Origin of the sequence: Neisseria sp. P0008.S002, assembly GCF_051962805.1 — a bacterium.
Taxonomy (GTDB): Bacteria; Pseudomonadota; Gammaproteobacteria; order Burkholderiales; family Neisseriaceae; genus Neisseria; species Neisseria perflava.
The window spans coordinates 169,525-393,646 of sequence record NZ_JBQCUY010000001.1; the positions used below are offsets into that span (position 1 = coordinate 169,525).

General features: G+C 49.1%; 203 protein-coding genes, 2 tRNA genes and 1 riboswitch (1 of these 206 cut by a window edge). Of the genes, 91 read left to right on the top strand and 114 right to left on the bottom strand.

Annotated features, from left to right (window positions below; translation table 11 throughout):
- The 16 genes from gshB to hisS all read right to left on the bottom strand — a co-directional run.
- A protein-coding gene (gene gshB, locus ACTHSA_RS00840) for a glutathione synthase (RefSeq protein WP_039862001.1) crosses the window boundary here: on the bottom strand, window positions 1-262 show its beginning. It extends 695 nt beyond the left edge of the window; the window shows 262 of its 957 coding nt (coding positions 1-262); the start codon lies at window positions 260-262; the stop codon falls past the left edge of the window.
- A gap of 115 nt (window positions 263-377) precedes the next feature.
- A complete protein-coding gene (gene recN, locus ACTHSA_RS00845) occupies window positions 378-2,039 on the bottom strand; it encodes a DNA repair protein RecN (protein WP_440378781.1) in 1,662 nt (553 codons plus the stop codon).
- 199 nt (window positions 2,040-2,238) lie between these two features.
- Entirely contained in the window at window positions 2,239-4,254 is a 2,016-nt protein-coding gene (locus ACTHSA_RS00850) for a BCCT family transporter (protein ID WP_039861995.1), read from the bottom strand.
- A gap of 250 nt (window positions 4,255-4,504) precedes the next feature.
- Window positions 4,505-5,113: an SMC-Scp complex subunit ScpB gene (scpB, locus tag ACTHSA_RS00855; protein ID WP_004519443.1), complete on the bottom strand. Its 609-nt coding sequence runs from the start codon at window positions 5,111-5,113 to the stop codon at window positions 4,505-4,507.
- Between the two features lie 69 nt (window positions 5,114-5,182).
- A complete protein-coding gene (locus ACTHSA_RS00860; RefSeq protein ID WP_036472354.1) occupies window positions 5,183-5,416 on the bottom strand; it encodes a glutaredoxin family protein in 234 nt (77 codons plus the stop codon).
- 149 nt (window positions 5,417-5,565) lie between these two features.
- Window positions 5,566-5,766: a (2Fe-2S)-binding protein gene (locus ACTHSA_RS00865; RefSeq protein ID WP_003681978.1), complete on the bottom strand. Its 201-nt coding sequence runs from the start codon at window positions 5,764-5,766 to the stop codon at window positions 5,566-5,568.
- Between the two features lie 227 nt (window positions 5,767-5,993).
- Entirely contained in the window at window positions 5,994-6,872 is an 879-nt protein-coding gene (xerD, locus tag ACTHSA_RS00870) for a site-specific tyrosine recombinase XerD (protein ID WP_004519441.1), read from the bottom strand.
- Window positions 6,873-6,947: 75 nt separating this feature from the next.
- On the bottom strand, window positions 6,948-7,391 hold the full coding sequence (locus ACTHSA_RS00875; protein ID WP_004519440.1) for a peroxiredoxin: 444 nt from the start codon (window positions 7,389-7,391) through the stop codon (window positions 6,948-6,950).
- A gap of 36 nt (window positions 7,392-7,427) precedes the next feature.
- Entirely contained in the window at window positions 7,428-8,063 is a 636-nt protein-coding gene (locus tag ACTHSA_RS00880) for a deoxynucleoside kinase (RefSeq protein ID WP_004519439.1), read from the bottom strand.
- A gap of 98 nt (window positions 8,064-8,161) precedes the next feature.
- The gene (folK, locus tag ACTHSA_RS00885; protein WP_004519438.1) at window positions 8,162-8,650 is read right to left on the bottom strand and encodes a 2-amino-4-hydroxy-6-hydroxymethyldihydropteridine diphosphokinase; all 489 of its coding nucleotides are present in this window, start codon (window positions 8,648-8,650) and stop codon (window positions 8,162-8,164) included.
- Between the two features lie 15 nt (window positions 8,651-8,665).
- Window positions 8,666-9,040 (bottom strand): SirB2 family protein, encoded by a 375-nt coding sequence (locus ACTHSA_RS00890; protein ID WP_003681989.1) that lies wholly within the window; start codon window positions 9,038-9,040, stop codon window positions 8,666-8,668.
- Between the two features lie 55 nt (window positions 9,041-9,095).
- Window positions 9,096-9,665: a tRNA (mnm(5)s(2)U34)-methyltransferase gene (locus ACTHSA_RS00895; RefSeq protein ID WP_004519437.1), complete on the bottom strand. Its 570-nt coding sequence runs from the start codon at window positions 9,663-9,665 to the stop codon at window positions 9,096-9,098.
- A 78-nt stretch (window positions 9,666-9,743) separates the two neighbouring features.
- Window positions 9,744-10,040 carry an RNA chaperone Hfq gene (gene hfq, locus ACTHSA_RS00900; protein ID WP_036493792.1) on the bottom strand — a complete coding sequence of 99 codons (297 nt, stop codon included), beginning with the start codon at window positions 10,038-10,040 and terminating at the stop codon, window positions 9,744-9,746.
- Between the two features lie 297 nt (window positions 10,041-10,337).
- A complete protein-coding gene (der, locus tag ACTHSA_RS00905; protein WP_049335490.1) occupies window positions 10,338-11,795 on the bottom strand; it encodes a ribosome biogenesis GTPase Der in 1,458 nt (485 codons plus the stop codon).
- A gap of 141 nt (window positions 11,796-11,936) precedes the next feature.
- Window positions 11,937-12,566: a YfgM family protein gene (locus ACTHSA_RS00910; protein ID WP_049335489.1), complete on the bottom strand. Its 630-nt coding sequence runs from the start codon at window positions 12,564-12,566 to the stop codon at window positions 11,937-11,939.
- On the bottom strand, window positions 12,567-13,862 hold the full coding sequence (hisS, locus tag ACTHSA_RS00915) for a histidine--tRNA ligase (RefSeq protein WP_049335487.1): 1,296 nt from the start codon (window positions 13,860-13,862) through the stop codon (window positions 12,567-12,569).
- A gap of 248 nt (window positions 13,863-14,110) precedes the next feature.
- Between hisS and ACTHSA_RS00920 the strand changes: the two genes are divergently transcribed.
- Window positions 14,111-14,626, top strand: a complete 516-nt coding sequence (locus ACTHSA_RS00920; protein WP_440367347.1) for a hypothetical protein — start codon at window positions 14,111-14,113, stop codon at window positions 14,624-14,626.
- Window positions 14,627-14,681: 55 nt separating this feature from the next.
- Here the strand turns inward: ACTHSA_RS00920 and ACTHSA_RS00925 are convergent, their stop codons facing one another.
- Window positions 14,682-14,984 carry a hypothetical protein gene (locus ACTHSA_RS00925; RefSeq protein ID WP_440367345.1) on the bottom strand — a complete coding sequence of 101 codons (303 nt, stop codon included), beginning with the start codon at window positions 14,982-14,984 and terminating at the stop codon, window positions 14,682-14,684.
- A gap of 209 nt (window positions 14,985-15,193) precedes the next feature.
- Here ACTHSA_RS00925 and ACTHSA_RS00930 point away from each other — a divergent pair, with 209 nt between their 5' ends.
- Window positions 15,194-16,117 (top strand): RluA family pseudouridine synthase, encoded by a 924-nt coding sequence (locus tag ACTHSA_RS00930; RefSeq protein WP_049335484.1) that lies wholly within the window; start codon window positions 15,194-15,196, stop codon window positions 16,115-16,117.
- Between the two features lie 68 nt (window positions 16,118-16,185).
- Here the strand turns inward: ACTHSA_RS00930 and adhP are convergent, their stop codons facing one another.
- On the bottom strand, window positions 16,186-17,229 hold the full coding sequence (adhP, locus tag ACTHSA_RS00935) for an alcohol dehydrogenase AdhP (RefSeq protein ID WP_079453675.1): 1,044 nt from the start codon (window positions 17,227-17,229) through the stop codon (window positions 16,186-16,188).
- A gap of 340 nt (window positions 17,230-17,569) precedes the next feature.
- Between adhP and ACTHSA_RS00940 the strand changes: the two genes are divergently transcribed.
- Complete coding sequence (locus ACTHSA_RS00940; protein WP_049335482.1) at window positions 17,570-19,051, top strand: aldehyde dehydrogenase family protein; 1,482 nt, start codon at window positions 17,570-17,572, stop codon at window positions 19,049-19,051.
- A gap of 95 nt (window positions 19,052-19,146) precedes the next feature.
- Here ACTHSA_RS00940 and ACTHSA_RS00945 read toward each other — a convergent pair whose 3' ends face one another.
- From ACTHSA_RS00945 to yjgA, 4 genes are all read right to left on the bottom strand, one after another.
- Window positions 19,147-20,082, bottom strand: a complete 936-nt coding sequence (locus ACTHSA_RS00945) for a DMT family transporter (protein ID WP_070504412.1) — start codon at window positions 20,080-20,082, stop codon at window positions 19,147-19,149.
- An 18-nt stretch (window positions 20,083-20,100) separates the two neighbouring features.
- Window positions 20,101-21,801, bottom strand: coding sequence for a single-stranded-DNA-specific exonuclease RecJ (recJ, locus tag ACTHSA_RS00950; RefSeq protein ID WP_440367341.1), 1,701 nt, complete (start codon window positions 21,799-21,801; stop codon window positions 20,101-20,103).
- A gap of 109 nt (window positions 21,802-21,910) precedes the next feature.
- Window positions 21,911-22,621 (bottom strand): hypothetical protein, encoded by a 711-nt coding sequence (locus tag ACTHSA_RS00955; protein ID WP_293202547.1) that lies wholly within the window; start codon window positions 22,619-22,621, stop codon window positions 21,911-21,913.
- A gap of 71 nt (window positions 22,622-22,692) precedes the next feature.
- Complete coding sequence (gene yjgA / locus ACTHSA_RS00960) at window positions 22,693-23,226, bottom strand: ribosome biogenesis factor YjgA (protein WP_371492514.1); 534 nt, start codon at window positions 23,224-23,226, stop codon at window positions 22,693-22,695.
- A gap of 124 nt (window positions 23,227-23,350) precedes the next feature.
- Here yjgA and pmbA point away from each other — a divergent pair, with 124 nt between their 5' ends.
- The 3 genes from pmbA (at window position 23,351) to ACTHSA_RS00975 (ending at window position 26,603) form a co-directional block, all read left to right on the top strand.
- A complete protein-coding gene (pmbA, locus tag ACTHSA_RS00965) occupies window positions 23,351-24,682 on the top strand; it encodes a metalloprotease PmbA (protein WP_440367339.1) in 1,332 nt (443 codons plus the stop codon).
- Window positions 24,683-24,769: 87 nt separating this feature from the next.
- The gene (locus tag ACTHSA_RS00970) at window positions 24,770-25,939 is read left to right on the top strand and encodes a glycosyltransferase (RefSeq protein ID WP_440378782.1); all 1,170 of its coding nucleotides are present in this window, start codon (window positions 24,770-24,772) and stop codon (window positions 25,937-25,939) included.
- A gap of 154 nt (window positions 25,940-26,093) precedes the next feature.
- Window positions 26,094-26,603 carry a cold-shock protein gene (locus ACTHSA_RS00975; RefSeq protein ID WP_440378783.1) on the top strand — a complete coding sequence of 170 codons (510 nt, stop codon included), beginning with the start codon at window positions 26,094-26,096 and terminating at the stop codon, window positions 26,601-26,603.
- Between the two features lie 93 nt (window positions 26,604-26,696).
- Here ACTHSA_RS00975 and smc read toward each other — a convergent pair whose 3' ends face one another.
- Window positions 26,697-30,182 carry a chromosome segregation protein SMC gene (smc, locus tag ACTHSA_RS00980; RefSeq protein ID WP_107848808.1) on the bottom strand — a complete coding sequence of 1,162 codons (3,486 nt, stop codon included), beginning with the start codon at window positions 30,180-30,182 and terminating at the stop codon, window positions 26,697-26,699.
- Window positions 30,183-30,544: 362 nt separating this feature from the next.
- On the opposite strand from smc, the gene ACTHSA_RS00985 reads away from it, so the two are divergent.
- Window positions 30,545-31,981, top strand: a complete 1,437-nt coding sequence (locus tag ACTHSA_RS00985) for a transferrin-binding protein-like solute binding protein (RefSeq protein ID WP_004519414.1) — start codon at window positions 30,545-30,547, stop codon at window positions 31,979-31,981.
- Between the two features lie 60 nt (window positions 31,982-32,041).
- Here the strand turns inward: ACTHSA_RS00985 and ACTHSA_RS00990 are convergent, their stop codons facing one another.
- Entirely contained in the window at window positions 32,042-32,836 is a 795-nt protein-coding gene (locus tag ACTHSA_RS00990; protein ID WP_039861983.1) for a thymidylate synthase, read from the bottom strand.
- A 414-nt stretch (window positions 32,837-33,250) separates the two neighbouring features.
- On the opposite strand from ACTHSA_RS00990, the gene gdhA reads away from it, so the two are divergent.
- Window positions 33,251-34,585, top strand: a complete 1,335-nt coding sequence (gdhA, locus tag ACTHSA_RS00995) for an NADP-specific glutamate dehydrogenase (protein ID WP_003745850.1) — start codon at window positions 33,251-33,253, stop codon at window positions 34,583-34,585.
- 64 nt (window positions 34,586-34,649) lie between these two features.
- Here the strand turns inward: gdhA and recG are convergent, their stop codons facing one another.
- The 4 genes from recG to grxC all read right to left on the bottom strand — a co-directional run bounded on the left by recG (window position 34,650) and on the right by grxC (window position 40,957).
- On the bottom strand, window positions 34,650-36,689 hold the full coding sequence (gene recG / locus ACTHSA_RS01000) for an ATP-dependent DNA helicase RecG (protein WP_039862031.1): 2,040 nt from the start codon (window positions 36,687-36,689) through the stop codon (window positions 34,650-34,652).
- Between the two features lie 246 nt (window positions 36,690-36,935).
- On the bottom strand, window positions 36,936-39,980 hold the full coding sequence (locus ACTHSA_RS01005; protein WP_004519409.1) for a TonB-dependent siderophore receptor: 3,045 nt from the start codon (window positions 39,978-39,980) through the stop codon (window positions 36,936-36,938).
- Window positions 39,981-40,243: 263 nt separating this feature from the next.
- Entirely contained in the window at window positions 40,244-40,678 is a 435-nt protein-coding gene (gene secB / locus ACTHSA_RS01010) for a protein-export chaperone SecB (protein WP_003745844.1), read from the bottom strand.
- A gap of 21 nt (window positions 40,679-40,699) precedes the next feature.
- On the bottom strand, window positions 40,700-40,957 hold the full coding sequence (gene grxC, locus ACTHSA_RS01015) for a glutaredoxin 3 (protein WP_003684090.1): 258 nt from the start codon (window positions 40,955-40,957) through the stop codon (window positions 40,700-40,702).
- A gap of 237 nt (window positions 40,958-41,194) precedes the next feature.
- Here grxC and ACTHSA_RS01020 point away from each other — a divergent pair, with 237 nt between their 5' ends.
- The gene (locus ACTHSA_RS01020) at window positions 41,195-42,688 is read left to right on the top strand and encodes an Rne/Rng family ribonuclease (protein WP_070625888.1); all 1,494 of its coding nucleotides are present in this window, start codon (window positions 41,195-41,197) and stop codon (window positions 42,686-42,688) included.
- Between the two features lie 55 nt (window positions 42,689-42,743).
- Here the strand turns inward: ACTHSA_RS01020 and ACTHSA_RS01025 are convergent, their stop codons facing one another.
- The 4 genes from ACTHSA_RS01025 to ACTHSA_RS01040 all read right to left on the bottom strand — a co-directional run bounded on the left by ACTHSA_RS01025 (window position 42,744) and on the right by ACTHSA_RS01040 (window position 46,407).
- On the bottom strand, window positions 42,744-43,412 hold the full coding sequence (locus tag ACTHSA_RS01025; protein WP_070625890.1) for a DUF3108 domain-containing protein: 669 nt from the start codon (window positions 43,410-43,412) through the stop codon (window positions 42,744-42,746).
- Between the two features lie 30 nt (window positions 43,413-43,442).
- Window positions 43,443-44,069 (bottom strand): phosphoribosylglycinamide formyltransferase, encoded by a 627-nt coding sequence (gene purN / locus ACTHSA_RS01030; RefSeq protein WP_049344053.1) that lies wholly within the window; start codon window positions 44,067-44,069, stop codon window positions 43,443-43,445.
- A 96-nt stretch (window positions 44,070-44,165) separates the two neighbouring features.
- The gene (locus tag ACTHSA_RS01035; RefSeq protein WP_070607922.1) at window positions 44,166-44,981 is read right to left on the bottom strand and encodes an FKBP-type peptidyl-prolyl cis-trans isomerase; all 816 of its coding nucleotides are present in this window, start codon (window positions 44,979-44,981) and stop codon (window positions 44,166-44,168) included.
- Between the two features lie 160 nt (window positions 44,982-45,141).
- On the bottom strand, window positions 45,142-46,407 hold the full coding sequence (locus ACTHSA_RS01040; RefSeq protein WP_070504425.1) for a Glu/Leu/Phe/Val family dehydrogenase: 1,266 nt from the start codon (window positions 46,405-46,407) through the stop codon (window positions 45,142-45,144).
- 421 nt (window positions 46,408-46,828) lie between these two features.
- Between ACTHSA_RS01040 and ACTHSA_RS01045 the strand changes: the two genes are divergently transcribed.
- The 3 genes from ACTHSA_RS01045 (at window position 46,829) to ACTHSA_RS01055 (ending at window position 48,340) form a co-directional block, all read left to right on the top strand.
- Entirely contained in the window at window positions 46,829-47,542 is a 714-nt protein-coding gene (locus ACTHSA_RS01045; RefSeq protein ID WP_049335455.1) for a phosphoglycolate phosphatase, read from the top strand.
- Between the two features lie 99 nt (window positions 47,543-47,641).
- A complete protein-coding gene (gene recX / locus ACTHSA_RS01050; protein ID WP_049335453.1) occupies window positions 47,642-48,103 on the top strand; it encodes a recombination regulator RecX in 462 nt (153 codons plus the stop codon).
- Window positions 48,104-48,178: 75 nt separating this feature from the next.
- Window positions 48,179-48,340, top strand: a complete 162-nt coding sequence (locus ACTHSA_RS01055; protein WP_039861975.1) for a hypothetical protein — start codon at window positions 48,179-48,181, stop codon at window positions 48,338-48,340.
- Between the two features lie 117 nt (window positions 48,341-48,457).
- On the opposite strand, the gene ACTHSA_RS01060 is transcribed toward ACTHSA_RS01055, so the two are convergent.
- From ACTHSA_RS01060 to gmk, 3 genes are all read right to left on the bottom strand, one after another.
- Window positions 48,458-50,614 carry a RelA/SpoT family protein gene (locus ACTHSA_RS01060; RefSeq protein WP_049335451.1) on the bottom strand — a complete coding sequence of 719 codons (2,157 nt, stop codon included), beginning with the start codon at window positions 50,612-50,614 and terminating at the stop codon, window positions 48,458-48,460.
- Between the two features lie 106 nt (window positions 50,615-50,720).
- Window positions 50,721-50,927 carry a DNA-directed RNA polymerase subunit omega gene (gene rpoZ, locus ACTHSA_RS01065; protein WP_003682294.1) on the bottom strand — a complete coding sequence of 69 codons (207 nt, stop codon included), beginning with the start codon at window positions 50,925-50,927 and terminating at the stop codon, window positions 50,721-50,723.
- 52 nt (window positions 50,928-50,979) lie between these two features.
- Complete coding sequence (gene gmk / locus ACTHSA_RS01070; RefSeq protein WP_049335449.1) at window positions 50,980-51,597, bottom strand: guanylate kinase; 618 nt, start codon at window positions 51,595-51,597, stop codon at window positions 50,980-50,982.
- Between the two features lie 168 nt (window positions 51,598-51,765).
- Here gmk and ACTHSA_RS01075 point away from each other — a divergent pair, with 168 nt between their 5' ends.
- Window positions 51,766-52,326, top strand: a complete 561-nt coding sequence (locus ACTHSA_RS01075) for an adenine phosphoribosyltransferase (protein ID WP_049335447.1) — start codon at window positions 51,766-51,768, stop codon at window positions 52,324-52,326.
- 45 nt (window positions 52,327-52,371) lie between these two features.
- Here ACTHSA_RS01075 and ACTHSA_RS01080 read toward each other — a convergent pair whose 3' ends face one another.
- The 3 genes from ACTHSA_RS01080 to ACTHSA_RS01090 form a co-directional block, all read right to left on the bottom strand.
- The gene (locus tag ACTHSA_RS01080) at window positions 52,372-53,109 is read right to left on the bottom strand and encodes a toxin-antitoxin system YwqK family antitoxin (RefSeq protein WP_003686026.1); all 738 of its coding nucleotides are present in this window, start codon (window positions 53,107-53,109) and stop codon (window positions 52,372-52,374) included.
- A 225-nt stretch (window positions 53,110-53,334) separates the two neighbouring features.
- A complete protein-coding gene (gene prmB, locus ACTHSA_RS01085; RefSeq protein ID WP_070625892.1) occupies window positions 53,335-54,234 on the bottom strand; it encodes a 50S ribosomal protein L3 N(5)-glutamine methyltransferase in 900 nt (299 codons plus the stop codon).
- A gap of 95 nt (window positions 54,235-54,329) precedes the next feature.
- Window positions 54,330-56,585, bottom strand: coding sequence for a nitric-oxide reductase large subunit (locus ACTHSA_RS01090; RefSeq protein WP_049344039.1), 2,256 nt, complete (start codon window positions 56,583-56,585; stop codon window positions 54,330-54,332).
- A 399-nt stretch (window positions 56,586-56,984) separates the two neighbouring features.
- Here ACTHSA_RS01090 and nirK point away from each other — a divergent pair, with 399 nt between their 5' ends.
- On the top strand, window positions 56,985-58,154 hold the full coding sequence (gene nirK / locus ACTHSA_RS01095; RefSeq protein WP_004519389.1) for a copper-containing nitrite reductase: 1,170 nt from the start codon (window positions 56,985-56,987) through the stop codon (window positions 58,152-58,154).
- Window positions 58,155-58,327: 173 nt separating this feature from the next.
- Window positions 58,328-59,083 (top strand): formylglycine-generating enzyme family protein, encoded by a 756-nt coding sequence (locus tag ACTHSA_RS01100; RefSeq protein WP_004519388.1) that lies wholly within the window; start codon window positions 58,328-58,330, stop codon window positions 59,081-59,083.
- A 3-nt stretch (window positions 59,084-59,086) separates the two neighbouring features.
- On the opposite strand, the gene ACTHSA_RS01105 is transcribed toward ACTHSA_RS01100, so the two are convergent.
- The gene (locus ACTHSA_RS01105) at window positions 59,087-59,296 is read right to left on the bottom strand and encodes a hypothetical protein (protein ID WP_039861972.1); all 210 of its coding nucleotides are present in this window, start codon (window positions 59,294-59,296) and stop codon (window positions 59,087-59,089) included.
- Here ACTHSA_RS01105 and rpsO point away from each other — a divergent pair.
- Complete coding sequence (rpsO, locus tag ACTHSA_RS01110; protein WP_003679932.1) at window positions 59,295-59,564, top strand: 30S ribosomal protein S15; 270 nt, start codon at window positions 59,295-59,297, stop codon at window positions 59,562-59,564. The genes ACTHSA_RS01105 and rpsO overlap by 2 nt on opposite strands.
- A 178-nt stretch (window positions 59,565-59,742) precedes the next feature.
- A complete protein-coding gene (locus tag ACTHSA_RS01115; RefSeq protein WP_070588331.1) occupies window positions 59,743-61,836 on the top strand; it encodes an AsmA family protein in 2,094 nt (697 codons plus the stop codon).
- A 267-nt stretch (window positions 61,837-62,103) separates the two neighbouring features.
- Here the strand turns inward: ACTHSA_RS01115 and ubiD are convergent, their stop codons facing one another.
- A complete protein-coding gene (gene ubiD / locus ACTHSA_RS01120) occupies window positions 62,104-63,582 on the bottom strand; it encodes a 4-hydroxy-3-polyprenylbenzoate decarboxylase (RefSeq protein WP_440367352.1) in 1,479 nt (492 codons plus the stop codon).
- Window positions 63,583-63,831: 249 nt separating this feature from the next.
- On the opposite strand from ubiD, the gene ACTHSA_RS01125 reads away from it, so the two are divergent.
- The 7 genes from ACTHSA_RS01125 to trmA all read left to right on the top strand — a co-directional run bounded on the left by ACTHSA_RS01125 (window position 63,832) and on the right by trmA (window position 71,968).
- Window positions 63,832-64,494: a DedA family protein gene (locus tag ACTHSA_RS01125; protein ID WP_070607941.1), complete on the top strand. Its 663-nt coding sequence runs from the start codon at window positions 63,832-63,834 to the stop codon at window positions 64,492-64,494.
- Window positions 64,495-64,560: 66 nt separating this feature from the next.
- Entirely contained in the window at window positions 64,561-65,544 is a 984-nt protein-coding gene (locus tag ACTHSA_RS01130) for an asparaginase (RefSeq protein ID WP_070607943.1), read from the top strand.
- Window positions 65,545-65,557: 13 nt separating this feature from the next.
- On the top strand, window positions 65,558-66,325 hold the full coding sequence (locus ACTHSA_RS01135) for a TatD family hydrolase (protein ID WP_070504434.1): 768 nt from the start codon (window positions 65,558-65,560) through the stop codon (window positions 66,323-66,325).
- A 287-nt stretch (window positions 66,326-66,612) separates the two neighbouring features.
- Complete coding sequence (locus ACTHSA_RS01140; RefSeq protein WP_070504437.1) at window positions 66,613-67,881, top strand: Nramp family divalent metal transporter; 1,269 nt, start codon at window positions 66,613-66,615, stop codon at window positions 67,879-67,881.
- A gap of 155 nt (window positions 67,882-68,036) precedes the next feature.
- The gene (prfA, locus tag ACTHSA_RS01145; protein ID WP_049344380.1) at window positions 68,037-69,113 is read left to right on the top strand and encodes a peptide chain release factor 1; all 1,077 of its coding nucleotides are present in this window, start codon (window positions 68,037-68,039) and stop codon (window positions 69,111-69,113) included.
- Between the two features lie 149 nt (window positions 69,114-69,262).
- Window positions 69,263-70,765 carry a phosphate acetyltransferase gene (gene pta, locus ACTHSA_RS01150; protein WP_049344381.1) on the top strand — a complete coding sequence of 501 codons (1,503 nt, stop codon included), beginning with the start codon at window positions 69,263-69,265 and terminating at the stop codon, window positions 70,763-70,765.
- A 117-nt stretch (window positions 70,766-70,882) separates the two neighbouring features.
- Complete coding sequence (trmA, locus tag ACTHSA_RS01155) at window positions 70,883-71,968, top strand: tRNA (uridine(54)-C5)-methyltransferase TrmA (RefSeq protein ID WP_049335430.1); 1,086 nt, start codon at window positions 70,883-70,885, stop codon at window positions 71,966-71,968.
- A 69-nt stretch (window positions 71,969-72,037) separates the two neighbouring features.
- Here the strand turns inward: trmA and ACTHSA_RS01160 are convergent, their stop codons facing one another.
- Window positions 72,038-73,078: a zinc-dependent alcohol dehydrogenase family protein gene (locus ACTHSA_RS01160; protein ID WP_049335428.1), complete on the bottom strand. Its 1,041-nt coding sequence runs from the start codon at window positions 73,076-73,078 to the stop codon at window positions 72,038-72,040.
- A gap of 162 nt (window positions 73,079-73,240) precedes the next feature.
- Here ACTHSA_RS01160 and mutY point away from each other — a divergent pair, with 162 nt between their 5' ends.
- Entirely contained in the window at window positions 73,241-74,275 is a 1,035-nt protein-coding gene (gene mutY, locus ACTHSA_RS01165) for an A/G-specific adenine glycosylase (RefSeq protein ID WP_070625895.1), read from the top strand.
- A 6-nt stretch (window positions 74,276-74,281) separates the two neighbouring features.
- On the opposite strand, the gene ACTHSA_RS01170 is transcribed toward mutY, so the two are convergent.
- Window positions 74,282-74,638, bottom strand: a complete 357-nt coding sequence (locus ACTHSA_RS01170) for a hypothetical protein (protein ID WP_070625897.1) — start codon at window positions 74,636-74,638, stop codon at window positions 74,282-74,284.
- Between the two features lie 3 nt (window positions 74,639-74,641).
- Window positions 74,642-74,839: a zinc-finger domain-containing protein gene (locus ACTHSA_RS01175; RefSeq protein ID WP_003745781.1), complete on the bottom strand. Its 198-nt coding sequence runs from the start codon at window positions 74,837-74,839 to the stop codon at window positions 74,642-74,644.
- A gap of 113 nt (window positions 74,840-74,952) precedes the next feature.
- Between ACTHSA_RS01175 and ACTHSA_RS01180 the strand changes: the two genes are divergently transcribed.
- Window positions 74,953-75,447, top strand: coding sequence for a DMP19 family protein (locus tag ACTHSA_RS01180; protein ID WP_070625976.1), 495 nt, complete (start codon window positions 74,953-74,955; stop codon window positions 75,445-75,447).
- Window positions 75,448-75,510: 63 nt separating this feature from the next.
- On the opposite strand, the gene ACTHSA_RS01185 is transcribed toward ACTHSA_RS01180, so the two are convergent.
- Window positions 75,511-76,284: a M48 family metallopeptidase gene (locus ACTHSA_RS01185; RefSeq protein ID WP_004519369.1), complete on the bottom strand. Its 774-nt coding sequence runs from the start codon at window positions 76,282-76,284 to the stop codon at window positions 75,511-75,513.
- 108 nt (window positions 76,285-76,392) lie between these two features.
- Complete coding sequence (locus tag ACTHSA_RS01190; RefSeq protein ID WP_371440889.1) at window positions 76,393-77,301, bottom strand: serine hydrolase; 909 nt, start codon at window positions 77,299-77,301, stop codon at window positions 76,393-76,395.
- Between the two features lie 313 nt (window positions 77,302-77,614).
- On the opposite strand from ACTHSA_RS01190, the gene clpX reads away from it, so the two are divergent.
- Window positions 77,615-78,880 (top strand): ATP-dependent Clp protease ATP-binding subunit ClpX, encoded by a 1,266-nt coding sequence (gene clpX / locus ACTHSA_RS01195; protein ID WP_004519368.1) that lies wholly within the window; start codon window positions 77,615-77,617, stop codon window positions 78,878-78,880.
- A 208-nt stretch (window positions 78,881-79,088) separates the two neighbouring features.
- On the opposite strand, the gene ACTHSA_RS01200 is transcribed toward clpX, so the two are convergent.
- Window positions 79,089-79,421 carry a hypothetical protein gene (locus tag ACTHSA_RS01200; RefSeq protein ID WP_070625899.1) on the bottom strand — a complete coding sequence of 111 codons (333 nt, stop codon included), beginning with the start codon at window positions 79,419-79,421 and terminating at the stop codon, window positions 79,089-79,091.
- A gap of 430 nt (window positions 79,422-79,851) precedes the next feature.
- On the opposite strand from ACTHSA_RS01200, the gene ACTHSA_RS01205 reads away from it, so the two are divergent.
- Window positions 79,852-81,246 (top strand): DEAD/DEAH box helicase, encoded by a 1,395-nt coding sequence (locus tag ACTHSA_RS01205; RefSeq protein ID WP_100066635.1) that lies wholly within the window; start codon window positions 79,852-79,854, stop codon window positions 81,244-81,246.
- Window positions 81,247-81,429: 183 nt separating this feature from the next.
- Here the strand turns inward: ACTHSA_RS01205 and acnB are convergent, their stop codons facing one another.
- On the bottom strand, window positions 81,430-84,015 hold the full coding sequence (acnB, locus tag ACTHSA_RS01210) for a bifunctional aconitate hydratase 2/2-methylisocitrate dehydratase (RefSeq protein ID WP_440378784.1): 2,586 nt from the start codon (window positions 84,013-84,015) through the stop codon (window positions 81,430-81,432).
- A 199-nt stretch (window positions 84,016-84,214) separates the two neighbouring features.
- A complete protein-coding gene (locus ACTHSA_RS01215) occupies window positions 84,215-85,252 on the bottom strand; it encodes a sensor histidine kinase (RefSeq protein WP_004519364.1) in 1,038 nt (345 codons plus the stop codon).
- A 92-nt stretch (window positions 85,253-85,344) separates the two neighbouring features.
- Between ACTHSA_RS01215 and argH the strand changes: the two genes are divergently transcribed.
- Together argH and ACTHSA_RS01225 are read left to right on the top strand one after the other, a co-directional pair.
- Window positions 85,345-86,724 carry an argininosuccinate lyase gene (argH, locus tag ACTHSA_RS01220; protein ID WP_039861969.1) on the top strand — a complete coding sequence of 460 codons (1,380 nt, stop codon included), beginning with the start codon at window positions 85,345-85,347 and terminating at the stop codon, window positions 86,722-86,724.
- Between the two features lie 167 nt (window positions 86,725-86,891).
- On the top strand, window positions 86,892-87,416 hold the full coding sequence (locus ACTHSA_RS01225) for a hypothetical protein (protein WP_004519361.1): 525 nt from the start codon (window positions 86,892-86,894) through the stop codon (window positions 87,414-87,416).
- Between the two features lie 50 nt (window positions 87,417-87,466).
- Here the strand turns inward: ACTHSA_RS01225 and fumC are convergent, their stop codons facing one another.
- Window positions 87,467-88,855: a class II fumarate hydratase gene (gene fumC, locus ACTHSA_RS01230; RefSeq protein WP_004519360.1), complete on the bottom strand. Its 1,389-nt coding sequence runs from the start codon at window positions 88,853-88,855 to the stop codon at window positions 87,467-87,469.
- 309 nt (window positions 88,856-89,164) lie between these two features.
- Between fumC and ACTHSA_RS01235 the strand changes: the two genes are divergently transcribed.
- From ACTHSA_RS01235 to ACTHSA_RS01265, 7 genes are all read left to right on the top strand, one after another.
- Window positions 89,165-91,084 carry a TonB-dependent receptor gene (locus ACTHSA_RS01235; protein WP_049335422.1) on the top strand — a complete coding sequence of 640 codons (1,920 nt, stop codon included), beginning with the start codon at window positions 89,165-89,167 and terminating at the stop codon, window positions 91,082-91,084.
- 57 nt (window positions 91,085-91,141) lie between these two features.
- Window positions 91,142-92,119 (top strand): ABC transporter substrate-binding protein, encoded by a 978-nt coding sequence (locus ACTHSA_RS01240; protein WP_049335420.1) that lies wholly within the window; start codon window positions 91,142-91,144, stop codon window positions 92,117-92,119.
- Window positions 92,120-92,458: 339 nt separating this feature from the next.
- Entirely contained in the window at window positions 92,459-93,163 is a 705-nt protein-coding gene (locus ACTHSA_RS01245; protein ID WP_070625901.1) for a hypothetical protein, read from the top strand.
- Between the two features lie 198 nt (window positions 93,164-93,361).
- Complete coding sequence (locus tag ACTHSA_RS01250; RefSeq protein WP_070625904.1) at window positions 93,362-94,159, top strand: ABC transporter permease; 798 nt, start codon at window positions 93,362-93,364, stop codon at window positions 94,157-94,159.
- Window positions 94,159-94,851 (top strand): ATP-binding cassette domain-containing protein, encoded by a 693-nt coding sequence (locus tag ACTHSA_RS01255; protein ID WP_210386333.1) that lies wholly within the window; start codon window positions 94,159-94,161, stop codon window positions 94,849-94,851. Before ACTHSA_RS01250 ends, ACTHSA_RS01255 begins: the two co-directional genes overlap by 1 nt.
- A 308-nt stretch (window positions 94,852-95,159) precedes the next feature.
- Window positions 95,160-95,774 carry a CadD family cadmium resistance transporter gene (locus tag ACTHSA_RS01260; RefSeq protein WP_049335602.1) on the top strand — a complete coding sequence of 205 codons (615 nt, stop codon included), beginning with the start codon at window positions 95,160-95,162 and terminating at the stop codon, window positions 95,772-95,774.
- A gap of 251 nt (window positions 95,775-96,025) precedes the next feature.
- The gene (locus ACTHSA_RS01265; protein ID WP_070625908.1) at window positions 96,026-97,123 is read left to right on the top strand and encodes an NnrS family protein; all 1,098 of its coding nucleotides are present in this window, start codon (window positions 96,026-96,028) and stop codon (window positions 97,121-97,123) included.
- Between the two features lie 51 nt (window positions 97,124-97,174).
- Here ACTHSA_RS01265 and pgi read toward each other — a convergent pair whose 3' ends face one another.
- From pgi to zwf, 5 genes are all read right to left on the bottom strand, one after another.
- On the bottom strand, window positions 97,175-98,818 hold the full coding sequence (gene pgi / locus ACTHSA_RS01270) for a glucose-6-phosphate isomerase (protein ID WP_049335414.1): 1,644 nt from the start codon (window positions 98,816-98,818) through the stop codon (window positions 97,175-97,177).
- Window positions 98,819-98,961: 143 nt separating this feature from the next.
- Entirely contained in the window at window positions 98,962-99,810 is an 849-nt protein-coding gene (gene hexR, locus ACTHSA_RS01275; protein WP_004519348.1) for a DNA-binding transcriptional regulator HexR, read from the bottom strand.
- Between the two features lie 77 nt (window positions 99,811-99,887).
- Window positions 99,888-100,868, bottom strand: coding sequence for a glucokinase (locus ACTHSA_RS01280; RefSeq protein WP_039861966.1), 981 nt, complete (start codon window positions 100,866-100,868; stop codon window positions 99,888-99,890).
- A complete protein-coding gene (gene pgl / locus ACTHSA_RS01285; protein ID WP_039861965.1) occupies window positions 100,849-101,544 on the bottom strand; it encodes a 6-phosphogluconolactonase in 696 nt (231 codons plus the stop codon). The genes ACTHSA_RS01280 and pgl overlap by 20 nt, the downstream gene beginning before the upstream one ends.
- Window positions 101,545-101,607: 63 nt before the next feature.
- A complete protein-coding gene (gene zwf, locus ACTHSA_RS01290; RefSeq protein ID WP_039862026.1) occupies window positions 101,608-103,053 on the bottom strand; it encodes a glucose-6-phosphate dehydrogenase in 1,446 nt (481 codons plus the stop codon).
- 484 nt (window positions 103,054-103,537) lie between these two features.
- On the opposite strand from zwf, the gene edd reads away from it, so the two are divergent.
- Both edd and ACTHSA_RS01300 read left to right on the top strand, forming a co-directional pair.
- Window positions 103,538-105,373 (top strand): phosphogluconate dehydratase, encoded by a 1,836-nt coding sequence (gene edd, locus ACTHSA_RS01295; protein ID WP_004519344.1) that lies wholly within the window; start codon window positions 103,538-103,540, stop codon window positions 105,371-105,373.
- Between the two features lie 90 nt (window positions 105,374-105,463).
- Complete coding sequence (locus ACTHSA_RS01300) at window positions 105,464-106,102, top strand: bifunctional 4-hydroxy-2-oxoglutarate aldolase/2-dehydro-3-deoxy-phosphogluconate aldolase (protein WP_003745733.1); 639 nt, start codon at window positions 105,464-105,466, stop codon at window positions 106,100-106,102.
- A gap of 66 nt (window positions 106,103-106,168) precedes the next feature.
- On the opposite strand, the gene ACTHSA_RS01305 is transcribed toward ACTHSA_RS01300, so the two are convergent.
- The 7 genes from ACTHSA_RS01305 to ACTHSA_RS01335 all read right to left on the bottom strand — a co-directional run bounded on the left by ACTHSA_RS01305 (window position 106,169) and on the right by ACTHSA_RS01335 (window position 115,530).
- On the bottom strand, window positions 106,169-107,773 hold the full coding sequence (locus tag ACTHSA_RS01305; RefSeq protein ID WP_049335410.1) for an NAD(P)-binding protein: 1,605 nt from the start codon (window positions 107,771-107,773) through the stop codon (window positions 106,169-106,171).
- A gap of 67 nt (window positions 107,774-107,840) precedes the next feature.
- On the bottom strand, window positions 107,841-109,532 hold the full coding sequence (locus ACTHSA_RS01310) for a DUF4178 domain-containing protein (RefSeq protein WP_070625911.1): 1,692 nt from the start codon (window positions 109,530-109,532) through the stop codon (window positions 107,841-107,843).
- 97 nt (window positions 109,533-109,629) lie between these two features.
- Entirely contained in the window at window positions 109,630-111,456 is a 1,827-nt protein-coding gene (locus ACTHSA_RS01315; protein ID WP_049335405.1) for a hypothetical protein, read from the bottom strand.
- 173 nt (window positions 111,457-111,629) lie between these two features.
- Entirely contained in the window at window positions 111,630-112,157 is a 528-nt protein-coding gene (locus tag ACTHSA_RS01320; RefSeq protein ID WP_070625913.1) for a hypothetical protein, read from the bottom strand.
- 78 nt (window positions 112,158-112,235) lie between these two features.
- Window positions 112,236-112,619 (bottom strand): adenosylmethionine decarboxylase, encoded by a 384-nt coding sequence (gene speD, locus ACTHSA_RS01325; protein WP_070625914.1) that lies wholly within the window; start codon window positions 112,617-112,619, stop codon window positions 112,236-112,238.
- Window positions 112,616-114,313, bottom strand: a complete 1,698-nt coding sequence (locus ACTHSA_RS01330) for a DUF4178 domain-containing protein (protein WP_070625916.1) — start codon at window positions 114,311-114,313, stop codon at window positions 112,616-112,618. Before ACTHSA_RS01330 ends, speD begins: the two co-directional genes overlap by 4 nt.
- 203 nt (window positions 114,314-114,516) lie before the next feature.
- The gene (locus ACTHSA_RS01335; RefSeq protein WP_049335400.1) at window positions 114,517-115,530 is read right to left on the bottom strand and encodes an SPFH domain-containing protein; all 1,014 of its coding nucleotides are present in this window, start codon (window positions 115,528-115,530) and stop codon (window positions 114,517-114,519) included.
- Between the two features lie 430 nt (window positions 115,531-115,960).
- Between ACTHSA_RS01335 and ACTHSA_RS01340 the strand changes: the two genes are divergently transcribed.
- The gene (locus ACTHSA_RS01340) at window positions 115,961-116,791 is read left to right on the top strand and encodes an outer membrane beta-barrel protein (RefSeq protein WP_039861962.1); all 831 of its coding nucleotides are present in this window, start codon (window positions 115,961-115,963) and stop codon (window positions 116,789-116,791) included.
- Between the two features lie 201 nt (window positions 116,792-116,992).
- Here the strand turns inward: ACTHSA_RS01340 and ACTHSA_RS01345 are convergent, their stop codons facing one another.
- Window positions 116,993-117,391 (bottom strand): DUF350 domain-containing protein, encoded by a 399-nt coding sequence (locus ACTHSA_RS01345; protein ID WP_039861961.1) that lies wholly within the window; start codon window positions 117,389-117,391, stop codon window positions 116,993-116,995.
- Between the two features lie 205 nt (window positions 117,392-117,596).
- Here ACTHSA_RS01345 and ACTHSA_RS01350 point away from each other — a divergent pair, with 205 nt between their 5' ends.
- The gene (locus ACTHSA_RS01350; RefSeq protein WP_004519330.1) at window positions 117,597-118,349 is read left to right on the top strand and encodes a CPBP family glutamic-type intramembrane protease; all 753 of its coding nucleotides are present in this window, start codon (window positions 117,597-117,599) and stop codon (window positions 118,347-118,349) included.
- 72 nt (window positions 118,350-118,421) lie between these two features.
- Here ACTHSA_RS01350 and ACTHSA_RS01355 read toward each other — a convergent pair whose 3' ends face one another.
- Complete coding sequence (locus ACTHSA_RS01355; RefSeq protein WP_004519329.1) at window positions 118,422-118,769, bottom strand: hypothetical protein; 348 nt, start codon at window positions 118,767-118,769, stop codon at window positions 118,422-118,424.
- 175 nt (window positions 118,770-118,944) lie between these two features.
- Here ACTHSA_RS01355 and ACTHSA_RS01360 point away from each other — a divergent pair, with 175 nt between their 5' ends.
- The gene (locus ACTHSA_RS01360) at window positions 118,945-119,835 is read left to right on the top strand and encodes a DMT family transporter (protein ID WP_440366976.1); all 891 of its coding nucleotides are present in this window, start codon (window positions 118,945-118,947) and stop codon (window positions 119,833-119,835) included.
- Window positions 119,836-119,853: 18 nt separating this feature from the next.
- Window positions 119,854-120,210 carry an STAS/SEC14 domain-containing protein gene (locus ACTHSA_RS01365; RefSeq protein WP_003678720.1) on the top strand — a complete coding sequence of 119 codons (357 nt, stop codon included), beginning with the start codon at window positions 119,854-119,856 and terminating at the stop codon, window positions 120,208-120,210.
- Between the two features lie 154 nt (window positions 120,211-120,364).
- Here ACTHSA_RS01365 and argS read toward each other — a convergent pair whose 3' ends face one another.
- Window positions 120,365-122,083: an arginine--tRNA ligase gene (argS, locus tag ACTHSA_RS01370; protein WP_440366980.1), complete on the bottom strand. Its 1,719-nt coding sequence runs from the start codon at window positions 122,081-122,083 to the stop codon at window positions 120,365-120,367.
- 153 nt (window positions 122,084-122,236) lie between these two features.
- Between argS and ACTHSA_RS01375 the strand changes: the two genes are divergently transcribed.
- Both ACTHSA_RS01375 and ACTHSA_RS01380 read left to right on the top strand, forming a co-directional pair.
- Window positions 122,237-122,773, top strand: a complete 537-nt coding sequence (locus ACTHSA_RS01375) for an isochorismatase family protein (protein ID WP_440366982.1) — start codon at window positions 122,237-122,239, stop codon at window positions 122,771-122,773.
- Between the two features lie 13 nt (window positions 122,774-122,786).
- A complete protein-coding gene (locus tag ACTHSA_RS01380; protein WP_004519325.1) occupies window positions 122,787-123,287 on the top strand; it encodes a GNAT family N-acetyltransferase in 501 nt (166 codons plus the stop codon).
- Between the two features lie 56 nt (window positions 123,288-123,343).
- Here ACTHSA_RS01380 and tehB read toward each other — a convergent pair whose 3' ends face one another.
- Window positions 123,344-124,213 (bottom strand): SAM-dependent methyltransferase TehB, encoded by an 870-nt coding sequence (gene tehB / locus ACTHSA_RS01385; RefSeq protein WP_039861960.1) that lies wholly within the window; start codon window positions 124,211-124,213, stop codon window positions 123,344-123,346.
- A gap of 12 nt (window positions 124,214-124,225) precedes the next feature.
- Window positions 124,226-124,615, bottom strand: coding sequence for a PH domain-containing protein (locus ACTHSA_RS01390; protein WP_004519323.1), 390 nt, complete (start codon window positions 124,613-124,615; stop codon window positions 124,226-124,228).
- Window positions 124,616-124,741: 126 nt separating this feature from the next.
- On the opposite strand from ACTHSA_RS01390, the gene rnhA reads away from it, so the two are divergent.
- From rnhA to ACTHSA_RS01410, 4 genes are all read left to right on the top strand, one after another.
- Window positions 124,742-125,179, top strand: coding sequence for a ribonuclease HI (gene rnhA, locus ACTHSA_RS01395; RefSeq protein WP_049335392.1), 438 nt, complete (start codon window positions 124,742-124,744; stop codon window positions 125,177-125,179).
- A 10-nt stretch (window positions 125,180-125,189) separates the two neighbouring features.
- A complete protein-coding gene (locus tag ACTHSA_RS01400) occupies window positions 125,190-125,504 on the top strand; it encodes a hypothetical protein (RefSeq protein ID WP_049335391.1) in 315 nt (104 codons plus the stop codon).
- Window positions 125,501-125,899 (top strand): HIT family protein, encoded by a 399-nt coding sequence (locus ACTHSA_RS01405; RefSeq protein WP_440366985.1) that lies wholly within the window; start codon window positions 125,501-125,503, stop codon window positions 125,897-125,899. The genes ACTHSA_RS01400 and ACTHSA_RS01405 overlap by 4 nt, the downstream gene beginning before the upstream one ends.
- A gap of 73 nt (window positions 125,900-125,972) precedes the next feature.
- On the top strand, window positions 125,973-127,166 hold the full coding sequence (locus ACTHSA_RS01410; protein WP_049335388.1) for an LD-carboxypeptidase: 1,194 nt from the start codon (window positions 125,973-125,975) through the stop codon (window positions 127,164-127,166).
- 63 nt (window positions 127,167-127,229) lie between these two features.
- Here ACTHSA_RS01410 and serC read toward each other — a convergent pair whose 3' ends face one another.
- Window positions 127,230-128,336 carry a phosphoserine transaminase gene (serC, locus tag ACTHSA_RS01415; protein WP_049335386.1) on the bottom strand — a complete coding sequence of 369 codons (1,107 nt, stop codon included), beginning with the start codon at window positions 128,334-128,336 and terminating at the stop codon, window positions 127,230-127,232.
- Window positions 128,337-128,679: 343 nt separating this feature from the next.
- Between serC and rimP the strand changes: the two genes are divergently transcribed.
- The 5 genes from rimP (at window position 128,680) to ACTHSA_RS01440 (ending at window position 137,308) form a co-directional block, all read left to right on the top strand.
- Window positions 128,680-129,111: a ribosome maturation factor RimP gene (gene rimP / locus ACTHSA_RS01420; protein WP_003685973.1), complete on the top strand. Its 432-nt coding sequence runs from the start codon at window positions 128,680-128,682 to the stop codon at window positions 129,109-129,111.
- Window positions 129,112-129,138: 27 nt separating this feature from the next.
- The gene (gene nusA, locus ACTHSA_RS01425; RefSeq protein ID WP_049335384.1) at window positions 129,139-130,644 is read left to right on the top strand and encodes a transcription termination factor NusA; all 1,506 of its coding nucleotides are present in this window, start codon (window positions 129,139-129,141) and stop codon (window positions 130,642-130,644) included.
- A gap of 11 nt (window positions 130,645-130,655) precedes the next feature.
- Window positions 130,656-133,550, top strand: coding sequence for a translation initiation factor IF-2 (gene infB, locus ACTHSA_RS01430; protein ID WP_440378785.1), 2,895 nt, complete (start codon window positions 130,656-130,658; stop codon window positions 133,548-133,550).
- 351 nt (window positions 133,551-133,901) lie between these two features.
- Window positions 133,902-136,640, top strand: coding sequence for a calcium-binding protein (locus ACTHSA_RS01435; RefSeq protein WP_440366988.1), 2,739 nt, complete (start codon window positions 133,902-133,904; stop codon window positions 136,638-136,640).
- A 110-nt stretch (window positions 136,641-136,750) separates the two neighbouring features.
- Window positions 136,751-137,308, top strand: coding sequence for a nitroreductase family protein (locus tag ACTHSA_RS01440; protein WP_049330902.1), 558 nt, complete (start codon window positions 136,751-136,753; stop codon window positions 137,306-137,308).
- A gap of 79 nt (window positions 137,309-137,387) precedes the next feature.
- Here the strand turns inward: ACTHSA_RS01440 and ACTHSA_RS01445 are convergent, their stop codons facing one another.
- The 4 genes from ACTHSA_RS01445 to yajC all read right to left on the bottom strand — a co-directional run bounded on the left by ACTHSA_RS01445 (window position 137,388) and on the right by yajC (window position 141,727).
- Complete coding sequence (locus ACTHSA_RS01445) at window positions 137,388-138,269, bottom strand: carbohydrate kinase family protein (RefSeq protein ID WP_049330901.1); 882 nt, start codon at window positions 138,267-138,269, stop codon at window positions 137,388-137,390.
- A 323-nt stretch (window positions 138,270-138,592) separates the two neighbouring features.
- A complete protein-coding gene (gene secF / locus ACTHSA_RS01450; RefSeq protein ID WP_003686183.1) occupies window positions 138,593-139,528 on the bottom strand; it encodes a protein translocase subunit SecF in 936 nt (311 codons plus the stop codon).
- Between the two features lie 3 nt (window positions 139,529-139,531).
- A complete protein-coding gene (gene secD / locus ACTHSA_RS01455) occupies window positions 139,532-141,385 on the bottom strand; it encodes a protein translocase subunit SecD (RefSeq protein WP_004519309.1) in 1,854 nt (617 codons plus the stop codon).
- A 75-nt stretch (window positions 141,386-141,460) separates the two neighbouring features.
- Window positions 141,461-141,727: a preprotein translocase subunit YajC gene (gene yajC, locus ACTHSA_RS01460; RefSeq protein WP_003675720.1), complete on the bottom strand. Its 267-nt coding sequence runs from the start codon at window positions 141,725-141,727 to the stop codon at window positions 141,461-141,463.
- Between the two features lie 177 nt (window positions 141,728-141,904).
- On the opposite strand from yajC, the gene ACTHSA_RS01465 reads away from it, so the two are divergent.
- From ACTHSA_RS01465 to ACTHSA_RS01480, 4 genes are all read left to right on the top strand, one after another.
- A complete protein-coding gene (locus ACTHSA_RS01465; protein WP_049335378.1) occupies window positions 141,905-142,963 on the top strand; it encodes a histone deacetylase family protein in 1,059 nt (352 codons plus the stop codon).
- Between the two features lie 232 nt (window positions 142,964-143,195).
- Window positions 143,196-144,260 carry a 2,3-butanediol dehydrogenase gene (locus ACTHSA_RS01470; RefSeq protein ID WP_003745670.1) on the top strand — a complete coding sequence of 355 codons (1,065 nt, stop codon included), beginning with the start codon at window positions 143,196-143,198 and terminating at the stop codon, window positions 144,258-144,260.
- A gap of 118 nt (window positions 144,261-144,378) precedes the next feature.
- Window positions 144,379-145,521 carry an NADH-dependent flavin oxidoreductase gene (locus ACTHSA_RS01475; protein WP_049335376.1) on the top strand — a complete coding sequence of 381 codons (1,143 nt, stop codon included), beginning with the start codon at window positions 144,379-144,381 and terminating at the stop codon, window positions 145,519-145,521.
- Between the two features lie 213 nt (window positions 145,522-145,734).
- Window positions 145,735-147,330, top strand: coding sequence for a peptide chain release factor 3 (locus ACTHSA_RS01480; RefSeq protein ID WP_070588308.1), 1,596 nt, complete (start codon window positions 145,735-145,737; stop codon window positions 147,328-147,330).
- Between the two features lie 49 nt (window positions 147,331-147,379).
- Here ACTHSA_RS01480 and ACTHSA_RS01485 read toward each other — a convergent pair whose 3' ends face one another.
- Entirely contained in the window at window positions 147,380-148,150 is a 771-nt protein-coding gene (locus ACTHSA_RS01485) for a sulfite exporter TauE/SafE family protein (protein ID WP_039862025.1), read from the bottom strand.
- A gap of 196 nt (window positions 148,151-148,346) precedes the next feature.
- On the opposite strand from ACTHSA_RS01485, the gene ACTHSA_RS01490 reads away from it, so the two are divergent.
- Window positions 148,347-148,892 (top strand): TIGR00645 family protein, encoded by a 546-nt coding sequence (locus tag ACTHSA_RS01490; protein ID WP_004519303.1) that lies wholly within the window; start codon window positions 148,347-148,349, stop codon window positions 148,890-148,892.
- Between the two features lie 68 nt (window positions 148,893-148,960).
- Here ACTHSA_RS01490 and ACTHSA_RS01495 read toward each other — a convergent pair whose 3' ends face one another.
- Window positions 148,961-149,911, bottom strand: a complete 951-nt coding sequence (locus ACTHSA_RS01495) for a bile acid:sodium symporter family protein (RefSeq protein WP_070608034.1) — start codon at window positions 149,909-149,911, stop codon at window positions 148,961-148,963.
- 205 nt (window positions 149,912-150,116) lie between these two features.
- Entirely contained in the window at window positions 150,117-151,004 is an 888-nt protein-coding gene (locus ACTHSA_RS01500) for a YicC/YloC family endoribonuclease (RefSeq protein WP_283116877.1), read from the bottom strand.
- Between the two features lie 138 nt (window positions 151,005-151,142).
- Between ACTHSA_RS01500 and rph the strand changes: the two genes are divergently transcribed.
- The 7 genes from rph (at window position 151,143) to ACTHSA_RS01535 (ending at window position 156,176) form a co-directional block, all read left to right on the top strand.
- Entirely contained in the window at window positions 151,143-151,871 is a 729-nt protein-coding gene (rph, locus tag ACTHSA_RS01505) for a ribonuclease PH (protein WP_039861956.1), read from the top strand.
- A 171-nt stretch (window positions 151,872-152,042) separates the two neighbouring features.
- On the top strand, window positions 152,043-153,263 hold the full coding sequence (locus tag ACTHSA_RS01510) for an aspartate kinase (RefSeq protein ID WP_004519299.1): 1,221 nt from the start codon (window positions 152,043-152,045) through the stop codon (window positions 153,261-153,263).
- 337 nt (window positions 153,264-153,600) lie between these two features.
- Window positions 153,601-154,251 carry a hypothetical protein gene (locus tag ACTHSA_RS01515; protein ID WP_440367671.1) on the top strand — a complete coding sequence of 217 codons (651 nt, stop codon included), beginning with the start codon at window positions 153,601-153,603 and terminating at the stop codon, window positions 154,249-154,251.
- A 79-nt stretch (window positions 154,252-154,330) separates the two neighbouring features.
- Window positions 154,331-154,657, top strand: a complete 327-nt coding sequence (locus tag ACTHSA_RS01520) for a purine permease (RefSeq protein WP_224783368.1) — start codon at window positions 154,331-154,333, stop codon at window positions 154,655-154,657.
- 68 nt (window positions 154,658-154,725) lie between these two features.
- A complete protein-coding gene (locus ACTHSA_RS01525; RefSeq protein ID WP_004519296.1) occupies window positions 154,726-155,049 on the top strand; it encodes a hypothetical protein in 324 nt (107 codons plus the stop codon).
- A 94-nt stretch (window positions 155,050-155,143) separates the two neighbouring features.
- Window positions 155,144-155,554 (top strand): hypothetical protein, encoded by a 411-nt coding sequence (locus ACTHSA_RS01530; protein WP_004519295.1) that lies wholly within the window; start codon window positions 155,144-155,146, stop codon window positions 155,552-155,554.
- A gap of 187 nt (window positions 155,555-155,741) precedes the next feature.
- On the top strand, window positions 155,742-156,176 hold the full coding sequence (locus ACTHSA_RS01535; RefSeq protein ID WP_141744533.1) for a hypothetical protein: 435 nt from the start codon (window positions 155,742-155,744) through the stop codon (window positions 156,174-156,176).
- A 76-nt stretch (window positions 156,177-156,252) separates the two neighbouring features.
- Here the strand turns inward: ACTHSA_RS01535 and ACTHSA_RS01540 are convergent, their stop codons facing one another.
- Together ACTHSA_RS01540 and ACTHSA_RS01545 are read right to left on the bottom strand one after the other, a co-directional pair.
- The gene (locus ACTHSA_RS01540) at window positions 156,253-156,693 is read right to left on the bottom strand and encodes a DNA polymerase III subunit chi (RefSeq protein WP_004519293.1); all 441 of its coding nucleotides are present in this window, start codon (window positions 156,691-156,693) and stop codon (window positions 156,253-156,255) included.
- A 37-nt stretch (window positions 156,694-156,730) separates the two neighbouring features.
- On the bottom strand, window positions 156,731-159,217 hold the full coding sequence (locus ACTHSA_RS01545) for a heavy metal translocating P-type ATPase (protein WP_440367676.1): 2,487 nt from the start codon (window positions 159,215-159,217) through the stop codon (window positions 156,731-156,733).
- 360 nt (window positions 159,218-159,577) lie between these two features.
- Between ACTHSA_RS01545 and ACTHSA_RS01550 the strand changes: the two genes are divergently transcribed.
- Entirely contained in the window at window positions 159,578-159,703 is a 126-nt protein-coding gene (locus ACTHSA_RS01550) for a hypothetical protein (protein ID WP_003678791.1), read from the top strand.
- A gap of 68 nt (window positions 159,704-159,771) precedes the next feature.
- Here ACTHSA_RS01550 and hflX read toward each other — a convergent pair whose 3' ends face one another.
- The 4 genes from hflX to lptF form a co-directional block, all read right to left on the bottom strand.
- On the bottom strand, window positions 159,772-160,932 hold the full coding sequence (gene hflX, locus ACTHSA_RS01555) for a GTPase HflX (protein ID WP_107868065.1): 1,161 nt from the start codon (window positions 160,930-160,932) through the stop codon (window positions 159,772-159,774).
- Window positions 160,933-160,976: 44 nt separating this feature from the next.
- Window positions 160,977-162,197 (bottom strand): glycosyltransferase, encoded by a 1,221-nt coding sequence (locus ACTHSA_RS01560; protein ID WP_234395501.1) that lies wholly within the window; start codon window positions 162,195-162,197, stop codon window positions 160,977-160,979.
- A 118-nt stretch (window positions 162,198-162,315) separates the two neighbouring features.
- Window positions 162,316-163,386 (bottom strand): LPS export ABC transporter permease LptG, encoded by a 1,071-nt coding sequence (gene lptG, locus ACTHSA_RS01565; RefSeq protein ID WP_070583631.1) that lies wholly within the window; start codon window positions 163,384-163,386, stop codon window positions 162,316-162,318.
- Window positions 163,383-164,498: an LPS export ABC transporter permease LptF gene (lptF, locus tag ACTHSA_RS01570; protein WP_003686055.1), complete on the bottom strand. Its 1,116-nt coding sequence runs from the start codon at window positions 164,496-164,498 to the stop codon at window positions 163,383-163,385. Before lptF ends, lptG begins: the two co-directional genes overlap by 4 nt.
- 158 nt (window positions 164,499-164,656) lie before the next feature.
- Between lptF and ACTHSA_RS01575 the strand changes: the two genes are divergently transcribed.
- From ACTHSA_RS01575 to znuD, 3 genes are all read left to right on the top strand, one after another.
- The gene (locus tag ACTHSA_RS01575) at window positions 164,657-166,066 is read left to right on the top strand and encodes a leucyl aminopeptidase (RefSeq protein WP_039861954.1); all 1,410 of its coding nucleotides are present in this window, start codon (window positions 164,657-164,659) and stop codon (window positions 166,064-166,066) included.
- A 100-nt stretch (window positions 166,067-166,166) separates the two neighbouring features.
- The gene (locus ACTHSA_RS01580; protein ID WP_004519283.1) at window positions 166,167-166,649 is read left to right on the top strand and encodes a cupin domain-containing protein; all 483 of its coding nucleotides are present in this window, start codon (window positions 166,167-166,169) and stop codon (window positions 166,647-166,649) included.
- Between the two features lie 219 nt (window positions 166,650-166,868).
- Window positions 166,869-169,157, top strand: a complete 2,289-nt coding sequence (gene znuD / locus ACTHSA_RS01585; RefSeq protein ID WP_004519280.1) for a TonB-dependent zinc receptor ZnuD — start codon at window positions 166,869-166,871, stop codon at window positions 169,155-169,157.
- Between the two features lie 85 nt (window positions 169,158-169,242).
- On the opposite strand, the gene ACTHSA_RS01590 is transcribed toward znuD, so the two are convergent.
- The 16 genes from ACTHSA_RS01590 to sdhC form a co-directional block, all read right to left on the bottom strand.
- Window positions 169,243-170,055: a phosphatidylserine decarboxylase gene (locus ACTHSA_RS01590; protein ID WP_004519279.1), complete on the bottom strand. Its 813-nt coding sequence runs from the start codon at window positions 170,053-170,055 to the stop codon at window positions 169,243-169,245.
- A gap of 225 nt (window positions 170,056-170,280) precedes the next feature.
- Window positions 170,281-170,547: a hypothetical protein gene (locus tag ACTHSA_RS01595; RefSeq protein WP_039861953.1), complete on the bottom strand. Its 267-nt coding sequence runs from the start codon at window positions 170,545-170,547 to the stop codon at window positions 170,281-170,283.
- On the bottom strand, window positions 170,528-170,935 hold the full coding sequence (locus tag ACTHSA_RS01600; protein ID WP_440378786.1) for a phage holin family protein: 408 nt from the start codon (window positions 170,933-170,935) through the stop codon (window positions 170,528-170,530). Before ACTHSA_RS01600 ends, ACTHSA_RS01595 begins: the two co-directional genes overlap by 20 nt.
- Window positions 170,936-171,044: 109 nt before the next feature.
- Window positions 171,045-171,479: a DUF883 family protein gene (locus ACTHSA_RS01605; RefSeq protein WP_004519274.1), complete on the bottom strand. Its 435-nt coding sequence runs from the start codon at window positions 171,477-171,479 to the stop codon at window positions 171,045-171,047.
- 193 nt (window positions 171,480-171,672) lie between these two features.
- Window positions 171,673-172,563 carry a succinate--CoA ligase subunit alpha gene (gene sucD / locus ACTHSA_RS01610; protein ID WP_002221113.1) on the bottom strand — a complete coding sequence of 297 codons (891 nt, stop codon included), beginning with the start codon at window positions 172,561-172,563 and terminating at the stop codon, window positions 171,673-171,675.
- A 10-nt stretch (window positions 172,564-172,573) separates the two neighbouring features.
- A complete protein-coding gene (sucC, locus tag ACTHSA_RS01615) occupies window positions 172,574-173,740 on the bottom strand; it encodes an ADP-forming succinate--CoA ligase subunit beta (RefSeq protein ID WP_003675098.1) in 1,167 nt (388 codons plus the stop codon).
- Window positions 173,741-173,811: 71 nt separating this feature from the next.
- A complete protein-coding gene (locus ACTHSA_RS01620; protein ID WP_004519272.1) occupies window positions 173,812-174,099 on the bottom strand; it encodes a hypothetical protein in 288 nt (95 codons plus the stop codon).
- A 124-nt stretch (window positions 174,100-174,223) separates the two neighbouring features.
- Window positions 174,224-175,657, bottom strand: a complete 1,434-nt coding sequence (gene lpdA, locus ACTHSA_RS01625; protein ID WP_440378787.1) for a dihydrolipoyl dehydrogenase — start codon at window positions 175,655-175,657, stop codon at window positions 174,224-174,226.
- A gap of 258 nt (window positions 175,658-175,915) precedes the next feature.
- Window positions 175,916-177,097 carry a 2-oxoglutarate dehydrogenase complex dihydrolipoyllysine-residue succinyltransferase gene (gene odhB / locus ACTHSA_RS01630; protein ID WP_004519270.1) on the bottom strand — a complete coding sequence of 394 codons (1,182 nt, stop codon included), beginning with the start codon at window positions 177,095-177,097 and terminating at the stop codon, window positions 175,916-175,918.
- A gap of 99 nt (window positions 177,098-177,196) precedes the next feature.
- Window positions 177,197-180,025 carry a 2-oxoglutarate dehydrogenase E1 component gene (locus ACTHSA_RS01635; RefSeq protein WP_070625932.1) on the bottom strand — a complete coding sequence of 943 codons (2,829 nt, stop codon included), beginning with the start codon at window positions 180,023-180,025 and terminating at the stop codon, window positions 177,197-177,199.
- Window positions 180,026-180,234: 209 nt separating this feature from the next.
- Window positions 180,235-181,518, bottom strand: coding sequence for a citrate synthase (gltA, locus tag ACTHSA_RS01640; RefSeq protein WP_004519267.1), 1,284 nt, complete (start codon window positions 181,516-181,518; stop codon window positions 180,235-180,237).
- Window positions 181,519-181,641: 123 nt separating this feature from the next.
- Window positions 181,642-181,890 carry an FAD assembly factor SdhE gene (locus ACTHSA_RS01645; protein ID WP_003678830.1) on the bottom strand — a complete coding sequence of 83 codons (249 nt, stop codon included), beginning with the start codon at window positions 181,888-181,890 and terminating at the stop codon, window positions 181,642-181,644.
- A gap of 3 nt (window positions 181,891-181,893) precedes the next feature.
- Window positions 181,894-182,601: a succinate dehydrogenase iron-sulfur subunit gene (locus ACTHSA_RS01650; protein WP_003678833.1), complete on the bottom strand. Its 708-nt coding sequence runs from the start codon at window positions 182,599-182,601 to the stop codon at window positions 181,894-181,896.
- A gap of 119 nt (window positions 182,602-182,720) precedes the next feature.
- Window positions 182,721-184,484, bottom strand: a complete 1,764-nt coding sequence (gene sdhA / locus ACTHSA_RS01655; RefSeq protein ID WP_049336762.1) for a succinate dehydrogenase flavoprotein subunit — start codon at window positions 184,482-184,484, stop codon at window positions 182,721-182,723.
- Window positions 184,485-184,486: 2 nt separating this feature from the next.
- Window positions 184,487-184,828, bottom strand: coding sequence for a succinate dehydrogenase, hydrophobic membrane anchor protein (sdhD, locus tag ACTHSA_RS01660; RefSeq protein ID WP_003678837.1), 342 nt, complete (start codon window positions 184,826-184,828; stop codon window positions 184,487-184,489).
- Window positions 184,822-185,199 (bottom strand): succinate dehydrogenase, cytochrome b556 subunit, encoded by a 378-nt coding sequence (sdhC, locus tag ACTHSA_RS01665; protein WP_049336763.1) that lies wholly within the window; start codon window positions 185,197-185,199, stop codon window positions 184,822-184,824. Before sdhC ends, sdhD begins: the two co-directional genes overlap by 7 nt.
- Before the next feature lie 461 nt (window positions 185,200-185,660).
- Here sdhC and ACTHSA_RS01670 point away from each other — a divergent pair, with 461 nt between their 5' ends.
- Window positions 185,661-186,044 (top strand): YkvA family protein, encoded by a 384-nt coding sequence (locus ACTHSA_RS01670; RefSeq protein WP_049329785.1) that lies wholly within the window; start codon window positions 185,661-185,663, stop codon window positions 186,042-186,044.
- A gap of 83 nt (window positions 186,045-186,127) precedes the next feature.
- Here the strand turns inward: ACTHSA_RS01670 and ACTHSA_RS01675 are convergent, their stop codons facing one another.
- The 4 genes from ACTHSA_RS01675 to dapF all read right to left on the bottom strand — a co-directional run bounded on the left by ACTHSA_RS01675 (window position 186,128) and on the right by dapF (window position 189,272).
- Window positions 186,128-186,628 carry a membrane lipoprotein lipid attachment site-containing protein gene (locus tag ACTHSA_RS01675; protein ID WP_371440888.1) on the bottom strand — a complete coding sequence of 167 codons (501 nt, stop codon included), beginning with the start codon at window positions 186,626-186,628 and terminating at the stop codon, window positions 186,128-186,130.
- 154 nt (window positions 186,629-186,782) lie between these two features.
- Window positions 186,783-187,715 carry a cysteine synthase A gene (gene cysK, locus ACTHSA_RS01680; RefSeq protein WP_107723629.1) on the bottom strand — a complete coding sequence of 311 codons (933 nt, stop codon included), beginning with the start codon at window positions 187,713-187,715 and terminating at the stop codon, window positions 186,783-186,785.
- A gap of 106 nt (window positions 187,716-187,821) precedes the next feature.
- On the bottom strand, window positions 187,822-188,424 hold the full coding sequence (locus ACTHSA_RS01685) for a hypothetical protein (RefSeq protein ID WP_049336767.1): 603 nt from the start codon (window positions 188,422-188,424) through the stop codon (window positions 187,822-187,824).
- On the bottom strand, window positions 188,421-189,272 hold the full coding sequence (gene dapF / locus ACTHSA_RS01690; protein ID WP_049336770.1) for a diaminopimelate epimerase: 852 nt from the start codon (window positions 189,270-189,272) through the stop codon (window positions 188,421-188,423). Before dapF ends, ACTHSA_RS01685 begins: the two co-directional genes overlap by 4 nt.
- Before the next feature lie 180 nt (window positions 189,273-189,452).
- On the opposite strand from dapF, the gene ACTHSA_RS01695 reads away from it, so the two are divergent.
- Complete coding sequence (locus ACTHSA_RS01695) at window positions 189,453-189,944, top strand: hypothetical protein (RefSeq protein ID WP_049336771.1); 492 nt, start codon at window positions 189,453-189,455, stop codon at window positions 189,942-189,944.
- Between the two features lie 139 nt (window positions 189,945-190,083).
- Window positions 190,084-190,159 (top strand) — tRNA-Asn (locus tag ACTHSA_RS01700).
- A gap of 148 nt (window positions 190,160-190,307) precedes the next feature.
- Here ACTHSA_RS01700 and ACTHSA_RS01705 read toward each other — a convergent pair.
- Window positions 190,308-190,643: a YbaB/EbfC family nucleoid-associated protein gene (locus ACTHSA_RS01705; protein WP_003678854.1), complete on the bottom strand. Its 336-nt coding sequence runs from the start codon at window positions 190,641-190,643 to the stop codon at window positions 190,308-190,310.
- A 90-nt stretch (window positions 190,644-190,733) separates the two neighbouring features.
- A complete protein-coding gene (gene dnaX / locus ACTHSA_RS01710) occupies window positions 190,734-192,725 on the bottom strand; it encodes a DNA polymerase III subunit gamma/tau (protein ID WP_070625934.1) in 1,992 nt (663 codons plus the stop codon).
- A 198-nt stretch (window positions 192,726-192,923) separates the two neighbouring features.
- On the opposite strand from dnaX, the gene ACTHSA_RS01715 reads away from it, so the two are divergent.
- A complete protein-coding gene (locus ACTHSA_RS01715; RefSeq protein WP_004519255.1) occupies window positions 192,924-193,637 on the top strand; it encodes an aldose epimerase family protein in 714 nt (237 codons plus the stop codon).
- 58 nt (window positions 193,638-193,695) lie between these two features.
- Here the strand turns inward: ACTHSA_RS01715 and mltB are convergent, their stop codons facing one another.
- The 5 genes from mltB to rpsF form a co-directional block, all read right to left on the bottom strand.
- Entirely contained in the window at window positions 193,696-194,775 is a 1,080-nt protein-coding gene (gene mltB, locus ACTHSA_RS01720; protein ID WP_070625936.1) for a lytic murein transglycosylase B, read from the bottom strand.
- A 209-nt stretch (window positions 194,776-194,984) separates the two neighbouring features.
- Window positions 194,985-195,437: a 50S ribosomal protein L9 gene (gene rplI, locus ACTHSA_RS01725; protein ID WP_003678862.1), complete on the bottom strand. Its 453-nt coding sequence runs from the start codon at window positions 195,435-195,437 to the stop codon at window positions 194,985-194,987.
- Window positions 195,438-195,453: 16 nt separating this feature from the next.
- Window positions 195,454-195,684, bottom strand: coding sequence for a 30S ribosomal protein S18 (gene rpsR / locus ACTHSA_RS01730; RefSeq protein ID WP_003678863.1), 231 nt, complete (start codon window positions 195,682-195,684; stop codon window positions 195,454-195,456).
- Between the two features lie 6 nt (window positions 195,685-195,690).
- Entirely contained in the window at window positions 195,691-195,993 is a 303-nt protein-coding gene (gene priB, locus ACTHSA_RS01735; protein WP_210386334.1) for a primosomal replication protein N, read from the bottom strand.
- Window positions 195,990-196,361: a 30S ribosomal protein S6 gene (rpsF, locus tag ACTHSA_RS01740; protein ID WP_004519252.1), complete on the bottom strand. Its 372-nt coding sequence runs from the start codon at window positions 196,359-196,361 to the stop codon at window positions 195,990-195,992. The genes priB and rpsF overlap by 4 nt, the downstream gene beginning before the upstream one ends.
- Before the next feature lie 245 nt (window positions 196,362-196,606).
- Here rpsF and hscA point away from each other — a divergent pair, with 245 nt between their 5' ends.
- The 3 genes from hscA (at window position 196,607) to fdx (ending at window position 199,342) form a co-directional block, all read left to right on the top strand.
- Window positions 196,607-198,466 carry a Fe-S protein assembly chaperone HscA gene (gene hscA, locus ACTHSA_RS01745; RefSeq protein WP_070625942.1) on the top strand — a complete coding sequence of 620 codons (1,860 nt, stop codon included), beginning with the start codon at window positions 196,607-196,609 and terminating at the stop codon, window positions 198,464-198,466.
- 79 nt (window positions 198,467-198,545) lie between these two features.
- Window positions 198,546-198,908: a TIGR02328 family protein gene (locus tag ACTHSA_RS01750; RefSeq protein WP_004519250.1), complete on the top strand. Its 363-nt coding sequence runs from the start codon at window positions 198,546-198,548 to the stop codon at window positions 198,906-198,908.
- 92 nt (window positions 198,909-199,000) lie between these two features.
- Window positions 199,001-199,342, top strand: coding sequence for an ISC system 2Fe-2S type ferredoxin (fdx, locus tag ACTHSA_RS01755; protein WP_004519249.1), 342 nt, complete (start codon window positions 199,001-199,003; stop codon window positions 199,340-199,342).
- A gap of 75 nt (window positions 199,343-199,417) precedes the next feature.
- On the opposite strand, the gene ACTHSA_RS01760 is transcribed toward fdx, so the two are convergent.
- On the bottom strand, window positions 199,418-200,038 hold the full coding sequence (locus tag ACTHSA_RS01760; protein WP_004519248.1) for a hypothetical protein: 621 nt from the start codon (window positions 200,036-200,038) through the stop codon (window positions 199,418-199,420).
- A 299-nt stretch (window positions 200,039-200,337) separates the two neighbouring features.
- On the opposite strand from ACTHSA_RS01760, the gene iscX reads away from it, so the two are divergent.
- From iscX to metE, 3 genes are all read left to right on the top strand, one after another.
- Window positions 200,338-200,535, top strand: a complete 198-nt coding sequence (gene iscX / locus ACTHSA_RS01765) for a Fe-S cluster assembly protein IscX (RefSeq protein WP_039861945.1) — start codon at window positions 200,338-200,340, stop codon at window positions 200,533-200,535.
- A gap of 171 nt (window positions 200,536-200,706) precedes the next feature.
- Window positions 200,707-201,588 carry a methylenetetrahydrofolate reductase gene (metF, locus tag ACTHSA_RS01770; protein ID WP_049323818.1) on the top strand — a complete coding sequence of 294 codons (882 nt, stop codon included), beginning with the start codon at window positions 200,707-200,709 and terminating at the stop codon, window positions 201,586-201,588.
- A gap of 89 nt (window positions 201,589-201,677) precedes the next feature.
- A complete protein-coding gene (metE, locus tag ACTHSA_RS01775) occupies window positions 201,678-203,954 on the top strand; it encodes a 5-methyltetrahydropteroyltriglutamate--homocysteine S-methyltransferase (RefSeq protein ID WP_004521067.1) in 2,277 nt (758 codons plus the stop codon).
- Between the two features lie 92 nt (window positions 203,955-204,046).
- Here metE and ACTHSA_RS01780 read toward each other — a convergent pair whose 3' ends face one another.
- Together ACTHSA_RS01780 and ilvE are read right to left on the bottom strand one after the other, a co-directional pair.
- Window positions 204,047-206,287 (bottom strand): right-handed parallel beta-helix repeat-containing protein, encoded by a 2,241-nt coding sequence (locus ACTHSA_RS01780; RefSeq protein WP_070625982.1) that lies wholly within the window; start codon window positions 206,285-206,287, stop codon window positions 204,047-204,049.
- Window positions 206,288-207,372: 1,085 nt separating this feature from the next.
- Window positions 207,373-208,371 (bottom strand): branched-chain-amino-acid transaminase, encoded by a 999-nt coding sequence (gene ilvE, locus ACTHSA_RS01785; protein WP_049344435.1) that lies wholly within the window; start codon window positions 208,369-208,371, stop codon window positions 207,373-207,375.
- Window positions 208,372-208,584: 213 nt separating this feature from the next.
- Here ilvE and ACTHSA_RS01790 point away from each other — a divergent pair, with 213 nt between their 5' ends.
- From ACTHSA_RS01790 to ACTHSA_RS01800, 3 genes are all read left to right on the top strand, one after another.
- Window positions 208,585-208,908, top strand: coding sequence for a LapA family protein (locus tag ACTHSA_RS01790; RefSeq protein WP_004521063.1), 324 nt, complete (start codon window positions 208,585-208,587; stop codon window positions 208,906-208,908).
- A gap of 25 nt (window positions 208,909-208,933) precedes the next feature.
- Window positions 208,934-210,103 (top strand): lipopolysaccharide assembly protein LapB, encoded by a 1,170-nt coding sequence (gene lapB / locus ACTHSA_RS01795; RefSeq protein WP_003684462.1) that lies wholly within the window; start codon window positions 208,934-208,936, stop codon window positions 210,101-210,103.
- A 186-nt stretch (window positions 210,104-210,289) separates the two neighbouring features.
- A complete protein-coding gene (locus ACTHSA_RS01800; protein ID WP_004521061.1) occupies window positions 210,290-210,745 on the top strand; it encodes a GNAT family N-acetyltransferase in 456 nt (151 codons plus the stop codon).
- Between the two features lie 76 nt (window positions 210,746-210,821).
- Here ACTHSA_RS01800 and ACTHSA_RS01805 read toward each other — a convergent pair whose 3' ends face one another.
- Window positions 210,822-211,328: a thioredoxin family protein gene (locus ACTHSA_RS01805; RefSeq protein WP_070625944.1), complete on the bottom strand. Its 507-nt coding sequence runs from the start codon at window positions 211,326-211,328 to the stop codon at window positions 210,822-210,824.
- A gap of 3 nt (window positions 211,329-211,331) precedes the next feature.
- Complete coding sequence (recC, locus tag ACTHSA_RS01810; protein ID WP_070625946.1) at window positions 211,332-214,631, bottom strand: exodeoxyribonuclease V subunit gamma; 3,300 nt, start codon at window positions 214,629-214,631, stop codon at window positions 211,332-211,334.
- A 199-nt stretch (window positions 214,632-214,830) separates the two neighbouring features.
- Here recC and ACTHSA_RS01815 point away from each other — a divergent pair.
- Window positions 214,831-214,907: transfer RNA gene (locus ACTHSA_RS01815), tRNA-Pro, on the top strand.
- Between the two features lie 48 nt (window positions 214,908-214,955).
- On the opposite strand, the gene ACTHSA_RS01820 is transcribed toward ACTHSA_RS01815, so the two are convergent.
- Window positions 214,956-215,834, bottom strand: a complete 879-nt coding sequence (locus tag ACTHSA_RS01820) for a lysophospholipid acyltransferase family protein (protein WP_070625949.1) — start codon at window positions 215,832-215,834, stop codon at window positions 214,956-214,958.
- A gap of 108 nt (window positions 215,835-215,942) precedes the next feature.
- Window positions 215,943-216,053, top strand: a riboswitch (SAM-I-IV-variant riboswitch).
- Window positions 216,054-216,226: 173 nt separating this feature from the next.
- Between ACTHSA_RS01820 and metK the strand changes: the two genes are divergently transcribed.
- From metK to ACTHSA_RS01855, 7 genes are all read left to right on the top strand, one after another.
- Complete coding sequence (gene metK, locus ACTHSA_RS01825; RefSeq protein ID WP_440367821.1) at window positions 216,227-217,396, top strand: methionine adenosyltransferase; 1,170 nt, start codon at window positions 216,227-216,229, stop codon at window positions 217,394-217,396.
- Between the two features lie 170 nt (window positions 217,397-217,566).
- Window positions 217,567-218,631, top strand: a complete 1,065-nt coding sequence (locus ACTHSA_RS01830; RefSeq protein WP_440367823.1) for a DUF1176 domain-containing protein — start codon at window positions 217,567-217,569, stop codon at window positions 218,629-218,631.
- Window positions 218,632-218,755: 124 nt separating this feature from the next.
- Window positions 218,756-219,076, top strand: a complete 321-nt coding sequence (locus ACTHSA_RS01835) for an accessory factor UbiK family protein (protein WP_049323809.1) — start codon at window positions 218,756-218,758, stop codon at window positions 219,074-219,076.
- 13 nt (window positions 219,077-219,089) lie between these two features.
- A complete protein-coding gene (locus ACTHSA_RS01840; protein WP_440367825.1) occupies window positions 219,090-220,586 on the top strand; it encodes a YifB family Mg chelatase-like AAA ATPase in 1,497 nt (498 codons plus the stop codon).
- Between the two features lie 154 nt (window positions 220,587-220,740).
- Window positions 220,741-221,820, top strand: a complete 1,080-nt coding sequence (locus ACTHSA_RS01845; RefSeq protein WP_070625957.1) for an SPOR domain-containing protein — start codon at window positions 220,741-220,743, stop codon at window positions 221,818-221,820.
- Between the two features lie 11 nt (window positions 221,821-221,831).
- Window positions 221,832-222,473 (top strand): thiol:disulfide interchange protein DsbA/DsbL, encoded by a 642-nt coding sequence (locus ACTHSA_RS01850; protein WP_070625984.1) that lies wholly within the window; start codon window positions 221,832-221,834, stop codon window positions 222,471-222,473.
- A 44-nt stretch (window positions 222,474-222,517) separates the two neighbouring features.
- Window positions 222,518-223,342 carry an undecaprenyl-diphosphate phosphatase gene (locus ACTHSA_RS01855; RefSeq protein ID WP_070625960.1) on the top strand — a complete coding sequence of 275 codons (825 nt, stop codon included), beginning with the start codon at window positions 222,518-222,520 and terminating at the stop codon, window positions 223,340-223,342.
- Window positions 223,343-223,418: 76 nt separating this feature from the next.
- On the opposite strand, the gene ACTHSA_RS01860 is transcribed toward ACTHSA_RS01855, so the two are convergent.
- Window positions 223,419-223,913 carry a type IV pilin protein gene (locus tag ACTHSA_RS01860; RefSeq protein WP_049337096.1) on the bottom strand — a complete coding sequence of 165 codons (495 nt, stop codon included), beginning with the start codon at window positions 223,911-223,913 and terminating at the stop codon, window positions 223,419-223,421.
- Window positions 223,914-224,122 lie beyond the last annotated feature (209 nt).

Consider the following 224,122-nt stretch of genomic DNA (forward strand, 5'->3'; position numbering starts at 1 on the left):
TAATGACCGCATCGAAATCTTTCAAGGCCGTCTGAACTTTTGCCTCTGATTTAAACCATTCGTGATCGTCATCGTTTTTCGCGCCGACAAACTCAAATGCCGCCACCTGAGCCACTACCAAGCCTTCACGGACGGACAATTCTCCGCTCAAGGTATGAAAAAGCTGCCAACCGCGCTTTGCCATTTCACGCATCATGGCGTAAGTAGTGTCTTTATAGGTTTTAAAACTTGCCATCGGATCGGCGATAAACAGGACTTTCATCAAAATTTCCTTGTAAACAGACGATATAATCATACCTTGTATTCGGCCCGCCTGAAAGGGTGGCAAAATATAGAAAAGGCCGTCTGAATCCTATTTTCAGACGGCCTTGAGGCTTTTAGGCGGCTGCCAAATGCAAGAGTTCGGCAGCATGGCTGCGTGTGGTATCGGTAATGATTTCGCCACCCAGCATACGCGCGATTTCCTCAATGCGCTGATGATGGTTCAAAACACTGATTTCGCTGACGGTTTGCTCCCCTTCGCTATGCTTGCGGACCTGCCAATGGTTTTCACCGCAAGAGGCGACTTGAGGAAGATGGGTTACCGCTAAGACTTGATGTTTTTTACCTAAGGCACGCAAAGCTTTACCGACCATTTCAGCAACGCCGCCACCAATACCGGTATCCACTTCGTCAAAAATCAATGTCGGCACTTGCGTGTATTGGCTGGCAACCACTTGCAAAGCCAAGCTGATACGCGCCAATTCGCCACCGGAAGCGACTTTGTTCAAAGGACGGGACGGATTGCCTTTATTCGCCGCCACTTGGAATTGCACCTGCTCCAGACCATGCGCAGTCGGCGAAGACGGCAACAAGACGATGTCAAAACGTGCGCCCTTCATGGCCAAATGCTGCATATGCTCGGTGGTCTCTTCGCCCAAACGGCCGGCCGCCTGATGGCGCATGGCGGAGAGAACATGAGCGGCTTCGTGGTATTCGGCAAGATTGCGCGCAACCGTATTTTCCAAGGTTTCCAAATCAGCAGCCGCTTGCAGGTTTTGCAGGCGCTCGTCAATTTCTGCCAACTTTTGCGGCAGCTCTTCCGGCTCAATGCGGTATTTGCGCGCCATGCTCATCAATTCGCCCATACGGCTTTCTTGTGCGGCCAATTCATTCGGATCGATATCGCTGCGGCCGGCCACATCGCGCATATTGGCACTGATTTCCCCCAACTCGGCTTCAATACTTGCCAACATATTCAGGCTTTCGGCAAAGCGCGGTTCAATGTTTTGCAGATTGCCCAGCAATTTTTGGCATTGGTAGATTTGACGTTGGATGCCGTTGTCGCCGTCTATGCTTTCGCCCACCTGCTCGGAGGTTTGCAGCAACTCGGCCGAATGCGCCAGGCTGTCGTGGCTTTGGCTTAAGGTTTCCCATTCGTTGGGTTTGAGCTCCAATTGGTTTAATTCATTAAACTGCCATTCCAAACGCTCGCGCTCGATGGCCATGGTTTCTGCCTGCTCTTGTGCTTCTTGCAGAGCTTTTTTCGCATTGACCCAATTTTGATAAAGCTGCTTGACCGTTTCCGCCTGCTCTTTGCTGCCGGCAAATGCGTCCAACAACTCGCGTTGCGCAGATTCTTGATTCAACGAATGATGGGCATTTTGGCCGTGAATATCGATTAACTGCTCGCCGATGGCTTTAAGTTGCGCCAATGTTGCCGCTTGGTTATTGATATAACTGCGACTTTTGCCCTTGGCATCGATAATACGGCGGATGCTGAGCTCTTCGGCATCTTCTTCCAAAAGGCCTTGCTCCTGCAGCTGCGCTTTCAGTTCGGGCAAACCGCTGATGTCAAACAAAGCCGACAATTGCACCTCTTTGGCGCCGTTGCGCACTTGGCTGTAATCGGCTTTATCGCCCAACAACAGGCCAATCGCATCCAGAGTAATCGATTTGCCTGCGCCGGTTTCGCCCGTTAAAACGGTAAAGCCGTTTTGAAAATCAAGATTCAGGTTTTCGACAATGACAAAATCACGCAAAGAAAGTGCCAACAGCATTGCAGTATTCCTTAGTAAATCACCCGCGCTTATGCGGAATAGCTTTAGATATGCTGATTATAACTAAGATTTTTTGTAGTTTGAATCAGATTTTTCTTATGATTTATCTAAGATATTTATTTTAAACAAATTATTTTTTAAGCGGGCAATAAAAAGGCCGTCTGAATATTGCTACATGTTCAGACGGCCTAAATTTATTTTACTCTGCCAGTTCTACTTGTTCATGCCCCATCAATTCCTGCCCTACTCCTGCAAGCAGGTTCAGATAACGCTCATACTGCTTGAGCATATCGGCAATCAATTCTTTTTGCGTCATATATTGCACATCGTATCCATCGCGCCCATCCGAAAAATACGTCAACGGTATGAACGTTGCTGCATATTTGAAATGAGGCAGGCTGTCTTCACGAATCAACTGGTCGGTAATTTCCCGCTTTACGGATTTAATCCCATAGACAAAATCCCTTACCGTCCCTTTATGCACCACCAGCTCCACCGACGGCTCATCCTGTTGCAACAGGCAACGGATTTCTACGTCCATATTGTATTTTTCGGTCAATTCGTTTTTCAATTCCTGCATTGCCGGAAGCGCCGTATTTTTCATAAATTTGATGATATCGACTTCCTGCGTCTGATTCATCATTTGGCCAAGGCGTTCCCTCCAATGATCGCCCGACCAGAAAATACTGCTCGGATTGACGGCGGTTGCAAAATAGTTGGCATCGTTGTTCAGGGCTTTCCACAAAGAAACCATCATAAAAATCATCAACACCGCAAACGGCAGAGACGCAATCAGGGTCATGGTTTGCAAGATAGGCAAACCGCCGGCGCCCAGCAACACAATAGCCACAGCCGAAATCAACACGCCCCACATAACCGATTGCCACTTGGGCGAAGCCAGCCCTTTATCGCGCGAAGCAATATTGTTCAGCACATAAATGCCCGAGTCGGCAGAAGTGATAAAAAACAGCGAAATCACCAGCAATGCTACCAAGCTGCTGACAACCGGCCACGGCAAATAATTCAAAAAGGCAAACAACAATTTTTCAGGCTCGTTGGTCAAGGCAGACAAGGCGCCGTTTGCCACATGCGTGTCCAGCCACAAGGCTGAATTGCCAAATACGGTAAACCACAAAATACTCATCAGGCTAGGCACTGCCAATACACCAAAAATAAATTCGCGGATGGTTCTGCCTCGCGAAATTCGGGCAATGAACAAACCGACAAAAGGCGACCACGAACACCACCAAGCCCAATACAACACCGTCCAGCCGGTAAACCATTTTGTATGCTCAGGCTCGTAGGTATATGACTTAAAGCTGAACGAAACGAAGTTACTCAAATAAGTGCCCAAATTGTCGCTGAATGCGAAAATCAAATACGTCGTCGGCATACTCAACAAGACAAACAACAGCAATGACAGTGCCAATACCAAGTTGGTTTCACTCAAAATTTTGACGCCTTTGCCCACGCCCGAAGTTGCGGAAAATATGGCAATCGCCATCACAACAACGATAATGCCGACCTGCAAGACATAGCTGTTGTCCTGCACCCAGCCCATCTTCAGCAAACCGGAACCCATTTGTGCCGCGCCAAATCCCAAGGTTGTGATAATACCGAACAAAGTCGCAATCAAAGCCATCACATCGATGGCATCGCCCATTTTGCCGTTGATTTTGTCTTTTAAAATCGGATAAAAGCAGGAACGCAACGCCAGCGGCAATTTATAGCGGAAACCGAAATACGCCAAGGCAAGCGCAATGATTCCGTAGATTGCCCAGGCATGAATCCCCCAGTGGAATACCGTATGCAGAATCGCCTCTTGCGCATTGCCTTTGGCAATCGGGGAAGAAAAATGCGATAAAGGCTCGGCCACACCAAAAAACATCAAGCCCACGCCCATGCCGGCCGCAAACAGCATGGCCAACCATGATAAAAACGAAAACTCAGGTTCGTCCTCGTTTGTACCCAGCCTGATACTGCCGAAGCTGCTGATGGGAAGCGCCAATAAGAAAATAAGGAATACAGAGAAAGTCAGAATGTAAAACCAACTGACATTTTGAAAGATAAACTGCTTCATTGCATTTAACAAAGCCTCAGTATTTTGAGGCCAAACCAAAGCAGCTGACAAAAGCAAAAGGACGAAGAAAAGCGTAATACCGACCACGCTTGGATTGAAAGAAGATTTGTTTTGAATAAATTGTTTGAATTTCATATCGGTTCCGTAGTTGATACAGCGCATATTTGAAGAACAAACGGGCTGCCGATTGATAAAGAAAGAAACGTTTCCGTATGCCTTCTCAAACTATTACAGAATGAGAGATATTTATTCTAATAATTCTTAAATTATATCACAAAATCAATAAGTTATTAAAATAGATGAAAATTATATTTAAAATCATGATGTTATACAATAATAAAGGCCGTCTGAAACACGATTGTTTCAGACGGCCTTTACATTCAAATCAGTTAATCAGTCTGCTTCCTGATTCAACTGCTTCTTCAGCCTCCTCATCGCCTGTCGGCGGCGTTTCCATCAAATCAGGCAACACCAGCTCACCCAATTCAGTCAGCGGCGGCAATTCTTCCAAACTTTCCAAACGCAAATCGCTTAAAAAAGTTGCCGTTGTCGCCCACAAAGCCGGACGGCCGACAGAATCACGGTGGCCGATGACTTCAATCCAGCCCCTATCCTGCAAGGTTTGCATGACATTTTGCGACACTGCCACGCCGCGTATGCCTTCAATATCGCCACGCGTTACCGGTTGCTGATAGGCAATAATCGCCAGCGTCTCCATCACGGCGCGGGAATAACGCGGCGCGCGCTGCTCTTGCAGGCTGCCCAGTCGCTCAAATGCGGCTTGGGCAATTTGGAAGCGCCAGCCCTCATGGGTATGCACCAGTTGCAAAGCCCTGCCCTGCCAACGGGCCTTCAGTTGCGCCAACACGTCAATCAGCTTGTCTTGCGACAATGGCGGCACGCACAATTCGCGCATGGCTTTTTCGTTTAAGGGTTCGACTTGCGTCAACAGCGCCGCTTCAATCAGCGCATCGGGAGAAAGTTTTTCAGTCATAATAAAATCAATGTTCAGACGGCATGAACAGCAAAAGGCCGTCTGAAAGACAATATGGTCAACGGTTTGTTATGCGCTCAAATGCGCTTTCAGTTTTTCTTCGTCCAAAAACCAATGGCAGATTTCGGTATCGCCATCCAGCAAAACAGGCACCAGCTCATTGTACTTTTCTTCTAAAACCGGATCTTCATCAACATCGACAATATCCAGCTCAAATCCAAACTGCTCCTGATAAGGCTTTAATTGTTCGCGCATTTTGTGGCACAGGCTGCAATACTCCCGAAACATCAAGGTCAGTTTCATGGCGGTTACTCTCGGAGGGACAAAAGCGGCCATTGTATAGCAAAATGCCTCCAAACCATACAGGCATGACAAAGGCCGTCTGAACAGGCGCGAAACGAAATCAAGGATTTCTGTCACGCCTTCAGACGGCCTTTGTGTATATTCTAAAATTAAGACTGAACGTTGATACCGGCAGTCACAGTATTTTGGGCACTGCTTGCAGTCAAAAATGACGCTGCCAATTCGCCGCAACAACCGCAACAAGTCGCCACACCTAATTGAGCCTGCAAATCGCTCATGGTGGTTGCACCGGCGGCGATAGTCTCTTTGATGTCGTGGTCAGTAATGGCGTTGCAGATGCAGACAAACATGATGTGCTCCAATAATTTTGTTACCCTCTGTAATTGAGAGTAGGATTTATTCTTGAACGTAAATATAAATAAAAACGGTTTGCATTGCAATATTGGCACTGTCCTTTTGTTTTGAAATTTTTCTATGTAAATTTGTATTTTGATTGTTATTTTATAAATAATAAACTTTATAACTGTTCAGACGGCCTCAATAACAAAAAGCGGCATCTTCGAGATGCCGCCTTTATTTATGAACGGGAATGGTGTTCATCGACCATGTTTTTCAAACGAATATTGGCAACATGGGTATAAATCTGCGTGGTGTTGATATCGGAATGTCCCAACATCATCTGGACCGAACGCAAATCGACGCCGTGATTGACCAAATGCGTGGCAAAAGCATGGCGCAAACCGTGCGGACTGAGCGAAGCAATACCGGCCGCTTCGGCATATTCTTTGACTATCATCCATGCAAGTTGACGGCTGATGCCGCTGCGTTTCTGGCTGACAAACACTTCGTCGCAGATTTTGTTTTTCAGCAACAACGGGCGCGATTCGTTGCAATAGCGTTCCACCCAATACGCCGCTTCCTGCCCCAGCGGAACCAGACGCAATTTGTCGCCCTTGCCTATGGTACGGATACTGCCGCGATGTAAATCGATATCGCTGAGCGTCAATTTGACGGCTTCGGTCACGCGCAAACCTGTTGCATACATGACTTCAAGCAAGGCTTTGTCGCGCAGCCCGTGCAGCGTTTCCACATCCGGCTCAGCCAGCAGCGCATCGATTTGGGCTTCGGTAATCAGCGTGGGCAGTTTGCGTTCCGATTTCGGCGCCTTGAGAAAACGGGTGGGATTGTCTGCTCTTTGGCCTGTCTCTTCCAACCAGCCGTACATACGCTTGCAAGCCGACAATGCCCGTGCTTGGGACGTGTTTTTTTCTCCCTCCGCATACACAGCATCAGACAGGGCAAATTCATCGGCACTCAACCAATCCTGCCCGCCCTCGGTCAAACGCGCGGCGACTTTGACCAAATCACGGCGGTAACTTTGCAGCGTATTGTAGCTGAGCCGGTCTTGCAGCCAAAGGGATTCAAGCAGCTTGTCTATTAAATCGTCCATACTCATCAAACTGTATTGAAAGGCCGTCTGAACGGCATGACTTTACATCCGTTCAGACGGCCTTAGGTTTTCAAAGCCCTATTAAGAGGCTTGAGAGATTGTATCCAAAACTTCCTGCGCGTGTCCGGCCACTTTGACTTTGCGCCACTCATGGGCGATTTCGCCGTTTTCGTCCAGCACAAACGTGCTGCGCTCGATGCCGAGGGATTCTTTGCCGTAAAGCTTTTTCAGCTTGATCACGTCAAACAGTTTGCAGACGGTTTCTTCTTTGTCGCTCAACAATTCAAACTGGAAGCCTTGTTTGGTGCAGAAATTCTGATGCGATTTGACACCGTCGCGCGAAATGCCGACAACGGTATAGCCCAATGCTTTGAATTGTTCCAATCGGGCATTGAAATCCAAGCCTTCGGTGGTACAGCCGGGCGTGCTGTCTTTAGGATAAAAATAGACAACCAACGGCAAATGTTCGGCGGAGTTAAAATCGCTACCGGAAGAAGATGGGAGTGTGAATTGATATTTTGACATATTATTCCTTTCAGACGGCCTAAACCTAGCCTACGTTTATTTTTCGCTTAAATTCAAATAACTGCGCGTACCTTGAAAATCTTCCAATGTACGCAACAAAAGCTGGAAGTAGTCGTCATTGCCGGCTAAATCCAACTCATCGGCATTGACAGTCAGCAAAGGCGCGCTTTGATACAAATGGAAGAAATGACTGTATTCGTCATGCACCCGTCCCAAATAGCCTTCGGGAAACAAGCTGATAATGCCTTCGTGACGTTTTTGCAGACGTTTGCGGTTGTTTTCGACAGCGGTTTGCAGATAAATCACCACATCGGGCTCCGCGTATTGCGGCAGAATGCGTTGCTTCATATCGGCAAAAAGCTGCTGCTCGTCATCATTCAAAACGATGGGCGTAAAAATACGGTCTTTTTCCGGCAAAAAATCAGCCACAACCATTCCGCCTTGCGCGCATTGGTCTTCAATAATATTCACGCTTTCAGCGCGGCGCATCAGGAAGAAAAGTTCGGCAGCCAAGCCATTATTGGAAACATTGCTGTAAAACTTCATGAGAAACGGATTGTGATCTGGATTCTCCGACAACAGCAACGCGCTGAAATGCTCTGCCAAGCGGCGGCTCAAAGCGGTCTTGCCGCTACCGATGGCGCCTTCGACAACAATATAACGAGGATTCATAGTAACTCTTTTTAATGTGTCTCCCAACAATATTTTATAGCAAAAAAGGCGTGTCCAACACGCCCTTTCTTGTTTTCGTCCGTTTTTTCAGACGGCCTTTATTCTTTCAACAGGTGAATACCCTGCTCACCCAAAGCCTGAGCCAAATCAGCCGCACGTCCATGCTCGCCCAACTCGAAATCCGGAAGGATTTCGGCCAACGGCAACATAACGAAACTGCGCCCATGCGCGCGCGGATGCGGCAAGGTCAGATGCGGGTCATCGCTGCGGATACCGTCAAAATCGATAATGTCCAAATCCAAGGTGCGCGGCGCATTGCGGAAGGTACGTTCGCGCCCAAATTCGGCCTCGATGCGGTTTAACTCTGCCAACAGCGCTACGCCATCCAATGATGTTTTCACGGTACAAACGGCGTTCACAAAATCGGGCTGATCGTCATAGCCGACCGGCGCAGTCAAATACAGGGAAGATGTTTTTTCGAGCCGAACATGAGGATGCGCGGCCAATTCGGCCAAAGCGGCGCGAATCTGTTCGGCAGGATTGGCGAGATTGCTGCCCAAAGCGACAACGGCAAAATGCGGATACATTTCAGACGGCCTCTTTTAAAACGGCAGCGTTTTGGTTTTGGCAAGGAAAACAATCGTGGCAACACACGACATGGCCAAAACGTAGACGATATAGAATTTCGGCGAACGCGGACGCGAACGCATCATAATCATGCCCAACACAATATAAACCAGCAACAGCAGGATTTTCATACCGAGCCACGGCGCATTGAACGGCGAAAAATGAGTAATCTTCATCAGCCACAAGCCGGTAAACAGCAACATGGTGTCGTTCAAATGCGGCATGGCTTTCCAAATGCCTGCCAACGGTTTCTCAGGATGACGCCAGAGCAGGAAAAAACGGATGTTGAACAACAGGATGGTAATGGCAACGAAAATCTGATGGCTGTATTTTACAAACAGATATTGCATAGCAGTTTCTTATGTTGAGGGTTGAAAAACAAAGCAGCTATTTTACCGCAAACATCTATTTCTGACGCAACTTTTCAATCGCCAGCAGATAGGGAGGCGCATTGCGGCGGTTGACAAAGCCATAGCGTAACACGGCAAAGGCTTCCTGCGGCAAAGTTTCCGTCCATTGCACAATCGCTTCAGCCTCTATTCGGCCGGCTTCATGTCCAGGATACAATACCGCCACGGCAAGCCCGCCCTCTTTCAGCAAACCCAAAGTATCCGTCAGCGCACGGATACTGCTTGCTGCTTCAGTTGTACAGCTTTTATCGCCTCCCGGCAGCCAACCGAAATTAAATACTGCGGCATCTAAAGGCTCGTCGATATAAGACAAAAGGTTTTCATGGCCGTCATGTATCAGGGCTACCCGACCATCTACGCCGTTTTCTTTCAGACGGCCTTGAGTCTGCGCCAGTGCCTTGAGTTGCACATCAAATGCCCACACCCTACCCGTCTCGCCAACCGACTGCGCCAACAGCAAAGTATCATGCCCGTTTCCGGCCGTCGCATCCAAAGCGCGGCCGCCTGCTTTTAAGGCTTGCTGTAACAGGGAGTGGGCAAAGGGAAGAATGTTCTCAAGCAGCATGATAAAGGTCGTCTGAAAATAAAAATACCCTACCGCAAAAGCGGTAAGGTATTGAAAAACAGGAATGCGTTACATCATTTATTCGGCAGGTTGTTGCACAGTCTCAACTTGAACCGGAGCAGCTGCGGCAGCGGCTTGAGGTTGTTTGTTTTCGTGTTGCAGGCTGACTGCGCGTGCAGGAACGATTGTTGAGATAGCGTGTTTGTAAACCATTTGAGTGACGGAAGTATTACGCAGCAGAACAACGTACTGGTCGAATGATTCCACTTGGCCTTGCAGCTTGATGCCGTTTACCAAGTAGATCGAAACCGGAACGTGCTCTTTACGCAACGCATTCAAAAAAGGATCTTGTAACATTTGTCCTTTAGCTGTCATATTCTTGAGCTCCATTATTATGATTGTAAAGACGCCAAAATCGGCGTTTGATGGGATTGTAGCCCCGAATAGGATAAATTACCAACTATTTTTTTCTATCACACCATTTAGGAATCCAGCAATAAGGGAACTTCACGTCAAACCGACTGTTTCATTTCCATATTCACAACAATCCCAAATCCAAATTGGATGTTTTTTAAAATTCGGCAAATCCTATCGAAAATATGCCATGAAGCTCTAACGAGCTGTTTTTCATTAAAAAAAGGCCGTCTGAAATTGTTCAGACGGCCTTTATGCTTATTTGCTGAATTGTTTTTTCACGCTGACTTTGGTTTTCTTCTTGAAGCGGTTTTTCTCTTCCTTGCGGCCTTCGCGTTTCTCAATACGGTTGCTCAAGCTGACACGGCGCAGCGGTTTTTTCTTCGGTTTGTCTTCCGCATTTTCATACGGGTTTTCCGAAACATTGTATTGAATTCTGAGCGGCGTACCTTGCAGATTGAAGGCTTTGCGGAACGTTTGGGTCAAATAGCGCGTATAGCTGTCAGAAATGGCGTGTAGCGAATTACCGTGTACCACAATCACCGGCGGATTCATGCCGCCTTGGTGGGCATAACGCATTTTCGGACGCACCAAGCCAGCACGCGGCGGCTGTTGACGCTCGATCGCGCTTTGCAATACGCGCGTGATTTTCGGCGTCGGCATCTTAATCATTGCCGCGTTGTAGGCAGCCTGAATGCTTTCAAACAAACCGTCTATACCGCGCTCTTTCAATGCAGAAATAAAGTGGAACTTAGCAAAATCAAGGAAATACAGTTTGCGGTTGATATCGCGTTTCACTTGCTCACGGCGCTCTTCGCTGATGCCGTCCCATTTATTGACCGCTACGACCAAGGCACGGCCTGCTTCCAAAGCAAAACCTGCAATCGTCGCATCTTGGTCGGCGATATCTTGTTGCGCATCCAATACCAAAACTGCAACGTTTGCCGCTTCAACCGCCTGCATGGCTTTGATAACGGAGAACTTTTCCACCGCTTCATCCACTTTGCCACGACGGCGCACACCTGCAGTATCGATGATGGTAAACGGTTTGCCTTCACGTTCAAAATCAATATGGATACTGTCGCGCGTCGTGCCTGCCATATCGAAGGCAATCACGCGCTCTTCGCCGAGAATGGCGTTTACCAAGGTCGATTTACCGACATTTGGACGGCCGATTACAGCAAAAACAGGATGTTTCGCTTCTTCCTCTTCCTTTTCAGGCTCAGGGAAGGTTTCCAAAATATCTTCAATCAAATAATACACGCCATCGCCGTGCGCACCTGAGATAACATAAGGGTCGCCCAAGGCAAGTTCGTAGAACTCGGCTGCAAGTACAGCCCTATTGCCACCCTCGCCTTTATTCACGGCCAAATAAACGGGGCGTGGGCTTTGGCGCAAACGGTCGGCAATGATTTTGTCTTGCGGCGTCAAACCGGTGCGGCCGTCCACCAAAAACACAACCGCATCGGCTTCATCGACAGCCTGCAAGGTTTGTTTTGCCATTTCGTGCAAAATGCCGCTATCGACAACCGGCTCAAAACCGCCGGTATCGATGACCAAATAAGGTTTGCTGCCGACTTTGCCATGACCGTAATGGCGGTCACGCGTCAGGCCGGGCAAGTCATGCACGAGCGCGTCTTTGGTGAGCGTCAAACGGTTGAATAAAGTAGATTTGCCGACATTGGGGCGGCCGACAAGCGCGATGGTTGGTTTCATAATTGAGTCTTTCTGTGTCAAGTGCCGCCTAAAAACGGGAGCGGAACACAAGCAGGTGTTTTAAAAACACGGTTGATAAGGATAAGTGTAGGCCGTCTGAAAAGTCATTGCAACTTCAGACGGCCTTGATTTCAAACAAACTTATTTCAAGCTGTCGATTTTCATTTGCAGCAATTCGCGGCCTACTGCGGTTTGCGGCATTTTGCTCAAAGCAGCTTCGTAACTTTGTACGGCTTCTTTGGTTTTATTTTGGGCAACGTAAACATCGCCTTTGGTTTCCAGCATCAAAGGCTCGAAATCAGCCTCAACCTGAGTATTCAGGACATTGATGGCGGCATCGTATTTTTTCTGCTGCAACAGGACAACGCCCAAACGTTGCGCTGCCAAAGCTTGAACCAGCGGTGCATTTTGGTTTTTCAACACCCAATTCAAATGACCTTCCGCCACATCATAACGGCCGGCATCAAACTCGGTCGCCGCTACCATCAAAGTGGCTTGGGCTGTCGAAATGGAATCAGGATAGTTTTTTTGCAATTCGGCCAAATCGGCGTTGATGGCTTTTTGGTCGGTTTTTTGCTGCGCCTTTTCCACCATTTGCGCCAATACGGCGGCGGCTTCCTGATCTTTTGAAGCTTTTTGGCCTTGGTAAATGGTGTAACCCAAATACCCCAAAGCCGCCACAATCAGCAAGGCAAAGATCCAACGGCCGGTTTTTTTCCAAAAATATTTAAAGTTGTCTAACTCTTGTTGTTCTTCCAAATGGGCTGCCATTTATGCGTTCTTCCATTGTTGTAAAGTGTCTGTCAAATCAGCGGCGGCAACGGTTTTCTGTTCGTGTTTGCCCTGCATATCTTTCAGGGTAACCGTACCGTTTGCCAGCTCATCCTGAGCCACAATCAGGGCAAAGCTTGCGCCACTGTTGTCTGCTTTTTTCATTTGCGCTTTCAGGCTCTGATAGCCGGAATGCTGCATCACATTGAAGCCTTGTGCGCGTAAGGCTTGCGCGTATTTCATCACCTGCAAGTCCGCACCTTCGCCTTGGTGCATTGCATAGACATCAGGCGCAGCGTTCACTTCCAGAGAGCCGTATTCGCTCACCAAAAGCAGCAGGCGCTCAATACCCATTGCAAAGCCGATAGACGGCGCAGGTTTGCCGCCAAGCTCTTCAATCAAACCATCGTAACGGCCGCCACCGCACACAGTCGCTTGCGCGCCGAGTTTGTCGGTCGTCCACTCAAAAACCGTCTGATTGTAGTAATCCAAACCGCGTACCAAGCGCGGATTTTCAATATATTGAATACCCAAACCGTCCAACATCGCCTTGAAGCGTGCATAGTGGTTTTGCGAAGCCTCGCCCAAATAATCCACCAAACGTGGCGCCGCATTGCAGATTTCCTGCAAATCAGGGTTTTTCGTATCCAAAACGCGCAAAGGATTGGTTTTCAGACGGCGTTTGCTGTCTTCGTCCAATTTATCTTCATAACGGGTCAGATATTCAACCAATGCCGCACGGTGTGCCGCGCGTTCCTCACGGTTGCCCAAACTGTTGATTTCCAAAGTCAGGTATTCGCGAATACCCAATTTTTCCCACAAGTCGGCAGACATCGCGATAATTTCCGCATCAATATCCGGCCCTTCAAAACCCAAAGCCTCGATACCAACCTGATGGAACTGACGATAACGGCCTTTTTGCGGACGCTCGCGGCGGAACATCGGCCCCATATACCACAGCTTTTGCGGGCTGTTGTAGAGAAGATTGTGTTCAACCACAGCACGCAGACAAGAAGCCGTACCTTCAGGACGCAAGCTCAAACTCAAAGAATCGTTTGAATCGGAGAAGGTGTACATTTCCTTGCCGACCACATCGGTTTCCTCGCCGATGGAGCGGACAAACAAACCGGTTTGCTCGACAATCGGCGTACGGATTTGCTGATAGCCGTAAGCGCGTGTCCAACGGCCGACCGTATCTTCAAACGCCTGCCAAAACGCAGCCGTCAGTTTGAAATCTTTTTGTTCGACAGGTAAAAGGTCGTTCATACCTTTTACAGATTGAATTTTTTGTGCCATTTCAATATGGGATAAGCGAAAATCAAATAGTTGGGCATTATAGCTGATTTTTAAGGGTTTGTGAGGTTGGAAACAAATCAAAAGGCCGTCTGAAAATTGGTTTTCGCATTCAGACGGCCTGTAAAGCAGATTACAGAATCATATTCAATGATTCCAACACTTCCCCTGCTTTTCAACTTAAATTTCTTAGAGACATATTCAATATAGATTCAATGCCGTTATACTTGGATTCTTTTCATCCCGTCCATATGCACATCATAAAAACACTGCACTCTCTTTTTGTTATCGGCTTGTTAACTACTATCTTCCCCTCACAAGCGACGGCTGCAAATAACGCCACAAACAATCAAACGAAAATAGATTTAGTCAAAAAGGTTTATCTGTCTAAAGTGGATTTAGGCTCTGAACATAATCGTGTTACTACGCCTGAACTACAAAAAATCATCCGACAATTCAATAAATTCGACACAAATATCCGTAAGCAACCCGATATGGAGATGGGATGTGACATGCCGATACATTACTACTTAGGCTTTGGTCAAGATCATCCTGATAACTTCCATAAAACCTTGCAAGTCAAAGTCACTTCTCCCCATACCGTCCGGGCAACATTTAAACAATTTGACGGCCATAGGGTCGGTGCAGATTTCATGTTGAAATGTACAGAAAACCGTTGTTTGATAGATGATTTTAAGATGATTGGCGATCAAACCAGTATCAAAACCGATTACAAACTTGTTTTGCGCAAACAAAAATGTGAGTGAGCCAACAAAACAAAAGGGCTGCCCAAAAAAATGAAACCGCCCTTTGATTTTGAAATCAAGGTCGTGAAGGATGCGGATTTAAGCGGACAGGCGGCAAATTAGGTTTTCCGTATTGGGAAACAGCTTGTTTGCCTGAAGCCACTTTTCCTGACTGCATGACACCGCTATCGTTGCGTATTGGATGTGCGGCATACTCGTCTTGATTTAATTGTGAACCTTCTTCATTGACTTCATGCTCTACCACAAGTTCATACTCATTATCGTATGCCTTACTCTTGCCAAGCCGAACTTCCCCTCCCTCCATAGCGGATACGGAAAACGCGGATAACATGATGATTATGCCGATTTTTCTCTGCATAATATTCTCCTTTTCTCAAATATTGCTTCTTTATCATTTCTTTAATTTATGCCACAAAAGCAAGTTCAAACAAAACCAGTTTCTTTGGTCGGTTGAAGAATCTATTTAAGCACAAAACCGGCATCACTACATATCCGTTATTAGAAGTTTATTTTCCATATAAACAAGGCCGTCTGAAAAAATCCTAAAAAACGAGTACAATCCGCCGCATGAAAAAACGTACTAGTCCCCTACCACTTTTAGACGGTGTCAAACCCAGCTACTTAGTTTTGCCACATAAAAAGCAATTTTACGGCTTGCCTCTGCTGCATTTTTTATGCGCTCATTTTCCCTTTGTCGGCGAAGAAAACTGGCGACGGCGGCTGAACAGCGGTTTTGTGGTGGGTGCGGATGGCGTACCGTTTGATGAAAATACTTTGTTTGAGCCCGGCAAGACGATGTTTTATTACCGTGAAACCAGCCGTGAGAGCGAGCCGCGTATTCCGTTTGAAGAAAAGATTTTGCATATTGACGAGCATTTGATTGTGGTGGACAAACCGCATTTTCTGCCCGTCATCCCCAGCGGCAGGTTTTTGCGAGAAACCTTGCTCACGCGCCTACGTCTGCGGCCTGAATTGCAGTATTTGAATGTTGAAGACATTACGCCGATTCATCGCTTGGATAAAGATACGGCTGGCGTTATGCTGCTTTCGCTCAACCCTGCCACGCGTCGCGACTATCAGACCATGTTCCAAGAAAAAAACGTCCGAAAAACCTATGAAGCGGTGGCGCCGACGAGGACGGATTTGGACTATCCGCTGGATATTTCGTCCCGAATGGAACGCGGCGAAAAATTCTTTCTCACGCGGGAAACGGAAGGCGAACCCAACGCCCACACAACCATCGAGCTTATCGAAAACCGCGGCGCATTCAGCCTCTACCGCCTCACGCCGCACACCGGAAAGAAACACCAGCTGCGCGTGCATATGATGAGTTTGAACATGCCGCTGATGAACGATGCGCTTTACCCTACCCCATTGGCGGCCGGTGATGAAGACTACGACAAACCTTTAAAACTTTTGGCCAAAAGAATAGAGTTCACCGATCCTGTCAGCGGAGAAATCCGCGTATTTGAAAGCGATTTTGCGCTGTAGTTATCCAGCCTAATAAAAAAGGCCGTCTGAAAAGTTTCAGACGGCCTTTTTGTCACAAAATCATTTGATTAGTGATGAATGCAGCTGCACTCTTTATTCATATCAATCACCATACGGCCGGTAATTTTACCTTCGCGCATTTCTTGGAAGATGGCAGGTGCTTCATCCAAAGCACGCAATTCGACTTTAGGCACAACCAAACCTTCTGCGCCGAATTGGAATGCTTCTTCCAAATCTTTACGGGTACCGACCAGAGAGCCGACCACTTCGATGCCGTCCAATACCAAACGTGGGATAGACAAGTCCATAGACTCAGGTGGCAAGCCAACTGCAACGACACGGCCGCCGGCGCGGACGCAGTTAACGCCTGAATTAAAGGCAGCAGCGGATACGGCTGTTACCACGGCTGCGTGTGCACCGCCGGTTTTCTCTTGGATGACTTGAGCCGCATCTTCTTTGGCGGCATTGATCACCAAATCAGCGCCGGTTTCTTTGGCAAAAGCCAGTTTTTCATCGTTGACGTCAACGGCAACAACGTGCGCGCCAAACACTTTTTTCGCGTATTGAACCGCCAAGTTGCCCAAACCGCCTGCGCCGTAAATCGCAATCCATTGACCCGGACGAACGCCGGAAACTTTAATCGCTTTATAAGTGGTCACACCGGCACAAGTAATGCTCGAAGCTTGCGCAGGATCCAAGCCTTCAGGAACTTTGACCGCATAATCGGCACTCACGATACAGTGGGTCGCCATACCGCCGTCGGCAGTATAACCTGCGTTCAATACGGAGCGGCACAAGGTTTCGCGGCCGGTATTACAGTATTCGCAAGAACCGCAGCTTTGGAACAGCCATGCGATGCTGACACGATCGCCGACTTTCAGATTTTTCACACCGTCAGCAACTTCTTTAACCAAACCGATGCCTTCGTGTCCCAACACGCGACCCGGTTTGTCGCCGTAATCGCCTGCTGCAACGTGCAAGTCGGTGTGGCACACGCCGCAATACTCGACTTCTACCAACGCCTCGCCGTATTCCAGCGGACGCAGTTCGCGTTCAACAACTTCTACATCACCTGCTACATCTTTATTTACTACCACAGCATGCATTTTCATGAGAGAGTCTCCTAGGGTGTTGAAAAACTGTTTAGCTATAAATGAGAATACTCCCCATGTTCGAAACCGTCAACCCATAATCTTTTTCAAAACAACGAGTTATGATGTTATACCATAACAAATCCTATTCAAACCATCTGAATCTTTAAATATATTAACAAATGCACTTTCATTTCAATCAAATCCTTTATTTTTCAGACGGCCTGCTACATGAAATAACATTACAAATGTAAATTTTGAGAACATTATCATTTTTAGTACTTGAACTTAAAAAGAAAAAAGCATAAGCTGTTTTTATGGCGCAGAAATACGCCTTCCCATTCATTAAGGAGACAGTATTATGGCAAAAGATTTAAATGTGTTTGATAAAGAATATGGTCTTTTAATCAACGGCGAATGGACGAAAGGTAGCGAAGGCAAACTTTTATCCTCTTACAACCCTGCCAATGGCGATGAATTGGCCAAGTTCACAGACGCAACCGACGCCGATGTCGATGCTGCCGTGGCCGCTGCCCAAGAAGCGTTCAAAACATGGCGCAAAACCACGACTGCCGAACGCGCGGCCATTTTGAACAAAATCGCCGACGTGATTGACGAAAACGCAGAATTGTTCGCCCTGCAAGAAACCTTGGACAACGGCAAACCGATCCGCGAAACCCGCGCCGCCGACGTACCATTGGCTTCCGACCATTTCCGCTATTTCGCCAGCGTGATCCGCGGCGAAGAAGGCACTGCGACCCAACTTGACGCCGAAGACTTATCCATCGTTCTGCGCGAACCGATCGGCGTTGTCGGCCAAATCATTCCTTGGAACTTCCCATTCTTGATGGCCGCATGGAAAATCGCTCCGGCATTGGCCGCAGGTTGTACCATCGTCATCCACCCTTCTTCCAGCACTTCATTGAGCCTATTGTCCCTCGCTCAAAAAATCAACCACTTGCTGCCTAAAGGCGTGTTGAACGTGATTACCGGCCGCGGTTCCAAATCCGGCGAATACATGCTGCACCACAAAGGCTTCAACAAACTGGCCTTTACCGGTTCAACCGAAGTCGGCCGCCGCGTCGGCATCGCCGCTGCCGAATTGCTGATTCCGTCCACTTTGGAATTGGGCGGCAAATCTGCCAACATCTTCTTCGACGATATGCCTTTCGACAAAGCCCTCGAAGGCGCGCAAAAAGGTATTTTGTTCAACCAAGGCCAAGTCTGCTGCGCCGGTTCGCGCATTTTTGTACAAGAAGGCATTTACGACAAATTCGTCAATGCTTTGGCTGAAGAATTCAAAAAAATCAAAGTCGGCCTGCCTTGGGAAGACGACACCCAAATGGGTTCGCAAGTCAACGCCGGTCAACTCGAGACCATTTTGAAATACGTCAAAATCGGCGAACAGGAAGGCTGCCGCATCATTACCGGCGGTAAAAAAATCGAAGGCGCATTGGGCAAAGGCGAATTTGTCGAGCCTACTTTGATTGAAGCCAGCAGCAACGAAGCCCGTGTTGCCCAAGAAGAAATCTTCGGCCCGGTTGCCACCGTGATTAAATTCAAAACCGAAGAAGAAGTCATCAAAATGGCCAACGACAGCGAATACGGCTTGGGCGGCGCAGTGTGGAGTACCGACATCAACCGCTGCCTGCGTGTTTCCAATGCATTGGAAACCGGCCGCGTTTGGGTGAACTGTTACAACCGCCTGCCTGCCGGCGCGCCGTTTGGCGGCTACAAAACTTCAGGTATCGGCCGAGAAACCCACAAAATGATGCTCGCCGCCTACACCCAAGTGAAAAACATCTACATCAGCACCCGTGAAGAACGCGAAGGCTTCTATTAATCCGCCGTTCCACATTAATCTGATTTAGAAAATATAAAGGCCGTCTGAAACCTGTTTCAGACGGCCTTGTTTTATTCTGTTTTGCAATAAATGCTTCATATCTTTCTCAAAAAAAGCCCCATTACTTTCTCTCCGGCCACCGCCAGCAAGGCTCCGGTCACAACTACCATGGCACCCACATAGCTGACGATATTCATATCTGAAGCGGCAAAATAATCGGGGGCGAGATGATGGCCGATGGTGGAAAATATCATGGTGAATACGGGAATCAGCGTGGTGACGATACTGACTTTTGAAGCGTCCCAATGGTTGAGCGCTTCGCCGAATGAACCGTAGCCGATCAGCGTGTTCAGGCAGCAATAGATAAAGCAACCCCATAAAAACGGATTGCCGATATGGGCGATTTGCGACGGTTCGGCAAACGGCAGGAAAACAAAGCTGCTGCAAAAATAGATCATGAGCAGGATTTGTTGCGAATTGAAATGTTTGGACAGAAGTTTTTGCGCCACGCCGTAGCACACCCAAATCATGCTACCCGAAGCCGCCATCATTACGCCGACCGCATAGCTGCCCAAGCTGAAAAGTTCGCCGAATTTGTCGTTGAAAAACATGACCAAACCCGTCAGCAAAAGCATCAAGCCGATTTTTTGCCAATGCGTAAAGGCTTCTTTAAACACGCCTACGCCGACCAAAATCATGGTAAAGGGAGAAAGCTGCCACAACACCTGCGTGGTTGTCGGAGAAATATAGTGCAAGCCCATGGCAACAAGCACAAAGTTGGCGGAAATACCGATAATGCCCAGCATCAATAAAAATAAGGTTTGCTTGGAAAATTCCGACGGCCTCGGCAGCTTGCCGGTCAGCCCCAACAGCACAAACAACACCAGCGAAGCCACTAAAAAACGTATCCACACCAGCGTGGGCGCATCGACGGCTTTTAATGCCTGTTGGGCGATGACCGGCAGCGAACCCCAAGTCATGGTGGCAAGCAACGCCAATGAAAAGCCGAGCCAAGGTTTTTGTTTCTTCATTTTTCAGACGGCCTTTGTTTACGCGGCTTCCCAGTAGTCGATATAAAGCTGCAATTCGAGATTGTTCCGCCATTCGTTGGCAACGGGGCGGTACACCGTGCGGATGTATTCTGGAATGTCTTCGCTGCAACGCCAGAACATGGCTTCAAATTCGTAGCCGTCTTTTTGCAGCCAGACTTTTTTGTGTTTGCCTTCCGCACCCAACGGCTGCTGGCGGACAACATGAAATTCGTCAGTAAAACTCGGTGGCGCGAAGCCCTGCCCCCAAACGTGTTTAGCAAGGTTTTGCGCCTGTTCCAGCGTAATGTCGCGTGCAGGCAGGCTGCCGTCGGTGATGAAGGTTTGCGACAAATCGTCTTCGCACACCATCTCGCGCACGGCTTCTTCAAAGGCCGTCTGAAACGCGGGGATATTGTGTTCGAGTATGCTCAAACCCGCCGCCATCGCGTGTCCGCCGAATTTCAAAATCAAATCGGGATAGCGTTTGGACACCAAGTCCAAAGCATCGCGCAAGTGCAGATTGGGAATGGAGCGTCCCGAACCGCGCACTTCGCCGTTGTCGGCAGGCGCAAACACGATAGTAGGACGATAAAAACGGTCTTTGAGGCGGCTGGCAACGATGCCGACCACGCCCTGATGGAAGTCGTCGCGATACGCCACCAAAGTCGTCTGACCTGAAGGCAGGGTTTCAGGAAAAGCATTCAGCGCGTCTTGCAGCATAGACTGCTCGATTTCGCGGCGCTCGATATTGAGGTTGTTTAACTGCGCCGCCAGTTCCTGCGCCTCGGCATTATCTCGCGCCAACAGACAGGCAATGCCGACCGACATATCGTCCAGCCGTCCGGCCGCGTTGATGCGCGGCCCCAACGCAAAGCCCATATCAAAAGGCTGAGCCTTGCGCCAATCGCGCCGTGCCACTTCAAACAAGGCACGGATACCGGGGCGCATTTTACCCAAACGCATCCGTTTCAGACCTTGCGATACGAGGATACGGTTGTTGTGGTCTAGAGTGACGACGTCAGCGACGGTACCGAGTGCAACCAAATCCAAGAGGTCGCCCAGATTCGGCTCTTTCAGGCCGTCTGAAAAATAATTGCGGCGGCGCAGTTCGGCACGCAAAGCCATTAATACATAAAAAATCACGCCCACGCCCGCCAAGCTTTTGCTTTGGAAACCGCAGCCTTTTTGGTTTGGATTGACGATGATGCAGTCGGGCACGGTCTCGGCAGGCAGATGGTGGTCGGTTACAATCACATCCAAACCCAATTCCTGCGCGCGCGCCACGCCTGCAATGCTGGCGATACCGTTATCCACCGTCACCAATAAATCCACACCTTGCTCTGCCGCGATTTCAGCCAGCTCGGGCGTTAAGCCGTAGCCGTGTTCAAAGCGGTTGGGCACGAGAAAATCCACTTTCGCCCCCATCGCCGCCAAACCGCTCATACCGACGGAACACGCCGTCGCACCGTCGGCATCGTAGTCGGCGACAATCAGGATTTTTTCCTGACGCTCAACCGCATCCGCCAAACGGCCGGCGGCGGCTTCGCAGTTTGTCAGCGTTTGATACGGCAAAAGCGCAGCAAGCTTATCGTCCAACTCAGCCGGACTTTGCACATCACGTGCAGCACACAGCCGCGCAATCAAAGGATCGGCACCGGCAGTGAGCAAGTCGTTGAAAACAGTCGGATTAATGGAACGTGTTTGGATTTTGACGGACATGGTATGTGGGATTAAATAGAGAGAAAATTAATATATTTTTGAAGCGTTTATTTTAAGGTGGGGAAGGCCGTCTGAAACCTGCAATCCCGTTTTCAGACGGCCTTGGATATTATTTGCGTGAAGCATCGATAATTTCACTGACTACGACATAGGGGACTGCTATCACTGCGCCGACTGCATCCAAAGCCAATGTGAATGGCGTTTGCAGGATATTCTCCGTCAACTTCTGAACGTCGGTGCTTTTTTTGGTTTCCGTATAATAAATTCTGACCGGGACGGCAGTATCAAAACGGCGGTCTTCAGCAACATTTTTGGGCGTTGCGTAATAATGACCTTCGGTAGAAATACACCGCGTGTAGACTGTTTTGTCATCGAGTTCGACCGGCTTGAATGCCAACTGTTTCAACTTGGCAATCTCGGCGGCTTTTTGAGTATCGTAACGCAGGCAGAATTTTGAGCGGAAAGTTTGCGCTTCAGGGGATTTCAATTCGACCGGCAAAGCCTTATACGTATATCTTGGGTTTTGCTGAACCATTTGAAACTGTTTGTCCAATTTAACATCCAATACCGCCTTCAACTTGGCCGAATCTTTAGAATTAACAACAAACCAATATTTTTTGCCCATCATGACCAAGCTGCCTGTTTCCAATTGCGTATTGTCTTTGGCAACCACGCCAAATGCTTGAATATTGTCTTTGGCAACGGTTTTTTCGGTTGTGGTTTTATGGAACGGGTTGTTCTCTCCCCAAAGAAAGACAGTACAACCATTCAGGGTTAGTGCACTAATTAACAAGGCAGGTACAAAGCGGCGAAATTTCATGGTCATCCTCCTTCGGCATTACGATACAGGCCGTCTGAAAACCGCAATCCGTTTTCAGACGGCCTTGAGGTTTATTCCTCCCAATCCTGCCCTTCTTCTGAAGCATCGAATTGACCGGCCTCCATCACTGCTTTAATTTCTTGGAACAGCGCGCGGAAGTTTTTCGGCGGTTTGTTTTGTTCCTGCTCTTTTTTAGTGTTGCGGATCAAGGTGCGTAATTTGCCGGCGTCGGCTTGCGGAAAATCGGCCATAAATTGGGTAATCGCGCCATCGTCTGCCAACAGTCGGGTACGCGCCTGCTCGACGCGTTGCAAAAAGGCATTGTGTGCCGTATTGTCACCGCGCAGTTTGGCCAAATAAGCTTCGATGGGCGCAGGGTCGGTATCGCGCATCAGGCGGCCGATAAATTGGGCTTGGCGTTTGAGCGCGCTGTTGGACGTGATTTTTTTATAGGTGGCAATGGCTTCGAACAGCTCTTCGTCCAAGCCGATTTTTTTCAGCGTATCGCTGGAGAGCTTGGTCAATTCCATACCCAAAGCCTGCAAATCGTTCATCTGCTTTTTCATTTGGGTTTTGCTGACCCATTCGTCTTCTTGTTCAAACATTGTGTTTACCTGATTTTCTGAATCTGCCTATTTTATCAGTTTTCAGACGGCCTTTCCGTGCGATTTTTGCAGAGGCCGTCTGAAACGGTTAAAATGCCGCAAAACCCTGTCAGGAAACCTTTTTATGCTGTTTAACCACACACCGGACGAGCTGTTGCGCTTGTGCGGACACACGCTGGATTTGGCCAAACAATCCGGCGCCACCTCGGCCGAAGCCGATTTCAGCGAGTCGCTCGGCCAAAGCGTCAGCGTGCGCTTGGACGAAATCGAACAAATCGAGTTCCAACAAGACAAATCTTTAGACATTACGGTCTATGTCGGCCAACGCAAAGGCCGAGCCAGCACTGCCGACTTCTCCGAACGCGCCCTGCAAGATACGGTCAAAGCCGCCATCGATATTGCACGCTATACCGCCGAAGACGATTGCGCCGGCCTTGCTGATGCTGCCTTAATGGCAACCCATATCGGCGACCTCGACCGCTACCACGAATGGGATTTGAGTACCGAATCCGCCATCGATTTGGCCAAACAATGCGAACAGGCCGCGCTGTCAACGGACAAACGCATTGAAAATTCCGAAGGCGCATCGGTTCATACCGGCCATTACCAATACGTCTACGGCAACACCCACGGCTTTGCCGCACACCAGCAAAGCACGCACCACAGCATTTCTTGCAGCGTGGTCGCCAGCGATGAACACGGCATGCAGCGCGACTATTGGTATGATTCTTCCTGCCGTCACGAAGACATGGACGCGCCCGAACTCATCGGCCAAACTGCAGCCGAACGGACTTTACGCCGTCTGAACAGCCGCAGCGTTCCGACCGGCAGCTATCCCGTACTGTTCGACACCACTGTCGCCGTCGGCTTAATCGGCCACCTTATCGGCGCACTCAGCGGCGGCGCGCTCTACCGCCAAAGCAGCTTCCTGATTGACAGCATCGGCAAACAGGTGCTGCCCGAGTTTCTCAGCCTTCGTGAAGAACCGCATATCCTGCGCTCGTTCCGCAGCACTTATTTCGATGCCGAAGGCGTGGCCACGCAGCCTCGTTTTGTGGTGAAAGACGGCGTCGTCGAAGGCTATTTCCTCAGCAGTTACAGCGCGAAAAAGCTCGGCATGCAGACAACGGGTAACGCCGGCGGCGCGCACAATCTGTATCTGAACCACACCCACGCCACGCAGGCCGACCTGTTGAAAGAAATGGGGACGGGTTTGCTGGTTACCGAATTGATGGGACAAGGCGTCAACGGGATTACCGGCGACTACTCGCGCGGCGCGGCCGGTTTTTGGGTGGAAAACGGCGTCATTGCCTATCCGGTTCAGGAAATCACCATTGCCGGACGTTTGCAGGACATGTACCGCGACATCACCGGCGTAGCAGACGACGCATTACGCCGTTCGTCCAACCAAATCGGCTCCATCTTGGTCTCTAAAATGACGGTTGCCGGCAACTGATTGAACTAAATAGACAAAAGGCCGTCTGAAAGATATCTTTTCTTTTCAGACGGCCTCGCCGTTATCTACTTCCATAAAAAATACATCATGCATATTGTCGTTATCCCCTCTTGGTATCCTTCTTCCGAAACTGACGTGGACGGAATCTTTTTCCGCCTCCAAGCCCAAGCCCTGCAACGCGAAGGCATGAAAATCGGCATGGTCGTACCCATGTTCCGCTACTTGAGAAGCCAGCCGAAAACCATCTTCTCGCGCTTCTACGGCCTACGCCGCCATCAGCAAGGCGGACTCAACACTTACGCCTACGACAGCATGTATTTCTTCCCGCGCTGTCCGGTTGTCGATATCGACCGTATCCGCTGGGTCAATGCAGGCATGAAAGCTTTTGAAGCCTATATCGCAGACAACGGCAAACCCGACGTAATTCACGCCCATTGTGTCAACTACGCCGCCATTTTGGCCTGTGCCATCTTCAAAAAATACGGCATTCCCTATGTGATTACCGAACACAGCAGCGCCATTTCACGCGGCCTTGTCCGCAAAAACCAATGGCCGTCCATGCACGAAGCCGTGCGCCACAGCGCGGCCCGGTTCGCCGTCAGCCGTGATTTCTGCCGCATTCTCGAAAAAACCTACGCCGGTACAGACTGGCAATACCTGCCCAATATGCTGGGCGGCAATTTTGAACAGGATTTCGAGTTCCCCGAAAAAAACAATCAAGACTTTACCTTCTGCAGCGTCTCCCATCTGCGCCACCTCAAAGGCCACGACCTGCTCCTGCCTGCTTTTGCCGAAGCACTCAAAACTTATCCGCAGCTCAAACTCAAAATCGGCGGCGGCGGCGTAGAAGAAGGCCGTCTGAAACAGCTGGCAAGCGACTTGGGCATCAATCACGCCGTTACCTTTACCGGCGCATTAACCACCGACCAAACCCTAGACCTCATGCGCCACAGCAACGCATTCGTCCTCGCCAGCCGTACCGAGACCTTCGGCGTCGTCTATATCGAAGCACTGTCACAAGGTTTGCCCGTTATCGCCACACGTTGCGGCGGCCCCCAATCCATTGTTACTTCCGACAACGGCCTGCTGGTTCCAATCGAAAACATACCGGAACTGACCAAAGCATTGCTCACCCTCTACGAAAACCATGCACAATACGATCCCGTCCGCTTGCGCCAAGATTGCCTGCAACAATTCGGCAGCCGTGCCGTTGCGCAACACCTGATCGACACCTTCCAAAAAGTGCTTAATAAGTAGGCATAAACCATACAGGCCGTCTGAAATCCTTCAGACGGCCCGTCTTCTTCCAACAAAACAAATCTAGTGTAAAATTAAGACAATAACTAAACTTTTTGATTTAAAATCAATCCAAGGAAAAACTGTTACCTATAATAATATCCCCACATACATTATGCGCTATTACGGAACGATTACTCGCTGGAACAGCAAGCGCGGCTTCGGAGCCGCTACCATAGAAGATACAGGCCAAGAAATCTTTCTTGCCCTTGCCGCTTTCACCACCCTTACCCGCCTTCCGGCCGAAGGGCAACACATCTCCTTCAACATCACAGAAGGCCGACGCGGCCGCAAAGAAGCCGAAAACGTCTGCTTCGCCCTCGATTGCGCCGACTGCTTCGATGTCCTCGTCCCTCCCCCCGAAAAACCCCTCGCAGGCAAACAGGCCATCATCGGCCTGATTGCCGTTATCTTCGTCTGCAGCATTTTCGCCGCCTTGTGGTACGGCCTCCACTTTTCCGACAACACACCGGAAGAGCCGGCCGTTAAAAAACAAGAAACCATGGTTCACGAAGTAGCCGCCAAAATCGAAGCCGAACGCAAAGCATGGCGCGATGCCGTCAACGGCAGCAACCAACGCTCGGGGCAGCCTCAACGCACCAAAGATAATACTTCAAAACAATAACGCTGTATCCAATATAAAAAGGCCGTCTGAAAAAATGGGAAGATGAAATTATAGATTTCTTCCTCATTCTTTCAGACGGCCTTTGTTCCTACCTCAATTCGGCTCAGCCATTTCCAACGCTTGTTTGATGTCCACAGCCACAACACGCGATACGCCTTTTTCCTGCATGGTTACGCCGACGAGTTGTTCTGCCATTTCCATGGTCAGGCGGTTGTGGGAGATGTAGAGGAACTGGGTTTGCGCCGACATTTCTTTGACCAGGTTGCAGAAACGCGAGGTGTTGGCGTCGTCCAGCGGGGCGTCGACTTCGTCCAGAAGGCAGAAGGGGGCGGGGTTGAGGCTGAACAGGGCGAACACGAGGCTCATGGCGGTGAGGGCTTTTTCGCCGCCGGAGAGGAGGTGGATAGTGCTGTTTTTCTTGCCGGGCGGGCGCGCCATGATGGACACGCCGGCGGTCAGGAGGTCGTCGCCTATCATTTTGAGGGTAGCTTCGCCGCCGCCAAACAGGGTCGGGAAGAAGGTTTGGACTTTGCCGTTGACGGCATCGAAGGTTTCTTTGAAACGCTCTTTGGTTTTGTCGTCGATTTGGGCGATGGCTTCTTCCAAAAGGGAGATGGCGGCCTGTACGTCTTCGCTCTGGCTGCGGTAGTAGCCGTCGCGTTCGCGCGCTTCTTCAAGTTCTTGCAGGGCGGCAAGGTTGACGGCACCGAGGGCTTCGATTTGCTGGGTGAGGCTGCCGATGCTGCTGTTCAATACTTTCGGCGATTCTTTCGCCAACGCTTCAAGCGCGTCCAAATCGGCGGCGCGTTCGGTCAAGTTTTGATGGTAGCGTTTGGCATTAATCAGGGCTTCCTGCTGTTGCAACAGAGCGGTTTGGGTCGCGGCCTGAAGCTGTGGCAACTGGGTTTGCAGGGTTTGCACTTTAGCGTATTGCTCCCTGCCTTGCTCCTGAATCTGCGCAAGTTTTTCTTGTACGACAATATATTCTTCATCCAAGGTCTGTACGGCTTCGCTCAATTCTTCAAGCTTGATGTGCTGCTCGTCGTTTTGGAACTCGGTTTCATAGGCGAGGGCAAGTTCTTGTTGGCGTTCCTGCCAGTCGAAGGTTTGCTGTTCAAGCTGGGCGATTTGCTGCTGGTAGTTTTGTTTTTGCTGGTTGAGCTTGTGGACGGCGACTTCGGCAAGCCCGTATTGGCGGTTGGCTTCCAACAGGGCAAGCTGCGCCTGTTTCAGACGGCCTTGCTGCTCTTGGCGGCTATGTGCGGTGGTTTGCTGTTGGTGTTCGAGTTCGGCGGCGGCTTCCTGCAAAGTAACGATGTCGTCTGAAAGCCCGTCGGACGTGTGTTGCAATACGGTCTGTTCTTTCGCCAACTGCGCCAGTTCGCGCTCGATGTGTTCGCGGCGGATTTGCCCTTGGTTGGTGCGCGCCAAGAGTTCGGCGGCGCGTTGCTGCGCTTGACTGTATTGGCGCGTGTGCTGCTGTTGCTGCTGCATCAGGTTTTTGTGCTGCGTTTCGGACGAGCGCACGGCAACCTCCGCCTGTTTGAACGCGGCTTCGGCGGCAGAAAGTTCGGGGGCGAGGCTTTCCAGTTCGGACGCGATGCCGTCGAGACGCGCTTTTTGGGTAATCAGGCTTTCCTGCGCAGGTTTGGCATAAAGCAGGACGCTGACTTTATCGACCTGATGGCCTTCGGGCGTAAGCCAGATTTGATGTGCGCTCAAATCGCTTTGATGCGCGAGGGCGTAGCTCAAATCGGGCGCGCACAATATGCCGTCAAGCCAGTGGTGCAATGCCGTCTGAAACGGCGGCTGCGCTTGGATTTGGTTCAGCAATGCCTGTACGGGCAGGGATTTCTTGATACCGCCGGAGAGGTCGTCTGAAAGCCATGCAGCCTGCCCCTGCGGCAAAGGCGTGGGGGGAACGAAGCTGTGCGGTACGGAGCGGGCGTGCAGGCGTTCGGCAAGGATGACGGACAAGGCGTGCTGCCACTCGGCGGGTGCGATGATGTGTTGCCACAGTTGCGGCGCGGTGGCGTGGTCGGTTGCCTGCCAGAAGTCGGCGGCTTCCTGCTGTTGCGACAGGATTTGCGACAACGCCTGCTGCTGCGCCTGCAAGGTGATGTGTTGCTGCTTCAGGCTTTGGAAGCGGTTTGAGGCCGTCTGAAACGCTTCGCGGGCGGCGTGTAGGGCTTCTTCGGCGGCAATGATTTGTTCTTCGTAATGCTCTTGCTGGCTTTGCAACAAGGCGGAGGCTTCCTGCGCGGCGGCGGTCTCGGCTTCGTCGGGCAGGTTCAGGGCTTGGTTTTCCTGTTTCAGACGACCTTTGCGCTCTTCGTGTTTGGCAACGGTTTGTTCGGCATGGGTAAGCTGCTGCTGTTTCAACGCCAGTTCGCGGCGGATGCGGTTTGCCTCGTCCTGCTGGGTTTGGAAGGCGGCGTTGAGCGTGGCTTGTGCTTCTTCCAATTCGGGCAGACGCTCTTCGTGTTCGGCAACCTGCATCGCCCATTCCGCCAACTCGGTTTGCTTTTCTTCGACCTGCAACTCGTTTTCTTCCAGCTTGACGCGGATTTGCTGCTGTTCTTGATGGATGCGCTGCAACTGCGCCTGCGCTGCCTGCTTGTCGCGTTCGATGCGTTGGTGCAGGTTTTGCTGATGGCGGATTTGTTCTTCCAAACGGGCAATCTGCTCGCGCAACACACCGCGTTTGTTGCTCAATTCATGTACCGCCTGCTGTTGCGACTGTTCGGCGGTCTGCAAGGTGTGTACTTCGTCGTTTAATGCCTGAACCTGCGCGGCGGTTTCGTCCTGCTGCGCCTGCAAAGACTGATGCTGCGCGGTCGCTTTGTCGGCAGCGGCAAGCGATTGCTGCCATTGGGCGTAATCGAGCAAATCCTGTTGCTGGTTCAACTGCGCGGTCAGGGATTTGTAGCGTTCGGCGGTTTCCGCCTGTTTCTCGAGCTTTTCCACCTGACGCGCCAACTCGTTCTGCAAATCGCCCAAACGCTGTAAATGCTCGCGTGTGCCTTTCAGACGGCCTTCCGTCTCCTTACGGCGTTCCTTATATTTGGACACGCCCGCCGCCTCCTCGATATAGGCGCGCAACTCCTCCGGCCGCGCTTCGATGATGCGTGAAATCATCCCCTGCTCGATGACGGCATAACCGCGCGCGCCCACGCCCGTACCCAGAAACAAATCAGTAATGTCGCGGCGGCGCACGGTCTGATTGTTGATGAAATAAGTCGATTCTCCCTGACGCGTTAGCTGTCGCTTGATGCTCACCTCGGCATACTGCCCCCACGCCCCCTGCAAACTGTGGTCGCTGTTGTCAAACACCAGCTCCACCGAAGCCCTCGGCGCAGGACGGCGCGTCGCCGCACCGTTAAAAATCACGTCCTGCATACTCTCGCCGCGAAGCTGCTTCGCCGAAGCCTCGCCCAACACCCAGCGCACCGCGTCAATCACATTCGACTTGCCGCAGCCGTTCGGCCCGATGACCGCAACAAGCTGCCCCGGCACATGAATCGTAGTCGGGTCGGTAAAAGATTTGAAGCCGGAGAGTTTGATGTGGGTAAGGCGCATGGCAATGTTTCGAATCGGAAAAGAAGGCGTATTTTAACGGAAATACGCTTATCCGTTGAGAGAAAAGCATCCATAAAGTCCGACTGCTTTTTTATCTTCAAAAGGCCGTCTGAAAAGTTTGTTAAAAAGAAACAGACTAGCTATAGAACTCACTAAAATATTCAAAATAAATTCATATAAAACAATTAACTAAGAAAATATCCACCCAACCATCTTCCCTTTGATTAATTTTTGTACAGAAATGCAAACAAACTGTTTATTTTTTTATGATTTATGGTTATTATCAGATATTAAAGGTTTAAAAATCAGATAAACGATCTCTCCGACCTTTTAATCAAGCGAATAACCATACAGGGAATCTCATGTCAAACATCCAAACCAAACTTAAAACCATCGTTTTTACAGCCATCAGCGCAGCCATCTTGTCCGCATGCGGTGGTGGCGGAGGCGGCGGTTCATCTGCTTTAAGCACCGGCGCAACTCCTACCAATAATACCGGCAACTCTGCTGGCAACAATGGCAATCCTGCCAACAACAGCAATGCCAACACTCCGAAAGCTCCGTCTACTACGCTTACTAACAGTGCCGACAACCTTGCCGAACTGACCGATGAAGCTCCAATCGATCCGGCCAACGTTACCCAGCCTTTGCACACACATTTCATCTCTTCCAAAGGTGCACAGCAATCCAACCCTAACGTACAAATCCGCAAAGATGCCGCAGGCAAAATGTTCCAAACGGACAATCAAGACCGCAACCAAAATGGTCTGATCAGTTCTATTGACTTTAACAGCAATGATGAAGTCAAAATGGACGGCGTTGTATTATTTAATAAGACCTCTAATGGCAACGCAACCCAACCTACATGGACAAGTTACGCTTCTGTTATTGCCAAAGTATATTCAAAAGGCAATACTCAAACTGATGTCAGCGAACAAACGGGCAAGGAGAAAAATACCGAATTCGCATACGGCAAATCAACTTTGGATGACAAAATTGCTGAAGATTATAAAAAATTAAAGGCTGAAGAAGAAAAGCTTGAAAAAGAAGAAAATCCAGAAGCAGGTCCAGTTAACAATAAAAAAGTAACGGAGATCAAAGCAAAGATTGAAGAATTAAAGACTTCACACGCTAAAAATCTTGAAAATCGAACTAAACTAGCAGAAATTAATGAGAATGTTAGCAATAATCTAGCCTATTTCCGTCCAGACCAAGATGGCTTGGTATTCGACAAACAATTCGACGGTGTCTATGTCATCAATTTTGGCGATGGCACAGAAATTGTGTTGCATGATCCTTCTGCGGCCGGCTGGACATATCAAACCTTCGCGCATTACACCGACCCTAAAGGACATGTATACCAAGGCTACCAAAGCCTGGGCGATGAAACTGTCTTCACGACCCTGCCTGCTAAAGGTACAGCCACCTACAAAGGTATTTCTACTGCCTATGTGGTTACCGATAATAACAATCGTCAGTTGACTTCCAATGTCATGGCTATCGTTGATTTCGGCCTCAAAGGTATCCGTTTTGAAACATCAAACTCACACTTCCATACTTTGGAAAATGGTAAGCGCGTATCCAAAGCAGATAAAAACTACGATTTCAAAGGTACGGCAAGCTGGAAAGACGGCAACCTCTTCTCCGGCAAAGTCAGCACGGCCGATGACAAGTTAAGTGGCAACCTGAACGGCAAATTTTACGGCCCCAATGCTGCAGAAATTGGCGGCACTTACGGCTTGAAAAACAAAGATGCAACCGAACACTTAATCGGTGGCTATGGCGCGAAACGTCAATAAATCTACCTAAATAAAAAGGCCGTCTGAAGTTTCAGACGGTCTTTTGTTTTTTAACTTGGATTACACCGATACGGCTGCTTTGATGTGCGGATGCGGATCGTAGCCTTCCAATTCGAAGTCTTCAAATTTGAAGGCAAACAAGTCTTTGACTTCAGGGTTGATTTTCATGGTCGGCAGTTTTCGGAAATCACGGCTTAATTGCAGCTGGGCCTGCTCGATATGGTTGCTGTACAAATGCGCATCGCCAAACGTATGGATAAACTCACCGGCTTCCAGGCCGCACACTTGCGCCATCATCATGGTCAACAATGCGTAGCTGGCGATGTTGAACGGTACACCAAGGAAAATATCGGCGCTGCGTTGGTAAAGTTGGCAGGACAGTTTGCCGTTGGCAACGTAAAACTGAAACAGCGCGTGGCAAGGTGGTAAGGCCATTTCGTCGACCAAAGCCGGATTCCATGCCGATACAATCAGACGGCGCGAGTCGGGATTTTTCTTGATTTGTTCCACCACGTTGGCAATTTGGTCGATATGGCGGCCGTCGGGTGCAGGCCAACTGCGCCATTGGTAGCCGTAAACCGGGCCTAAATCGCCGTTTTCATCCGCCCATTCGTCCCAAATAGACACATTGTTGTCTTTCAGGTATTTGATGTTGGTATCGCCTTTAAGAAACCAAAGCAGCTCATGAATAATCGAGCGCAGATGCAGTTTTTTGGTGGTCAATAGCGGAAAGCCTTCACTCAAATCAAAACGCATTTGGTAACCGAACACGGAACGCGTGCCGGTGCCGGTACGGTCGGATTTGTCGATACCATTGTCGAGAACATGGCGCATAAGGTCGTGATAGGCTTTCATGTGTTTCCTTAATGTATGTGTTGTGGGAATTTCTTGTGTATTGTACCGAATTTTCAGACGGCCTGCCTCTCTGTCTTCAATGGGGCAACCTTCCCCATATTCGCGTAGTACACTCATTAACAATGTTGACAATTCAGCGCTAATTTACACAAATTTATGAGCTGAATTAAATTTTTACAAAAAAATTTTCAACATTTTCTAGTTTAATTACTCGGTATTTTATTTTTATTTAAATCTATTTAATAAAATATTTTTATATATTTTTAATTGAATTTAAAATATAATTCCATTTTTACAAATTGGTAAAAAAATAATGTCAACAATCTAGGTAAAATTTTTCTTGGCAAGTAAAATTTTTACAGCTATATTTCAAAACATAAATATTGAAATATCTCACTCAATAGGAGTAGAAAAATGACTGACCTGAACACCCTGTTTACCAATCTTAAACAACGCAACCCCAACCAAGAACCCTTCCACCAAGCTGTTGAAGAAGTGTTCATGAGTTTGGATCCGTTTTTGGCGAAAAACCCGAAATACACCCAACAAAGCCTACTTGAGCGTATTGTTGAACCGGAGCGCGTGATTATGTTCCGCGTCACTTGGATGGACGACAAAGGCCAAGTCCAAGTCAACCGCGGCTACCGCATTCAAATGAGCTCCGCCATCGGCCCTTACAAAGGCGGCTTACGCTTCCACCCGACCGTCGATTTGGGCGTGTTGAAATTCCTCGCTTTTGAACAAGTCTTCAAAAACGCGCTGACCACCCTGCCTATGGGCGGCGGCAAAGGCGGTTCCGACTTTGATCCTAAAGGCAAATCCGATGCCGAAGTAATGCGCTTCTGCCAAGCCTTTATGACCGAACTCTACCGCCACATCGGCGCCGATACCGACGTTCCTGCCGGCGACATCGGCGTAGGCGGCCGCGAAATCGGCTATCTGTTCGGCCAATACAAAAAAATCCGCAACGAATTTGCTTCCGTCCTGACCGGCAAAGGCCTCGAATGGGGCGGCAGCCTGATTCGCCCTGAAGCCACCGGCTACGGCTGCGTGTATTTTGCCCAAGCCATGTTGGAAACCCGCAACGACAGCATTGAAGGCAAACGCGTGTTGATTTCCGGCTCCGGTAACGTGGCGCAATACGCTGCCGAAAAAGCCATCCAACTGGGTGCAAAAGTATTGACCGTTTCCGACTCCAACGGCTTTGTCCTCTTCCCTGATAGCGGTATGACCGAAGCGCAACTGGCCGCTTTGATCGAGCTGAAAGAAGTACGCCGCGAACGCGTGGCCACTTACGCCAAAGAACAAGGCCTGCAATACTTTGAAAACCAAAAACCGTGGAACATTGCGGCCGAAGTTGCCCTGCCTTGCGCCACCCAAAACGAATTGGACGCAGACGCTGCCAAAATCCTGCTGGCAAACGGTTGCTATGTGGTTGCCGAAGGTGCGAACATGCCGTCAACTTTAGGCGCAGTCGAACAATTTATCAAAGCCGGCATCCTCTACGCTCCGGGCAAAGCCTCCAACGCCGGCGGCGTAGCAACTTCAGGTTTGGAAATGAGCCAAAACGCCATCCGCCTGTCTTGGACCCGTGAAGAAGTCGACCAACGCCTGTTCGACATCATGCACAACATCCACGAATCCTGCCTGAAATACGGCAAAGTCGGCGATAAAGTAAACTATGTCAACGGTGCGAACATTGCCGGTTTTGTCAAAGTAGCCGATGCTATGTTGGCACAAGGTTTCTAAACCTCTATCCAGCCAAACCAAAGGCCGTCTGTTTTCAGACGGCCTTTTTCTTTTCATGCAAATTTTATACGCCCAAATAACCTTCCCTGCTGGAAAGCCATCTTGCCAAATGCGCTTCGACGATTTCAGGGTTTTGTTCGATTAACATGGGCGCGATTTCGCGCGCTTGTTCCAAGAGGTGCAGGTCTTCTTCAAGATTGGCAAAACGCAGCATGGGGACGCCACTTTGGCGCGCGCCGAGAAATTCGCCGGGGCCGCGAATGTTGAGGTCTTGGTGGGCGATTTCGAAGCCGTCGGTGTGTTCGTAGATGACTTTCAGCCGCGCTTTAGCGAGTTCGCTCAAGGGTTCGGCAAACAGGAGGACGCACACGCTTTCTGCCGCGCCGCGCCCTACCCGCCCGCGTAATTGGTGCAGCTGCGCCAAGCCCATGCGTTCGGCGTGTTCGATCACCATCAGGGCGGCGTTGGGTACATCTACGCCGACTTCGATGACGGTGGTGGCGACCAAGACGTTCAGATGGCCTGCGGCAAACTGAGCCATGACTTCGGCTTTTTCGGCGGCCTTCATGCGCCCGTGTACCAAGCCGATGTTGAGTTCGGGCAAGGCTGCCTGAAGCTGGGCTAGGGTTTCGGTGGCGGTTTGCAGTTGCAGGGTTTCGCTTTCTTCAATCAGCGGGCAGACCCAGTATGCCTGCTGTCCTTTGCGGCAGATGTTGAGGACGAAGCCTTCGACTTCGGCGCGGCGGATGTTGTTGACTAGGCGGGTTTTAATCGGGGTGCGCCCGGGCGGCAATTCGTCGATGACGGACACGTCCAAGTCGGCGAAGAAACTCATGGCGAGCGTGCGCGGGATGGGCGTGGCGGACATCATCAGCTGGTGGACGTCGCGCCCTTTGCTTTTGAGGGCGAGACGTTGGGCAACGCCGAACCGGTGTTGTTCGTCCACAATCACCAAGCCCAGATTTTGGAACTCGACGTCGTCTGAAAACAGGGCGTGCGTGCCGACGGCGATTTTGACGGTGCCATCGGCGAGTTTGGCTTTGGCTTCATCTTTGGCTTTTTTGCGCTGGCTGCCGGAAAGCCAAACGACTTCAAGGCCTAACGGCTCAAGCCATTGTTTGAACTTGATAAAATGCTGTTCTGCAAGGATTTCAGTTGGTGCCATTACAGCCACCTGCGCGCCAGATTCAATGGCGGTCAAAGCAGACAAGGCGGCAACGATGGTTTTGCCACTGCCGACATCGCCTTGCAGCAGGCGGTGCATGGGGTGGGTTTGCGCCATATCGCGGCAGATTTCGGACACGACTCTTTCTTGGGCATCGGTCAGGGCAAACGGTAAGGCGTGGCGCAAGGCTTGAGTCAATATGCCGTCGCCGCCCAATGCCGTGGCTGAGCCGCTGACACGCTTCTGCCGCGCCAAGCGCATGGAAAGCTGTTGCGCCAAAAGTTCGTCGAATTTAAGCCGCTGCCATGCGGGTAGCGCGCCGTCGGAAAGCTGGTGGATGGTGAAACTCGGCGGCGGCGAATGCAAAAGGCGCAGGCTTTCGGCAAGGTGCGGTAGTTTCAGACGACTCAATAAGGCATCGGGCAGCGTGTCGTGTAGCGGCGTAACGTCCAACGCCGTCTGAATGATGCGACGCAAAGTGGGCTGGTTCAAACCATTTACGGTCGGATAAATCGGCGTGAGGCTTTCCGCCAAACCGCTGCTCTCGGCATCGCGGATTTTGGGATGAATCATCTCGTCGCCGTGAAACCCGTGTTTGATTTCGCCCACGGCTCGGATGCGTTTGCCGACCGCCATCTGTTTCTGGTTGCTGGCGTAAAAGTGGATGAAACGCAAAAAAAGGACGCTGCCGGAACCGTCGGCGATTTGGACAATCAGCTGCTTGCGCGGTTTGAACGTGACTTCCTGATGGATGACCTCGCCCTCAACCTGACACGGCACGCCGATCGGCGCATCCTTAATCGGCATGATGTGCGTCTCGTCCTCGTAACGCAGCGGCAGGTGCAACACCAAATCCCATGCGGTATGGAGGTTGAGTTTTTCGAGCTTCTTAGCAGAGACATCGGTAATTTTGAGCTGTTTTTGGGTTTCGGGCGTCATCTTAAAAGGCAGCTGATTGAAAGTTTGCTGTATTTTATCCGAAAACAAAAAGGCCGTCTGAACGCAATGTTTCAGACGGCCTTCAAAGCTGAATACTTGAAACGAATTAATATTTGAAAATACGCCGGCTATCGAATCAACTTCAGCCATTGTTAGGAAACAGCTTTCAAAAAAGAAGGATATTCAACCCATACTTTTATGAATTTAGCCAATAATGTTTACATACCCAATCATTATCCATTCTCTCTAGAAATGCCAATCCAATTTCAGTTTAACTGTCCGCGGTTCGCCATAGAAATTGTTTTGACCTCGCGTACGGTTGTAGTTATTTTCAAAATACGTCCTGTCAGCCAGGTTAGTTCCTATCAGGCTGATTCTGCCGTGTTTGTGAAAGTCATATTGAACAAAGCCATCTATAAGTCCGTAGCCTCCTTGGCGAATATTGTAAAGGCTACTTGTACGACTTTGTGCAGATATTCCGCCACCCAAGGTTAACTTAGTTTGAGGCAAGCGGTAGCTTGTACCGAGGCGGAACATATGTACCGGCGTGAAGTTACTGAAGTTATACGGGTCGGCAGTCGTATTTTTCTCCAACCGCTCCGCATTGACTTCTGCCGCATTTTTATACTTACTTTTGTTATATGTGTAGCCAACAAAAATACGCCAGTTTTCCGACAATTCGCCAGCCAATTCAAGTTCTGCACCGCTGCTCTTAACCTTACCCACAGGTTTAGCGATGGTTTGGAATGAGCCTCCGTTACTACTAGTATCAGGAACAAATCCGAAATCGACAACGGTACGGTTTTTCTGCTGTAAAACAAACAAGGCAAGCGAAGCATTCAGACGGCCTTGCAAGAACGACCCTTTCCAACCTATTTCATAGTTAGTCCCGATGAGTGGTGGAAGAACGGATTTGCTGGTTACATCAACGTTATCCTGTTGTTTAAAAATCTTAGTATAGCTGGCATACAAGCTTTGTTGCGGTGTCAGGTCGTAGGTAATGCCAGCATATGGCGTAAACCTATGGCTTTGCATTTTTGAGGTGTAATGCTCTTTGTCGATTTTGTTACTGCTCTCAGTTTGGAATGCCGTAGCAGGCTGGCCGTAGCGTACAGGCATTTCTTTGGCTTGTGTGGTTTCATAGCGCGTATAGTGCATACCACCCAAGAGATGCAGACGGTTGGTCGCATTAAAGCGCGTGCTGACAGTCAAAGAATGTGTTTTATTCGTGTTAAGGTATTTCGAATAATTGTATAACGCCGGAACATGATCATCTGCAACCTGAACAGTTTTCCACAGCGGTATTTTCAGATATTGGTTTGCCCATTTCAAATTTCCCTCTTCATCCCGCTCCTGTATTTTGTTTCCATTTGCATCCAATTCATAAACAGGATCTTGCACCATTACGCGCTCACCATTGTCGTTGACTGTCCAGACAGGCTTGCCCTCCGCATCCAAACGGGGAGTATATTTGGTAACATGCGCGCCACTGCATTCCGGCACATAGATTTTGTTATTACCTTTTTCGTTATAAATATGCCAATCTGGTTCGACAATGCCTTTTTCTAAAGGATTACGCTCCGGACCATCGGGATGAATGCCGCAACTGCCTGCACCTGCATAACCTTGAGGACGGACAAAATAACGGTTTTGATATATTTCCGTATAGGCAGAACGGATTTTTTCATTGTTATACGCATAGCCGACAAAGAAATCATGTTCTCGCCCAAGCAGGCGGTAGTTACCTGTCAGATCCAGCTTAAAGCCCCATTGCACATCATGTTTGGTATAGTGCAACGGCATGAAGTTGTAACGGCGGTTGTATGTGTGGCGAAGATTGTATGCTGAGTCGTATAGACGGTTGGGAAACAGGCCTTCTGCATTGTTAATAATGCCTTGCTTTGCAAGCTCCTTATCAACAAACTCTTTTTTATCTACTTCTACACCCGGATCCTGCCAGTCGTTGCACAGGAAATCCAAACCAATGTCCTGCATACATTGATCAAAACCTGCCCGACGTGCTGCCGCTCTTTGGGAGCGATATTGTTCAAAAGCAGATGCATCGAAACGATGGGCAACATAATCTGCTTTTTTCTCTTCATATGTTTTAGTGACACCATCACGATATTCTTTTAATTTTGCCAACGCCTTGTCTTTAGGCTCAAAAGGAATAACCTCCCCCTTCTCGGTTAAGAAACCCGTTGCCTCAGATGCTGAAATACCTGCCGCGTGTTCGTTTTTCAGAAAAAATTGTCCGACTTTGGCATCTGAATCATTATGCGTATAAGAAATTTCTGCATTGAGTTGCCATCCATTGTCAAAGACATGTTTGAAACCGGAAAAAATATTGTATTTATCAGCATTCAGGCGTGACCATGAGGTTTCACCCAAATAAGTTTTACGTGGCAATTTCAAAGGATTGTTACAGGCAGGACTGGAGCTGAAGGCCGCAGTTTTTTGATCCTCACAAGGTAAAATCACGCCGGCAAAATCGGGAATGTCTTTATTTTTCTGATAAGTGCCGCCCAATGTCAGCATACTGTTATCACTCAAATCCGTATCGATCACGCCATAAACCATGTCTTTCTTGTTCCATACACCCTCTTTAAAAGAACGGTGGTCCTCATGAACACCAACCAGCCTACCGCGTACCGTATGTTCATTATTCAAGCTTCCAGATACATCCAAAGCCAAACGCTTGCTGCCCCTATGGTCAGTGCTGATTTCACCTGTATGCTTAAACAGAGCTGTTGGCCGCTTACGGATTAAATTAATGGTTCCACCCGGTTCGGAATTGGATTGAGTAAGACCGGTTGCACCTCTAACAACCTCAATGTGATCATAAACAGCAAGGTCTGTGCTCGGTGAGACATCGATTTTTGCCGTATAGCCCGAACGTCCAGACACATTCGTGGTAATACCGTCTTCACCAATCTGATCAACATAGAAACCACGAGACAAAAAACGAGTTTGTAGACCCGAATCCCGAACCACGTTGATTCCCGTAGTGTTTTTCATTGCCTCTTCTAAAGAATATATTGCTTTATCATCTAGCTGCCGACGCGTCATTACGCTCACCGACTGCGGCGTATCCTTACCTGAAATACGCAAGCCAGTCGCCGTTGCCATCGTTCCGATTGTATAAGACTGACTGCGCTCGGTATTCCTTTGTGCCTGCCGTTTGCCACTGACCTTGACCGTATCCATGTCTACATGTTCCACTTCTTGATGTCCCGTATCTGCAAAAACAGTTTGGCAAGGCAGCACTAATAACAAACAAATTGTTTTCATTTGAAAATCAGGTTTCACAACTATTTCCTTAATTAATAGAATCTATTTATCTGCTAGATAAAAATTACAATTTATTGATTTTAAATGGTATATAACCTATAAAATTTAAAATTAGATCGTAATGATAAACGATATCATTATATACTTATTGCATTAATATATGAACTTTTTGTTATAGATTTTTTCTTATGTCCTGATTTTTAGATAAAAAAAGGCCGTCTGAACGCAATGTTTCAGACGGCCTCAATTTAGGTATAACGCGATTAAGCGTTAGCTTCCTGTTGTTGTTGGTAGATTGCTTCGAAGTTGATCGGAGCGAGTAATACAGGTGGGAAGCCGGCGCGGGTTACGCTGTTGGAAATGGCTTCGCGTGCGTAAGGGAACAGGATGTTTGGACAAGCAACGCCCAGCAGCAGTTGTACGTCTTCTTCAGGAATGTTTTCCAGACGGAAGATGCCGCTTTGGGTAACTTCGTTCAAGAACATGGTGCGCTCTTCGTTCAGTTTGGCAGTCACGGTAACGGTAACGTCAACGCTGTAGAAGCCGTCTTCCAGTTTGGTGTTGCCGGTAGAAACGCGCATATCGACTTCAGGCTCGCCTTGTTCCAAGAAGATTTGTGGTGCATGAGGCACTTCCAAAGACAAGTCTTTTACATACAGACGCTCAACGCTGAATACGGGTTGCAATTCTTCGCTCATTTTATTTTCCTAAGTTAAGGGTTAAGGATTCAGTAATTCGTCCAACTTGCCTTCCTGCTGCAAGCGGTACAAATCGGTAAAGCCACCGACATGGGTATCGCCGATAAAAATCTGCGGCACGCTGCGCTGGCCGGAAAGCTGCTGCATTTCGGCAAAAACTTCCGGATTGCCGTCGATGCGGATTTCGTTGATTTCTTTCACACCCACCGCCTGCAACAGCCTTTTCGCCATGGTGCAGTACGGGCAATATGGACCGGTATAAACAGTAACGGTTTGCATGATTTCTTCCAAAATACCAATGTTCATGACTATATGGGCATAAGCGTTATTTTACAAGTGTTCCCGCCGTACGGTTGTAAAAAACATTCAGACGGCCTCTTGGCCATAAACATTTGTGCAGATGCGGAAAAACCATAATTAAAGTATGATAAGCGCTTTCGCAGAATGACTTTTGCCATTTGTTTTTTGGAGAAGGACACATCGCAAAAGTTTTTCTATTCAAAATCAGGTATCCCCATGCTTTCAGGAATTCCCATCCCCAAGGACGCCGTGCGTCCGTCCGAAACCGTCCTCGTCAACATCACGCCGCAAGAAACGCGTGTGGCCGTTTTGGAAGAGAACAATATCTGCGAGCTGCACATCGAGCGCAACAGCGGCCACAGCTTGGTCGGCAATATTTATTTGGGCGTCGTCAAACGTGTCCTCCCCGGCATGCAAAGCGCGTTCATCGATATCGGATTGGAACGCGCCGCATTTCTGCATATCGTCGACGTCCTCGAACAACGCCGCAATCCGGACGAAACCCAACGCATCGAACACATGCTCTTTGAAGGCCAGTCTGTCTTGGTTCAGGTCATCAAAGACCCCATCAATACCAAAGGCGCGCGCCTATCCACCCAAATCTCACTGGCCGGCCGTTTCCTCGTCCATCTTCCGCAAGAAGACCACATCGGCATTTCCCAACGCATTGAAGACGATGCCGAACGCAGCAGTTTGAGGGAGCGCCTCAACAATCTGCTGCCCGAAAACGCCTGCCACGGCTACATCATCCGCACCAACGCTGAAAACGCCTCCGATGAGCAACTGCAATCAGACATCAACTATCTGACCAAAGTGTGGGAACACATTCAAAAACAAGCAAAAATCCAGCCGCCCGAAACCCTGCTCTATCAAGATTTGCCTTTGAGCCTGCGCGTTTTGCGCGATATGTTCAGCCTCGATACGCACAAAATCCTGGTCGACTCCACTGAAAACCACCGCCGCATGACCCAGTTTGCCGAACAATACGTTCAAGGTGCATTGGGCAGAATCGAACTGTTCAAAGGCGAACGCCCCCTATTTGAAACCCACAACATCGAGCAGGAAATCGCCCGCGCCCTACAACCGCGCGTCAACCTCAACTTCGGCAGCTACCTCATCATCGAGTCCACCGAAGCCATGACCACCATCGATGTCAACACCGGCGGCTTTGTCGGCGCGCGCAATTTTGATGAAACCATCTTCCGCACCAACCTCGAAGCCTGCCACACCATCGCCCGCGAACTTCGCCTGCGCAATCTCGGCGGCATCATCATCATCGACTTCATCGATATGGCGCAGGAAGTCCACCGCGAAGCCGTCCTGCAAGAGCTTGCCAAAGCCCTCGCCTTCGACCGTACCCGCGTTACACTCAACGGTTTCACCAGTTTGGGTTTGGTCGAGCTGACGCGCAAACGTTCACGTGAAAACTTAAGCCAAATCCTCTGCGAACCCTGCCCTTCCTGCCAAGGCCGGGGCCGTCTGAAAACGCCGCAAACCGTGTGCTACGAAATCCAACGCGAAATCGTCCGCGAAGCGCGCCGCTACGATGTCCAAGCCTTCCGCATCTTGGCCGCTCCAAATGTCATCGACTTGTTCCTAGATGAGGAATCGCAATCGCTGGCCATGTTGATAGACTTTATCGGCAAACCGATTTCGCTGGCTGTCGAAACCGCCTACACGCAGGAACAATACGATATTGTGTTGCTGTAAAGATAAGGCCGTCTGAAAACTTTTCAGACGGCCTTCTTGTTTGAGCAAATAAAGATTACGGTTTCACTACTTTACCGTTGATTTTGACGGAAGTCAGTTTCAGGTTGTAGGTTTTACCGTCATCGGTATAGCTGATTTGCGCAGGGATATTGTCGATATCGGAAGCAAAAGAGTAAGTCACGGTATCGTCGCCGCGACGGACGCGATATTTGCTCACAGGCGTTGTACCGCCGTTCAGCTTATAGCTTTCGCTGCCGATTTTGTTCATGCTGCCGACGGTGTACAGTTTTTTACCGTTGGTAATTTTCAAACCTGACGGCAGGCGCACGTCATTGGCGGCCAGTTGCCATGCCAAAGTGAACAAGTCCATGGCCGGGCCGGATTTTTCGGTTTTCAAATCACCTGCTTTGCCGTAAGTGATGTTGCCGCCGGAGAATTTGGCCTCGGCATACACTTTGCCGCCGCGCACATCTTTGTAGTAAGACGGATTCAAGGTCGTGCCGTTGATGCTGCCGCCGGATTCAAAGCGGATATTGTAAAGCGGTACTTTGATGGTAGAGACGATTTTGTATTGGTTGCCGCTGCGTGTGAAGGTCATGGTCGCAGGAATACCGTAGCTGCCTGAGTATTGCAAAACGGCAGATTGCGGCAATTCAGCGGCTTGCGCGCCGATGGAGGCTGTAAATAGGGAAAGTGTCAGCAGGGTTGTTTTAATCGGATTCATGATGTTTTCCTTGTGTGTATGGTGTTTCAATCAAGCCAGCAGGCTTTGACCGGCGGCATTGCGTTGTGCATTCAAAACGCGGTTGCCTTCGATTTTCAGACGGCCTGCAACAAAATCGGCAACGGCTTGCGGAAACAGCTGGTGTTCAACCGTCAGCACGCGTGCGGCAACGTCGTCGGCAGTATCGCCGTCCAAAATAGGAACAATGCCTTGTGAAATAATCGGGCCGCAATCCAGCTCGGGCGTCACGAAATGGATGGTGCAGCCTGCCACTCGGCAACCTGCTTCCAATGCGCGTTCGTGGGTGTGCAGACCGGTGAAAGAAGGCAGGATGGACGGATGGATGTTGATCAGGCGGTTTTCATAATGTGCGCAGAACTCCGGAGTCAAAATGCGCATAAAGCCCGCCAATACAACCAAATCCGGCTGATAGGCATCGATTTTCTCCATCATTGCCTGATCAAATGCCAGACGCGAGTCGAAATTTTTATGGTTCAAACTGTCAGTGGCTATACCGCGTTCTGCCGCCCATGCCAATCCGGCTGCGGTCTCGCTGTTGCTCAATACGGCTGCAATGTTGGCATCGGGAATATCGGCATTCACAATCGCCTGCATATTGCTGCCGCGTCCGGAAATAAGGATGACGATATTTTTCATCATAATTCCTTGTTGGTTTGGAACAAAGGCCGTCTGAAACGGAATTTTTCAGACGGCCTTTTATCCGTTGTTTAAGGGCGTAAGCCTTGATTCGGATTATTGAACTTTTTGTACGTCAACTTGTACAGGTTGTTGCGCAGCAGCATCAGGCGCGCCGACTTTAACCAGTTTCACGTCAAATACCAAAGTAGCGTTCGGGCCGATTTTATCGCCGGCACCCACTTCGCGGTAAGCCAATTTGGCAGGGATATAGAATGTTGCTTCGCCGCCTTCTTTCAAGAGCTGGATACCTTCAGTCCAACCTGGGATTACTTGGCTTACAGGGAAGCTTACTGGGCCGCCGTTAGCTTTGCTGCTGTCAAATACGGTACCATCAATCAGACGGCCTTCGTATTCAACGGTAACCATATCGTCTTTAGTTGGTTTTTTACCTTCGCCTTCTTTGGTGATTTTGTATTGCAGACCGGAAGCGCTGGTTTTCACGCCTTCTTTAGTCGCGTTTTCTTTCAAGAACGCTTCGCCTTTTTCCAAGTTCACTTTGGCATCTTCAGCACGTTTGGCAGTAGCTTTTTCTTGTTGCTCTTGCAGGAATTTCATCATCACTTCCTGAGCTTGGGCTTCAGTCATTTTGACTTCTTTACCTTCAAACATGGCTTCCATGGCTTCGGTGAAGACTTTCAAATCGATTTCTGTGCCTTGGTCTTTCATTTGTTTCAATGAACGGCCGATGTCCACACCCATTGCGTAGCTGGCTTGTTGGGCAGTAGAACCGATGGCAGAAGCATCTGCAGTCGCATTTGAAGCTGCGGAAGCAGCAGGGGCATCTTTAGCGGCAGTGTCTTTTTGGTTGCAAGCAGTCAGTGCCAACAAAGCAGACAAAGCCAATGCGCTGAATTTGAAAGTTTTGTTCATGATTATGTCTTTTCCGGAAAGGTCAAAAAAGGGGATTATAGCTGAGTTTGATTGAAATGGAATCAAGGTGGATTAAAATTTGTAAAGGCTCTTATCAAAAACATTAAGGCCGTCTGAAAACAGGTTTCAGACGGCCTACTCTTAGCTATTGGTCAAACGATTAATACCAGCCGCGCAGTTTCATTGCCTTTTCAACACGACGGATACTCATCATGTAAGAAGCGGTACGCAGGTCGACATCGTATTCTTGAGCCAAGTTCCAAATATCGCGGAACGCACGGCGCAGAACCACGGTTTCTTTCTCTTGAACTTCGTCAAACTCCCAGTAGTAGCCTTGCAGGTTTTGTACCCATTCAAAATAGGACACAACCACGCCGCCGCAGTTTGCCAAAATGTCAGGAACAACCAATACGCCGTTTTGACGCAGAATAACGTCGGCTTCAGGAGTAGTCGGGCCGTTTGCGCCTTCAACCACGATTTTCGCGCGGACTTTGCCTGCATTTTCGGAAGTCAATTGATTTTCCAATGCACAAGGGGCGAGTACGTCCACATCCAAAGCCAAAAGTTCGGCATTGCTGATTTCTTTACCGTAGCCGGCTTCATTGGTGATGAAACCTTTGGTTTGGAATTCTTTAATGATTGCTTCCATATCCAAGCCGTTTTCGTTGTAGATGGCAACGTCAACAGTAGATACGGCAACGATTTTCGCACCGGCTTTGTGTGCATAGTAACCGGTGTGGTAGCCCACATTACCGAAACCTTGAATGGCGTAAGTGGCACCTTTCACGTCTTTGCCCAGTTTTTCCAAAGCTTGGACGGCGGCGAAGTTTACGCCGTAACCGGTGGCTTCGGTGCGCGCCAAGGAACCGCCAAACTCAACCGGTTTGCCGGTAAACACGCCCGGTGCAGAATGTTTCACGACGTTTTCATAGGCATCAACCATCCAAGACATGATTTTGCCGTTGGTGTTCACATCAGGGGCGGGAATGTCGATTTTCTCGCCGATCAGCGGAGAAATGGCTTCGGAATAAGCGCGGGCGATGCGTTCCAATTCTGCTTCGGAATAGTTACGCGGATCCAAAGTAATACCGCCTTTACCGCCGCCGTAAGGAATACCGGCTACACAGCATTTGATGGTCATCCAAATAGACAGTGCTTTGACTTCGTCCAGATTTACATTGGGATGGAAACGCACGCCGCCTTTGTAAGGGCCGACGGCGTTATTGTGTTGGGAACGGTAACCGGTGAAATTTTCTACTGTACCGTTGTCGAGTTTGACAGGGAAGTTCACTTCCAAAACACGTTGCGGCTTTTTCAAGATTTCAAATACTGCCGGGTCGGCATTCAGGCGATCGCAGGCAATTTTTACTTGTTTTTGTGCAATTTCAAACGGATTCAGTGTTTCTTTAACAGCAGATGCGGACATGTATTTTTCCTTTTCATACACATGATTAGACGAGAGCCATACTTGTTACTATATACAAAAACAGGAAAAAATGTAATAGCATGTAGTCGATAAAAAGCAAATCCATTCATTTATATATAAATTTAGTTTGAGGCCGTCTGAAAATATCGGTACGCCGACCAAAAAATTTTCAGACGGCCTAGTATAAATGCTCATCAAACCATTCAAAAAAACACTCAAACCCTTTGTTTTTTAATGCCTACCAAACCGCCCTTTTTGTTGACAAAATCCCTTCCACATTACCAACAGACGGACAGACTTACACCAGCAAAAATTGTTAACAATTTAAACAAATATCCCATTAAAGAATCAGCAAAACATCGGCAAATCAGGCAAACAATGTTAAAATAAGCGCTTAAATAATATGACAGAAAGCTACTCAATGACCACTGCTGCCTTAGAACACGTTCAAGCCGTTGCCTTTGATTTGGACGGTACCTTATGTGATTCCGTTCCCGATTTAGCCGCAGCAGCCCAAGCCATGTGTGCGCACTTGGGTTTACCTGTTTTGCCTACCCAAACGGTTGAAAGTTATGTCGGCGACGGCATCAGCAAGTTGGTTCATCGCGTCATTAGCAATGATCGTGAAAAAGAAGCCGATCCTGAAATCTGGGAAAAAGGTTTTGTGTTCTTTATGAAATATTATCGCGAGCACTTGAGCGACTTTACCCGCCCCTACCCTGAAACCGAAGCCGGTCTCGGCCTGCTCAAGTCCTTGGGTATTCCATTGGTTGTCATTACCAACAAAAACGAAGTGCTGGCAGCCGAGCTGCTGAAACAGCTCAATCTCGACGGCTATTTCAGCTTGGTTCTTGGCGGAGACAGCCTGACTGAGAAAAAACCCAGCCCATTGCCGCTTCAACATGCGGCTGAAGTTTTGGGCATCGATGTTGCGAATATGCTGATGGTGGGCGACTCCAAAAATGACATTATTGCCGCCAAAGCGGCCGGTTGCTTCAGCGTCGGCATAACATTCGGCTACGGCGACATGACCTTGCTCTCTCAAGACAAAGCGACCAAACCTGATTTGTTGATTCGCGCCCTGCCTGAAATCTACGAAAATCTGCAACCGCAAAAAAACAAAGACAAAGAATAATTCGGCTTTATTTTCAGACGGCCTTTTCGGTGCTTTCACCTAATCAGGCCGTCTGAAATGTAATTCAATGTAGTTAAAATCCCTCCCCTTCCATATCCCATGAAACCTCCCAAAACCTTACGTTCCCGCGCCTTGGATATTCTTTCCCGTCAGGAAGTCAGCCGTGTTGGCTTGAAACGCAAACTGGCTCCTCACTCAGAAAGCGAAGAAGAATTGGAAAAGGTTTTGGACGAATTTGCCGAACGGAATTGGCAATCCGACCAACGTTACGCAGAAGCCTATATTCACAGCAAAAGCAACCGTTACGGCACACTCCGCCTCAAGCAAGCTTTGGCGCAACAAGGTATCGATGCAGATGACTGTCGGGAGTTCCTACCCGATAGGGAGGACGAGCTGCAAACCGCCATTTCCGTCTTGCGTAAAAAATTCAAGCAAGAAGCTCAAGATTTGAAAGAAAAACAAAAACAGGCGCGTTTCCTTGCCTATCGCGGCTTTGGTGCTGACACCATTCAGACGGCCTTAAAAACCGCGTGGAATAAAGACGAAGACTTCTATCAATAATCATTCCCACTTGAAACTTTGCTTCTATCGGCGTACCCTTACGCTTTTATTCAATAATTCAATCAGAGCTTCATCATGTCCGACAAACCGCACGATACACCTAATCCCCTACTCGAAGATGAACGCAAAAACCCTGTTTACCGCTTGGGTCAGGCAGTAGCCGGATTCATGTTGCTGGTTTGGGCCGGCGTTTTGGCCTTAGTTTTCTTCTTGGTTTTCCGTTTTTGGTTGAGTTAAATCCAGCCTGAAGCATTATTTTTCTTCAAAACAAACTGACAAAGTTTGTTTGTACATACTCAAAAGGTCGTCTGAACACACTTTCAGACGGCCTTTTCTTATCATGCTGATCACAGATTATCCTCGAATCACTTTGCGGATATTCGGATTGGCATGCATTGCATGAATAATCTGATTAACCTGATCCAAGTCTTTGACTTTAATTGTGAATTTAAATTCTACAAAACCTTCCGTTCCTGCTTGCGCTTTGGTCGGCGTATCGACAGATTCGATATCCGCACCGGAATTGGAAATCGCTTGCGCCATTGAGGCCAACAAACCATGAGCATCTTCGGATTTAACGTTGAGGATGGTGCGGTACGTTTGATTGCGCAAACTGTCCCAGCCCGCATCGAGTTGCTCTTCCGGATCGGCTTTGACCAAAGTTTGACAGGTATCACGGTGGATAATCATACCCTTGTCTTTGACCAATAGGGCGCGGATCGCATCGCCGGGAATCGGATGGCAACATTCGGCAAAATGAATCCGGCCGGTTTCCTGATCGTTGACTTTGATCGGGCTGAGTTTGACCGCGCTGCCAAAATGTTGGCCCGCCAACTCAGCAATGTGCATGGCAACGTGTACCGGCAAAGTATGCCCCATACCGACATTGTAAAGAACCTCTTCAAACGAGGTTTGTTTGGTGTTCAAATCGGCAAGGTATTTTTCTTTGAGGTCGTCTGAAAGCAGGATGTCTTTAGGCAACAGGCTGGATAAAGCTTTTTGCAGCAGGTTCTCACCCAAAACAACGGCATCGTGACGATTCAGATTTTTAATGTATTGGCGGATGGCACTGCGCGCACGGCTGGAAACGGTAAAATTCAGCCATGCCACATTAGGCTTGGCGTGTTCGGAAGTAATGATTTCTACCGTATCACCGGTTTTCAGCTTGGTGCGCAACGGCATCATGACGTTATTGATACGCGCGGCAACGGTTTTATGACCGATATTGGTGTGAACGGCATAGGCAAAGTCAATCGGCGTCGCACCTTTAGGCAAGGTAAGGATATCGCCTTTCGGGGTAACGATATAGACTTCGTTGGGGAACAAATCGACTTTGACATGCTCCAGAAACTCGATGGCATTTGAGCTGCTGGCCTGCAGGTCAAGAATATTTTTCATCCATCGGTTCATATGGAGGACGGCTTGGTCCGGAGTATTTTCACCGGATTTGTAAATCCAATGGCCGGCAATACCGCCCTCAGCCACAGCGTCCATTTCACGCGTACGGATTTGCACTTCGATCGGTAAACCGTAAGGACCGACCAAAGTCGTGTGCAGGCTTTGGTAGCCGTTGCTTTTCGGAATAGCGATATAGTCTTTAAAACGGCCGGGCTTGGGGTGGTATAAATTATGCAATGCACCCAACGCGGCATAACAGGCAGGAATATTGTTTACAATGACCCGAAAGCCGTAGATATCCATTACTTCGGCAAAACGCAGTTTTTTAGCCAGCATTTTTTGATGAATGCTGTATAAGTTTTTCTCGCGGCCTTTGATTTTGGCTTCAATATTGACACCGACCAAACGCTGACCGAATGCACGCAACACTTTGCCGACAACATCGCGGCGATTTTTGCGGCTGTTGTCCATGGCTTTTTTCAGGGTTTCGTAGCGTCTTGGGTGGAGGTTTTGGAACGATAAGTCTTGAAGCTCTTGATACGCATTGTTCAGGCCAATGCGATTGGCGATTTGAGCATAGATTTCGAGGGTTTCTTTGGCGATGCGGCGGCGTTTTTCCGGACGCATAGAGCCAAGGGTGCGCATATTATGCAATCGGTCGGCCAGTTTGACGACGATAACACGCACGTCTTTAGTCATGGCGAGGATAAGCTTACGGAAACTTTCCGCCTGATGCTCGGCATGATCTTCAAATTTGAGTTTTTCCAGTTTGGAGAGGCCGTCTACCATTTCGGCAATGGTATCGCCGAATTCTGCCGCCATTTCGACTTTGGTTACACCCGTATCTTCCAATACATCGTGCATAACGCCCGCGCAAAGACCTTGAACATCCATATGCCAAATCGCAAGCTGCGTGGCAACGGCGAGAGGATGGGTGATGTAGGGTTCGCCGCTTTTACGGGTTTGTCCGTCATGGGCGTGGAAAGCGTAGGCAACGGCTCTTTCAAGCTCGGCCTGCTCATTGGTATTGAGATAGGATGCGGTGCGAAACAGAAGCTCGCGCGCTTCTGCTGTCAGCGGGTCATAGGGGGCGGTAGGCAGTGGGGCTGGCATTTTCAGACGGCCTTTTATGGCTATTTTTTTAAGCCGTCAGACTGTATCGGTTGTTATATCGCACCGATACAGTCCGCGCGGCGGTTTTATCGGTTTGCCGGTTGGTTTACTTATTGCGGGTCAGCAGCTCGGTTCCGATTTGTCCAGCAGCGATTTCGCGCAGGGCGGTTACGGTTGGTTTGTTGTTGCGGATGTCGTCAACCAAAGGCGTATTGCCGTTTTCGAGCTGGCGTGCGCGACGGGCGGCAACGAGGGTAAGGTCGAAGTGGTTAGGGATTTTACCTGTGCAGTCTTCAGTAGTAATACGGGCCATGTTTGCTTGCTTTCTTTCTATGTTTCAAATAAACGGTTATTTTCGCTGTTTTTTACGAATTTTCCAACAGGTTTGAAATAAATCCCTGTTGAGAGGATTTTTTCAGACGGCCTGCTTTAATAATGTGGAACAAATCGGCTTCGGCACGATCCAAATCGTCATTCACGACGACGTAATCGAACAAAACGGATTGCTCAATCTCATGTCGGGCTTTTGAAAGACGTGTTTGAATAACTTCTTCGCTGTCTGTACCACGGCCGATCAAACGTTGTGCCAATACTTCAAAGGAAGGCGGCAGGATAAAAATACTGCTGGCTTCAGGCAATGATTTACGCACTTGCGCCGCACCTTGCACATCAATTTCCAAAATTACATCATAGCCCTCTTCGCTCAACGAATTCACGCCGGCAATGCTGGTGCCGTAATAGTTGCCGAACACATTGGCGTGTTCCAAAAAGGCTCTTTGATCAATCAGTGATTCAAATTCTTCTTTGGGAACAAAGTGGTAATGCACGCCATGTGTCTCACCCTCACGTGGCTGGCGCGTGGTATGAGAAATGGAAACACGGATGTCGTCATGATTTTTCAACAGGCGCGACACCAAGGTCGTTTTACCTGTGCCGGAAGCGGCAGAAATGATGTAAATATTGCCTTTTTTATGATTTTGCATGGTGGTTCAGCCGATGGTATGTACCTGTAAATTATAACACAACACAATGTTTCTCGGAATTTCAGACGGCATGTTGCAAAATTTGGCTATTGTATCGATTAATTTGGCAAGTCCGCATATGACCGCTACAATATCGTGTTAAAAACTTTTTGATTTCGGAATGTCAAGATGTTGATTCATCCTGAAGTAATGGGCGTAGAGGCTTTGGCGGACAAAATCCGTAAAATTGAAAACTGGCCGCAAAAAGGGATTTTGTTTCATGACATTACTCCCGTTTTGCAAAGCGCAGAATATTTCCGCCTGCTGGTCGATTTACTGGTTTACCGCTATATGGGGCAAAAAGTTGATGTCGTTGCGGGCTTGGATGCGCGCGGCTTCATCATTGGCGCAGCTTTGGCCTATCAGCTGAACGTCGGCTTTGTCCCCATCCGCAAAAAAGGCAAACTGCCGTTTGATACGGTTTCTCAAAGTTACGCTTTGGAATATGGCGAAGCAACGGTAGAAATCCATACCGACGCCATCAAGCCGGGCGCACGCGTTTTGTTGGTAGATGATTTGGTGGCAACTGGCGGCACAATGCTGGCAGGTGTCGAGCTGATCCGCAAATTAGGTGGCGAAGTAATCGAAACGGCTGCCATTCTGGAATTTACCGACTTGGACGGCGGCAAAAAAATCCGTGAAAGCGGCGTGCCGTTATTTACCCTGTGCCAAAACAAAGGCTGTATGTAATAAAAAACCGCAAGCTAATCAGCCTGCGGTTTTTTATAATCAAAATTATTCGAGAACGTATCCGTCCGTATCCCAGAAAGTTTTTTTCACCAACTGGTCGTCTTTATAAACTAGCTCAGATTTCTTCGCACCATCATCATACCAATCCAAAATAATGCCACTGCGTTTACCGTTGCGAATACTCAATTCAGACACGATGCGGCCATTTTCATCCCAACTAATGATCTCCGTCGGTTTGTCATTGCTCATCATCATTTCAGTTTTCGGACTGCCGTCTGAATACCATTGTTTCCAATGGCCATTGGCTTTATCATGCTTAAACTGAATTTCGCTTTCTTTCACGCCATTTCGGTAATAGCGCGAACCCACGCCCTCACTCAAGCCATTTTGATAAGGCATTACTGCGGATTTTTTGCCGTTTGGATACCAGTTGACCCACTCGCCATGCGGTTTGCCGTTGCGATAGCTGCCAACCATCTTTTTCTGACCGTTGAAATGCCACAGGGTTAATGTGCCATTATCCAACGCCGGCACAAAAACCTTAATCTGACCGGCAGGTACTTCATAAGGATCAGAATATTTTTTCATCGATGGATAGTAAAAATCCTGCACCTGTGCCTTACCTGCCTCAATCTTGTATTGGCGGACATAAGCAACCGAAGGCATGGTCGCCGTCAGTTTACCGTTTTGATTGAAATAAACGGTATGTTGCTGGGCAAAGGCGGCAACGGGCATACTGAACAAAGCAGCAGCCAACAGGCCTGATTTTAAATAATTATTCATAATATGGAGTTTGGCAGTATATGTTCTACAAAAAGTCAGTAATAAAAATCTACCGGCATTTAAATCTATGACAAATATTATAAGCCATAGTTTCAAAGCCTGCTTGGATTTCATATTCGGCATACCATAGGAATTTGTATTTTCTTAAAATATTAAAAATTTTATAAAACAAAGGCCGTCTAAAACTTTTTCAGACGGCCTTTATTTTATTTATATCAAAATAATCTATTCTTCACCCAATAATTGCTCGCGGGTCAACAAGAATACAAACCCATCGCCACCGCTGGTTTCCAACCAAGTAAACGGTAATTCGGGATAAGCCGCTTCCAATACTTCACGATTGTGACCGATTTCAACCAGCAATACACCTTTTGGATTCAAATATTTCGCCGCTTGCAGAATGATTTGACGTGTAGCGTCCAAACCATCTTCGCCACTACCCAAAGCCAATTCCGGCTCGTGCAGGTATTCATCAGGCAACGCTTCCACTGATTCCGCGTCGACATAAGGCGGATTGGAAACAATTAAGTCGTATGTTTCATCCAAACCTTCGAATAAATCGGTATGCACCAAGCTGATGCGGTCTTCCAAACCATAATCTTCAATATTGATGGCGGCTACTTCCAGCGCATCCAAGCTTAAATCAACGGCATCGATTTGTGCATCAGGATAGTGGTGCGCCATTTGAATGGCCAAACAGCCGCTACCGGTACACAAATCCAAAGCTCGATGCACCAACTCATCATGTTCAATCCAAGGACGGATATCGTCGCCCAGCAATTCGTAAATGAAAGAACGAGGCACGATAACGCGCTCATCAACATAAAAATCAAACTCGCCCTGCCATGCCTGATGCGTCAGATACGCGGCAGGAATATGCTCCACTGCGCGGCGTTCGAGAATGGACAACACCTCTTCCTTCTCACTTTGCAACAATTTAGCATCCAAATAAGGTTCCAACGTATCCAAAGGCAGATTCAAAGTGTGCAAAATCAGATAGGCTGCCTCGTCATGGGCATTATCGCTTCCGTGTCCGAAAAACAGTCCGGCATCGTTAAAACGGCTGACGGCGAAACGCAGCAAATCGCGAACAGTGGTCAGCTCTTGAGCAGCTTGATTGAACATAATGTTTTGTCTTGTCAATTTAAGAATGTTGAAATTATAACAGAAAGGCCGTCTGAAAACTTTTCAGACGGCCTTCGATTTAATTCAGCTTAAGATTATTTATCGCGGCTGAATACGATTTTGGTAGCTTGGATAGCAACGCAGACAGCACCACCGATAAAGATCAAGTCAGCAGCAGTACGAACCCAACGCAGGGTATCCAGAATTTCCATTTGCAGGAATTCTTCACTACGTGCATACCACAGACCATGAGTGATAGAAGCGTAAGCTTGAATCACGCCGACCGGCAACAGGCTGATAGCAATCATACCCACCAGGCCGCCGTTCAACAGCCAGAATGCCCAAGTCATCAGTTTGTCGTCAAATTGAGCATTAGGTTTCAGGTAACGTGCAACCAGCAATACGAAGCCCAGAGCCAAGAAACCGTACACACCGAACAGAGCCGCGTGAGCATGAACTGCAGTAGTGTTCAGACCTTGGATGTAGAACAGAGAAATCGGCGGGTTAATCAAGAAGCCGAATACGCCGGCACCAATCATGTTCCAGAAGGCAACTGCTACGAAGCACATCAGAGGCCAACGCAGACGTTTCGCCCAGTCGGACAGGTGTTGGTAAGACCAGTGTTCATAAGCTTCACGACCCAGCAGAATTAAAGGCACAACTTCCAAAGCGGAGAAACATGCACCGATTGCCATAGAGGCAGAGGTAGAACCAGAGAAGTACAAGTGGTGTAATGTACCTGGAATACCGCCCAACATGAAGATGGCAGCAGCAGCCAAAGTAGAAGCAGTGGCAGTACTACGGCGGACAAAGCCCATGTTATAGAAGATGAATGCGAAAGCGGCAGTAGCGAACACTTCGAAGAAACCTTCTACCCACAAGTGAACCACCCACCAACGCCAGTATTCCATCACAGCGATTGGAGATTTTTCACCGTAGAACAGACCAGGAGCATAGAACACACCCACACCAACCATAGAAGCTACGAAGATAGCCAACAGGTTTTTGTCTGTACCTTTTTCTTTAAAGGCAGAAATGGTGCAACGCAGCATCAGGAACAGCCACAACAGCAAGCCGACCATCAGCAGAAGTTGCCAGAAGCGACCCAAATCCAAGTATTCGTAACCTTGGTGACCGAACCAGAAGTTCAGCTCAGGCGGAATGATGTGGGTCAAAGCAAAGAAGTTACCTGCATAAGAACCGCCGACTACGATGAACAGGGCGATGTACAGGAAGTTCACACCGGCACGTTGGAATTTAGGATCTTTACCGCCGTTCACAATCGGAGCCAAGAACAGACCTGCTGTCAGGAAGCCGGTTGCAATCCAGAAAATAGCGGATTGGATGTGCCAAGTACGGGTCAGCGCATATGGGAACCAGTCGGCCATTTCAAAGCCCAAGGCGGTATCGATACCGTAGAAGCCTTGACCTTCGACAGTATAGTGAGCGGTCAAACCACCCAACAGTACTTGTACGACAAACAGCGCAACAGTCAGGAATACATATTTGCCCAACGCTTTTTGAGAAGGAGTCAGTTGTACTTTAGAGATAGGATCTTCAGTAGGTACTTCAACCTCTTCATGTTTGGTCAAGAAAGAGTAACCCCACATCAGCAAGCCGATACCCATCAGCAACAATACCACGCTGGTGAAGGACCACATGTAGTTTTCAGTAGTCGGTACGTTCTTGATCAAAGGCTCGTGCGGCCAGTTGTTGGTGTAAGTGAAGTTCTCATCAGGACGGTTAGCCGAAGCAGACCAAGAAGTCCAGAAGAAGAAGTTGAACAGTTTTTCACGCGCTTCTTGGCTTGGCAATGTGTTGTTTTTCATTGCAAAGTGTTCGCGAGTGGTTTGGAACTTAGGATCGTCGCTGTACACACCGTGATAGTAAGGCAGAATACTTTCGATCGCTTTCACGCGGGTATCGCTGATAACGACAGAACCGTCTTCCTTAATACGGCTTTGGTTGCGGTATTCGTCAGCCAAACGGGTTTTCAGAACAGCTTGTTCCTCAGGAGAAACTTCGTCAAATTTTTTGCCGTAAGTTTCTTGCGCAGTCAGATCCAACCATGCAACCAGCTCGCGGTGCAGCCAGTCGGCAGTCCAGTCCGGAGCTTGGTATGCACCGTGACCCAATACAGAGCCAACTTCCATACCGCCGGTAGTTTGCCATGCAGATTGACCTGCCAAAATATCGTCTTTGGTCATCAGGACTTTGCCGGATGCAGAAACGACTTGTTCAGGGTATGGCGGAGCCTTTTTATAGACCTCGCTACCCATATAACCAAGAATGGTAAAGCATACTGCCAGTACGGCAAACAGCAAGTACCAAAGCTTCTTGTACTGTCCCATTTTGAGTACTCCTTGATTTTGGTAAAAAGTGGTTGGGTATTAATTCATTAAATATGAATGTTAAAGATTGTATCACGGTTTTAAAAGTAAAGAAATATTTTGTCAATAATATTCCTTTAAAACCATTAACTTACATGATATTGATTCCTATTATCCTATATAACTCCTCCTTTGTTATATTTTGTGTTAAGCCCACACTAACATTTTCACACAAAAATAAACTTTTCGGTTTAGTTTTTTATACTACTAAAGGAGTATTTAAGGATTAAAAGATTCATATTCATTGAACAATTTGATTTATGTCAAAATACACCCAAACAAGCGCCTACATAATCATACAAAATTTCAAACCATCCTATCAGGATACTTAACTTTTCTTACAATAAGGAAACTTTAAACATGAAACGCCAAACCTTAGCTGCACTTATCGCTTCTGTATTTGCACTGGCCGCATGCGGCGAACAAGCTGCTAAACCAGCTGAAACTCCGGCTGCCACCGCTTCTGCCGAAGCTCCTGCTGCTGCTTCTGACTCACAAGCTGCTGCCGAGACTCCTTCTTCAGAATTGCCTGTAGTCGATGCCATCATGACTCACGCTCCGGAAGTTCCACCTGCAATCGATCGCGATCATCCGGCTAAAGTACGCGTTAAAATGGAAACCGTCGAAAAAACCATGACTATGGAAGACGGTGTTGAATACCACTACTGGACATTCAACGGCGACGTTCCGGGCCAAATGATTCGTGTACGCGAAGGCGATACCGTAGAAGTAGAATTCTCTAACAATCCTTCTTCTACTGTTCCTCACAACGTTGACTTCCACGCTGCTACCGGTCAAGGCGGTGGTGCAGAAGCTTCTTTCACTGCCCCAGGCCACACTTCTACTTTCAGCTTTAAAGCTCTGCAAGCCGGTTTGTACATTTACCACTGTGCCGTTGCTCCTGTAGGTATGCACATCGCCAACGGTATGTACGGTTTGATCTTGGTTGAACCTAAAGAAGGCCTGCCTAAAGTAGATAAAGAGTTCTACATCGTACAAGGCGACTTCTATACTAAAGGTAAAAAAGGCGCTCAAGGCCTGCAACCTTTCGATATGGACAAAGCAATTGCCGAACAACCTGAATACGTTGTATTCAACGGTCACGTAGGCTCTATCGCCGGTGACAACGCCCTGAAAGCCAAAGCTGGTGAAACTGTTCGTATGTACGTTGGTAACGGTGGTCCTAACTTGGTATCTTCTTTCCACGTTATCGGCGAAATCTTCGACAAAGTATATGTTGAAGGTGGTAAACTGATTAACGAAAACGTACAAAGCACTGTGATTCCTGCCGGTGGCGCCGCCATGATCGAATTCAAAGTCGATATTCCAGGCAGCTACACTATAGTTGACCACTCTATCTTCCGTGCGTTCAACAAAGGTGCTTTGGGTCAATTGAAAGTTGAGGGTAACGAAAACCCTGAAATCATGACCAAAAAACTGAGCGACACCGTTTACCAACCTGCCGGTGCTGCCGCTTCTGCCCCAGCCGCTGCGTCTGCCGCACCTGCTGCTTCTGAAGCCGCTAAATAATCCCTCGGTTTAATACGCCAAGCCACTGCTACTCTTCTCTTAGAGTCGCAGTGGCTTCCATCACAATTAATCTTCCTATTCAATCAGACAGATTAATTTTTCAGACGGCCTTGTTATGATTAGGCTATCTTAAAAATAAATTTTCTGTTTTCAAACGATAATAAGGGCGTACCATGAAACTCATACGACTCCTCCTCTTAGGCAGTGCCTTAATCTGCGGCAATACATTTGCAGCCGAAATGGTAAAAATCGAAGGAGGCAGCTATCGCCCTCTCTATCTTAAAAAAGAGACTTCCCTTATTAAAGTCAAGCCCTTCCAACTTGATAAATATCCTGTAACCAATGCCGAATTCGCCGAATTTTTGAAAACACATCCACAATGGCAAAAAGACAAAATCAGCTCTAAACAAGCTGAAAAAGCTTACCTGAAACATTGGGTAAAAAACGGCAGCAACAGTTATGCGCCTAAAGCCAGCGAACTCAAACATCCGGTAACTAATGTTTCATGGTTTGCCGCCAATGCCTACTGCGTTTCCAAAGGCAAACGCCTGCCGACTATTGACGAGTGGGAATTTGCAGGCTTGGCTTCTACCACTCAAAAAGATGGCTCTGCCGAACCCGGCTACAACCGCACCATCTTGGATTGGTATGCAGACGGCGGCCGAAACGGCCTGCACGACATCGGTAAAAACAAACCCAACTACTGGGGCGTATACGATATGCACGGCCTGATTTGGGAATGGACTGAAGACTTCAACAGCAGCCAACTCTCTGCCGGCTCGTCCAACACACAAATGTTCTGTAGCGGCGCATCCGTAGGCTCAAGCGACCCGTCCAACTATGCGGCATTCTTACGCTACGGCATCCGCACCAGCCTACAGTCCAAATATGTTTTAAATAACTTGGGCTTCCGCTGTGCGAGCAAATAAAGTTTAGTTTTTTATCACCAAAGCAGCTTTGGCGGTACTGAAAGGTATCGCCGCTTTTTTTGGCCGTCTGAAAAGATATGGCGCACAAAGACAAATTGTGGCATAATCCGCCCGTCTTTCTAAAAAGGCACTTAGGAGTTTGCTTAGGTCGTTTGGCTTGGCAAACTTGTCCGAACCTGAAAAGGTTCTTTTATTTTCGGAGTTATCCATCATGGCATTGACCGTAGAACAAAAAGCACAAATTGTTAAAGATTTCCAACGCAAAGAAGGCGATACCGGCTCTTCTGAAGTACAAGTCGCTCTGTTGACTTTCCGCATCAACGACCTGACTCCTCACTTCAAAGCCAACCCTAAAGACCACCACAGCCGTCGCGGCCTGTTGAAAATGGTTAGCCAACGTCGTCGCCTATTGTCTTACCTGCGTCGTACTCAGCCTGATACTTACCGTACACTGATTACCCGCCTGGGTCTGCGTAAATAATTTATGCTTAAATCAACACCGCCTTCGGGCGGTGTTTTTTATTAACATACCGATGCCGTCTGAAACACAGGCCCACGCTCTGTGTTATACTTCCACACGCTTAAGCAGCAAGGCTTAAACTTCCAATCACTCCTTAAAGCTCCCATCAAAGCGAGAATCTGAATTGTCTGTTCATTCCATGTTGCACTCAGGAAAATTTTGGCTGAAATCCCTGGTTTTCAGCATTGCCGTGCTTTTATGCCTCGCGGCGGTATTGAGTGCCTTAATGTTCCGCATATTCAATACAGAAAACATCGACGCATTCATACAGAAAAACTTTTCTGCCCATGGCTGCCAAGTCAAATACAACGCCAATATCAGCAGAAAATGGCTACCGCGCCCTACGCTGATTTTAAAAGACCTCAGCCTTTCCTCTTCCGAACCTGACACGCCGACGCTGAACATCGCTGAGTCCGAAATGGGCTTTGGTTGGAGCAGCCTATGGTCGGATGCGCCCATACTTGAGAAATGGATTCTTTTAAACCCGACACTGACACTGGACTCAAAACACCATCTGCCCGCCTGCCTGCAACAAGACCCATCGTCAAAAGAAAGTTTTCAGCTCAACCGCATCATCATCAATAACGGCAGCATCCGTTACCACAATAAAGAACAAGATATTGCCTTAAACGATCTGCAATTTTCCCTGCGCAGAGCCGATTCAGACGGCCGTCCATTCGATATCAGCGGCACACTGCAAAACATAGGCAACCCCATCAGTTGGCAAGGGGCCGGCCATCTTGTACAAGATGATGCCGGCTGGAGCGTTCCCGCCCTCAAATTAAACCTGCAAACCGTATTACTCAAAAACAAGCTGGATGCCCAAATCGCAGGCAGCCTTAATTGGCAAAACCAAACCGCCCTTTTCCGCGACTTCAATCTGCAAGCTGAAAGCGGCTATCAAAACTTGCATATCAACGCACGCTCGCCCCTCTTGCAGTTTAAAAACGGCTATTTGCACCTCAACACACTCAACGGCGCATTGACCGCCGGCAGTGAAAACAACCAATGGGACGGTTCATTCAAACTGGACAAAGCCAACCTCTACGCAACCGTTTTGACCGCCGCCAATTTTGAACTCAAAGGCAGCCATAAAAACGACCGACTCCAAACCAACTTTACCTTTTCCAGCCCATTGGTTTGGCAAAAAGGCAAAGGCATTGATGCGCCCAAACTGCACCTCAGCACCCTGCAAGACACCATCAACCGCCTTCCCCGCCCCCGATTCATCAGTACACTCGAAGGACAGGCCAATTTCAGCCTCAATACATGGGAAGGCCGTCTGAAAGGCGCATTTGACAGACAAGCCCTCGCCTTGGCCTTTAAATACCAACGCGATGCCCAGCCGCGCCCGCACCTTGACGCCGGTATCGCCTTACAAAAACTCAATCTGACCCCTTACTTGGAAGATCTGAAAACCCAGCCATCACTGAATCTTCCTTCCCTGCTGGCCAAATCCTGGTTGCCCGACATTGAGGCCAACCTCCAAATCGGCAGCATTCAAACTGCCGGTCTGCAATTAGAAAACATCGAATCCCTGCTCACCGCCGATAAAGAACATATAGCCCTACACCGTTTCAAAGCCGGGCTTTATGGCGGCAAAACCGAGGGAGGCCTGAGTATTGCGGCAACCCAACCTGCTTCCTACCACCTTCAGCAAAACGCAAAAGGCATACAAATTCAGCCGCTGCTGCAAGACCTGTTCGGTTTCCACAGCTTCAGCGGCAGCGGCGACGCCGTTATCGACATTAAAACTACCGGCAATGACCGTGCCCAAATGATACAAGCCTTAAACGGCAGCCTGCTTCTCGATATTACCAACGGTGCATGGCACGGCATCGATATGGACAGCATTCTGAAAAACGGCATCTCTTCGGAAAAAATCGACAACAGCAACCTCAAAACCCCTTTCCATCATTTCATCCTCAATAGCGAAATCGAGAAAGGCATCAGCCATCATATCAACACCGAACTGTTTTCTGACAGCCTGCACGTTGTCAGCAGCGGCTATACCGATTTAAATACCCAAAAGCTATCGGAAAACCTGCTTATAAGCAACGTACTGCAACCTAAAAACAAACCGATTCCCCTCAAAATCGGCGGTACCGTACAAAACCCTTCCATTACCCTCGATTACAGCCGCTTAACCAATGGCATGAACACACCTGCAGAAAAACAAAAAGCCCTGCAAGAAACCATACAAGAACAATGGAAGTGGCTCAAACCACGCTAAATTTTCAAATTAAAGGCCGTCTGAAACCCAAAAAGTTTCAGACGGCCTTTTAACAGATACATTGTCAGAATAAGATGTTTATTGGGGAATGACCATATACACAATCAGTGCAACAATGATGGCAAACCATATGGCCAACATTATCAAGCCTTTTTTGGAGAGTTTTCTTTTTCTCCAATCGAGCTTCAATATTTCTACCGTACCCTCAAACATAGACCCAATTATTTCCATCAATATTTGAAGTAGAAATTCCAATAAATCCGACATCTACAAACCCAAACGCTCCCAAATCTGATCGATTTTGGCCGTAACGGCAGGGTCTTTTTTGATCACACGCCCCCATTCGCGGTCGGTTTCACCCGGCCATTTGTTGGTCGCATCCAAACCCATTTTGCCGCCGAGTCCGCTGACAGGGCTGGCGAAGTCGAGATAATCGATGGGCGTATTTTCTACCAAAACAGTGTCGCGTACAGGGTCCATGCGCGTGGTGACCGCCCAGATGACTTCTTTCCAGTCGCGCACGTTCACATCGTCATCAACCACGATGATGAATTTGGTGTACATAAATTGGCGCAGGAACGACCAGCAGCCCATCATCACGCGCTTGGCGTGTCCGGCGTACTGTTTTTTCATACTCACCACCGCCATGCGGTAGGAGCAGCCTTCGGGCGGCAGGTAAAAATCAGTGATTTCAGGGAACTGCTTTTGCAAAAGCGGTACGAACACTTCGTTCAATGCCACGCCCAAAACGGCGGGTTCATCGGGCGGTTTACCTGTGTAGGTGGAGTGGTAAATCGGGTTTTCGCGCATGGTGATGCGCTCGACCGTGAACACGGGGAAATGGTCCTGCTCGTTGTAATAGCCCGTGTGGTCGCCGTATGGGCCTTCCAACGCGGTTTCGTTCGGATGGATGACGCCTTCCAGCACGATTTCAGCGCGTGCGGGCACTTGCAAATCATTGCCGATACATTTCACCAGCTCCGTCCGCGAACCGCGCAACAGTCCGGCAAATTGGTATTCGCTCAAGGTATCGGGAACGGGCGTTACCGCGCCCAAAATGGTGGCAGGGTCGCAGCCAAGCACGACGGCGACGGGATACGGCGTATCGGGATTGAGTTTGCGGAATTCCTGATAATCCAACGCGCCGCCGCGATGCGACAGCCAACGCATAATCAGCTTATTTTTGCCGATTAGTTGCTGACGGTAAATACCGAGATTTTGGCGTTTTTTGTTTGGTCCGCGCGTAACGGTCAAGCCCCACGTTACCAGTGGCGCAACGTCTTCCGGCCAGCAATGCTGAATCGGAAGTTTATACAAATCAACGTCCTCACCTTCCCGCACGATTTCCTGACACGGCGCATTTTTCACCACGTTCGGCGCCATGCTCCAAATGTCTTTCAGCAACGGCAGTTTAGAAAATGCGTCTTTGATGCCTTTAGGCGGTTCGGGTTCTTTCAGATACGCCAACGTCTGCCCGATTTCACGCAGCTTGGACACACTGTCCGCACCCATGCCCAGTGCCACGCGTTCGGGCGTGCCGAACAGATTCGCCAAGACGGGATAATCATAACGCGTACCATCAGGCTTAATCGGGTTTTCAAACAACAACGCCGGCCCTTCGGCGCGCAGCACGCGGTCGGCAATTTCGGTCATTTCCAAATACGGCGACACCGGATGCTGGATGCGCTTTAGTTTGCCATCAGCTTCCAATCCGGCGATAAATTCTCGCAAATCTCTGTATTTCATGATTTCATTTTCCTGAACAGGCCGTCTGAAAGCAGACCGCCATTTCGGGTTTGAAAGATAAACCAGCGGCTATTGTACCTGCCAAATCTGTTCAAATCCCAACTTTCCACGTCCGAATTTCTAGATTTTTTGCAAACTACCGTCAAATTTAAACAATATCTGCTTGTGATTGCTTTCAGACGGCCTTATCTTTGGTAAAATTCCAACTTAATCCAATCATCAATCAATATTTATCGTGGGACGGCGGCCATGTTTGCAATTTTAGAATCTTTTTTCGTTGAATACGGCTATGCGGCCGTGTTTTTCGTTTTGGTTATTTGCGGCTTCGGCGTGCCGATTCCTGAAGATTTGACACTGGTAACCGGCGGTGTGATTTCCGGCCTGGGTTATACCAACTCGCATATTATGTTTGCCGTCGGCATGCTCGGCGTATTGGTAGGCGACGGCTTTATGTTTGCGGCCGGCCGGATTTGGGGACAAAAAATCCTTAAATTCAAACCGATTGCCCGCGTGATGACACCCAAACGCTACGCCCAAGTACAGGAAAAATTCGACAAATACGGCAACTGGGTTTTATTCGTCGCCCGTTTCCTGCCCGGCCTGCGTACTGCCGTTTTCGTGACCGCTGGTATCAGCCGCAAGGTTTCCTACCTACGTTTTATCCTGATGGACGGCTTGGCCGCGCTGATTTCCGTTCCGGTTTGGATTTATCTGGGCGAATACGGCGCACGCAATACCGACTGGCTGATGAAAAAAATGCATAGCCTGCAATCCGGTATCTTTACCGTACTGGGCATCGGCGCAGTCATCGTCGGCTGGATTTGGTGGAGAAAACACCGCCGCCACACCTTCTTCCGTGAAAAATTACACGAAAAACGTGCTGCAAAAGCCAAAAAACAAGCCAATCAATAAACCATTCCAGGCCGTCTGAAACACTTCCCCGCTTTCAGACGGCCTCAATCATTCATCAGAAACACCATGAAACAAAAAATCTTCGTCCTCTACACCGGCGGCACCATCGGCATGACCCAAAGCAGCGCAGGCCTGCGTCCCGACACCGCCCTCGTCGATAAAGCCCTTGCCCCCTTTTCAGACGGCCTTGATTTCGAATGGCACGTTTGTCAGCCGCTCATCGATTCTTCCGCGGTAATGCTACAAAACCAACGCGACTGGCTGGATCTTATTATCGCCAAACTGCCTGACTATGACGGCATTTTGGTGCTGCACGGTACGGATACCATGGCATACACCGCCAACCTCTTCGCCCTTTCGCTGCAAGGCTTGGACAAACCCGTTATCCTGACCGGCTCACAATGGCCTTACGATGCCGCCAACAGCGATGCGCCGCGCAACCTTGCCACCGCTGTTTCCGCCTTCTCGCTCAAACTCAAACAAGTGGCGATTGCCTTTGACGGCAAACTCTTCCCCGCCGTCGGCAGCAGCAAGGTCAGCACCGAGACCGCCGCAGGTTTTGACAACCTGCATTTTGGCGCACTCGCCGAATGGGAGGAAAACAAAGGTTGGCACAATATCCGTACCGCCCCGACCCAACATTCAGACGGCCTCAAACCGCGTCTTCCAAATCCTGAAGCCAAAGTTTCCATCCGCACGCTGATTCCCGGTTATGCCGCGCAAGAACTTTCAGACGGCCTGCCCCACCTTTCCGCCCAAGCCCTGATTCTGCAAAGCTACGGCCACGGCAATGCGCCGAGTAACGATGCGTTTGTCCGAGCCGTCCAAGCCTTTACGCAACAAGGCAAATTGCTGCTCAACATCAGCCAAGTGCCGCAAGGTTGCGCCGCCGCCGTCTATGCCCAAGGCGATGCTTTGCGTCAGACAGGTATCATCAACGGCGGCAAATGCAATCTCGAAACTGCCACTGCGCTGATGACCCTTGCCATTTCCCATGACTGGAATGCAGATAAGGTGCAACAAGAATTGCAACAATTAAATCTGCTGTAAACCGCCATTTAATATGACTTTCACCGACACCCACTGCCATCTTGCCGACCCCAAACTTGCCGACATGCTGCCTGCCGTGCTTACCGAAGCGCAAGCCGTTGGCGTGGCGCGTTTTATCGTACCGGCCACATCCCCCAAAGATTGGCATCCCGTTGCGCAGTTGGAAAGGCCGTCTGAAAACATCCATATCGCTTTGGGCATTCATCCGTGGTTTGCAGACGGCCTCAACGAAGCGGCATTCCAAGAGTTAGAGAAAGAATTAATCCAGCATCCTCAGGCATGGGTTGGCGAAATCGGCTTGGATTTTTATGGCAAAGAGCAAACCCAAGCGCAACGCGACACGCAAACCGACGTCTTTATCCGCCAACTCATCCTCGCCCAAAACCTCAACCGCCGCGTCATCATCCATAATCTGAAAGCCACCGCCGCCATTGCCGCCGCCGTCAAAACCGCCGGTTTCACACAAGGCGGTATCGTTCACGCTTTCTCCGGCAGCGTAGAAGAAGCGCGGATTTTGGTGAAACTCGGCTTCAAAATCGGCATAGGCTCACTGCTGCTCAATCCCAATGCAAAAAAAGTCCGTGCCGCCTTACAAGCCTTAGATGACACGGATTTTGTTCTTGAAACCGACAGCCCTTTTATGCTCGGCCATGAAACCAATACACCAGCCAACATCCGCCGTATCGCCGAAATTGCAGCCGAACTGCGCGGCATACCGCTGGCGCAACTGGCTGAAATAACCGAGCAAAACGTGGATTCCCTGCTCCATACTTCCCCTTGATATGCCGACCTCAAGGCATCAAAAAGCCTTGCCCGGCCATTTCGTTTCCAAACCGACACACTCTGCCCTCCCTACCCCATATTCATGAATAAAAAGCGATACAAGGCCGTCTGAAAAAATGTTTTTGGCACAAAATATCGTTCACTCCGTCATCTCGGCTTTTTAACACCGTATTTTCCCTTTGATTGATAAAAAGTATTACGCATATTATTGGGCAAACTTTTTATTTACGTTAAAATATGCCTTTTTTTGATAATAAGGCCGTCTGAAAAAGGCGGAAACTAATTATGGCTGAACAACATACACACGCTTCCACCTGGAAGAGCAAAATCAATGCTCTCGGCCCGGGTATCATGATGGCTTCGGCGGCAGTCGGCGGCTCGCACCTGATTGCCTCCACGCAGGCAGGCGCACTTTACGGCTGGCAGCTTGCGCTGATTATCATTCTGACCAACCTGTTCAAATACCCTTTTTTCCGCTTCAGCGCACATTACACGCTGGACACGGGCAAAAGCCTGATTGAGGGCTATGCCGAAAAAAGCCGCGTTTATTTGTGGGTATTTTTGATTTTGTGTATTGCATCGGCAACGATTAATGCCGGTGCAGTCGCCATCGTTACCGCCGCCATCGTCAAAATGGCGATCCCATCGCTGACTTTCGATGCCGGCATGGTGTCCGTCATGATTATGGTTTCCTGCCTGCTGATTTTGGCAAGCGGCCGCTATAAAGCATTGGACAACGTTTCCAAAATCATCATCGTCAGCCTGACCATTGCCACCGTCGCCGCAGCCGCCGTGGCCATGTCTCGCGGCATGCAGATGAAACCCGACTTTATCGAGCCTACCCCGTGGACACTGGCAGGCTTGGGCTTCCTCATCGCACTGATGGGCTGGATGCCTGCACCGATTGAAATTTCCGCCATCAACTCTTTGTGGGTTACCGAAAAACAACGCATCAACCCTTCCAGCTACCGCGACGGCATTTTCGACTTCAACGTCGGCTATATCACCAGCGCGATTTTGGCGGTCGTTTTCCTCGCCTTGGGTGCATATGTACAATACGGCAACGGAGAGGAAGTGCAAATGGCGGGCGGCAAATATGTTGGCCAACTGATTAATATGTACGCCGTGACCATCGGCGACTGGTCTCGTCCGCTGGTGGCATTTATCGCCTTCGCCTGTATGTACGGCACCACCATTACCGTAGTGGACGGCTACGCACGTGCGATTGCCGAACCGGTACGCCTGCTGCGCGGCAAAGACAAAACCGGCAATGCCGAATTGTTTGCTTGGAACGTCTGGGTTGCAGGCTCAGGCTTGGCCGTGATTTTCTGGTTCAACAGCGCAATGGCGGAACTGCTCAAATTTGCCATGATTACCGCCTTCGTTGCCGCCCCTGTATTCGCTTGGCTGAACTACCGCCTCGTTAAAGGCGACAAACGCCACAAACTGACCATGGGGATGAACTTCCTCGCCATTATTGGTTTGATTTATTTGACCGGCTTTACCGTTTTATTCCTACTGAACCAAACAGGCATCTTGGCTGCGCCTAAATAAGCCCATATAAAAAAGGCCGTCTGAAACTTAAAAACAGGTTTCAGACGGCCTTTCCAATCCATCATATCTTTTTGAATTTTCATTCAAACCCATTATAATAACGCCTTATTTCGCCGTTGCAGACCACCCGACGGCATCCGTATTTTGGAAAATTTATGAAGCCGTCTATCTTAGAAAAACTACAACAACTCAGCGACCGACTAGAAGAAGTCACACATTTGCTCGGACAGCCTGAAGCCACGTCCGATATGGACAACTACCGCAAACTCACGCGCGAACACGCCGAATTGACGCCCGTCGTCGAAGTCTTCCAAAACTATCAGCTGGCGCAAAGCGACTTGGCAGATGCCGAAGAAATGCTGTCCGACCCTGAAATGAAAGACTTTGCTGCCGAAGAAATTGAAACGGCCAAAGCCAAAATCGACAAACTCGATACCGAATTGCAAAAACTACTACTGCCAAAAGATGCCGACGACGATAAAAACATCTTTATCGAGGTACGTGCCGGTACCGGCGGCGACGAAGCTGCTCTGTTTGCAGGCGATTTGCTGCGTATGTACAGCCGCTACGCCGAGCGCAATCGCTGGCAGGTTGAAATCGTTTCCGCCAACGAAAGCGAATTGGGCGGCTATAAAGAAGTCATCGCCCGCATTATCGGCTTAGGCGCGTACAGCCGTCTGAAATTTGAATCGGGCGGCCACCGCGTGCAACGCGTCCCTGCTACCGAAAGCCAAGGCCGCATCCACACCTCCGCCTGTACCGTTGCCGTCATGCCCGAAGCGGACGAACTGGAAGACATTGAACTGAACCCCGCCGACCTGCGCATCGACACCTTCCGCGCATCCGGCGCGGGCGGTCAGCACATCAACAAAACCGACTCCGCCGTCCGCATTACCCACTTACCGACAGGCATGGTAGTCGAATGCCAAGACGGCCGCAGCCAACACGCCAACAAAGCGCAGGCGATGAAAGTCCTCGCCGCCCGCTTAAACGACGCGCAAAAACGCGAAGCCCAAGCCAAAGAAGCCGCCGAACGCAAATCCCTGATCGGCAGCGGCGACCGCAGCGAACGCATCCGCACCTACAACTACCCGCAAGGCCGCGTGACCGACCACCGCATCAACCTTACCCTGCACAAACTGGATTTTGTGATGGACGGCGATTTGGAAGAAATCACCAATGCCCTGATTGCCGAGCATCAAGCCGAGCTTTTGGCGGCAATGGGGGATTGATGGATTTGGTCCATTGCGTTTATACTTTTCAGACGGCCTGATGACATATGTCAATATAACCGTGTATATGTTATCCCAAAGTGATAAAATGCAGCACCAGCTGCACAACAGCAACACTCTTCTACAATCACCGAAAGAGAGGACACAAAATGGCAAAAATCCTGATCGCACCGGTATCTACCGGCCTGAGCGCCGATGCAGCGGCAAAAGCATTTGCAGCGGCATTGAATGCGCAAGTTTTCCAAGCCGTTGACTCCACTACAGAAACCCTGTTGGCTCAAGGCAAAAGCGACGACTGGTTCGACGCGCTTGTCGGTAAAGTTGCAGCATTGAACGCAGATAACCTCGTTATCGAAGGCATCACTCCTGATGCGGACAAATTGTTCTTGGCAGGCAAAAACGTCGAATTGGCGTTGTCTTTGGACGCAGGCGTTGTATTGGCGCTGAAATCCGACAACTCCGACGCAGCCGCCGTTGCCCAACAATTAAACCTCACCAAACAGCTCTACACCAACTCCCCGGGCTTATTGGAAGGCTTTATCATTGACGGCGCAGCCGCTGCTTTAGGCGCACAAGTTGCCGAGCAAACCGGCCTGACTTTCTTCGGCTCCAGCGACAAACTGCAAGACGTATCCGCTTTGGCCAAACGCGAAGCCAAACGCCTGTCTCCAGCCCAATTCCGTTACAACCTGATCGATTTCGCACGCAAAGCCGATATGCGCATCGTCCTGCCTGAAGGCGCAGAACCACGCACCGTCGCCGCTGCCGCTATCTGTCACGAAAAAGGCATCGCCCGTTGCGTACTGTTGGCGACCCGCGAAGAAGTTGAAGCCGTAGCGAAAGAACGCGGCATCTCCCTGCCCGATTCTTTGGAAATCATTGATCCAGCTACTTTGGTTGAACAATACGTTGAACCAATGTGCGAATTGCGCAAATCCAAAGGCCTGACTCCTGAAGATGCACGCAAACAGCTGCAAGACACCGTCGTACTGGGTACCATGATGATGGCTCAAAACGACGTAGACGGTTTGGTTTCCGGCGCAGTCCACACTACTGCCAACACCATCCGCCCTGCCCTGCAACTGATTAAAACCGCTCCGGGTGCAAGCCTTGTATCCAGCGTATTCTTCATGTTGCTGCCTAACCAAGTTTTGGCATTCGGCGACTGCGCGGTTAACCCGAACCCAACTCCGGAACAACTGGCCGACATCGCCATCCAATCTGCCGACAGCGCCAAAGCCTTCGGTATCGATCCCAAAGTGGCCATGATTTCCTACTCTACCATCAACTCAGGCAGCGGCCCTGATGTCGATGCAGTGATAGAAGCAACCAAACTGGCTAATGAAAAACGCCCTGATTTGGCCATCGAAGGCCCGTTGCAATACGATGCGGCTACCGTTCCATCTATCGGCCAATCCAAAGCTCCGGGCAGCGCTGTTGCCGGTCAAGCAACCGTTTTAGTTTTCCCAGACCTCAATACCGGCAACTGTACTTACAAAGCCGTACAACGCAGCGCCAACGTCCTGAGCGTAGGCCCGTTGTTGCAAGGTTTGCGTAAACCGGTTAACGACTTGTCCCGCGGCGCATTGATTGAAGACATCGTCTTCACCATCGCCCTGACTGCCGTTCAAGCCAAACAAATGCAAGGCTGATTGACAAGCTGATGCTTTGAAATCAAAGGCCGTCTGAAACCGATGTTTCAGACGGCCTTTCGTATATTTGCGCCAACTATATTATAATTCGCCATTATTTTCTGAAAGACTGCCCCAATGACTGCCTACCAGCAACAACTAGCCGACAAAAAGCAATATCTTCAGCAACTTTTCCAAGGACTGGATTTTCCTGAAATCGAAGTCTTTGAATCTCCGGAACAGCATTACAGAATGCGTGCCGAGTTCCGCATCTGGCATGAAGGCGGCGAAATGTTTTATGCCATGTTTGAGCGCGGGCAAAAGGCAAGTGGGGCAAGCCTGATCCGTTGCGACCAATTTCCTGCCGCGTCCAAATCCATCAATGCCTTGATGCCGAAACTGATTGAAGCCGCGTCCAATCATCCCGAACTGAAAAACCGCTGGTACGCCGTCGAATTTTTATCCACTTTAAGCGGCGAAATGCTGGTGACCATGATTTACCACAAGAAGCTGAACGACGCATGGCAACAAGCCGCGCAAGAGCTGGCGCACAATTTGGGCATTCATATCATCGGCCGCAGCCGCGGACAAAAAATCGTATTGAGCCAAGATTTTGTGACCGAAGCATTGGAAGTCAACGGCAAGACCTTCCGCTATCGTCAAATCGAGGGCAGCTTTACCCAACCCAATGCCCAAGTGTGCCAAAAAATGCTGACTTGGGCGTGTGATGCCGCGCAAAACTTAGGCAAAGACCTGCTTGAGCTGTACTGCGGTAACGGCAATTTCACCCTGCCGCTTTCGCAACATTTCAATCAGGTGCTGGCAACCGAAGTTTCCAAAACTTCCGTCAACGCCGCCCAATGGAATATTGAAGCCAACCAAATTACCAATCTCAAAATCGCTCGTCTGTCTGCGGAAGAATTTACCGAGGCCTACACGCAAAACCGTGAATTCCGCCGCCTGCAAGAACAAGGCGTCGACTTGAAAAACTATGATTTTTCAACCATTTTCGTTGATCCTCCACGCGCTGGTGTTGATGATGAGACGCTCAAATTAGTTGCCCAATTCGACAACGTCCTCTATATTTCCTGCAATCCTGAGACCCTGCGCACCAACCTCGACACGCTCTGTCAAACCCATACCATCGAACGCGCCGCCCTGTTCGACCAATTCCCATTTACCCACCATATCGAAAGCGGCGTTTGGTTGAAGAAGAAAAAATAAAACCATACAAAAAGGCCGTCTGAATGTTCAGACGGCCTTTAATTAACGGCATATTAAGTGATTTTCAAATCAATCCGCTTCCAAAACCACTTTCATGGCTTGGTTTTCAGCAGCGTGTTTGAATACATCGTAAGCTTTTTCCAATTCGCTGAATTTGAAATGGTGGGTCATCATCTTGGTGTAATCCACTGAGCTGCTGGAAATGGCTTTCATCAGCATTTCGGTAGTATTGGCGTTAACCAGGCCGGTAGTAATGGCAAGGTTTTTAATCCACAGTTTTTCCAGTTTGAAATCAACGGATTGACCATGTACACCAACCACAGCAATATGGCCACCAGGTTTCACGATGTCTTGACACATATTCCAAGTCGCAGGGATACCGACTGCTTCGATGGCACAATCTACACCGTCTTCGCCGACGATAGCGGCAACTTGTTTGCTCACATCGCCGGAAGCAGGGTTGATGGTATGGGTTGCGCCCAATTCTTTCGCCAGTTTCAAGCGGTTTTCGTCCATATCGCAAACAATGATGGCGGCAGGGCTATACAGTTGCGCAGTCAGCAATGCAGACATACCGACAGGGCCGGCACCAGCGATGAATACGGTATCGCCGGGTTTCACATCACCGTATTGCACGCCGATTTCGTGGGCGGTCGGCAAAGCATCGCTCAACAGCAAGGCAACTTCTTCGTTGACGTTGTCAGGCAGCGGAACCAAGCTGTTGTCGGCATAAGGCGTACGGACGTATTCAGCCTGGGTACCGTCAATCATATAGCCCAAGATCCAACCGCCGTTGCGGCAGTGTGAATAAAGTTGGATTTTACAGTTGTCGCAAGTACAGCATTTGCTGACACATGAAATAATGACTTTATCACCGACTTTGATGTTTTTTACAGCATCGCCGACTTCTTCTACAATACCGATGCCCTCATGACCGAGAATACGACCGTCGGCAACTTCAGGGTTTTTCCCCTTCCAAATACCCAAGTCAGTACCGCAAATCGTGGTTTTAACGATTTTGACGACTGCATCGGTCGGATCGATAATTTGAGGGCGGGGCTTTTCTTCAAAACGGATGTCGTTTGCGCCGTGATAAACCATTGCTTTCATGTGAATCTCCTTGAGCGGTTAATAAACTTTAACAATACAGCGTAAATCCACGTTAACTATATTTATATACCCCTCCGCCAGATAAGTCAATCCTGATTATTATTTTGTATATTATAGTGTAACATGCTGTTTTAAAAATAAATAATTAAAAAGAAAATATTAATGAACACACCCACATCCTTCGCGCGACGACTCATTGATTGGCAACGGCAACACGGCCGTCACGACTTGCCTTGGCAGGTCAAAGACCCCTATTCCGTCTGGCTTTCAGAAATCATGCTCCAACAAACGCAGGTTGCTACCGTATTGGACTACTATCCGCGTTTCTTAACCAAATTCCCAACCGTGCAATCGCTTGCCGCTGCGCCGCAAGACGAGGTTTTATCCTTGTGGGCAGGCTTGGGCTATTACAGCCGCGCACGCAACCTGCACAAAGCCGCGCAACAAGTCGTCGGACAATTCGGCGGCATCTTTCCTTCCGAGCGCAAGGACTTGGAAACACTCTGCGGCGTAGGCAGAAGTACCGCTGCCGCCATTTCTGCCTTTGCTTTCAACCGACGAGAAACCATCTTGGACGGCAACGTCAAACGCGTTCTCTGCCGTGTCTTTGCCCAAGACGGCAATCCGCAAGATAAGAAATTTGAAAACTCGCTTTGGACGCTTGCCGAAAGCCTGCTGCCGTCTGAAAACACTGATATGCCTGCCTACACGCAAGGCTTGATGGATTTGGGCGCAACCGTCTGCAAACGGACAAAACCTTTGTGTCATCAATGTCCTATGGCAGACATCTGCGAAGCAAAAAAACAAAACCGCATTGACGAACTGCCTCGCAAAAAAACTGCTCCCGAAGTGCAAACCCTACCGCTTTACTGGCTGATTATTCATAACACTGACGGCGCATTATTGCTTGAAAAACGCCCTGCCAAAGGCATTTGGGGCGGTCTGTATTGCGTACCCTGTTTTGAAAAATTAGACGATTTGTATGCTTACGCCAAACGCTTCGGCATTGTTTCAGACGGCCTTGAAGAACAAACCACGTTTACCCACCGCCTGACCCACCGCTTATTGATGATTACCCCTTTTCAGACGCAACAAAGGCCGTCTGAACATCTTTCAGACGGCCTTTGGGTATCATTGGAACATTTGGCGGATTATGGTTTGCCCAAACCTTTAATCAAGTATTTGGCAAAAGGCTAAACCGCCCTATTCCACAATCTCTTTAAATACAACTTCTTTCCCACCGCGAATCAATACGGCGAAACCATCGCCAATTTGCCAACGCGAGCTTGGATTGGCGTACTCGACACCCTGACTCCGCAAGCGGACTTGCGCCAGTTTCTCAACCGTATTGCCTTCACGCAGCTCAACCATCATCGGGCTGTGGCTGTTGATATAAATTGCAGTAATCGTCCGACCTTGTACGGATTGATAACGGACAGAATACGTCTGCGCCTGTGCAATGACCGGTAAAGGCGCGTCAGGGCGCACGGCCTTATACGAACCGCACGCAGCACACAAACTCAGGCACAAAGCGCAGATGACTTTGTTCAACATAGGCATAGATCAGTAATGGTGATGCGGAATCTCGCCATCAAGACGGTAATAAGTGCCGCAATACGGGCATTCAATCTCACTGTTGGACTGAATCGGCAGGAACACACGCGGATGGCCGTTCCATGTTTCATGATTAGGGCCGGAGCAATGCAGCGGCAAATCCTGCGGCTTGATGACTACAACGTTTTTTTCAGACTGTGTACTCATGGTTTGGTTCCTTACTATGTTTTCTTATCTTCCGATATTGTAAAGCAAAACGGCCACTAGGTTCAGACTGAAAACATTATATAATCACTTTTTTCAGACGGCCTTTGATGATGATGACTACCCCGCTCTGCCTTCAAGATTTCGATACTTCCGATTCCGCTTCATTTCTTTATACACTCAGCGCAGCCTATTTGGATCACACCGAACAGGCAGGCGATGAGGAAATGTCCGGCCTCAACGACGAACAGCATACATTGACCGCCCTTTGCTACCTCGACAGCCAAATTCAAGAAGGCGGCTTCGTACAGCTTATCGCTTCAGGATACGGAGAATACATCTTTGGCAATCCGGTTGCCGACAGCCTGCGCCGCTGGCGCATCAAACCGATACCGAAAATCTTAGACAAAGCCAAAGCCTTGTACGAAAAACACGGCGAAGCCATTGAAAAAATGGCAGATGAGCAAAGGGATTTCGACGAAATCCGCAAAGCTTTTCCCGATTTTGAAGAGCTTGACAGCGATTATTATGACGTTGCCGACGAAGACTTGGAAACCGCGGCAGCCTACGTTCAGGCAAATTGGGATAAATTTGCCAAACTGTCAGGCTGAAACCATAAAACTTTGCCGGTTTGAATCATCTGTTCAAACCGGCAAAATCATCAATACATCGAATTAACGTTTGTTTTTCTGATAAATCGGCATTACTTCAGGCAACATTTTGCGGATTGCATTGATACGCGCCTGATTGGTCGGGTGGGTCGACAAAATAGACAATGAGCTGCCGCCATGTACTTTGTTCATTTTTTCCCACACGCTTACCGCAGCCTCAGGGTTGTAGCCTGCTTCAGCCATCAAACGCACACCGCCGGCATCCGCTTCGCTTTCCTGATGGCGTGAGAACGGTTTGGTTGCCAACAAATCTGCTCCCAAGCCAACCAAATCACCATCTACACCGGTTGAGCTGGCCAAAATCGAACCACCCAAGCCGGTCAATACTTGCCCGCCCAAAGCTTTTTTACTGTGCTCCAACAGAGCATGGGTCATTTCATGGCCGACAACGGCGGCAATTTCAGCATCCGTCAGCTTCAATTTTTCTACTATGCCGGTGTACACGGCCATTTTACCTCCCGGCATTGCCCATGCATTCATTTCATCACTGCGGATAACGTTCATCTGCCAATTGAAAGGCACACCGGTTTTGTTAGCGCGCTCAGCATGAGGACGCAGACGTGCAAACACACGTTGAACACGTTGAGCAGTTGGAGAGGAAACATCCAAAGCTTTTTGACCACGCGCTTTTTGAATGACTTGTGAATAACTTTTAGCCGCGTCTTCATTTAAAGTCGCAGTATCGTAGCCAACCATATCCGCTACAGAAGTACAGCCGGTCAACGCCAAAATCACGCCCATGCCGGCCCAATATTTTTTATTCCATTTTTTCAACATGTTTTCTCTCTGTGTTTTTAAGTTAATGTAACGACATTGTACCCAAATTTAATACACTTTACACAAAAGGCCGTCTGAACGGTTTCAGACGGCCTTTAAGCGTAATATTTAAGAACGGCGCTGCAGCATCCAAGACTCAATCTTACGCGCATCGTTCACGCGGGTTGTGGAAGACGGAGAGTTGAGCAACACAATGGTAATCGGCTGATTCTGCACATTGGCCTTAACCACCATAGAACGTCCTGCTTCACGAATATAGCCTGTTTTCTGCAATTCAATATTCCAGCTGCCCTCACGCACCAAGGCATTGGAGTTTTTGTAGTTTTGACGACCGTTTGCCGTCCAAACCGAGCCGTAATTTGAAGTCGAATTTTTACGGATCAGCGGATATTTGCTGGCTGCCGCAACCATGCGGTTCAAATCACGCGCAGTTGAAACGTTTTGGAAATTCAAACCGGTAGGCTCATAGAAACGGCTGCTGGTCATACCCAGGCTTTGCGCTTTGGCATTCATTGCCGCAACAAACGCGCTCATACCGCCCGGATAAGTACGGCCCAATGCATGAGTGGCACGGTTCTCACTGCTCATCAGGCTCAAATGCAACAATTCGCCGCGTGTCAGCGTCGTGCCGATGCTCAAGCGGCTGCCCGTACCTTTCAGACGGTCGATTTCAGCCTCGGTAATCGTGATCGGCTCGTTCATATCCAGATGCGCATCCAAAACCACCATTGCACTCATCAATTTGGAAATAGAAGCAATCGGCATGACACGATCAGGGTTTTTCTGATACAGCACTTCACCGGTTTTATTATTGAAAATCAAAGCAGATTGCGAAGAAAGCAGAGGACCGGCCAAAGCGGCTTGAGCTTCGACTTGGTCGGCATGACTCAACGCAAAAGCTTCCATCGGGTCATTTTGCACTGGGAAATTTTGCTCCAAAAATTGTCCCAATACATCCATATCATCGGCAACGGCAGGCGCGGAAGCAAAAGCCAATGCCACACCTGTCCATACCATTCCTAAAGTTTTATAGAATTTCATATCTGCCAATTCAAAAAAATACATTTAATTCAACATTCTGTTAAATTTTTCGCTAATTGTAAAGCGAGTTGAGAAAACTTTGCGTTTGTTTGCGAGATATTCAAATCCAGCGCCCTCATCTGTTTCTTAGACGATACGGCGCAATGCCTGCTCTGATTTGAAAAAACACAAGATAGTCATTATACTTAGGCTCCCTTGTCAGAGGCATTCCCTCAATCCGGCAATACGCCCGAAATATCTGTTCCCCCTTTACAACACAGCCTCCATACAACCATACGAAGAAATTATTATGTCTGAAGAAAAACGCACCTGTTCATTTTGCGGGAAGTCCGAAAACGACGTTAAAAATCTGATCGAAGGCGAACACGCCTTCATCTGCAACGAATGTGTAGAAACTTGCGGCATGATGCTGCAAGACAACGAATCCGGCGAAATTGAAAACGAGCTTGCCAAAGCAAAAGAAGAAAACACCGAGAAAAAACTGCCTACCCCGGCCGAAATCGTTGCCAACCTCAACGACCACGTTATCGGTCAGGAACACGCAAAAAAAGCGTTGGCAGTATCGGTTTACAACCACTACAAACGCCTGCGCCATCCAAAAGCAGAGGGCAAGGTTGAATTGTCCAAATCCAACATCCTGCTCATCGGCCCTACCGGCTCAGGTAAAACCTTGTTGGCGCAATCTTTGGCGCGCAAACTGGATGTACCTTTTGTCATGGCGGATGCCACAACTTTAACCGAAGCCGGTTATGTCGGTGAAGACGTCGAACAAATCATCACCAAACTTTTGGGTAAATGTGATTTTGACGTTGAAAAAGCCCAGCGCGGCATCGTTTATATCGATGAAATCGATAAAATTTCACGCAAAAGCGACAATCCGTCCATTACGCGCGACGTATCTGGCGAAGGCGTGCAACAAGCCTTGCTGAAACTGATTGAAGGCACGGTAGCCAGCGTTCCCCCTCAAGGCGGCCGCAAACATCCGAACCAAGAATTCATCAACGTTGATACCACCAACATCCTCTTTATTTGTGGTGGCGCATTTGCCGGCTTGGAAAAAGTCATCCGTCAACGTACTGAAAAAGGCGGTATCGGCTTTGGTGCGGCGGTGCACAGTAAAGATGAAAACGCCGATATTTCAGCTCTGTTTGAGACAGTCGAGCCTGAAGATTTGATTAAATTCGGTTTAATTCCCGAGCTTATCGGCCGTCTGCCCGTGATTGCTACATTGGCAGAATTGGACGAAGATGCTTTAGTCAACATTTTGACCGAGCCGAAAAATGCCTTGGTCAAACAATATCAAACCTTGTTTGAAATGGAAGATGTCGGCCTTGAGTTTGAAGAAGATGCTTTGCGCAGCATCGCCAAACTAGCAATGGAACGCAAAACAGGTGCGCGCGGCCTGCGCTCTATCGTCGAACGTTGCCTCTTAGACACCATGTACACTCTACCAGATTTGAAAGACGTAGCAAAAGTCGTCATCAATAAAGAGGTCGTGGAAAAAGGCGAACAGCCAAAACTTTTCCGTGAAGACGGCAGCGAATATAAGCAATAAGGTTTATTCTCCGAAAAAGACGTGTACCCGTTACACGTCTTTTTTATTTTCTTAATAAAACCAAAACCATATTTCCTAATAATGCCCTTATACATAAAAAAACAAAGGCCGTCTGAAACATATTCAGACGACCTTTGTTTTCAAGTTGCTCTAAGTCTGTCTTCATCCGGAGTATTGATGAGAGTGACTTCCTTGAATTTTATGAAGCTTATTTTTTTGCTTTCTTAACAGCTTTTTTAGCAGGAGCAGCTTTGGCAGCAGGCTCAGAAGCCGCAGCTTCAGGAGCAGCAGTTTCAGGAGCAGCTACTGGCTCAGATGCAGCAGGTTCGGAGGCAGCTGATTCAGCGGTACGTTGATAGCCTTTGTCTTTCATGCAGGCATCAAACACAGCTCGGTCAGCATTTTCACCAGATGCTTGTTGACATTGAGTCATTGCTTCTTCAACAGTGATGCGTGGCGCTGCCGCTTCTTCAGGTTTGGAAGAAGAACAAGCTGCCAACATCAGGCTACCGGTTGCAAGAGCGATCAATAAAGTTTTCATAATTGTATATTCCTAAATTTTGATTTTATGGTTTACCGTTAAACGGGAGAAACAGGCTACAAAACAAGCTCTGCACCTCAATATTGAGTACGTGAGTACAATTTAGTTTCATTTTAGCCGGTAAGTTTTTGATAAATTAATTCTATTAAAGTTAAGACAAATGCTTAATCTTCAATAAACTCAAAACCTTGCAAGCCAGTAAATTTTTCTGTTTTTGAACTGTAAAAATATCAAAACTTGGTCAATCCTAGCCGCAACCATCATTTGGGGAGTCCCTCTTTTTATGGCATAATGGGCTACTTGACGGATTATTCCGCTCCCCATTTTTTTCAAACCGCAGAATCAAAATCATACTGCGGTTTATCCATTTCAGAATCAGATTTTTCAGACGGCCTCACCATTCAAAAGGCCGTCTGAACAGAAAGCCACCATCATGAATCCTTTCTCTTCACTCGGTTTAGGCAGCGAATTAGTCTCTGCCCTGACCGATCAAGGGTATGAAAACCCGACGCCTATCCAAGCCGCAGCGATTCCTAAAGCCTTGGCAGGACACGATCTTTTGGCCGCAGCACAAACCGGCACAGGTAAAACCGCCGCCTTTATGCTGCCCAGCCTCGAACGCCTGAAACGCTACGCCACATCCAGCACCTCCCCTGCCATGCACCCTGTCCGCATGTTGGTATTGACCCCGACCCGCGAACTGGCCGATCAAATCGATCAAAACGTGCAGGCATACATTAAGAATCTTCCTTTACGCCATACCGTCCTCTTTGGCGGCGTCAATATGGACAAACAAACTGCCGACTTGCGCGCCGGTTGCGAAATCGTTGTCGCTACGGTTGGCCGACTGCTCGACCACGTTAAACAAAAAAACATCAATTTAAACAAAGTTGAAATCGTCGTACTCGACGAAGCCGACCGTATGCTTGATATGGGTTTCATCGACGATATCCGTAAAATCATGCAGATGTTGCCCAAACAGCGACAAACCCTGCTTTTCTCCGCCACTTTCTCACCGCCTATCCGCAAGCTTGCGCAAGATTTTATGCACACGCCCGAAATGGTTGAAGTGGCTGCGCAAAATACCACCAACGCCAATGTCGAGCAACACATCATTGCCGTTGATGCACTCAAAAAGCGCAACCTGCTCGAACGTCTGATTGTTGATTTGCATATGAATCAAGTCATTGTATTCTGCAAAACCAAACAAAGCGTCGATCAAGTTACCCGCGACCTCGTCCGCCGCAACATTGCCGCTCAATCCATCCACGGCGACAAATCCCAACAAAGCCGACTGGAAACCCTCAACGCCTTTAAAGAAGGTACATTACGCGTTTTGGTTGCCACCGACGTTGCCGCACGCGGTTTGGATATTGCCGAGTTGCCTTTTGTCATCAACTACGAGCTGCCAACCCAACCTGAAGACTACGTCCACCGCATCGGACGCACCGGCCGGGCCGGTGCCGACGGCGTTGCCATTTCCTTGATGGATAAAACCGAACAGAAAATGTTTGAATCCATTAAAGAGCTGACCGGCAGCGATTTGAATGTGGAACGCATCGAAGGCTTTGAGCCGTATTGGTGGGGCAACGACAATCAAGATGAAGCTGAAGCACAACCGGTTCAGCACAACGACAGCCGCTCTCGCCGCGAAGATAGAAACAAACGCAACGAATACGCGAATAAATCAGATAAAAGCTCAAAAAAAGCAGAAGAGAAAAACGATCCGGGTATTGTCTGCGGCAAAATTGCCGGCAGAACACGCCGCAGCCGTCACGAGCGTCAGCCTTGCGCCCTGCTCCAACCTGGTTTTGGCGTAAAGTAAACAACGCTGATTAATCGGTTTTCTGATTATTTATCCTAAGCAAAGGCCGTCTGAAACTTATCTTTCAGACGGCCTTTTATTAAACTAAAAATAAAAAGGACGTGATGAACACGCCCTTTATTTTTCCGTTTCAGACGGCCTTTATTATTTAAGGCCGTCTGAAAATCGGTTTACCTTGCTATATTAAACATTCACTTTCTCGGCTACTTCGTTGTAGCTGTCGATTTCATTGAAGTTCATGTAGCGGTAGATTTGGTCGCCCTGCTCGTTAATGATGCCGATATTGGCTTGGTATTCTTCAACAGTCGGGATTTTACCCAGTTTGGAGCAGATTGCCGCCAACTCAGCCGAGCCGAGGTAAACAAAGGTGTTTTTACCCAAGCGGTTCGGGAAGTTACGGGTAGAAGTGGACATTACAGTCGCACCTTCGTGTACTTGCGCTTGGTTACCCATACACAATGAGCAACCCGGCATTTCCATACGCGCGCCTGCACGGCCGAGTACACCGTAGTGACCTTCGTCAGACAACTCTTTCGCATCCATTTTGGTCGGCGGTGCCATCCACAGACGTACCGGGATGTCGCTCTTGCCTTCCAAGAGTTTGGAGGCGGCGCGGAAGTGGCCGATGTTGGTCATACAAGAACCGATGAACACTTCGTCGATTTTGGTGCCGGAGCGTTCAGACATGAAGCACACGTCGTCAGGGTCGTTCGGGCAAGCAATAATCGGCTCTTTAATGTCGTCCATGTTGATTTCAATCACGGCGGCGTATTCGGCATCTTTATCCGCTTCGAGCAATTCAGGATTTGCCAACCATGCTTCCATGGCTTTGATACGGCGTTCCAAAGTGCGTGAATCTTGATAGCCGTCGGCAATCATGTTTTTCATCAACACAATATTGGATTTCATGTACTCGATAATCGGCTCTTTGTTGAGCTTCACGGTACAGCCAGCAGCAGAGCGTTCGGCAGACGCGTCAGTCAATTCAAAGGCTTGTTCCACTTTCAAATCAGGCAGGCCTTCGATTTCGAGGATGCGGCCGGAGAAGATGTTTTTCTTACCGGCTTTGGCAACAGTCAGCAAACCTTGTTTAATCGCGTACAACGGAATTGCATTTACCAAGTCACGCAGGGTGACGCCCGGTTGCAGTTTGCCGCTGAAGCGTACCAATACAGACTCAGGCATATCAAGCGGCATTACGCCCGTGGCTGCTGCGAAAGCAACCAAGCCCGAACCTGCAGGGAAAGAAATACCGATAGGGAAACGGGTGTGGCTATCGCCGCCTGTACCGACTGTATCAGGCAACAGCAGACGGTTGAGCCATGAGTGAATCACGCCATCACCCGGACGCAGGGATACACCGCCACGGGTAGAGATGAAAGCAGGCAATTCTTTATGAGTTCTCACATCGACAGGTTTTGGATAAGCCGCGGTGTGACAGAAAGACTGCATCACCATATCTGCTGAGAAGCCCAAGCAAGCCAGGTCTTTCAATTCGTCGCGAGTCATCGGGCCGGTAGTATCTTGCGAGCCGACAGTAGTCATGCGTGGTTCGCAGTAAGTACCCGGACGCACGCCTTTGCCTTCCGGCAAACCGCAGGCGCGACCAACCATTTTTTGAGCCAATGTGAAACCGGCTTTGCTTTCAGCTGGCGCTTGAGGCAGACGGAACTCGGTAGAAGCAGGCAATTTCAGTGCTTCGCGCGCTTTGGCAGTCAAACCGCGACCGATAATCAGGTTAATACGGCCACCGGCTTGCACTTCGTCCAGCAATACTTGTGATTTCAATTCAAACTCGGCAACAATCTCGCCGTTTTTCACGATTTTGCCTTCATAAGGCAGGATATCGACGACATCGCCCATTTTCAGAGCAGATACATCGACTTCAATCGGCAATGCGCCGGAGTCTTCTTGAGTATTGAAGAAAATAGGAGCAATTTTGCCACCCAAGCACACACCGCCGAAACGCTTATTCGGTACGAACGGAATATCTTCGCCTGTATGCCAAATCACGGAGTTGGTAGCAGATTTACGTGAAGAACCGGTACCGACCACGTCGCCAACGTAAGCAACCGGATGGCCTTTGGCTTTGAGTTCTTCCAACAATTTAATCGGACCGACTTCGCCCGGTTTGTCAGGATTGATGCCGTCGCGCGGGTTTTTCAACATAGCCAGCGCGTGCAGAGGGATATCAGGACGGCTCCATGCATCAGGTGCAGGAGAGAGGTCGTCTGTATTGGTTTCACCGTCGACTTTGAAGACGGTAACAGTGATTTTTTCTGGAACTTTGGCACGAGAAGTGAACCATTCGGCATCTGCCCAAGATTGCAATACTTCTTGCGCGTATTTGTTGCCTTTTTCGGCTTTTTCTTGAACATCGTGGAAAGAGTCAAACATCAACAGAGTGTGTTTCAGACCATTTGCAGCGATAGGCGCAAGTTTGTCGTTGTCCAAGAGTTCGATGAGTGCATGAATGTTGTAACCGCCAAGCATAGTACCCAACAGCTCGGTAGCATACTCAGGGGAAATCAGCGGACTGGATGCGCTGCCTTCGGCAACGGCAGCCAAAAATGAGGCTTTAACTTTGGCGGCATCGTCCACACCGGGTGGTACGCGGTGAGCCAACAGCTCAACCAAGAACTCACCTTCACCGGCAGGTGGATTTTTCAGCAGCTCAACCAAATCAGCAGTCTGCTGAGCAGTCAGAGGAAGGGCGGGAATACCAAGGGCGGCGCGCTCGACGGCGGCTTTACGATAGGCTTCTAACATCTCTTTGTTCCTTTTTCTGTTTTTTCTTCTGGACAATTGCAAATGATTTGCAATTAAGGATTGTAAACAATCCTTTTAAGTATCATAGACCAGTTTTCAAAAAATGGGAACAGTTATGTTACTAAGTGTAATAAATTTAAACTATTTTATTTAATGTGTTAATAGTCTAATTATCTAAAGCTGCCCTATTCTAGGCGTTTTAGCCAAACAGACGGGAAACTTCGGCTGATTTTTTACGGTACGGCAATATGATTTCAACGCGGAACAGGCCGTCTGATTGGATATATCTGATTTTCGCGTCGGTGTCATACATCAAAGTCAGGCGCTCTTTCAGATTGCGCAAGGCCATAGAATTACCTTTATGCGGCTTGGTATTTTCGTTGGGTTCCGTTCCGCACGGATTTTCGATACTGATGAAAATAGATGATTTTTCCAATTTTGTTAATACCGTAATTATCCCTGGACGGTGGATAGATTCGACACCATGGAATACGGCATTTTCCAAAAGCGGTTGCAACAACAGATGCGGTGTTTCCGCATCATCAGGCGCATGGTGCTGCCACATGACCTGTACGCGCATATGTCCCATGCGGATTTGCTCGATGGCAATATATTCCTGCGCCCACTCGATTTCCTGTCCTAAGGTACTGTTTTGACTACCGTCGCGCAGTTGTGCGCGGAACAAGTTGGCCAAATTTTCCAGCAAAGTCTCCGCGTCATACGGACGCAGACGGATTAAGCTGATGGCGGCATTCAAGCTGTTAAACAAGAAATGCGGACGGATACGCGCTGTCAACGCGCTCAGTCTGGCTTCGGAAATGGAAGGCGCAAGGCTATTGCGACGGGCTGCTTCGATGTACATGAAACTGAAACAAAAAAAGGTCAGCAAGAAGAAGTGTTGAATCAGCAGCCAAATTTCCGTCTTCAAAATCACTAGATCGACAAACAAGAAAATCAGCAGGTTGGAGACGTAGGAAACCACAACGCTGTACTGCGAGCGAAGCAGGGAAGGCGCAAATGCCTGTAAGAAATAGACCTTGAGTAAAATTAAGAGGATGACGGGGCAAGCCCATGAAAAATGTTGGAAAATCTGTTCCGGATAAGGCACACCCGATACCGTCATCAACGGAAAGATAAACAAACTGATTAATAAAACAATAAGCAGGCGCACCAAAGTTGCGGAATTGCGCAAATCCGGCACTGCGAAATTCTGGTTTATTTGACGTATAATAGACATGATTTCAACCGTTTTCTTTCATAATGTATAGACGGGTCTGCTATATTGAAGACGTAGACCCTGTTTTTTATTTATATTTTAAGGATGCTGATATGAGCAAGGACAAAACCTGGTCAGGCCGTTTTAACGAACCTGTTTCCGAGCTGGTCAAAAAATATACCGGCTCGATTGATTTTGACAAACGGCTGGCAGAATGGGACATCCAAGGCTCGCTGGCACACGCGCAAATGCTGACACAGTCGGGCGTTTTGAGCGAAGACGACCTCTTTGCCATCCGTCAGGGCATGGCCGAGATTATAGCAGAAATCAAGGAAGGAACGATTTCCTGGTCGCTGGATTTGGAAGATGTCCACATGAACATCGAACGCCGCCTCACCGACAAAATCGGCGATGCCGGCAAACGCCTGCACACCGGCCGCAGCCGCAACGACCAAGTCGCTACCGACATCCGCCTGTGGCTGCGCGACCAGATTACCGTCATTCAAGACCTGATTCAAAACCTTCAGACGGCCTTGGTTGATTTGGCGGAACAAAACGCCGAAACCGTCATGCCCGGCTTTACCCACCTGCAAGTTGCCCAGCCGGTCAGCTTCGGGCATCACATGCTCGCCTACGTTGAAATGCTCGGCCGCGATTTCGAGCGCATGGTCGACTGCCGCAAACGCGTCAACCGTATGCCGCTCGGCGCCGCAGCCCTTGCCGGTACCACCTACCCGATTCAACGCGAAATTACCGCCGAGCTGCTGGGATTTGAGCAAATCTGCCAAAACTCACTCGATGCCGTATCTGACCGCGATTTTGCCATTGAGTTCACGGCCGCCGCTTCTCTGATTATGGTCCACCTGAGCCGCCTTTCCGAAGAATTGATTTTGTGGATGAGCCCGCGTTTCGGCTTTATCGACATTGCCGACCGTTTCTGCACCGGCTCGTCCATCATGCCGCAAAAGAAAAACCCCGACGTACCCGAACTCGTGCGCGGTAAATCCGGTCGCGTGATTGGCCACCTGATCGGCCTGGTTACCCTGATGAAATCTCAACCTTTGGCATATAACAAAGATAATCAGGAAGACAAAGAGCCTTTGTTTGATACTGCCGATACGCTTATCGACACCCTGCGCATTTACGCCGACATGATGCGCGGCGTAACCGTCAAACCCGACAACATGCGCGCCGCCGTAATGCAGGGTTTTGCAACTGCTACCGATTTGGCGGATTACTTGGTGAAAAAAGGCATGCCTTTCCGCGACAGCCACGAAGTTGTTGCCCAAGCCGTGCGCCATGCCGATGAAGCTGGCGTTGATTTGAGCGAATTGCCGCTTGAAGTCTTGCAAGGTTTCAGCGGTTTGATTACCAACGACGTTTACAGCGTGCTAACACCCGAAGGCAGCTTAAACGCGCGCAACCACTTGGGCGGCACCGCGCCTGAACAAGTCCGTTTCCAAATTAAACGCTGGCGTGAATTGTTGGCTTAAACCCATCTAAATACATAATAAAAGGCCGTCTGAAAATTTTCAGACGGCCTTTTGATTACCCGTGTTACACTCAACCGCACAATAAAAACAGATAAACCTAAACTTACCTTCAAACGAGAAAACACGCCTCCTGACTTTGCCGCCATCTTCAAACAAAAGGAGCAAGGATGAAAAACATTGTCTTAAAATTGGTTATGATCTGCCTATGCTGCGGATGCTATGCCGTATTCGTTGCCTGGGAAAATGGCGGATTCAGCCAGCTCCATGATTTTCAAGCAATAGAGAGCAACGGCATGAGCGTATACCTTCATCAAATCTCCGCCGCCACCATGCAGGCTGAAAAAAACGAGCTGTCGATTTTGCAAAACAACCAAAACAGCTTAGCCTCTTGCGTCGGCATTGAATCTTTATGCGAACACGCCAAGCCGGGCATCTGGGTTGAACATGCCAAATTCTTACAGCATAAGGACACGGGCAAATTATTGGTACTTTCGTTGGACTATTTAGAAAACAGTGACACCGCAAAAACCCTACACAACCGCTATTCTGCATCGCTCCTACCCCAAGCAGATAGAAAGGATGCGTGGCATTACGCCTGGCGTACATTTTTGAGCTCAATAATATTTCTAATGGTCGTCAATCTGACGCCAATGATTTTTGCCCTATTCGAAGAAAAGACAAGCGCAGCATAAAAACATGCCGTCTGAAAACATTTTCAGACGGCATGTTTCATTATTAAAGCTTAACGCGGATGAACCATATCGGCAGGAACGACCAATTCGTCAAACTCTTCGCCTGTCAACAAGCCCAATTCGATGGCGGTTTCGCGCAACGATTTGTCGTTTTTATAGGCGGTTTTGGCGACTTTGGCGGCGTTTTCGTAGCCGATTTTGCGGTTTAACGCAGTAACCAACATCAGAGAATGGTGCAAGAAATAATCGATTTTTTCCGGTACGGGTTCGATGCCGACGGCGCAGTTTTCGTTGAAGCTGTTGCACGCATCGCCCAACAGGCGGATGGATTGCAAGAGGTTGTAAGCGATAACGGGCATATAGACGTTCAGCTCGAAGTTGCCCGATGCGCCTGCCATGCCGATGGTGACGTCGTTGCCGAACACTTGGCAGCACACCATGGTCATTGCTTCGCATTGGGTCGGGTTGACTTTGCCCGGCATGATGGACGAACCCGGCTCGTTTTCGGGGATTTTGATTTCGCCCAAACCGCAGCGCGGGCCGCTTGCCAGCCAACGGATGTCGTTGGCGATTTTGTTCAGGCTTGCCGCCAGCGTTTTCAATGCGCCCGAAGCGGCAACGGCGGCATCGCGTCCGCCCAAGGCTTCAAATTTGTTCGGCGCGCTGACAAATGGCAGGCCGGACAGTTCGGCGAGTTTGGCGGCGGCTTTTTCGGCGTATTCGGGATGGCTGTTTAAGCCCGTGCCGACCGCCGTGCCGCCCAAAGCGAGTTCATACAAGTCTTTAAGCGCATCGTTCAGACGGCCTAAACCGTGATCGAGCTGGGAAACGTAGCCGGAAAATTCTTGTCCCAAAGTCAGCGGCGTCGCGTCCTGCAAATGGGTGCGGCCGATTTTGACGATAGGGGCGAATTCTTTGGCTTTTTTGTCCAATGTATCGCGCAGGGCTTTTACCGCCGGAATAAGGTGGCGGTTGATTTCAATCGCGGCGGCAACGTGGATGGCGGTCGGGAACGCATCGTTGGTCGATTGCGCGTGGTTCACATGGTCGTTGGGATGGACGGGCTGGTACGCTGCCAAACCCGTACCAGCGATTTCGTTGGCGCGGTTCGCCAGCACTTCGTTCATGTTCATATTGGACTGCGTGCCGGAGCCGGTCTGCCACACTACCAATGGGAACTGCCCGTCAAGCTTGCCGTTCAACACATCATCTGCCGCCTGCGTAATCAAATCTGCCTGTTCGGGCTTAATCCTGCCGAGGGAAACATTGGTGGCGGCTGCGGCTTTTTTTACCAGCGCCAAAGCATAAATCAACGGCTGCGGCAGGGTTTCGCCGCCGATTTTGAAATTGTTGCGGCTGCGCTGGGTCTGCGCGCCCCAATAGGCTTCGGACGGGACTTCGACATTGCCCATGGTGTCGTGTTCGGTACGGGTACTCATGCGTTTCTCCTATATTTAAACAGAAATAATAATGATTCTTAAATTTATTATACCCAGCAAAAGGCCGTCTGAAAAGAGAGGGGTTTTCAGACGGCCTTTTGCTTTATTACCCTGAAATATTAATAGTAGACAAAACCCGATTTCGGAGCAAATACAACCTGCGCCGCCACTCCCCTCTTCTAAAAATTCTCCTTCTTGCCGATTTGTATTTTGCGCTAGGTGTTTATCGACAATAAATACCTTATCGTTTCTTTACTTTGCTTCTCTCTAAGAGCATAATAAATAAAAATGATTATCAGGATATAGATCATGAAACAAAACCATTTGATTTGCTTGTTAATGAGCAGTTTTGCCGCCGCAAACGGCTTTGCCGAAACCTTGGCAGACCCAGACGAAATCCAGCCTGTCAAAACCTTCTCCCCTCCCAAACCGATTGCACCAACCGCCGCACAAGGCTATTTCCCCGAAAACCAATTCGACCGCACCGACCGCAGCGATCATTACTTTGTTACCGAAAACATAGACCAAGCCTTCCGTCCGCTGAAAGCAAACAGCGGCTTCTACGGCAAAAGTTTTTACAATTCCGTTACCGCGCAAGCGCGTGGAGCAAAAGTGTACGGCGTGGTCAACCTCAATCACACCAAGGCCAACGGCTATAAAGACGGCGACAGCAATCAGACCGATTGGAAATATAGCCGTTTTAATCAAGCTTTGGTACTCGGTTTCGTGCCGTCTGAAAATCAGGAATACCGCCTCACCTACCTACACGACGACATCAACAACGACCGCCAACCGCAGTTCGTCAACGACGCATTGGATACCGAACGCCACATCGCCAAACTCAACGCGCGTTGGGGCAATGCCGATTTGAGCAATACGGTCAGCGCGGAAGCAGGCATCATCAAACTCAAACGCCATGCCGACAATTACTCCCTGCGCCAAAACAATACGCCGCAGCAAGTATTCGTAGAGCTTGACCGCAAAGTGTACGACTTCTCGCTCAAACACGATGCGAACTTCGGCAAATTCCACAACACCGCCGCCGTTAGCTACCGCAACGACAGCCAAAACGGCGAGCGCAACGCCCACACCGCCATGCGCGATTTCCTCAACGGCTACCGTTTCGCCGATGTACACCTCGACCGCTGGCGCATTGCCGATACCTTGTCTTACAAGTTTGACGACCGACACAAACTGGGCTTGGGTTTGAGCTACGAAATCAACAAAGCGGACGTACGCAAAAATACGGCGCAACCCGCCCATCCGATGAACCGCAACCTTGCCTTCGCCTCATCGCAGCAAATCTGGAAAACCCATTACGGCTACGACTTCAACGGCAAAGTGCGCCGTCATGCCTTTTCAGGTGAACTCAAATACGATTTTACGCCGTCTGAAACGCAAAAATACGGCGTTTCCCTTGCTCACTTAGAACGCATCGGCGACAACACCGAACGCTTCAACTCGCTTGCCGCCATCGTGCAAAACCGTATGAACGGCATGCTGATGAACCAAAACCCAGCCGCCGCCATCGCAGGCAATCCCCTGCTGAAAACCGAAAAACACAACCGCATCAAGCTCACCGCCGACAGCCGCAACGACTACTACAACGGCTATATGAACTCGTTGGCAGGCGCAGGCTGGAACGTGGGCGGCACACTTGTGGCGGACAAAGTCAAAGACCTGATTATTTTTGACCGCGCACACGGACAAAGCGGCACGGCTTCCAAAGGCAGCGGCATCATCACACGCAACGTGGATGCACGATTGTTTACCGCGCAAGCCTACGCGCGTTACAACTTCAATCCGCATTGGGCGGCAGGCATCAAAGCCACCTACAACTACGGACACAATGAAACCGACGGCAGGCCGCTCTATCAAATCCGTCCGTTTGAAGCCGCCGTCCAAGCCGACTACAAAAACTACTTTGCCCACGGCAGCTACAACATCGGCGCAGCAACACGCTTTGTCGCCAAACAAACGCGCGGCGATTTTGACGCGGCAAGAGGTCTGGGCATAGACAAACGCGAAGCCGCCAAAGGCTTTACCGTTGCCGACCTTTACGCAGGCGTAAACATCAAAGACAAATACGGCTTGCGCTTGGGCGTAAACAACGTGTTCAACAAAAAATACGCCGAACACATCAGCGGCGACCACGTCCTCGCCCTGTCGCCCAGTGTGGTGTATGCACCGGGCAGGACATATTGGTTGAGTTTGCATGCGGCTTTTTAAAATCAGGCCGTCTGAAAGAATGCCTACACTGGCTTATTAAGAATTAGGAGATAAAAAATGGACATGAAAAGACGCGATTTCTTAAAAATGACCGCCGCTCTGGCAGCCGCAGGCGTTTCGCCTTCATTGTTGGCAGCCGGTAAAGAACAATTTACCGTGTACGGCGCACCGGCAATGCCCAGCGTAACCATTGCCGTAGCGGCGTTGCAAGGCAAGCTGGCGAAACAGGCAGATGTATCGCTGAAAATCTGGCGTTCGCCCGACCAACTGCGCGCAGGCGTAGCAAGCGGACAATTTAAAGTGATGATGAGCCCGAGCAATGTCGGCGTAAACCTGCGCAACCAAGGGCAGAAAGTCGGCATGGTCAATATTTTGACCAACGGCATCACGCAGCTGATGTGCAAAGGCAGTGCGATTGCCTCGCCTCAGGATTTGGTCGGCAAAAAAATCCTCGTACCGTTTAAAAATGATATGCCCGACATCGTGCTGCAAGCCTTACTGAAAAAACTGAAAATCGACGCGCACAAAGTCGGCATCACTTACACCGCCACGCCGCCGGAAGCAGTCGGACTGTTTTTGAGCAAGGACTACCACGCTGCCATCCTGCCCGAACCGATGGCAACCGCCAGCCTACTTAAAGGCAAAACCATGGGCGTAAACGTCGTGCGTGGATTTGACTTGGTGAAAGCATGGGGACAGGCGTTTGACACCAAACCGCTGATTCCGATGGCAGGCATCATCGCCAACGAAGAATATTTCCACGCACACAAAGCGCAGTTCGACATCTTCCATCAGGATTTGAAAAACGCGCTCAACTGGATACTCGCCAACCGTCAGAGCGCCGCGAAAATCGGCAAAAACTACCTCCCCGCCCCCGAACCCGCCCTAGTCATGGGCTTGGACGGCGCGCGGCTGACGGTAACCAAAGGCAGCGAAGTAAAGAACGAGATTTTGAAGTTTTACGAAATCCTGATGCAGTTCAACCCGAAACTCTTGGGCGGCAAGCTGCCGGATAACGGGTTCTTCTTGGCTTAAAAAAGGATAGAGACCGTCTGAAAAAGGGTAGGTTGTATTGGGGAATCCAATATACCCTTTTCAGACGACCTATCAGATAATAGTCAGAACAGTACACAAAAAGCCGTTATTCCCGAACAGGCGGGAATCCAGTCCTCGATATTGCAGGAATGTTTTAAAATTGCAGCAACGTCAAAACTCTGGATTTCCGCCTGCGCGGGAATAACGGTGGGTGGGTAACCGTGAGTTGTCAAACCCAACAAAACCGTTGAATTGTCTGAAATGTTCGGTCATGACCCAACCTACGCTTGCTGTGATGTTTCAGTATCAATGTCTTTTTATTCAAACAGGAGAAGAAAAATGCCTATTCATGATTGCCGTGGTGAAACGACCCGTGTACAGCTTGTTCATGATTTTGAAATTGTACCTTTAGCTCATGTCAGATTATTGAATGGACAAACTAAGGAAAGCTGTGCAGGACCAACTTTAGACAGAGAGTATTATGTTTTTAGTTATCAAAGTTATGCAGATCAAGCCGATGCTGGTACTTTTGTTTGTGGAATAACTGTTGCTAATGACTTTATTAATTTGATACAACGGCAAAATCCAGCAGTAAATCGATTACCTTTATTTGATCCATTGGCAGGTTTGGGTCAAGTTGGAAATGCAAATAATGTAGGTCGTGCTGGTGCTGGAAGAGGTGTTCAACAAGTACCAAACTGGAATCCAATAGCTAAAGAACTCTATGATGCAATAGGTATGATTTGTCTTATGTGGAATTTGGATAATGTTAGCGGAGCATTAGAAAGTGTATTGTTTAATTTAGTTAGCAATCCTACGCAGGTGCCTGATAATTCAGATATACGTAGTATAAATACTATTATTTCAAACCACTTTAATATTAATGTAGGTAATCAGCACGTAGCCAGCTTAGCTTTATGTTTTCAAAGGTTTATGGTTGATAATGGAGTACATAATCCTCCATTAATACAGTTCTTTAATTTAACGACACATTTTACTCAACATGTTGCTAATAGTTGGAATCCTGTTCCTTACTTTAATTAACTAGTAATCGTAGGTTAGTTTAGCAGCAGTCGTAACCCGACGAAACCCCGAAATCCCAAACCAAGGTCGTCTGAAAAACAATATTTGGAAAAACCAAACCGTTTCGTTGGATTGCGACGTTCCGTCTAACCCAATCAACCGCTATTTTTCAGACGGCCTATCATCTCCAAACTATCACTATAAACCTACACCCAAACCATGATTAAAACCGACAAAATCCGCAAACCGCAGCCTGCGGTGTTTTACATCATCGACTACCTTTGGAGTGGCTTTGCCGGTCTGGGCGTGGCGATGGTGGTGGTGGCGTTGTGGGCGTGGGGCAGTGCCGTGTTCGGCGAGTTTATGCTGCCTGCGCCGGTGGAGGTGTTTCAAAAGTCTTTGGATTTATTGAAACATTTTCAGGAAAACGAAATCGGGATTTCGCTGTGGCGGTCGGTGGTGGGCATTTCGGTTGCGCTGGTGGCGGGATTGGCGGCAGGGCTGGTGGCGGGCAGTTTTAAGACGGCGATGGCGTTGCTCAAGCCTGTGATTACGGTTTTGTTGGCGATGCCGCCGATTATTTGGGTGGTGATGGCTCTGTTTTGGTTCGGTTTCGGCAATCCGAGCGTGTTGTTTACCATCATTGTGTTGGTTGCGCCGCTGACGTTTGCGAGTGCGGCGGTCGGGATGGCGAGCGTGAACAAGCAGCATGAGGAGTTGTTTGACGCTTATAAATTAGGCCGTCTGAAAAAAATCCGTTATCTGTATATCCCGCATCTGACGGGCTATGTGATTTCCAGCATCGGCGTGGCGGTGGCGATGGGGGTGAAGGTGGTGATTATGGCGGAACTCTTGGGCGCGAGCGAAGGCGTGGGTGCGCGGATTGCGGACGCGAGGGCGATGCTGGAGACTTCGACGGTGATGGCTTATGTGGTGTTGGTTATCGTGTTTGTGTCGCTGTTTGAATACCTGATTACCAAGCCTTTGGAAATTTTGTTTATGCCGTGGAGGAGATGATGCTCTGTCTTGAAAACGTGCGTTTTGAAATTCTCCGCGACCCCATCGTGCGCGATTTCAGTTTGAACCTGCAACATGGCGAAGTGAAAGCCTTGTTCGGGCCGAGCGGCTGCGGCAAGACGACGGTTTTGCGGTTGATTGCGGGCTTGGAAACGCCGAAATCGGGCTCGATACGCAATACTTTCCGCAAAACGGGTTTTCTGTTTCAGGAAAACCGCCTGCCGGAAAACTTGACCGCGATGCAGAATATCGCTATTTTTATGGACAAACCCGATGAAGGCGAAATCATCGCGCTGGCGGCGAAAGTCGGGCTGACTACGGGCGATTTGAACAAATATCCGACCGAGTTGTCCGGCGGTATGGCGAAACGGGTAGCATTTTTGCGCCTGTTGCTGTGCGGCTGCGACCTTGCCTTGCTGGACGAGCCGTTCGTCGGTTTGGACCGCGATTTGCGCGATATTTTGGTCGCCATGCTGGTGGAAAAAATCGAGCGGCAGGGTATGGCGTGTATGCTGGTAACGCACGACCGCTTCGAAGCCGCGCGCCTGAGCCATGAAATCATGCTGCTTTCCACTAAGGGCATGAACGTGCAAAACGTGATTACCCTGCCTACGCCGCTGTCCGAACGCGATTCGGCTTTTGAAGAAGCCGTGGTGGCAAGAGAGTTTCAGGGGATTCATTATTATGAGTGATAGGAATTTAAATTTCTGACAAACCTTGCGGTTCGTTGCCCTCTCCCTAACCCTCTCCCACGGGGAAAGGGGATCAGGTTTCTCAAAATCAGAGAGCCGTAGAATTGGGAATCAGATGTCAGGTAAACCTGAAAATGTTCAGGCTCGACAGCCCAATTCCCTCTCCCGTGGGAGAGGGCTAGGGAGAGGGTAAGCAAGCCGCAGGCTTGCCTCTTTAGCGAAAGATACGAATCTGTTATCCGAACGCGATTCGGTTTTTGAAAAAGCCGTGGTGCCAAGGGGGCAGGGGATTCATTATGAGGTGCTTTATGTTTTCGACTGTGATTACTGCTGCTGTTTTATATATTGCTACAGCAGTAGATTTGTTGGTAATACTATTAATATTTTTTGCTAGAGCAAATACTAGAAAAGAATATCGAGATATTTATATCGGACAATATTTAGGTTCTGTAATTTTAATATTAGTTAGTTTATTTCTAGCTTTTGTTTTGCATTATGTTCCGGAAAAATGGGTGTTGGGTTTATTAGGTTTAATACCGATTTACTTAGGTATTAAAGTTGCTATTTACGACGATTGTGAGGGCGAAAAAAGAGCTAAAAAAGAATTGGATGAAAAAGGGTTGTCAAAATTAGTCGGTATTGTTGCTTTGGTTACAGTTGCTAGTTGTGGTGCAGATAATATTGGACTTTTTGTTCCTTACTTTGTGACTTTAGATCTTGTCGACTTATTAGTTACTCTTCTTGTATTTTTAATATTGATTTTTGTTTTAGTATATACAGCACAAAGATTGGCTAATATTTCAGGTGTTGGTGAAATTGTAGAGAAGTTTAGTCGTTGGATAATGGCTGTTATTTATATTGGTTTAGGGTTATTTATTATTATTGAAAATAATACAATTCGAACAATAATATCAATAATATGAATGATACGGGCATTTGAGTATCTGACAAACCTTGCGGTTCGTTGCCCTCTCCCTAACCCTCTCCCACGGGGAGAGGGAATCAGGTTTCTGAAAATCAGAGGGCGCTCGACAGCCTAATCCCCTCTCCCCGTGGGAGAGGGCTAGGGAGAGGGCAAGCAAGCCGCAGGCTTGCCTCTTTGGCGAAAAATACAACCCTGTCCGCCCAATAAATCCATATCCGAAAGCATCTTCATGCAGAATCAAGCCAAGCCATGAATAAATTTTTCACCCACCCCATGCGGCCGTTTTTTGTCGGTGCGGCGGTACTTGCCATATTCGGCGCGTTGGTGTTTTTCATCAGCCCCGGTGCCGTCATTTTGCACCGCCAAATCTTCTTAGAACTCATGCTGCCTGCGGCATACGGCGGCTTCCTGACTGCAGCCATGCTCGAATGGACGGGTTATAAAGGCCGTCTGAAACCTGTCGCTACTTTGATGGCGGCATTACTGCTCGCCGCATCTGCCATACTGCCCTTTTCGCCACAAACTGCCTCGTTTTTCGTTGCCGCCTATTGGCTGGTATTGCTGCTGTTTTGCGCCTGGCTGATTTGGCTCGACCGCAACACCGACAACTTTGCCCTGCTGATGCTGCTTGCCGTGTTTACCATTTTTCAGACGGTCTATGCTGTCAGCGGCGATTTGAACTTACTGCGCGTGCAAGTACATCTGAACATGGCGGCAGTGATGTTTGTATCCGTGCGTGTCAGCATTCTTTTGGGCGCGGAAGCCCTTAAAGAATGCCGTCTGAAAGACCCCGTATTCATCCCCAACGTCGTCTATAAAAACATCGCCATTACTTTCCTGCTCTTGCACGCCGCCGCCGAACTTTGGCTGCCCGCGCAAACCGCCGGTTTTACCGCGCTTGCCGTCGGCTTCATCCTGCTCGCCAAGCTGAGTGAGCTTCACCATCACGAACTCCTGCGCAAACACTACGTCCGCACTTATTACCTGCTCCAACTCTTTGCCGCCGCAGGCTATCTGTGGACAGGCGCGGCGAAACTGCAAAATCTGCCCTCCTCCGCCCCATTACACCTGATTACCCTCGGCGGCATGATGGGGGGCGTGATGATGGTGTGGCTGACCGCCGGGCTGTGGCACAGCGGCTTTACCAAACTCGACTACCCCAAGCTCTGCCGCATTGCCGTCCCCATCCTCTTCGCCGCCGCCGTCTCGCGCGCTGTTTTAATGAACGTGAACCCGATATTCTTCATCACCATTCCTACGATTCTGACCATCGCCGTGTTCGTACTGTATCTTTTCACGTTTGTACCGATATTTCGGGAAAATGCGTTTACGGATGATCCGGAATAAAACAAAAGGCCGTCTGAAACTTTCAAACGGCCTTAGCTTTAAATAAATGCTTTATTTGTTGGCGTTCAAATAAAGATTAATTAGGCGTGTAGTGGAACTGTCGTGTTTTTGCACTTCGGTCTCGCCGGTCAATTCGGCAAGAATGGTTTTGGCCAGTTGTTTACCGAGTTCTACGCCCCATTGGTCAAAGCTGTTGATGCCCCAAATAATGCCTTGAACGAAAGTTTTGTGTTCGTACATGGCAATCAGGCTGCCCATATTGCGCGGGTTGATTTTGTCCATTAGGATGAGGTTGGTCGGGCGGTTGCCTGAGAAGGTTTTGTGCGGAACCAGCTCTTCGATACGCTCTGCTTCCATGCCTTGGGCTTGAAGCTCGGTGCGGACTTCGTCAGGCGTTTTGCCGCGCATAAAGGCTTCGGCTTGGGCAAAGACGTTCGCCAGCAGGATTTCGTGGTGACCGCGCAGGTTGCTGCGTTTTTCAAGGGAGGCGATGAGGTCAATCGGCGTGATGTGCGTACCTTGGTGCAGCAGTTGGAAGAAGGCGTGCTGGCCGTTGATGCCGGTTTCGCCCCAAATAATCGGCGAAGTTTCGTAACCGACCGGTTTACCGTCAAGGGTAACTTGTTTGCCGTTGCTCTCCATGTCGAGCTGCTGGATGAATTTGGGCAGGCGGTGAAGATGTTGGTCGTAAGGCGCGATAACATGGCTGCCGCCGCCGTAGTAATTGATGTACCAGATGCCGATGAGGGCGAGGATGACGGGCATGTTGCGCTCTAGCGGCGTGTTGATGAAGTGTTGGTCCATCAAGTGCGCGCCGTTGAGCATTTCGATGAAGTTTTCTTCGCCGAGATACAGCATAATCGGCAGGCCGATGGCCGACCACAGGCTGTATCGTCCGCCGACCCAGTCCCAAAATTCAAACATATTGGCGGTATCGATACCGAATTCGGCAACGGCTTTTTGGTTGGTCGATACGGCAACGAAGTGTTTGGCCACGGCGCTTTCATCGCCTGCATGATCCAAGAACCATTTACGCGCGGTCAGGGCGTTGGTCAGGGTTTCTTGGGTGGTAAAGGTTTTGGACGCAATGATGAACAGCGTAGTTTCAGGGTGGACTTTGGACAATACGTCGCGCAGTTGGGAGCCGTCCACATTGGAGACGAAGTGCATGTTCAAACGCGGATGGCCGAAAGGCTTGAGCGCGGTACACATCATCAGAGGACCGAGGTCAGAGCCGCCGATACCGATGTTGACGACGTCGGTAATGACTTGATTGGTATAGCCCAACCAGCTGCCGCTGCGGACTTCATGCGCGAACTCGCCCATGCGTTGCAGGACATGGTTGACCTTAGGCATGACATCTTCGCCATCCACGACGATAGGGGCGTTGGTGCGGTTGCGCAGGGCGACGTGGAGAACGGCGCGGTTTTCCGTCGTATTGATTTTTTCGCCGTGGAACATTTGCTGCATCCGCTCCGGTACGCCTGCTTCACGCGCCAGCTCGAACAACAGTGCCATGGTTTCGTCGTTGATACGGTTTTTAGAATAATCCAAAGTCAGGCCGCCAACCTGCAGCCAGTAGCGCTCGGCACGTTCGGGATCTTGCTCGAACATTTCGCGCATGTGTTGTTCTTTGGTTTCGTCAAAATGTATCCATAATTTTGACCAAGCTGGTAAATCGTGAAGGTGTTTCATCGGATGCTCTCCTGGATAGTGGACAGTTTTGTTGAGAAAACGGCCGTGAGGTCGTCTGAAACGGGAACGGGGTGGTTTCCGTTTTTTGAGGTTTCAGACGGCCTTGATGTGGGTTGGGGCTGTCTGAAGATATCAATGAAGAATCAATCTTTATCGTATTCGATGTGCTTGTTATGTATGCTTTTTTTACTTTTTTGCAGTTGCGTACTGGCAGTATCGCCCAAACGCAAGGCCAAGCCGATGGCAAGAATATCGATAACGGCCAGCTGCAGAAGACGGGACACCATAGGCGTATAAAGCTCGGCATTTTCCTGAGTAGCAATGCTCAATACACAGTCGGCCATTTGAGCCAACGGTGAATCATTGCGGGTCAGCGCGATAACGGCTGCGCCGTTTTCTTTGGCGATACTGGCCGCATCCAACAATTCGATAGATGAGCCGGTATTGGAAATCGCCACCAACACATCCTGCTCGGTCAATACGGAAGCCGCCATCAGCTGGGTATGTGTATCGACATAGGCAACGGTGGACATACCGAAGCGGAAGAATTTGTGTTGCGCATCTTGGGCAACGATGCCGGAGTTGCCGACACCATAAAACTCAACGCGTCGCGCGTGCATCAGAATGGCAATCGCGTTTTCCAGCTCGGATTCTTTCAGGAAACGGCGCTCACCCAAGAGGGAGGCTGCGGCATTGCCCAATACTTTTTCGACCACGCTGCCCATGTTGTCATCGGCGTTTAATTCTTCATGAACGTAAGGCATGCCTTCGTGGCCGATGCTGGCAGACAAAGCGAGTTTGAACTCAGGCAAGCCTTTGTAACCCAAGCTGCGGCAGAAACGGATTACAGTCGGCTGACTGACGGAAGCACGCTCGGCGATTTCCGCCACAGCAGCATGAACGAACCATTTCGGCTCGGCCAACGCAGATTCGGCAACTTTGCGTTCTGCGCCGGAGAGGTTGGACAATGATTCGCTGATTTTGCTTAACATATACTCTACCCTTTGATTCTTTGACGTTCAGGACAAGGTTTTTTTCCACCCCCTGCCCTGCACCGCCGTTTGTGTGTTTAAACGTTATTTAAATGATTGTCTAATGCGACCGCCGCGCCGACGATGCCCGGAAATTCGCTCAATACGACATACACGGGAATAGCGGCAAGATAAGCCTCAAAGCGGCCTTTGTTTTCAAAGCGGCTGCGGAATGGAGACGTTTTAAAGTAATCCAACACGCGCGGGATAATCCCGCCGCACAAATACACGCCGCCGCGCGCACCCAATGACAAAGCCAAATTGGAAGCAACCGTACCCAGCATGGCGCAGAAAATATCCAAAGTCTGACGGCAAATCGGCGATGTTCCGCTCAATGTCTTATCGGTGATTTCAGAAGGCTTCAGACGGCATTGTTTGATGTTGTCGCGTTTGGCCAATGCTTCGTAAATCAGGCTCAGACCTGCGCCGCTCAAGAAACGCTCGGCAGAAACATGGCCGTATTTGTTTTTAGCGTATTGCCAAATCAATACTTCCATATCGTCAAACGGCGGGAAGCTGGTATGGCCGCCCTCGCCTGCCAACGCCACCCAGCCGGCAGCGCTGTGCACCAAACCGCTGACACCCAAACCGGTACCCGGACCGATAACGGCTTTAGGCGCAAATTCGATTGGTTTTTGACCGCCGATTTGTATCAAGTCTTTCTTATCGGTTTTTGTTACCGCCAAAGCCTGGGCGGTAAAGTCGTTCAACAGAATCAACGTTTCAAAACCCAAAGCCTGGCGGGTGGTTTCGATGGAGAATGCCCAGTGATGGTTGGTCATCTGCACCCAGTCGCCCAAAATCGGATTGGCAATCGCAAAGGCGGCGTGCAAAACTTTCGGACTGCCTGCGCGTTCCAAATAAGTTTTGGCGGCATCAACAATGGTGTCGTAATCCTGGCAAGGCAAGACTTCAGCCTTTTCAATGACCTGTGGTGCAGTTTCAAGTGCAAAACGGGCATTCGTACCGCCGATATCGGCGACCAAACGAGGATAAGCTTCAGTGTGCATAGTAGACATGGCAGTTAATCCCTTGATGATTGAGAATCAGGCTGGTCGGATATTCGGTATCGACCCTTGCTGCAGCCTTGTCGAATACCGCTTTTTTCTCTGCGCCTTGAATGGCCAAAAATACATTCGGCGTTTTGGCAATCGCACCCAAAGTCATACTCACACGCTCATGCGGCGCGGTAACCGGCGTAGTATGAATCAATGTCGGGTCATTGGCTTCATTGATTGCTGCCTGTAATTGAGGCGCTTGAGGGAACAACGACGCCGTATGTCCGTCCCCTCCCATGCCCAACACCAGCACATCAGGTTGCTTATAATGTTTCAATGCGTAAGCAACGACAACTTCAGGTTGTAATTCAGTTTCAGACTTTCCGTCTTCAACAACAGGAATCCATGTGGCAACGGCCGCGTTATTTTTGAGCAGATATTCGCGTACCAAGCCTGTATTGCTGTCGGCATGCGTGGTCGGAACGATACGCTCGTCCACCAAAGTAATGCCGACGTTTTGCCAATTTAAATCTTTTTGCGACAAAGCCTCGAAAAACGCAATCGGCGAACGACCGCCGGAAACGGCCAAAACCGCATGGCCTTTCTCATTCAACGCGGCTTGCAATGCGGCGGCAACGGCATCGGCGAGAGCTTGCGCAGCAGTTGCAGCATTTTCTTGTTCGTGCCAAACAAACATGTTTCGTCCTTTCATGGTTTCAGACGGCCTTTTGTTGGAAAACAAGGCCGTCTGAAAGAAATATTATTGCTCTTCGTGCCACTTGTTACCGTCACGGGCCAACAGCGCGCGCGCAGCTTCAGGACCCCAAGAATGGGCTTCGTAAGCATGTGGAGGCGTTGTATTGTTCGCCCAGTTTTCCAGGATAGGCATCACATATTCCCAAGCAGCTTCGAGTTCGTCACGACGGTTGAACAAAGCGAGTTTGCCGTTAATCACATCCAGCAGCAGGCGTTCATAAGCCTCGGCACGGCGACCCTCGACGGCTGTGCCCAAGTCCACGCCAATCGGTGTCACTTCGACTTTGTTGCCAGCACCCGGGGTTTTCACTTGTGTGTAAAGACGGACGGATTCGGTCGGTTGTAGTTCAATAACCAAACGATTCGGCGCAGGTTGGCTGTTGTCAAAAATATGGTTTTGCAGCGGACGGAAGTTCAACACGATTTCCGCCACTTTGCCTGCCATGCGTTTGCCGGTACGCAGGTAGAAAGGTACGCCTTTCCAACGCTCGTTTTCGATTTCGGCTTTGATGGCAACATAGGTTTCAGTGAAACTGTCTTTCGGTACGTCGACTTCTTCCAGATAGCCGTTCATACCGTTTGCTGCAACATATTGGCCGCGAATAACATTTTCGTTGACGGATTCGATGGTCAGCGGTTTCAGCGATTTGATGACTTTCACTTTCTCGTCGCGTACGGCATCGGCATCCAAGCTTGCCGGCGCTTCCATCGCAGTCATACAAAGCATTTGCATCAAGTGGTTTTGCACCATATCGCGCAATGCGCCGGTAATGTCGTAAAACTCACCGCGTTCTTCCACGCCCAACTGCTCGGCGATGGTCAGCTGTACGCTTTCAATATATTTGTTGTTCCACAAAGGCTCGAACATCACATTAGCAAAACGCAAGGCCAGCAGGTTTTGCAGGCTTTCTTTACCCAAATAATGGTCGATACGGTAGATTTGTTCTTCTTTGAAATAACGGGCTACATCTGTATTGATTTGTTGGGAAGAAGCCAAGTCCGTACCCAACGGTTTTTCCAAAACCACGCGCACGTTATCGGCATTCAAACCGATTTCGGCAAGATTTTCACAGGCTTGTGCAAAGAATTTCGGCGCAGTTGAGAGGTAGATCACGACATTCTCAGTATTCTTGCGCGCTTTTACCAAGTCGCCCAAAGCAATGAAGTCGTCTTTCTTTGTCACATCGACTTTCAAATACTCAAGACGTTGGATAAACGATGCCCACGCTTCATCTGAGAAGTTTTGTTTGACATGGATTTTAGAATTCGTTTCCACTTTAGCCAAAAAGCCGGCGGTATCCAATTCGCTGCGGCTTACGCCCAAAATACGACCTTCGGGATGAAGCAAACCGGCTACATGCGCCTGATACAGGCAAGGCAAAAGTTTACGCATTGCCAAATCGCCGGTCGCGCCAAACAACACCAAATCAAAATTTGTCTGTGTACTCATTGTTTCATCTCTCGTTGAGGAAGCTTGCTTCAAAACTTTTGGACTGTCGTCATCCATAAAAATCGATTAAAATCAAAAGCCTTTAAGCAATAAGCAGTAAAGAACCAATCGCCTGCACCAAAATTTCAAACAAGCGGGCTAATGAGTAGTAATACTACACATGGCTACACATTTTGTCTATTCTCATTTTTACAAATTGTTTGATTTAACATAAAAGTTTGATGACTTTTGCAGCCTGCCATTTTACGAATTGACCATACCTCGATTTAAATCAAATTTCTTCCACTTAGTAAATTATTTTGTAACAAAATTACAGATTTTGTACTATAATATGCGGACGCTTCGAAGAGAAAATCTTCAAATATTCAGACGGCCCATATTATTCATTCCCACAGCTCAAGGCCGTCTGAAGAAAACACCCAATACAAAAATCAGAAACGCGCAAACAAAATCCCTATCATATCGTTTAGCCAGGAGACCGCACATGAACCCCACTCCTATTCACCCGAAACTCGCCGAAATTACCGAGCGCATCATCGAGCGCAGCCGCCCGACGCGTGAAAAGTATCTGGCGAAAATCCGCAGCGCCAAACAGATGGGACGCTTAGAGCGCAACCAGCTCGGCTGCAGCAACTTGGCACACGGCTATGCCTCCATGCCTAAGAGCATCAAAATCGAAATGCTTCAGGAAACCGTCCCCAACTTAGGCATCATCACTGCCTACAACGACATGGTTTCCGCACACCAGCCGTTTAAAGACTTCCCTGACCAAATCAAAGACGAAGCACAAAAAAACGGCGCGACCGCCCAAGTCGCCGGCGGCACGCCCGCCATGTGCGACGGCATCACGCAAGGCTACGCCGGCATGGAATTGTCGCTGTTTTCCCGCGACGTGATTGCCATGAGTACCGCCATCGGTCTGTCGCATCAAATGTTTGACGGCAGCTTGTTTATGGGCGTATGCGACAAAATCGTTCCGGGCTTAATGATCGGTGCGTTGTCTTTCGGTCATATTCCTGGCATCTTCGTTCCGGCAGGCCCGATGTCTAGCGGTATCGGCAATAAAGAAAAAGCCCGTACCCGCCAGCTTTTCGCCGAAGGTAAAGTCGGCCGCGACGCCTTGCTTGAAAGCGAAATGGGCTCTTACCACAGCCCGGGTACTTGTACCTTCTACGGTACCGCCAACTCCAACCAGATGATGATGGAAATGATGGGCGTACACCTGCCTGCTGCTGCCTTCGTCCACCCTTATACCGACCTGCGCGAAGCACTGACCCGCTACGCAGCCGGACACCTCGCACGCGGCATCAAAAACGGCACCATCAAACCATTGGGCGAAATGTTGACCGAAAAATCCTTCATTAACGCCCTGATCGGCCTGATGGCAACCGGCGGCTCGACCAACCACACCATGCACCTCGTTGCTATGGCGCGTGCTGCAGGCGTGATTTTGAACTGGGACGACTTCGATGAAATTTCTTCCATCATCCCATTGCTGATCCGTGTGTACCCCAACGGCAAAGCCGACGTAAACCACTTTACCGCTGCCGGCGGCCTGCCTTTCGTTATCCGCGAATTGCTGGACGCAGGCCTGTTGCACGATGATGTCGATACCGTTGTCGGACACGGTATGCGCCACTACACCAAAGAGCCTTTCCTCATTGACGGCAAACTTGAATGGCGCGAAGCCCCTGAAACCAGCGGTAATGAAGACATCCTGCGCAAAGCCGACAACCCGTTCTCCCCAGACGGCGGTCTGCGCCTAATGAAAGGCAACATCGGTCGCGGCGTAATTAAAGTGTCCGCCGTGCGCGAAGGCTGCCGCATCATTGAAGCACCCGCCATCGTGTTCAACGACCAACGCGAAGTATTGGCCGCATTTGAACGCGGCGAGTTGGAACGCGATTTCGTCTGTGTTGTCCGCTACCAAGGCCCGCGCGCCAACGGTATGCCCGAATTGCACAAACTGACCCCTCCTTTGGGCATCCTGCAAGACCGCGGCTTTAAAGTGGCACTGCTGACCGACGGCCGTATGTCCGGCGCGTCCGGTAAAGTTCCGGCCTCTATCCACATGACGCCTGAAGCCCTGATGGGCGGCAACATCGCCAAAATCCGTACCGGCGACTTGATCCGCTTCGACTCCGTTACCGGCGAACTCAACGTCCTGATCAACGAAGCCGAATGGAACGCCCGCGAAGTCGAACGTATCGACTTGAGCGCGAATCAACAAGGCTGCGGCCGCGAACTCTTCGCCAACTTCCGCAGCATGACCAGCAGCGCAGAAACCGGTGCCATGAGCTTCGGCGGCGAATTTGCCTAACCCCTTTTCAGACGGCCTCTTAAAACAATCAGGTCGTCTGAAACCATGTTAACGACCCTATTACGATACAGTCCCCAACGGAGACCTAAAATGTCTAAACTGACCCCTCGTGAAATTCTGACTGCCGGCGCAGTTGTGCCGGTAATGGCGATTGACGACTTGAGTACTGCCGTCGATTTGTCCCACGCCCTTGTCGAAGGCGGCATTCCCACCCTCGAAATCACCCTGCGCACCCCTGTCGGTCTCGACGCCATCCGCCTGATTGCCAAAGAAGTTCCTAACGCCATCGTCGGCGCGGGTACGGTAACCAATCCCGAACAGCTCAAAGCCGTCGAAGACGCAGGCGCGGTTTTCGCCATCAGCCCGGGTTTGCACGAATCCCTCGCCAAAGCCAGCCACAACAGTGGCATCCCCCTGATTCCGGGCGTTGCCACTCCTGGCGAAGTCCAACTGGCTTTGGAACACGGCATCGACACCCTCAAACTCTTCCCTGCCGAAGTCGTTGGCGGCAAAGCCATGCTCAAAGCCCTGTACGGCCCTTACGCCGATGTTCGCTTCTGCCCGACCGGCGGCATCAGCCTGGCAACCGCTCCCGAGTACTTGGCGCTGCCTAATGTCTTGTGCGTCGGCGGCTCATGGCTGACCCCAAAAGAAGCCATCAAAAACAAAGACTGGGATACCATCACCCGTCTGGCTCGCGAAGCTGCCGCTTTGAAACCAAAAGCCTAATCAGGTTATTAAGTTAAAAGAGAAAAGGCCGTCTGAATATGATTTCAGACGGCCTTTTTATATCAATTAAGCCAATACTTTCCGCGCCGCTTCCACACCCCAATACAAAGCCTCTTCAAACACCGAATAGCTGCTTAAGTCACTGTGTGCAAATAATAATCCAGTATTTCGATTTCTGATTTTTAATAAAGCCTCATCGCTTAAATAGCCGGGTTTCGGCACGCTCATGCCATGCCCGCGAACGGTAATGTCAACATGGGAAACATGCCGCCAAAAGCCTTCGCCGTAAGCGGTAAGCAGATCTTGTGCGGCAAACTGGAGCAGCTCTTCATCGCTTGCTTCAAGCAGCTGGCGGCGGACGGCTTGTGGCGTATCGTGATTGAGCGCGGCGTAGGCGGTAAAAATCGTACGTTCAGGACGGGCAACCCGGATAAGCTGGTTGGTCGCAACAACATAGCCCAGTCCTTGGCTGCCGTAAACCACATTGTCCCACGCAAGTTCGCTGTTGTTTTTTTCTTTCGGAAAACTGTGCAGTTCAAAATTGGAAACCAGCCATGGCGCGTATTCGGGAATATTCAGACCAAATTGTTCGGGAGATTCAATAATGTGGGCGGCAACCATCAGCGGCATGGCGGAGATAACGTGTTGCGCGGTGACGGCAACGGTTTCCCCTTTTGCATTATCACGCAGCCACACTTCAATCCGGCCGTCTGAAAGCGGTTTGATTTTGACGGCAGAAGCATTAACCGAAGCAGGTTTCTCCAAACGGATACTGTTTTCAGACGGCCATTGCCAGCCTTCCTGCAAATCGGCATGACGGCGCAGGTTTTCAGAAAGATGTGCCAAACCTTCGGGCCAAGTGAGGACAGTTTCTGCATTGTTGCGGGCGGCAAAATAATGCAATCCGGCAAAGGCAGATACTTGCCCGATGCCTTGTCCGTAATCGTCGCGGCAACAATAATCGAGATACCACAAAAGCTCGGGCGAATGGTAACCTTCCTGATCAAGCCATTGTTGAAACGTCAGATGATCGAGCTTTCGCCATGTTTCATCTATCGATGACAGCGCAATCGGAATGGCAAAAATTTTCTTACCGTCATTGCCGTAAGCCTGTTTCAGACGGCCTATCAAATCAAAAAACCGTTTGGAATCCGCATCTTCTTTCGGCAATAAATGTTCTACCCATTTATCCTGATATAAGAGGCGCGATTCGGGCGCATAGACCAAATCGGTTTCCCTAAAGCTGCCATCCGACTGCAAAATACCGAAATCCGCCAACATCTCGCGCACATACACGCTTTCTTTCGACGGCAAAGCCAAATAATGCGCACCGCTCGGCGCTTTCAGGCCGTCTGAAGACGTATAGGCGGCATTGTTGCCATTACGTTCAAACCCTTCTGCCAACAATACATCGCGGTGATTATGCTTCGCCAAATACCACAATGCTCCCAACCCAGCCGCACCGCCGCCGAGTATCAACGTATTGCATTCATAACGACGGGTCGGCGAACTGAGCAATTCCCCGTCACGCAACAAATGCCCCAACGGCAAGCCGACACGGTTAATAGAAACCGGCGGTTTGCGGTTGAGGTACTTATAAGTCTGCCAAGAGAAAGCAGAGGCGGCACCAAGCACGGCGGTATAGCTGAGAAATTGACGGCGGGTTAGCATGTTTTATAAAAAGGTCGTCTGAAAAAATAAAAGTAAAACGATACAACGAGGTTAAGCAGATCTCACGTTATTTATGCCCTGCCGAATAACCATGATAGGATCTGCCGGAATGCGATGAATCACTGTCTTCCGCTTGGACATAGTTGAATAAGACGGTAAGGAAAATGATGAAAGCAAAGAAAATAATCGTCCCTACCCGTTCCTCTTCGTAATCACGATCGTTTTTATATCTGTCAGAAATCCATATCCATACCAACGCACACAGACTGACCACTATGCCGACAGGGCTACGTAGGTGCGGCGACAGCCAGGCCGGAAGGTTGACGATGATAAGAATCAGCATAGCAATGATACGGGCTACATTATCTCTACTCCCAACATTTCTATTTTCGCCCTTCAGCCAGTAAGAGAGCATCTCCTTAGTATCAAAAGACAGGCCAAATGCCTTTCTCATTTGACGGTAAGACACAGGACTGCTTTTACTCCAGACTATTTCATCCCTGCTCTGCTCAGAACACAGAATGACATTCCGGCCATAACTTTTCTTGCCGCTATATTCCTTGTAATGAAGCAAATCGCCTTGTTTGACTTTCCAATAAAAAGCACCAGCCGCTGCCTCGACCTGCCCGCGGTAATGATCAATCAACATTTCACCGGCAGGATTGCCACTTGAATCAAAGTCCGGCCATGTGTGTAAGGTTTCTGACAACCGCCAGCGTTTTCCAGACTCAATCAGCCAGGCAAACCCTTGTTGCGTGTTATAAAGCAGATATTCCGTCCAGTATTCAGACTGATTTTGGTTATAGGACGATATTTCGGCAAATCTTACAGCCCCGATAATCAGATATTCTGTATCGTTCAGACGGCCTTTCGTACCTATGGAAAGCGTGAACAGGTTTTCTTGTTCTTTTCTTTGGGCATTTGCCTCCATCAACGCAACAGTATCTTTTGTCGTGCTCAAACTGCTGCCGCAAGACTGACACAAAAGGAAAGAAGTAACACCACTTGGCCAATGAACAGGAGTGCCGCAATGCGGGCAGTTTTCAGAAAGAATCTCTCCTTTCAGACGGCCTGCACTTTCACGGATTTCATCATCACTGCGCTTATTTTCCAGCTTCAAACTGTCCAAACTGACTATGCGTCCGAAGTAGGAGTCCATTGGAAAAGTCGAATAATCCAAGGTCAAAAACAAATTGCCGCGTCGCCAGTCGCAAACCTCGCCTGTCGCTTGATTCCCAGATAAATTGAACGGCAACTCGCCTTGCGCATCGGTATTACGATAATGTATGGTGCGAACGTCCGACGCAATAAAGGTTTGGCCATTAAAGGTCAACGAACTGGAACCTGCTTTCACCGACTTAAAATTTTTCGGCCCCCGTCTCCTCTTCTGAGTAAGCAAACATGTCATCGCATATAAATCGCCAACCTCGGAAAGCCAGCCGGTCTGCCCGTCATCAAACAAGACATACCATTCATTCCATGCGCCGACATCGTAATGCACCTGCAATCGCCCAATCAGCGTAAATTTCCGATCATCAAAAACGCCTCGCGTTCCAATCTGCAACGGACTGAAATCTTCCAGCAACGCAGAATCACGCCCTGAATTGGCAACAAAATATCCGCTCCTCCCCTTACCGATTCTAGCAACCAGCATACTGTGACAATGGCCACACACCAGCGTCACGGCAGTAGCGGAATACGCCTCCACAGGCGCACCACAGCTTGGGCAATCGGTTTTAAAAAAAGGCGTTTTTTCCATATAACGTCAATATTTCAGTTTAATCAGAACAAGGTTTAAGACCGTCTGAAAACAGCATATGCAAGACTTCAGACGGCCTCTTAATGAAATGTTTACATCAATCTTGTTGAACTTTCGGAGCTTCTTTGAAACGTTTCTTGTTAAGCAGCGTGTCGGCAAAATATGTGAACCGTTTTTCTTCGTTCATATTGCTCATGACATAGTACACCTGTTTGCAACCAGGTTCGTTCAAGATAATCGACTCGGCATCGTTAGTTTCTAGAATGCCTGATTTCTTTATGGTTTTGCTGATGTTTTTGATACATTGCCAGTATGCTGCTTCGCGTTTGTCATCATTTTTTATCAGTTCGAAGGATCGTTTCACCTCTTTCCCTTCTAATACTAACTTATAGGAAAACTTAACCAAGGAAGGCCCCTCTTCATATTTATCTTTTGAAGCTAATAGCTCTTCTAAAGTTTGACCCTGAATTTTTTTTAAGAAGGTACGGTAATACAGAATACACTGAGTATCGCTTAGCCAATCTATTCCTTCTCCTTCTTTACAACGAGCTCGTAGTTCAGTAAGTAATTCATCTATACTTTTTTTCTCTAACTTGTCCATTTCAGGCTGTATTTTTTCAATCAAGATTAACCTCAGGGCAGTAGAAATTATCTTTTTCTGCTTCTGTTCTTCTTCCGTACCCGAGAAGTCACTTTCGATATCTGGATAGTCTTGTTTTATAGTGCTCCTGAAATTTTGCCAAGGTGTTTGGGCATATTTTTGAGCCAAGCTTTTTTTGGTTTGTAAGACTTCGGGCGATTCTTCCAGCTGCTTCCGCCATGCTATTCCTGATAGCTCTTCATCGATGAGAAATTTCTCGTTTTCTTCCTGGCTTTGTTTGACTATTTTGTGGAAAATTTTGCTTTCAACCGCGACATTTAAATCCAGAGGAAACTCCAATTGTTTCATAATGTTATCGGTAACGGCACATTCGGGATAAAAACCGAGATAAAACTCCGGCTCGAAATTTTCTTCAAAGCTGTCCATTTGGGTAACCGAGACTTTTTCTCCGATTTTTTTTACACACTGCCTATATTCGGAATCGAGTTTACCGTAGTCTGACATTAATTCTCGATTTATTTTCTCCAAAGCAGATCCAAGGGTAAAACGATAAGCTTCAAATAAAATAGGAACAGGCATATGCTCGCCGTCGTTATACTGTTTTTCCATCTCCACTAATTCGGATAGTGTTTTTTTCGAGAGTTTTTCTTTTAAAACATGATAATAGACTTTACACGAAGGGATATAGCCCCAAGTATCCTCCTTGCAGATTTGCGACATCTTTTGGGTCAGCGTTTCAATATTGTTCGCTTCCGATTCTGCTATAAACCGTTTCGCTTTATCAATAAAGATACGTTCGATGGCTTCTTTTTTTGCATATTCTTCTGACGTACTGTCTGTGTAAAGGAAATGGACAGATTCCTGATAGAGTGCGGCAGGATAAAACTTTTTCCAATCTATTTCTGAGTATTTCTTTTCTAGTTCTGCTTTAAACCGCATAACCTGTGCCTCAAATTTTTGATTGGTGGCTTCACTTTCCTCATTTTCCCTCTGCCATTTGCGTAATGGTTCTGCGGAATTAGCAGCCGTCCACGCAGCGATACAAGAAAATAATTCCGCATTATCTTGGTTGAGCATTAAAAGGTCATCGGGATACGCAGCAATCATTTGTTGATCTCTGCTGTTTTCCATATCAACGCCTGCTTTCTCAAATACTCTGTCTTTCAAACATTGCTCTTTTTTTGCTTGGGCTTCGTCAAGATGTTGGAAATAATATGCACGGTCTTTCACCGTTGAAGCATGAGGAACCGAAGGATGATGACTGACACATGCTCCTAAGGTGAGCATGGATAAGGCAAAAATGATGGAAGTACGAACATGCATTTCTGATTTCCTTAATCAGGATATTTTAAAAATGTAAGATAAAGCCGTCTGAAAACGGATTGAATATGCTTTCAGACGGCCTGTCTTTTAATAAAGAATAAGTTAAATCTTTTTTCTTGATTGTTCTGCCATATGATGAACTTTGTTTTTTTCTTTAACTAAAGCCAAGTTTACTAATCGGCAAAAAATTGTACATCTCTCTCTTTTACCCATCCGGTTGGGCAAACGCCTTTTGCGACAATAAGCAACTGACCTTCATTATCAACATGAGTGGAAAGACGACATTTTTTGCCTTTGGGCGGTTTGATTTTCCATTCAGTCGGGAAATCGGTAGGTTTGGTGCAGTTGTCAGGCAGGCCCATATCATGACAACTGATTTGGTTTTCTTTGATTGCCAAAGGTACTTTTTTTACTTTTATCCAAGAGTATCCTTCTTCGGTATTTTTGCTGTCATTACCGATAACACAAAGGTATTGCATATAGTGCAATTGAGCGATTGAAGATGCCTTATCGCCTGGCTGCACTCGTAGGGATGTGCCTTGGTTATTACTGACATAAACTTGATTACGACAATACTCGGTACGTTCATATGTTAATTTTTTTGCTTCGGCACTTTCCACTCCAAACAAAAACAAACCTGCAAGCAAGTAAATACCCAATGGCAAACTTCTGTTTCTCTTCCAATCTTTTATTTTAAGCATTTTGTTTAAAAGCCTTTTTATACAAAATTTGTTATCTAATTTACTATCAGCCGATTTTTTCAGACGGCCTGACAGATTTTATTGTTCAACCGATGGTTGTATATCGTCCAGTATACCTTCGCCACGTTGCGCAACCGTCCAAACAGCTCTTTCAGCCGCCAACTCCCTGCACAACACTTCCTTCACTTTTTCCAATTTCATACCGCCGCAAATAAATGCGTCAATGGCGGCGAAATGGTGTTCCGGCCAAGTGTGGATACTGATATGAGACTCGGCAAGTAGTAAAACGCCGGTTACGCCGCCTGCGCCGCCGAAGGTATGGAAATGTTCGGTCAATATAGTGGCTTCTGCAGCCTGTGCGGCAGCCATCAAAGCGGTTTTCAGACGGCCTTCATCTTTTAAGATGGCTTCATCGCAACCGTATAAGTCCAATAGGCCATGATTACCGGGGGCATGGGTCATTTATGGCCTCCGGAATAGCTACCGCTGGAAAAGCCACCGTAGCTTCCGCCTGAATGAACTCGGCTGCTGTCATCATCCAAATCAGACAAATCTGCATAATTCATCATCGTAACAAAAACAATCAAAGCCATTGCACAAATAACATATCCCACTCGAGAGATACTCTGTTCGCCATTTTCATCTCTCTTCCGTCCAACTATAAAAAGAGTATAGACACCCCAACCGATAAGAAATATATCGAACAGTATATCGAAGCCATTCATAAACAATGACGGAATATTGACGATAACCAAAATAGCAATCATCAGAAGTCGTAATTTTTCATCGATATCATCCGCACTCATTTTCACGGTATAAGATGATATTTTATTGGTCAGATTAAACGCATCTGCAATTTCCCGATAAGCAATTGGGGCACTTCTAGTCCATGCCATTTCGTGACTGTTTAGTTCGGAACCAAGTTTACGGCTTTGCCCGTCTCGGTAATCGCTGTAATAGTTCAAATCACCGTTTCGGACACGCCAATAAAACGCTCCGCTGGCAAGCCTGACCCGTCCGCCATAGTCATAAAGTTTGCCATAGCCTTGCGGTTGGCGGTTGCGGTCGAGGCGCGGCCAATCGTTCAAGGTTTCGGAAATATTCCAACCTTCATCAGCTTCAACCAGCCATAAGAAACCCTGAGTTGGGTTGTAAAGCAGATACTCTGTCCACTGCCCTTCTGGTGCCAATGTATGTTTGGCACCTTTGAACAAGTTATCAAATGTTTCCTGAGCATCTGTTTCTAAATATCGGATTGCGCCGATAACATGAAACTCTTTATTTTTCAGACGGCCTGTCGAGCCGACAGGCAAAGTAAACATCGTATTTTGCGACAAACGCAGATTGTTGGCGGTAATAAGCTCTGCTTTATCTTTGCCGACTGCCAATTCGCTGCCGCAACTTTGACAGTTCAGATGGGAAGTCAGCCCGTTTACCCAATGAATGGATGAGCCGCAGTTAGGACAGTTTTCTGAAGTAATACTGCCTTTCAGACGGCCTGCGCTTTCTTTAATTTCATCTTCGTGGCGCGTGTTTTCCAGCTTCAAATCATCTAGGTTTACCATCCGACCGAAGAAGGCTTCGGGTGTTTTGTTGCTGTAATCGAGCGTGATGAAAAGGTTTTCGCAACGCCAGTCGGAAACACGATTTTCTGTATCCTCTTTTAAAACAAACGGCAATTCGCCCTGCGCAGCCGCGCGTTTCAAGCTGATTTTGCGGACATCGGAGGCAATATAGTGCTTATCTTGAAAAGTCAGCTCGCTAAACCCGGCTCGCGTGTCTTCAAATTTCGGCGGATTATCAATTTCGACTGGCATGGTCATCACATACAAATCGCCCGCCTCAGAAAGCCAACCTGCCCTGCCGTCGTCAAACAGCGCATACCATTCATTCCACGCACCATCGTCGTATTGCACCTGAAGCCGTCCGACCAAGGTAAAGCGTTGTGCGACAAATGTGCCGCTGGTTCCGATTTGAAGTGGACTAAAATCTTCCAGCAATGCGGAATCGCGACCGGAGTCGACAACGCCGTTATCTTGCCGCACCAGCATGCTGTTGCAATAGCCGCACACCAGCGTCACGGCAGAAGCAGAATGCGCTTCGACAGGTGCGCCGCAGCTTGGGCAGTCGGTTTTGAAGAAAGGAGTTTGAGACATGAATTTGCTTTTCCAGAATGGGTTGGAATGTTTCAGACGGCCTTAGCGTTTCTATCAACTGGTTTTATCAATGATTTCAGATTAGAAACAAACCAAATCACCGAACGGACTCAATCAAATGATTCGAAAGGCCGTCTGAAACCTTTTCACAGAAGCAACTCAACGCTTCTTTGAATGATATTTTTCAGACGGCCTTCAATTGATTAACCAATCAGCTGCTTCAACACTTCAGCCTTGGCCTTATCAAAATCTTCTTGCGAAATCAAACCGCCATCCAGCAAAGACTTGAGTTTCACCAATTTCGCCTGCGGATCTTCGGCAACCGGCTGAGCATTTTGCTGAGCCTGTTGCGCATTCGGCTGCATCATGCCAGCCATGGCACCCGCCATCGCCTGACCAATACCGGCACCTACGCCCAAACCTGCACCGATTCCGGCAAGTCCGCCTTCATTTTGTGCCGCAAGCGGGATGGATTCGGCGGTTTGATATTGGGTGTAGCGTCCCAAATCGCCGATAACACCCATCGAAATTTTCTTATCCAACGCAGCCTGAATAGACGCGGGCAAAGTAATGCTTTCAACAGTGAAGTTTTCCAGTGCCAAACCCAGCTTGGCAAATTCCGCGCCAAGCAATTCGCCGATTTTTTGCGACAGCAAAACTTGGTTCGCCGCCATATCCAAGAATGGGATACCGGAGCTGCCGAACGCGGCCGCCAACTGGGTGACTGCGATATTGCGCAGTTGGTTTTCCAAGTCTACGCCGCTGTATTGCGCCGCCACACCGCTGACTTCTTTAAAGAATTTTGCCGGATCGCTGATGCGGTAAGAATACATACCGAACGAACGCAGTTGCACCGCGCCAAACTCGGCATCGCGCACGGTAACTGGTTGAGACGTACCCCATTTTCGTGCGAGCTGTTGTTTGGTATTGAAAAAGTAAACATCCGATTTAAACGGAGACTCAAAAAGCTTGTCCCAGTTTTTCAAGTTGGTCAGCACTGGCAGAGTTTGCGTATTGAGCGTGTAACGCCCCGGACCGAACACGTCCGCGGTTACGCCTTCATCGACAAACATCGCCATCTGCGCCTCACGCACAGTCAGGCTTGCACCGTTTTGGATCTCCTCATCGGCAATCGGAAAACGCCACATCAGCAGGCTGTCATCGGGATTCGGCCATTGAATGACGTCGATAAACTGTTTCTTGATAAAGTTGAACATCGCAGTTCCTTATTTGAAGAAGAAAGGATAACTTATGGGCAGTCAGGTCAATTTGCCTAGTCGGTTATATCGCTTATTTTATATAAATAGAATGTCATACGATATTAACATTCAAAATGTCTTTATGCATGGGAATAGAGTGGGTGGCTGCATATACTTTTATCGCAAACTAAATAATAACTATATAGATATTAACTTTTGAAAACTTCGAAATTAAACCTCTTACCGACTCAGTTTTACACTATTTCCAGGTTTTTTATCCATACTGTCTCATAAAAAAGACAAATATTTGCGATAAATCATTAAAGAATATAATAAAAGTAAATATATTACCCCATCAGCATTGTTAATGTTCATTAAATATTATAAACTTTGCCATGCAATAACATTAAATTATCACACTGATTTTCCCAAACTAAAAGGAATTTACATGAAAAATTCTGCTCATTTCTGTCTTGCTGTGTTAGCACTGTCTGCTGCAGTAGGCGCACAGGCTGCCCGCCCTGTTGAATTTACCGTTGGCAGCGAATATTACAACGAAACCTATCGCGAATATGAACAAGATGGTAGTCGAATAATGCAACAAAAAGGCAACCTGTGGTCTATTAATGCGGGGGTTAAATACCGTTTCAACGATCGCCATGCGGCAAAATTGGAAGGCCGTTATTCCCGTGGTAAATCAGATTACACAGGAAGCTTCCAAAATGGATTTGGTGAATCCACAGGTTATGGTTCTGCCACACTCAAAAATGCACCTCGCCGCGCATACGATATCCGTGCCTTATATGAATATACACATCCAATTAACGATCGCTTTAGCCTGACTGCCGGTGCAGGCTTGGGACACCGTGTTCTGAGAGATTTGAGCCGACGTGTCGATCCTGATGATTATGACCGCAAAAACCGAACCACATATGCGCAAATCAATGCCGGTGTAAATATCGCACTTCCAGCAAACTTTGAGATTGCTCCTCGTATTGCCTACAATCGTGCCGTTAAGGGCCGCCAGTATTCTTACGAGCCAGATCGAGAAGAAACCAGAATGAAACAAGGCGGTGGACAAGGTATTGAGGTTGAAGTACCTGTATCTAAAAAATTCTCTAACGGTTCTAAAATCAGTCTGACCCCGTTCTATCGCGGCTGGAAAGTCAAAGATTCAAACTTCACCGTTACAGAAGACTATGGCTTCATTCAATTGGGCGCGATCGAACCTAAAAACCGCACCCGTGAAACAGGCATAAGATTGCAATACTCGTTCTAATTTAGCAAACTTAAGTAGTTAAAACATTTCAGACGGCCTTGTATATAACAGGCCGTCTGAATTTTTTGATGCTTTCAGAATTTCACTATAACGCCAATACCATCAGACATAAGACCTTATCAGTCAAAAAAATCTACCGATAATTTTTCTAGGTAGGAGTCAGGAACAGCACATCTTTTGCTATCCAACCGACCATCAAAATCAAGTCAAGCAAGCCGCATTCAAAATGCCGATCGAGATGGACACTGCACCAAACAACGCGCCGACGGCAACATTGTTACCGATGAGTTCTGCGGTAGCGCCTTTAATCATCATTGTCGCAGCGAAATAGACAAAAATCTGAATTACGGCTGCGGCAAGGGCCCACAGGATAAAATCGATGAAGCTGACGCTGTGTGCAATGCTTGAGGCAAGCGTCAGACAAAAACCGACCAACGCGCCGCCAAATGACAAGGCGCAGGCAAGGTTGCCGTTTTTAATCAGGCGCAATTCTTCAACGGGTGTAATCCGCAGATATACGGCAGCAAAAACAACGGTCATGGCGATACCTGCCAACATGTATTGCAGGTAGAGCAGATATTGGGACAGAGAAATACTCACGATAAGATTCCTTGGTTTGCAATAAAGTGATTATGCCATATTTTTGAAGATAAACCCTTCGAAAAATATGGCATTTTTAGAAGCGCTTCAGGCCGTCTGAAACGGTCTGATTTTTAATTCATGTTTTATTGTGATAATCGTTGACGATTTTTGTATGTTTATGTAACTATTGCGCACCGTTATTTATTAGAGCAAAGAGGAGAATATGAGCATACTCGCCGCTATCCGCCCTAAAGAGCCTTTGCGCCATTTGCGCTGGTTTGACATGCTGATTGTGACCGCTATCCTGTTCGGTCAATTTGCCTACCGTTCTACCCAACTTTATATCGCCAGCCTGATGCCGCAAGTGGAAACAGCCGCGGTTGCCGAAGAGGCGCGCGATACTGCGGTAACCGGCGTGGCTTATTCTGAAAACATGAGCCTGCAGTTGACGCTGCTTGCTATTGCTCTGATTTACCTCGTTATCCGCCGTTTCGACTTCAAACAATTGCCGATTCGTTTTAACTTAGGCGTGTTGTTTTGGACGCCTGTGATTTTTATCCTGATGGGTCTGACCGCCGATGCGGTAACTTCGTTAAGCGGCGGCTACAATTACTTCACCACTGAAATCTTCCAATACATCAAACCATTATCCATTTTTGACAAATTCGCCGCCCTTGCGCCGATGGCCATCCTCTACGGCCTTTTAAACGGCTTTTATGAGGAATTCTGTTTCCTCGGCCTCTTGACCTGCGTGGAAGACAAATACAAATGGCAGGCATTGGCCTATTCGACCTTGGTGCGCATCTCCTTCCATACTTATCAAGGCATGCTTTGGGCGACCGTTATCGGCGTTGTTTTCGGCTTGATGTACTACTTCTTCTATAAATACAAAGTCAAAAACCTGCTGCCGTTTTTCCTGATTCACGCCTTGGCAGATATCTTCGGCTCCGGCTTCATCTATTTGATTTGCGCTTAATGGCAATGGTTGACTGAATAAACAAGGCCGTCTGAAACATCATCTTCAGACGGCCTTTTATCATCTATCGGCTTACTTAATCAACGTAATTGCCACATTCGCATCTTCAGTTGCAACGGCCTCAATCACGACATCTCCGCCAAATCGCAGCACCGAGCCTGCGCCAACCGTATGTTTTTCCTTCTGATTCAAGGTTACGTCAAAGCTTCCTTTTCCAACGGCAAAAATCAACGTTTTAAAACCCGGATGATCGTGCGGCTTAATCTGCTCCCCTTTCTTCATGTCTTTCTTAACGACCATGTAATTTTCGCCGCTGAAAATCTTACCGTTTTCTGAAGAAACCTCTCCCAAAGGCGCGGCAGAAACAGCAACGGAAAACAAAGCAGACAGCAATACGGCAGAAATATTGGCAACTTTCATGACAAGCCTTTCTTGAAAATAGGGCTTTCATTCTACAAAAAACCACTATATTGTTCAATAATAATTCTCATTTCTTAATCTAAAGGCCGTCTGAAACCCAACGATATTTTTCAGACGGCCTGATTGATCTGTATAATATTTTCTTATTAATAAAATCGCTTTATATACCCATCAAATGGAAACCGTCAGAAAAGATCCGCTCGGCTCGGCATGGATGGTTATTGCCGCGCTCGGCTTTACCGTCATGAACCTCTCCATCAAAGCCGCCTCAACGCAATTCGGCTTTTCCAGCGGCGAGCTGGTCTTTTGGCGCATGCTGGTCTCCACCCTGTTCTTAGGCATCATGGCCAAAGCGCAAGGCAACACGTTTTCCACGCCGCATTGGAAAACCCATCTCAACCGCAGCGTCATCGGCACGCTTGCCATGATGTGCACGTTTTATTCCGTCATGCACCTGCCGCTGGCAACAGGCGTCACACTCAACTACACGTCCTCCATCTGGCTTGCCATCTTTTCATTTTTCATTTTAAAAGAAAGAATTACGCTTTATACCCAAGCCATTTTGGTTATGGGCTTTATCGGCGTTATCCTGTTGCTCAACCCATCTTTTCAAGGCGGACAGGAATTTGCCGCGCTGGTCAGCTTAGCAGGCGGCGCCATGTCGGGCTGGGCGTATTTGAAGGTGCGCGAACTCTCGCTTTTGGGCGAGCCTGGCTGGCGCGTGGTGTTTTATCTGTCGCTTACCGGCCTGATTATGTCTGCCATTTGGAATTGCTTTACCGGCTGGCATCCGCTGACCGTGTCTTCCCTGCCCTATCTGGCCGGCATCGGCATCTCCGCCATGATTGCCCAACTGGCCATGACCCGCGCCTATAAGGTCGGCAAGAAATTTACCGTTGCCTCACTTTCCTACCTGGCTGTCGTTTTCTCCGCCCTGTCCGGCGTACTGCTTTTCGGCGATAAAATCACTTGGCAGGAAGCCGCCGGCATGGTTATCATTGTTGCAGGCGGCGTGTTCAGCAGTTTTACTCCGGCCTCAATCAAAAAATTTCTGATGAAGCAATAATTTAACAAGGAGAACACCATGATTTCCATCCGCGAACAATCTTACGGCTTAAACGTAGCGCTGTACAACGAGTTCACTTTGGACGATTTCCGCCAATTGGAAGAAGCCTTGTTGGCCGCAAAACAAAAAGTCCATCTGCCCGACATCCTGTTGGACTTGTCCATGCTGAAAGACTTCACCATCGATATGGCGGTCGAGCAAATCAAATTCCTCAACCAACATGAAACCGACTTCGGCCGCGTTGCCGTTATTACCGACGACATTTGGATCAAACTTGGCGCGCGCCTTTCCAGCCTCTTGACCAACCAACATCCCAAATATTTCAGCGACGCTGCCGAAGCACAGGCTTGGTTGTTGGCAAGCAATTTGAAATAAAGACAAGGCCGTCTGAACGCATTATTGAGCAAATATAAAACCGCTTAGGCTCAAACAACGGCATCACGACATCTGTCAAAGCATAAAAAAGGCCGTCTGAAACCTTGCAACCTGCAAAGTTTCAGACGGCCTTTCATCGTTTTTATTCAAAAACTTACATAACACTCAATACATCAATACCCAACAATTCCAAGCCTTGTTTCAGCGTGTCGCCGGTCAGCTTTGCCAGTTGCAGACGGCTGTTGCGGGTTGCGCCTTCTGATTTCAAAATCGGGCAGGCTTCGTAGAAGCGGCTGAACAAGGTAGCGATTTGATAGAGGTAGGCGGCGAGGTAGTGCGGATACGCAGTATCTGTCACGCTTTGCAGTACGTCTTCAAATTTCAGCAGCTCGGCGGCCAGTTGTTTTTCCAAAGGTTCGGTCAAAACGGTTGGCGCGGTTGCGTCCCATTCGCCTGCTTTGCGGAACACGCTTTGTACGCGGGTATAGGCATATTGCAGGTAGGGGGCGGTGTTGCCTTCAAACGAAAGCATGGCGTCCCAGTCGAACACATAATCGCTGGTGCGGTTTTTGCTCAAATCGGCGTATTTGACCGCGCCGATGCCGACGGTTTTGCCAATTTTTCCTGCTTCGTCTGCGCCCAATTCAGGGTTTTTCTCTTTCACCAAAGCGGTGGCACGCTCAACAGCTTCGGTCAGCAAATCAACCAGTTTTACGGTGTCGCCGCTGCGCGTTTTGAACGGTTTGCCGTCTTTGCCCATCATGGTGCCGAAGCCGATAAACTCAGCTTTTACATCTTCCGGCAGATAGCCTGCTTTGCGTGAAGTGGTAAAGAGTTGCTCAAAGTGCAAGGCTTGGCGGTGGTCGACGACGTACAGCAAGCGGTTGGCATGAAGCGTGCCGACACGGTAGCGCAAACACGCCAAGTCGGTGGAAGCATAAAGGAAGCCGCCGCCTTGTTTTTGCACGATAAATGCGGCAGGTTCGCCCTCTTTGTTTTTGAACTCGTCCAAGAACACGACTTTCGCGCCGTCGTCTTCGACTGCCAAACCTTTTTCGACCAAATCATCGACCACAGGCTGCAAATCGTCGTTGTATTTAGATTCGCCCGCCACGTCTTCAGGGCTCAGTTTCAAGCCCAGCGTGTCATAAACGGCTTGGGCGTGCGAGAGTGAAATATCGACAAACTGTTTCCACAATGCCAAAACGGTTTCATCGCCGCCTTGCAGCTTCACAACGTATTCGCGTGCGGTATCGGCAAAGGCTGGATCTTCGTCAAAGCGCACTTTGGCGGCGCGGTAAAATTGCTCCAAATCCGCCAGCTCGAACGCGGCATTGTCTTTTTGCTGTTCAACCAAATAAGCGACCAACATGCCAAACTGCGTACCCCAGTCGCCGACGTGGTTTTGGCGGATGACGGTGTTGCCCATAAATTCCAACACGCGTGAAATGCTGTCGCCGATGATGCTGGAACGCAGGTGGCCGACGTGCATTTCTTTAGCCAGATTAGGCGAAGAATAGTCGATAACGACGGTTTGCGGTTTGTCGGTTTTCGCTACGCCGAAACGCGCGTCGTTCAAGGCCGTCTGAATGTTTTGGGCGAGGAATTCAGGACGCAGGCGCAGGTTGATAAAGCCCGGGCCGGCTACTTCCGCACTTTCAATCACAGCGTTGTCCGCCAATGCCTCGGCCACTTTTTGCGCCAACTCGCGCGGATTTTGTTTGGCTTTTTTCGCCGCACCCATCACGCCGTTGATTTGGAAATCGCCGTGTTCGGCATTCTTGGTCGGCTGCAAAACAACGGGGCTGTCGGCAATGCCTGTGGCGGCAAAGGCTGCTTGGGCTTCACGTTCGACGGTTTGGTATAAATTCATGTTGTCGGTCTCTATCAATTCAAATCAGGCGGTATTTTAAAAGAATTTCGGGCTTTAAAACAGGGCAAGCTGCAATACTTCTCCAGCGGCTTGTTATATGATTGCATTCTGATTCAACGATTTTGCTGTAAAGGCCGTCTGAAAGGAAAAGCCATGAACCCCAAAAATACGCTTTGTCTGATTGTCGATATCCAAGAACGCCTGCTGCCCGCCCTCTCCGGCGCGGACGAAATGTTGGAACGCTGCCGCCTGCTGATTCAAGGTTTGACGGCTTTGGACGTACCCTTTGCCGTAACCGAACAGTATCCGAAAGGTTTGGGCAACACCGTATCCGCCGTATCGCTGCTGTTGCCCGAAGGTACGCCTGTTGTCGAGAAAACCCGATTTTCAGCGTTTTTACCTGAAATTCAGGCAATATTACGCAAAAACGACGTCAAAAACGTTATTTTAGTTGGAGCGGAAGCGCATATCTGTATGCTTCAGACGGCCTTGGATTTGAAGGCGCAAGGTTACGCCGTATCCCTGCCTTTTGAATGCACCGCCTCGCGTACAACGGCCAACCGCGACAATGGTTTGGCGCAACTGAGCCGTCAGGGCATTATCATTTCCAATGTCGAAAGTATTTTGTTCCAACTGCTCGGTGATGCCAAACATCCGGCCTTTAAGACTATCTCCAAACTGATTCAATAACAGGCCGTCTGAAATGCAATACACCATCCGCCCTGCCCTGCGCCAAGACTTGCCCGCCATCGTCGATATTTACAACAGCACCGTGGCCACGCGCCAATCCACGGCCGATTTGTCGCCGACCACGGTTGCCGAACGCGAAATGTGGTTTGCCGCGCACACGGACAAACGCCCGATCTACGCCCTTTACGATGCCGACGGCACCGTATTGGCCTGGGGTAGTTTCAGCGACTACCATCCACGCTACGCCTACCACATCAGCGCGGAAGTCAGCATTTATGTCCGCCACGATATGCGCGGTGCAGGCGTGGGCAAAATCCTGTTGCGGCACATGCTCGAACGCGCACCGTCCTTAGACATCCACAACGTCATCGCGCTTGTGTTCGGCCACAACTATCCGAGCCTGAACCTGTTTCACCGTTTCGGTTTTGAAGAATGGGGGCGGCTGCCGCAAGTCTGCGATTTGGAAACCATGTTGGCAGACGTGGTGATTTTGGGCAAAAGGATTGTGGATTGATTACGGCAAAGGCCGTCTGAAAACTGAATTCAGACGGCCTTTTGACGGCAAAACCTTTATTCCGGTTTCTTCGCCAGCATGGTAACGAATTTAAACTGAATCGGATTGCCGAATTCGTCTTTCGCGTGCATCGAACCCAGCTCTTCCTTGTATTCCACCAATTCCCAATCCTTATAGTATTCGCGCAGCTCGCCCTCACTAAACTTGAACGGGAACGGCATCGGGCAAGGGAAATCTTCCGTATCCATCGCAGACACGATCAGGTTGTAGCCGCCGGGGTTGGTGTGTTCCTTTATATTGGCAATCACGTCAGGAACGTAACGCGGCATCAGGAACATAAACACCACGGTCGCCACCATATAATCGAAGTTTTCCTGAATATTGGCGGCGTTGAGGTCGTATTCAAACGCGCGGACATTCAACTCTTCGATACGCGCCAGCTCTTCCACGTTTTGAACCGCATGGGGATTATTATCGACAGCGGTAACGTCAAAACCTTTCAAACCCAGATACAGCGCATTGCGGCCCTGACCGCAGCCCATATCCAAAACCTTGCCGACAGGTACGATGCCTTCGGCAGCACGGACGGCCGAATGTGTCGCGCTCATGCCGTATTTCTTATTGAAATAGTCTGCCGCCTCGCAGTAAAACGACAGTTGGATTTCCGTGTCTTGCGTTTGCGGCGCGATAAAGTGCCATGCTTGCGGATGGATAATCCAATCATCGCTTTCAGGCGTCAGCTCGTGCGTGGACGTAACATTGCCCGCCTCGTCCACTTCATTGAAGTTCAGACGGCCTTGGAGGACATTGAGGCAGCCCCAAGTACCGGCGGCAGTATTGTGTTTGGACAACAAGGCTTCGGGAATCTCGTCCGCCGTCCACACCGGCATCTGCTTGTAACAAAACAATTCTTGCTGTTCGCTCATCATGTTTCCTTTCTATTTTGACGGTTTCAACACAGCTTCTGCCAAGGCTTTTTGAATGGCAATCACGCTCTTGTCGCTTTTAAATTGCAAGGTTTCGGTTGGCACCTCGCCGGAAGAAACCCAAATCTTCAGCTCGGCATCCAAATCAAAATGACCCGAGGTTTCCACCGAAAAGCGCGATACTGAACGGTATGGAATCGAACGGTAAGACACTTTCTTGCCGGTCAACCCCTGCTTGTCCACCAACACCAGCCGATATTCGGTAAACACAATCAAATCGCGCACCAGGCTGAATGCCATTTTTACCTGTTCGCCATCAATCAGGATATTCGCCAAATCGCGTTCCACCGCATCGGCGTCTTTTTGCGAAGCATTGCCCAAAAGGCCGCTGAACAATCCCATATCTGCCTTCTTTCTATACGAGTGATAAAGCGCAGGGTATTTTACACGCGTAAACCGTATTTGCCGATATTTCAGACGGCCTTATGTTATGATAATGATACCGCCTTATTCGACAAAGACATGCCCATGGATAAACCCGTTTACCTCTACACAGACGGCGCATGCAAAGGCAACCCCGGCGCAGGCGGCTGGGGTGTATTTATGCGCTACGGCACACACGAAAAAGAACTGTTCGGCGGCGAAGCCGAAACCACCAACAACCGTATGGAACTGACTGCCGTCATCGAAGGCCTGAAATCCCTAAAACGCCGCTGCCAAGTCGTCATCTGCACCGACTCGCAATACGTCAAAAACGGCATGGAAAGCTGGATACGCGGTTGGAAAAAAAACGGCTGGAAAACCGCCGCCAAAAAACCGGTTAAAAACGACGACTTATGGAAAGAGCTGGATAGTTTGGTTCAACAACACGATGTCCGCTGGACATGGGTAAAAGGCCATGCCGGACACCCAGAAAACGAAAAAGCTGACGAACTTGCCAATAAGGGCGCGGCAAAATTTTTATAACATTTCATCCATGACTGCACTCAAACATCTCAAACCATTCTTTTGGATTGCCATCATTGCATTGATTTGTGTGACGCCCATAGCACTTATGTTCGCCTATTCGCCCTTTCATGATGTCAATGATTTTTTTCGCTTTGGCTTGTGCGATCACGTTAAGAGTGCCGAAGAATGTGCCGACTTAATCACGCCCTCCTATTTATTTTGGTGGTTTATACCTGAACCGTGGCTTTTCGCATTCATATCTCTGACTGCCATTTACCTTGTTCTAAAAATCCTGATTGAAATCATCCGATTCCTATTCAGACTGAGAAAGAAAAACCCATGACCTGCCCCATCTGCACTGCCGACAACGAAGATATTTTGCTGCAAACGCCAAACCTGCGCGTTATCGCCGTCCACAATGAAGCCGGCGCACCGGCATTCTGCCGCGTGATTTGGAATAACCATGTTTCCGAGATGACCGACCTTTCCCCTGCCGAACGCAATGAAATCATGGAAATGGTGTATCAGGTTGAAGCCGCAATGCGCCAAGTCTTCCGCTCGGCCAAAATCAATCTGGCCAGCCTCGGCAATGTTGTGCCTCACTTGCATTGGCACGTCATCGCCCGCTTTGAAAACGACGCCAACTTTCCTGCGCCGATTTGGGCCGCACCCGTACGCGAACACGGTATGACCCTGCTCGAAAATTGGCCGCAACAAATCAAAAACTTAATCGCTTAAACTTTCAGACGGCCTATAAGGGCCGACACGCCCAGTTCAGGCCGTCTGAACATATAACGAAAGGAAAACCTCAATGACTTCCACCACGCGCCGCCATTTTCTGCGCACCTGCTCTGCCGCGGCAGGCGCAGGGTTGTTGCAAGCCTGCGGTACAGGCACGACCACCACGCCGCAAACCAAAACCACTTCCACCACCGCGAAAGCCCAAACCGTGCAACCTAAGCAACCCCATCCGCCACGTTCCGGCGACAACCTCCTGCGCGTTGTTGCGCCGTCAGGCTTCGCCGAAGACCCCAACCGCGTAACCACCGGCCTGACCCGCCTCTACAACGCAGGCTTTACCGTAACCAACCAACAGGCAGGCAGCCGCCGTTACCAACGCTTCGCCGGCTCCGATGCCCAACGTGCCGCCGACTTCCAAGACGTTGCCAGCGGCCGCGTCGAAACGCCCAAAGTCCTCATGGGCCTGCGCGGAGGCTATGGCGCGGCACGTATCCTGCCGCAAATCGACTTCGCCTCACTCGGCGCCAGAATGCGCGAACGCAGCACATTGTTCTTCGGCTTCAGCGACGTGTGCGCCGTCCAACTCGCCCTGTTGGCCAAAGGCAATATGATGAGCTTTGCCGGCCCGATGGTGTACAGCGAATTCGGCAAAGCAGACCCCAGCGTCTTTACCATGGATTCCTTCATCCGCGGCACGACCAACAACGTCAACATCGTTGATGTTCCGACCATCCAACGCGCCGATGTCAACGTCGAAGGCACATTGTGGGGCGGCAACCTCAGCGTTCTCGCATCCCTCGCCGGCACACCTTACATGCCCGATATTCAAGGCGGCATCCTCTTTATCGAAGACGTCAGCGAGCAGCCTTACCGCATCGAGCGTATGCTCAATACGCTTTATCTGTCAGGTGTTTTGCAAAAACAACGCACCATCATCTTCGGCGATTTCCGCATGGGCACCATCCGTGACGCGTACGATTCCAGCTACGACTTCTCCGCCGTCGTCAACCACATTTCGCGCACCGCCAAGATTCCTGTGTTGACCGGTTTCCCATTCGGCCACATCACCAACAAAACCACTTTCCCGTTGGGTGCGCATGCCAAAGTCCGCAGTACCGGCAACGGCGGTTATTCCGTCACCTTCAGCGGCTACCCGACGCTGAACCCGTCCGCGCTGACGCTCAACAACCTGCTGCCGCCTCCCGTGCCGACTTACGACAGCACCATCTACCGCGACAGCATTACTGAAGAAGTGACCGAATAAGGCTTGTTCAAATCAAAAGGCCGTCTGAAACCCAGTTTCAGACGGCCTTTTTATATCTTCATCTTAACCGTAACGTCGTTGGAAATCTTTCATAAATTCGGCCAACGCGTTCACACCTTCAAGCGGCATCGCATTGTAAATGCTGGCGCGCATACCACCGACGGTTTTATAGCCCTTGAGCAGGCACAAGCCCTGCAACTCGGCCTCCAACACAAAGTGGCGGTCCAAATCCTCGCTTGCGGTTTTGAAGACCACGTTCATTTTGGAACGCGCATCAGGATAAATATCGTTGATGTAAAAACCGCCGCTGCCGTCTATCGCCTCATACAAGGTTTGCGCCTTCATTCGATTGACCGCTTCAATTTTTTTCACACCGCCCTGCGTTTGCAACCAGCGGAACACCAAGCCCGACATATAAATCGCATAGGTGGACGGCGTGTTGTACATACCGTCGCGGTTGATATGAGAACGGTAGTTGAACACATCGGGAATATCGTTCGGACAACGCTCCAGCAAATCCTCGCGGATAATGACCACGGTCGCACCGGCTGGGCCGATATTTTTTTGCGCGCCGGCATAAATCAGGCCGTAATCGGATACATCAAACTCACGCGACAAAATCTCGCTCGACATATCACACACCAGCGGCGGCAGGCCGTCTGAAAGTTTGGGGACGTTTTGATACTGCAAGCCGTTCACGGTTTCATTAATCGCAAAATGAACAAACGCGGAATTCGGGTTGACATCCCAATCCTCAACCGCAGGCAGATTTTTATAGGCATATTGCTCGCCGCCATGCGCGGCCAAACGGATTTCGGCATTGCTTAAACGGCTCATCTGTTCATAGGCAATACGGCTCCAGTTGCCCGTTACCACCGCGTCGGCAGTCGCAAAACCGTGCGCCAAATTCATGGCCGCCATATTGAATTGCGCGGTCGCACCGCCCTGTAAAAATAGGATTTTATAGTTGGACGGAATATTCAAAAGCTGGCGCAAGTCTTGTTCGGCATGATGCAGAATACTCAAAAACATATCCGAACGGTGGCTCATCGCCATCACGGGAAAGCCCGTACCGTTGTAGTCGAGCATTTCCTGTTGCGCGGTACGCAATACCGTTTCCGGCAATACGGCAGGACCTGCGGAAAAATTGTAAATCGGGTGTGCGGACATGGCGGCCTTCTTTCTTATTCGGTGGGTATGAAGAAATTGTAGAACCGCCTTGCACATTGTGCAAGCACGAAAAATCAGAAAATCCAAGGCCGTCTGAAAACAAAGCAATACCAATTATTTGTTTTCCAAACTAATTTAAGAAACACCACACCAAAACTTGTCAACAATTTCCTTTTCAGACGGCCTCAACCCTCCCCTTTACATTTAAGCAATCACTTCAAAAAATCCACGCCAAATCAACACTTTTCTTTTATCTTGAAAACAGTTATAATAGGCCAATTTTTCAAATCACACGAAAAATGGCCGCGCGGCCATTTTTTTGTTTATGTACTTCTGGAGAAGCATGGATATTCAAAGCATTCTTGATAAAACCCTGCCTGGCTTGGGCTACGAGCTGGTCGATTTCGAACTGACCGCACAAGGCGATTTACGCGTTTTCATCGATAAAGAAGGCGGCATCACCGTCGAAGACTGCGCTACTGTCAGCAACCATCTGAGCCGCGTGTTTATGGTTGAAGACATCGACTACAAACGTTTGGAAATCTCCAGCCCTGGCCTTGACCGTCCGTTGAAAAAAGCCGCCGACTTCGTGCGCTTTGCCGGCCAGAACGCCAAAATCAAAACACGCCTGCCGATTGATGGTCAGAAAAACTTCATCGGCCGCATCGAATCTTGCGAAAACGACATCGTTACCGTCTCTTTCGACGGCAAAACCGCCCAAATCGAATTGAGCAACATCGACAAAGCCCGTTTGCGCCCCGAATTTAAATTTTAAAAACCGATTACTTGGAGATTCTAGAAAATGAGTCGCGAAATGTTACAGCTGGCCGAAGCGCTGGCAAGTGAAAAAAACGTTGAAACGGAAGTCGTATTCAAAGCCCTTGAATTCGCCCTCTCTACTGCCGCCAAGAAAAAAGCCGACCGCGAGCACATGGACGTGCGTGTCGAAATCGACCGCGATACCGGCGAATACCAAACCTTCCGCCGCTGGCTGATTGTTGCCGATGAAGACTACACCTACCCCGACGTAGAAAAAACCATCGAGGAAATCCAAGAAGAAATTCCCGGCACAACCATCCAAATCGGCGAATACTACGAAGAGCAGCTGCCAAACGAAGGTTTCGGCCGCCAAGCCGCACAAACTGCCAAACAAATCATCCTGCAACGCATCCGTGATGCGGAGCGCGAGCAAAACCTGAACGAGTTCCTCGCTTCTAAAGAAGACATCGTTTCCGGTACGGTAAAACGCGTCGAGCGCCACGGCATCATCGTTGAAGTCGTCGCGGGCAAACTCGACGCACTGATTCCGCGCGAAGAAATGATTCCGCGCGAAAACTTCCGCAGCGGCGACCGCATCCGCGCCCTCTTCCTGCGTGTGGACGAAATCGGCAATACCGGCCGCAAACAAGTCATTTTGAGCCGTACCAGCGGCGACTTCTTGGCCAAACTCTACGCCAACGAAGTACCTGAAATTGCAGACGGCCTGTTGGAAATCCGCGAAGTAGCACGCGACCCCGGCCAACGCGCCAAAGTTGCCGTTAAAGCCAACGACCAACGCATCGACCCGCAAGGTACTTGTATCGGCGTGCGCGGTTCTCGTGTTAACGCCGTGAGCAACGAATTGTCCGGCGAACGCATCGACATCGTATTGTGGTCTCCTGAGCCTGCGCAATTCGTGATGAATGCGCTGTCTCCTGCCGAAGTGAGCCGCATCGTGATTGATGAAGACAAACACGCTGTTGACGTGATTGTTGATGAAAACCAACTGGCGCTGGCCATCGGCCGCGGCGGTCAAAACGTCCGTCTGGCTTCCATCCTGACCGGCTGGCAGCTGAACATCATGACCGTTGAAGAAGCCGACGAGCGCAATGCCGCCGAAGACGCGGTTATCCGCAACCTCTTCACCACCCACTTGAACATCGACGACGAAACCGCCGATATCTTGGTGGAAGAAGGCTTTGCCACTTTGGAAGAAGTTGCTTACGTTCCAGCGGCAGAATTACTCGCCATTGACGGCTTTGACGAAGAAATTGTTGAAACCCTGCGCAACCGCGCACGCGACGCTATCCTGACCATTACCATCGCCGCAGAAGAAAAACTGGGTGAAGTGTCTGAAGACATGCGCAATTTAGACGGCGTAAATTCCGATATGTTGCGCAAACTGGCCGAAGCCGGCGTTACCCAACGCGATGATCTGGCCGAATTGTCTGTTGACGAATTGGTCGAAATTACCGGTGTTGACGAAGAAGAAGCCAAAAAAGTGATTTTGGCTGCACGCGAACACTGGTTTACTGAAGAAAATAACTAAGGGGGTACTGAATGAGTAATACAACCGTAGCGCAATTTGCCGCCGAACTAAACCGCCCCGTCGATGATTTGCTTAAACAATTGAAAGAAGCCGGGGTCAACAAAAACAGTGGTAATGACAGCATAACCACTGACGACAAACAACTGTTGACTGCTTACCTGCAAAAGAAAAACGGCAGCAATAGCGGCACCATCAGCATCCGCCGCAAAAAAACCGAAGTCAGCACCGTTGATGGCGTAAAAGTGGAAACACGCCGCCGCAGCCGTGCCGTTACCATTCCTTCTTCCGAAGAATTGGCAGCGGAAGCCAAAGCCAAAGTAGCAGCGGAAAACCAAAAAGCCGAAGCAGAAAAAGCAGCCGCCCAAGCTGCCGAAGAAAAAGCCAAAGCTGAAGCAGAAGCTGCCGCCAAAGCCGAAGCCCGTGCCAAAGCAGAGGCTGAAGCAGCCAGACTGAAAGCAGCCAAAGCCGCACCAAAAGCGGAAGGCAAACCTGCCGAAGCCCAAAAAGAAGAAGCCAAACCGGTTGAAGCCGTAGAAGCCAAGGCCGAAGCAAAAGTTGAAGCTAAAGCAGACAACAAGCCGTCTGAAAAATCCGTTGAAGCTGAAAAACCAGCCGAAGCCAAGAAACCTGCCAAAGCCAAACAAGACAAAGGCGGCAAAGGCAAAGAAGCGAAAAAGGCAGCCAAACCTGCCGCTCCTGCCGTACCGCAACCTGTCGTCAGCGTGGAAGAACAGGCTCAACGCGATGAAGAAGCCCGTCGTGCCGCCGCCCTGCGTGCGCATCAAGAAGCCTTGTTGAAAGAAAAACAAGAGCGTCAAGCACGCCGTGAAGCCATGAAACAACAGGCCGATCAAGACTCAAAACCTACTAAAGAAGCCAAATCAGGCGAACGCAATAAACCTGCCGAGAAAGCAAAAGCGGCATCCGGCGAAGGCAAATCCGAACACAACGCGCGCGGTAAAAAAGAAGACCGTCGTGACCGTGACGAAGAAAACCAAGGCCGTAACGCCAAAGGCAAAGGCGGCAAAGGTGGTCGCGACCGCAACAATGCACGCAATGGCGACGACGATCGCGTACGCAGCGGTAAAAAAGGCAAAAAACTCAAACTTGAGCCAAACCAACACGCCTTCCAAGCGCCGACCGAACCTGTCGTACACGAAGTTTTGGTACCTGAAACCATTACCGTTGCCGACTTGGCACACAAAATGGCCGTTAAAGGCGTCGAAGTGGTTAAAGCCCTGATGAAAATGGGCATGATGGTAACCATTAACCAATCTATCGACCAAGACACTGCCCTGATTGTAGTGGAAGAACTCGGCCACATCGGCAAACCTGCTGCAGCCGACGACCCTGAAGCATTCCTGGATGAAGGCGTTGAAGCAGTTGAAGCCGAAGCATTGCCGCGTCCACCGGTTGTTACCGTGATGGGTCACGTTGACCACGGTAAAACTTCCCTGCTGGACTACATCCGCCGCGCCAAAGTGGTACAAGGCGAAGCGGGTGGCATTACCCAACACATCGGTGCATACCACGTTGAAACCCCTCGCGGCGTGATTACTTTCTTGGATACTCCGGGTCACGAAGCGTTTACCGCAATGCGTGCGCGCGGTGCGAAAGCAACCGATATCGTGATCCTCGTGGTTGCCGCCGACGACGGCGTGATGCCGCAAACCATCGAGGCAATTGCCCACGCTAAAGCCGCCGGCGTACCAATTGTGGTTGCCGTCAACAAAATCGATAAAGAAGCCGCCAACCCTGAGCGTATCCGCCAAGAGCTGACTGCGCACGAAGTCGTGCCTGACGAATGGGGCGGCGATGTACAGTTTATCGACGTTTCCGCTAAAAAAGGCCTGAACATCGATGCATTGCTCGAAGCCGTCTTGCTCGAAGCCGAAGTTTTGGAACTGACTGCCCCAGTCGATGCACCTGCCAAAGGTATCATTGTTGAGGCACGTTTGGACAAAGGCCGCGGCGCGGTTGCCACATTGCTGGTTCAAAGCGGTACACTGAAAAAAGGCGATATGCTGCTGGCCGGTACTGCATTCGGTAAAATCCGTGCAATGGTTGACGAAAACGGCAAAGCCATCAATGAAGCCGGCCCGTCTATCCCTGTCGAAATCCTCGGCTTGTCCGATGTACCGAACGCAGGCGAAGATGCAATGGTATTGGCCGACGAGAAAAAAGCGCGCGAAATCGCCCTCTTCCGTCAAGGCAAATACCGCGACGTGCGCTTAGCCAAACAACAGGCCGCAAAACTGGAAAACATGTTCAACAACATGGGCGAAAACCAAGCCCAATCCTTGTCCGTCATCATCAAAGCAGACGTACAAGGTTCTTACGAAGCTTTGGCTGGCAGCCTGAAAAAACTGTCCACCGACGAAGTGAAAGTGAACGTGTTGCACAGCGGCGTGGGCGGCATTACCGAATCGGATGTCAACTTGGCCATCGCTTCCGGCGCATTCATCATCGGCTTTAACGTCCGTGCAGATGCTTCCGCACGCAAACTGGCTGAGAATGAAAACGTGGAAATCCGTTACTACAACATCATTTACGATGCCATCGACGACGTGAAAGCCGCCATGAGCGGTATGCTCTCTCCGGAAGAGAAAGAGCAAGTAACCGGCACGGTCGAAATCCGTCAGGTTATCTCCGTTTCCAAAGTCGGTAATATTGCAGGCTGTATGGTTACCGATGGGGTGGTCAAACGCGATTCCCATGTCCGCCTCATCCGCAACAACGTGGTTATCCATACCGGCGAGCTATCTTCTTTGAAACGCTACAAAGACGACGTCAAAGAAGTCCGCATGGGCTTCGAGTGTGGTCTGATGCTCAAAGGCTACAACGAGATTATGGAAGGCGACCAACTCGAATGTTTCGACATCGTCGAAGTTGCCCGTACTCTGTAATCAGACAGACCGTCTGAAAAATTAGAAGCAGGTTTTGCAATGCGAAACCTGCTTCTAATTTTTCAGACGGCCTTTTTACAACCATTCATAGTTTGAAACTATTGAAATTGATGTGTGGTATATAAGAAACAAAACAGCCGCACAAGGCAAAGCCATTTGGCAAAAGAATAGACGGCAAACTAAGCCTGATAAGGCTCTCTATATATTGTCATATCTTAACGTTTCTGTTGTTTTTCTCAAATTTCGGCACTAGTATATACAGCCTAAACACAATACAAATTAAGCAATACCGGTCATATGCCGGATACGTTTACTTCCTTGTTACTCTCATCAATATCTAAAGAAAATATCATGACAATCGAAAAAGCAATGCGCATCCGCAATGCGCAATTTGAATTACGACATTTAGAGCAATTACAGCCATCCCCTATTGCACAAGCAACAACAGGTACATCGGGAGATGACGTTTATTATGTAACCCGCAGCGACGATAAAATCATTGAAAATCCAAATGGTGGCGATGATACGGTTTACAGCAACGTCAGCTATACCCTTCCAAACCACGTTGAAAACCTTGTTTTGACGGGTACAGCCAACATCTTCGGTGCAGGCAACAACAGCAACAACATCCTCATCGGCAATGAAGGCCGCAACCGCCTCAACAGCGGCCGCGGAGACGACATCGTTTACGGCGGTGGCGGTAACGATTTCATCAACGGCGGCGAAGGCGACGACCGTCTTTTCGGCGAAACAGGCAATGACACCCTCAACGGAGAAACAGGCAACGATGTGCTTGAAGGTGGCGAAGGTGACGACACCTACCTTTTCTCTGCCAAAAGCGAGCAAGACACCATCATCGACAACCAAGGCCACAACAGCATCCGCTTCCATACTGACCTGAGCCTTAACGATTTAACCGTTGAAGTCCGAAACAATGAAACCGGCGGTCATGACTGGCTGATTGCCGTGAAAAACAGCAACGCCGTTTTAACCATCAAAAACCAATACACTCAAAACGGTACCACACCGGCAGTCTCCCACTTCATCATTGGCACACAAAAACTGGATGTAAACAACTTTGCCAAATATTTCGATATTTCCCTGACTGAGCATACCGAAAGCGGTCAGACCATCGATGGCAGCGACGACAATGACTACCTCATCGGCACATCCGGCGATGATATTATCGACGGCAAGGCCAGTTCCGACATTATGGAAGGCGGAGACGGCAATGACACTTACTACGTTGATGATGTAAAAGACGTGGTGATTGAACAGGCTGGCGGCGGCGAAGACACCGTATTCAGCAGCATTTCCCATACTGCCGCTATCCACGTCGAAAATGTTACCTTAACCGGCTCGACCAATATTTTTGCCGCCGGCAACAACAGCAATAACATTCTGACCGGTAACGAAGGCCGCAACCGCCTCAACAGCGGACGCGGTGATGATACTGTTTACGGCATGGGTGGCAACGACAACCTAAACGGCGGCGAGGGCAACGATTATCTGGATGGCGGCGACGGTAACGATGTCATCAATGGTGATTCAGGCGACGACATTTTGGTGGGCGGCAAAGGTAAAGACATTCTGAAAGGCGGCGCCGGAAACGATACCTATATCTACGGCGACAACGATACCATTATCGACAACCAAGGCATCAATACCCTCAAGTTTTCAGACGGCCTGAACAATGCCAAGCTCAACCTGAAGACCATTCATAACGATGATGGCAGCCAAAGCTGGGAAATTACTTCCGAACAAGGTTCAGCCCTGATTCAAAACCAAATCGGCGCGGATGGCAGTATTTCCATCGACCGTTTCCAGTTCAACGACCAAACCTACACTGCCGCGCAGTTCCAACAGGCCTTCCAACCAGTGAAAGCCGAAACCATTAAATTTGCCGGCACAAACGGCGACGACACTTTGCATGGTAATGCAGCCGACAATGAAATTGACGCTGGCAACGACGGCCATGACACCCTCTATGGCCACGACGGAGATGACATCTTACGCGAACACAGCGAAACCTATTACGGCAACGAACCTGCTTCCGACGATAAATTCTATGGTGGCAACGGTAACGACAAACTCTATGCCCATGTAGGCACCGACTTACTCGACGGCGGCGCAGGCAATGATTATCTGGAAGGCGGAGAACACAACGACACCTATGTTTTCGGAAAAGGTTACGGCCACGACACCATTTTCGACTACAACTTCGGTTTTGATAGCGAGGCAAGCCTACACAGACTCAACGCTAATGTCGTTAAATTTACCGGCGGCATTACCCTTGACGACCTCGAAATTACCGTTGAAAAAGGTTACGACAAAACCGGGATTGCCGACATACCCGACAGCAACCAATTTGTATCCCCCCCCCTGTTGGATGGCGATACTTGGCATATCCGCATTAAAGGCACGGACGATGTTTTAACCATCAAAAACCAAAGCGGTATTTATGGTGCGATTTCCGAGTTTCAGTTTGACGGCAATACCTCATACAGCACAGGCGAGCTGATCAACCACTTCAAACTGTCTATCCCGCACATGATCGGCAACAAAAACATCGTCCAATACACAGGCCAACCCGTTGAAGAACTCAACCGTGATGTGTACAACAACTTCAATCACACCATCCACGCCGATAGCGACAACAGCGATTTAGATTTGTCGCATTACACTTCTGTTGTCGAATACAGGGGCAACCGAAGCGATGAAACCATTACTTTGGGCCGAGGCATCAACATCGTTGATACGGCCGGCGGCAACGATACCATTACCGACCCGGGTGCCGACAACACCGTTATCATGTTTGGCAGAAACAGCGGCAACGACACCTTTAATCCGTATGGTGGCAGCGATACCCAAGTCCTTTTCAAAGAAGGGCTGACGCTGAAAGATTTACAGTTGAAAACCGGCGATGATTGGGTCTTAACCATCAAAGATACAGGCGACACCCTGACCATCCATGACATTGCCAACAATAATGTCGACAGCTTTGTATTCGGAAACGGTAAGAGCTACACCGCCGATGAAATCAGCAAAGCACTGATTACTGAAAATACACAAAACAACGGTATCCTGTAAAACTCAAAGGCCGTCTGAAACCTTAATTCAGACGGCCTTAGTCCTTTGCTGATTTATTTATCGTTCTGCTATATAATTATTCTCATTCGAATTCACAAGAAAGAATAAAAATGGATGCCTTAAATCTCCTCACCACTCGTCGCTCTTCCAAAAAACTGACTGCTCCTGCACCCAATGCCGAGCAACTGGAACAAATGCTGCAAGCGGCAACACAAGTACCTGATCACGGCAATATGCGCCCTTACCGCTTTACTGTAATTCAAAGCGAGGCCGGCTTACAACGTTTCCGCGAGCTTTTGGGCAAGACCGTTACCGAACTCAACTTCGGTGATGATGCCATGAAAAAGGCCGAACGCGTCGGCAACATGGCGCCTATGATTATTGGCGTTACATTTGCGCCAAACCGTGAAGTGGCGAAACCCAAACCTGAATGGGAGCAAATGCTGACTGCAGGCTGCGCCGCCTATGCTTTACAACTGGCTGCTTCTGCTCAAGGCTTCGACAATGTTTGGATTACGGGCATGTGGGTCAACAGCCCATTGTTGCGCGAAGCATTTGAGTGTGCCGACAAAGACAAAATCATCGGCCTGATGATGATTGGTTCGCCGACCGAAGAAGGAAGCGGCCCGAAAAATACCAACTTAGAATGTTTTACAACTTATTGGTAAAGCCTGAAAATACTAAGGCCGTCTGAAAAACCTGATTTAATGGTTTTCAGACGGCCTTTTTATGTCTCTTGTCAAAATATCAAGCAGGATTCATAAACGCTTCAACTTCTTCCAAAGAAATATCCGCCGTCGCGCCATGACGTGAAGCCACCAATGCACCCAGCGCACAAGCAAAAGCAATGGCTTCTTGAGGAGGCGCATTATTGAGCAGCTTGTAAGTCAAACCACCAAGAAAGCTGTCGCCGGAGCCGACAGTATCCACCACTTTGACGCGGAAACCGCAATGACGGTACAACTCGCCGTCCTTATACAAAACCGCGCCATGACTACCCAAAGTCACACACAAGATTTTGACGCCGGTCAGCTCAACGAGGTAGCCGATATTTTGTTCGATACTGTGATAAGGAGAACCGTAAGCCGCAGCCAACTCATACAGCTCATCATCATTGAGTTTGACCATATCGGACTGTTTCATGGTCTCAAGCAAGCGGTCAATATCGTAATGAGGCTTACGCAGATTAACGTCAAAAATTTTGAATTTGGCTTCTTTCAGCAAAACCGCCAAGCTTTTACGCGAAACTTCATCGCGGGTTGCCAAGCTGCCAAAAACGAAAGCATCTGATTCTGCCACACGTTTGATTGCCGCATCATCAACCGCAATCCTGTCCCACGCGCAAGGATAAACAATCTCATAAGACGCACTGCCAGACTTGTCCAAGTGTACTTTCACCAAGCTGGTCGCACATTCGTGACAAACCTGCAAATAATCAGTATTGACGTTTTTACTTTGAATTTGACGTAGCAATTCCTCGCCATCGGCATCATCGCCGCGACGACTGATGATGACAGCATCGATACCCAAAGACTGCAAACGGACAGCAACATTTAGGGGTGCACCACCCAATACCTTTCCGTTTGGAAAATCGTCCCACAGCACTTCGCCGAAACTGGTTACTTTCATTCTTGGCCTTCCTTTTTTGAGGTTGATTGGCTGGGTCTGCACACCCGACAGATTTTTGCAAATCATGTACTTGTAGTAAAACTCCAGCATCGGGGGCAAAAGTATTATGTTTTAAAATATTGGGACTGACAAGCAATTAAGGGAATATCAGACAATAAACTTGATTCATCACAAAATTATATTGTTCCTATTTTTTCTTTTTCTTTCACATTTATCCCCTCCTGTTTCATTAAAACAAAATATTCTGAAATTTAAATACAAAAGGCCGTCTGAAAACTGATTCAATCAATTTTCAGACGGCCTTTATCGCAGCATTGCAGCGATTAAACTACAACTTCTTCTTTTTTCTTCACTTCTTTGGCAATGTTCTCACGACTCAAGCCAAACATCAGCAAGAGCGGGCTGGCAACCAATACGGAAGAGTAAATACCGAACACGATACCGATAGTCAGCGCCATAGAGAAACCGTGCAAGGCTGCACCGCCAAACACCAGCATAGAAACAACCATTGCCTCGGTCGAACCGTGGGTAATGATGGTACGGCTCATGGTTGCAGTAATCGCGTTGTCGATGACTTCCGGCACAGTGTGGCCGCGCATATGCGGCTTGCGGAAGTTTTCGCGAATACGGTCAAATACCACCACAGATTCGTTTACGGAATAACCCAAAACAGCCAAGATACCTGCCAAGACAGTCAATGAGAATTCCCATTGGAAGAAGGCGAAACAGCCGAGAATAATCACGATATCGTGCATATTCGCAATAATCGCGGATACTGCAAAACGCCACTCAAAACGCATGGACAAGTAAATAATAATACCTGCCACCACGAAGCCCAATGCCATCAAACCATTGGTAACCAATTCTTCACCAACCTGAGGGCCGATGAATTCGACTTGGCGCAAGGTAACGTCAGGGTTGTCTTTTTTCAGCAAATCCATCACTTGGTTGGACAGCTGTGCAGACGTTACGCCTTCTTTGTTCGGCAGGCGAATCATAATGTGTTTATTCGTACCCAAGGCCTGAACCTGTACATCACCCATTTTCAGCGTATCGAGGCGTTCGCGCGTTTTATTCACATCCACGCCCTGCTGATATTGGACTTCCATCACCGTACCGCCTGTAAATTCGACGGAGAAATTCAGGCCTTTGGTTACCAAAAAGAACACGGCGGCGATAAACGTAACCAACGAAATAAAAGTCGTCAGTTTGCCGTAGCTCATAAACGGAATATCACGTTTGATTTTAAATAATTCCATGTTTTACTCCTTGCCTTCTGCCATTTCAGCTTTCGGCTTCCATACCGAACCGATGGAAATATTTTGCAATTTGCGGCGACGGCCGTACCACAGGTTGACCAAAGCACGGAACACGACCACGGATGAATACATCGAAGTCAGAATACCGATACAGTGTACAACCGCAAAACCGCGTACCGGGCCGGAACCGAATACCAACAAAGCGATACCGGCAATCAGGGAGGTCAAGTTGGAATCGACAATGGTTGCCCAAGCGTGTTGGAAACCGAGGTTGATGGCCTGCTGTGGTACGACACCGGCACGCAGTTCCTCACGGATACGTTCATTAATCAACACGTTGGAGTCAATCGCCATACCCAAGGTCAAAGCCAAGGCGGCAATACCCGGCAAGGTCAGCGTTGCCTGCATGGCAGACAAAATACCCACCAAAAACAAGATATTGGTACTCAAGGCAATGGTAGAGAAGAAACCCATCAAGCGATAGTAAATCACCATGAATGCAGCAACAGCGGCAAAGCCCCACAAGGTAGAGTGGAAACCTTTTTCAATGTTTTCTTTACCCAAAGACGGGCCGATGGTACGTTCTTCGACAATCTGCATCGGCGCGGCCAGCGAACCGGCGCGCAGCAACAATGAAGTATCGTTGGCTTCGGCTGTCGTCATGCTGCCGGAAATCTCCACGCGGCCACCGGTAATGGCGGCTCGGATGACAGGCGCGGTCACGACTTCGGATTTACCTTGGTCGATCAACACCATAGCCATACGTTTACCCACATTGGCCGAAGTCAATTCGCCAAAAATGCTGCCGCCCGCACTATCCAGGCTCAGGCTCACGGCAGGCGCGCCCATTTGGTCAAAGCTAGGTTGCGCATCGTTGATGTTGTCGCCGGTTAGTTCAACTTGTTTGTTGACCAAGATAGTTTCCGGATGATCGCCACCGCTTGACAGCAATTCGTAACCGGTCGGCACATTGCCGTTCAAAGCTTCTTGCAGTTTGATCGGATCGTCTTCCACCATACGCACTTCCAAAGTCGCAGTACGACCGATAATATCTTTTGCTTTGGCAGTATCTTGCACGCCCGGCAGCTGTACGACAATGCGGTCAAGGCCGGATTGTTGGATAACCGGTTCGGCTACGCCCAATTCGTTCACACGGTTGTGCAACGTATTGATATTTTGTTTAACTGCATCAGAACGTACTTTATTGATTGCCTCTTCAGACAAAGTCAGCACGATATTGTTACCGTCCGGCAGCAGCGTGGCTTCAGGGAACAATTTTTGCAACTGAGGCAAGGCTTTTTGTACATCGGCAGCATCTTGCAAAGGCACGGTCAGACCGTTTTCAGTCTGATGCACCGTGCCGGTACGGATTTTTTCGCGGCGCAATTCGCGGCGGATATCGCCGGAATAACGTTCAAACGTTTTCTGCATCGCGGCTTTCATGTCCACCTGCATGGTGAAATGCACGCCGCCGCGCAAGTCCAGACCCAGGAACATCGGATTGGCTTTGATTTTCGCCATCCACTCAGGGCTGTCTGCCAACAGGTTGAGCGCGGTAATATAGCCCTCGCCCAAAGTATTTTCGATGACGTCGCGCGCTTTCAGTTGCGTTTCGGTATCTTTGAAACGCACTTTCAGCGAGTTGTCGACGATGAACATACCATCAGTCTGAATACCTGCCTGTTTCAGCGCGGCATCCACTTTAGACTGGGTTTGCTCATTGATAACGATGGCTTGTCGGTTGGTCGATACCTGTACGGCAGGCGTTTCACCGAAAAGGTTGGGCAGCGAGTAAACAGCCGCAACCACAATCGTGAACGCAATCAGCAGGTATTTCCATAAAGGATAACGGTTCATGGTAAACCTTTGCTTTATTTATAAAGGCAAACAGCCGCGCTCGGAAAATGAGGCGGCTTTTTGCAAAAAAACGGATTATTCGGCTTTCGCGGCAATCGCGTTGCGCTCAACTTCCACTTCGATTTTCGCACCTTGACCGATGTCGACAGTGTAGAATTGCTCGCCGACTTTGGTCACGCGGCCTTTGAAGCCTGCCGCCAAAACGACTTTATCGCCGACTTTCAAAGCGGCCAACATCGCTTGGTGCGCTTTGAATTTCTTTTGTTGAGGACGCATAATCAGGAAGTAGAACACCACCATGATCAGCACTAAAGGGGCAAATTGAGCCACTGCTTGATTCATAATATATCCGTTCTTTCAAGTTTTAGATTAAGTAAAAAACTGCACACTGCAATCAAATACATTGGTTGGACTGTAAAATTGAGCTATTCTAAAGGTCGTCTGAAAAATTTCCAAGTATTTCCGTATTTATTAACCATATTTAGCAGTCTTTACGACTTGTCCGACACATACTGTTCCATGTTCAAAAAAATCCTTTGGCGCATCAGCACCCGCCTACGCCGTTTGTTTGGCAAAAACGCCCGCACCGTATGGATTTCGCATCCGATATTCCTACAGCACCAGCCGGGGCCTAACCATCCCGACAGGCCCGAACGCATCAGCTCCATTCAAACTGCCTTAAAACAAGAAGGCATTTGGCGTCGCCTGCAAACCACCGAAGCACCGGAAATCAAAGATGCGCAGCTGGCATTGGTCCACTCGCGCAACTATCTGCACGAGTTGGAAGCCGCCCAGCCGCTCCCCGGCAAAATCCACCGCATCGATGACGATACGGTCATCTGCCACGACTCCCTTCAAGCCGCCCGTTTTGCGGCCGGAGCCGTTGTCAAGGCAGTCGATATGGTGATGAATAAAAAAGCCTGGCATGCTTTTTGCGCCATCCGCCCGCCAGGCCACCATGCCCACAGCAACAGCGCCGGCGGATTTTGCCTGATCAACAACACCGCCACCGGCGTGATGCACGCCATTGCCCAATACCGCTTGCAACGCATCGCCGTCATCGATTTCGACGTCCACTTCGGCGATGGAACGGCGGAGATTCTCCAAGACGATCCGCGCGTGATGTTTTTCAACCTGTTTGAAACCGATATCTTTCCCTTCCCTCAGGCGGAACAATACGCCGGCAATAAAAATATGCTGCATACGCCCCTCAAACCAGGCACAGGCAGCCGTATCTTCCGCACGACCATCCGCGAACAATGGCTGCCCAAGCTCACGGCCTTCCGCCCCGAGTTGGTGTTGCTTTCGGCAGGTTTTGACGGGCATAAACAAGACGAAACAGGCCGTCTGAACCTGCATGAAGCCGATTTTGCCTGGCTGACGCACAAAATCGTCCAAGCAACGGCAAGCTGCCAAGGACGTGTTGTTTCCGTGCTGGAAGGCGGCTATACCTTGGAATCCATGTCCAAATCCGCCGCCGCCCACATCCGCGTATTGGCGGGCTTAAGCAAGGCCGATTACGTCATCGCCTACCAAAAGCATCTGAAGCGCGGCAAAAGTAACAATCCTACACCATAACGCATTCAAACTATTGCCCAGGCCGTCTGAAAACAGATTATCCATTTCAGAAGGCCTTTTTTTTCATTTACAAACTTTAATTTGAGCAAAGACAAACCATTTCCATATTATCAGTAGTAAAATAACAAACATAAAACATATCAATAAAAACATTTCACACGCCACACTGCTTCCCTTTCCCCAATTGACCGTCTTTTTCAGACGGCCTCCACTTTAAAAAAGGAGCGTTACAATGAAAGCAGCACGTTTTTATAACAAAGGCGACATCCGCATCGAAGACATTCCCGAGCCAACCGTAGCTCCGGGTACTGTCGGCATCAATGTTGCTTGGTGCGGTATCTGCGGTACAGACCTGCATGAATTCATGGAAGGCCCGATTTTCATTCCGCCTTGCGGCCATCCGCACCCAATCTCCGGCGAGTCTGCGCCAGTCACCATGGGTCACGAGTTCTCCGGCGTGGTTTATGCCGTAGGCGAAGGCGTGGACGACATCAAAGTCGGTCAACACGTTGTTGTCGAACCCTACATCATCCGCGACGACGTACCGACCGGCGAAGGCAGCAACTACCACCTCTCCAAAGACATGAACTTCATCGGCTTGGGCGGCTGCGGTGGCGGCTTGTCTGAAAAAATTGCCGTTAAACGCCGTTGGGTACACCCTATTTCCGACAAAATCCCATTGGACCAAGCTGCTTTGATTGAGCCTCTGTCTGTCGGCCACCATGCTTATGTACGCAGTGGCGCGAAAGAAGGCGACGTCGCATTGGTCGGCGGCGCAGGCCCAATCGGTTTGCTGTTGGCTGCCGTACTGAAAGCCAAAGGCATCAAAGTCATCATCACCGAATTGAGCAAAGCGCGTAAAGACAAAGCACGCGAAGCCGGCGTGGCCGACTACATCCTCGACCCATCCGAAGTCGATGTCGTTGAAGAAGTGAAAAAACTGACCAACGGCGAAGGCGTAGACGTTGCATTCGAATGCACCAGCGTCAACAAAGTGCTGGACACCATGGTCGAAGCATGCCGTCCGACTGCGAAAGTCGTCATCGTATCCATTTGGAGCCACCCCGCTACCATCAACGTCCACAGCGTTGTGATGAAAGAGCTGGACGTGCGCGGCACCATCGCCTACTGCAACGACCACGCCGAAACCATCAAATTGGTTGAAGAAGGCAAAATCAACCTTGAGCCTTTCATCACCCAACGCATCAAACTGGACGAATTGATTTCCGAAGGCTTCGAGCGCTTGATCCACAACAATGAATCCGCAGTAAAAATCATTGTTAATCCTAATCTTTAATCCTAAGGCTTAAAGAATAAACAGGCCGTCTGAAACTTTTCAGACGGCCTGTTTACTTGATAAATTCCCGAATGGCCCAATCCTCTGCCAACCATTCACTTATCAAGAGCAAAATCTCATGAATCCAAAATACGCCCCACTCTTTCAAACATACACCCTCAATAACGGCGTAACCATCAAAAACCGCCTTGCCGTCGCCCCCATGACCCATTTCGGTTCACAAACCGACGGTTTAATCAGCGACCAAGAGCGTACCTTCCTCAGCAACCGCGCAGGCGATATGGGCCTGTTTATCACGGCCGCCACTTTGGTTCAAAAAGACGGCAAAGCCTTTCACGGCCAACCTGAAGCCACAGGCGAACACTGCCTCGACAGCCTGAAAGAAACCGCACAAATCCTGCGACAACAAGGCACAAAAGCGATTTTGCAAATCCATCACGGCGGTTCCAAAGCCATTGATGACCTTTTGGACGGTCTCGACAAAATCAGCGCTTCCGCCAACGAAGCCGAACACGCACGCGAAGCGACCGCAGAAGAAGTCGAAGCACTCATCGCCTCTTATGCGCAAGCCGCCGATTTGGCGCTTCGTGCCGGTTTTGACGGCGTGGAAATCCACGGTGCGAACGGCTATTTAATCCAACAGTTTTACTCTGCCCAAAGCAACCGCCGCAACGACCAATGGGGCGGCAGCTTGGAAAACAGAATGCGCTTCCCGCTGGCCGTTGTCGATGCCGTGGTTGCCGTCCGAGAAAAACACCAGCGCGACGATTTCATTATCGGCTACCGCTTCTCCCCCGAAGAGCCGGGCGAAGACGGCTTAACCATGACCGAAACCGGCGCACTGATTGACGCATTGGTACAAAAACCGCTGCAATATCTGCACGTTTCCCTGTGGGAATTTGATAAAAAAATCCGTCGCGGCGGCGATACCGCCCAAACCCGTATGCAGTTTATCCACGAACGCATCAACGGCAAACTGCCGCTTATCGGCGTGGGCAACCTGTTTACCGCCGACCAAATTTTGGCCGCCTATGAAACCGGCTGGGCAGAATTTATCGCCTTGGGCAAAACCGTGATGATTAATCCGCACATCGCCACGCAAATCCGCGAAGGCCGCGAAGCTGAAATCGAAACGCAACTCGACCCGACACGCGCCGACCATTACGGCCTCCCCGACACCTTGTGGGGATTTGCCTCCAGCGGTACGCAATCATGGCTGCCGCCGGTAAAAGGCGCGGAATGGAAACCGATGGATATTTAATCATCGATTCATAGCACAAGGCCGTCTGAAACTTTTCAGACGGCCTTTGGTTTGGTGCAAACATTGAATTATCAAGCATTTTTTTGTACAATTCCGCATCTTTCAATCTATTGCAGGGCGTGTCGCACACGCCCTTATTTTAGCCTGTTTTCCAACACCCATACCCTTCAGGCCGTCTGAAAAAGCGGCCTGAAACTTTTTGCAAAGAAAACCATGTCCCAAGAAATCCTCGACCAAGTGCGCCGCCGCCGCACGTTTGCCATCATCTCCCACCCTGACGCGGGTAAAACCACGCTGACCGAAAAACTGTTGCTGTTTTCAGGCGCGATTCAGAGCGCGGGTACGGTAAAAGGCAAGAAAACCGGCAAATTCGCCACCTCCGACTGGATGGAAATCGAGAAGCAGCGTGGCATTTCCGTGGCATCAAGCGTGATGCAGTTCGACTACAAAGACCATACCGTCAACCTCTTGGACACGCCGGGACACCAAGATTTCTCCGAAGATACCTACCGCGTATTGACCGCCGTCGACAGCGCCTTGATGGTCATCGACGCGGCAAAAGGCGTGGAAGCGCAAACCATCAAACTCTTGAACGTCTGCCGCCTGCGCAATACGCCGATTGTTACGTTCATGAACAAATACGACCGCGAAGTGCGCGATTCGCTGGAACTCTTGGACGAAGTAGAAAACATCCTGCAAATCCGCTGCGCGCCCGTAACTTGGCCAATCGGCATGGGCAAAAACTTCAAAGGCGTGTACCACATCCTGAACGACGAAATCTATCTCTTTGAAGCGGGCGGTGAACGCCTGCCGCACGAGTTCGACATCATCAAAGGCATCGACAATCCCGAATTGGAACAACGCTTTCCGTTGGAAATCCAACAGTTGCGCGACGAAATCGAATTGGTGCAGGCGGCTTCCAACGAGTTCAATCTCGACGAATTCCTCGCCGGCGAACTCACGCCCGTGTTCTTCGGTTCGGCAATTAACAACTTCGGTATTCAGGAAATCCTCAATTCATTGATTGAATGGGCGCCTGCGCCGAAACCGCGCGATGCGACCGTACGCATGGTCGAGCCAGATGAGCCGAAGTTTTCCGGATTTATCTTTAAAATCCAAGCCAATATGGACCCGAAACACCGCGACCGCATCGCCTTCTTGCGCGTCTGCTCCGGTAAATTCGAGCGCGGCATGAAGATGAAACATCTGCGCATCAACCGCGAAATCGCCGCCTCCAGCGTGGTAACCTTCATGTCGCACGACCGCGAGCTGGTGGAAGAAGCCTACGCCGGCGACATCATCGGCATCCCGAACCACGGCAACATCCAAATCGGCGACAGCTTCTCCGAAGGCGAACAACTGGCATTTACCGGCATTCCCTTCTTCGCACCCGAACTGTTCCGCAGCGTCCGCATCAAAAATCCGCTGAAAATCAAGCAACTGCAAAAAGGTTTGCAGCAACTCGGCGAAGAAGGCGCGGTACAAGTCTTCAAACCGATGAGCGGCGCAGATTTGATTTTGGGCGCGGTCGGCGTGTTGCAGTTTGAAGTCGTTACCTCGCGGCTGGCCAACGAATACGGCGTAGAAGCCGTGTTCGACAGCGCATCCATCTGGTCGGCGCGCTGGGTATCGTGCGAAGACAAGAAAAAGCTGGCGGAATTTGAAAAAGCTAACGCAGGCAATCTGGCGATAGACGCAGGCGGCAACCTCGCCTACCTTGCGCCTAACCGCGTCAACTTAAACCTGACGCAGGAACGCTGGCCGGACATCGTGTTCCACGAAACGCGCGAGCATTCGGTTAAACTGTAAAACGCAAAGGCCGTCTGAAACTTTCAGACGGCCTTTTTTTCATTCGATATCAACCCAATAAATCCCAAGCAAACTTTCCGATGGTCAGGCACAGCAGCAACATAAACCCATAACGCAGCAGCCTGGTTCCGCCGCGCATTGCCAAGCGCGCGCCGACCACGCCGCCGCACAAATTCGCCACCGCCAACGGTATCGCCCATGCCCACACAACATGGCCTTGCGGAATAAAAAACGTCAGCGCAGCAAGATTGGTGGTCGAATTGATGACCTTTGCCGAGGCGTTAGCCGCTAAAAAATCATAGCCGTAAAAGCGGACGAACACAAAAGCCAGCAGGCTGCCCGTTCCCGGCCCGAACACGCCGTCGTAAAACCCGATTAACGCGCCGAAAAATAAGCCCCATAAAGTTTCGCGGCGCGTCAGCTTTTCAGTGCGCACCGTCTGTCCCAAGTCTTTTTTCAAAAAAGTGTACAGACACATGGCAATCATGATGACCAACATCGTCGGTTTCATGTATTGCACGGGGAAATACACCACCGTTTTCGCGCCCAAATATGAAGCGACAAATGCCAACACCGCGGCAGGCAGCAGCATTTTCCACGGCACGGGGATTCGGCGCAGGTATTGCCCCGTCGCAGTCAGCGTGCCGCAGCAGGAAGCAAATTTATTGACACCCATTACCGAGGCCACAGGTGTAGCGTTTGGCAATAGGTTGAATAATCCGGGAATCTGCAATAGCCCGCCTCCGCCAACCGCCGCATCCATCAGCCCTGCGGCAAAGCCGACCAACACCAGATAATAAAAAAACGAATCTGCAAGCATAATGTCCATCTCTAAAAAGCAAAGCGATTTTGCGCGTATTTGCCTGTCCTGACAACCTACAAGGCCGTCTGAAAAACAAGGAACGATATCCTGTTTTCAGACGGCCTTTCTTTTTAAATTCAACCGCTCAAATTGCGGCTTAAAAATTTTTCCATTAAAATGCCGCCCCTTATCTTTCCTACACACAACACATTTTATGGAACATTCCACCCCGACCAAACGCACAGCCCACGACCGAATGGGCATCTTCGCGCATTTCATTTTTGCCAGCCGCTGGCTGCAACTGCCGATTTATATAGGCTTGATTATCGCCCAAGTCATTTATGCCTGTAAGTTCCTCAAATCCTTGTGGCACTTGGTATCCAATTTCAGCATCATGGATGAAAACACCATCATGATCGCCGTATTGAACCTGATTGATGTCGTGATGATTGCCAACCTGTTGACCATGGTCATTGTCGGCGGTTACGAGACCTTCGTTTCCCGCCTCCATGTTGACGAACATCCCGACCAGCCCGAATGGCTCAGTCATGTCAATGCTTCGGTTTTAAAGGTTAAGCTGTCGATGTCCATCATCAGCATTTCCTCCATCCATCTGCTGCAAACCTTCCTCAACGCCGCCAATCTGTCGGAAAAACAAATCATGTGGCAATGTATTACCCACATCTGCTTCCTGATTTCTGCCCTCGCCATGGCTTTAACGGACAAAATCGTGTACAGCACGACGCATAAAGCGCATTGATAAAAAGCAATCAAAAGGCCGTCTGAAATATTTCAGACGGCCTTTTGTTATCTGGCAATGTTTACAGCTCATTGCTTACGCTTGTCCCACCAGGCAAACAAGTTGCCCAAAACCGTTCCCGATACAGAGTGCCAAACGCAGGCAACGGCGGCGGCAACGGCGGACTCGGCATTACCGGGGAAGAATTTAGCACTCAAACCGGTGGCAAGTCCGGCATTTTGTACACCGACTTCGATGGCAAGGGTGCGTTTTTTGGCGGTATTCATGCCGGTCAGCGCGCCGCTGTAATAGCCGAGGATGTAGCCGCCGATGTTGTGGGCAGCGATGGCGAGTACCATAACCAAGGCGGATTCGGCAAATCGGTGGCCGTGAACAGCAGCAACGCCGCCAACGATGCAGGCAAACGCGACAACGGCAACGGCAGGCATAATCGCGCGCACGTCTTCAAACCAATGTTTTTTATGCAGCAATATATTGGCGGCAGAGCCGATAACGACAGGCAACAGGGTAACGAGCAGCATAAATTTGAACATACCCCAGCCGTCCATTTCGACGGTTTGTCCGACCAAATAAGTCATCCACAGCGGCGTCATCACAGGCGCGAGGACGGTGGAGACGGTGGTCATGCCGACCGAAAAGGCGACATCGCCTTTAGCCAAAAAACTCATGATATTGGACGAAACGCCGCCCGGGCAGGTGCCGACCAAAACCAAACCCAGCGTCAATCCGGGCGAGAGGTCAAAGGCTCTGGCAATGCCGATGGCAAGCAGGGGCATAATCGTGTATTGGGCGATTGCGCCGATAAAAATATCGAGCGGACGTTGCGCCAGAATTTGATAATCTTCTTTGCCCAAAGTCATGCCCATACCGAGCATGATGATGCCGAGTACGACGACTTGCGTATCGCCTTTCACCCACGAAAAAGTGGCAGGTTCGATAAAGGCGATGATGGAGGCAAGGACGATAATCAAGGCGGTGAAGCGGGTCATTTGCCGACTGATAGCGGTCAGAAAGTTCATATTTTACTCCTTTGTATGTTTTTATCATGACAATAATTGCCATAATTTAACACATATTAACTCTTGTGCGCAATGACAGTAACGAAACAGGAAATCCATCATCCAATAATGTTTAAAAACAAACCACACTAACTCCACCCAATATCAACACAAAGGCCATCTGAAACCTTTTCAGACGGCCTTGTTTTATCCGTTCATTATCGATTTATTCGATATTTTGAACCTGTTCGCGCATTTGTTCGATTAAGACTTTCAGTTCAACCGACGCTTGCGTGCATTCGGCGGCGATGGCTTTGCTGCCCAAAGTGTTGGCTTCGCGGTTCAACTCCTGCATCAGGAAATCCAAACGTTTGCCTACGCTGCCCTTGCCTTCGGTAACGATACGGCGTACTTCGGCGATATGGGTGCGCAAACGGCTGAATTCCTCATCCACATCGGATTTTTGGATGAATAAAGCAAATTCCTGTTGCAAGCGGTCGTTGTCGATATTGCCGACGGCTTCTGCCAAACGGGTTTTGACTTTATCCATATGCGCTTGCAGAAGGCTGGGGAACAATTCGTTCAAAGCGTCCACAATCTCTTCCATGCCATCCAGGCGTTGCAGCAGGTGCTCACCCAGTTTTTTGCCTTCGCGTTTGCGGGCGGCTGTAAACTCTTTCAAAGCGCTGGTCAATAAATCTTTAACGCCTTTGGCCAAAGCCTCGGCATCTTCGCCCTGGCCTGCCAAAACGCCGGGGAAACGCAAAACGTCTGCCACGCTCAGCTTGCCGAAATTGTGTTCCTTGCGCCATTCTTTGTTCAAATGCGCCAGTTGGGCAACCAAATCCTGATTGACCTCCAAAGTCTGTCCGCCCGAGGAGGCATCCTGCAGCTGGATGCGGCATTCCAATTTACCGCGCGCCACAGCCGCGGCAATCTGCTCGCGCAACGCGCCTTCCAAATAACGCAATTCTTCCGGCATACGGAATTGAACATCCAAATAACGATGGTTGACCGCGCGGATTTCCAAATTAATCCGCTTGCCTCCGCATTCGCCTGCGGCATTGGCAAAGCCGGTCATGCTGTGGATTTGAATAGTTCGTCTTGTAGCCATGGTTTTACTCCGTTTCCAAATACGAGTGAAAGTATGGACACTATAACACACCCGACCGACGATTTTCAGACGGCCTTTGGTGCCAAATTCCTCTATAATTCAAGGCAACCTATTTTTTATTCCCCCCAAAGGTTCATCATGAGTAACTACACCCGCACCGGCCGCGCCGCCGACAGCCTGCGCGACATCAAAATTACCCCCAATTTCCTCCCCCATGCCGATGGCTCCTGCCTTATTGAGTGCGGCAACACCAAAGTGATTTGCACTGCCTCCATCGACGAAAATGTCCCACCGTTCCTGCGCGGTAAAGAACAAGGCTGGGTAACGGCCGAATACGGTATGTTGCCGGCTTCCACCGCCTCCCGTATGCGCCGCGAGGCCGCCGCGGGCAAACAATCCGGACGCACACAAGAAATCCAACGCTTGATTGGCCGCTCTCTACGCGCCGTCGTCGATATGGAAAAACTCGGCGAACGCCAAATCCTGATTGACTGCGACGTCATCCAAGCCGACGGCGGCACGCGTACCGCCTCCATTACTGGTGCCTACGTTGCCCTGCAAATCGCCGTAGACAAACTCCTTTCAAACGGCCTTATCAGCGAAAACCCCATCCGTGAAGCCGTTGCCGCCGTTTCCGCCGGCGTGGTGGGCGGTGTACCGCTTTTGGACTTGGACTATCCAGAAGATTCAGGCTGCGACAGCGACGTTAACATCATCATGACCGCATCCGGCAAAATCATCGAAATCCAAGGCACAGCCGAAGGCGCACCCTTCAGCATCGAAGAATTGGGCAAACTCATTGCCCTCGCGCATAAAGGCATTGCTGAATTGGTTCAACACCAGCAGGCCGCTCTTTTGGCCCGATAATCAGCAAGGCTGTCTGAAAACTTTCAGACGGCCTTTTTTAACCAAACCCCTTTATGCGTATTTACTCAAAAAAGCGCGTTCTATCCTTGAATTCCATGTAAAAAATAGTAATAATAACCCTTTTTCCAGCAAACCAAGCTGCCCGACAACCCCCACAAGAAAGCACGAAACATGGCGTTAATCGTACATAAATACGGCGGCACATCAGTAGGCTCGCCCGAACGCATCAAAAACGTAGCCAAACGTGTCGCCAAAGCCCGCGCCGAAGGACACGACATCGTAGTCGTCGTATCCGCCATGAGCGGCGAAACCAACCGACTGGTCGCACTGGCGCACGAAATGCAAGAGCATCCCGATCCGCGCGAACTCGACGTCGTTCTCGCTACCGGCGAACAAGTGACCATCGGCCTGCTGGCCATGGCCCTGAAAGACATCGGCGTTGACGCCAAGAGCTACACCGGCTGGCAAGTCGCCCTCCAAACCGACACTTCCCACACCAAAGCCCGCATCGAAAACATCGACGACGAAAGAATGCGTGCCGATTTGGCTGCCGGTAAAGTCGTTATCGTAGCCGGTTTCCAAGGCATCAGCAGCGAAGGCAATATCTCAACCCTCGGCCGTGGCGGTTCGGATACCTCCGCCGTTGCCATCGCCGCAGCCCTCAAAGCCGACGAATGCCAAATTTATACCGACGTAGACGGCGTTTACACCACCGACCCGCGCGTCGTACCCGAAGCACGCCGCATGGACACGATCACATTCGAAGAAATGATCGAATTGGCCAGCCTCGGCTCAAAAGTTTTACAAATCCGCTCCGTAGAATTCGCCGGAAAATACAAAGTGCGCCTGCGCGTACTCAGCAGCCTGCAAGATGGCGGCAACGGCACCCTGATTACCTTTGAAGAGGACGACAACATGGAAAGAGCAGCCGTAACCGGTATCGCATTCGACAAAAACCAAGCACGCATCAACGTACGCGGCGTACCTGACAAACCCGGCGTTGCCTACCAAATCCTCGGCGCAGTTGCCGATGCCAACATCGAAGTCGACATGATCATCCAAAATGTTGGCAGCGAAGGCACAACAGACTTCTCCTTCACCGTTCCACGCGGAGACTACAAACAAACCATCGAACTCCTGCAACAACGCCAAGACAGCATCGGCGCCGCCTACATCGACGGCGACGACACCGTATGCAAAGTCTCCGCAGTCGGCTTGGGCATGCGTTCACACGTCGGCGTAGCCGCCAAAATCTTCCGCACCCTCGCAGAAGAAGGCATCAACATCCAAATGATTTCAACTTCCGAAATCAAAGTATCCGTCCTGATTGACGAAAAATACATGGAACTGGCTACCCGCGTTCTGCACAAAGCATTCGACTTAGGCAACTAATTCCAACCAGTCAAAAAGGCCTTCTGAAACTTTATTGTTTCAGAAGGCCTTTTTTATTTCCATTACATAAATCAACAACATCTTAATAAAAAAAATCAACTTTAGCTCAAAACAGTGTAGCCTGGCTTATTATTACCCTTGTTAATTTCATTATATATTCAATATTTTACAACCATCCACCTTCGCCGTTTAATTCCAAAAACATACCACTTAACCTAATTTGAGAAAAATAAACAAATCTGTAATAAAATAGGACAAAAGTACAAACAATTATCTACGCTCATCAATAAAAACAAATTTCCCCCAATTTTCTCCTAACTTAAGAAGGAATCCTAATATGAACGTATTAAACAAATTCGGTATGCTGATCTTGACCGCTTCCCTGCTGGCAGCCTGCGGCGACTCCGGTAATAAAGGCAGCAGCGACAAACCGGCAGAACAAGTTGCTCAAAGCGAATCTAGCTCTGCCAACAAATACGAAAAAGCTCTGAGCGAATTCCCGGAAGCAGATCCTAAACTGGCCGAACCTATCGTCATTTCCGATAAAAAATCTCCAGACGGTCTTGCCGAATTGCAAAAATTCATTCACTTCACCACTGGTGAAGAAGCTCAAAAAATTACTCAGCTAGGCCTAGAATTGCAAAACTTGGCTAACCAAAATAAAGAAAAAGAAGCTTTGGAGCAGATGAACAAACTGACTGCCGCACTGGAACAATTCCATCAGAGCGCAGCTGCCCTCGACATCAAAGATCCTGAAATCAAAGCAGTTCTGGATCGTGCATTACAAGTCAGCAGTGCTGCCAACAACATGATGATTTATGCAGGCAAACATGTTTCTGAGCTGACTATCAACGGCAAAGATAAAGATTCGCTCAAATTTGCCAATGATTTCCAAGAAAAATCTCAAAAATTGCAAGAAACCCTACGTGCAGCCAATCAAGAAGTACAAAAAGCTGCCGAAGCTTTAGGCAAAAAATACTCCCAATAAGCCTATTGTTTCCGATAAATATCGGTGGTATCGGCAACATCGATACCACCTTTCCAAACCCTAAGTCAGGTTGAACACAATGAATAATCTAAACCCTTCACTCCCCTGCCCACACTGCCATGCCCCGATCCAAGGCGGATTGGTTAAAGGTTTGGCCGCAGTCAAAGAATGTCCTTCCTGCCATAAAAAAGTCAAATTCAAAAAACCGCCTGTTGGCGAATATTTCAAAGCTTTGCTGAAACCTTTCGCTATTTTTGTAGTAGTTGTCTGCATCGTAGCGGCAATACTGATCAGCCTGTTTGGTACATTCCCCCAATATATCAGTATGGCATTAGTTATCGGCTTTTTCGTCTACTACATTATCCCGATTCAAAACAAACTTTCATCTTTTGAAAAAGACGAATAAACATATACTTTGCCCATCCAACCCACTTTTCCGGATGGGCAATACTTTATACGGCCCAATAAAAAATAATGAAATCGTCCCCATTTTTTTGTCCGCATTGCTCCAATCCGATTCGAGGTAGTGCATTCAAAGGACTGAAAAGCATTAAAGAATGCCCGACCTGCCACAAAAAAGTCCGCTATAAGCAGCCAACTGCAAAAGAAATCCGCCAAGCGACATGGAAAAAGAGCATTATTTTCCTTGCCCTGCTGACCTTATACCTTGCCTTTCTGATTGCACTATTTCGCGCAGATATTCCTTTTACGTATCTCATCCTTCCTATCATGCTCTATTTGGTTGCAGTCTTCCAGCCTGCCATTATCAAGCATTCTTCATTTGAGAAAGACGAATAGCCTGCTTTCAGACGGCCATCGCCTTCGATAACAAGGTTTGGCCAATACCGATTTTAATCCTTATCCCCGATATCCCCTCCAAGGCTTTTATTACATGAAACGTCCAGTCCCTGTTACCATCGCCACCGTTCTCTATTTCATCATAACTGCCCTTACTTGCTTTACTACGGTTGCTCTTGCGATTTATTCGGGCGATTTACTGATAGAGGTTGCAGCCTTGGCATTCCCTTTCCTGCCTTGGTGGCTGTCTATGCCCCTATACTTCATCCTCCTTTCCTTACCGGTATTTATTGCTGTCGGCCTGCTTTCAGGCAACCGTTCTGCCCGTTGGCTGGCTATTGTGCTAGCGGCCTCTTCGCTAATCATGGTGTATAGCGATATGGCGAGCTATAGTTCTCAACAAATCATTATTCAATCCATTCTCCACCCTGTTTTGCTGCTCCTCATCTTCAATCCGGTATCCAACCGCTATTTCGCCAATGCGGCCTCAAAAACCGAATCCTAAACCATCGGATTTTGACTTCAAAAAAACTTAAGGCCGTCTGAAACCCTTGCCCTTACGCAAATCTTTTTCAGACGGCCTAAAATAGAATGGCCTTTTCAGACTGTCTTTTCCTAAGGCAGCCCTTCATACAAGCAATAATGCGTTTCCCTTAGCAGCTTTAAATACCAAACTGTAAGCAAACAAACCCATGAAATCAGTTTTTCCTATTTTCTTTATCCTGCTCAACTTATTCTTCATCCTCTATTTGCGACGCAAGCTATCTATATGGATTCGTTTGGCACTTTACTTGTCTATCGGTGGACTGTTTTATTTATGGATGTCCAACAAATCTGCCCTAACCTCCCTATTTGCACACACCCTGTCATTACAGCCATTCGACGTATTTCATGAGACAATCGGTTTTTCATTATCGGTTACAGTCTTCCTCAATCTGTTTGACTTGCTTGCCGTACCTTCGATTGTCCGTTTCCCCAACTTAATCCTCAAAAATCCCCAACACCACCATCAGTCTGTTCAATGGTATCTTGCCAATACTTCCCTTTTTGAACGCTTTTTCCACTATTTCTACTCTTTCTGCTGTTGCCTCATGTTTTATGGTATATGGCACGAAGCCTTCCGATAATCAATCTAAAAAACAAAGGGACATCATCAAAATGTCCCTTTGTTTATATTCAGACGGCCTTGAATATCTCCAACACTCAATCCTTCCCTCCTCTCGAAAAATGCTCAATCTCAAATCCGCTCTGACGATAAGCTCGAAAACGGTCTCGGGCTTCGGCCAAATCTTCTAAGCTGTTGCCCACAATTTCAAGGATACGGTTTGGAATGGCCGGGGCTTGGCTCCAGAAATCAGCAGACAGGTTCAAAACCGTGCAATCTTGCGAAATATTCGGCAATGCGTTTCCAAACGCAAGCAATACCGGCGTTTCAGACGGCATGGGGTCGGTAGGCAGCCAGACTTCATGCGGAATAAAGCTTTCGGGAATTTGCTGCCAAAAATCAACGTCTAGTTGCTGCACTGCCGCGGCAGAATCCGACCACACCAAAATCTGCCCGCCATCGCGTATGGCGCGCGCAATCAGGCGGCAGGCAAAGGCGGCCGGGCGGGCGACGTGTGTATAAAAAGTGGCTTTAGGCATGGCGTATTCTTTCGTTTAGGCAATGGATTGGCCGGTTTCAGACGGCCTTTTTGGTTTTCAACAATCTCAAGGCATTGCCCAACACCAGCAGCGAGCTGAAACTCATGCCGAGCGCGGCGATCCACGGGGTAACGTAACCAAACACGGCCAGCGGAACGGCAACCAGATTGTATGCGCTAGCCCAAGTCAGGTTTTGGCGGATAATTTGATGGGTGCGGCGTGCCTGTTCCATCATCACGGGCAAAACGTTCAAATCATCATTGAGCAAAACCACATCCGCACCGTCTCGCGCCACATCGGCACTCGTGGCCACGGCGGCCGACACGTCGGCTTGGGCAAGGACGGGGGCATCGTTGATCCCGTCGCCGATCATCATGACTTTACGCCCTTGTTTTTGCAGATTTTCCACATAAGCAAGTTTGTCTTCAGGCGTGGCTTCGGCACGATAGGCATCCAATCCCAGCTCTTGCGCGACTTGGGCTACGGCAGCTTGACGGTCACCGCTTAAAAGGTGCAGACGGATGCCGTGTTGTTTCAGGTTTTGCAACATTTCAGCGGCGCTGTCTTTGATTTGGTCTTCCAGCAAAAAGGCCGTCTGAAAACCGCTTTGATTGCCCAAGAAAATAATGCCGCCTGTGTGGTCGATATGGGCAAATGTTTCAGGCAGATTACCGGCGATTTCCGAAACAAACGCCGCTTTGCCCAAAGCCCAAACTTGGGTTTTGCCATCCAATTCGATTTGTGCGCTGACACCGTGTCCGATACGGTTGACCCGTTGCTGCACTTTCACATCAAGCGCGGATACAGGTCCGTCTAAAAGCGTATGGTTCAAAATGGCACGGGCGATGGGGTGTTCGGATTGCTGTTCCAATGCTTGGGCAACGGCAAGGGCTTGGACTTCGTTCAGACGGCCTGCTGACAACATACGGCTGACGGAAAGCTGCCCTTTGGTCAGCGTACCTGTTTTATCGAACACGACGTCGTCAATTTGAGCAAGCGTTTCCAGGCTTTGTTTGCCGCTGATGAGAATCCCGTCTTTGGCAAGCGCACCGGTAGAAGCAGCCAGCGCAGTCGGAGTCGCAAGCGACAAGGCACATGGGCAGGTAATGACCAGCAAGGCAACGGTAATCCACAAGGCGGTGTGCGCATCTGCATACCAAGCCCAGCCGATAAAAACAGGAATCGCAAGCAAAAGTTCGCCAAACACAAAACTGGACGCGTATTTTTCGGCCAACTCGGCGGCACGCGGTTTTTGCGCCAGCGCACGGTCGAGCAGTTTGACGATATGGGACAGGCGCGTGTTGCCACCGGTATGGTCGGTGCGGATGATTAAAGGGCTGCTGGTGTTAAGCGTGCCGGCGGTTACTTTTTCAGACGGCCTTTTGACAATCGGCAAACTTTCGCCGGTCAACATGGCTTCGTCAACTTCGCTTTCGCCGGACAAAACCGTACCGTCCACCGGAATGACTTCGCCAGGCTTCACAACAATCGTATCGCCGATATTGAGGCGGACGACTGCGGCTTCCTCGATGACTTCGCTTTCCGGATAAGACGGCAAACGGTGGCAGAATGCCGGAACCAGTTTGACCAACCGCTCCGCCGCATCGCCTGCTTTGCGTCGGGCAATCTGTTCCATAAAACGCCCGCCCAATAGGAAAAACAGCAACATGGCGATGGATTCAAAATACATGCCCTGCCCTGCGTTGGTGGCCAAACTGTAAATACCCGCAATAAAGGTCATCACAATGGCAATGGCAATCGGCGTATCCATGCCGACACGGCGGTTTTTCCAGTCGCGCCACGCGCCGCGGTAAAACGGCAACGCGCTATAAAACACAACGGGCAACACCATCAAAAAGCCGCCCCAATGCAGGATTTCCAAATAAAGCGGCTCGATGTCGCCGCCGTAAAAATAAGTCGGCAGGGCAAACATCATCGTCTGCATCATACCCAGACCGGCCACGGCCAATCTGACGATAAACTGTTTGCGTTCCTTCTGCGCCTGCACTTCGATTTTTTGCGCATCATAAGGCGCAGCGGTATAACCGGTTTGGCAGATTTTCAGCAAAATGTCCGACAATTCGATGTGGGCGCTGTCCCACACCACGCGGCAGCGGTGGGTACTGTAATTCAAATCCACGCGCACCACGCCCTTCATACGCAACAACTGCTGTTCAATCAGCCACACACACGCGGCGCAGGTAATGCCGCCCAGCATCAACACCGCCTCGCGCTCATCCCCTGCGCCAACCTCGACAAAATCAGCCTGCACTTCGGGCAAATCGTACAGCTTTAATTGCGACAACACTTCCGGTGGTGGCAATTCAGATTTTTCCGCGTCTGCAGTACGCTGTTTGTAATAATTGCCCAAACCTGCATCAATAATACTCTGCGCCACCGCTTGGCAACCGGCGCAACAGGTTTCGTGTTCTTCGTCTTCAAAACGAACCGTCAGATGCAGATGTTCCGGGACTTCAAGTCCGCAATGGAAACAGTTTTTTTGGGGATGTGTGGAAGATGTCATAATGTGTTCGATTTATTTTTCAGACGGCCTGAAACAACCGTCCCAGGGTGTTACATTTTAGCAAAAAGCGTTTTTCCGCCTCATTTCATTTACTTTTGAATTAATAGACTGTCGAGTTTTATAAAAAATATGGAAAACAAAGCATTGACCGTTTATCATATGATGAACGGTAACATATAAATACCGTTTATCTTTAAAAACTTCCAATTATTTTAATGTAAAAATGGAACTTTTTTAAAAATTCAAATATATTTTTTATTGACCTCAATCCATTTAAGCAGCATACTTTAGGCATTCCGCGAAGACGGAAATAAAAAACACACATTTACTTATAAAACTAACTTATTGGGAAACCTCACCATGATTGATCGCCTTATGCCTATCTTTGCCGTTATCGGCATTTTATCCAGCACCGTATACCTGAGCCTCGCCGCTTGGATGCTTTACGAAAGCGTGTTCAAAAAGAAAAGCCCTCTGTCGGCATAATCCTCGGATTTAAAATTTTACGGTAAGGCCGTCTGAATATTCAGACGGCCTTGTTTCATTCCATACTATCAATCACTTGGCTGTACGGCCAATTCAATCATCGCTTCGCGCAAACCATCCAAGCCCAAACTTTCGGCGACGGAAACATTCACGCCGACGGCATGTCCGGAATTGTCGCGCAAAATGCCTGCTTCACGCACACCCGACGGCAGCAAATCAACTTTGTTGTACACCACCAATTGCGGAATTTCATGCGCGCCGATTTCTTCCAAGACTTCGTTGACATCGTCCATCTGCCGTTCAAAATCGGGATTGGACGCATCAACGACGTGCAGTAGCACATCCGCCATCGCCGTCTCTTCCAAGGTGGCGGAAAACGCCGACACCAGCTTGTGCGGCAAATCGCGAACGAAACCAACGGTATCGGTCAAAATCACGCTCGCCTCATGCGACAGGAAAAGCCGACGCGCGGTGGTATCCAAAGTGGCGAACAACTGGTCTTTCGCCAATACGTCCGCTTTGGTCAACCGGTTGAACAGGCTGGATTTTCCGGCGTTGGTATAGCCGACAATGGCAAAGGTTTTCAGACGGCCGCTCATGCGCGATTTGCGGCGTGTGGCGCGTTGTTTGCGGACATCGGCAAGCTGCTTTTTCAATGCCGTAATTTTCTGTCCGATTAAGCGGCGGTCAGTTTCCAGCTTGGTTTCACCCGGCCCTTTCAAGCCAATGCCGCCCTTCTGACTTTGCAAATGTCCATAACCGCGTATCAGCCGTCCGCTCAAATGGTTCAACTGAGCCAGCTCCACCTGCAACTTACCTTCCTGCGATTGGGCGCGTTTGGCAAAAATCGCCAAAATCAAACCCACTCTATCGAGGACGCGGCATTGAAGCTCTTTTTCCAGATTACGCTCTTGTGTCGGCGTGAGTTCGTGGTTGAACACGACCAGCCCGACATCATGCTGCTTCACCACTGCCGCCAACTCTTCCGCCTTGCCCGTACCGACAAACAAAGCCGGATGCGGTTTATCGCGACGTGAAGTTTCGATAGAAACCAAATCACCGCCGGCCGCGTTTACCAATTCTGCCGCTTCGGTCAAGGCCGTCTGAAAGCCGCGCTCGCGCGTTTCGTTTGCGCCGGAATAGTCCGCCGTCAGCATCACGCCAACCAAGAGGACGCGTTCGGGCTTTTCCAAAGATTTATCGACGGAAAACAGATTGCGCTTGCTCAAAAAATTTCCTTTCAGACGGCCTGACGGCTGGGTCAAAGTCCTGATTAACGGTTTTTCAAAATATCGGCAAAATATTCGGTCACTTCCGCCAAACGTCCGCCCTGCTCGGCATAAGGCTGCATGACGGCCACCAGCTGCTCCAACACTTCGCGCGTTTCGGTTTGCGCGTGTTCGCGGTAGAGCCACATATTTTGCATGGTCACCGTGGTCAATGCCTCGCGTACATTAAGCAAGAGTAAGTGGCGGCAAGACTCATAGCCTTGGCGCAAATCGCCGGCCGCATATGCGGTAACCGACAATTCATAATCAATGTCCAACTGATAAACATTGCTTTGGACAAAAAGAATATCGTCGTTCGGGAACGGGATGCGTTTCGCCATCAGGCCGATTGCATGGGAAATGCGGTATTTTCCTTCCTGACGCAGCATGGTTTGCGCAAGGTAGAGACACTCGGCACGGCGCGGGTTGTAATCGTAGCCTGCCAACCAAGTCGCCAAGGCTTCATCGCGTTTGCCCATTAATTTGTAGCACTCGCCCAACTGTTGGTAAGAAACCGACACTTCCTCGATCCAACCGCCCAACTCGATGCGTTTTTTAAACCATTCGCTCGCACGCTCGGGCATATCAGAATCCCAATAAGAACGTGCCGCATAAAAGGCGTAACGCGGTTTCAGGTCTTCATCTTCAGGGCTGTAAAACGCTTTTTCCAAAGAAACGGCGTCAAGCAGGTATTTGTTCGCCATATTGCTGCGTGCGCCGAAACGGCCGCTGAGAACCGTATAGTCGCCATGAAGCGTGGCTTCACTGGTATCTTGTTTGTCGGTCTCGATAAATTCGTGCAACACGCCGCGCCAGTAGAATGTTCCGTCATTACGCAACAACAGCGGACGATAATAAACCACGCTGCCCATGGCATTTCTCATGCGGAGGCGGTAGCGGTCGGCTGTCAGCTCGGGCAATTCTAATTTGCCTTCAAAGCGGTCGTCCGCATCAAAAATCAACACGTAATCGGTTTTGTCTTTTGCGTGTTTCAAAGCCTGATTGCGGTTGTATGCAAAATTTTGCCAACCATCATGATGAATCTCACCTGCGATGCCCTTTGCATCGAAAAAGCGACGGATCACGCCGACGGTATCATCGGTCGAGCCGGTGTCGCTGATGATATAGTAGTCAAGTTTGATGTGGTCGGTGATGTTGGCCAGTGTTTCTTCGATGATTGCCGCTTCGTTTTTGACAATCATATTCAAGCAGATGGTTTGGGACATTTTCAATAGCCGCATTGGTTTGGAAAGGTATTATTTTACTTTAGCATTTTGTTTTTTGCACACAAAATACTCAGGCCGTCTGAAGATTGTCTTTCAGACGGCCTGAAGTTTATTTTGCTTATCTTTTTTCCTGACGACGTATCAGATACACCGCCAACAGTGCAAATAAAACCGTCGGCAAGGCACCGGCCAAAAACGGCGGCACGCCGTACAACTGGCTGGTAAAGCCGAAGAGCCGTCCGGCAAAGTGGAACAGCAAACCGAGGCAAATACCGCCAAAAAGTTTCAAGCCCATATTGCCGTGGCGCGTGGTTTGCGGCGTAAAGGCGAAGGCAACAAGCGCCATCACCCATGCGGCAACGGGATACACCAGCTTGCGCCACCATGCGATGGCATAGACTTGGGTATTTTGGTTGTTTTTTTCCAGATGGTCGATGTAGGTGGTCAACTCGCCGACAGACATTTGGTCGGGCTTGACGAGCAATACGTCCAGCAGGTTGCGTTTGACAGAAATCGGCCAGTTTTCTTCAGCCGCAGTAGAGACCTCGACTTTATCTTCGCCCAATATGCTGCGGCGGATATTTTTCAGCTGCCAGCTGCCGTCTGGATTCAAAACGGCTGATTCTGCTTCTGCCGCTTGGGTCAATTCGTTTTTATCGTTGCGCTGCCAAATTTTGATGCCCAAAAGCGTATGGTCGGGCAACATTTCGCGCACGTTGATGATGCTGTTTTTTTCTTTCAGCCAAAGGCCGGTATTGCCGGTACTGATTTTGCCGTTGATGGCGGCGGCTTTGATGTTTTCGGCTTTTTGGCTCAGCGTGGGGGCGACCCATTCGCCAAGTGCGACGGTGGCAATGGCGAAAATCAAACCGAACTGCGACAGAATCAACAGCAGCTTTTTGGTACTCATGCCGCTGGCTTTGATAACGGTCAGCTCGCTGCCGGAAGCCAGTTGGCTGAGGGAAATCAGGCCGCCGATCAAAACGGCAAGCGGCATCAGTTCATATGCGCGCGCAGGCATCTGCATTAAAACATACTGCCCCAATTTTGCGCCGTTATAGCTGCCTTTTCCAAGATCGCCGACTTCGTTGATGATTTCAAAAAAGCTGTACAAAGCGAGAAAGGCAAGGAGAGCGTAAACCGCCATAACCGCCATTTGACGGATGATGTAACGTGAAATCAGGTTCATTTTCCGCCTTTCAATGTCAGACTTTTGGCAACCGCCTGCCAGAAGGGTTGGCTAGGCATACTGCGCACACGCAGCAGGACGACGGCAATCACAAACATGATGATGTGCATAGGCAACAGTCCGAGCCAAAAATGGATTTTGCCGTCTTCCACAGCATTGCGTAGGAAGGTCAGCCCGTTTTGGTAAACCAAAAACAAACCGATGGCAATCAGGATATTGTAGGTATGGCCGCTGCGCGGATTGAAATAGGAAAGCGGCACGGCAAGCAGGCACAACAACAAAACGCTGACGGTCAAGGAAATACGCCACATCAGTTCCGCTTGGTGTTGCGGGTTGCTGCTGCCAATCAGTTGTGCGGTCGGAATGGTACGGCGGTGTGAAACAGGGTCGATGAGTTTGGGCGTGGTGCTGATAATCAGGCTGAGGTGTTGGAAAGAAACGCGGTTGTAATCGGCTTTACCAGGCGTACCGCTGTAACGGTAGCCGTCGCGCAATTCAAGCGTACGTTTGTTGTCGGTCAGCGAAAAATTGCCCTCTTTGGCAAAAACGATGTTGTCGTTGCCGTTTTTATCCTGCTCGCGCAGGAACAGGTTTTTCATGATGCCGGATTCGGTATCGAAGGTTTCGACAAAATAAACCCTGCCGTTGCGCTTGCCCAAGTTATTGAACTCGCCGGCTTCCACCAAAGACAACTCCTGCTTCTGCTTCAAAATTTCGGCATATTCGCGGCTGCGCAACTCTGCCCACGGCATTACCCAAAGCTGCATGACGGCAATCAAAATGGCAAACGGCACGGCAAACTGCATGACCGGGCGTATCCATTGTTTCAATGCCAATCCGCAGGAAAGCCAAACCGACATCTCGCTGTCGCGCCAGTAGCGGGTCAATACGGTCAACGTACTGATAAATGCGGTCAACACCAGCAAAAGCGGTGTCATGCCGATTACCCAGAAGCCGACTAAGGCCAACACGGCATCGATGGCGACACGCCCGTCGGCTGCGCGGCCAAGCAGGTTGATGGCCTGCGTGGACACCAATACCGCCAAGAGGACGACAAAGATGCCGACGGCGGTAAAGGAAAGTTCTTTAATAAAGTTTCTTTGGTAAATCATAAGATTGAGCGTGGTATACGGTTTATGGGAAACCTATATTTATTAATAAGGCTTCAGACGGCATGACACAAATGGAGTACAATGATTTTCATCTGTTCGGACGGTTGGTCAACAGGCCGTCTGAACAACCGACAACCGTTCCAATCAGGAGAATAAACGTGAAATTTAGCACAAAAGCCGAAACTTTGCAGGCTCAACAGGCAGGTGCGCAATTATTTGTCTGCGCCGAAGCATCGCAACTGAGCAACCCGACTGCCCTCGCCCTCTTCGCTTCCCTTGAAGAAGGTCAAAATTTCGCCGACACCAAAATCCCGACGGACAACGGTTTGCAAGCCATTGCCGTCTCCCGCCTCGAAAAAACCGACCGCGCCGTATTGAACAAAACCGCAGCCGAAGCCGCCAAATGGGCGCAAAATCAAGAAACGGTCAATGTGGACGTTTATGCCTTTGAAGAAGCGCAAGCCGCCGCTGTTGCCGAAGCGTTTGCGATTGCGTTCGGCAATGCCGCCTACCGTTTCGACCGCTATAAAAAAGAAGCCAAACCGACCAAATTTGCAGAAGCCGTGTTCCACAGCGTACACGAAGCCGCCGTCAAAGAAGCCCTGCGCGTTGCCGAAGCGCAAGTTTACGGACAAAGCCTCTGCCGCGACTTGGGCAATGCCGCACCAAACGAATGTACGCCTGAATTCCTCGCGCGTACTGCCAAAGCCGAAGCCGAAAAACTGGGCGCACACGCTAAAATCATTGAAAAAGACTACATCAAAGAAAACATGGGTTCGTTCTGGTCTGTCGCCAAAGGCAGTGTCGAAGATCCATATTTGGTCGAACTGAGCTATTTCGGTGCGGCCGACAAAGAAGCCGCGCCTGTGGTATTGGTCGGCAAAGGCATTACCTTCGACACCGGCGGCATTTCCCTCAAACCCGGCCTGAACATGGACGAAATGAAGTTCGACATGTGTGGCGCGGCAACCGTCATCAGTACCTTCTGCGCCGCCGTCAAACTGCAACTGCCGATCAACCTGATTGCCGTCGTCGCCACCTGCGAAAACATGCCTTCCGGCGCGGCAAACAAACCGGGGGACGTCGTGAAAAGCATGAAAGGCTTGACCATCGAAGTGTTGAACACCGATGCCGAAGGCCGTCTGATTTTGTGCGACGCGCTCACTTACGCCGAACAATTCAAACCCAAAGCCGTTATCGACGTCGCCACCCTGACCGGCGCGTGCATCATCGCCTTGGGTCATGACGTCAGCGGCGTGATGGGCAACAATCAAGATTTGGTCGATAGTCTGCTGGCCGCTTCCCGCAACGTGGACGACAAAGCATGGCAACTGCCGCTCTTTGAGACCTACAAAGACCAACTCAAATCCAACTTTGCCGACATTCCAAACATCGGCACGCCGGGTGCAGGCACGATTACCGCCGCAACATTCCTGTCTTACTTTACCGAAGACTATCCATGGGCACATCTCGACATCGCAGGTACCGCATGGAAATCCGGCGGTGAAAAAGGTGCGACCGGCCGCCCTGTTCCTTTATTGCTGAACTATCTGCGCAATGTGAAATAAATCTTGGGGGAAGCCTGCGAGGTTACACATTTCAACCCCGCAGGCCGTCTGAAAACGGAATCCGCATTATCTGACTCAACCTGACAAACGGAGAACCACCATGAAACCACTATTTGCCGCATTATCTGTTGTCCTTCTGCTCGGCACATCCATAAACGCTCAAGCTGCCGAACAAACCACCCCCACCGACCGCAGCATCCAAGTGTACAAAAAAGTCGACTTAGCTGAATGGAACCGCGAAAACGCAGCCGGAGGCCAAGGCCCCTTGCTCGGCAGCTTTGCCTTCACGCGCCATCAAACCGCCGACCAAGACGCATTCAAAGAAATCGGCTGGCTCACATTACCACCGGGCGCTTCCATCGGCCAACACAAACATACCGGCAATGAAGACGTTTACATCATCGTATCCGGCAAAGGCCTGTTTACTGACAGCGAAGGCAAACAAACCGAAGTCGGCGCCGGCGACATTACCATCGCCCGCCCCGGCCAGTCCCATGCGCTCAAAAATATCGGCAAAAAGCCGTTGGTATTCTTGGATTTGATTGCCGAGACCGCCGGCGCTAAAGCCGCCGAAACCAAGTAATGCTTTCAATGAAAGCAAACAATCTGCCATGACTTTCTGCCTTGCCCAAACCAGGCAGTAGAGAGATTGTTCCGTTTTCATTTAAACCTAGATACAAGCTAAAGGCCGTCTGAAAACCACGCTTCGTTTTCAGACGGCCTTTTTTTCTCAAAAATCTTATCATATAAACAATGAAATGTTATATAATAACAGCCTTTCGAAATATGATGAGAAACTAAAATGACACAAACCACACTCAAACCCATTGTTTTATCTATTCTTTTAATCAGCACCCCCATCCTCTCCCAAGCGCATGAAACCGATCAGTCGGTTGACTTGGACGAGGTTACCGTCGTCGGCAAAAGCCGTCCGCGCGCCACTTCGGGGCTGCTGCATACTTCGACCGCCTCCGACAAAATCATCTCCGGCGATACCTTACGCCAAAAAGCCGTCAACTTAGGCGATGCTTTAGACGGCGTACCGGGCATTCATGCCTCGCAATACGGCGGCGGCGCATCTGCTCCCGTTATTCGCGGTCAAACAGGCAGACGGATTAAAGTATTGAACCATCACGGCGAAACGGGCGACATGGCGGATTTCTCTCCCGACCATGCCTTGATGGTGGACAGCGCCTTGTCGCAACAGGTCGAAATCCTGCGCGGCCCAGTTACGCTCTTGTACAGCTCGGGCAATGTAGCCGGTTTGGTCGATGTTGCCGATGGCAAAATCCCCGAAAAAATGCCTGAAAACGGAGTATCGGGCGAAGCCGGATTACGTTTGAGCAGCGGCAATCTGGAAAAACTCACGTCCGGCGGCATCAACGTCGGATTGGACAAAAACTTCGTGCTGCATACCGAAGGGCTGTACCGCAAATCGGGCGATTACGCCGTACCGCGCTATCAAAAAGAAGAAGGCCGTCTGAAACGACTGCCCGATAGCCATGCCGATTCAAAAACCGGCAGCATCGGTCTGTCTTGGGTTGGCGATAAAGGGTTCCTCGGCGTGGCGTACAGCGACCGTCGCGACCGCTACGGCCTGCCTGCCCACAGCCATCTCTACGACGACTGCCACGCCGACATCATCTGGCAGAAAAGTTTGATTAACAAACGCTATTTGCAGCTTTATCCGCACCTATTGACCGAAGAAGATGTTGATTACGATAATCCGGGCTTGAGCTGCGGCTTTCACGACGACGATAATGCACACACCCATGCCCACAACGGCAAACCGTGGATAGACCTGCGCAACAAACGCTACGAACTCCGCGCCGAATGGAAGCAGCCATTCCCCGGTTTTGAAGCCCTGCGCGTACACCTAAACCACAATGACTACCACCACGACGAAAAAGCAGGCGATGCAGTAGAAAACTTCTTCAACAACAAAACACACAACGCCCGTATCGAGTTGCGCCACCAACCCATAGGCCGTCTGAAAGGCAGCTGGGGCGTGCAATATTTGGGACAAAAATCCAGCGCGCTTTCCGCCATTCCCGAAACCGTCCAACAACCGATGTTGATTGACAACAATGTGCGCCATTACAGCTTTTTCGGTGTAGAACAGGCAAACTGGGACAATTTCACGCTAGAAGGTGGCGTACGCGTGGAAAAACAAAAAGCTTCCATCCAGTACGACAAAGCATTGATTGATCGGGAAAACTACTACAACCAGCCCCTGCCCGACCTCGGCGCGCACCGCCAAACCGCCCGCTCGTTCGCACTTTCGGGAAACTGGTATTTCACGCCACAACACAAACTCAGCCTGACCACCTCCCATCAGGAACGCCTGCCGTCAACGCAAGAGCTGTACGCACACGGCAAACACGTCGCCACCAACACCTTTGAAGTCGGCAACAAACACCTCAACAAAGAGCGTTCCAACAACATCGAAATCGCGCTGGGCTACGAAGGCGACCGCTGGCAATACAATCTGGCGCTCTACCGCAACCGCTTCGGCAACTACATTTACGCCCAAACCTTAAACGACGGACGCGGCCCCAAATCCATCGAAGACGACAGCGAAATGAAACTCGTGCGCTACAACCAATCCGGCGCCGACTTCTACGGCGCGGAAGGCGAAATCTACTTCAAACCGACACCGCGCTACCGCATCGGCGTTTCCGGCGACTATGTACGAGGCCGTCTGAAAAACCTGCCTTCCCTACCCGGCAGGGAAGATGCTTACGGTAACCGTCCTTTCATCGCACAGGACGACCAAAACGCCCCTCGCGTTCCGGCTGCGCGCCTCGGCTTCCACCTGAAAGCCTCGCTGACCGACCGTATCGATGCCAATTTGGACTACTACCGCGTGTTCAATCAAAACAAACTCGCCCGCTACGAAACACGCACACCCGGACACCATATGCTCAACCTCGGCGCAAACTACCGCCGCAATACGCGCTATGGCGAGTGGAATTGGTACGTCAAAGCCGACAACCTGCTCAACCAATCCGTTTACGCCCACAGCAGCTTCCTCTCTGATACGCCGCAAATGGGCCGCAGCTTTACCGGTGGCGTAAATGTGAAGTTTTAAAATCGGATAGGCAAACAAAAAAGGTTTTCAGACGGCCGTCTGAAAACCTTTTTTCTTGTTTTAACCAATCATTTAAAACTGACTATTAATCTTTCAACACATCTTGCACAGCCGCTTGAATTTTAGCCGCTGCTGCTTCGATTTGCTGCTGTTCGGTAGATTGGCTTGCCACTGTTTCAGCCGGAGTCGCTTGTGGAGCTGGCGCAGCTTGTTGAGCTGCGGCTTTAGGCTCAGATTCAGTTTGCGGCGCAGTCAGCGGCAAACGCGCCAATACAGTGCTGACGCCGGTAACTTTATCACCAATCGCCACTTGCGCCTGCGCATCGACAGGCAGATACATATCCACGCGCGAGCCAAAGCGGATAAAGCCATAACGTTCGCCGCGAGACAGTTTCGCACCTGCTTGGGTGTAGCACAAAATACGGCGCGCCACCAAACCGGCCACTTGAACAAAAGTAATTTCACGACCAGAAGCCGTAGTCGCCAACACCGCATTACGTTCATTTTCCGTGCTGGCTTTGTCCAAATCCGCATTCACGAATTTGCCTTTGTTATAGACCACTTTCGTTACCGTACAATCAGCAGGCGATTTTTGCGAATGCACGTTGAACACGTTCATAAAAATACTGATTTTCAAAGCATCGACATCACGATACGGATCGCGTGCGCGCTCGACCACCACGATACGGCCGTCAACCGGACTCAACACTGCTTCAGGATTTTGCGGAATCTCACGCGCAGGGTCGCGGAAAAACTGCAAAGCAAATACGGTAAACACCCAAAACGGCAAAGACCACCAGCCGCAACACATCGACACCAGCAGGCTCAAAGCCAAACCGCCGCCGATAATCGGCCAGCCCTCACGGGCGATAATCGGGTGGGGATACAAACGGTTCATCACTTATCCTTCATTTAATAATTTCAAAATTGCCGCCATTATATCTGAAACTCCAAACATTGAGGCCGTCTGAAATGTTCAGACGGCCGGTGTCTTTTGTAAAAAATACTCAATATAGATAAAGTTTCAGTTTCGGCAACACAATAACGCAGCGTCCTCAACAAGCGGCTCACACGCTCCAACAACTCGCTGCAAATATCATTTAGACCAAATCTCCGCCCTCGATTATCTCGACAAGCCCAGTATGACCGCCAACACTAGCCAGATCCAATGCCGACGGCGTGATGTAGAGAACAAAGAGCGTTGAGACAGCAAACGCGTTTGGCTCAACTGATACGCCACATCGGCCAACATTACCAAGCGATTAGTCTGCCGAGCATTACCTTCTTCCGCTTTACGCAGTTTCAAATTTTCCGCTTCAATCCGCAGCCGCACCAGCTTAGCTTCTAAAAGCAGCAGCTCGCGCGCTTCTTCATACTCCTGTTGCTTCATCGTCCGCATCCTTATCTATCTCACCGCGCAAATACGCAATATCCGATCGAATATCCTGCAAGGTCTCAGCCACACGGCTGCCCTGCTCCCGATAATCTGCCGATACTTTGCGGAACAATACGGCAATAATCAGCAGGCTCAAGAAGAAAATGCCGAAAAACACCCATAACGCCGCCACATCCGACAGCACGCGGTTCAAGCCGAACAGCAAACCGACCAAGCCCACCATCAACAGCGCGCCGGACAACACCAGCCAAATCGCCAAACGAAACACATTTTCCGCCTGACGCGTCAAATCCAAGCTCAATACCTGCAAACGCAGCAGCAGCAAATCCGCGCCCTGATTCAACAAAGCCTTGCCATGTTCAAAACGCTGGCGAATTCCCATCTCGATTATCCTTTTTTCCAGGAAAAATAAGGCTAAGGCCGTCTGCACGGCGCAATGAAATCCATGATTTCATGTACACGCCTGTTCAGACGGCCTTAACATATTCACATTAACGGCGGTTCAACAACACACCGACAACCAAACCGGCCAATGCGGCAAAACCCATCGCATAATATGGTTTCTCATGCACCACTTCATCAGCGTGTTTGGCACCGCGTTTCAAACGCTCGCCCGCATCAGCTTCAAATTCGGCAAAACGCTCTTTGCCTTCTTTCAAACGCTCCTGAGCCGCTTCTTCAAACTGCTCGTATTTTTCACGCGCACGCTCGGCATGATGGCGCAGACGTTCGCCGGCCTCTTCTTCAAAACGGCTCAAACGCTCTTTGGCCACAGCCAATTTTTCTTCCAATTTGGCTCGGGCTTTGCTACCCTCTTCCGAACCGGCTTCAACACCATTGCGGTATAACTCTTCCACATCATCCATTACTTCTCGGATGTCTTTCAGCAAAGCCTCGCGACGTGCCTCAAAATCGTGTTTTTTCATGGTTTTCTCCTTGATATAGGTTGATATGGTTACAGACTGTTTATCTGTTAATAAATTATAACCGTTTATTCTAAAATAAACGTTAATTTAAATAAAATTAAGTGCTTATTATGAAAACAAGCAAATGAAATTTAAAAAAAGGCCGTCTGAAAACTTCAGACGGCCTTTTCAATTCAGCTTAAAGACTTAAGTCTTATGCCAAACCTTTTGCTTTCAACACTTCCAGCATGGTAGTGCCCAACTCGGCAGGGCTGCGGGTGTAAGCGATACCGGCTTTTTCGAAAGCGGCGAATTTTTCTTCGGCAGTACCTTTACCACCGGAGATAATCGCACCGGCGTGGCCCATACGTTTGCCTTTAGGAGCGGTAACACCAGCGATGTAACCTACAACAGGTTTGGTTACGTTGGATTGGATGTATTCGGCTGCTTCTTCTTCCGCAGTACCGCCGATTTCACCGATCATGATGATGGCGTCGGTATCTGGGTCTTCTTGGAAGAGTTTCAGTGCGTCGATTTGGTTCATACCAGGAATCGGGTCGCCGCCGATACCAATACAGGTTGATTGACCCAAGCCCAGTTTGGTGGTTTGTGCTACAGCTTCGTAAGTCAATGTACCGGAACGGGAAATAATACCGATGCGGCCCGGAGTGTGGATGTGGCCCGGCATAATACCGATTTTGCACTCACCCGGAGTAATCACACCAGGGCAGTTAGGGCCGACCAAGCGGGTACCGTTGCCGTTGGTTTCCAAGTAACGTTTGGCTTTGAGCATGTCCAAAGTAGGCACGCCTTCGGTAATCACAACGACCAAGCCTACGCCTGAATCAACGGCTTCAACGATAGAGTCCAATACAAACGGAGCTGGAACGTAAATTACAGATGCGTCTGCGCCGGTTTCTTTAACGGCTTCTTTCATGGTGTTAAACACGGGCAGGTTCAGGTGGGTTTGACCGCCTTTGCCCGGGGTAACGCCGCCGACAACTTTAGTGCCGTAAGCCAGAGCTTGTTCGGAGTGGAAAGTACCGTTTTTACCGGTGAAACCTTGAACCAATACTTTGGTGTCTTTATTAATCAATACGCTCATTCTTTTCTCCTTAGGCGTTTACGGCTGCAACAATTTTTTCGGCTGCGTCATTCAGGCCGTCTGCAGAAGTCAGTTTCAGACCTGATTCGTTCAGGATTTTCGCGCCGAGTTCGGCATTGTTACCTTCCAAACGAACAACGACAGGAACGTTGACGTTGATTTCTTTAACGGCTGCCACGATGGCTTCCGCAATCATGTCGCAACGTACGATACCGCCGAAGATGTTGATCAATACGCCTTTAACGGATTTGTCTTCCAGAATCAGTTTGAACGCTTCAACCACGCGGTCTTTGGTTGCACCGCCGCCAACGTCCAAGAAGTTGGCAGGTTGGCCGCCTTTGAGTTTGATGATGTCCATAGTGGCCATCGCCAAACCGGCACCGTTAACCATACAGCCGATGTTACCTTCCAGGGCAACATAGTTCAGGTCGAATTCAGAAGCTTTCAGCTCACGTTCGTTTTCTTGAGATTTGTCGCGCAATTCAGCGATTTTTGGCAGGCGGTAGAGCGCGTTGCTGTCGATACCGATTTTGCCATCTACGCAAGCCAGCGCGCCATTTTCGCGAACTGCCAATGGGTTTACTTCAAACAGGGCGAAGTCGTTTTCGATAAACGCTTTGTACGCGCCGGTCATCAGTTTGACGAACTCGTTGATTTGTTTGTCTTTCAAGCCCAGTTGGAACGCAACTTCGCGAGCTTGGCAAGGTTGCAGGCCAACCAGCGGATCAACGGTTACTTTGAAGATTTTTTCTGGAGTTTCGGCAGCAACTTTTTCGATTTCCACGCCACCTTCGGTAGAAGCCATGAATGTAACGCGGCGGGTAGAACGGTCAACCACTGCGCCCAAGTACAGCTCGGTTTGAACCGGATACATGTCTTCGCAAACCAAAACGCTGTTGACAGGTTGGCCGTTGGCATCGGTTTGGTAAGTTACCAAGTTGGTGCCAATCAGGCTTTCAGCCACTTCTTTAGCTTCTTCGCGGCTTTTAACGACTTTTACGCCACCCGCTTTACCGCGGCCGCCGGCGTGTACTTGTGCTTTGACAACAGCGAATTTACCGCCCAATTTGTCGTAAGCTGCAGCGGCTTCTTCGCCGTTGTGTGCCAAAATACCGCCTTGTACGGGCAAACCGTAGCTAGCCAGCAGTTCTTTAGCCTGATACTCGTGTAAATTCATGGATTTCTCCTTAAGGTGAGTGGGTTTTAGGAATCGCCCTGCGGCCAATCCCATATTTTCAGACGGCCCTACTATTTACTGAAAGGCAACCACATCCGCGCCAGCAGATACATGGTTGCGCCTCCTCCTCCGAGAATAAAAAAGACAATGCCTTTTTTACGCGAATTCGGGCAGAGCAGATAAACGGCAAGGCTGAAACTGATAAACAACAATGCCACGCGCCAAACCAATTCTTTATCTTTGAAACGGTTGAGCGTATAAGTTTCGGTCATCATCACATACATCTGCCACAATGCGGCCATACACATGCTGATGATGCCCATCGGTATAAAGAAAATACCGACTATTTCTTTGTTCATAATGAATGTAAATGCTGTTTGTTTGTCTGACGGAATTATAAATCAGAAAACGAAGCTCTCGGAACATTCAATTTGTCGGAGGTCTTAAGGCCGTCTGAAAAATTTCAGACGGCCTTAATGTCTATCAACCGTGCAAAGCGCGTTTGTCGGCCGCCAATGCAGCTTCGTGAACCACTTCGGACAAGGTTGGGTGGGCATGGATGATGCGGGCGATGTCTTCGCTGCTGGCGAAGAATTCGAGCGCAGTCACGCCTTCGGTAACCAATTCGCTGACAACCGGACCAATCATGTGTACGCCTAAGATGCGGTCGGTTTTGGCATCTGCCAATACTTTGACCGTACCTTTGGCTTTGCCCATTGCCAATGCGCGACCGTTTGCGCCGAAACCTGAAGTACCTTTTTTGTACTCCACGCCTTCGGCTTTGAGTTGCTCTTCGGTTTTACCCACCCAAGCGATTTCAGGGTCGGTGTAAATCACGAACGGTACGTTGTTGAAGTCGATATGCGGTTTTTGACCGGCAATGCGCTCTGCAACGGCAACACCTTCGTCACTGGCTTTGTGTGCCAACATCGGGCCGCGAACCACGTCGCCGATTGCCCATACGTTAGGCAGATTGGTACGGCATTCGCCATCTACTTTGATAAAGCCGCGTTCGTCTTTTTCCAAGCCTACGGCTTCGGCGTTCAGGCCTTTGGTGTTTGGAATACGGCCGATGGCAACAATCAGTTTGTCGAATACTTCGGTTTTGGCTTCGCCGGCAGCAGTTTCGTAAGCAACGGAAACGCCTTTGCCTTCAGATTTGATGTCGCCGATTTTCACGCCCAATTCGATGCTCAGACCTTGGTCTTTGGTGAAGTATTTGAAGGCTTCCTTGGCGATTTGTTGGTCGGCGGCAGCCAGGAAGGTCGGCGCGGCTTCAAGAATGGTAACTTCTGCACCCACGCGGTTCCATACGGAACCCATTTCCAAACCAATCACACCGGAACCGATCACGCCGAGTTTGGCAGGTACTTCGGTCAGATTCAATGCGCCTTCGTTGTCTAATACGTTCACGTTGTCTATAGCAACTTGTGGCAGCGGACGCGGTACGGAACCGGTCGCTACGATGACGTGTTTGGCTTCGATAACGGTTTTCTCGCCTTTGTTATCGACTTCGATTTGATAAGCATCGCCATTTTTACCAGCAAAAGAAGCAGTACCGAACAGGCTGGTTACTTTGTTTTTTTGGAACAGGAATTTCACGCCGCCGGTCAGCTTGGTTACGATGGCATCTTTGCGCTCAATCATTTTGGCTGCGTCGAATTTTACGTCGCCGACAGTGATACCGTGTTCTGCAAAATCGTGTTGCGCAGCGTGGAAATGTTCGCTGGATTGCAACAGGGCTTTAGAAGGGATACAGCCTACGTTCAAGCAAGTACCGCCCAATGCTGGGGCGTTGCCTGCTTTGTTAACGCCTGCGTCAACGCAAGCGGTTTTGAAACCCAGTTGCGCAGCACGAATGGCGGCAACGTATCCGCCCGGGCCTGCACCAATCACTACTACATCATATTGAGACATCGTGTCATCCTTTGCTTTTGCAGTATCTCAAAATAAAAACGATACTTTTTGTTTCTTTTTTATTTTGAATGACTGCGTTTTGATGGTTTTAAGAAAAGGCCGTCTGAAAGTCTATATCTGCCGATTCATTCGAATCAAATGTTTCAGACGGCCTCAATCGTTCGTTGAGCCTATTGTAGCACGATACTACATTACGCTACATCTAAATAAAAATTCAGACGGCCTTTTCATTAACAAATAAAAGGCCGTCTGAAACGATTACAGATCCAACAACAGGCGTGCTGGGTCTTCCAACGCGTCTTTAATGGCTACCAAGGTCAATACAGCTTCGCGGCCGTCAATGATACGGTGGTCGTAAGACAGAGCCAGATACATCATTGGACGGACAACAACTTGACCGTTTTCAACCACAGCGCGCTCTTTAGTGGCGTGCATACCCAAAATCGCAGATTGAGGCGGGTTGATGATCGGGGTAGACATCATAGAACCGAAAGTACCGCCGTTGGTAATACTGAATGTACCGCCGGTCAGATCTTCGATAGCGATTTTGCCGTCTTTTGCTTTTTTCGCGTAATCAACAATTGCTTGTTCGATGTCGGCAATGCTCATTTGGTCGGCATCGCGCAGGATTGGCACAACCAAACCGCGTGGGCTGCCAATTGCGATACCGATGTCGAAGTAGCCGTGGTAAACGATGTCTTTGCCGTCAACAGAAGCATTCACAACCGGGTATTTTTTCAGGGCGGCAACAGCGGATTTAACGAAGAAGGACATAAAGCCCAATTTCACGCCGTGTTCTTTCTCGAATTTATCTTTGTACTTCGCACGCAAGTCCATGATTGGTTTCATGTTGACTTCGTTGAATGTAGTCAAAATGGCGTTTTCTTGTTGAGAAGCCAAGAGGCGTTCTGCAACACGGGCACGCAGGCGGCTCATTGGTACGCGTTCTTCAGGACGTGCGCCGGCAGGAAGTGCAACGGCAGGGGCTGCGGCTGCGGCAGGTTTGGCAGCGGCATTTTGTACGTCTTCTTTCAATACGCGACCGTCACGGCCGGAACCTTGCAATGCGTTCACGTCAACACCGGTCTCGGCAGCCAGTTTGGCGGCAGCAGGCATAGCGGCGTTGTTTTGTGCAGCAGCAGGAGCGGCGGCTGGGGTAGCTTCGGCAGGCGCGGCGGCTGGGGCTTCAGCAGCGGCAGTAGCAGCTGTATCGATGCGAGCCAAAACTTGGTCGGCAACAACGGTTTCACCGTCTTGAGCTACGATTTCAACCAATACGCCGGCTTGTGGAGAAGGGACTTCCAAAACCACTTTGTCAGTTTCGATATCGATCAGGATTTCGTCACGGGCAACTGCTTCGCCAACTTTTTTCTTCCATTCCAAGAGCGTGCCCTCAGATACGCTTTCAGACAGCATAGGTACTTTTACATCAATAATCATTTTGTGTCTCCAATGGCCCTTTCAGACGGCCTGTTGTGTGTTTTTAATTCTGCATATGGGCATTCCGCCTGAACAATTTCAAACGGAATGCCACTAGGTTTACAACGCCAAAGCGTCTTCAACCAATTGTTTCAATTGAGCAATGTGTTTGCTTGAGTAGCCCACTGCAGGCGATGCACTGCTTGGACGACCGGCATAAGACAGTTTTTGCTCTTCGCTGATAACGTCTTCGATACGGTGGCGGATTTGGTAGAACGCACCTTGGTTTTTCGGCTCTTCTTGCGCCCAAACCACAGATTTTGCGTTCGGGTATTTCGCCAGTTCAGCTTTAACCTCATCGTATGGGAACGGATACAGCTGCTCAACGCGGACGATAGCAACATCATTTTCCAGTTTACGCTCGGTACAGCCGGCTTCCAAGTCATAGTAAACCTGACCGGCACACAATACCACGCGTTTCACGCTGTCGTTGCTTGCACGTTCTGCGGTATCTCCGATAACTGGACGGAAAGTCGAACCTTCGGTGAAGTTTTCCAGCGGACTCATTGCACCTTTGAAGCGCAACAGGCGTTTGGACATGAAAATCACCAGCGGTTTGCGGTATGAACCCAAGACTTGACGTTGCAAGAGGTGGAACATTTGCGACGCTTCAGACGGCATGATGACTTGCATATTGTTCTCAGAACACAGTTGCAACCAACGTTCTACACGTGCAGAAGAGTGCTCAGGGCCTTGACCGTCGTAACCGTGCGGCAGGATGGTGGTCAGACCGCACAAACGACCCCATTTGGTTTCGCCTGAAGACAGGAATTGGTCGATAGTTACTTGCGCGCCGTTAGCGAAGTCACCGAATTGCGCTTCCCAAATGGTCAGCTTGTCAGGAGCGGAGCAGGCAAAGCCGTACTCGAACGCCATTACGGCTTCTTCGTTCAAGATAGAGTCGATAACCAGGAACTCGCCCAAGCCTTCGCCCATGTTGCGCAGAGGAACATAAGTACCGTCGTCCCATTTTTCGCGTTTTTGATCGTGCAGAACGGCATGACGGTGTGAGAATGTACCGCGGCCGGAGTCCTCACCAGAGATACGCACGCCATGACCTTTGGTCAGCAGGCTTGCGTATGCGAGGGTTTCGGCCATACCCCAGTCGATGGCTTGTTTGCCGGATGCCATGGCTTTACGCGCTTCGATCACACGTTTTGCAGTCGGATGCAGGGCAAAGCCTTCCGGTACAGCGGTGAATTTCTCAGTAAGACGCTCAATGTCGGCGGCAGGCAAACCGGTTTCGATTTTTTCGCGCCAATCTTTGCCTTGGTATTTGCTCCAGTCGATTTGTGTGCGTTGGAAATTGCTCAACGTTGTTTGTTCAACATGTTCGCCTTTGTCCAAAGCATCACGGTAGGCTTGGATGTAACCGTCAGCCTCAGCTTGGGTTACCACGCCTTCGGCAATCAGTTGCTCGGTGTACAAAGCACGCGCACCTGGGTGTTGCGATACTTTTTTGTACATCATCGGTTGGGTCAAGGTCGGATCATCGCCCTCGTTGTGGCCCCATTTACGGTAGCAGACAACATCAACCACGATGTCTTTATGGAATTTTTTGCGGTAATCCAAGGCAGCTTGGATGGCAAAGCAAACGCGTTCAGGATCATCGCCATTCACATGGATAACCGGAGCGGAAACCATTTTCGCGATATCGGTACAGTGTACGGTTGAACGGGTATCGCGGGTATCGGAAGTCGTAAAGCCGATTTGGTTGTTGATCACGATGTGAACAGTACCGCCGGTGGTATAACCGCGTGTTTTAGACAGGTTGAATGTTGCTTGGTTAACACCCAAACCGATAAATGCGGAGTCACCATGAATCAATACCGGCAAGACTTTATCGCGGCCGTTTTCGCCCAAACGTTTTTGTTTGGCGCGTGCAGAACCTTCTACTACTGGATTAACGATTTCCAAGTGTGACGGGTTGAATGCCAAAGAAACGTGCATCGGGCCGTGTGGCGTAGCAATGTCGGAGCTGAAGCCCATGTGGTATTTCACGTCGCCGCTAGGCAATTTGATTTCGGCACGGCCTTCAAATTCGGCAAACAGATCAGCCGGTTTTTTGCCCAAAATGTTAACCAAAACATTCAGACGGCCACGGTGTGCCATACCGATGATGACTTCTTCCACGCCGTCTTTACCGGCGTTTTGAATCAAATAGTTCAAACCGGCAATGGCACTTTCGCCACCTTCGACACCGAAACGTTTTTGACCGACATATTTGGTATGCAGGTAGCGTTCCAGAGTTTCGGCAGCAGTCATTTCTTTCAAGATACGGCGTTTTTGTTCAACGTTGTAGCTTGGTGTAGACAGTACGCTTTCAAAATAATTACGAACCCAACGACGCTCTTCGGTATTTGGAATGTAGATGTACTCTACCGCGATATGGCCGCAGTAGGTTTGTTTGAGGTTACTGATGATTTGGGACAGAGGCAGTTTGCTCTGACCGGAAAAATCGCCCTCGCCCATATTGAACTGAAGTGCCATATCGGCATCTGACAGACCGTGGAATTTAGGATCGAGAGCTTCAATATTTTGAGGAGGAATACGTTTGAGCGGATCAAGTTGGGCTGCACCCACGCCTTGGATACGATAGGCAGAAATCAGTCGCAAAACGCTGACTTGCTTTTTCATCATTGCCTCATCCACACCGCCTGCGACGGCTGCGGCAATTTTCTTTTTAGCCAAAGTGGCAAATGATTCACGAATCGGTGTATGGGCAACATCGACAGCGACTGCGCCCGGCTGTTTACTCAAATCGGTAAAGTACTGTTTCCATTTTTCATCGACAGATTCCGGATTATCCAGAAACTTTTCATACAACTCCTCGATGTATGGCGCATTAGAACCAAACAGATAAGAGAAATTGAGTTTTTCGTCCATCATGGCGTGAGCTCTTTTCTTTAAAATATAAACAAAGGGTAGAATCCCGTGTTCTCCGAACGGAATTCAGGCCGTCTGAAATGACACTTTATTCTACCCTATTTCAAATCAAATTACCTGCTATCAACTTAATTAATTACGACCAACCTCATTGAAAACGGCAATTCGATTTTTTCAAACGACTTTTCAACAATATATTAATGTATTGTTTATTAGCGTTTATCTACCGGAACGTAATCGCGACGTTCTGCACCGGTATAAAGTTGACGTGGGCGACCGATTTTCAGTGCCGGATCGCTAATCATTTCATGCCAATGAGAAATCCAACCTACACTGCGCGACAATGCGAAGATAACGGTAAACATTTCAGTTGGAATGCCCAATGCAGACAAGACGATACCAGAGTAGAAGTCGACGTTTGGATACAGCTTGCGTTCAACAAAGAATGGGTCTTTCAGTGCAATTTGTTCCAATTCCATCGCCAGCTTGAATTTAGGACTGTCTTCCAAGCCCAATTCTTTTAAGACTTCATAACAGGTTTCGCGCATGATGTTGGCTCGTGGGTCCATATTGCGGTATACGCGGTGACCGAAGCCCATCAGACGGTATTTGCGTTGTTTCACACCTTCCATGTATGCGGCAACATTAGACACATCGCCGATTTCATCCAGCATCTTCAACACAGCTTCGTTTGCACCGCCGTGTGAAGCACCCCACAGACAGGCGATACCAGCAGCGATACAGGCAAATGGGTTCGCCCCTGAAGAGCCTGCCAAACGTACGGTCGAAGTAGAAGCATTTTGCTCGTGGTCGGCATGCAAAATAAAGATGCGGTCGAGCGCGCGGGCCAAGACTGGATTAGGTTTGTATTCTTCACACGGTGTGGCAAACATCATGTGCAAGAAGTTTTCAGCATAGGAAAGGTTATTTTTTGGATAATTGAACGGCAAACCGTTGGAATAACGGTAACACATTGCCGCAATGGTCGGAATTTTGGAGATTAAGCGGTAAATCGCGATTTTGCGGTGTTCAGGATTGGTAATATCCAAGCTGTCTTGATAGAAAGCAGACAAAGCGCCAACCACACCCACCATCATCGCCATCGGGTGCGCATCGCGACGGAAACCGCGGAAGAACCAAGTCAACTGTTCATGCACCATAGTATGGTGGCTGACTGTAGCATCAAATTCTTTTTTCTGTTCGGGCGTAGGCAGCTCGCCGTAGATCAACAGGTAACAAACTTCCAAGTAATCGGATTTTTCGGCCAACTGCTCGATAGGATAACCACGGTAATATAACAGACCTTTATCGCCGTCAATATAAGTGATTTTGGATTCGCAACTTGCAGTGGACACGAATCCTGGGTCGAATGAAAACAGACCTGTATTTTTTGTCAACGCACGGATGTCAACCACATCATGGCCGATACTTGCTTCCAATACTGGCAGTTCCAAGGTCTCTTGATTTGGGGTGGTGAGCTTGACTGATTTAGACATTCTTAAACTCCTTTGTAAGTTGGGGCTTTCGTTGCCGCCCAAGCGGCACGGTCCTTTTTTCAGACGGCCTCAGTATGGAAAAAGCTTGTTCGGATTGGCATCGCAAACAAGCTCTATAACACATCATGCCTGTCTGATTTTTTCAAGCATGGGAATCAGGTGTTTCTTGTCCGTTGCCGAATGTCCGTTAATCAAGGCAAGCAACTCTTGGTCTTGAAATTCGAGGATTTCGGAAAATTCGGACAACTCCTGATCACTCAGGTGCTCGAATTCTTTTTCCATAAACCTGCCGAAGATTAAGTCTAGTTCTAACAATCCCCGGCGGGTTTGAAAACGGATTTTCCGTTTGGCAATATCGTCAAAAACCATCATTTCTTAAACGGCTCGTTTCAACATAATCTCTTTAATCTTACCGATGGCTCGGGTCGGATTCAAGTGTTTAGGACATACGTCTACGCAGTTCATAATGGTGTGGCAACGGAACAAACGGTATGGGTCGTTCAGATTATCCAAACGCTCATTAGTGATGGTATCACGGCTATCCGCAATGAAACGGTAAGCATTCAGCAAGCCAGACGGACCAACGAATTTATCAGGATTCCACCAGAATGACGGGCAGGCAGTCGAACAGCAGGCGCACAAAATACACTCGTACAAACCGTCCAACTCTTTACGCTCTTCCTGAGTTTGCAGACGCTCTTTGTCCGCATCGATAGGGTTGTCGTTGACAACGTAAGGTTTGATTGAGTGATATTGTTTGAAGAACTGGGTCATATCCACAATCAGGTCGCGGATAACAGGCAGACCTGGCAGAGGGCGGATTTTAACCGGCTGTTTCAGGCTGCGCAGATCGGTCAGACATGCCAAGCCGTTTTTACCGTTGATGTTCATACCGTCAGAACCGCAAATACCTTCGCGGCAAGAACGGCGGAAAGACAATGTATCGTCTTGTGCTTTCAGGCGCACTAAAGCGTCCAAAAGCTTAACGTCGGTTGGTTCCAATTCCAACTCGTAACGTTGCATATAAGGTTTGGCATCAACGTCCGGGTTGTAACGGTAAATTTCAAAACTCATTTTTTCCATGAGAAGTGTTCCTTTTCTCATAAACTGCTCAATGATTTTGTATTATGAATTCAAGCAGTTCAATGTGGGTATGGTTAGGTTTCAGACGGCCTTTAAGGTAAAGGCCGTCTGAAAACTCATCAATAAACGCGTTTAGCCGGTTTGATGTATTCCACGCTCAAAGGCTTGGTATGTACCGGTTTGTAAGACAAAGTATTGGTATCTGAATGATACAGGGTATGTTTCATCCAGTTTTCGTCATCGCGCTCAGGATGGTCGTCTGAAGCGTGTGCGCCACGCGATTCTTTACGTGCTTCGGCAGACACCAAAGTCGCTTTCGCTACTTCAATCAGATTATCCAACTCCAAAGCTTCGATACGCGCGGTATTCCATACTTTGCTCTTGTCTTTGATTTCAGTACGTTTCACGCGCTCGGCAATCTCCATGATTTCTCGAACGCCTTTGCTCAGAATCTCATCGGTACGGAACACACCGGCATGCAGTTGTACGGAGCGTTGCAGTTCGCGACGCAATGCATCAACGTTTTCACCATCGGTTTGGTTGTCCAAACGCTCGATACGTTGGCGGGTCAACTCACCGGCATTAGCAGGCAGAGGTTTCCAGTCGCTTTGCTCTTTGATGAATTTAATCATGCTGTCGCCGGCAGCTTTACCGAATACCACCAAGTCCAACAGGGAGTTGGTACCCAAGCGGTTCGCACCGTGCACGGAAGCACAAGCACACTCACCTGCCGCATACAGACCTTTTACAGGCACTTCGTAATCTTCACCTTGCGGAACGACAACTTCGCCATGGTAGTTAGTCGGAATACCGCCCATCATGTAGTGGGTAGTCGGCACAACAGGAATTGGGTCTTTAATCGGGTCGATACCGGCAAACTGGATGGAAATCTCGCGGATGCCCGGCAGTTTTTCCATAATTTTTTCTGCGCCGATATGGTCGATTTTCAGCAAAACGTGGTCTTTGTTTTTACCACAGCCGCGACCTTCGTAGATTTCCATCGCCATCGCACGGGAAACCACGTCACGGGAAGCCAAGTCTTTTACGGTTGGAGCATAACGTTCCATAAAGCGTTCGCCATCGGCATTCAACAGAATACCACCCTCACCGCGCACACCCTCAGTAATCAATACACCGGCACCGGCTACACCGGTCGGGTGGAATTGCCAGAATTCCATGTCTTCCAACGGAATACCTGCACGGGCACAAATACCCAAACCATCACCGGTATTCATATAAGCATTGGTTGAAGACGCATAAATACGGCCGCCACCACCGGTAGCAAACATCACGGCTTTAGCGTGGAAAATATAAACTTCGCCGGTTTCCATTTCCATGGCGGTTACACCGACGACGTCGCCGTTTTCATCACGAATCAAATCTTGTGCCGTCCATTCCACAAAGAATTGTGTATTGGCACGGACGTTTTGTTGGTACAAAGTATGCAACATCGCATGACCGGTACGGTCGGCAACCGCACATGCACGTTCTACCGCACGTTTACCATGTTCGGCAGTATGACCACCGAAAGGACGTTGGTAGATTTTGCCACTTTCCACACGGTCAAAAGGCATACCCATGTGTTCCAACTCAATTACGGCTTCAGGCGCGGCGCGACACATAAACTCAATCGCATCTTGGTCGCCCAACCAGTCAGAACCTTTCACGGTATCGTACATATGCCAATCCCAACGGTCTTCTTGCACATTACCCAATGAAGCAGAAATACCACCTTGAGCCGCTACAGTATGAGAACGGGTTGGGAAGACTTTAGACAAAACAGCACAATTCAGGCCGGATTTAGACAATTGGAGGGCTGCGCGTAAACCTGCACCACCACCGCCAACAATCACGGCATCAAACTTGCGAACAGGATAACCCATATTTACCCCCAAATTACTTTAACAGAATACACCAAGCAGCCTACCAACCAAACGATGGTGGCAACTTGTAAAAACAAACGCAGACCGAAAGGCTTAATGTAGTCCATCCACAAATCGCGGATACCTACCCATGCATGCAGGAATACAGCCAAGAAGCTCACTTGGGTAAATACTTTTACCCAAGTTTGATCAAAAAATGCCTGCCATGCCGAATATTCTTTAGGCAACGTAAACAAAACAACCAAAAGAACCACGGTGTACACCAACATGATGACCGCAGTTGCACGTTGCATTGCCCAATCGCGCAAACCGTAATGCGCACCTGTCAATTTACGTTCTACCATAACAAAGCTCCCAAAACGACGGTCAGAATCAAAGCAGAAGCAAATACAACTTTAGCAGTAGTACGGGCAGTATTTAATTCCAGGCCTTTATGCACATCCAAAAACAGAAAGCGGATACCGGCGAAAAAGTGGTGCAGATATGCCCACAACAGACCGATAAGGATCAGCTTCACAAACGGATTGGAAATAGCAGTACGATATGCTTCAAACGACGCTTCGCGATCCAGCGTTCCGGAGAAGAAATACAAGAGAACAGGCAGCATCACAAACAAGCCGACGCCGCTGATACGGTGAAGAATAGATACAATCCCCGGTATGGGCAATCGGATATTCGGAATTTCCAAAAATACCGGGCGTGATTTGGCGGACATGGTCAGTTCCTCTAGATTTATTATCAGCTCAAAACCTATAGCTCAGCACTACAATAAGCTACATAAACCATAATTTACCTGTTTTATCTCATTTTGAACAGTGCAATTTATGAATGCTCTAATGATTTTTACCAAAAGACTAATAAAATCAAACAATCATTCTTAGATTTTTTTTTGTGTGGCTAGCCTTTTTTGTTACTTTCCTGCAATTAAGCCATCTCCCCATCAAAGCACTTACGATAACATCATTATTGTTTGAGAATTGTATCTATTGTGAGATAAATTCTCACTCTTGATACCTAATCTTTACAAAGGCATAAGCCATTCTTAACTTATTACCATTGCATTATCATCACTACTCTTACATAGTTATACATTCAAAGACATTTCATCCGCCCAAAATAGACTAAAATACGACGTAACACCAACCATGTTTCCATACCTAAAAAGGAAGCTGCATCATGACACACTCCCCTCATCAAAACACACCCGATCCGGAAGACTACATCCCCTCCTTCCGCCGTCGAAACTTAGACACATCCGGCTTCATGAAAAAACTCGGACGCTTTGCCGGTCGCTTGGGTAAACCTGTCGTCCGCCAGCTTTATGCGCTTTATTATCTCTGGGAATCCGAACATACACCCAAACGTGCAAAAATGATTATTGTCGGCGCACTGGTTTACTTCCTCAGTCCTATTGACAGCATTCCCGACCTTCTGATTCCATTTGGCTTCAGCGATGACATTGCCGTCATTGCGCTGGTTTATTCTCAGATGAAAAACTATCTGACCGAAGATATTCAAGAAAAAGCCCGTCAAGCGGCTGACAAGCTGTTTGGTTCTTAATTGGATAAAGTCCGACTACACATATATAAATACAAAAAGAAGGTCGTCTGAATATTCAGACGGCCTTCTCAGTTTATGACTTTTTATTTCAAAGGCTGCATACCCATAACTTCCATCAGGAAGTTGGTAAACGCAGGATTGCTTGGTTTGGTATCCATGTTTTTCCAACGCTGTTGCCAACCGCGCAAAGCACCTTGGATGTACTGTTTGGATTGCTCGGTAGTAATTTCACCACGTTGGCTGTCAACGGCAGAACGCAGATAAACTTCGTACATACTGTCATCGACAGAGTTGCGTCCCACTTGTTGGATACGGAAGCGGTTCAAATATTGTGCAGCCTGAACTTTGGTCAGACTACCTTGGCTCACTTGGGTACTCAAGCGACGTGCTTCATCATGAATCTTGGAAACATCTGCCCAATGCGAAGGAGCTAAATGATAACCGGTAGCTGAAACTTGTGAATCAGCCTTAGGTTTCTTAACGTTGGTTGGTCGAACTGGCACTTCTTTCAATGTTGGAACATAAATCGATTCACAACCGGCAAGTGCCGCCACAGCAAAGATAGGAAGAATGTATTTTTTCATAATGCGCATTATAAGCATGATTCGTTGAAGAAACCAACTTTTGAATAATGGTATTCAAAGCTCATTAACTGAATTACAACAGATTTCATACGATATCTCAAGCCCATACGCAAAAAAGGCCGTCTGAAAACGGCCTTTTAACAACAATCCTATATTATGCCAAATCGGCAAACAGAGGCGTAGAAAGATAGCGTTCGCCATATGATGGCAACAAGACAACGATCAACTTACCTTCGTTTTCAGGTTTTTTAGCCAGTTGCAATGCGCTCCATACTGCGGCACCTGAAGAAATACCTACCAAAATGCCTTCTTTTTCAGCCATAGCGCGCGCAGTTTCAAACGCTGCCTCGTTAGGTACTTTGGAAATGCTGTCGTAAACAGTCGTATTCAAAACGCTGGGGATAAAGCCTGCACCCAAACCTTGAATCGGATGCGGACCTTTCTCGCCACCGCTCAATACTGGGGAAGCTTCAGGCTCGACAGCCACGATTTGAACTTCGGGTTTGTATTTTTTCAATACTTCGCCCACACCGGTAATCGTACCGCCTGTACCTACACCGGCCACGAAAATATCTACTTTACCGTCTGTATCGCGCCAAATTTCTTCGGCAGTGGTTTTGCGGTGAACTTCAGGATTAGCCTCGTTATCAAATTGGCGCGGCATAAAGTAAGTATCTGGATGTTCGTCCACCAAAGACTGGGCTTTAGCAATAGCGCCCGCCATACCTTCGGCAGCAGGTGTCAAAATTAGCTCTGCACCGAATGCACGCAGCAGCATTTTGCGTTCTTTACTCATGCTTTCAGGCATAGTAATCGCCAATTTATAACCGCGGGCCGCACACACCATGGCCAAACCGATACCGGTATTGCCACTGGTTGCCTCGACGATAACGGTATCTTTATTGATTTTACCGGCTTGCTCGGCCGCTTCAATCATAGATTCGGCAATACGGTCTTTCACGCTGCTGCCTGGATTAAAGAATTCAAGTTTAACGGCGATTTGCGCTTTTAAACCTTCGGTCAGGCGGTTCAGTTTCACCAGAGGTGTGTTGCCGATCAGCTCGGTAATATTATTTGCAATTTTCATTTCCTGCTCCTGATTTAGATGTAATACAGCCTGCATATTAAACTCAGGCCGTCTGAAAAACCAATATCGAAAATTTCTTTCTTTATAACTTTTGGTTCAAGCGCGGTCAATATCCACTGCGCTCAAAAATCAATGTAACGGCAACTACAGCCTGCATCACGACGGCAACCATCCAACCTGCCCACATCTGCCGCATACTGAAAAGAGAGGCAGACTGCTTGCAAACAACCACTCTGTGCAGATAAAACACCAGCATCAGGACGCCCTGCAATGCAAACCAATAAATGGGTTTCAAAGCATAAATTTTCAGCAAGGCCGCCCACGCAAAAACCGCGCCCGCCAGCGGCAAGATGAAATAAACCACGCCTACCAAGAAAACAAAAGCCAAAGTCATGACGACATTGGAAACCGCAAATAAGGTCAAACCGGCATATTCGCCTGCCGACCAAAACTTTTTGTCTTCCGTTTTACTGCAGTCATCAATAAAGAAGAAAATACTGGCGATTGTCAGATAAAAATGAGGGATGAACAAAGGGCCTGTATGCGTAAAGCCCCATATTCCGGGCAACAAGCGTGCGCCCAGTGCCGAAATCCCCAGCCACAACAACACCGTAGCCCAAAGCCATTGAAACCGCTGCGCGCGAAAAATAAATGCCAACGATACCGCAGCATACGCGACGGCAAACCAAAAATCCAAAGAAACCATCATGAATACTGCAACTCGCCTTCAAAAACAGTTTCCGCAGGGCCGGTCATTTGCACATCGCCACCTTCTTCCCAACTGATAAACAATTCACCTCCAGGCAGAGTAACACGCACAGGCGCACCCGCTTTCAGCAAGCCATTGCGCACGCCTGCCACCACGGCCGCACACGCTCCAGTGCCGCAAGCCTGAGTTTCCCCCACCCCGCGTTCAAACACTCGCAGGCGGACTGACAATTCATCTTCAACCTGCAAAAAGCCGACATTGACCCGTTCAGGAAACTGCTCGTGCGATTCAATAGCGCCGCCCCAATATTCCACCGGCGCAGTCTCAACATCATCAACCAAAATCACCGCATGCGGATTACCCATATTCACACAGCTTACCGGTACAGACTCCAAACCGACCAAGACAATATGTGTCAGCGCATCTTCATTTTCACCATGTGCAGGCACAAACGGAATTTCAGACGGCATGAAACGCGGTTTACCCATATTGACGGTAACCAAACCGTTATCCAACAGCTTCGGTACAATAATCCCTTTGGCCGTTTCGACCAAAATTTCCGTTTTATCCGTCAAACCCTTATCCGCGACAAAACGCGCAAAACAACGCGCTCCATTGCCGCACTGCTCTACTTCCCGACCATCGGCATTGAAAATGCGGTACCGAAAATCGACCGCATCAGAAGAAGGCTTCTCCACTACCAAAAACTGATCAAAACCCACGCCGCGATAGCGGTCTGCCCATTGGGCAAGCGGCGCAGTCAACGGATCAAAGTCCTGATCGATGGCATTAACCACCATAAAATCATTGCCCAAGCCGTGCATCTTCGTAAATTTCAAAGTTTTCATTATTTATTCACATTCTTATTAAATCATTATTTCGGCACATTCTACACCAGAATGATATATTCGTTTCTATCTTGTTTCTCAGACGGCCTTGCGCCCTTTTACCAATACTAACACCAGCCACCCCGCAAAAATACTATACTTCCCACATTACAAATATTTCTTATTACAAGGATACACATTATGAAAAAAATTCTCTTACCTGCCCTTTTGGCCGCTTCACTCAGCGCATGTACAGTCGGCACGCCCGGTGTTTCCGTCGGCTTAGGCGTCGGCACCAGCATCGGCCGCCATGTCGGCCTGGGTACATCCATCAACATCCCTGTCGGCTTGGACAAAACCAAAACCACCAAAGGCACGGATTCAGACGGCATCCGTATCTCAGAAGAACAAATCGTGACCTATTTTGATGCACACGGCACACCCAGCAACAGCGCAGTCAAAGGTGGCTTCCATCGCCAACTGATCAGCAAACGTAACAACGAATACGTCGTCCAAGACTTTTACAGCGACAACAGTCAAAAACGCACGGACCCCTACGTTCTCAGCCGTAACCAACTGATGCAGTTCCGCGCCACGCCAAGCAATGGCTCGTTAACCACTTACGCCTACAACGGCACGGTGATGCAGCAACAAGTATTCCAAAACGGCAAATTGGTTAACGCCAAATACTAAAGGCCGTCTGAAACGGCTGAGGAGCATGTGAAACTTGATTACAAAATATTTTTAACATTCAAACATTTGAAATATTTTGCACCATTTCCTTAAAAATATTGATTGACACATTTTTTCCAGCCATTATAATACGCCCCATTCCCCGATAGCTCAGTCGGTAGAGCGACGGACTGTTAATCCGCAGGTCCCTGGTTCGAGCCCAGGTCGGGGAGCCAAATTTAAAAGCCTGAACTTCTGTTCAGGCTTTTTTACATCAATAAGGAACGCTTGTTCTTTCCCAAAGAAAGCCCATGAATCCTCATAATAAAAAAGGCCGTCTGAAACCCAAATCTGGCTTCAGACGGCCTTTTATTTATTTTTAAATCAACGGAAGAAGTCGCCCATGCCTGCCGGCAGGCCTTGGGTAAATGCACCCATGGTTTTGTTGGTCGTTTCTTCGGCTTTTTCAGAAGCGGCATTGATAGCGGCCAATACCAAATCTTCCAGCATTTCTTTGTCGTCTGCGGCTTCTTGAATCAAATCAGGGCTGATTTCAAGTTTGCGAACAACGTGCGAACACGTCATCACAACTTTCACCAAACCATTGCCTGCTTCACCTTCAACTTCGGTTTCAGCCAGCTTGGCTTGTGCCTTTTTCATGTTTTCTTGCATTTGTTGAGCCTGTTTCATCAGGCCGCCTAATCCGGCTTTTCCGAACATGTTTTACTCCTATGGGTTTGAATAAATGGGTTTCACTCATGCCGTCTGAAAAACGCTATTGCCTTTCAGACGGCCTTGTATGTCAGTATTTTAAGAATGCCCTACTAACTCTAAAGAATCCGGCAGCCATTGCGCTTCAAAGATTTGCAAAATTTTCTGCGCCGTTGTATCCGCTTCCAGCAAATCTTGCGCCTGCTGCCGTCCTTCTTCTTGAATACGTTTGCGGCGCATCACCGGCGTTTCCCAGCCTTTATCATCCTGCCAAGGCTCGGTTTGCAGCCTTAAATTGCCAAGATGGTAAGCCTCGCTCAACGTCTGGCAGATTTTGTCCAAGCGCTCTTTATTGGCAGTAGCTTTGGCCTCATCCGTCAACGACAGCATGATTAATCCTGCTTCCGTATCATAACTCGTCCATGCCGCATTTTGTGCCAACATCTGCGCCGCGCCTAATTTACGGGCAAATCGTTCGATAATGCTGTGCCAATTCTCAGTTTTAAACTCAGGCAAAGGAGCGAACTGAAGCTCTTCTTCATCTCCCTCCTCTTCTTCAGACACAACCGGCTGCAGTACTTCCATCACATCAGCACGGTGTGAATCTTCATATGCATATGCTTCATCAAAATACGGAGGTGGAATTTCCTCATCTATGTGCGGATATTCTTCCGGTTCAGGGGCCGTCTGAACTTTTGCAACAGGCAATGGCTCCGCAGTTTCTTGCATCTGCGCCGTTTGTGTTTGAGGCGGCTCAGCCGATACTTGGCTCGGCATGTCTTCCCAAGGCGGGACATCCCCCTGTTGTTGAGCAGACTGAATAGTTTCTTCAGACGGCCTTTCAACGATATCCTGTTTAGTCGAAACAGCCTCTTTCTCAACCGCCGGTGCTGCTATCGGCTCAGATTTCGGCAGCTGAAAAGGCTTTTTTTCGGCCTCAGCTTTCTGATGGTCGGAATGCAAATCCGTGTGTTCAATCTGACTTTGCGTATCGCAACCCGAAGCGGCCAACGGCGCAAATGCAAGCATGCGCAAAAGCGTCATGACAAAACCGGCATACTCGTCTGGAGCCAGCGGTAAATCCTGTTTACCATGAATAGCGCATTGATAATAAAGCTGAATCTGCTCGCCACTCAAAGCCTGACTTAATCGCTGCAAAGTTTCACGTTCAGGATCGTCATTTGCCAAGGCGGAAGGAATGGTTTGAATCAAAGCCAAACGTTGCAACAACATGGCCAATTCTGCCAACGCGCTGTCAAAACCAATCGCTCTGGCGGACATTTCCTGAGCCTTTTCCAGCAAGGCTTCCCCGTTTTGATTGATGATTCCTTCAAGCAATTCAAACAAGTATTGTTTATCGACCGCTCCGATCATCTGGCGGACATCTTGTTCGGCCACTTTACCCGAACCCATGGCAATCGCCTGATCTAAAAGGCTCAACGCATCGCGCATCGAGCCGGCGGCGGCACGGCCTAAAAGTTGCAAAGCCTGTGGCTGATAAGGAACGTTTTCACGATCCAAGACATGCGCCAAATGCTCGGCAACCTGCTGGGTTGTCATGTTGCGCAACACAAATTGCAAACAGCGGCTCAATACAGTAATGGGGACTTTATGCGGATCGGTGGTCGCCAAAATAAATTTAACGTGTTCAGGCGGTTCTTCCAAAGTCTTCAGCATGGCATTGAACGCGCTTTTGGAAAGCATATGCACTTCGTCGATGATATAGACTTTGTATTTACCCGCAGTCGGCGCGTATTGCGCGTTTTCCAACACTTCGCGGATATTGTCGATACCGGTATTCGATGCCGCGTCGATTTCCAATAGATCCACATAACGGCCGCTGTCGATTTGCGTACAGCTTTCACACTGACCGCACGGCTCACCATGCACGGCATTTTCGCAGTTCAGGCTCTTGGCCAAAATCCTGGCAATCGTGGTCTTACCCACACCGCGTGTCCCTGTCAGCAGATAGGCATGGTGCAGACGGCCTTCGTCCAGCGCGTTACGCAGGGCTTTGACGACGTGTTCCTGACCGACCAAATCGGCAAAGGTTTTCGGACGCCATTTTCGTGCAAGAACTTGATAAGCCATGTTGTTTCTCTACGGGAAATAAATCGGAAGGCCGTCTGAAAAGAATTCTCCGCTTTTCAGACGGCCTCAGAAAATGGCATATATTCTAGCATTTTTTTGATTTTTATTAAGGATTTTCTATCAAACCGACAGCGACAGCATGTCATTGCAATGTTAGAATGCTACATAAATGATAAGTAATTTGAAGTTTGAAACATCATGTCCGAAATCATACTACGCAACCAATCAGCCACTATGCAAGTAAATACAATGGGCGGATATATTGATTCCCTGATTCTAAAAGGATGGGAAGTCTTATTTCCGAAAACCAGCGTTCAAGTAGGCGATGACACAAAATTACGCGGCGGCATGCACGTCTGCCTACCTCAATTCGGACCTGACAGCAAAAATCATCTGGCCCAACATGGTTTCGGCAGAACTTCAGACTGGGAAATCCGCCATCAAAATGAATCAGATATCGGCTTAAAATTAATCAGCACAGAAAAAGGCTATGAACACGTCGAATGGTTGCTCGATTACAGTCTGCCTAACGAAAATGAAGCCATCGCCATCCTAACTGTCTGCAATTACGGCGAATCACCCATCCGCACGTCCCCAGGATTCCACCCCTACTTTACCGCCGCCGGCACACAATTTGATTTCAACGGCGCCCCATACGATGCCGACTATATCTCCCATACCGAATTTGTTTCCTCCGACCAGGATGCACACGTTGCATTTGACGGCTTGAAACTGGATATCCGTACCCACAATCTGCCTGTGTATGCCCTTTGGAGCGATCGAAACGGTCAATATACTTGTGCAGAGCCAACCGCAGAAGGCAATGCGTTTTTATCCCCTGCCCGAGGAGGACAGTTTGTTTCAGGACACAGCAAAAAACGTTACGCCATGAAAATCAGACTGATAGCTTAACCCCCTTTACAAATCCTCGATATTTAAAAACCACCCCAAAGGGTGGTTTTCTTATGGCTTACAGGCCATTGTTATTGATTGCATTCGCAATATCGCGTACCGCTGTTACATACATACGGCTGTGGTTGTATTGCCATACCGTGTAGAAGTTATTCAGACCCAAATAGTATTCAAATACGCCCGGGCTGGTCTCCAAAGCATACAGCACAGCTTTTTCATTATCGGCAATAGCAGCTTGAGGCACGACACCCAAAGCTTTGAAATCTGCGACAGTGCGCGTCAAGGCAGTTTTCTCATCGATAATCGCCTGCAAGTGCGGAGTAATTGTCAGACTTACCGGCACAACCATCTTACCGCCGGTCTGCCAGCCATGCTGTTTCATATAATTGGCGACAGAAGCCGCCACATCGCCAACATTATTCCAAATATCGCGATGACCATCACCATCATAGTCCACCGCCCATTTACGGTAGCTTGAAGGCATAAATTGCGGCATGCCCATCGCGCCGGCATAGCTGCCTTTGAAGTCAAAGATATTTTCTTTTTCTTCTTTTGCCATCTGCAAAAGTTCACTCAATTCATTTTGGAAAAACTCGGCACGGCGAGGATAATCAAAGGCCAATGTACTCAAGGCATCGGCAACGCGGAAGCTGCCTGTATTTTTACCATAATTGGTTTCAATCCCGAGAATCGCCACAATCAATTCGGCAGGTACGCCGTATTTGCGTGCCACATCATCAATTGCGGCACGGTTTGCCGCATAGAATTGTCTGCCGCCGTTAAATTTGGCTGCACCGGAGTTACCGGTACGGAATTCATACCAAGGACGCGAAGTGCTTGGGCGGTACATAATAGTAATAATATTGCCTTTATACACCACGCCATTGAAGAAGTTACGCAATTCTTCCGCACTGAAACGACGGTTTTTCACTTCATATTGGATAAACTGCTGAACATTGACGTTTTCATTAAAACCGCTGCTGGCAACAGATTCAGCCGCAGCATCAAATACAGGTCGTTTTGCAGAGGAAACAGGCTCGACAGGTTTTGCCGTATCAACAGTAGGCTTTTGCGGAGTGCCGCATGAAGCTAAAGCCAAAGCAGTCAAACCTATCCCAAAGATTTTGATTTTATTCATAAATAATCTCTTTACTAAATAATACGACAAACCCGAACACGAATGAATATTCGGCCAATACATCATCTCTTCATATCAACCGCTATATTTCTAGACAAACTCAAAAATATAGACAAATCGATATTTACTTACTTCGACTCAAGCACATAAACAAGGCCGTCTGAAATCCAAGGAAACCCTTGATTTTCAGACGGCCTTGAATGAATCAATTACTCAGCGGCTGCAACAACAGCAACGGTAATTTTAGCAACAGCGTCAGTGTGCAGAGCCACTTCAACTTCGTATTCGCCAACAGCTTTCAATGGGCCGTTAGGCAGACGTACGTTTGCTTTAGCAGCTTGGATACCGGCAGCAACAATCGCTTCAGCGATGTCGGCATTGGTAACAGAACCGAACAGACGACCATCAACACCGGCTTTTTGAGCAACAGTAATGGTTTGGCCTTCCAGTTTTTCTTGACGGGCTTTAGCATCAGCCAAGATTTCAGCTTGTTTGGCTTCCAATTCAGCGCGGCGTGCTTCGAATTCTTTCATGTTGGCTTCGGTTGCACGTTTTGCTTTACCGGCAGGGATCAGGAAGTTGCGCGCGTAACCGTTTTTAACGGTAACGATGTCACCCAAGTTACCCAGACCGCCGATTTTTTCTAACAGAATAATTTGCATGATTTAAACTCCAAAATTATTTGTGTTGATCGGTGTAAGGCAACAGAGCCAGGAAACGGGCACGTTTCACAGCAGTAGCCAACTGACGTTGGTAGTGTGCTTTAGTACCAGTAATGCGGGCAGGGATGATTTTGCCGTTTTCAGAGATGAAGTCTTTCAACAAATCAACTTGTTTGTAATCAACTTCTTGGATTTTTTCAGCCGTAAAGCGGCAGAATTTTCTACGTTTGAATGATTGACGAGCCATTGTCGTTTAACCTTTATATTCTTTAATGTTCTGTATGCGTAGTACCGGCTTGGGGAAGCGTTGGCTGCGTTGCGCCAAAAAACCTTCCGACTCGATGATAGCATCTTGCCGATACTGCCATTCCTCAGCCTGCTTACCTAAAATCCGCGCGGGAATCTCAAACTTGACCAGACATTTCTGTCCGTTTTCTTCCTGCCAAGACTCATGTTGCAACACAACATCTAAAACAGGAATCCCTGCCGGCGTATATCTCAAAGGCTGAATCTGCAAGATACGGGCGGTAAGCTTAATCAGATTGTTCAATCTTATTCGGCTGCTGCAACTTCTTCAGCCGCACCGTTCAGCAAGTTTTTTGCTTTTTCGCCGCCCAGCATTGGGGAAGCTTCAGTTACAGCGTGTTTTGTTTTGATGGTCAGGTGACGCAGTACGGCATCATTGAAGCGGAAAGCAGTTTCCAACTCTTCAACCACTTCAGGAGTAGTTTCGATATTCATCAAAACATAGTGTGCTTTGTGGATTTTGTTGATTGGGTAAGCCAATTGACGACGGCCCCAGTCTTCCAAACGGTGAATTTTACCGTTGGCTTCAGTAATCATGGTTTTGTAACGCTCAACCATAGCAGGCACTTGCTCGCTTTGATCAGGATGAACGATAAACACGATCTCGTAATGACGCATGTTATCTCCTTATGGATGATTAAAAACAGCCTTTCACCATGCGAAGTAAAAGGCAAGGCAAAGAGGTCGAATTTTATCCGCATTTCTTAAAAAATACAAGTCCGGATTCAAAATCCACTTTCTTTTCAATCAAAAAACAACATTAGGCCTTATGGTTATTTCCTAGCAATCCACTCAACTATCTGCCAAAAATCTGCTAAAATCTGCCCCATCCTAATAAATACAGCATCAGAAGGCACACAATCATGGCTCTTTTGCAGATTTCCGAACCCGGCATGTCCGCCGCCCCCCATCAACACCGCCTCGCCGTAGGCATTGATTTAGGCACAACCAACAGCTTGGTGGCTACCGTACGCAGCGGCAGCGCAGTCTGCCTGCCCGATTCAGACGGCCGCACCACCCTACCTTCAGTTGTCCGTTATTTGGATGGCGAAGTTGAAGTCGGCAAAAACGCCCTTTCTGCCCAAAAAACCGATCCGCTAAATACAGTCAGCTCCGCCAAACGCCTGATCGGCCGTACCCTTACCGACCTCGCACAAGAGGCGCAATACCTGCCCTATCGATTTACACCCAATGAGCGCGTGGTCGAGTTAAACACCCGTCAAGGTGCAAAAACGCCTATCGAAGTATCTGCAGAAATCCTCAAAGCCCTCAAATTGCGCGCCGAAGAAACATTAGGCGGAGATTTGGTTGGTGCTGTCATTACCGTACCTGCCTATTTTGATGATGCCCAACGTCAAGCCACCAAAGATGCCGCACGTTTGGCAGGCTTGAATGTCTTGCGCCTCCTCAACGAGCCGACTGCCGCCGCAATCGCCTACGGACTGGACAACGCCTCAGAAGGCACGTTTGTCGTTTATGACTTGGGTGGCGGCACATTCGACGTATCCGTATTGCAACTGACTAAAGGCCTGTTTGAAGTTAAAGCCACCGGCGGCAACAGCGCATTGGGCGGCGACGACTTCGATCATCGTTTGTTCTGCTACTTGCTCGAACAAAACGACCTTTCCAAACTCAACGAACAAGACAGCCAACTTCTGCTTTCCCTTGTCCGTACTGCCAAAGAAAAACTGACCACTCAAACCGAAGCCGTCATCGAGACCACGCTTTCAGACGGCCATAAAATTCATACCGTCATTACCCGCCAAGAGTTTCACAATCTGACCCAAAATCTGGTACAAAAAACCATCGAGCCCGTCAAACAGGCTTTGAAAGACGCAGGCGTGACCAAGGCAGATGTCAAAGGCGTGATTATGGTTGGCGGCTCTACCCGTATGCTGCACGTTCAACAAGCAGTTGCCACCTTCTTCGGACAAACCCCACTGAACAACCTCAATCCTGACGAAGTGGTCGCACTCGGTGCCGCCATACAGGCAAACGTCCTTGCAGGCAACAAAACCGACGGCGAATGGCTGCTGCTGGACGTTACCCCCTTATCGCTTGGTCTGGAAACCTACGGCGGCCTTGCCGAAAAAATCATCCCGCGCAACTCCACCATTCCTACCGCGCGCGCGCAGGACTTCACCACTTTCAAAGACGGTCAAACCGCCATGACAATACACGTCGTACAAGGCGAGCGCGAACTCGTTTCCGACTGCCGCAGCCTTGCCAAATTTACCCTGCGCGGCATTCCGCCCATGGCAGCAGGCGCAGCACGTATCCGCGTGACCTTCCAAGTTGATGCCGACGGTTTACTGTCCGTTTCCGCACAAGAACAAAGCACCGGTGTACAGGCACAAATCGAAGTCAAACCTTCCTACGGCTTGAACGACAGCACCATCACCCAAATGCTCAAAGACAGCATGAGCAACGCTGCCGAAGACATGGCAGCCCGCGCCCGAGCCGAAGCCGTAGTCGAAGCCGAAAGCCTGACCGACGCCGTCAACGCTGCTCTTGAATTGGATAGCGATTTATTGGAAGCTGAAGAATTGCAACAGATTCAACAAGACATCGCCAACTTGCAAGGCCATCTGAAAGACGGCAAAGCCGAAGACATCCGTGCCGCCGTTGCCAAACTCAGCCACAGCACCGACAACTTCGCCGCCAAGCGCATGAACCGCAACATCCAACGCGCGTTAACAGGGCAAAGCGTTGATAATATTTGATGCCTAAACAGTTTCAGACGGCCTCGGAAGATACAAAGGTCGTTTATCTAAATATCCAAAAACTGAAACGATTTCTTTTATGCGACTCTGGCACCAAACCCTTATCCCCCTACTCCCCCGCGCCCAGCTTTTGGGGCAACACCGCGAATGCGCTGCTTTACGCGGAGCGGGCTGGGGCAGGCCGCATGCGACGGTTAATTACGTTTTTACCCACTCACCCTACAAACTCTACCTGTATCACGTATTGATTATGGAAGAGATGGAAAAGCGCGGTTACAAACCGGATGTTTTATGGAAAGACCCACTATATCGCGGCAAAGCCGTTGCCCCATACCATTCACACGCGATTGAAGCATCTACTTCGCCGATTTATGCCGAACATGATGATGCTTATCTAGACGAATGTCTGGAAAATTTAAGAAGTAAAGGCATCATGTTATAAACCCATTTTTCAGACGGCCTGAATATTGAATACCCAAGGCCGCCTGAAGCCGCTTTAACCACAACCACTCTTAAACAACCGAGACAATAAAAATGCCAAAAATTACCGTACTCCCACACGCGACATTATGCCCCGAAGGCGCGGTTATCGAAAACGCACCGGAAGGCCAAACCGTCCTTGACGTACTGCTCGACCACGATATCGAAGTCGATCATGCCTGCGAAAAATCCTGCGCCTGCACAACCTGCCACGTGATTATCCGCAAAGGTTTTGACAGCCTGGAAGAGCCGACCGAATTGGAAGAAGACCTGCTCGACCAAGCATGGGGTTTGGAAGCCGATTCACGCTTGAGCTGTCAGGCAGTCGTTGCCGATGAAGATTTGGTCGTAGAAATTCCTAAATATACAATCAACCACGCTCGCGAAGACCATTAAAACGAGGTTTAATGAAAAGGCCGTCTGAAACCATAAATTCATGGTTTTCAGACGGCCTTTTGGTTATGCAGCAAACTATTTGATATGAGGAAAAATAAAACGCATACGCGAAATCTGCATGGAGGCCACCTTCTGCGTAGCTGAATAATTTTCAATTTTTTCTTGCATTCTGATTTGATGCATATTGCCGTTATAACGGGGAGCAGCATTCTGAGATTTGTTTACTGTCGGCAGTTCAGCCTCAGCCTTCAACGCTTCCTCCGCCTCAATGGCCGAAAGTGCAGCCTCATCTCTTACCAAACCGAAACGCTCGATAATGGCATTGGCTTCATCTATATAATGAGATTTGTCCGCGCCATTTTCCAACACCGCATCTTCAAGCACGACCGACAAATGCTTGCCGCAATTTTCGATACGCTCTGCGATACGCGAATAAACCATCCAACGTTTCAACCTCAATGCGCCTGCATCGTCATTGGGTGAAGCGGCATCCAGTTTAATCAAACCATAATGCTTGCCGTAATACAGACGGAACACCAGCTGCTTCAAACCTTCTGTTTCGTCCAGCATCCGATAAAGTTCACGAACCAACAACAGCAAACGGTCGAATGCACCTGCTTGGGACAGATACTCCGGATCATCGGAAGCGAGCGCGTAAATCAGCTTGGACAGCTTGGCGTTGAGTGCGTTATTCATCTTTTTTCCTTTTATTTTTAAGCGATGGATTGTCTTAAGAGCCGTTCCAAAAAATTTGGTTGCATAACAAAGTGTAAATTTTGTATGAAAACCAAATCATACAAAGCGGAATAGAAAGTATAAAACGGCAGATTGCCGTGAATTTTAAGTGTCTTGCCGTATTTTAACGCAACTATGCTATTTTGTTAAAAAATAGCGCCATCATTTATCTGCCAATCTTCCGTAAAACAATCTGGCAGTCCAACTTCTTCTTGATTAAAATAATTACTAATAGCCCAAACCCAATAAAGGAACACATCATGAAATGGACAGATACCCAACGCATCGCCGAAGAACTCTACGACTTACACGGCGACAGCATCGATCCGAAAACCGTACGCTTTACCCAACTGCGTGATTTAATTATGGCTTTGCCTGAATTTGACGATGACCCGACGCGTTGCGGCGAGCGTATTCTCGAAGCCGTGCAACAAGCGTGGATAGATGAAGCAGAATAATCTTTCCCCACTTCCCTATCAAACAAGACCTCAGACAGTTTTTCAGACGGCCTGAGGCCTTTATTAAATTTATTCATACAATTTCGGAAAATTTCGAAATTGACTCATACCAACCTCAAATTTATTATGCAACCTGACAACAAATAAAAGATATGCAGAAGGTGCATAGCCATGAATCACGCTCGAGAAATCGCCGCTTTAAACAACAGCCTTTCTGATTTAAAAGGCGACATCAATGTTTCATTCGAATTTTTCCCGCCGAAAAACGAACAAATGGAAACCATGCTGTGGGATTCCATCCATCGCCTGCAAACCCTGCATCCGAAATTCGTTTCCGTAACCTACGGTGCAAACTCCGGCGAACGCGACCGCACACACAGCATCGTCAAACGCATCAAACAAGAAACCGGCCTTGACGCTGCCCCCCACCTGACAGGTATCGACGCCAGCCCTGACGAGTTGCGCCAAATCGCCAAAGATTATTGGGATAGCGGTATCCGCCGCATTGTCGCCCTGCGTGGCGACGAGCCGCCCGGCTACGAGAAAAAACCTTTCTATGCCGAAGATTTGGTCAAACTGTTGCGCTCCGTTGCCGACTTTGATATTTCCGTAGCAGCCTATCCAGAAGTGCACCCGGAAGCCAAATCCGCACAAGCCGACTTAATCAATCTGAAACGCAAAATTGATGCGGGTGCAAACCACGTTATTACCCAATTTTTCTTTGACGTGGAAAGCTATCTGCGCTTCCGCGACCGTTGCGTGATGATGGGCATTGACGTTGAAATTGTTCCCGGCATCCTGCCCGTAACCAATTTCAAACAATTGACCAAAATGGCCCAAGTGACCAATGTCAAAATCCCAAGCTGGCTGTCTAAAATGTACGAAGGTTTGGATGACGACCAAGGCACGCGCAACCTTGTTGCCGCCAGCATCGCCATCGACATGGTCAAAGTCCTCTCGCGCGAAGGTGTCAAAGACTTCCACTTCTACACCCTCAACCGCAGCGAACTGACTTACGCCATCTGCCATATTTTGGGTGTACGCCCCCGTTAATAAAACAGACGGCCTCCCCATTCTGATTTACAATATCGAACATTCAGGCCATACTGGCCTGATTCAAAATTCCAACTAGGAGAGTTAACATGACAACATTGCATTTTTCAGGCTTCCCGCGCGTCGGTGCCTTCCGCGAATTGAAATTCGCACAAGAAAAATACTGGCGCAAAGAAATCAGCGAGCAAGAATTGCTGGCTGTTGCTAAAGACTTGCGCGAGAAAAACTGGAAACACCAAGCTGCTGCCAACGCTGATTACGTTGCTGTAGGCGATTTCACTTTCTACGACCACATCCTCGACCTGCAAGTTGCTACCGGTGCCATCCCTGCCCGTTTCGGCTTCGACAACCAAAACCTGTCTTTGGAACAATTCTTCCAACTGGCCCGCGGTAACAAAGACCAATTCGCTATCGAAATGACCAAATGGTTCGACACCAACTACCACTACTTGGTGCCTGAATTCCACGCCGATACCGAATTCAAAGCCAACGCCAAACACTACGTTCAACAACTGCAAGAAGCCCAAGCTTTGGGTCTGAAAGCCAAACCGACCGTTGTTGGTCCGTTGACTTTCCTGTGGGTTGGTAAAGAAAAAGGCGCTGTTGAATTCGACCGTCTGAGCCTGTTGCCTAAACTGTTGCCTGTTTACGTTGAAATCCTGACTGCTTTGGTTGAAGCCGGTGCCGAGTGGATTCAAATCGACGAGCCTGCTTTGACTGTTGACCTGCCTAAAGAATGGGTAGAAGCATACAAAGACGTTTACGCTACTTTGAGCAAAGTAAGCGCCAAAATCCTGTTGAGCACTTACTTCGGTTCTGTTGCCGAACACGCTACTTTGCTGAAATCCCTGCCTGTTGACGGCCTGCACATCGACTTGGTACGCGCTCCTGAACAGCTAGACGCATTTGCCGACTACGACAAAGTTCTGTCTGCCGGCGTTATCGACGGCCGCAACATTTGGCGCGCCAACCTGAACAAAGTTTTGGAAACTGTCGAGCCTCTGCAAGCCAAACTGGGCGACCGTTTGTGGATCTCCAGCTCTTGCTCTCTGCTGCACACTCCATTTGACTTGTCAGTTGAAGAAAAACTGAAAGCCAACAAACCTGACCTGTACTCTTGGTTGGCATTCACCCTGCAAAAAACCCAAGAATTGCGCGTTCTGAAAGCCGCATTGAACGAAGGTCGTGATTCTGTTGCCGAAGAACTGGCCGCTAGCCAAGCTGCCGCCGACTCCCGTGCCAACAGCAGCGAAATCCACCGTGCAGACGTTGCCAAACGCCTGGCCGATTTGCCTGCCAACGCAGACCAACGCAAATCTCCATTTGCCGACCGTATCAAAGCGCAACAAGCATGGTTGAACCTGCCTTTACTGCCGACTACCAACATCGGTTCTTTCCCACAAACTACCGAAATCCGCCAAGCACGTGCAGCCTTCAAAAAAGGCGAACTGTCTGCCGCAGATTACGAAGCCGCGATGAAAAAAGAAATCGCCTTGGTGGTTGAAGAGCAAGAAAAACTGGACTTGGACGTACTGGTACACGGCGAAGCCGAGCGTAACGACATGGTTGAATACTTCGGCGAATTGTTGAGCGGTTTTGCATTCACCCAATACGGCTGGGTACAAAGCTACGGCTCACGTTGCGTTAAACCACCTATCATCTTTGGTGACGTAAGTCGTCCTGAAGCCATGACTGTGGCTTGGTCTACTTACGCTCAAAGCCTGACCAAACGCCCGATGAAAGGTATGTTGACCGGCCCTGTAACCATTCTGCAATGGTCTTTTGTCCGCAATGATATTCCTCGCTCTACCGTGTGCAAACAAATCGCACTGGCTCTGAACGACGAAGTATTGGATCTGGAAAAAGCCGGCATCAAAGTCATCCAAATTGACGAACCTGCCATCCGCGAAGGTCTGCCTTTGAAACGTGCCGATTGGGATGCCTACCTGAACTGGGCCGGCGAATCTTTCCGCCTGTCCTCTACCGGTTGCGAAGACAGCACCCAAATCCACACTCATATGTGCTATTCTGAGTTCAACGACATCCTGCCTGCCATCGCTGCTATGGACGCTGACGTCATCACCATTGAAACTTCACGTTCCGATATGGAGCTCTTGACCGCGTTCGGCGAATTCAAATACCCGAACGACATTGGCCCAGGTGTTTACGACATCCACAGCCCACGCGTACCGACTGAAGCTGAAGTTGAGCATCTGTTGCGCAAAGCCATCGAGGTTGTACCGGTTGAACGTCTGTGGGTTAACCCGGACTGCGGCCTGAAAACCCGTGGCTGGAAAGAAACTCTGGAACAACTCCAAGTGATGATGAACGTAACCCACAAACTGCGTGCCGAACTGGCTAAATAATGTGAGTTAGATGAAAAGGCCGTCTGAAAATTTTCAGACGGCCTTTTTTTATTTATCAATATTTAAAACATAAAGATTACGACTTCAACAACTTACAAAATCCCTGTCGTTGTATGATGTTCTTCCACTCCTGATGTATACACGTTCTGAGTATGGTGATACACAGTCTCTTTAGTCGTTTCAACAATATGGTTGGCTTCTGACAAGATATCGCTCAATGCCACTTTACTGCCGGTCGTATTCACCTTTTTCAGTGCTGCGCCGTTATGGCTATTGCCTTCAGAATACGTCTTGATGTCGTTTTCAAAGCGCAGCCATGAATCATACAGTTTGCCTTTAATGTCCGTCATGATTTTGTTGTTGGCTACATTTAAAGATGCTTTGCCTTTAGGGTTGGTACTGTGTACGTCTACCAAAGCATCATTCAGGGCACCACCAAGTTTCAATGTGTTATTGGTGATGTTGTACTCTTTGGCATTGCTCTTTAAATAGGCAAATTCAACATAGCCTTCAGATTCTTCGCGCACGGAAATTTTGTTGTTGTGAATTGTCACCGCACCATGCATAGCGGCATTGCCATGGTGTTCTTCCACATAAACCGGTACTGCGCCTTTCATAATCTTACCAATATCGGCATCATTGCCGCTGATGGTAATGGTACCGCTACCAATGCCGTTTTTAGATAAAACGCGGTCGTAGGTATCGTTGATGACGGCAATCAGATATTTGGTAGATTCGCCGCTGATCTTGTTGTTTGCCATATTGAGCGTGTAATCCATTTTGCTTTCATGGTTACGGAACTCAATCGCGTAGGTCTGAATATTGTTTTGATAAACCGTCAGATTTTTAATGACATTATCGCTAATATCGAAATAACCTTTATCAGCCGAGTGCAAATCTTTGTATTGGGTATTGGTTTGTACCTGAATCCCTGAATACATGTGGTAGTACTTACCCAAGTCATCATCAACATTCAAACGGAAGCTCGGGTCTTGGATAATGGTATTGCCCGTAATTTTGACTTTATCCATAGAAAACTGGCGGTTGTAGGCAACAATACCATACAGCCGGTCACCCGTTAACACATTGTCTTCAATGACAATGCCTGTACCATCATGCACATCCAAGCCTTTGCGGTAGTTGTGGTCAGTCGTGTTTTTACGGTATGTGATGCCGTAATTGTAACTACCCGCAGCCACAGCCATACCATAGCCGGTACCGCCGTCCGCTTCGTGGCCGTTCCAATCCAAACGGTTGCCCTCGCCGATAAAGTTTTGTTGGAAACCGATCAGCGCACCGGCAACGCGGTTGTGGTGCAGATACGAATCAACAATACGGTTGTTTTCACCCAAAGGCAGCGCTTCGTATTTTTCATCAATTTCGCCGCTTTGTACGCGCGCTTTAAAGGTCAGTTTTTGACCTTTTTCCGTTTCCAAAGAAGCGGTTGACGTAAACATCACACCAGCACGATTGGCACCGGAAACCTCTACTTTGCTGATTAAAGTATTGTCCGCATCGTTCACTAAAATGCCGTTTACCTTGCCAAAATAGCTTAAGCCTTTGCGGTAAAAATCAGGGTTGGTATATTGAACCGACAAGTCGGCAATGGTTTTATTGTTTTGCCCATCAACCAAAATACCGGCAAATTCGCGGATATCGTCATGGTTGGTGTCCGGATTGAACACGCCCGTCTGTGCTTTATCAAACGTTACTTTGGTTTTGCCCATACCCGAACCAAACAAACCGCGTGCGCCGGAAACGGTTTTATCCATCACAATCTGGTTGGAAATATAGTAAGTACCATCCAAGAAGACCATGGCTTTTTCTTTATGAGCCGCTTCTAAAGCTGCTTTAAATGCCTGAAGACTGTCTTTTTTACCCTGCGCATCGGCACCAAAATCATTCACACGAACGTAATTACCGTACTCTTTAGATTCATACACGCGGTATTTTCCGGATAGGCCTACCCTGCTTTCAGCATGGTCGTCAATTTTGTTTGCTTTACCCGAACTGAGGTGGCCGTCGTGGCTATTGATTGCTTTTTTACCGGAAGAAACGCCCGCTATTTTGTCATGGCCGTCTGAATCCTTCAGATTCTTTTTATGAACAATCTCAACGGTTTCTTTTTCTTCGGCAATTCTGTCTTCCGCCTCTTTCTCTTTGCGGGCGGCTTCTTGTTTGGCTTTACGCTCTGCAATCGCTTTTTCGACTGCCGCTTTATGCGCTTCTTTTGCGCGTTCGACCGCCTTTGCTTTGGCAGCGGCAGCCTCGGCTATTTTTTTTGCTTTAGCCTCTTCGTAAATTTTTTGCTTTTCAGCCAGAATTTTTTCCATCGATTTATTGACTGGTTTAGCTGCCGTTGCTTTATCGGTAGCGGCAGGTTTATTTGTTACTTTAGGCGCAATGATATGTTTACTGGAAACGCTGCTTACAGAAGCAACACTGGCCCGTGCAACATGCATTTTTGTCACAAGGCCGTCTGAAGATGATGATGAACTGTCAAATCTTGCTGCCTCCGCCACATGCACTACTTCTCTCGTTACCGTATTTTTACCGCTTAATTGCTTAAGCTCAGGAGAAACCGACGGCATATCCCCCCAATTGTGGGTGTGTATCCATTCTTTTAGAGGAGAAGATGATTTGGAATTTGCTTCAGGTGTGGATGAGCCGTGACGAATGTGGGTACGGCCAAGAGGAGCAAGTTTATGTGACATAATCAGCGTATTTCCTTGTATCGAATATCGCCTTTCCCACCGCACAAGCGTGCAACAAAAAAGCCGATTGATTAAAGAGGTAAGACGGATTCTGTCGTAACAACAATTGCCTGTATAAAGGCCAAACTGAAGTTGGCCGCTTTGAGAAACTCGGCAGCGTTTCCCCTTCTGCCGGTTTTCTGATTGGAAACGGTCATGGTGTCAGACAGAACCCTTGGATGACTTTATATAGGCGATCTGTCCGCGTACCATGTATCCGGTTATTTTTGACGGAAATGTATCAGAGTCCCTTTTTAATTGATTAGTTCATCCAGAGTTAAGTTATTTTTGATTTTTATAGCAAAATAAAAATGGTTTTATCTTGCACTGGTTTCCTTTTTGACTTGACAGAGTGAATCCCGCGAAGCCAAAAAGGAGGGAAATTCTAACACGATATGTTTTTAGCATTCCCTATTTAACTAAATTTACAAAATATACAGAATAAATATCTATAACTGTTTTTAACTTCTTCTAAAAATCAATAAAATTCGATATTTCCAATATGTATTTTTACAACATGACTGCGCATTATATACCGATTATCTAAAAATACTACCGTTTGTTTAAAAAATTTAGCATTTTATTATCGCTTTTTCCTTCTAAATGCCAATAAAAAAAGCCGTCTGAAAAAATATTTCAGACGGCCTTTTATATTAACGTTCTACTTAACAAACTTCGACCAACCAGCCGTGTTTGTCTTCTGTCAAACCGTATTGAATGTCGGTAATCGCCTTACGGATTGCGTAACCGCGCTCTTGGCTCTTCACTTCAATTTCTTTGCCATCAATCACGAAAGAAGTTACTGGAGAAATAACCGCAGCCGTACCAGTCAGAATCGCTTCCGCACCATTCTCAATCGCAGTTTTCAGCTCGTCGACAGTAAAGTTGCGCTCGGTAACAGTGTAACCCAAATCTTTGGCAACAGTCAGCACGGAATCACGGGTAACGCCGTGCAGGAATTCATCTGTCAACGGTTTGGTAATGATTTCATCGCCGTTAATCAGGATAAAGTTGGACGCGCCGGTTTCCTGAACGTCGCCATTCGGGCAGAACAATACTTGGTTTGCACCATGCTCTGCTTTGGCTTTCAATACCCAAGGCATGGCGGAAGCGTAGTTGCCGCCGCATTTCACACGACCCATATGTGGGGCGCAACGGATATGTTCGGTTTCCACCAAGATTTTAACGGGCGAACCGGCTTTGAAATAGTCACCGACAGGAGAAGCCAGAATGTACAGCAAGGCTGTTTCGGAAGGAGAACCGGCTTTGCCGATCACAGGGTCGGTACCGATCAAAGTCGGACGCAGGTACAAAGCGGCAGGCGCATCAGGGATTTCCTCGGCGGAACGTTTGACCAATTCGATCAAAGCATTCAAATAAGCCTCTGTCTCAGGACACGGTAGGTGCAGAATATCTGCGCTTTGCTGCATACGCGCGATGTTAGCAGTCGGGCGGAACATCACGATTTTGCCGTTTGCCTGACGGAATGCCTTCAAACCTTCAAAACATTCGCTGCCATAATGCAAAGCATGTGCGCCGGGGGCGAGTGTCAGGTCTTTGGAAGATTGCCATTCTACCGGTTGCCATTTACCTTCACGATAAGCGATAACGGGCATTTCAGCGTGGAAAACGCTGCCGAATACGGCTGGGACTGGTCTGCTCATGATGATTGCCTTTCTTATTCTGATTTGTAAGATAATAACTAAAGACTGAACAATACGCCTTTCAATATGGGTTTGACAAGTACCCGTCAGCATAAAGACACCATCTCCCCTGCCGTCTGAAACATGCCGTTCTATCCGAAATCCGGCAAATCGTTTAAACTGATACCATTTTTCAGACGGCCTGCCCCAACCGCAGCCAACCCGGAGTAACCCATGAAACTCATCTATACCATCATCAAAATCCTGATTCTTCTTGTTTTCCTCCTGCTGGCCATTACCAATACCCACACCGTATCCTTCTTCTACCTGCCCGGCCAAAACATCAATCTGCCGCTAATTGTCGTGCTTTTCGGTGCATTTATTATCGGTATCGTGTTCGGTATGTTTGCCCTCTTCGGCCGTCTGCTGTCCCTGCGCAGCGAAAACAACCGCCTGCGTGCCGAAGTGAAAAAATACGCCCACCTTTCCGAAAAAGACCTGACCCCGGTCAAAACCGAAACACCGGCAACGACTTCCGAAGCCACTCCCAAAGCGTAATGCCACCAATCAATAAAGGAATACCATGGACAACGAATTGTGGGTCATCTTACTGCCCATCGTCCTCCTCCCCGTTTTCTTCGCTATGGGCTGGTTTGCCGCGCGCGTCGATATGAAGACCGTCCTGAAACAGGCTAAAAGCATACCGGCAGGGTTTTACAAAAGCCTTGACGCCCTCGTTGACCGCAACAGTGGCCGCGCCGCGCGCGAATTGGCGGAAGTGATTGACCAACAGCCGCAGTCATACGACTTAAACCTGACCCTAGGCAAGCTCTACCGTCAACGCGGCGAAAACGACAAAGCCATCAATATGCACCGCGCCCTGCTCGATTCGCCCGACACAGTCAACGAAAAACGCGCGCGCGTGCTTTTTGAATTGGCGCAAAACTACCAAAGCGCAGGCTTGGTGGACCGTGCCGAACAAATCTTCCTCGGCTTGCAGGAAGGCGATATGGCACGCGAAGCCCGCCAACACCTTTTGAGTATTTACCAACAAGACCGCGACTGGGAAAAAGCCATCGAAATGGCGCAACTCTTGAGCCATGACGAACAAACCTACCAGTTTGAAATCGCCCAGTTCTATTGCGAAATCGCCCAAGCCGCACTGTTCAAGTCCAACTTCGACGCCGCACGCTACAACATCGGCAAAGCACTCGAAGCCAACAAGAAATGTACGCGCGCCAACATCATCCTCGGCGACATCGAATACCGTCAGGGCAACTTCCCTGCCGCAGTGGAAGCGTATTCCGCCATCGAGCAGCAAAACCACGCCTATCTGAGCATGGTCGGCGAGAAGCTCTATGAAGCCTATGCCGCGCAAGGCAAGCAGGAAGAAGGCCTCAACCGCCTCATCGGCTATATGCAAACCTTTCCCGATCTTGACCTGATCAACGTCATCTACGAAAAGGCTCTGCTGCTCAAAGGCGAAACCGAAGCGGCGCAAATCGCTGTCGAACTCGTCCGCCAAAAACCCGACCTCAACGGCGTGTACCGCCTGCTTGGCTTGAAACTCAGCAGTATGAATCCGGAGTGGAAAGCCGACACCGATATGATTCGTTCCATTATCGGCCGCCAGCTGCAAAAAAGCGTTATGTACCGCTGCCGCAACTGCCACTTCAAATCCCAAGTCTTCTTCTGGCACTGCCCTGCCTGCAACAAATGGCAAACCTTTACGCCGAATAAAATCGAGATTTAATAAAGCGTTAAGCATCAAAAAAGGCCGTCTGAAATCTTTTCAGACGGCCTTTTTATTACAAAGCAAAGAAAGGAAGCAAGAATCGTTCCAACAAGAAAAAAATAAAGTTGAATCATACTTAATTATTCGGAAAAAATATGAGAAAGAGTATAATAGTTGGATATAAGAGAAGTTTTAGGAGCAAATATGAAAATTCACTTTGAAAAAGGACTTCAGTTAGAAAATGCCCAACTCATTTGTCAGTGGTCTAATGCTTTGGGAGAAAGTTTTCAGAAGCAATGGATGGGGCCAAAGATTTCTTATCCCTTGATTGCCCAATCCTTGCAAAAGATGGAAGGGATTTTTTCCATTTTTGTTGGAGAAGAGTTTGTAGGCATCATCCAGAAAATCAAACTAGAAGATAAAAATCTTCATATTGGAAGATTTCTCATAGCTCCACAGAAGCAGGGAAAAGGATTAGGTAGAAAAGCTTTTCAATACTTTCTTCAAGAAATGTTTGAAAATGAAGAAATAGAAAGTATTTCCCTAACGGTTTTTGAGTCAAATCAAATAGCTAGAGACCTCTACCAAAAAGAGGGATTTGAAATTGTTCAAACCATTGAAGTTCCAGAACGTAAATACATAATGAGAAAATCTAGGTAAGAACTAAATTACACTAGAAATTGTCCCCTTTATCAAAGTAGCTCAAAATATAGTCTTACACACCAACAATATCTACTCAACAACGCTGCTCTGCCCATGCCAAGGCCGCTACAATCTGAGCCTCAATATCGGCATTAAACTCGCCGGCACGGTACGCATCGCGCAATTCCGTGCGACGGGTTTCATCTGCCGCAATTTGGTTTAACACCACTTGCGGAAACTCGTTAAACACAGGCCCGACTTCTTCATGCCCCATCAAAAACAGCGCAGGGATTTTTTGATTGGCGCGGACGATTTCCTGTTGGCGTGGATTCTCAAAACGGCTGCTGTCGCCAAAATCGTTTCGGGCAATATAGTTGACGCGGATATTGGGATTCAACTCCGCCATTTTCTGAATAAACGGCACAAATACGCGGCAATCGGGACAATATGGCGCAGCGGCAAGCAGCCAATTTTGCGGACGGCTGATCTTTTTAACCGCCTCTACCGTTTGCGCCGACAGCTCGGTCGCCTGATAGAGTTGCTGCTGTTTCAATTTGTCTTCTTCGGTATCAAAATCCAAATATTCTGCATAAGTAGCCATGCTTTACTCCTGTTCTGTTGTATCGGTTTTCCCTGCCACGCCGGTCAAAAGCGGCACAAGCAGATTGACGACGAGGTTTTCAAATAGCGGCTCATCAAGAGGCGACTCGTCCGAATGGCCAAACACCAGCTTCACTTCGGTATATTCTTTCTGCCCTTTACTCATTTTGTTACCGTTAAAAACATCATAGGCTTTTCTCAAGGCAGCATCCCAATCCTCTTTCTTGTTGTATTCCTCCGCCGCGGCAAGGCTGGTTTTGGCAAAAAACGGTAAAGGGGTATTTTGTCCGATTCGGAAATATACCAACCATTCTTTCAAAAGCTCTCTCGCGGCCTCTTGCCCGATGGCGGCATAGGTTTCGGTCTGCCCCAAGCTGACAATATAGGTTTGTCGGTTGGCAACGGATTTAGGGGCGACGGCGCAAAAAATCAAATGCTCCAATAAACGGGCAATGCGGTTGGGTGCATTGTCTTTTTGGTTTAGGAACACAATACGACCGCATTCATAAAGATTGCCGATGGTGCCTTGTAAAACCAAATCGTCAAAGGATTCTTCATAAGGTTCAGACGGCCTTTTGTCGCTGCGTATCAACTCGGCATCTACGTTTTTCGCAGATATCTGATACTGTTTCTGCCACAAGCCGCCCAACTCGCCTACCGGCATCAGGCTTTCTGCATTCAGCCGAATGGCCGTATCTTCAAAATCTTCACCTTTGCGCCGCGCATCCAAATAGGCATCGGCAATCCGACCTTCATGTTGCGGCTCAAACGGTTCGGCAGATTCCCATGCGCCGTCCAGATACGGCTGATCCCAGCTTAAATTTTTCTTCAGCCAAACTTTGACAGGGTTGCGCCAAAAACTGACGAGTTCGCCTTGATGAATGGTTTTGCCCGGTTCTTCCTGACTTAAGGCCTCACGGAAAAACGGCTGCGCTTCCGCTTGCGGCTGGTTCAACGCATCGGCATAATCTTGGCGCGTACTGAAGAGGCCGTCTGAAAGCGCGCCCTTTTGGAAATAACGGCGCGAAAACGCCTGCAAAGGATGATGTTTCACCCATTTCTCCGACAACTCACGCCCGCTTTTCCCCGTCATAGCGGCAATAGTATCCAGCAGCTCGCTGATTAACGAAGACGGCGCGAACTCGGCATCATTGCGTATATCGCGGCCGATATAAGACAAATACAGCATTTCGCGTGCGCTGATTAAGGCTTCAAGGAAAAGATAACGGTCGTCGTCGCGGCGGGCGCGGTCGCCTTTTTTCGGATGTTTGGCAATCAGGTCGAACACTGCCGCTTTGGTATTGCGCGGAAAATCGCCGTCATTCAGACCCAACAGGCAAACCATTTTAAACGGCAGGCTGCGCATCGGCACCATACTGCAAAAAGTAATGCCACCGCTCAAAAATCCGGCTTGGCTTTCGCTGTCCAAAAAGCGGCGGATATGGCGGATAACGGTTTTACACGGCAACAATCCGTCAAATTCGGCCAACTGCGCCTCTTCCTGCCATTTCGCCAAAGATTGCTCAAACTGTTGCTTGGCATATTGGTCGTCTGTATCCGGAGCAAACAGTTTCTCCAGCAAATCGCGGCAACGCTGCACCCAGCTTTCCACATTGGCAGGCTCTTGCCATTGCGCCGCCATATCAGCCAAAGTACGGATAAATTCGGCAAAACCGCTGAACACGTCCAACTGGTTGACATTACTATGCCACGCGCTCACACCCTGCCACATACCGTTGCCGCCTTCAGGCAGCATCCAGCCCAAGGCCAAACGCTCTACCGCCTGCTGCCAAGTAAAGAGGTTGTCTTTGCCCTCGCGCATGGTTTGGTCCAAACCCCAATGCACATTCAATCCGGCAACAGTCTCATGCAGCAGCGGCACATCTTCCTCGCTCAAACCGAAGCGTTGCAACACCAACCGGCTTTCCAGCAAAGGCAAAACCTTGTCCACTTCAAACCGGCTCTCCAGTAAGTCCAAAGTTTGCGCCAAAGCATACAGCAACGGCTGACGGCGGCTGAGTTTCACATCCGAAATCGAATACGGCAAAGCCTGGCTACCTGCATGCTCCTGCCCAAAAACGGCTTCGATAAACGGGCTGTACGGCTCGATGTTTGGCGTCAAAACGGCAATATCGTGCGGTTGCCAGTCGGGATTGTTTTGCAACACCAGCGACAGCTCTTCTTTCAAAATCTGCAATTCGCGCAAAGGGCTGTGTGCCGCAACGATTTTGACTGAGCCGTCGTTCAGCAGCTTGTCCGGCTCGACACACACTGGATTGCCGTCCGCATCGTGAACCTGAACCAAAGCCTGCTGCGCGCCTGCTTCGCCTTCTTCCTGTTGATATAAGCGTTCAGACGGCATGATCAAGTTTTGGATATCGTTTTGCAGGCAATGCAACAAGGTATCGTCTCTTCCCTCTTCATAAACCTGAATATCCTGCTCGGTTTCCACTTCCGACAGAAAATCAAAGAAATCGCGTCCCTGCTTGCCCAAAGAAGCCAACAGCGGATGCCCTGCCTGCGACAAATCCGCCTCATCGCCCCTTTTCAAAATTTGCGCCTCGTCGATGACCTCGCCCCAATATTGGCTGCTCGGGTTGAGCGCGAACACAAACACATCGCAATGCTTGGAAATTTGGTGCAGCAGTTGCAGATACATCGGTGCCATTGTCGAAATGCCGAATACAAACAACCTTTGCGGCAAAACCGATTTATCCAACTGCGCCAACAGCTTTTCCCACAAGGCCACGCGGTGCGGCGCCGATTGGCTGCCATCATCCAAATAACGCCACAGCCGCGCCTGCCAATCCTCATCATCGCCCAAACCCAGCAGCTTCCCAGCCTGCCACGCATCAATCCAATCCGGGCGGTACACCAAATATTGGTCGAAAATATCTGCCATCTGTCCGGCAAGCTGATAATCCGCCGATGCCGAGCTGTGCAAATAACTTTCCAGCTTCAGGCGCACGTTTTCGTACTCCGGGGCCGTCTGAAACGCTTCGCTGCGGAACAAATCCAGCAAACGCCAGCGCATAACTTCAGGCGAAAACGGACTGAGCGGCGGCACATCGGGAACCAATTTGCGCATCAGCTGCCACGCCAAACCGGCAGGCAGGCTGAACTTCAAATTCGCCGCCACGCCGAGTTTGCGCGCGAAAAACACATTCAGATAACGCCGCATCCCCTGGCTCTGCACCACCACTTCTTCCTGTGCCAATACCACATCCAAAGGCAAGGCCTGATGAATATGCGCGCACATTTCGGCAAGCGCTTCCAAACGGTCGGACTGATAAAGATAAAACATAGCAGACAATCTAAAAAACAATTGCCCACATTATAATGCCATTAGGACAAATGCTTCAGCAGAAGCGGCAAACAAAAACACAGGCCGTCTGAAACACATCGCTTCAGACGGCCTAAAACAAACCCATCGACAGCCAATTATTAATTATTTATCGACCCCTGTACAAACCGGCTTCTCCTATCCTATAATTTCCCACATTCGGAATGTAGCGCAGCCCGGTAGCGCACTTCGTTCGGGACGAAGGGGTCGGAGGTTCGAATCCTCTCATTCCGACCAAATACAAAACCTGCTTGAGTCCAAGCAGGTTTTTTACATTCGGCAAGCCTATATTTCCGGCGGGAAAGGCGCGCCTTCGGGATGTTTGTAGCGGTTGTACATAAACAAATATTGTTCCGGAAAACGGCGTATCCAATACTCGGTATTTTCATTGATCACGCGCGCGTCGTTCTCCTTATCGCCGTTCAACTCGCCGCGCAAAGGCTCTATATGCAAGACAAAGCCTTTACCGTCGGGCAAACGCTCGCCGCAGAAAAACAAAGCCTTCACGCCTTTGACTTGCGCCAGCTTGCCTGCCAACGTCATGGTGTAGGCAGGTTTGCCGAAAAAGTCCACCCACACGCCGTCGCCTCCTTCTTCCGGAGACGGTACATGGTCCGGCAACACAATGGTCGCTTCGCCGCCGCGCAGCGCTTTGATGATTTGTTTGACGCCCTGAATGCTGGTCGGTGCAGTCTTGCCTTTACCGCGCACGCGCCCTGCCTGCATCACCGCATCAAATGCCTTGATTTTCGGCGGCTTGTACATCGCCGTCAGCGGAAACGGCAGTTGCTGGCTGATGTAACGACCCGCCAAATCATAGCTGCCGATGTGCGGCGTGATAAACAGCAAACCTTCGCCCGCGCTCAAGGCCGTCTGAACATGTTCCCAACCGTTGACGCTGACAAACAGGTTTTCAATTTCCTCAGGCCGTCTGAAAAACGCCACCGGCAATTCCAAGCCGCCTTTTGCCGTTTCACGGAAAACTTTTTTTACTGCCTCGTCCGTCGGGTTCAAACCGGCAAGTTTCATGTTTTCAAAAACACGCCGGCGATCTTTCGACAGCACGCGGAAACCCAAACTGCCGAGCAGGTTGCCTAATTTGTGCAACCAAGCCAAAGGCAGCGCGGCCAAAAATTTAAAAACAAAGGTAACAAGCGTTTGCATAAGGGTTTACCAAAATGAAGTGGACAGATTGTAAACGAAACAGGCCGTCTGAACAAAACAGACTTCGGGCAAATATATTGCGGCGCACCTGCTTTTCTGCTACTATCCGCGTTGCATTAAGAGTTGGGAATTCCATGCCAACCTGCTTTTCAAACGGAAAGGTAAGGTGGACGGTTGAAAAACCGATGTGGCTCGCCAGAGCAATCCAAACCCGCTTAATGCGGGAATTTTTTTGCCTGTAAGAAACGTGCAACAGGATTCCGAAACAGTAGGCAAGTGCGAATGTTTCTCACTTGTATAGAGAAAAAGCGGAGTTTTTGTTATGATTTCCGCTGTCCGAAATAAAAGGCCGTCTGAAAACACAGCAGCCTGTTTTTAATGAAAGAATAGCAATGAGCGAATATCTGTTTACTTCCGAATCGGTATCCGAAGGCCATCCGGATAAAGTTGCCGACCAAGTATCCGATGCGATTCTGGATGCCATCTTGGCGCAAGACCCAAAAGCGCGTGTCGCCGCAGAAACCTTGGTCAACACAGGCTTGTGCGTATTGGCAGGCGAAATTACTACCACCGCCCAAGTGGACTACATCAAAGTCGCACGCGAAACCATCAAACGCATCGGCTACAACTCCTCCGAGCTGGGCTTTGACGCCAACGGCTGCGCAGTCGGCGTGTACTACGACCAGCAATCCCCCGACATCGCCCAAGGCGTGAACGAAGGCGAAGGCATCGACTTGACCCAAGGCGCGGGCGACCAAGGCTTGATGTTCGGCTATGCCTGCGACGAAACCCCTACCCTGATGCCGTTTGCCATCTATTACAGCCACCGCCTGATGCAGCGTCAAAGCGAATTGCGCAAAGACGGCCGCCTGCCTTGGCTGCGCCCTGATGCCAAAGCGCAACTGACCGTGGTTTACGACAGCGAAACCGGCAAAGTAAAACGCATCGACACCGTCGTCCTGTCCACCCAGCACGATCCGTCTATCGGCTACGAAGAGCTGAAAAACGCTGTGATCGAACACATCATCAAACCGGTTCTGCCGTCTGAAATGCTGACTGATGAAACCAAATACCTGATCAACCCGACCGGCCGCTTCGTCATCGGCGGCCCGCAAGGCGACTGCGGTTTGACCGGCCGCAAAATCATCGTCGATACCTACGGCGGCGCAGCTCCGCACGGTGGTGGCGCATTCTCCGGCAAAGACCCGTCCAAAGTGGACCGTTCCGCCGCCTACGCCTGCCGCTATGTTGCGAAAAATATCGTTGCCGCCGGTTTGGCAACCCAATGCCAAATCCAAGTTTCCTACGCCATCGGCGTTGCCGAACCGACTTCGATTTCCATCGATACTTTCGGCACCGGCAAAATCAGCGAAGAAAAACTGATTGCCCTGGTTCGCGAACATTTCGACCTGCGCCCCAAAGGCATCGTCCAAATGCTCGACCTCTTGCGCCCGATTTACAGCAAATCCGCCGCATACGGCCACTTCGGCCGCGAAGAGCCTGAGTTTACTTGGGAGCGCACCGACAAAGCAGCCGCATTGAAAGCAGCTGCAGGCGTGTAAAACGACGATAAAGGTCGTCTGAACAGGCATTTCAGACGGCCTTTTTTACATCTCAATATTCAAAACCTTTTTACGAACGACACATCGTATTTTCACAAAACAGCGTAACAAATTTTGGATTGCTATGCCGCCTTTGTGAATCTACATAAATAAAATTGAAAGAATGCATCATGAAAAAATGGCTGCTGGCTGTTTTGCCTGCCACCGCACTGGCTGCTCCGCCTCAAGGCTTTTATCAAAATTACCAAGACTGGGACATTGCCTGCGACAATACCGGTACCTGCCGTCTTGCGGGATATCAGGCGGATGAAACAGAAACGCCGGTTTCCATCTTGTTTACCCGAAAAGCGGGGGCGAACGCCGCCGTTGCCGGCGAAGTTTCCCTGCTGCCGTTTAACGACGATGATAGGCAACTCGCCCGTGTGGCGGCCCGCAACGAATTGATGTTGAATGGCAAATCACTGGGCAAATTGGCGTTGAACAAAAAAGGCCAAGGCAAATTGAACAGCGCGCAAACCAACGCCTTGCTCGAAGCGTTGAAAAAAGAAAGCAAAATCAGCATCCGCGCCGGCAAATATGAATGGCACTTGTCCGACAAAGGCGCGGCGGCGGCAATGTTGAAAGCGGACGAATTCCAAGGCCGTCTGAACACGCCTTCCGCACTGATACGCAAAGGCAACAGCAGTCAGGCAGTCCTCAGCCCGCAGCCCAAACCCGTCATCCGCGCCGTTGCCGTGCCGAAAACAGCAGGCGATATACTGGAACAAGACACACCGCGCCACAGCGCCGTCATGAAGCTGCTGCGCAACAGCAACCGTGTTTCTGAAGGCGACGATAATTACTGTTACGCCCTGCACAATAAAGAGCAAATGGATTGGAACCGCAGCCTAAATATTTATCCGCTCAACAAACAACAAGTTTTAGTGGAGGCCGTCTGTATCGGCGGAGCCTATCAAACCAGCGGCTACTATGTCATTGCCGACAAAAAATTAACCAAAATCGAACAAGTACTGCCACCAATGACATACGGCGGGCACGGCGGATTCGATGAGAAAACAGCCACCCTTAGCGGCAGCTTCAAAGGCCGCGGCATAGGTGATTGCTGGTCGGGCAATGCCGCAGTGTGGGACGGTAAAACGTTTGTCCGCAGTGAGGAACACACCACCGGTTCATGCAAAGGCTTCACAGGCGGCGCATGGCTGATGCCTATTTTTGAAGCCCGTGTTGAGCGTTAAAAGACACGGAATATTTACGATAGAAAGCAAAGGCCGTCTCAAAATTCCCGTTTTCAGACGGCCTTTTTCCTTATACAATAGCCACTTGAATTTCTATATACATTCTGAATAAAGGATACGGATTATGTTCGGCAAACAACTTTTTGAAGAAGTCAGCTCCAAAATCAGCGAAACCATCGCCAACAGCCCTGCCAAAGACATGGAAAAAAACGTTAAAGCCATGCTCGGCAGCGCGTTCAACCGCATGGATTTGGTAACCCGAGAAGAATTCGACATCCAACAACAGGTTTTGATTAAAACCCGTACCAAGCTGGCCGAATTGGAAGCCCGTTTGGCCAAACTCGAAGCCGCCCAAGAGCCTGAAGAAGCTGCTTTGAAAGCTGCCGAAGAAGCTGCCGAAGAAGCAGTTGCCGAAATCGCACAACAAACCGAAGCCGCCGAATAAGGCCGTCTGAAACATGTCGCTTGCTTTGGTTTACAGCCGCGCCTTAAGCGGTATGAACGCGCCGTTGGTCGAAGTGGAAGCCCACCTTGCCAACGGCTTGCCACATTTCAATATCGTCGGTTTGCCCGATACTGAAGTCAAAGAAAGCCGCGACCGCGTGCGTGCCGCCATCATCCAAAGCGGCTTCGACTTCCCCGCCAAGAAAATTACTGTCAACCTCGCACCGGCCGACCTCCCCAAAGAATCCGGCCGTTTCGATTTACCGATTGCCTTAGGCATTCTTGCCGCATCGGGACAAATCAACCCTGAAAAGCTCGCGCAATATGAGTTTGCCGGAGAATTGGCGCTGTCCGGACTGCTGCGTCCCGTACGCGGCGCGCTGGCCATGGCATGGCAGGGAATGCAGGCCGGCCGTTCGTTCGTCTTGCCGCAAGAAAATGCCGAACAGGCTGCCGTCATGCGTGGCATTGCGGTTTATGGCGCACGTTCTTTGGGCGAAGTGGCCGCCCATTTAAACGACATCGAACCGTTGACACAAACCGAATGCAAACTGCCACAAAGGCCGTCTGAACAAAGTAAAATACCCGACTTAGCCGATGTCAAAGGCCAACATACCGCCCGCCTCGCCTTGGAAATCGCCGCGGCAGGCGGACACAGCCTGCTGATGATGGGCCCTCCGGGTACAGGCAAATCCATGCTTTCGCAACGTTTGCCCGGTATCCTTCCGCCTTTGACCGAAGACGAATTGGTCGAAGTCTGGGCATTGCGTTCGCTCCTACCCAACCATCAACAGCAGCTCGACAGCAACCGCCCTTTCCGCAGTCCCCACCACAGCGCCAGCTCGGCTGCCATGGTCGGCGGCGGTTCCGACCCGCGTCCGGGTGAAATTTCTTTGGCGCACCATGGTGTGTTGTTTTTAGACGAATTGCCCGAGTTTGACCGTAAAGTATTGGAAGTATTGCGCGAACCTTTGGAAAACGGCGAAATCCATATTTCCCGCGCCGCACGCCAAGCCGTTTATCCGGCCAAGTTCCAGCTCGTCGCCGCCATGAACCCCTGCCCTTGCGGCTATCTCGGTCATCCGTCCAAACCTTGCCGCTGCACGCCTGAAAGCATCGCCCGTTACCGCAGCAAAATTTCAGGGCCATTACTCGACCGCATCGATTTAACCATCGAAGTCCCCAGCCTTTCCGCCGCCGAGCTGATGCAACAAGAAGCCGGAGAATCCAGTGCCGCCGTATTAGAACGCGTTACCGCCGCGCGAAAAATCCAATACGGCCGACAAGGCAAAGTTAATGCCGAATTGAGTGTCAGCGAACTCGATGGCAAAGCCCGTATCCAAAAAGAAGCGCAAGAAGCCTTGGGAACCATGCTCGAAAAACTGTCCCTATCCGCGCGCAGTTTCCACCGCATCATGCGCGTTGCCCGTACGCTGGCCGATTTGGCAGGCGACGAGGAAGTCAATAAAACCCATGTGATGAAAGCCATCGGTTTCCGTCGCGCCCTCTAACTTTTCAGACGGCCTGAATCTTTATATTTAAGTAAAACTAGAGTAAACAAAGCATCAGGATTTTGCCGTCTATAACGGTTATTGATAAAATATCGAATTCAAACTCAGACAGTCTCCCTTCAGGCCGTCTGAACCCATTATTACAAGGTAAGTCATGAAAAAATCTACACAATATGGCAAAGGCTTGGCCGGTTTCTTTTTCGGCCTGATACTGGCAACAGGTATTATTGCCGGTATTTTGTTCTTCTTGAACCAAGGCAACCAAAACGTTTTCAAAGAGCTGACCCAGCCTAAACAAAGTGAAGAACCTGAAATCCTGAAGCCTCAAGACAAAGCAGAGAAACGCCCTGCTACCGACAATTCGTCCAGCCAAGCAGATGAAGAAAAAGCCAAGGCTGAAAAAGAAGCTGCTGAAAAGGCTGCCAAAGAAGCTGAAGAAAAAGCGGCACAAGCAGAAAAAGAGGCTCAGGAAAAAGCCGAGCGCGAAGCCAAAGAAAAGGCGGATAAAGCTGAAGCAGAAAAAGCCGAACGCGAAGCTAAAGAAAAAGCTGAAAAAGCCGCTGCCGATAAAGCCGAACGCGAAGCCAAAGAAAGAGCAGACAAAACTGCCGCCGACAAAGCCGAACGTGAAGCCAAAGAAAAAGCCGCAAAAGCGGAAGCAGAAAAAGAAGCCGCCAAGAAAAAACTGGCCGAGAAAAAAGCCGAATTAGAAAAAAAACGCGCAGAAAAAGCCAAAGCTGAAAAAGAAGCTGCCGATAAAACTGCAAAAGACAAAAAAGCGGCCGACCAACTGACCGACAAACAAAAAGAGCGTGCCGAGCGCAAATTGGCTGAGAAAAAAGCGGCCGAAGCCAAAAAACAAAACAAGCCGACACCTGAGCAAATCCTCAATAGCGGCAGCATCGAAAAAGCTCGCAAAGCTGCAAATGCCTCTGCAACAAAAGAAAGCAGCAACGCCGCTGGCAAACAATCGGCAGAAAAAGCCGAAGCAGCTGCCAACAGCGGTAAAAAGGCATTCCTGCAACTTGGTTCATATGCAGACCGCTCCAGCGCAGATTCACAACGTGCGAAATTGGCTATTTTAGGTGTGTCTTCCAAAGTGGTTGAGTTGCAAAACGGCGACAAAACCATTTATCGAGTTCAAAGTAACACCATGCCGCAGGAAGCCGCTGTGAAACTGCAAAAAAACCTGCAAGGCCATAATATCAACAGCTTGATTCGTTCTGCCAAATAATGGAATCACTGATGAAGCAGCGTATGAAACAAACTATTGCCGCACTCAGCCTGAGCCTGCTCAGTCTGAGTGCGCAGGCTGCTACCGAAGGCGTGGACTATACCGTTCTTAGTCGCCCTATCCCGCAGCAGCAAGCCGGAAAAATTGAAGTGCTAGAATTTTTCGGCTACTTCTGCGTCCATTGTTACCATCTCGATCCGGTTTTGTTGCAACACAGCAAAACCTTCGCTAAAGATGTTTCCTTACGGACAGAGCACGTCGTTTGGATGCCTGAAATGTTGGGCTTGGCCAAGGTAGCCGCTGCCGTCAATCTTTCAGGTTTGAAATATCAGGCCAATCCAGTCATCTTCAAAGCTGTTTACGAACAGAAGATTAACTTGGCTGATGCAAATATATTCCGATCATGGGTCGGTAAACAGACAAGTTTTGACAGTAAAAAACTGCTTCAAGCCTACAACAGCCCTGCCGCCGCGTCGGCTGCTGCAAAAATGCAGCAATTGACGGAAACTTATCGAATTGAAAACACACCAACTGTCATTGTCGGTGGTAAATACAAAGTCAATTTCAACGGTAGTGACTGGAAAGCCGGTATGAAAACCATAGACGAACTCATCATTAAAGTCCGCCACGAACAATCCTCAAAACCACTTTAACTATTCAACAAAAGAAAGACGGCCTCAAGGCCGTCTGAAAACTTATGGACATTCTGATTTTATTTAAAGCACTTATTCTCGGTATCATCGAAGGTTTAACCGAGTTCCTCCCTATTTCAAGTACCGGTCACTTGATTGTATTCGGCGACTTGATGAATTTCCAAAGCAACGGAAAAGTATTCGAAATCGCCATCCAGCTCGGTGCCGTATTAGCCGTCGTATTCGAATATCGCCAACGATTTACCCATATCATAAAAGGACTAGGCAAAGAGCGAACAGCCAATCGCTTTGTGCTGAATTTATTTATCGCGTTCATCCCTGCTGCGATTGTTGGCCTCTTATTCAGTAAACAAATTAAATTGCATCTTTTCAACCCGATTACCGTTGCTACCATGCTGGTATTAGGTGGCTTCTTCATTTTATGGGTTGAAAAACGCCAAACAACAGCCAAACCTAAAGTCAACCATGTCGATGATATGCGCCCAATCGACGCATTTGTTGTAGGATGCGCCCAAATTTTTGCCCTTATTCCTGGTACATCACGTTCAGGCAGCACCATCATGGGTGGTATGCTGTGGGGACTAGAACGAAAAACAGCTACCGAATTTTCATTCTTCCTTGCCGTACCAATGATGATTGCGGCCACAGGTTACGACATCTTAAAAAATTACAAACTCTTTACCTTGCAAGATGTCGGACAAATTGCCATCGGTTTTATCGCAGCATTTATCGCCGGTTTATTAGCAGTAAAAGCTTTGCTGAAATTTGTTTCCAGTAAAAACTATGTTCCTTTTGCCTACTACCGCATCGTATTCGGTGGTCTGATTCTCCTTACTTGGATACTAGGCTTAGTCAGCTGGAACGAATAATCGCTCCCTTCATTCTCCTCAAAGGACGTGCCCGCGCACGTCCTTTTTCTTCTCCTTTATCCATTCCACCCTATTGTCACCCCGTAAAAGGCCGACACTCCGCATCATTGCCCCTAAATATCTCCTCACCGTCCGTACAGCTGCCCTTCCCCTTCATCTTCCCGCACACCACCGCCGTCAGCGACTCGTTCAAGCGCAGCACCCTCGGCTCCGCCTCCCTGTCCAGCGCCACCGCCTTCAAGGTAAACTTACCCTCCAGGATGCCCTTAGCCTGACCGCTCATCCTGATACAGAAACCGCCCGCCTCCTTCACCGGCAGTTCCGGCCACTTCGTCGACGTCAGCTTAAAGCTGCCCTTTTTCGTATAGAACTGCTCCATAAAGCGCGCATTTTCCAGCAGCGCTGCATGAGCCGCACGCAGGTTGGCCGAGCGGACCGATTCCCGATAGACCGTAAAGGCCGCCGTTGCCAAGATCGAAACCAGCAGCATCACCACCAGCAGCTGTATCAAGGAGTAGCCCCTCTGCACAGTTGCCCTATCCCATTTTCTGTCAAATGCCTTTAAGTACATATCTTTCTTCCCTTTATCTTCTATATCTCTATCCAACAAGAGGCACCCTATCCGTTTATCCCTTCACCCCATGTAAAGTCTCCACTGGTTCAAGTTTTATTCCCACCCCCAAACAAAGCCGCCCCGTGGCCCAACCGGCAAACGGTTCGGCCTCGGGGCGGCATATACGGCACAAACGTCCGTCAGACTTATTTTTTCACGGCAGGCTG

Bases quoted from the DNA above. Each gene is read 5' to 3' on its own strand.
- recN (WP_440378781.1), bottom strand. From the start codon at position 2,039: ATGCTGTTGGCACTTTCTTTGCGTGATTTTGTCATTGTCGAAAACCTG.
- ACTHSA_RS00850 (WP_039861995.1), bottom strand. From the start codon at position 4,254: ATGAAATTCAAACAATTTATTCAAAACAAATCTTCTTTCAATCCAAGC.
- scpB (WP_004519443.1), bottom strand. From the start codon at position 5,113: ATGACTGAAAAACTTTCTCCCGATGCGCTGATTGAAGCGGCGCTGTTG.
- ACTHSA_RS00860 (WP_036472354.1), bottom strand. From the start codon at position 5,416: ATGAAACTGACCTTGATGTTTCGGGAGTATTGCAGCCTGTGCCACAAA.
- ACTHSA_RS00865 (WP_003681978.1), bottom strand. From the start codon at position 5,766: ATGTTTGTCTGCATCTGCAACGCCATTACTGACCACGACATCAAAGAG.
- xerD (WP_004519441.1), bottom strand. From the start codon at position 6,872: ATGAGTATGGACGATTTAATAGACAAGCTGCTTGAATCCCTTTGGCTG.
- ACTHSA_RS00875 (WP_004519440.1), bottom strand. From the start codon at position 7,391: ATGTCAAAATATCAATTCACACTCCCATCTTCTTCCGGTAGCGATTTT.
- ACTHSA_RS00880 (WP_004519439.1), bottom strand. From the start codon at position 8,063: ATGAATCCTCGTTATATTGTTGTCGAAGGCGCCATCGGTAGCGGCAAG.
- folK (WP_004519438.1), bottom strand. From the start codon at position 8,650: ATGTATCCGCATTTTGCCGTTGTCGCTTTGGGCAGCAATCTCGCCAAT.
- ACTHSA_RS00890 (WP_003681989.1), bottom strand. From the start codon at position 9,040: ATGCAATATCTGTTTGTAAAATACAGCCATCAGATTTTCGTTGCCATT.
- ACTHSA_RS00895 (WP_004519437.1), bottom strand. From the start codon at position 9,665: ATGCTGCTTGAGAACATTCTTCCCTTTGCCCACTCCCTGTTACAGCAA.
- hfq (WP_036493792.1), bottom strand. From the start codon at position 10,040: ATGACAGCTAAAGGACAAATGTTACAAGATCCTTTTTTGAATGCGTTG.
- der (WP_049335490.1), bottom strand. From the start codon at position 11,795: ATGAAACCAACCATCGCGCTTGTCGGCCGCCCCAATGTCGGCAAATCT.
- ACTHSA_RS00910 (WP_049335489.1), bottom strand. From the start codon at position 12,566: ATGGCAGCCCATTTGGAAGAACAACAAGAGTTAGACAACTTTAAATAT.
- hisS (WP_049335487.1), bottom strand. From the start codon at position 13,862: ATGGCACAAAAAATTCAATCTGTAAAAGGTATGAACGACCTTTTACCT.
- ACTHSA_RS00920 (WP_440367347.1), top strand. From the start codon at position 14,111: ATGCACATCATAAAAACACTGCACTCTCTTTTTGTTATCGGCTTGTTA.
- ACTHSA_RS00925 (WP_440367345.1), bottom strand. From the start codon at position 14,984: ATGCAGAGAAAAATCGGCATAATCATCATGTTATCCGCGTTTTCCGTA.
- ACTHSA_RS00930 (WP_049335484.1), top strand. From the start codon at position 15,194: ATGAAAAAACGTACTAGTCCCCTACCACTTTTAGACGGTGTCAAACCC.
- adhP (WP_079453675.1), bottom strand. From the start codon at position 17,229: ATGAAAATGCATGCTGTGGTAGTAAATAAAGATGTAGCAGGTGATGTA.
- ACTHSA_RS00940 (WP_049335482.1), top strand. From the start codon at position 17,570: ATGGCAAAAGATTTAAATGTGTTTGATAAAGAATATGGTCTTTTAATC.
- ACTHSA_RS00945 (WP_070504412.1), bottom strand. From the start codon at position 20,082: ATGAAGAAACAAAAACCTTGGCTCGGCTTTTCATTGGCGTTGCTTGCC.
- recJ (WP_440367341.1), bottom strand. From the start codon at position 21,801: ATGTCCGTCAAAATCCAAACACGTTCCATTAATCCGACTGTTTTCAAC.
- ACTHSA_RS00955 (WP_293202547.1), bottom strand. From the start codon at position 22,621: ATGAAATTTCGCCGCTTTGTACCTGCCTTGTTAATTAGTGCACTAACC.
- yjgA (WP_371492514.1), bottom strand. From the start codon at position 23,226: ATGTTTGAACAAGAAGACGAATGGGTCAGCAAAACCCAAATGAAAAAG.
- pmbA (WP_440367339.1), top strand. From the start codon at position 23,351: ATGCTGTTTAACCACACACCGGACGAGCTGTTGCGCTTGTGCGGACAC.
- ACTHSA_RS00970 (WP_440378782.1), top strand. From the start codon at position 24,770: ATGCATATTGTCGTTATCCCCTCTTGGTATCCTTCTTCCGAAACTGAC.
- ACTHSA_RS00975 (WP_440378783.1), top strand. From the start codon at position 26,094: ATGCGCTATTACGGAACGATTACTCGCTGGAACAGCAAGCGCGGCTTC.
- smc (WP_107848808.1), bottom strand. From the start codon at position 30,182: ATGCGCCTTACCCACATCAAACTCTCCGGCTTCAAATCTTTTACCGAC.
- ACTHSA_RS00985 (WP_004519414.1), top strand. From the start codon at position 30,545: ATGTCAAACATCCAAACCAAACTTAAAACCATCGTTTTTACAGCCATC.
- ACTHSA_RS00990 (WP_039861983.1), bottom strand. From the start codon at position 32,836: ATGAAAGCCTATCACGACCTTATGCGCCATGTTCTCGACAATGGTATC.
- gdhA (WP_003745850.1), top strand. From the start codon at position 33,251: ATGACTGACCTGAACACCCTGTTTACCAATCTTAAACAACGCAACCCC.
- recG (WP_039862031.1), bottom strand. From the start codon at position 36,689: ATGACGCCCGAAACCCAAAAACAGCTCAAAATTACCGATGTCTCTGCT.
- ACTHSA_RS01005 (WP_004519409.1), bottom strand. From the start codon at position 39,980: ATGAAAACAATTTGTTTGTTATTAGTGCTGCCTTGCCAAACTGTTTTT.
- secB (WP_003745844.1), bottom strand. From the start codon at position 40,678: ATGAGCGAAGAATTGCAACCCGTATTCAGCGTTGAGCGTCTGTATGTA.
- grxC (WP_003684090.1), bottom strand. From the start codon at position 40,957: ATGCAAACCGTTACTGTTTATACCGGTCCATATTGCCCGTACTGCACC.
- ACTHSA_RS01020 (WP_070625888.1), top strand. From the start codon at position 41,195: ATGCTTTCAGGAATTCCCATCCCCAAGGACGCCGTGCGTCCGTCCGAA.
- ACTHSA_RS01025 (WP_070625890.1), bottom strand. From the start codon at position 43,412: ATGAATCCGATTAAAACAACCCTGCTGACACTTTCCCTATTTACAGCC.
- purN (WP_049344053.1), bottom strand. From the start codon at position 44,069: ATGAAAAATATCGTCATCCTTATTTCCGGACGCGGCAGCAATATGCAG.
- ACTHSA_RS01035 (WP_070607922.1), bottom strand. From the start codon at position 44,981: ATGAACAAAACTTTCAAATTCAGCGCATTGGCTTTGTCTGCTTTGTTG.
- ACTHSA_RS01040 (WP_070504425.1), bottom strand. From the start codon at position 46,407: ATGTCCGCATCTGCTGTTAAAGAAACACTGAATCCGTTTGAAATTGCA.
- ACTHSA_RS01045 (WP_049335455.1), top strand. From the start codon at position 46,829: ATGACCACTGCTGCCTTAGAACACGTTCAAGCCGTTGCCTTTGATTTG.
- recX (WP_049335453.1), top strand. From the start codon at position 47,642: ATGAAACCTCCCAAAACCTTACGTTCCCGCGCCTTGGATATTCTTTCC.
- ACTHSA_RS01055 (WP_039861975.1), top strand. From the start codon at position 48,179: ATGTCCGACAAACCGCACGATACACCTAATCCCCTACTCGAAGATGAA.
- ACTHSA_RS01060 (WP_049335451.1), bottom strand. From the start codon at position 50,614: ATGCCAGCCCCACTGCCTACCGCCCCCTATGACCCGCTGACAGCAGAA.
- rpoZ (WP_003682294.1), bottom strand. From the start codon at position 50,927: ATGGCCCGTATTACTACTGAAGACTGCACAGGTAAAATCCCTAACCAC.
- gmk (WP_049335449.1), bottom strand. From the start codon at position 51,597: ATGCAAAATCATAAAAAAGGCAATATTTACATCATTTCTGCCGCTTCC.
- ACTHSA_RS01075 (WP_049335447.1), top strand. From the start codon at position 51,766: ATGTTGATTCATCCTGAAGTAATGGGCGTAGAGGCTTTGGCGGACAAA.
- ACTHSA_RS01080 (WP_003686026.1), bottom strand. From the start codon at position 53,109: ATGAATAATTATTTAAAATCAGGCCTGTTGGCTGCTGCTTTGTTCAGT.
- prmB (WP_070625892.1), bottom strand. From the start codon at position 54,234: ATGTTCAATCAAGCTGCTCAAGAGCTGACCACTGTTCGCGATTTGCTG.
- ACTHSA_RS01090 (WP_049344039.1), bottom strand. From the start codon at position 56,585: ATGGGACAGTACAAGAAGCTTTGGTACTTGCTGTTTGCCGTACTGGCA.
- nirK (WP_004519389.1), top strand. From the start codon at position 56,985: ATGAAACGCCAAACCTTAGCTGCACTTATCGCTTCTGTATTTGCACTG.
- ACTHSA_RS01100 (WP_004519388.1), top strand. From the start codon at position 58,328: ATGAAACTCATACGACTCCTCCTCTTAGGCAGTGCCTTAATCTGCGGC.
- rpsO (WP_003679932.1), top strand. From the start codon at position 59,295: ATGGCATTGACCGTAGAACAAAAAGCACAAATTGTTAAAGATTTCCAA.
- ACTHSA_RS01105 (WP_039861972.1), bottom strand. From the start codon at position 59,296: ATGATGGATAACTCCGAAAATAAAAGAACCTTTTCAGGTTCGGACAAG.
- ACTHSA_RS01115 (WP_070588331.1), top strand. From the start codon at position 59,743: ATGTTGCACTCAGGAAAATTTTGGCTGAAATCCCTGGTTTTCAGCATT.
- ubiD (WP_440367352.1), bottom strand. From the start codon at position 63,582: ATGAAATACAGAGATTTGCGAGAATTTATCGCCGGATTGGAAGCTGAT.
- ACTHSA_RS01125 (WP_070607941.1), top strand. From the start codon at position 63,832: ATGTTTGCAATTTTAGAATCTTTTTTCGTTGAATACGGCTATGCGGCC.
- ACTHSA_RS01130 (WP_070607943.1), top strand. From the start codon at position 64,561: ATGAAACAAAAAATCTTCGTCCTCTACACCGGCGGCACCATCGGCATG.
- ACTHSA_RS01135 (WP_070504434.1), top strand. From the start codon at position 65,558: ATGACTTTCACCGACACCCACTGCCATCTTGCCGACCCCAAACTTGCC.
- ACTHSA_RS01140 (WP_070504437.1), top strand. From the start codon at position 66,613: ATGGCTGAACAACATACACACGCTTCCACCTGGAAGAGCAAAATCAAT.
- prfA (WP_049344380.1), top strand. From the start codon at position 68,037: ATGAAGCCGTCTATCTTAGAAAAACTACAACAACTCAGCGACCGACTA.
- pta (WP_049344381.1), top strand. From the start codon at position 69,263: ATGGCAAAAATCCTGATCGCACCGGTATCTACCGGCCTGAGCGCCGAT.
- trmA (WP_049335430.1), top strand. From the start codon at position 70,883: ATGACTGCCTACCAGCAACAACTAGCCGACAAAAAGCAATATCTTCAG.
- ACTHSA_RS01160 (WP_049335428.1), bottom strand. From the start codon at position 73,078: ATGAAAGCAATGGTTTATCACGGCGCAAACGACATCCGTTTTGAAGAA.
- mutY (WP_070625895.1), top strand. From the start codon at position 73,241: ATGAACACACCCACATCCTTCGCGCGACGACTCATTGATTGGCAACGG.
- ACTHSA_RS01170 (WP_070625897.1), bottom strand. From the start codon at position 74,638: ATGCCTATGTTGAACAAAGTCATCTGCGCTTTGTGCCTGAGTTTGTGT.
- ACTHSA_RS01175 (WP_003745781.1), bottom strand. From the start codon at position 74,839: ATGAGTACACAGTCTGAAAAAAACGTTGTAGTCATCAAGCCGCAGGAT.
- ACTHSA_RS01180 (WP_070625976.1), top strand. From the start codon at position 74,953: ATGACTACCCCGCTCTGCCTTCAAGATTTCGATACTTCCGATTCCGCT.
- ACTHSA_RS01185 (WP_004519369.1), bottom strand. From the start codon at position 76,284: ATGTTGAAAAAATGGAATAAAAAATATTGGGCCGGCATGGGCGTGATT.
- ACTHSA_RS01190 (WP_371440889.1), bottom strand. From the start codon at position 77,301: ATGGTATGGACAGGTGTGGCATTGGCTTTTGCTTCCGCGCCTGCCGTT.
- clpX (WP_004519368.1), top strand. From the start codon at position 77,615: ATGTCTGAAGAAAAACGCACCTGTTCATTTTGCGGGAAGTCCGAAAAC.
- ACTHSA_RS01200 (WP_070625899.1), bottom strand. From the start codon at position 79,421: ATGAAAACTTTATTGATCGCTCTTGCAACCGGTAGCCTGATGTTGGCA.
- acnB (WP_440378784.1), bottom strand. From the start codon at position 84,015: ATGTTAGAAGCCTATCGTAAAGCCGCCGTCGAGCGCGCCGCCCTTGGT.
- ACTHSA_RS01215 (WP_004519364.1), bottom strand. From the start codon at position 85,252: ATGTCTATTATACGTCAAATAAACCAGAATTTCGCAGTGCCGGATTTG.
- argH (WP_039861969.1), top strand. From the start codon at position 85,345: ATGAGCAAGGACAAAACCTGGTCAGGCCGTTTTAACGAACCTGTTTCC.
- ACTHSA_RS01225 (WP_004519361.1), top strand. From the start codon at position 86,892: ATGAAAAACATTGTCTTAAAATTGGTTATGATCTGCCTATGCTGCGGA.
- fumC (WP_004519360.1), bottom strand. From the start codon at position 88,855: ATGAGTACCCGTACCGAACACGACACCATGGGCAATGTCGAAGTCCCG.
- ACTHSA_RS01235 (WP_049335422.1), top strand. From the start codon at position 89,165: ATGAAACAAAACCATTTGATTTGCTTGTTAATGAGCAGTTTTGCCGCC.
- ACTHSA_RS01240 (WP_049335420.1), top strand. From the start codon at position 91,142: ATGGACATGAAAAGACGCGATTTCTTAAAAATGACCGCCGCTCTGGCA.
- ACTHSA_RS01245 (WP_070625901.1), top strand. From the start codon at position 92,459: ATGCCTATTCATGATTGCCGTGGTGAAACGACCCGTGTACAGCTTGTT.
- ACTHSA_RS01250 (WP_070625904.1), top strand. From the start codon at position 93,362: ATGATTAAAACCGACAAAATCCGCAAACCGCAGCCTGCGGTGTTTTAC.
- ACTHSA_RS01255 (WP_210386333.1), top strand. From the start codon at position 94,159: ATGCTCTGTCTTGAAAACGTGCGTTTTGAAATTCTCCGCGACCCCATC.
- ACTHSA_RS01260 (WP_049335602.1), top strand. From the start codon at position 95,160: ATGTTTTCGACTGTGATTACTGCTGCTGTTTTATATATTGCTACAGCA.
- ACTHSA_RS01265 (WP_070625908.1), top strand. From the start codon at position 96,026: ATGAATAAATTTTTCACCCACCCCATGCGGCCGTTTTTTGTCGGTGCG.
- pgi (WP_049335414.1), bottom strand. From the start codon at position 98,818: ATGAAACACCTTCACGATTTACCAGCTTGGTCAAAATTATGGATACAT.
- hexR (WP_004519348.1), bottom strand. From the start codon at position 99,810: ATGTTAAGCAAAATCAGCGAATCATTGTCCAACCTCTCCGGCGCAGAA.
- ACTHSA_RS01280 (WP_039861966.1), bottom strand. From the start codon at position 100,868: ATGTCTACTATGCACACTGAAGCTTATCCTCGTTTGGTCGCCGATATC.
- pgl (WP_039861965.1), bottom strand. From the start codon at position 101,544: ATGTTTGTTTGGCACGAACAAGAAAATGCTGCAACTGCTGCGCAAGCT.
- zwf (WP_039862026.1), bottom strand. From the start codon at position 103,053: ATGAGTACACAGACAAATTTTGATTTGGTGTTGTTTGGCGCGACCGGC.
- edd (WP_004519344.1), top strand. From the start codon at position 103,538: ATGAACCCCACTCCTATTCACCCGAAACTCGCCGAAATTACCGAGCGC.
- ACTHSA_RS01300 (WP_003745733.1), top strand. From the start codon at position 105,464: ATGTCTAAACTGACCCCTCGTGAAATTCTGACTGCCGGCGCAGTTGTG.
- ACTHSA_RS01305 (WP_049335410.1), bottom strand. From the start codon at position 107,773: ATGCTAACCCGCCGTCAATTTCTCAGCTATACCGCCGTGCTTGGTGCC.
- ACTHSA_RS01310 (WP_070625911.1), bottom strand. From the start codon at position 109,532: ATGGAAAAAACGCCTTTTTTTAAAACCGATTGCCCAAGCTGTGGTGCG.
- ACTHSA_RS01315 (WP_049335405.1), bottom strand. From the start codon at position 111,456: ATGCATGTTCGTACTTCCATCATTTTTGCCTTATCCATGCTCACCTTA.
- ACTHSA_RS01320 (WP_070625913.1), bottom strand. From the start codon at position 112,157: ATGCTTAAAATAAAAGATTGGAAGAGAAACAGAAGTTTGCCATTGGGT.
- speD (WP_070625914.1), bottom strand. From the start codon at position 112,619: ATGACCCATGCCCCCGGTAATCATGGCCTATTGGACTTATACGGTTGC.
- ACTHSA_RS01330 (WP_070625916.1), bottom strand. From the start codon at position 114,313: ATGTCTCAAACTCCTTTCTTCAAAACCGACTGCCCAAGCTGCGGCGCA.
- ACTHSA_RS01335 (WP_049335400.1), bottom strand. From the start codon at position 115,530: ATGTTCAACTTTATCAAGAAACAGTTTATCGACGTCATTCAATGGCCG.
- ACTHSA_RS01340 (WP_039861962.1), top strand. From the start codon at position 115,961: ATGAAAAATTCTGCTCATTTCTGTCTTGCTGTGTTAGCACTGTCTGCT.
- ACTHSA_RS01350 (WP_004519330.1), top strand. From the start codon at position 117,597: ATGAGCATACTCGCCGCTATCCGCCCTAAAGAGCCTTTGCGCCATTTG.
- ACTHSA_RS01355 (WP_004519329.1), bottom strand. From the start codon at position 118,769: ATGAAAGTTGCCAATATTTCTGCCGTATTGCTGTCTGCTTTGTTTTCC.
- ACTHSA_RS01360 (WP_440366976.1), top strand. From the start codon at position 118,945: ATGGAAACCGTCAGAAAAGATCCGCTCGGCTCGGCATGGATGGTTATT.
- ACTHSA_RS01365 (WP_003678720.1), top strand. From the start codon at position 119,854: ATGATTTCCATCCGCGAACAATCTTACGGCTTAAACGTAGCGCTGTAC.
- argS (WP_440366980.1), bottom strand. From the start codon at position 122,083: ATGAATTTATACCAAACCGTCGAACGTGAAGCCCAAGCAGCCTTTGCC.
- ACTHSA_RS01375 (WP_440366982.1), top strand. From the start codon at position 122,237: ATGAACCCCAAAAATACGCTTTGTCTGATTGTCGATATCCAAGAACGC.
- ACTHSA_RS01380 (WP_004519325.1), top strand. From the start codon at position 122,787: ATGCAATACACCATCCGCCCTGCCCTGCGCCAAGACTTGCCCGCCATC.
- tehB (WP_039861960.1), bottom strand. From the start codon at position 124,213: ATGAGCGAACAGCAAGAATTGTTTTGTTACAAGCAGATGCCGGTGTGG.
- ACTHSA_RS01390 (WP_004519323.1), bottom strand. From the start codon at position 124,615: ATGGGATTGTTCAGCGGCCTTTTGGGCAATGCTTCGCAAAAAGACGCC.
- rnhA (WP_049335392.1), top strand. From the start codon at position 124,742: ATGGATAAACCCGTTTACCTCTACACAGACGGCGCATGCAAAGGCAAC.
- ACTHSA_RS01400 (WP_049335391.1), top strand. From the start codon at position 125,190: ATGACTGCACTCAAACATCTCAAACCATTCTTTTGGATTGCCATCATT.
- ACTHSA_RS01405 (WP_440366985.1), top strand. From the start codon at position 125,501: ATGACCTGCCCCATCTGCACTGCCGACAACGAAGATATTTTGCTGCAA.
- ACTHSA_RS01410 (WP_049335388.1), top strand. From the start codon at position 125,973: ATGACTTCCACCACGCGCCGCCATTTTCTGCGCACCTGCTCTGCCGCG.
- serC (WP_049335386.1), bottom strand. From the start codon at position 128,336: ATGTCCGCACACCCGATTTACAATTTTTCCGCAGGTCCTGCCGTATTG.
- rimP (WP_003685973.1), top strand. From the start codon at position 128,680: ATGGATATTCAAAGCATTCTTGATAAAACCCTGCCTGGCTTGGGCTAC.
- nusA (WP_049335384.1), top strand. From the start codon at position 129,139: ATGAGTCGCGAAATGTTACAGCTGGCCGAAGCGCTGGCAAGTGAAAAA.
- infB (WP_440378785.1), top strand. From the start codon at position 130,656: ATGAGTAATACAACCGTAGCGCAATTTGCCGCCGAACTAAACCGCCCC.
- ACTHSA_RS01435 (WP_440366988.1), top strand. From the start codon at position 133,902: ATGACAATCGAAAAAGCAATGCGCATCCGCAATGCGCAATTTGAATTA.
- ACTHSA_RS01440 (WP_049330902.1), top strand. From the start codon at position 136,751: ATGGATGCCTTAAATCTCCTCACCACTCGTCGCTCTTCCAAAAAACTG.
- ACTHSA_RS01445 (WP_049330901.1), bottom strand. From the start codon at position 138,269: ATGAAAGTAACCAGTTTCGGCGAAGTGCTGTGGGACGATTTTCCAAAC.
- secF (WP_003686183.1), bottom strand. From the start codon at position 139,528: ATGGAATTATTTAAAATCAAACGTGATATTCCGTTTATGAGCTACGGC.
- secD (WP_004519309.1), bottom strand. From the start codon at position 141,385: ATGAACCGTTATCCTTTATGGAAATACCTGCTGATTGCGTTCACGATT.
- yajC (WP_003675720.1), bottom strand. From the start codon at position 141,727: ATGAATCAAGCAGTGGCTCAATTTGCCCCTTTAGTGCTGATCATGGTG.
- ACTHSA_RS01465 (WP_049335378.1), top strand. From the start codon at position 141,905: ATGTTCAAAAAAATCCTTTGGCGCATCAGCACCCGCCTACGCCGTTTG.
- ACTHSA_RS01470 (WP_003745670.1), top strand. From the start codon at position 143,196: ATGAAAGCAGCACGTTTTTATAACAAAGGCGACATCCGCATCGAAGAC.
- ACTHSA_RS01475 (WP_049335376.1), top strand. From the start codon at position 144,379: ATGAATCCAAAATACGCCCCACTCTTTCAAACATACACCCTCAATAAC.
- ACTHSA_RS01480 (WP_070588308.1), top strand. From the start codon at position 145,735: ATGTCCCAAGAAATCCTCGACCAAGTGCGCCGCCGCCGCACGTTTGCC.
- ACTHSA_RS01485 (WP_039862025.1), bottom strand. From the start codon at position 148,150: ATGCTTGCAGATTCGTTTTTTTATTATCTGGTGTTGGTCGGCTTTGCC.
- ACTHSA_RS01490 (WP_004519303.1), top strand. From the start codon at position 148,347: ATGGAACATTCCACCCCGACCAAACGCACAGCCCACGACCGAATGGGC.
- ACTHSA_RS01495 (WP_070608034.1), bottom strand. From the start codon at position 149,911: ATGAACTTTCTGACCGCTATCAGTCGGCAAATGACCCGCTTCACCGCC.
- ACTHSA_RS01500 (WP_283116877.1), bottom strand. From the start codon at position 151,004: ATGGCTACAAGACGAACTATTCAAATCCACAGCATGACCGGCTTTGCC.
- rph (WP_039861956.1), top strand. From the start codon at position 151,143: ATGAGTAACTACACCCGCACCGGCCGCGCCGCCGACAGCCTGCGCGAC.
- ACTHSA_RS01510 (WP_004519299.1), top strand. From the start codon at position 152,043: ATGGCGTTAATCGTACATAAATACGGCGGCACATCAGTAGGCTCGCCC.
- ACTHSA_RS01515 (WP_440367671.1), top strand. From the start codon at position 153,601: ATGAACGTATTAAACAAATTCGGTATGCTGATCTTGACCGCTTCCCTG.
- ACTHSA_RS01520 (WP_224783368.1), top strand. From the start codon at position 154,331: ATGAATAATCTAAACCCTTCACTCCCCTGCCCACACTGCCATGCCCCG.
- ACTHSA_RS01525 (WP_004519296.1), top strand. From the start codon at position 154,726: ATGAAATCGTCCCCATTTTTTTGTCCGCATTGCTCCAATCCGATTCGA.
- ACTHSA_RS01530 (WP_004519295.1), top strand. From the start codon at position 155,144: ATGAAACGTCCAGTCCCTGTTACCATCGCCACCGTTCTCTATTTCATC.
- ACTHSA_RS01535 (WP_141744533.1), top strand. From the start codon at position 155,742: ATGAAATCAGTTTTTCCTATTTTCTTTATCCTGCTCAACTTATTCTTC.
- ACTHSA_RS01540 (WP_004519293.1), bottom strand. From the start codon at position 156,693: ATGCCTAAAGCCACTTTTTATACACACGTCGCCCGCCCGGCCGCCTTT.
- ACTHSA_RS01545 (WP_440367676.1), bottom strand. From the start codon at position 159,217: ATGACATCTTCCACACATCCCCAAAAAAACTGTTTCCATTGCGGACTT.
- ACTHSA_RS01550 (WP_003678791.1), top strand. From the start codon at position 159,578: ATGATTGATCGCCTTATGCCTATCTTTGCCGTTATCGGCATTTTATCC.
- ACTHSA_RS01560 (WP_234395501.1), bottom strand. From the start codon at position 162,197: ATGTCCCAAACCATCTGCTTGAATATGATTGTCAAAAACGAAGCGGCA.
- lptG (WP_070583631.1), bottom strand. From the start codon at position 163,386: ATGAACCTGATTTCACGTTACATCATCCGTCAAATGGCGGTTATGGCG.
- lptF (WP_003686055.1), bottom strand. From the start codon at position 164,498: ATGATTTACCAAAGAAACTTTATTAAAGAACTTTCCTTTACCGCCGTC.
- ACTHSA_RS01580 (WP_004519283.1), top strand. From the start codon at position 166,167: ATGAAACCACTATTTGCCGCATTATCTGTTGTCCTTCTGCTCGGCACA.
- znuD (WP_004519280.1), top strand. From the start codon at position 166,869: ATGACACAAACCACACTCAAACCCATTGTTTTATCTATTCTTTTAATC.
- ACTHSA_RS01590 (WP_004519279.1), bottom strand. From the start codon at position 170,055: ATGAACCGTTTGTATCCCCACCCGATTATCGCCCGTGAGGGCTGGCCG.
- ACTHSA_RS01595 (WP_039861953.1), bottom strand. From the start codon at position 170,547: ATGAAGCAACAGGAGTATGAAGAAGCGCGCGAGCTGCTGCTTTTAGAA.
- ACTHSA_RS01600 (WP_440378786.1), bottom strand. From the start codon at position 170,935: ATGGGAATTCGCCAGCGTTTTGAACATGGCAAGGCTTTGTTGAATCAG.
- ACTHSA_RS01605 (WP_004519274.1), bottom strand. From the start codon at position 171,479: ATGAAAAAACACGATTTTGAGGCACGTCGCGAGGCTTTGCTGAAAGAC.
- sucD (WP_002221113.1), bottom strand. From the start codon at position 172,563: ATGAGCGTATTGATTAATAAAGACACCAAAGTATTGGTTCAAGGTTTC.
- sucC (WP_003675098.1), bottom strand. From the start codon at position 173,740: ATGAATTTACACGAGTATCAGGCTAAAGAACTGCTGGCTAGCTACGGT.
- ACTHSA_RS01620 (WP_004519272.1), bottom strand. From the start codon at position 174,099: ATGAACAAAGAAATAGTCGGTATTTTCTTTATACCGATGGGCATCATC.
- lpdA (WP_440378787.1), bottom strand. From the start codon at position 175,657: ATGTCTCAATATGATGTAGTAGTGATTGGTGCAGGCCCGGGCGGATAC.
- odhB (WP_004519270.1), bottom strand. From the start codon at position 177,097: ATGATTATTGATGTAAAAGTACCTATGCTGTCTGAAAGCGTATCTGAG.
- ACTHSA_RS01635 (WP_070625932.1), bottom strand. From the start codon at position 180,025: ATGATGGACGAAAAACTCAATTTCTCTTATCTGTTTGGTTCTAATGCG.
- gltA (WP_004519267.1), bottom strand. From the start codon at position 181,518: ATGTCTAAATCAGTCAAGCTCACCACCCCAAATCAAGAGACCTTGGAA.
- ACTHSA_RS01645 (WP_003678830.1), bottom strand. From the start codon at position 181,890: ATGATGGTTTTTGACGATATTGCCAAACGGAAAATCCGTTTTCAAACC.
- ACTHSA_RS01650 (WP_003678833.1), bottom strand. From the start codon at position 182,601: ATGGAAAAAATGAGTTTTGAAATTTACCGTTACAACCCGGACGTTGAT.
- sdhA (WP_049336762.1), bottom strand. From the start codon at position 184,484: ATGGGTTATCCTGTTCGCAAGTTTGATGCCGTGATTGTTGGCGGTGGT.
- sdhD (WP_003678837.1), bottom strand. From the start codon at position 184,828: ATGGTAGAACGTAAATTGACAGGTGCGCATTACGGTTTGCGCGATTGG.
- sdhC (WP_049336763.1), bottom strand. From the start codon at position 185,199: ATGTCCGCCAAATCACGCCCGGTATTTTTGGAAATTCCGAATATCCGA.
- ACTHSA_RS01670 (WP_049329785.1), top strand. From the start codon at position 185,661: ATGACACACTCCCCTCATCAAAACACACCCGATCCGGAAGACTACATC.
- ACTHSA_RS01675 (WP_371440888.1), bottom strand. From the start codon at position 186,628: ATGAAAAAATACATTCTTCCTATCTTTGCTGTGGCGGCACTTGCCGGT.
- cysK (WP_107723629.1), bottom strand. From the start codon at position 187,715: ATGAAAATTGCAAATAATATTACCGAGCTGATCGGCAACACACCTCTG.
- ACTHSA_RS01685 (WP_049336767.1), bottom strand. From the start codon at position 188,424: ATGATGGTTTCTTTGGATTTTTGGTTTGCCGTCGCGTATGCTGCGGTA.
- dapF (WP_049336770.1), bottom strand. From the start codon at position 189,272: ATGAAAACTTTGAAATTTACGAAGATGCACGGCTTGGGCAATGATTTT.
- ACTHSA_RS01695 (WP_049336771.1), top strand. From the start codon at position 189,453: ATGAAAAAAATTCTCTTACCTGCCCTTTTGGCCGCTTCACTCAGCGCA.
- ACTHSA_RS01705 (WP_003678854.1), bottom strand. From the start codon at position 190,643: ATGTTCGGAAAAGCCGGATTAGGCGGCCTGATGAAACAGGCTCAACAA.
- dnaX (WP_070625934.1), bottom strand. From the start codon at position 192,725: ATGGCTTATCAAGTTCTTGCACGAAAATGGCGTCCGAAAACCTTTGCC.
- ACTHSA_RS01715 (WP_004519255.1), top strand. From the start codon at position 192,924: ATGTCCGAAATCATACTACGCAACCAATCAGCCACTATGCAAGTAAAT.
- mltB (WP_070625936.1), bottom strand. From the start codon at position 194,775: ATGAATAAAATCAAAATCTTTGGGATAGGTTTGACTGCTTTGGCTTTA.
- rplI (WP_003678862.1), bottom strand. From the start codon at position 195,437: ATGCAAATTATTCTGTTAGAAAAAATCGGCGGTCTGGGTAACTTGGGT.
- rpsR (WP_003678863.1), bottom strand. From the start codon at position 195,684: ATGGCTCGTCAATCATTCAAACGTAGAAAATTCTGCCGCTTTACGGCT.
- rpsF (WP_004519252.1), bottom strand. From the start codon at position 196,361: ATGCGTCATTACGAGATCGTGTTTATCGTTCATCCTGATCAAAGCGAG.
- hscA (WP_070625942.1), top strand. From the start codon at position 196,607: ATGGCTCTTTTGCAGATTTCCGAACCCGGCATGTCCGCCGCCCCCCAT.
- ACTHSA_RS01750 (WP_004519250.1), top strand. From the start codon at position 198,546: ATGCGACTCTGGCACCAAACCCTTATCCCCCTACTCCCCCGCGCCCAG.
- fdx (WP_004519249.1), top strand. From the start codon at position 199,001: ATGCCAAAAATTACCGTACTCCCACACGCGACATTATGCCCCGAAGGC.
- ACTHSA_RS01760 (WP_004519248.1), bottom strand. From the start codon at position 200,038: ATGAATAACGCACTCAACGCCAAGCTGTCCAAGCTGATTTACGCGCTC.
- iscX (WP_039861945.1), top strand. From the start codon at position 200,338: ATGAAATGGACAGATACCCAACGCATCGCCGAAGAACTCTACGACTTA.
- metF (WP_049323818.1), top strand. From the start codon at position 200,707: ATGAATCACGCTCGAGAAATCGCCGCTTTAAACAACAGCCTTTCTGAT.
- metE (WP_004521067.1), top strand. From the start codon at position 201,678: ATGACAACATTGCATTTTTCAGGCTTCCCGCGCGTCGGTGCCTTCCGC.
- ACTHSA_RS01780 (WP_070625982.1), bottom strand. From the start codon at position 206,287: ATGGAAAAAATTCTGGCTGAAAAGCAAAAAATTTACGAAGAGGCTAAA.
- ilvE (WP_049344435.1), bottom strand. From the start codon at position 208,371: ATGAGCAGACCAGTCCCAGCCGTATTCGGCAGCGTTTTCCACGCTGAA.
- ACTHSA_RS01790 (WP_004521063.1), top strand. From the start codon at position 208,585: ATGAAACTCATCTATACCATCATCAAAATCCTGATTCTTCTTGTTTTC.
- lapB (WP_003684462.1), top strand. From the start codon at position 208,934: ATGGACAACGAATTGTGGGTCATCTTACTGCCCATCGTCCTCCTCCCC.
- ACTHSA_RS01800 (WP_004521061.1), top strand. From the start codon at position 210,290: ATGAAAATTCACTTTGAAAAAGGACTTCAGTTAGAAAATGCCCAACTC.
- ACTHSA_RS01805 (WP_070625944.1), bottom strand. From the start codon at position 211,328: ATGGCTACTTATGCAGAATATTTGGATTTTGATACCGAAGAAGACAAA.
- recC (WP_070625946.1), bottom strand. From the start codon at position 214,631: ATGTTTTATCTTTATCAGTCCGACCGTTTGGAAGCGCTTGCCGAAATG.
- ACTHSA_RS01820 (WP_070625949.1), bottom strand. From the start codon at position 215,834: ATGCAAACGCTTGTTACCTTTGTTTTTAAATTTTTGGCCGCGCTGCCT.
- metK (WP_440367821.1), top strand. From the start codon at position 216,227: ATGAGCGAATATCTGTTTACTTCCGAATCGGTATCCGAAGGCCATCCG.
- ACTHSA_RS01830 (WP_440367823.1), top strand. From the start codon at position 217,567: ATGAAAAAATGGCTGCTGGCTGTTTTGCCTGCCACCGCACTGGCTGCT.
- ACTHSA_RS01835 (WP_049323809.1), top strand. From the start codon at position 218,756: ATGTTCGGCAAACAACTTTTTGAAGAAGTCAGCTCCAAAATCAGCGAA.
- ACTHSA_RS01840 (WP_440367825.1), top strand. From the start codon at position 219,090: ATGTCGCTTGCTTTGGTTTACAGCCGCGCCTTAAGCGGTATGAACGCG.
- ACTHSA_RS01845 (WP_070625957.1), top strand. From the start codon at position 220,741: ATGAAAAAATCTACACAATATGGCAAAGGCTTGGCCGGTTTCTTTTTC.
- ACTHSA_RS01850 (WP_070625984.1), top strand. From the start codon at position 221,832: ATGAAGCAGCGTATGAAACAAACTATTGCCGCACTCAGCCTGAGCCTG.
- ACTHSA_RS01855 (WP_070625960.1), top strand. From the start codon at position 222,518: ATGGACATTCTGATTTTATTTAAAGCACTTATTCTCGGTATCATCGAA.
- ACTHSA_RS01860 (WP_049337096.1), bottom strand. From the start codon at position 223,913: ATGTACTTAAAGGCATTTGACAGAAAATGGGATAGGGCAACTGTGCAG.